A 230,686-nucleotide genomic window follows, 5' to 3' on the forward strand; every position below is an offset into this window, starting at 1 on the left:
GACGAAGAACGCGTCGAGGTGGTCGAAAGGCACTGGTCGCATGATGGGCTCCTTCTCAAGTGCTGTCCCGACCCGACCGTGCTGGTCAGGCCGGGTGTTGCACTAGAAGATAGAAACCGCCTCAAGCGAAGTATCCGATAGCGACCTAGATTCGGGACCAGATGTCCGACGGCGACCGAGATTCGGGTTGCTGGCGACCGGCAACAGACGTTCAGCCGCAGGCTCAACCTCAGTTTCAGGCGCTGCCGCCGGCGGTGACGACTCCCCCATCGGCGGTGAGCACCTGCGCGGTGATCCAGTCGGCGTCCTCCGACGCCAGATAGGCGACGGCACCGGCAATGTCCTCAGGAGTGCCGAGGCGCTTGACCGGGTAAGCGGAGGCGACCTCCTCTTCCCTGCCTTCGTAGAGCGCGGTGGCGAACTTCGTCTTGACCACGGCCGGAGCGACGGCATTGACGCGGATGTCGGGACCGAGCTCGACGGCGAGGGTCTTTGTCAGGTGCGAGACGGCCGCCTTCGAGATTCCGTAGAAGCCGATGCCCTCGCTCGGCACCTGCCCGGCCACCGAGGAGATCGCCACCACCCGTCCCCTGTTCTCGCGGAAATTCAGGCCATTACGATGGACCGCGTCCTGCACCCAGGCCAGCGTGCCGAGGACGTTGACGTCGAAGATCTTCCGCGCGGCATCGAGTTCCATGTCGACGAGCGGGCCGTAGACCGGGTTGATTCCAGCGTTGGCCACGAGCACATCGAGGCGACCGAACTTCTCAGCGATCGTGTCGAACACCTCTGCCCTGTGAGCCGGGTCGTCGGCCTTGCCGGCGATGGCAAGCGCCGTTCCTTCGGGGAACTCGGCGACCGCCTCGCCCAGCGCTTCGGGCTTGCGCGCGGTGAGGACGACGGTGGCGCCCTCCGCGTTGAGCCGCCGAGCGATTCCGAGTCCGATTCCACGGCTGGCACCGGTGATGACGGCAACCTGTCCTTCGAAACGGCGACCGGATTTCGGTGCCGCCGAGGTGGCTGCCGACTGAGTGGCTGAGGTGCTGTCTGACATAGAAGAACTCCAGTGTTCGTGCTCTGACATGGTCATTCGGCGCTGACCTGGTGAATCACCCTGAAGCGAGCGTTCGTTCAGCGATCAGTTCTCATCGTAGGCATAGCCGTTCGAAGATGACAAGGACTACTTCATCAGGCGGAACATATCACCGCGAAAGGCCGGCACAATCGCCCCGCAGACCGGAGGCGTTCCACCCACAGGCCGGTCGCGATCGACCTGCGCTCGACCGGGCTGAACGAGAATGGACTCATGAATCATCTCGAGTTCCATCTCAACCTCGGCTCGGCCGACCAGTTCCCGCTCGCCCGGGAAGCGATCTTCTCCTGGATGCTGCAGGATCTCGCCGGCGTCGTCGTCCACCCGGCTCGCCGAGTGGCCGAAGGCCAGATCGTCAGCCTGGGACTCAACCCCGTTTGGCCGGCCTCGCCGAGGCGGCTGCGCGGTCGCGATCTGCTCGTGCCCGTGGGTTCGTGCGTCGTGACCCGGGTGATCGATGAGGCAGATCGCGCCGGATTCACCTATCGCACCCTGCCGGGTCATCTCGAGGACGGAGAGGAGACCTTCCTCGTCTCCATCGGCGCTGACGGCCGCCTCGGCGTGACCATCAGCGCCGATTCCGTCCCAGCACATCCCCTCCTCCGTGTGGGCGCTCCGGTGGCAGCGGCGGCCCAGGAGTTGATGGCCAGGCGCTATGCCGAAGGGCTGAAACGGCAGCTCCACACCGCCGGCAGCAGACGTCACGGCTGCGCCCTCGCCTCGGCCTCGGCACTGCTCGGTCGCGAGCTGAGCTTCACAGAGACCCTGGCCGGCGGTCAGCACGCACTGACCGTGGCAGTCCGGGACGGAGACGCGGAGCTCGTCGTACGCAAGTTTCCCACCGGCCACGACGCAGCGATCCGGGAGTCCGCGGTGCTCGATCGGCTGGCCCCGCTCGGCGATCTCGTCCCCCGCCCCATCGCTCACAGCGCCGACACCAACGCCCCGGTCATCGTCACGACCCGCGTGCCGGGGACCTGTCCGGATCCGGCCACGCCGCTGACCACCATCGCTCGCGAGATGGCCGCGGCATTGGTGCGCATCCACGAACTCGACGGCGCCGGTCTGCCTCAGACTCCGCAGTCCCCGCCGTCAGGAGACTCTGCCATCGCGGTTCGCGCCCAAAAGGAGTGGGCGAACCTCGACCGCGACAAAGAGGTCCTCACGCACACGGATTTCTGGGCAGGCAATGCCTTGTGGGCCGACGGGCGCCTGACCGGAGTCGTCGACTGGTCGGGCGCGAGCCGCGGACCTCGCGGAGTAGACCTCGCCTGGTGCCGTCAGGATCTCGTGCTGCTCGGCTCCGCCGAGGCGGCCGCCGTCTTTCTCGACGAGTACGAACGACTCCTCGGCCGCCGCATCCATGACATCCGCGCATGGGACGTCCAAGCAGCGGCACGTGCCCATGATCGCGTCGAGACCTGGCTGCCGAACTACCACGGGATCGGCCTCACCGACATCACCGCCGAGGATCTCCGCCACCGCCTCGACACGTGGAACGCCCAGCTCTGACCACGCCCGTCAGTCGCCCGCGTCCCCAGTCGAGCCGAACGGCGACAGCGCCCGTCGGCCATGCGTCTAGCAGCAAGCCCATACCTCTGAAGTCATGAATGCATGTACATTATTGACTGATTCGATATATGGTGGGATGGACCATATGCGCACCCTGCGTGCTCGAGACAGCGTGCTCAAAACAGGGTGCGCGAGCAGGGAGTGCCGAGTTCGACAGCACACAGCAGCGCCGCCAGCCCGACGAGAGGAAGACATTCGAGGATGAAGCAGTCGACCACTTCTGAGCACGACGACAGCGGCTCCGGACGCGATCACAATCGGTCATCTGCCCACGACCGCCTCGAAGAGTTCCTCCCCCGCGCCGGCTCGGGTCCCCTGTCGGGACAGATCGTCGTCGACTTCTCCCGCGTGCTGGCCGGACCGTACTCGACGATGATGCTCGCCGACCTCGGCGCCACCGTCATCAAGGTCGAAGGCCCCAAAGGCGATGACACCCGCCACTGGGCACCACCGGTGCGCGACGAGGATGCCACCTACTATCTGTCGATCAATCGCAACAAATACGACATCGTCCTCGACTTCACCGACCCCGATGATCTCGCCACCGCGCAGAAGCTCGCGGCCGAAGCCGATATCGTCGTCGAGAACTTCAAACCGGGCGGGCTGGCGAAGTACGAGCTCGACTACGACAGCGTCTCTGCTGCCAACCCGACGGTCATCTATGCTTCGGTGACCGGCTTCGGGCCGCAGAACCCACTGCCCGGATACGACCTCCTCATGCAGGCGCTGTCCGGTTTCATGTCTGTCACCGGCAGCCCCGACGGCTCGCCGTACCGCGCCGGCGTCGCCGTCTTCGACGTCATGACCGGTCTGCACACCACGATCGGCGTCCTCGCCGCGATCCAGCACCGCACGCTCACCGGCGACGGCCAGCTCGTCGAAACCAACCTCATGTCCTCGGCGATGTCCGGCCTGGCCAACCAGTCCGGTGCCTACGCGGCCGCAGGAGTGAATCCGACGCGGATGGGCAACGCCCACCCGAGCCTCTACCCCTACCAGCCGATGGCCGCGAAGTCCGGTGAGATCATCATCGCCGCGGCCAATGACGGCCAGTTCCGGATCCTCGCCGAGGTGGTCGGCCGCCCCGATTGGTGCGACGACGAACGATTCGCCCAGGCGAAGAACCGCAACGCCAACCGCGATGCCCTGGAGCCCGAACTTCTCGAGGCTCTCCAGGCTCACACCGCGCAAGTTTGGTTCGACAAGCTCTCGGCTGCTGGCCTGCCCTGCGCCCCGATCAACACGATCGCCGAAGGCGTCGAACATGCCAAGAGCCTCGGCTTGGAACCGGTCGTGGACACCGGCACGGGCGAACGCGTCATCCCGACGGTCCGCAACCCGATCACCCTGTCGAAGTCGCAGGTCTCCTACGACCTCGCTCCCCCAGAACTCGGAGCCGACTCCGCTCAGGTCCGCGCCTGGCTCGACAGCCTCTGAACCGACCACCACAGACGAAGGAGATCCGACAATGGACAACTCAGAACTCGACGACATCCTCACTGCCGTCCGAGAATTCGTCCGCGAGAAGGTCGTCCCCCTCGAGACCCAAGTCGAGGACGAGGACGCCTTCCCAGACGGCATCGTCAAGGAATCCGCCGAAATGGGACTCTTCGGCTGGGCCCTGCCCGAAGAATACGGCGGTCTCGGCCTCAATGCCGAACAGGACGCACTCCTGGCCATGGAGCTCGGCTACACCACCCCGTCGTTCCGGTCCCTGTTCGGCACGAACAACGGCATCGCCGGACAGGTGCTCGTCAACTACGGCACCGCTGACCAGAAGTCCGAATGGCTGCCCCGCCTGGCCTCCGGCGAGGTCGTTGCGTCCTTTGCGCTGACCGAATCCGAGGCCGGCTCCGACCCCTCGGGCCTGCGGACGAAGGCCGAACGCGTTGGCGATGACTACGTCATCAACGGCTCCAAGCGGTTCATCACCAACGCCGAGGCATCCGATGTCCTCATGGTCTTCGCCCGCACCGACCCGAACGCCACCGGCTCGAAGGGCATCTCCGTCTTCCTCGTGCCTACGAAGTCCGAAGGCGTGACCGTCGGCCCACACGATCACAAGATGGGTCAGGCCGGCGCCTGGACCTCCGAGATCTTCTTCGACGACGTGCGCGTGCCTGCCGCCAACCTCGTCGGCGGTGAGGAGGAGAAGGGCTTCTACGCGGCCATGGCCTCACTCAACAAGGGACGCCTGCACATCGCCGCGATCTGCGTCGGACAGTCGATCCGCATCCTCGACGAATCGGTCCGCTTCGCCGCCGACGCGAAACAGGGCGGAGAGCCGATCGCCCGGTTCCAGCTCGTCCAGGCGATGCTCGCCGATATCTACACCGACGTCGCCGCCGCCAAGGCCCTCGTCCTCTCGGCCGCACAGCGCTGGGACGCCGAGACCGACCGCAAGCTCGGCCCCTCCTCGGCGAAGCTCTTCGCCTCCGAAGCACTCGCCCGCATCGCCGACAAGGGCGTGCAGATCCAGGGCGGCATGGGCTACATGCGCGAGTCCGCGGTCGAACGCTTCTACCGCCACGCACGCCTCTTCCGCATCTACGAAGGCACCTCCGAGGTCCAGCGCGTCGTCGTCGCCAAGCAGCTGCTGAGTGGCGCACACAAACCGCAGTTCAACCTCTGAGAACAACCGAGCACGCACGAAAGGCATCCCATGACTGAATCCACAACCGCGAACTCCGGCATCACCGCCACCGAAACCGGCGGAGTCACCGCCATCCCCGGCCTCCTGAGCGGCAAGGTCGCCGTCGTCACCGGCGGCGGACAGGGCCTCGGCCTGGCGATGGCGCGCAGCCTCGTCGACTCCGGCGCAAAGGTCGTTCTCGCCGATATGAATGAGGAGAGTCTGCAGGCTGCTGTGGCCGAACTCGGCGGAGACGGAGTCGCCATGGGCGCGGTGTGCAACGTGTCCGACCTCGAGGCCGTCGAAAAACTCGCCGAAGCGGCCACGACCGCATTCGGCGGTATCGACATCTGGGTCAACAACGCCGGCATCACCCGCGATGCGACGATCCGGAAGATGACCGAGCAGCAGTTCGACGACGTCATCTCCGTGCACCTGCGCGGCACATGGAACGGGCTCAAGGTCGCCACCGCGCTCATGCGCGAGCAGGACCGCGGCGGCTCGATCATCAACGTGTCCTCGATCAGCGGCAAGGTCGGCAACCCCGGACAGTCGAACTACTCCGCAGCGAAGGCGGGCATCGTCGGCATGACGAAGGCCGTGGCCAAGGAGGTCGCGTTCAAGGACATACGCATCAACGCCATCCAGCCCGGCTTCATCAACACCGCCATGACCGCGGCCATGCCGCAGCACGCGATCGAATCGAAGCTCGCCGACATCCCGCTCGGTCGTCCCGGCGAACCCGAAGAGGTCGCCTCCGTGGTGCTGTTCCTCGCCTCCGGACTGTCGAGCTACCTCACCGGCACCGTCACCGAGATCTCCGGCGGTCGCCATATCTGATCGAATTCGCCCTCTGACCAGGGAGAACCTCGCCGAGACGGCCCGACGTTCCTGGCGCACCTTTGCCGAGGCGGGGCGACGTCTGCGTCGAACCTCGCCGAGGCGGCCAGACGTTCCTGTCGCACCTTTGCCGAGACGGATCACCCGATCACCGAATGACAACGGCCCGACGTCCCCGCGGGGGACGTCGGGCCGTTGTCATTCCGTATCTCCGCGTCCGACGCGGCAACGTTTCAGCCAGACGGTCGGGCCGCCTCGGCGAGGATCAGGTCTTGGCGGATCGCCGACCGGGCAGGCGGACGACGCCGAAGGCGACCATGCCGATGAGCGGCAGCAGCGGCCAGATCCAGGTGACGCCGTGGCCGTCGACCATTCCGGTGTCGGCCAGGATGGACAGGCCCGCGCAGATGCTCGCCGAGGCGGCGATCGGCATCCACATGGGAGGGGCGGGACGGTCGTCGGGGGACGGTGTTTCGAACCGGCCGAAGATCGCCACGAGCACTCCGGTGATCGCCAGCAGAACCAGTGCCCACAGCGGACGGGTGAGCCACCAGATTCCGGTCAGAGGAGTCGGCAGCAGGGCATCGGCGTCGAGGCCGATGAGTACGTTGGCCAGGGCCGTCAGTGCGGTCAGATGCCAGAGGAACCAGGTCATGATGCGCTGGTTGACGAGCACCGTGAGGAACCACAGTCCGGGGCTGCGCAGCAGTTTCGCCAGTGGGCGCTGGAGCATGAGCACGATTCCGGCCTGAGCCATACCGAGGAAGGCCATGGTCACACGGGTCGGGGCGGAATTCGAGATCGTGTCGGTGCCTGCGGTGATCATCGACACCGGATAAGGGCCGAAGCCGACGAGGAGCCCGAGCCCGGCGGCGCCGATGACGAAGAGCAGCAGGCAGCGTCTGATGCTGGAGAGTCGGCCGTCGAGCCAGGCATAGCCGAACTGATGGAAGCTCGCCCAGACGAGCAGGTAGTTCGGATAGCCGGCGAGCGTGCTCTCGGTGACAATGCTGATGAGGTCGATGATGCCGGCCAAGCCGATGCCGGCGATGATCGACCACCAGCCCCATCGCTCCCACAGGATCAGGCACGGCGGCGCGACGATGACGACGAGCAGATACGCGGCGAGGAACCAGGTCGGCACGAGTGCCATCTGGGAGGCCAGCTGGACGGAGGCGGGTTCGGCGCCGGCGGCCAGGGCGATGACGCAGGTGGCCAGCCAGACGAGCAGCAGCGGGATGAGTGGAAGCCCGAGGCGGCGCAGGCGCGCCCGCAGCCATTCGGCATAGCCGGTCTGCCGACGCCTGACCGAACGCCAGGACAGCGCGTTGGAGTAGCCGCCGACGAGGAAGAAGATCGGCATCACCTGGAACACCCAGGTCAGAGGGTGCGTCCACCTGGCCTGGTCGAGCAGTCCGTGAGGTTCGATGCCGTCGGTGGCGCTGACGGCGATGATCGTCCAGTGGCCGAGCACGACGACGGTGATCGCGGCAGCGCGCAGGAAGTCGACCTCGCGGCTGCGAGAGTCCGGGGTCGCCTCATCGACCTTGCGGGCCTGGGCCAGAAACGAGCGGGGCATGCGGGGACGTCCTTGTCGGTTGGTCGAGGAAGCAGTTGGTCGAGGGAGCGGTCGGTCGAGGGGGCGGGCAGTGCTGGCCCCGCCCATCGCCGAGGCGGTCGTCCACCTCGGCGATTCAGGCCCGGTATTTCACTTCGCCGCCGACGACGGTGAGCGCGACTCGGGTGTCGCGGATCGCCTCGGCGTGGGCGAACAGGGCTTCTTCGGAATCGTAACCGAGGAGGCCGTCGCGCTCTGCTGCGGCGACACTTGAGTGGTCAACGTTGAGCCCTACCGCCGCGCACGGGTCGGTGTCGACGACGATGAAGTCGGCGTCCATGCCCGGCGCCAGATATCCGCGCCGGTCCTCGAGCCCGGCAGCGAAGGCCGGTCCCTGAGTGTGCAGGCGGATGGCCTCGACGGCACTCAGGCGACGGTGCGGCTGGAAGGTCGTCGACGCGTCACCGGAGATGTTCGCCCTGGTCATCGCGGCATAGATCGCGGCGAAGGGGTTCGCATGCTCGACCGGACCGTCGGAGCCGAAGACCACGTGCGCCCCGGCATCGAGCAGGTCGGGCCAGGCATAGGCGGCCAGCTGCGCGGACTCGTCGATGAGGTGGAGCAGGTGCAGGTCGGAGATGCAGTGGCGCGGCTGCATCGACGCGAGCACCCCGAGCTCGGCGAACCGGGCGACGTCGGCCGGCTGGATGAACTGAGCATGTTCGACGCGGTGACGCAGGGGTCGGCCGAACTTCTCTTCTGCGGCCTTCGTCGTCTCCCGCAGGCGGTCGTAGACAGTGAGCACATGGTGGTTCGCCTGATCGCCGATGGCGTGGATGGCCACGGAGATTCCCGCCTCGGTGGCGATGTTTGCCTGGTCGAAGAGTTCGTCTTCCGTCATCTGCACGACACCGAAGTTCTCGTCCTCACCGTCGACCGCGGGAAACGCTGAGGACATGTGCGAGGTATGCGAGCCGAGCGCCCCGTCCGAGAACAGCTTCAGCCCGCCGCACTGCAGCCAATCATCCCCGTCACCGGTGTGCCAGGCGGTTTCGATCGCCCACGGCACTTCGGGTGACCGCAGGAACAGGGTCACGCGCATGTCCTGGCGACCGGCCGCGTGCAGGTCGTTCCAGCCCAAGGTCGAGGCGATGCCGTCGAAGTCATGGATCCCGGTCAGTCCCTGTGACAGGAAGAGCTCCTGGGTGGTGGCGAGGCGTTCGACCTGGTCCTCGCGACTGGGTTCGGGGATGAAGCGGGCGACGAGATCGGTGGCGTCTTCGCGCACCAGACCGGTGAGCTGCCCGTCTTCGTCGCGGACGAAGCTGCCGCCCGAAGGGTCGGGGGTCGCCTCGTCGATGCCGGCGATCTCGAGAGCGTGGGCGTTGACCCACAAGGTGTGCAGATCAAGTGACCACATCGCCACCGGGTGGTCGGGGACCTCGGCGTCGAGGAGTTCCCGGTCAGGGTAGCTCGGGTCCTCCCACTTGTTGAGGTCCCATCCGGAGCCGACCACCCAGGTGCCCACCGGAAGGGAATCGGCGCGTTCACGGATGGCGGCGACCGCCTCGGGCAGCGACTTCGCCTGGGACAGATCGAGGTCGGTCAGGGAGTCGGCGTAGAGGATCGAGTGGATGTGTCCGTCGACGAATCCGGGCAGAATGACCTGCCCGCTGCAGTCGATCTCATCGATCTCGAGGCCGGGGATGACCGTGGTGGCACCGACCCCACCCGCCGAGGCGAGCGCCGCCGTCGTCGACGATTCCGCGGCGGCGATGTCGAGAAGTTCGGTCCGGGTGCCGATGGCCACGATGGTCTCCCCATCAACGAGGATCGCATCGGGTGCGGTGCCCGGTTCGGTCGAATCGTCCGCGGCGACAGTGTCGGCGATTCCGTCACTGTCGGGGTGATCGGAGGGCGCGAAGGTACGCACGACGGCGTTGGAGAACAGACGCATGATCACCAGTTTAGAGCGGGCCCGGCGGAGAGTTCGGATGGGCGTGGAGCGGGCGCGGCGAAGTCGCTGAGTGGGCCGATCACCACCCCTTCTTGCTACCTGACGGCGGCCCAGATACCTCGCGCGAGGTTGCTGCGCCGCCGTCAGGTAGTAATTGGTGGGCGGAGGTGGGGGCGCAGCCGGCCTTTTCTACGAGGCGTAGAATCGAAGGCATGACTCACTTCTTCAGCACCGATGACTCGCGGCTGGCGGCGAGCGCTCGGGTCATCTTGCCCGCCGTCTGGCTCGGGCTCATCATCGGCATCTCGCTCATCGAGGCGCCGCTGAAGTTCACAGCCCCCGGCATCACGATCCCGCTGGGGCTGGGCATCGGTCGCCTGGTGTTCGGAGTGATGAACTGGGTCGAGCTCGTCATCGCCGTGATCCTGCTGTGGGCACTGCTGAAGTCGGGTGTCGATCGTGTCTACCGCAGTGTGGCCTGCGGGCTCATCGGAGTGCTCATCATCAAGGTCATCGTCATTCGGCCGCTGCTCAATCAGCGCACGGACGCGGTTCTCGCGGGAGTCGATGACGGTGGTTCGTCCCTGCATCTGCTCTACATCGCTGCCGACGGACTGCTCATCGTGGGATTGGTTGCCGCACTCGTGCTAGCAGCGCGCCGTTGGGTGACCATCCGGTCGGCCGTCGAGGCAGACGACAGGCAGAGGAGGCCGCCGGGTCTGCTCAGACGGAAAGCGCAGCCGCCTTCCGCGTCCTCACTTGGTTGAGGAAGGCCGCGAAAAGGATCCGGCGGTCACGAACATCAGCGCCATTCTCTTTGGGTGGCCGCTGGAGGCCGACGCAGGAATTGGCACTGAACGGCGCCCTCGCCGAGCGCCGAGGCGTGGCCACTCAGCGGCCTCCTCGGCGAACAATCGCCTTTTGATCAGATCATCGGGATAAAACTCGATGCACCACACAAAACTCGATACCCAACTGCACAAAACCCGATGACTAGCGGCATAAAAGTCGATGCAAGAGCTCTACATCATTCGTCCGGACTCCCGACCATCTGCTTCAGCTCCGGCACTTGCGTGAATATCTTGTCCCGAAAGTCGTTGAGTCTGAGCACGTCATCGAAACTCAGATGGATGACTTTGTAGCCCAAACTGAGAAGCCGGTTGTGCTGTTCGCCTTCTCTCCGGATCAGCGAGGGCCCCACCAGAGCGTATTTCTCAGTTCCGTCGACCGCGAGAATCGTTCGCGCCTGTTCGTTGAGAAAATCCACTCGCGCTATGAAGCCCTTGTTGTCTCGGACTTCGATCTGCTGTTCGAACCCCGTCAGATTCAATGCGATGAGGTGGAATCGGCAGTTGCTCTCAGCAGGACTCTCCGAGAACGGATCGATCGCCTCAACCATCCGCTGCGCGGTGACCTGGCCCGACCGCATGCGAGCAACCGCAGGGTAGAACGCCGTCGCGACAATTCGACGTGCCTCGGCCTGAAACTTCTCCGTATACCCGAACCTCGGATTGAAGCCAGGGAAATGAGCTGCCGTAGTCTGACGCAGCACCCATTCCATTGCCGCAAAAGCTTCGCGTTGTCCCGAAATCCGAATGAGGTCCAAGGCCGTCCTGCCGCCGAGGTGGCCGTTAGATGACCGAATCGCACCTGATCCTCTGCGGGGACCTCTCCCCGCACACGGATGATCTCCTTCGTGTGCGAATTGCTCCTCGGGTGTCTGACCGTGATCGCTTTCGATTCATCCTTGTACAGAGGGATTCCGTGCAGGACCGCTGCCGACTTGCCAACGATCACATCCTCTGGTCGATACCAGCGATAGTTGCGAATACGAAGTGCACGGAGCTGGGTCTGGTACCGGAAATCTTGCTTCAAGTCGGATGGAGATCTGTCGACATGGAAGCTGATCCAGTCGACGTCGCCGATAAATGCCGCAATTCGGCTGTGCTCTTTCATCCGGCACTCTCGGATCACCGAGTACACTCCGCGGCAGAGACGAATCAGACAACAGCCCAGCGCACTCTTGATCGTTTTGGAGGAGATGCCCGCGGCACTGAATTCTTCGCGATAGATCGTATTCTTCATCTGGCGAGTATCGGTATCAGCACACATCCGCAAAAACCCCTGGCGCCGGGGTTGTGGACGACGCTTCGTCGTCCACAAGTCAACGACGGTCGAGTCGAGGTCTTCTCCACAGGCCGCTGATGGAACGTCTCCGGACAAGAATTTCTGAGCTCACGCAGCTGCTGAGCACCGCTGAGGTGGGTTCGCCCATTGGAATCGAAGTTCGCACCGACTGTCTGGATTCTCGCAAGTCGCTGAACGAGTAGGTCTTCCACAGCGTCTGGTGTGCGGGTGAGAACTCAGTCCACGTGACCGCTAGTTCAGTAATCGCCTTTTGCGCCATCAGTAATCGACTTTCGTCCGAACCGTCATCGCCTTCTGGTCGAAGCATCGGGTTCGAACTCGATGCATCGATCAAAAGGCGATGAGCGCCCGAAAGTCGCATCAAGAGGCGATGAACGCGCAATCGCGGCGTCGACCAACGTTCTTTGGCCGCAGAAGGCCTGCTTCTACCGCGCCCGGTCGCAGCGACCACCCTCGCCGGGGCAGGGCACCGGCCGTTCGCAGCCGCCGGCCACCCCGGCCTCCGCACGGGCAGACCTCACCCACGGACAGCCGTCCCCGCCGCCAGCAGATAAGCAGCACACAGCCAGAAGCCTCAGAAGTACACCGCCAAGGGGCCGCGGGGGCCGTCGATGACGTCGACGGGAGTGTCGAACACCCTGGACAGCACTTCGCCGGTCATGATCTCCTCGGGCGCACCGAATTCGATGACGGCGCCGTCTTTGACCGCGCAGATGTGGTCGGCGTAGTGACCGGCGAAGTTGATGTCGTGGAGGACGATGACGATGGTCCTCCCCATCTCGACGGCGGCCCGGCGCAGGTGCTGCATCATCTGCACCGACCGCTTCATATCGAGGTTGTTCAGCGGCTCGTCGAGCAGCACGTAGTCGGTGTCCTGTGCCAACACCATCGCCACGTAGGCGCGCTGCCGCTGCCCACCGGAGAGCTCGTCGATGAACCGATTCTCCAGCTCACCGAGCTCGAGGAAGTCGATCGCCTGCGAGATCACTTCCTCATCGGCGGTCGTCAGTCGCCCCTTCGAATGCGGGAAGCGACCGAAGCCGACGAGCTGGCGGATCGTCAGCCGAGTGATGAAGTGATTCTCCTGCCGCAGGATGGACACGATCTTCGCGAGATCCTTCGACTTCGTCGAGCTGACGTCATAGCCGGCTACCGAGATCGCGCCGGAATCCATCCCGAACAGCCGCCCGATCATCGTCAGCAGCGTCGACTTCCCGGCGCCGTTCGGCCCGACCAGGGCGGTGACTCCCCCAGCCGGGATCTGCAGATCGACGGGCCCGATCGAGACTTCGTCGTCGTAGGATTTGCGGACCGATTCGAGCGTGATCACAGGCGCCCCTTTCTCAGGATGACGAGCAGGAAGGCGCCGCCGCCGACGATCTCGATGATGATCGACACGACCCCCTCGGCGTAGAAGATGTTCTTCATGACGAAGTACGCCCCACCCAGCACTACGAAGCCGAGGAGCGCGGCCATAGGGAAGAGTCGTTTGTGGTCATAGGTGTCGGCAAACTGGTAGGCGAGCATCGCGACGAGGAACCCGAGGAAGACCATCGGTCCGATCATCGATACGGACACCGCCATGAGGATGGAGACGAAGAAGAGGACTCTGATGAGCTCGCCCTTGTAGTTGAGCCCCAGGTTGCTCGTCATGTCCCGGCCCAGCGCCATCACATTCAGGCGTGAGGAACAGAGATAGAGCCCGAGGCAGGCCAGCACGCACAGCGGGATCGACACCGGCAGATAGCTCGAATCCGCGTTCGAGATCGACCCGAACAGGCGGGCCGAGAGGACGTCGAACTCGCTCGGGGTCAGCGTCCGCTGCATAAATGTCGCCACCGATCCGAGGCCGCCGCCGATGACCACGCCGATGAGCAGCATGAGCGCCACCGAGGAATGCCGTCCGGACAGCAGCCACCCGTAGAGCGCCAGCGACAGCCCGACCATGAGCACGAGTTGAACGACGAAGGGCACGAGTCCTTTGAGTTCGACGATCGCCGTGACCCCGAAGAAGTACATCGCCGAGGTCTGGATCGCCACGTAGAGGGATTCGAATCCCATGATCGAGGGCGTGATGATCCGGTTGTTCGTCACCGTCTGGAAGGCGACCGTGCCGAACGACTGGCACAGCGCCACCATGGCGATGACGACGAGGTTCGTCAGCCGCAGCTCCGCGATCAGCCAGAACCCCGGGTCCGTGATCGGCATCGGATTGTCCCAGGCCAGGATGCCCAGGGCGATCCCCGCCGAGGCGACCGAGAGAACGATGATCATCGTCCAGTAGCGACGCGCCGACTTCGCCGTCGGAAGCGGACCCGACGACCTGCGGACAGAGGCAGACCCGCGCCGAGGCAGACCACCGTCCCGTACGCCTGCACCGGAGCGATCTCCGCCGGCTTCGTTCGCGGAGCTCAGACGATCCCCACCGGGAGCGTCTGTGACCGCGGTCGGGTCGACCGCCTCGGTGCCGGTGCCAGCCGGGGATTCGTCCTTCGCGCGCATCGGAACTCACCCGACCTTTCGCTGACGCAGGAGCAGGGCGACGAACACGGCCGCCCCCACGACACCGAGAATGAGGGAGACGGGCACTTCGAAGGGCATGACGATGATCCTGCCGATGAGGTCGCAGATGGTGACGATCGCGATGCCGAGCAGGCACACCCACGGCAGGTTCGAGCGCAGGTCGTCGCCGCGGATGAGCGAGACGATGTTCGGCACGATGAGGCCGAGGAACGGCAGGTTGCCGACGACGACGGTGACCACTCCGGTCGCAATCGCCACGAACACGGTGCCCAGCAGCAGGATCTGGTTGTAGTTGAGACCGACGTTGGTGGCGATCTCCTTGCCGAGCCCTGCCACGGTGAAGCGGTCGGCGAGGATGAAGATGGCGACGACGACTGCCGCGACGATCCACAGGGTCTCGTACTGGCCGCGCAGGATCGACGTGAAGCTGCCGGCGAACCAGATGCCCAGCGACTGCAGCATATCCGTCTGCACCGCGATGAATGTCGAGACGGCGCCGACGACGGCGCCGAGCATGATGCCGACGATCGGCACGATGAGCGAGGACTTAAGAGAGACGCGGCGCAGGAAGACGAAGAAGACGAGGGTGCCGACGAACGCGGCGATGATCGCGCCGACCATTCGCGCGACGATCGAGGCATCGGGATAGACGATGACGGTGAGCATGAGGCCGAGCCCGGCCCATTCGGTGGTGCCGGTCGTCGTCGGCTCGACGAAGCGGTTCTGGGTCAGCAGCTGCATGACCAATCCGCACATCGCCATGGCGGCGCCGGCCAGGACGAGAGCGATCGTGCGCGGGATCCGCGTGATCTGGAACATCTCGGCCCCGCCGTCACCGCCGAAGATATCGTAGACCCCGGTGAGCAGCGAGAGCGCGAGGAGCATGGCGACCCCGACGATGCCCAACAGCAGGGGCCATCCGAACAGCGGTGCCTTCGCCGAGGCGGCCCCACGTGCGGACGAGACTGCCGTCCCGCTGGGGGACGGATCGACCGTACCCTGCGGTGACTCAGCCGTCCGGTTGCGTCGGGCTTCGTTCCGACGTCGGGCCGCCTCGGCGAGGTTCATCACTTCTGAGCTTCGAGCTTGTCGGCGAAGTCGTTGAAGAACTCGGTGTACGTCTGGATGCCTTCGTTGAGGTAAGTGTCCTCAGGGAAGTAGACGATCTTGTCGTCCTTGATCGCAGGAACGTCCTTGAGCGCTTCGGAGTCTTCGAGGACTTCGGCGGCCGGGGCCGAACCTTCGTCGCGTTCTTCAGGCGCGAAGGAGGCGTCGCGATCGAGGACGATCATGAGGTCGGGGTTCGACTTCGCGATGGCTTCGACGGAGACGTCGTCGCCCTGGTGGTCTTCGCTGCCCTCTTCCACCTCGAGGGCCGGGTCGAGGTCGAGGATGTCGAAGACAGGGCCGACGGTGCGGCCGACCGACGGTGCGGCATAGCCGATGTCGCCGGCCGAGGTGATCAGGCCCATGGCCTTGTCGCTGTCGTCGTAGGCGGCCTTCGCGCGTTCGATGGAGGCGTCGAAGTCGTCGACGAGCGTCTTCGCTTCATCCTGCTTTCCGAAGACCTCGCCGAGGACCTCGGTCTGACGGCGCAGCTCGGCGTCGAAGTCCTCTTCGTCGCGGGGATCGAGCTCGAGCACGGTTGCTTCGGGGGCCAGCTTGGCCAGGTCGTCATGGAACTGGGCGAATCGCTGACCGTTGACGATGAGATCGGGCCCCGCCTCGACGACCTTCTCGAGGTCGGGTTCGCGGTGGCTGCCGAGGTCGAGGATGGAATCATCCTGCGCGTAGTCGAGGTCGTCGCTCATCAGGGAAACGGCGCCGCCGCTGAGTTCGATGCCCCAGTCGCTGAGCGTCTGGAACGTGCGGTTGTCGGTTGCCACGACCGACTTCGGCGGGGAGGCGACGGCCTGCTTGCCGTTGTTGTCCTCGACCTCAATCGTGGATCCGGAGCCATCGGCCTGAGCCGAGTCGGAGTCTGCCGATCCGCAGCCGGCCAGAGTGAGAGCGACAACGCCTGCCAGGGCGCTCAGTTGAAGGCGAGTCGAAACCATGGGGTCCCACTTTCAGGAATGAACGTATGAGAAAAGCGTGTGCACACACCGAAAGTAAGCTTAGCCTATGCTTCAAAAATATAGTCAAAGAAGTATGACGTTATCTGCATCACATCTGAAGTGGGGTGGGACGGTTGGTCGGGTGGCCGTGCGGTGGACCCCCGGATCAGATGGCGGCGATGAGGCGATCGACCTCTTCCTGAGTATCAGCGGCGGCAGTCGGCCCGCCGGATCCTCCGCGACTGACCTTGAGTCCGGCCTCTTCGACGATGACGGCCCCACCGGCGTAGTCGTAGATGCCCAGCCCGCGTTCGGCGTAGCCGTTGACCCGACCTTCGGCGACCATGCACAGGTCGAGTGCCGCCGATCCGCAGCGGCGGATATCGTCATAGCCGGTCATGAGGTCGTCGAGCTTGGCCAGCTGGGATCCGCGGTTACTCAGCGCATAGGCGAATCCCGTGGCCAGGAGCCTGCCGGACAGCCCGGGCGGTGTCCCGCGCAGTCGCCGCGCCGGAATGGCGGAGTCGGCTTCGCGCTGGCCGGCCTCGCCATGGTCGGCCAAGCGGCCGTCGATCCGAAAGGCCCCCCGACCGGCAGCCGCCAGCCAGGTGGCATCCAATCCCGGCGAGGCGACGAGTCCGATCTGCCAGTCGCCGATACCGAGGCCGGCATCTGCCTCATCTGCGACCGCGCAGACACCGACGGAGAACGCGTGGTGTTCGATGTTGCGGACATAGTTGACGGTGCCGTCGATCGGATCGACATGCCATTCCAGACGCGGGCCGTCGTCAGCGGTCTCGTTGAGTGCACCGGCCCCCGGATCGAAGGCGTGGAGTTTGAACAGGAAGTCCGCCGGGAAGAATTCGACCGGGTCGAGGGCTTCCGAACCCTCTTCGCCGACCATGAGGTCATGGGGCCTGACTCGATTGAGGTAGCCGCGCACAAGCGCTTCGATCTGCGCGTCGGCGCGAGTGACGAGGTCATTCGGCGAGGTCTTCGTGTCGACGACACTGGCGTCGAGACTCGCGCCGAGCAGCGGCCTCCAGGCGAGCATCTGCTCCCACGCCATGAGTGAGAGATCGGAAGCGATACGGATCAGGGAGTGGTCGACGATCTCAGCGGGCAGCGATTCGAGCTCGGAATTCATACGGCCACTCTAGACAACCCTCTCCGCTTCTCGCCTGAGTGTCCGCAGCCATCCGGGAACCGCCCAGGTCCGCGTCGTGTGTAACAAGACTGCAATACACCGGCGAATATGTACTTCTTGTATCTAAGCCGCTCCAGGAGGTCAGGAACTCCGATTGCACGGCCTTTCCACCGCACTGGAAACGCACCTGAGGTTGTCGGCAGGGCACTTCCGCAGCAGACATTTCACAAACAGTCGAAGCGTCGAATCCTGAAGCGATTTCCGCGCGCCGAGCAGAATTTCCCTGAAGGATTTCTTCGCTCATCAGCCCCCTTGTCTCCGTTCGGGGAATTCCTGCCTCGGGCGCCGCGAAGATTCGGTCACGGAATCGTCAGAAAACGTCCATGAATCGCACAAGGGCGGTGATCCATATCGAGTATGGATCACCGCCCTGGTATCTGCGCGGGAAGTGCGAGCACAGAGAGGACCGGCAAGTGTCGTTCTGCCCCTGTGTTCTCTGGGATCAGGCGGGGTCGGCGACTCCGGCCTTCGGCTCGTTGCGCTTGACCGGTCCGTGCCTGCGCACGATCTCCTGAACGGCCTGCGAGGAGGTGCCTGCCGCCTCGGCGATCGCGCCGAAGGTCGCGCCTTCTTCGCGGGCGCGCAGAATCGCCATCACATAGTCGGTGTTGATTTTCAATCGCTGCCGCGCGACCTTTCGGACCGCCCCGACTAATGCAGCTTGGTCGACTGTCAATTCACGAGCTCGACGAGACATGGTTTCTTCCCTTGCATTCATGTAGTGGCCCGTTGCCACGAATTGGTGTAGTCCCATTAGATACCACGAGTATGTCAAGACGCCAAGAATTCCCGGATATAGGAACTCAGGCTACTGAGTAGCACCGTTCTGAGCACGTGAGATAACGAACGCATAACGTTCCCTGGGGCGGAACGATGACTCTCACTCGCCACTCCCCGCCGTGGAACGTATCGATGTTCCAGCAACCCAAGTGGCACAATGCGGACATGACGACTATGGCCCATCCCACCGGAGCGAATCGGGCGACCGTCGACGAAGACGAGTCCCAGACAGCGCTTCCCACCGCACTCGCCGAGCAGTTCCGCGCCGCGGGCATCCGTGATTTCAGCATCGATGACACCGACCGCGCCGCGTACTCCTCAGACGCTTCGCTCTTCCGGCTCGTCCCTGCCGCCATCGTCTTCCCTCACGACGAAGACGAAGTGACGCGGGTCCTCTCCGTTGCCCGCCGCCTCGGTGTGCCGATCACCAGCAGGGGCGCCGGCACCTCGATCGCCGGCAATGCCATCGGCCGCGGCATCGTCCTCGACTTCTCTCTCCATATGAATGCGGTCCTCGACCTCGACCCTGACGAGCAGTCGGCCTGGGTGCAGCCCGGCTGCGTCCATGCCCATCTGCAGAGACAGGCCAAACCGCACGGCCTGCGGTTCGGCCCGGACCCGTCCACGCACACCCGCTGCACGATCGGCGGGATGATCGGCAACAATGCCTGCGGACCGCGGGCTTTGGGCTACGGCCGCACGGGCGACAACATCCTGGCATTGAAGATCATGCTCATCGACGGCACCGTCGTCACCCTCGATGACTCGGATGCTTCCACGACGTTCCCACGGCTGCATGAACTCGTGGCACAGAACCTCGGCACCATCCGCACGAACTTCGGCACGTTCTCCCGCCAGGTCTCCGGGTATGGGCTCGAGTCCCTCCTCCCGGAGAACGGCTTCGACGTCCGCCGCGCCTTCGCCGGCACCGAGGGCACCTGGGGCGTCATCCTCGCGGCGAAGATGCGCCTGGTCAAAGATCCGACCTTCACCTCGGCGGTCGTCCTCGGCTACGCGGACATGGTCGCCGCCGCCCACGATGCGCCGCTGCTGAAGGATTTCCCCGTCGCCGCCTGCGAGGGTCTCGACTCGCGCATGCTCGACCGGGTCATCGACACCAAGGGCGCCGAGGCGGTCCCTCCTCTGCCGGAAGGTGGGGGCTGGCTCGTCGTCGAGCTCACCGGCGAGGACGAGTCCGAGCTCGAGGCCGCGACGCAGCGCCTCATCTCCGAGTCGAAGTCACTCGACTCCGCGGTCCTCGACGCCCAGGCGGCCGCCGAGGTGTGGGCGATCCGCGCCGATGGCGCCGGCCTGGTCTCACGCACACCCGATGGTCGCGACGCCCACGCGGGGTGGGAGGATTCGGCGGTTCCGGTGGACCACCTCGGCGATTATCTGCACGACCTTATGGAGCTGCTCGAGGAGCACGGACTGTGGGCCATTCCCTATGGGCACTTCGGTGACGGCTGCCTGCACATGCGCGTGGACTTCCCGCTCGAGGATCCGAACGGCGGGCAGGTGATGCGCGATTTCATGGTCGCGGCCACGAAGCTCGTCGCCCGCTACGGCGGGTCGGTCTCCGGGGAGCACGGGGACGGTCGAGCGCGCTCCGAACTGCTGCGGCTCATGTACGCCCCGGCAGCGCTCGATCTGTTCGCCCAGGTCAAACGCCTCTTCGATCCTCAGCATCTGCTCAATCCGGGTGTCATCGTCGACCCCGACGCTCTCGACGAATCGATCCGCCTGACTCAGCTGCCGCTTCGCCAGGAGCTGCCCGGCACTCTGGCGATGGCCTATGAAGGCGAATCCGCCGGTTTCGCCTCGGCGGTGCACCGGTGCACCGGGGTCGGCAAGTGCCGTGCGGATTCAGCGGCCGGCGGCGGCATCATGTGCCCGTCGTATCAGGCCACCCGGGACGAGCGGCATTCGACTCGCGGACGCGCACGCGTGCTCCAGGAGATGGTGGCCGGGGATCTGCTCGAGCCTCGCTGGGACTCCCCCGAGGTGCACGAGGCCCTCGACCTGTGCCTGTCGTGCAAGGCCTGCGGGACGGAGTGCCCGACCGGCACGGACATGTCCACGTACAAGGCCGAGGTCCTGCACCAGACCTATCAGGGACGGCTGCGGCCGATGAAGCACTATTCGCTCGGGTTCCTTCCGCAGCTCGCCCGCCTGGTCACCCCGCTCGCGCCGGTCGTCAACCGGGTGTCGGGGCTGCCGGGGCTGACGACCCTGGCGAAGAAGATGGCCGGCATCGACGTTCGTCGCTCGATCCCGCAGTTCGCGTGTACGACGTTCAGGAAATGGTGGACCACCACCGCCGAGGCGCCACCGCGGTCGCGTACGAACGCCGAGTCTCGCTCGAACGCTGAGTACCGCTCGAACGCTGAGTACCCGGCCAAGGCGTCGTCACCGGCCTCGGATTCGCTGCGGCCGAACGCTGAGGTCGTGCTGTTCGCCGACTCCTGGTCGAACCATTTCGCTCCGCGCATCCTCGCCGCGGCCGTCGCCGTGCTCGAGCAGGCCCGTGTGCGTGTGCGGGTGGTCGATCAGACCGTGTGCTGCGGGCTGCCGCTCATCTCCACCGGTCAGCTCGATGCCGCGAAGGCGAATCTCTCGGAGACGATCACGGCTCTCGATGCCACCGGGGATGTGCCGATCATCGGCGTCGAGCCTTCGTGCTTGGCGACGCTCAAGGATGATTCGCTCAAACTCGTCGCCGATGAGGCCTCGCACCGAGTAGCTGACCGGGTGCAGACTCTCGCCCAGTATCTGCTGAGCATCGGCGCCGAACTGCCGGACCTGTCCGGGATCGAAGCGCTCGTGCAGCCGCATTGTCACCAGTCGGCGATCTTCGGCAACGCGGCAGATAAGGAGCTGTTGGCCAGGGCCGGAGCGGATACGGAGTTCCTCGGCGGGTGCTGCGGTCTGGCCGGGAACTTCGGCGTCGAAGACGGCCATTTCGAAACCTCGGTCGCCGTCGCCGAGGTGGCACTGCTGCCGGCGCTGCGCAACCGGGGACGGGCCGCCGGCGTAGGGTCTCGGACTGGTTCAGGAGTCGATGCTTCGCCGACCGGTGCGACAGGGTCCGGCGCAGATGTGTCGCCGAATCGTGCGACGAGTTCAGGTGCAGGCGCCCGGTTGCAGGTCGTTCTTGCCGACGGGTATTCGTGCCGCACGCAGATCACGGATCTCAGTGACGCCGAGGGCGTGTCGTTGGCCGAGCTCCTCGCCTGGGGATGGGGGCTTCAACCGCGGCGATGATCCCGAGGTCAGGGCCGCCTCGGCGAGGTTTCAGGCCTTGGCCGTCAGCACCGGGACCTCTGCTTCGAGGAGGATGCGCTGTGCCTGCGAGCCGAGGATGAACTTCCCGATCGCCGAGCGTTTGCGCAGGCCGATGACGATGAGCTGCGCTTCGTACTCCTCGGCGAGGTCGTTGAGCGTGCCGGGCAGATCGTCTTCGTGATCGGGCTGGAGCACCTCGACGTCGACGTTCGATTCCTTGCCGAGGTCGACGATCCGCTTGATTTCGTCCTCACCGATCTCGGTCGGAGCTCCACTGGCACCTCGTCGCTGTGAGTTGATCACGACGGCAGCGCTCGACCGCAGTTTGGCCTCTGCGAAGCCCGCACGCAGAGCAGCCTCACCCTCGGGAGCGGGTAGGTAGCCAATGAGAATCGTCATGGCCCCCAGTATATGGACTCATCTTTGGTTCGTTCACGTCGGGATCACGCTTCGGTCAGCAACCCGCAACCCCCATTGCCCCAATTTGCTACCTGCCGGCGGCCCAGCAACCCCGCGCGCGGTGGCGGGGCCGCCGTCAGGTAGTCCTTGACGCTTCGACGACCGCCTGCGCTCTCTTTGCGTAGTCGCGCAGGGCATCGATGAGCTCGGGTGGGTGGAGCACTTCGATCTCGGCGGGGATGGACGCAAGGGTGGCCGCAACCCATCGGAGGTCCCAGAATCCGCAGGTGATGCGCACACCATCGGCCGCCTCGGTGATTGTGGCGCTCCGGGTGGGGAACCATTCCTTCGCTTCCCGCGCCGAGGCGGCCGTGCGCAGAACGACGGTGTGCGGATAGGCGGTGGTGGTCACGGATGCGGACACAGCCGCCTCGGCGTCGGGGTGCTCACGTGGGGTCATGCTCAATGTCGTCGCGTGAACCCCGCTCATTCGGTCGAGGCGGAATACCCGATGGTCGTCGCGGTCGAGGTCGAAGGCGAAGAGGTACCAGTGCGCGCCGAAGACGACGAGACGGATCGGTTCGACGCGGCGGGGTGTCGAGGGATGGTCGCCGGTCGGGACGAGGGACGCTTCGGCAGTCGCGGTGCCGGACGCGTCGGCGATCGGGCTGCCGGCTGGGCCAGTGACGGTGGGGTCGTCGACGTCAGGGCGTTGCATCTTCCGATAGTCGAAAGTCGCGATCGTCGACGCATTGATCCCCGAGGCGAGTGTGATGACCGTGCCGATGTCGACTCCCGGGGCATGGCCTTCGGACACGGACACGGCGGTCGAGATTTCGGCGACGGTCGCGCGCATCGCGGCCGGGAGCATCGTCTGCAGCTTCGTCGTCGCCGATTCCGCGTGTTCGGTGTCCAGGCCGGCCCCACGAAGTAGCGCCAGGCCGACCGCGGTGGCCAGCGCCTCGCCTGCGTCGAGCTGCAGAGGCGGCAGCACCGTCCGCGATTCGGCGCGATAGCCCCCGGTCAGGCCCGGTGCCGAGGAGATGATGTAGCCGAGATCGCGCAGCTCGGCGATATCGCGACGGATGGTTCTCGGGGCGACGTCGAAGCGGTCGGCGAGCTCGGCAGCGGTGTGAGCTCGGCCGGAGGCGAACAGACCGAGCAGGCTCAAGAGTCGTGCCTCCGACCGCATTCGACCTCCGAATGAGAAATATTCGCCGGACATAGTGATGCGGACAGTATATGTCCGCATTACATCTGACGATAGGATCACCGCTTCAGCAATCCGGCCGCGGCGGACATCGCAAAGGAGAGATCATGCCGTTCTTCACCCCTTCCGTCACGAGCGAAGCCGACGCCGCATTCACCTACCTCACCCAACAGTGCACCCAGCTCAAGCTCACAGCGCTGGATCTGACTGATGAGCAGGCCCGCAGCACGCCCACGGCCAGCGGATTGAGCATCTCGGGTCTCATCGTTCACGGAGCTCAGGTGGTCAATAACTGGCTCATCCAGGTCAAGGAACCGACGAGAGAGGTCGGCGAGGATGACTACCGGACGGTCAACGAGAAGTTGGGGCTGACGGCGATGTTCGACGGGTCCGCGCTCCCCGACCTCGACATCACCGAGGCGGTCGCGATCTTCGACGAAGTCATCGACGGGATCGAGGACGCGAGGGCCGCAGTCGACGACGCAGGGACCGACCTCGGCACCGAAGTTCCGATGCCGTACAACCCGTGGATGCCCAATGATTTCACTATGACCGTGCGCTGGATCCTGTGGCACCTGGCCACCGAGATCGCCCGCCACGCCGGCCACGCTGACATCATCCGCGAGTCGATCGACGGCGCGATCGCCTACCAGCTCAACGCTCAGGCGGACGGCGAACCGTGGCCGCCCGAGAGCATGGACTAGAGCTGAGTCCCCACACGATCCCTCCCAAAACTACCTGACGGCGGCCCAGCACCCTCGCGCGCGGTTGCTGGGCCGCCGTCAGGTAGCAATTGTTAGGCGACGAAGGCTTCGGTGGGCTTGGACACCCGGTCGACCAGGTGGTCGGTGTAGGCCGGCATGGTGAGGAACTCGGCGAACTCCTCGCCCAGTGCCGTCTCGCGGAAGATCTCCACGGCCTCGTCGAAGTGATCATCGGCGGTGCGCTGCATGAGAGCCAGCTCCTCGCCGAGGTAACGCTCCACCAGACGCGCGGTCACCTGCTGACCGTTGTCCAGAGTCACCTCGTGGCGGATCCACTGCCAGATCTGCGAGCGGCAGATCTCAGCCGTCGACACGTCTTCGAGCTGGTTCTCCAGAGCCACGTGCCCGTTGCCTCCGAGCCATTCGTTCATGTACCCGATGGCCACGCGGATGTTCACCCGCACACCCTCTTCGGTCACGACCGGTTCGAGGCCGGTGATGTCGAGGATGTTCTCGCTGGTCACCTGCACATCGGGGCGCTTGTTCTCCAGCTGGTGCGGCTGCGAACCCAGAGCGGCGTCGAACACGGCCAGAGCCGCCGGAACCAGTGCCGGGTCGGCCACCCAGGTGCCGTCGAAGCCCTGCCAGGCCTCGCGGGCCTTGTCCTCACGCATGCGCTCGAACTCGGCGGCCACGAACTCCTGGTCCGGGTGATCGGCCATGAGGTTGGACATCGTGCCGATCGCGTGTGCGCCGCGACGGTGGCAGGTGGCCACGAGCCGGTCGGTGAAGGCCTTCATCAGCGGCAGGTCCATCGTCAGACGTTCGCGGTCGGGCAGAACGTAGTCGGTGGAGTTGCGCAGGTTCTTCACCACGGAGAACAGGTAGTCCCAGCCGGCGGCCTCGAGACCTGCGCAGTGCTCGCGCAGCTCGAAGAGGATCTCTTCCATCTGGAACACCGCAGTGATCGTCTCGATGTGCGCGGTGGCCCTGATGGTGCCGTGCGGGATGCCCAGCATGTTCTGCGCCAGGACGAACACCTTGTTCCACAGGCGTGCTTCCTGCGAGGACTCGAGCTTCGGCAGGTAGAAGTATGGTCCGGAGCCGTTGTCGATGAGGTGGCGGGCGTTGTGGAAGAAGTACAGACCGAAGTCGACCAGCGCTCCGGAGGTCGAGAACTCCTGGCCGTTGTCATCGACGTAGATCAGGTGCTTCTCGGGCAGGTGCCAACCGCGGGGGCGCAGTCCGATGGTCGGCTGGTTGTCGTTGTTGACGCCTGGCAGCTGTCCGCGGATGGCGCGGAAGAGGTTGACCTGTCCGCCGATGACGTTGGCCCAGGTGGGGCTCGTAGCGTCTTCGAGATCGGCCAGCCACACCTTCGCCTGCGAGTTCAGCGCCGCCACGACCTCATCCTCGGTGACCGGGCCGGTGAGCTCCACGCGGCGGTCTTCGAGGCCGGGGGCGCCGGCGGATCCGGCGACCGACCAGGAGCGGTCGGCGCGGATGCGTGCGGTCTCGGGCTTGAAACGGGGGAGGGTTCCGCCGTTCATCTCGGCCGCGCGGGCCCGGCGCGTGCGCAGCACGTCGCAGATGGTGCCGGCGAACTCGTCGTGCAGCTTGGCGATGAACGTCAGAGCAGGCTCCGAAAGGACGGTGCCGAAGCCGGTTTCGAGCGGCGCGTTGATCTTGATGTAAGACATGGGCTTCTCCTCACCCGTCGTAGTGTGTGCCTGTAATCTGTGGGTGATCCTCGCCGAGGCGGCTCTACATTGATCGTGAGCGTTCCCGTGGGACCGTGGCGGGGTTTCGATGCGTCTGTGGTGTGACGGAGCGGATCGACAATGTAAACCCCGTGAAAACACTGCCGATCCGCCCCGAGTTCTGGGTGGTTTCATCCCCGCTGGTCAGCGAGGTGTGAACCCGGTGCGGCTCAGTGGAACTGAGCGGTTTCGGTGGAGTCGGCCAGTGCGGTGGTCGAGGACTCCGGGTTGACCGCGGTCGAAACCAGGTCGAAGTATCCGGTGCCGACCTCGCGCTGGTGGCGGGTCGCGGTGTATCCGCGGTCTTCGGCTGCGAACTCGCGTTCCTGCAGGTCGACGTATGCCTTCATCTGTTCGCGGGCGTAGCCGTGAGCCAGATCGAACATCGAGTAGTTGAGCGCGTGGAAGCCGGCCAGGGTGATGAACTGGAACTTGTAGCCCATGGCTCCGAGCTCGCGCTGGAACTTCGCGATGGTCGCATCGTCGAGGTGCTTGCGCCAGTTGAACGACGGCGAGCAGTTGTAGGACAGCATCTGATCCGGGTACTCGGCGTGGATCGCCTCGGCGAACTTCTTCGCAGCTTCGAGGTCGGGCGTCGAGGTCTCCATCCACAGCAGATCCGCGTATGGAGCGTAGGACAGTCCGCGGGCGATGCCGGCTTCGAGTCCGTTCGTGATCTTGTAGAAGCCTTCGGCGGTGCGCTCACCGGTGACGAACTGCCGGTCGCGCTCGTCGATGTCCGAGGTCATCAGCGTGGCTGCCTCGGCGTCGGTGCGGGCGATGACCAGGCTGGGCACGTTCTCGACGTCGGCCGCGAGGCGGGCGGCGTTGAGGGTGCGGATGTGCTGCGAGGTCGGAACGAGGACCTTGCCGCCGAGGTGGCCGCACTTCTTCTCGGATCCGAGCTGATCCTCGAAGTGCACACCGGCAGCGCCGGCGGCGATCATCGAGCGCATGAGCTCGTAGACGTTGATCGTGCCGCCGAAGCCTGCTTCCGCGTCAGCGACGATCGGAGCGAACCAGTCGTCTACCTGCTTGTTGCCCTCCGAGGACTCGATCTGGTCGGCGCGCATCAGAGCGTTGTTGATGCGGCGGACGACCTGCGGCACCGAGTTGGCCGGGTAGATCGACTGGTCGGGGTAGGTCTGTCCGGCGGCGTTCGCGTCGGCGGCGACCTGCCAACCGGAGAGGTAGATGGCGTTGAGTCCTGCCTTGACCTGTTCGACTGCCTGGTTGCCGGTCAGCGCACCGAGGGCATTGACGTAGTCACCGGAGTGAATGTCGCCGGCGGTGATCTGGTTCCAGAGGCGCTCGGCTCCGTGACGGGCCAGCGTGTGCTCCTCGATCAGCGAACCGCGCAGTTTGACGACATCCTCGGGCTCGTAGTCGCGAGCGATTCCCGACCAGCGGGCGTTGGTGGCCCAGTCGCGGCGGATGGCTTCAGCATCGTGCAAGCTGTTCTGCGTGGTGTTCTCAGTCATTGTCCTTCTCTTTCTCGATCTCTCGGGGTTGTTGATGTATCCAGTCTGCGGGGGCTGCAAGGGCTCTCGCACTGATTTTTCGGATGAATAATCTCGATATTTCCGGTTTCAGAAATTTCGCGGTTCTGTCATACTGTTTTTCAGCCATGTGAACCAGCACACAGATACCGAGGGAGGCGCCTTGAACAGCGTTGGCGCGGAATTTGAGCGCGAAGAACAGCAGACCGACCCGCTCAGCATCGGCAGAAGAATCCGATTTTTTCGCAAGAAGCGCGGTCTGACCCTCAACGAGCTGGGGCAGGAAGTAGGGCGCGCGGCCTCGCAGATCTCGACGATCGAGAACGGCAAGCGAGAAACTTCTGTCACGCTCCTTGCCGCGATTGCGAAAGTGCTGAAGACGGATGTCTCCGAGCTCATCGATCCCGCTCCGATCGACGAACGACAGGCACTCGAGCTCGAGGCAGAACGCAATCAGGCCTCTCCCATGTACTCTGCCCTCGGCCTGCCGCAGGTGCGGATCAAGTCGTTGCCGGCCGATGCCCTCGAGGCGATCGTGGGGCTCCAGCGACAGCTCGGCGAAGCACTGGAACGGCGTGCGGCCACTCCGGAGGAGGCCAGGCGGGCCAACCGGGAGCTGCGGGAGCGGATGAAGGAGAAGAACAACTACTTCGCCGACCTCGAGGCCACTGCCGCCGAGCTGCTCGACCTCGTCGGCTACGAATCCGGAACGGTGTCACAGCGGCAGACGGCACTCATCGCCGAGAAGCTCGGCTTCAGTCTCCACTACGTCTCCGACCTGCCGGAATCGACCCGGTCGATCTCGGACACCGCGAACAAGCGGCTGTATCTGCCCAACGCCGACGCCGCCTTCGATCCGCGGTCGCACCTGCTCATGAGTCTGGCTCCGCATGTGCTCGGCTATGACTCCCCGAAGGACTTCCACGAATTCCTCCAGCAGCGCGTCGAGGCGAACTATCTGGCGGCCGCGATCCTGCTGCCCGAGTCCGCGGCCGTGCCGATGCTCGAGGAGGAGAAGAAGAAGCGGGTGCTCTCCGTCGAGCATCTGCGCGATATGTTCGGCGTCGGCTACGAGATGGCTGCCCACCGGTTCACGAACCTCGCCACCGAGCACCTCGGACTGCCCGTGCACTTCATGAAGGTTCACAACTCCGGCACGATCCACAAGGCGTACTCGAACGACGGGCTGCCGTTTCCCACCGATCCGCTCGGCGCGATCGAGGGACAGTTCGCGTGCAAACGCTTCACCTCGCGCACCGTCTTCCGCGTCGCCGACCGCTTCAGCCCCTACTACCAGTACACCGATACCCCGCACGGATCGTTCTGGTGCACCGCCCGTGTGCTTCCCGGCGGCGACTTCGCCATCAGCGTCGGCGTCCCGTTCTCTCATGTCCGCTGGTTCGAAGGACGGGAATCGCCGATCCGCTCGCAGTCCGGATGCCCGGATCCGTCCTGCTGCCGCCAGGCCCCGGATGACCTGGCCGAGAAATGGGAGGACCAGGCGCTGCCGTCGGCCCGCATGCACGCCTCCCTGCTCGCCGCGGTTCCGCCCGGCGCGGTGCCCGGCGTCGACGACACCGAGGTCTACGAGTTCCTCGAACGCCATTCCGACTGAACCTGGGCACCGATCGACGGTGCTTCAATTCCTCGCCGAGGCGGCTCCCCCACTTCGGGTGCCCCGTGACCAGGCCTGACGAGCGTTGAGGCTATTCCGCCAGGACTTCGGCCAGGCGGACGAGCATGAGTTCGCGCCACCACAGATATTCGTGCCCGCCCATGAACGGCCGAGGTGCGAAGTCGATGCCGCGAGCAGCGAACTCCTCGGTCGCCTCGGCGACAGAGTCCGCAATGACAGTCTCGAGGATCCCGTGGTCGACACTGAACGTCGGACGAGCGGCGGCTCCACTCGGCGAGAGATCCCAGATCCTGCGCCCCTGATCGTCGGATTCCCAGAACGACGGCGAAAGGCAGATCCCGCGGAACGCTTCCGGATGCCGCAGGGAGAAATACGCCGCGGCCAGTCCGCCGTACGAGGCACCCGCGACGATCGTGGAAGTCGAGACCGGCGCCGTCCGACGAACGAGCGCGAGGACGTCGTCGCAGAACCGCGGATTCATCACGAGGTCATCGGCGCGCTGTCCGACGACCATGCACCCGTCGGGGCCGTCGTCCCCGACGGGTGCATGGTCGACGGCGATGACCGCTGACGGCGGAGCCACCAGCTCATCGATCGCCGCGAGCAGTCCCCCGCGGATGAATCGCTCCCCGTCGAAGACGACGAGCACCGGCGCCGAGGCGGGACCTCGCTGCGGTCGGTGAGTCCAGATCCGCCTCGGCGCGGAACCGAGGGTGACCACCTGTTCGTCGACGTCGGACCGGCCTCCGCCTGCCCCCGGGACCGCATTCGAGGTCAAGGCGTCCCCACCCGTCCAGACCAGGGGCCGAGCATCGGGTGCGGCGAGCTCGAGGACCTGCTTCCTGCGCATGTCCGTGACCGTGAGCAGATCATGGTCACCGGCGGGGACGAACCCCCGTTCGAGGACATCGAGCCAGGTCGGACGGTCGGCGACCTGGAGTCCTCGTGGCACGGGCAGGAAGCGAAGCGCCCCGCGATACCCCCGCGGAACCGCCAGTTCGATCGAATACCTCGTCGCGCCGGCACCGTCGGCACGGTCGCCGCCCTCGTCCCGGGCAGGCCGCCGGGTCATGATCCCGCCGGGCACATTCCGTCGGTCGGTGACTCCGTTGAGGTCGACGAAGATCTCCTGCTCGTCTCCGAGAACCGCCTCGGCGGGAATGGATGAAGCCGGAAGATCCACCTGCAGCGTCCAGCTTTCGTCAGGACCGTTTTCGATCCACGTGCACAGCGCGGGGAATTGCCGATTTTCGCTCACGAGCAGTATCCCTGTCACAGGATGGCAGGTTGGCCTCAACGGGCCGAGTTCTCGAAGGCCCGTTCGACGATCGTTTCGGCAATCGACAGCGCCGAGCTGGCCGCCCACTTCGGCACGGACCTGACCACGGTCAGCCTGCCGCGCCTGGTCATGGTGAGTTCGTCGATGAGTTCACCTTCGGCGGTCATCGCCTGAGCTCGGACCCCGCGGGTCCCGGGCGCCACGGCGGTCGGGTCGAGCTCAGGGACGAAGCGGCGGATTCCGTCGACGAAAGCGGTCTTGCTCACCATGGGCTTCACTCCGCGGGCCGCTGTCTTCGCTGTCTGTGCGGCGAACTTCCAGAACCCCTTGGACCGGGCGGTCGAGGTGATGTCGGCGAGGTCGAATCCGTGCCGATCATAGGACTCACGGCCGAGGGCGACGAAGGTATTCGGTCCGAGGACGAGTCCGTCGTCGAGTCCCCGCACGATCGAGGTTTCGGCGAACGGGGCCTGCGGGTCGGGAACGGACCCGATGATGCCGCGGACCACCTCGGTGTCGGTGGCAGGAGTCCGGTAGAAGTCGCTGGTGAAGGGCACGATCCGCGGTTCGGCGTCGAGTCCCGCGGCGACGGCGAGGCGATCGGCCTGGAGACCTGCGCAGACGATGACGATGTCGAAGGTGCCTAGCACTTCCTCGGCTCGCGCTTCGCTGCGCGACCTGCCGCTGGGAGCGCCACCGGCGCGCGAGCCTGCGCCACCGGTGCGTGTGCCAGAGTCGCCGAGGCGTGAGCCGTCGCGGTTTGCCCACGCCTCGGAGACCTTCTGCGTCCACTCGCCGAGCGTCGATTCGGCCTGTTTGAACCAGTCCTGCTGTCCGAAGCGATCACGCAGCTCATCTGCAATGCCGATGACAGGTTCGCGGCCCTCCTCACCGCGATATGTGCGGGGCCGTTCGTGGACTTGTTCGTCGCGACGGTCACGGTCATGGACCTGGTCGTCGCGATCGTCGCGATCGTGGACCTGATCGTCGCGGCGGTCGCGGTCGTCGTCGGCGCTCGCGCTCGAGCCGCCCCGATCGCCGGTCGCGCTCGAGCCGCCCCGATCGCCGGTCGCGCTCACACCGCGGCCGTCCTCACCGGATGCTCCGGCCGCAACCCCATCCCCTGCTGCTGGGTCGTCTATCGTCACGGGACGCCCGCGCAGTCGGACTTCGTTGCTCATGGTGTCGAATCCGGTGACCTCGGTGCCGAAGCGGAATTCCCCTCCGGCGGCGCGCACATCGGAGGCGAGCGCTGCGGTGAGCGCCGAGAAGTCGGCGATGGCCGCATGGGGTGAGAAGAGCCCGAGGACTCCCCTGACGGCTGGTTCGACGGCTCCGATCTCGTGACGCTCGAGCAGTCTGACGCCTGGAACCTCATTGTCTTTGGCGCGGGCGAAGATCTCTTCGATGCGTTCGGCCTCGTCGGAGTTCTGGGCGATGAGCAGCTGCCCGCATTCCCGGTAGGGAACGCCTGCCTCAGCCATATAGGGAATGAGCAGCTCGAGGCCCCGTCGGGTGAGCTTCGCCTCCGCCGAGCCGGGTGTCTGGTCGAGTCCGGAGTCGACGATTCCGGAGGTGTGGCCGCTCTGATGTGCAGCGACGTTCTCGGCTTTGTCGAAGACGGTGATCTCGGCGTCGGGGAACCTCGTGGTGACTTCGCGGGCGGCGGCGACACCGAGGATACCGGCACCGACCACGGCCACTCGTGAAATACTCATACAGCAATCTTGGCACCGTTCGGGATGAAGGAGAAGGATGACGACCGTCTTGGAGTGGACCGGCAAGACCGCCGCCTTCGAACTCGGTCGCCGCCTCGTGGACGGTGCCGAAGCCGAGCCCCGCCGCGACGGGGCCGAACGGGAGCCCGTCCCTCGCCTCGTGGACGGTGACCCTGAACGGGAGGGCCGCCTCGGTGACGGTCGTCCGCATCTGCGGGACGCCGACGGCACCGTTCACGTTCCCGATCCACACGAGAATCTGCTCGTCATCGGGGACAATCTGCCCGCGCTGACCGCCCTGCTGGCCACGCACCGCCGGCAGGTCAAGGTCGTCTACATCGATCCGCCCTACAACACGGGCAACGCACACACCTACAAAGATCACGGACACGATCACGCGAGTTGGCTGTCATTCATGACCCCGCGACTGCTGCTCGCACGTGAGCTCATGCGTGAGGACGGGGTCCTGTTCCTCCACCTCGACGACAAGGAGAGCGCGTGGGCTCAACTGCTCGGGCACGAGATCTTCGGTGAGGACAATTCGCTGGGCACGCTCATCCATCAGCGGGCGAAGGGCGGCGGCAACGCCCGCTCTTTCGTGCGCGGGCACGACTATGTGCACGTGTGGGCCCGCGATGCGAGCCAGGTCGGGCCGTTCCTCACGGAGAAGAAGTCGCCGGCGAAGCTCGAGGTCATCGACGGCAGGCGGATGCTCGTGGAGACCGATGTGCTGCGCGCCGGCTTCGGCCGGTATGCGCGCGGGTCCGAGCGGCGGCTGATGTACGAGGACATCGTCGCCGTCAAGGGTGAGGGGAAACTCGCCGAGGTGGACGCGAAGCTGGCATCGGGCGAGTACATCCTGCGGCCTTGGGGCACAGAGGGCAAGCATGCAGTGGTGCGGGTGACCCCAGCTGAGAAGGCGAGTTCGAAGCTTTACTCGATCATCAAGGCGCTCGGCGGGCAGAACGATCTGGAACCGCTGGGCCTGGCGGGCGTATTCAGCTATCCGAAGCCGGTCGAGCTGGTCAAGGCGCTGGTGGCCTCGCAGACGTTCTTCGACCCTGATGCCATCGTCCTCGACTTCTTCGCCGGGTCCGGGACCACGGCACAGGCCGTGATGGCCGCGAACGAACGGGATCAGGGGTCCCGGTCATTCGTGCTGGTGCAGACCCCGGAGCCGCTGCGGTCGAAGACGGCACGGGCCGTGGTGGTCGGCGGCGGAGCGGAGCTGACCGGCGGGGCCGGAGCAAACGGTCAGGCAGCAGAAGGTGCGGACGGCACAGGCGGTGCGACCGCTGCCGGCGACGCCGAGTTCCCGACGATCAGCGAACTCACCGCCGAACGCATCCGTCGCGCCGCCGACGCCCACTCCCCCGGACTGATCTTCACCCAACTCGAGGTCGTCGACGGCGAACAGCGCCCGGCGGCGACGTGACAGCCGAAGACCGCCCCGCCGCACCTTCCGACTGAATTGTTCGGTCGATCCACGGTGTTTTCGACCTCCAGAACACCGCGGATCGACCCAACAATCGCCTCAACTATCTCCTCCGACGGTACGGCGCCGGACCATTCCCAGAATGTGAGGTCAGTGTGCGACCAGTGGTGCCAGTTCCGCTTCGAGGATCGCCTTCGCCGAGGCGGCGCTGCGCTCATCGAGCATGACCTCCTGAGCCAACCCCTTGCCCAACGCGATCATCCGCATCGCCCAGGCGGTCACAGCCTCGCCTTTGGTGCCATCGGCGCCATCGGAGGCATCGGTGCCTCCGGTGCCTCCGGTGCCTGCGGCATCATCGGCGTCAGCAGCCCCATCGCCTCCGACGACCGCCCGATAGAGGCGGACTCCGAGTTCGAGAGTCGCACGATCGCTGGCTCGGATGATGTCGGCGATCTGCTCATCCATCACTGCCCGGGCGACGTAGGTGTACCACACGGATGCACCGATGCGCATCGTCTCACCTGCGGGGATGAATGCGAAACAGAACTCACGAAGTGCACTCACCGCCTCGGCGGAACCGGGGGCGGACGACGCATCGGCACCCTCGGGACCTGCCGCCTCGGCGCTGTCGACGATCTGTCGGCACCCCTCGAGGATGAGCTCACTGCGCGAGGGGAAGTAATGCTGCACGCGACCGATTGAGATTCCGGCCGCCTCGGCGACGGAACGGAACGACACCCCGTCGATCCCCTTGAGATAGATGACCTGCCACAGGGCATGAACGATCTCGGTGTGGCGCTGGGCATGGTCGACGATCTTCGGCATCCTCCCACTTTACAATACGATCAACTTGCATCATTATTGCAGTATGAATGTATTGCCATCGGTCGATGAAGGCATCTCGGTCCGCGGTCTGACGAAGAGCTACGGCGGACACCGCGTCGTCGACGATCTCAGCTTCGACGTCGCACCTGGCCAGGTGACGGGGTTCCTCGGCCCCAACGGCGCGGGCAAATCAACGACGCTGCAGATGATCCTCGGCCTCACCTCACCGGACTCCGGCACCGCGGCCGTCCATGGCCGCCCCCTGCCCGATCACGCGGAGCCCGCACGCATCGCCGGGGCATTCCTCGGAGCCGAACACATGCTGCCGGGGCTCACCGCACGAGGACATCTCGACTGGATCGCCGCGGCGACGGGAACCGCACCCGCCCGGATCGACGAAATGCTCGACCTCGTCGACCTCACCCGCGCACGCTCCCGCCGCGTCTCACAGCTGTCACTGGGCATGCGACAGCGGCTCGGCATCGCCGCCGCCCTCCTCACCGACCCCGAGGTGCTCATCCTCGACGAACCGCTCAACGGACTCGACCCCGCCGGAATCACGTGGCTTCGATCGCTCCTCACGGACTTCGCGAGCACCGGCAGAACGGTGCTGCTGTCGAGCCATTTGCTGCGGGAGATGGAGCTCATCGCCCATCACGTCATCATCATCCGCGACGGCGCCCTCATTGCAGACCGTCCCCTCGATGAGCTGCGGCGGGAATCCTCGACCCGGGTGCGGGTGCAGGGGACGAATCTCGCGCCGCTGCTCGATCGCCTGCGGGCAGAGGGCATCTCGGTCGACCCCGACGGACTGGGCACTCACGCCACGATCGCCGGACTCGAATCCGGCGAGATCTTCAGGCTCTGTGTTCGCCTCGGGGTCGAACTCACGGGCCTCACGACTGAAGAGCGCGGCCTCGAAGACACCTTCCTCGGCCTCACGGACACCGACGACGATCATCACATGCACACTCTTCGACATCCGATACAGGGAGCGACGGCATGACCACGACACCACCGACCATCCCAGCCGCACCGATCACCGCCCGACCCAGCTGGATACGTGCCGAATGGGTGAAGTTCCGTGACCTGCGCCGGTCGCGTCAGCTGCTCATCGTCACGCTCATCGCGGGCGCGGTGTCGGCCGTGCTGCTCGTGCTCACCATTCCCGCCACCCGCGATGCTCCGCTGTCGGAGACGAGCACCGAGGATGTGCTCTCGGCCAGCGTCCTCGGCGTCGATGCCGCCGCGGCTGTGCTCGTCGTCCTCGCGGCATGGTTCGCCGGGGTCGAGTTCCGCACCGGCGCGATCACCGAGGCCCTGCTGCGCGCCCGCGGGCGTGCAGGAATCGTCACAGCGAAGGCCGTCATCATCGCCGCGGCCGCAGCGGTCACCGCAATCGCCACGGCCGTGGCCGTCACGATCAGCGGCACCCTCCTCGCGGCCACGCTCGCCGAGGCCGACTGGTCGGAGGTCCTTGCCGTGGCCGGCAGCTCCGGCCATCTGCGGCTGGCTTTCGGCAGCACCCTTCTGCCTGTCATCTATTCACTTCTCGCCGTCTTCGGTGCCGTCGTCTTCCGCTCGGTCACAGGCGGAGTTCTCACCCCCTTGACTCTATTGGCCGGGTCCATGCTCGCCGGCTGGCTGCCGGACGGTCTCGCGTCCGTGCTCCGACCGCTCCTTCCCTTGGGCGCCGTGCACAACATCAGCGGGGTCGCCGAGGCGGGAGGGACCGAGTACATCGGTGAGCTCCCGGCCCTCCTCGTCCTCGTCGCCTGGGTCATCGGCGGAGCAGTGCTGGCGGCGTGGCGGCTGCGCCGACAGGACTTCTGAAACAGATTCCCAGACCGGCTCTGAGATCGGATCTGAGACTCTGCGGGCGAACAATCGGACTCCTCAGACAGCGCTCGGATCAACGACGTAGGGTCGAAGTGACTCAACTGTCCGAACCGAATAGGAGCAACCATGTCAATCGTCGCCATCAACGCGCTCTCCGTTCCTGAACCTGCTCGCGCTGAACTCGAAAAGCGCTTCGCCGAACGCAAGCATTCGGTCGACGGTGCTTCCGGTTTCGAAGGCTTCCAGCTGCTGCGCCCGGTGGCAGGCGGAGATCAGTACTTCGTCTACACCCAGTGGGCGACCCGCGAAGACTTCGAGAACTGGCGCGCCAACCGCTCATCCGCCCACGAGTCCAGCGGAACGAAGCCGGTCTCCGAGCAGGCGAACCTCCTCGAGTTCGAGGTCGTCGACCTCGGCGACTGAAGCCCTCAGCAGCGCCCGGATCGGGCGCACCTGACTCCGGGGCCTCCCCGAGCTTACGCGCCCAACCACGGCGTCGCCTCGGCGAGAGGGCCTTCAAACGTCAAGCGCCGCCTCGGCGAGGGGGAATCGCAATCGTCCAAGGATGTCGACCTACGCGTCGGCGTCCTTGTCCAATTCGCTGAATGCTTCGACCTTCTTCGGGCTGCCGGCCACGAGGATCTCGTCGTCGGCATAGAGGGTGACGTCTCGATCGGCGATGTCCCAGTGGGTGCCGCCGCGGCGTTTGAACGCGACGATCGTGACGTCGTACCTCGTGCGCAGCCCCAGTGAGGCCAAGGGCACGTCGGTCGTGCGCACCGGCGGAGTGGTGCGCACCAGGACGAAGTCCTCGTCGATGGGCAGGAAGTCCGAGATATGCCCCCTGATCAGGTGGGCCAGGCGCCGGCCCATGTCATTCTCGGGGCTGATGACGTTGCCGATGCCCAGCTGGTGGAGGATCTCCGCATGCGTTTCGCTGATCGCCTTCGCCCAGATGTGCCGATTGCCGAGCTTGAGGATCCGCGACGCCACGAGGATGCTCGCTTCGAGGTCGCTGCCGATGGCGATGACGACGCGGGAGACCTCGTCGATGCCCAGCTGTCGCAGCACCACCTCGTCGGTGGCATCTGCGCGGGAGGCATGGGCGAGGACGTCGGCGAACTCCGCCACAACGGACTCGTCACGGTCGACGCCGATGACCTCGACTCCATGCTCTGCGAGTTCGCGCGCCAGGGATCCGCCGAAGCGGCCGAGCCCGATCACGGCCACCGCCCCGTCCTTCGCCAGCGGCGAGGGGTCGCCGGTGAAGAACGACGCGGACCGCGCCATCCAATTCTTCTTCTCGTTCATGGTCTTGTCCTTTCTGGGCCTCATCTTCACTTGGCGTCCCATCTGAGTGCGGGGCCGCCTCGGCGAGGGTGTCGGCAGTCGTTGATTCGGCTCTCGATGGACCGGCCATCAGCCGATCAGCGGTCGTTCCTTCGGCAGTTCGTAGCGGATGGGGCGCTCGCGCAGTGCCAGGCCGGATGCCACGGTCACCGGACCCAGCCTGCCGAGCGCCATGGTGAGGATGAGGACGATCTGGCTGGGCGCGGACAGATCCGCGGTGATTCCGGTCGACAGACCGACCGTCCCGAAGCCGGAGATGACTTCGAAGAGGACGCGGCTGAGGCCGAATCTCGCGTCGCAGAGCAGGATGACCATCGTCGCGAGCAGCACCCACCCCAGGGCGAGGACGATGACCGTCGTCGCTTGCCGGTGCACGTATCGGGAGATGCGGCGACCGAACAGGGTGACAGACCGGCCGCCGCTGACCTCCGTCCACGTCGTCGCCGCGAGCACGGCCATCGTCGTGATCTTCACGCCGCCTGCCGTGCCCGCCGGTCCGCCGCCGATGAACATGAGGACGTCCATCCCGAACCACGTCGCCGTGTGCATCTGGCTGATATCGATCGAGTTGAACCCGGCCGTGCGTGTGATCGTCGATTGGAACGTCGCCGCCTGGATCTTCCCCCAAGCATCGAGGTGGCCCGTCGTTGCGGCGTTGTTCCACTCGATCACGGCGATGAAGACGGTGCCGCCGATGAGCAGAACCGGGGTGAGCACGACAATGATCCGCGTCGTCAGACTCCACTTCAGCGGGGTTCGATACCGCCGGACGAGTTCGATGAGGACGGGATAGCCGAGCCCGCCGAGGATGACCGCCAGCCCGATCGGACCGCAGATGAACGGGTCGGCCACATAGTCGACGAGGTTGTCCTGACGCAGCCCGAATCCGGCGTTGTTGAACGCGGAGATCGCGTGGAAGATCGCGTCCCAAAGTGCCGCCGTGACGGGTTCGTCGTAGTGGAAGAAGAACCGGCAGAACAGCACCGAGGCGACCACGAGCTCCGTCCCGACGGTCAGTGCCGTGATGCGCAGGACGAGCGGTCTCACACCGCCGATCGCGTCGCTCTTCGTCTCCGAAGCCACGGATTGGCGGAGCCTGAGACCGGCCTTTCCCGCCAGCAGCAGGGCGAGCAGAGCGGTGAGCAGGAGCACGCCGAGGCCGCCGGCCTGAATGAGGCAGATGATGACGATCTGGCCGAAGAGCGTGAAGTCTTGACCGGTGTCGAGGACGACGAGTCCGGTGACGCTGAGCGCCGAGGTGGCGGTGAAGATGGCCTTGAGCAGCGAGATTCCACCCTCGGCGACCGTGGCCGCCGGAGTCATGAGCAGCGTGGTCCCGGTGACTAATGCTGCCAGGTAGCCCGCAATGACACGGACGATCGCTGAGCGATGTGAGCTGTGCACTCAGGAAATGTAGCACCATCGCAACGGTTCGGCGTCGCGCGCAGGCGACTCACCGGTAACGGTCAGAATCCTGCTACTCTGCCTTATCGGAACTGCCGTGATTCGGCTCACGCCGGCGGCACGGCCCAGCACCTGTTCGTCCGTCCACAGAGAAATGTCGAGGAATCTCATGAGTCAACCGCAGGCAGCGACAACGGATCGAGACCACGGCTTCGTCAAAGCCCTCGGCTCGATCGATGCTCTCTTCATCGGCTTCGGCGCCATGATCGGCTTCGGCTGGGTCGTGCTCACCGGAGAATGGCTGTCCGGCGCCGGCACCATGGGCGCCATCCTCGCCTTCGTCGTCGGCGGCATCATCATGTGCTTCGTCGGCACCGTGTACTCCGAACTCGTCGCCGCCATGCCGCATGCCGGCGGTGAGCACAACTACCTCATCCGAGCGATGGGTCCACAAGTGTCTCTCTTCGGTTCGTGGGCGATCACGGGCGGCTATATCAGCGTCGTCATGTTCGAAGCCGTCGCCGTGCCGAAGACCGCTCTCTACCTGTTCCCCGACCTCGAGTTCGTCAAACTGTGGACGATCGCCGACTTCGATGTGTACCTCACCTGGGCCCTTGTCGGCACGGTCACCGCGATCATCATCTCCTGGATCAACATCCGCGGAGTGAAGGTCGCGTCCCTCGTCCAGACCTTCGTCGTCTCGTTCCTCATCATCGTCGCCCTCATGCTCCTGGCCGGCGGGCTGGTCGGCGGCGAGGCCGCCAACGCCGAACCTCTGTTCACTGGCGGCGGCTCCGGATTCATCGCCGTCGTCGCGGTCGTGCCGTTCCTCTTCGTCGGCTTCGACGTCATCCCGCAGTCGGCCGAGGAGATCAACCTGCCGCCGGCGAAGATCGGCAAACTCGTCGTCGCCTCGGTACTCATGGCCATCACGTTCTACGTCATCATCATCTGGATGACGTCGCTGGCCATGCCCGCCTCGGAACTGGCCACACACGACCTCGTCACCGCGGATGCCCTCACGGCCATGTTCAACTCCGCCATCTGGGGCAAGCTCGTCATCGCCGGTGGTCTGGCCGGCATCATCACTTCGTGGAACGCTTTCCTCATGGGGTCGTCTCGCCTCATGTGGGCGATGGCCGTGGCCGGAATGATCCCGGCCTGGTTCGGCAAGCTGCACCCGCGCTACCGCACCCCGGTCAACTCGATTCTCTTCATCGGAGCGCTTTCGGCGCTGGCACCGTTCCTGGGTTCGGCGGCCCTGGGGTGGATTGTCGACGCGGGCTCGCCCGCGATCGTCATCGCCTACTTCCTCGTCAGCGTCGCCTTCCTCGTCCTGCGCAAGCGTGAACCGGCGATGGACCGTCCGCTGCGCATCGGCGGCAGGGGCAACTCCGGATTCGCCATCGGTGTCATCTCGGCCGTGCTCACGCTCATTCTCTTCGTCCTCTACCTGCCGATCACCCCGGTCTCTGCGCAGTTGGCGTGGCAGTCATGGGCGATGTTCGGCCTGTGGCTGATCATCGGCATCGTCTTCATGTTCCGGCTGCCGCGCGGCGTCAAAGCCGGACCGAATGCCGAAAACGAGCTCCTCGCGAAGGTCAAGGCCCTCCGGGGCAAGTGATCGCGGGAGCTATACCTCGCCTCTAGTCGCATCCCGTACCGCTAGTGGCACTCGGCACCGGCAGTCACAATTCGCACCAGCGGTCGCACCCCTTACCTTCAGCGACATATCACCCCTTTGCACCGGGGTGGTTTGCCGCTGCGGGTGAGGGGTGGTCTGCCGTCGGTAGGAGAAGCCACTCCGGGTGAGGGGTGCCGGCATGCCGCTGCTCTGAGCCGAGTGTCGCGCCCGAATATCCGAGCGCATCCGGACATGCGAACGCGGTCGCCGGCTTTGCGCAACGGCGACCGCGCTCGGTCTTGGGGCTCAGACGGCGGAGTCGAGGCCGCGCATCTTCAGACGCTCACGCTGGTTGGGGTTCACGCTCGGGCGGAACGGCATCTCGACCACCTCGGCGCGAACCGGGACTCCGGGATCATCTGCGAACGGCTCCGGCAGATGCACCCAGTATTCGGTGCCGAGCTCGGTTCCTGAGACCGGCACGTACGCCATGGCGATATTCGCTTCGAGCTCCGGCGAATACCACGGCGACGTCACGTACCCGACCGCCTCACCGTCAGCGGCAGCGGAGACGAGCCAGAAGTCCGGCGCATAGTCCGTGATCGGTTTGCCGCCGACCAGCAGACCCACCAGCTGCGTGCGATACGGCGGGGTACCGGCCTCGATCAGCCCGCGCACCTCCTCGAGGCGGGCCTTGCCGATATAGTCGGCCTTCTTCTTCCGCGGCACCTGGTAGGAGAGGTTGACCTGGAACGGGAGTGTCTCGAAGTCCATGTCCTGACCCCACGAGAGGATGCCGGCGGCGATCCTGCGGTGGTGGCTGGGGGCGACGACCTTGATGTTGTACGGCTCGCCGGCTTCCAGGACGACGTTCCACATATCCTCGGCGTACTTCGTCGCATCCTTGAGATAGATCTCGTAGCCCTTCTCACCGGTGAATCCGGTCTGGGAGATGATGACGTCGTGACCGCCGACCTGAGCTTCTATGAGTCCGTAGCTCGGCAGCGTGCGCCCCTCCTCTCCGACGACGTCGGCGATGACGTCGACGGACTTCGGGCCCTGGACCTGCACTGGTGCGACGTCGATCTCAGCGATCGTGACGTCGAACCGGCCGCCGACGTTGACTCCCTGCAACCAGAGCATGAGGTCGGTGTCGGAGAGGCTGAACCAGAATTCGTCGATGCCGACCCGCAGCAGGATCGGATCGTTGAGGATGCCGCCCGCTTCGTTGCACAGGATGACGTAGCGGGCACGCATCACCGGGATCTTCGTTGCGTCACGGGTGATGACGAAGTTGACGAACGCCTCGGCGTCGGGGCCTTTGACCTGGATCTGCCGTTCGACGGCGACGTTCCACAGGGTCACATCGTTGACGAGGGGCTGGTACTCGGCCATCATCCCGCCCTCGTCGCGGGGAATGTAGCCGCGCGGGTGATACATCCGGTTGTAGATCGACGCCCGCCAGCAGCCCTGCTGCATGGACAGCTCCCAATAGGGCGACTTGCGGACGCGGGTGTCGATGAGCATTTCCACCGGGGTGGGGCCGGATTGACGAAGGTTGATCGGGACTTCTCTGTCGCTTTGGTCCACTGACGGGACATTGTTGTCCATGGTGTTCCCCCTGCTTGCACAGTTTTATATTATGGAACTTGATTCCCATATCGTGGGTATAATGAGTGTAGGATCGGACACATCGGGACGCAAGGGACTCGAACTCCGAGTTTCATGAATCGACCTCGGAGAAGGAGACGAGGATGTCACAGTCAACGTTGCGCACGCTCCTGACCACCGCCCGCTACGAGGTTCTGCCCACGGCCGGAATCGTCGACCGCATCGAGGAGTACGTTTCGCCCGGCCGCGAGATCACGGTGACTGCGTCGACGGAACTGACCCTCGAGGCGACCCTGTCCACGGCCGAGCAGATCCAGGCCCTGGGGTTCCGGGCCGTGCCCCATCTCGCGGCGCGGATGATCCATGGCAGACCCGAGCTCACAGAGATCGTCGATCGTCTCGCCGAGGCGGCTGTGGACCGGATCTTCGTCCCCGCGGGGGACGCCCCTCCCCCAGCCGGCGGATACGTCGGTGCGCACGACCTCCTCGTCGATCTCTCATCCATGGCCGCACCGTTCCAGCACATCGGCGTCAGCGCCTATCCGGAATCGCATCCGATCATCCCCGATGATGTGATGATCCAGGCGATGTGGGACAAACGCGATTACGCCACGCACCTGGTCTCGAACCTGTGCTTCGACCCGGCGCTCATCGCGTCCTGGGTGCCCAGGGCTCGCGCCCGGGGCGTCGAACTGCCGCTGGTCCTCGGCATCGCCGGGAAGGTGGAGCTGGCGAAGCTCGCCCGAGTCGCGACGAAGATCGGGGTGGGTGAGTCCACGCGGTTCCTGCGGAAGAACACGGCGACGTTCACGCGGATGGCCAAGCCCGGCGGATACAATCCGCGGAAGTTCCTCGACAAGATCGGCCCGGTCCTCGACGACCCGGAAATGGGCGTCGCTGGTCTGCACATCTATACGTTCAATCAGATCAAGGACACCGAGGTCTGGCGCCGCAAGCAGCTCGCGGCCCTCGGCGGCGCCGAAGAGGTCTCGAATCTGACGTGAGCGGGCTGAGTCGCCTTCGTTCAGTAGAGTTCAGGTCACCATCGGACACGGCCACACGAATTCAGGTCGCCATCGGATACTTTCAACGCGCAGAAGTATCCGATAGCGACCTATCTTCGGCTCGTCTACCGGTGGGTGACCTTGCGTCTGAGACTGCGCGAGAGCAGTCCCGCCTCATCGACGAGCAGCGCGCCGAGGCGATCGTGGTGTTCGGCGATGCGCATCGTCGGCCCGGAGATTCCCACGGCCGCGACGACGTCTCCGTCGATGCCGAACACCGGTGCGGCCAGAGCGTCCAGGCCGATCTCGAACTCCTCATGGACGATGGCGAACCCGCGCTCGCGCACCGTGTCGAGATCGTCTGTCAGCTCCTTGCGTGAGCCCAAGGTATTCTCGGTGCGACGCTCGAGCCTGCCGGTCGGCAGCGGGATGACGTCATAGGCGAACATGACCTTGCCCAGAGCCGAGCAGTGCGGCGGAACCTCGACATCAGCCCAGTTCGTGGCGCCGAGGACGAAGGTCGAATCGACCTGAGCAACCTGGACGACTCCTTTGGGCCCCGGCATGGCGAGGTTGACCGTCTCCCCGGTCTCCTCGCTGAGGCGCTGCAGGGTCGGGTCGGCCGCGGCGACGAGGTTCTCCACCCGGTCGAAGCGGGAAGCGTAGGTTGCGAACAGCGATCCGCCGCGGTAGAGGCCGTCACCGTCGCGTTCGACCAGACCGTTGCGTTCGAGGGCGGAGAGCAGGCGCGAGACCGTCGACCGAGCCAATGCGGTCTCTTCGACCACCTCGGTGTAGGAGATCGGGTCGTCGGACCTCACGACCAACGACAGAATCTCTGCCGCCCGGTCGATCGACTGGGTCCCATTGCTCATCGTGCTCAGCTCCGTCGGGGAAAGGGAGTCGGCGGAATCGAGGCCCACCGACCGCACTCACCCTACCCCACGCTCTCAGACTCTGGCCGGGTTGCGCGTCGTGAGTTACAGTTTCGAAATGAGCAACAAAGTTGCGAGCTCGGGCGGCGTGCAATCCGTCGATCGGGCCGTGACGATCCTCGAGATCATCGCCCGCACGAGCCTCGCCGGGATCACCGAGATCGCCGGTGAACCACCGGACGGATGAAGGCGAAGAAGGCGCAGGTCGTCGAATACGACGCACCCGAACCAGGGACGGGCAACCCACGCATTCGGCTCGAACTGCCTGAGGTGAAGGCAAGTTCGGTGACCATCCTCCGCGGAAGCCCTCACCTTCGCCCGCTCCCAATTACTACCCGACGGCGGCGCAGCAACCTCGCGCGAGGTATCTGGGCCGCCGTCAGGTAGCACGGAAGGGGTGGTGATCGGCCCGCTCAGTGATGCCGCCATCGCGGGGCTGGGGCGACTCGGGGTCGGTGTCATCCATCATCTCGAGCATCCGGATCTCGCGGAGCATTCGGCGGCGGCCTGGGCGCAGGCGATCGTCGACGTCACCCCGGATTCCGGCACACTGTCGGCCTCGGGCACCCGCGCGGTATGGAGCTCATGGCCCACGGCGGCACCACCTACGAACACCTCCGCCTCGACGGGGAACTGCAGGTGCTCACGATCGCCGGTCGCGGAGTCGGATCGGAGAACGGGTTCGCCGAAGTCCTCGAACTCGTCGACCACCTCGGCGGGGCCTTGGGCGTCTCCCGCGTGGTCACGGGCCTGGGTCGGCGACCGCACGCCGAACAGGTCGGTCAGACCGGCAGCCGCATCTCTCCCGACGTCTACATCGCCTGCGGCATCTCCGGTGCGATCCAGCACATGGCCGGGATCGAGCGCGCGAAGACGCTCGTGGCCATCAACACCGATGAGGAATCCACGATGGTCCAACGGGCCGACTACGCGATCATCGGCGACCTCGTCGAGGTGGTCGGAGCCGTCAACGAAGAGATCGTCCGCCGCCGGGGCTGAACGCAGTTATAGTTTCCTCAAAGACCACCGCAGATCGGGGTCTCCAGGAAGGCGCGAAAGGCGGCTGTCGTGCGCTCTGTCCCCACAAGTTCGACGCGATCGGCGGATCGAAGGTGAACCGGCTCGCCCGCATCGCCTACCTCGGCTTCGTCGCCGGGGACTCCAAGGCCTTCACGATCATCCACCAGGTCTCGTTTGCGATCATGCTCGGGGCGAGCGCAGCCCTGCTCAGCGCATTGCGACCGGATTCCGCGGTCGCCGATGATTCGATCTTGACCGGGGCCGGTCTGCTCATCGTCGCCACGCTCGGTGCCGTGTATTCGGAGAGGTTCTCCCGAGCCTGGGTGCCGAACCTCGTCATCCCGCTGCTCGACTTCCTCGCCCTCGGCCTGTGCCGGTGGGCCACCTACCCGGACGGCGGAGTCCTGTCGATCCTCGCCTTCACCCCGGTCGTCTGGCTCGTCACGAGTTTCCGCACGCGCGGTGCCGTCATCTCCGTGGCGGCCGTGCTCATCACCCTTAGCTCGGTGAGCCTGTTCGGTGGCGAGGCCCCCGTCGATGCCGCTCGGATCGTGCTCGCGCTCATCCTGCCTGTGGCCGTGATCCTCGTCTCGGCGATGATCATCGGTCTCGAAACGCGTCTGAGCTCGACGAATCTGCGCCTGAGTGCGGCACTCGATCGACAGCGGGACCTGACGCGAGATCTGCAGAGGACGAGCACCCTGCTGCGGGGCACCGGAGCGAGTGTCGACGTGGGGGTGAAGGTCCTCGACGAGAACGGCACGACGGTCTTCGAGAATCCGGCGTTCATGACTCACCTCAATGCCGCCGTGGCGCGGATGACAGGCGAGCAGGATTCCCCGGCGGACGCCGTCGCCGCTGGCGCCATGGACGCGGGCGTCGACGAGGTGGACATGTTCTGCGCCGACGGGATCACCCGCATTCCCCCGTCGGACTCACCGCTGACACGCGCCCGCCGGGGCGAACGGTTCTCCGATGAACTCATCTGGGTCGGCCCACAGGACGGCGAACAGCTGGCACTGTCGGTCACGGCGGTGGGCTGGCAGGGGCATCCGGGCATCGCCCCGCACACGATCGTGACCACCCAGGACGTCACGGCCACTCAACAGCTCATCCGAGCCCGCGAGCGCATCCTCGCATCGGTCTCCCACGAACTTCGGACCCCGTTGACGTCGATCATGGGCTATACGGAGCTTGCGCTCGACGAACTCGACGACGGCTCCGCCGCAGCCGCCTCGGCGATCGCATCCTATCTGACCGTCGTACAACGGAACTCCGATCAGCTGCTGACGATGGTCGAGGACATTCTGCGCACCCAGCAGACGCAGTCGAACCGGTTCGAGCTGGAGATCACCGAGTTCGAACTCACCCCGCTCATCGACGACGTCGTGGCGCAGCTGCGGTCGACGGCCGCCGACCAGGAAGTCGAACTCGCCGTCGAGTCCGCGGGTTCCCCGACGATTTCGGCCGATTCAAAGCGCATCACACAGGTGCTGACGAACCTCGTGGTCAACGGCATCAAATACTCCGGACCCGGACATCGCGTCACCGTCAGGACGCAGTCCGATGCGCTCGGCGCCGGCTTCGATGTCGTCGATGATGGTGCGGGGATCCCCGCTGCCGAGGTCGACCAGCTCTTCACCGCGTTCTTCCGCGGTGCCGCGGCCCGGGCCTCGAGTCAGCGCGGCGTTGGGCTGGGGCTCGCCCTGGTCAAAGGCATCGTCGACGCACACGCGGGAACGATCGCGGTGTCCTCGATTGAAGGCGCCGGCAGCACGTTCAGCGTTCGCATCCCCTCCCGGGACGAAGGAATCCGACCATGACCCGAAACGAAGGTACCCGACCGTGACCGGACACGACAGCCGCTCCTCGACGAGGCAGATCGGACCGCTCGCGGTGGTTCTGTCCCTCGTCTACGGAGTGCTTGCGGCCTACATCTTCTGCTTCTCCGGATCCTTCGGCCGCCTCGGCGAGTACTGGTGGTTCGACATCGCACTCATCACCATTACGATCACGGCCTCTCTCTCACTGGCCTACGTCAGCCTGCTGCTCATCGCCTATGTCCGGCAGATGGCCGTCGACGCCGGTGACCCGACGGACTTCACCTGGCATTTCCTCATCCCCTGCCGTGATGAGGAATCCGTCATCGCCGAGACGGTCTCGGCCGCACGGACGTCCTTCCCCACCGCGCACATCTGGGTCATCGACGACGCCAGCGAAGACTCCACCGCCGCCATCGTCACCGACATCATGGACGTCGACGACCGGACCCATCTCATCTCCCGGGTCCTGCCCGAGGCACGGACGGGGAAAGGCAAGGCACTCAATGCGGCATACCTCTCGGTGTCCGAGTACGTCGGTGCTGATCCTGCCGACCGTGCTCGTGCGGTCATCGGGGTCCTCGACGCCGACGGGTTCCTCTCCGACAATGCTCTGGCCGTGCTCTCGGGACCGGCGGGCTTCGGCGATGACTCCCTCGGCGCAGCCCAGCTCGAAGTGTGGATGAAGAACCGCGGCGACAAGCAGCCACGCCCCGGCCGCAGCCGGTATCTCAATCTCCTCGGGCGGTTCCTCGTCCGGATGCAGGACATCGAGTTCCGCACGTCGAATTCGGCGATGCAGCAGCTGCGCGTGACCACAGGCACCGTCGGCATGGGCGGCAACGGGCAGTTCACCCGGCTGACCGTCCTCGACGCCTTGACCGAAGACCACGGGGAACCGTGGGGCAACAAGCTCAGCGAGGATTACGAACTCGGACTCAATATCCTCACCCGCGGTTTCCGCAACGGATACTTCCCGCAGGCCCATGTGTCCCAGGAGGCGCTGCCCTACTTCCGCAGGCTGCTCACCCAACGGACGAGGTGGGGACAGGGAATCATGGAGTGCGCATCGAATCTGCCTGCACTGCGCAGGAGCCGCGTCCTGAGATTCCCCGGGTTCGTCGAGATCCACTATTTCATGAGCCAACCGTGGCTGATGATGCTCAACCTTCTGCTCATCCCGATCGTCACCGCCGTCGCGATCGCCCAAGGATTCTTCGGATTCGTCAGTGATGCCGCGACCTGGATCATCGTCCTCACCGGGCTCGTCTTCGTCGTTCTCCCTTATGCCCTATGGGGCCCGCTCTACCGACGGTGGGGTCCCGAGCCCATCGGTCGGACTGCCTCGGTGCTGCTGGGGTTGGGGTATCTCGTCTACGTGTACTTCACGTACTTCTACTATCCCCGCGCGATCGCCCGCATGGTCACCGGCCGGAATTCGTGGGCGAAGACGAAGCGCAACGCCGACGACGTGCTCGTCACCTCGACCTTCACCCCGGTAGCGCTGCGGGTCGTTCCGCTGCTCGACCAGAGCAGCCTCACCGAACTCGCCGAGGAGCTCGAAGGCAGGGACGAATACGCCGTGGAGATCGTGTCCCGGTTCGCCCTCATCTGGCCCCGCCGTCTGGCGAATCTGCAGTTGGCCGTGGCCGCCGAGGATGTGCTGGGAATCAGCGATGCGATCGCCAGCATCCGGGTGGCGTCGACAATGGTCGGGGCACGCCGACTGCAGGTCGCGGCCGAAGACTTCACGACGCTGGTCGAGAGCCGCGAATTCGATGCCGCCCGCGCCGCACTGCCGCGCCTGGCCCGCGTCGGAGACGATACGATCGTCGAGATCCGCGCCCGCTTCCTCGACCTGCCGACCCGCGGCCAGCACTGAGGACCGGGCGGGCGCTCGTCCGGGCCGGTACCGAGATTCGGCAGGTGCCGCCTGACGACAGCCGCTGAAGCGCCTCGGCGATCAGCTCATCCGGCTCACTCCGTGTCCATCTCCTGCAGGAATTCGCGTATCTCGCGTGGTTTGAACGGTTTGGTGAGGAAGGCATCGGCCCCGGCCTCGACGCTGGCGTCGCTGTCTCGCTGGGTTGCCCGGGCGCTGATCACTAGGATCGTCGCCACGGTGCGGGGTCGGATCTGCCGGAGGAGTTCAAGACCGTCGATATCGGGCAGACCGAGGTCGACGGTGATGAGAGTGCGTTCGACCTCGTCGAAGCGTTCGAGTCCGAGCTTGCCCGTCGCCACCGATTCGACGGTGTATCCACTCTGTTCCAGTACGACCTCGAGCAGTCGGCGGATATCGTCATCGTCTTCGATGACCAATGCGTTCTTCGAATCCATACCGCCCCATTCCCTCACTTCCGGCTCAGACTGCCGCACCTGGACTCCAGCGTTCGCTCAACAGCTTAGTCTTCTCTGCACCGGCAGAGGTGAGATTTCCGTTGCTACCGAGCACCTGGTTAACTGTAGAACGCTCGTTAAGTCACCATTCCCAATCAGCTCCTGGAGGCAGTCATGGCCACTTTCGAACTCTCACCCGAAGTGCGCTGGTCGGATCAGGACCTGCTCGGCCACGTCAACAACGCACGGATGATCACCCTCATCGAGGAATGCCGCGTGCGCTGGATGCACGAGATCCGGGCCGGACACATCACCGGCGGCGGACTGCTTGTCGCCCGCCAGACCATCGACTACCTCGTGCCCGTCATGTACGGCCCCGAACTGAAGATGACGGTGACGGTGAAGAAGCTCGGCAACTCCTCGTTCACGGTCAACACTCGCGGCGACCAGGAGGGACGTCAGGTCTTCGACCACGACTGCGTGCTCGTCCACATCGACCGGGACTCGCAGAAGCCCACCCCGCTCACGCCCGAGCTGCGGGCGGTCTTCGAGCCCTACCTGCAGGACTAAGGCGCGAACCGCTCGCTTGGATGGCAATGATGGCCGATTCGTTCAAGCCGCGCCACCAACCGTCCGCATAGCCTGAAGTCATGAAACTCGCCGCGATCTCGATCATAACCTCAGACACGCCCGCCGCCATCACCTTCTACTCCGCGCTCGGCCTCGAGCTCGCCGACGGCGGCCCGGACGCCCCACACACCGAGTTCACCTCCGGATCCCTGCGGATCCTCCTCGACACCGAGGCGGTCATCCTCGGCATCGATCCCGAATGGACCCGCCCGACCGGCGGACACAAGATGTCCTTGGCCTTCGACTGCTCCACCGCCGAGGCGGTCGATGCGACATTCGCCAAGCTCACCGGGCGCGGCGACGGGGGAAGCGACCCCGTGGCCGGAATCGTCCACGAACCCTGGGACGCGTTCTGGGGACAGCGCTACGCCGTGGTCTCCGACCCCGACGGCAACAAGGTCGACCTCTTCGCCGCCCTCAACTCCTAATTGCTACCCGACGGCGGCCCAGCAACCTGGCGCGAGGTTGCTGGGCCGCCGTCGGGTAGCTCTAGAGGGATCGAAATTACGGAACGAACGCCAAGAGCGCCCTCACCCGATGAGCGAGCGCTCGTCCCGCCGCAGGTGAGCGGCGTCGGCATACCCGACCTCGGCCGCGGCCGCTGTCCGCGACCGCCCCGCATCGATGAGGTCTCGTGCGGCCTGCCAGCGCAGGATCTTCGCCAGGTGCTTGGGTCCGTAGCCGAACCATTCCGCGCTCAGTCGGCGCAGCTGCCGCGGTGAATACGCGAACTCCGCGGCCGCCTCGGTGACGGTCCGGGCCGGCGAATTCGAGCGCACAGCCAAGGCCCGGGCCAGGGCCATCGGACGCGGGTCCAGTGGAGCTCGGTCCGTCAGTCCGCAGGCCGTGTCGAGCAGGACACGGGCAGATCCCGTCACCGAGGCGGCCCCTCCCCCACCGACATTCCGGCCCCTGGCATGCCCGCCGCCGATCACGGCCTCGAGCGGCGTCACCCGGTCGGCCAGTTCTCCCGCCGAGGTGGTCAGCAGCTGCGGAAGTACGCCCGAGTCGAAGCGCAGGCCCACGGTCGGGGCGGCCGAACCGTGGAACATCCGGGCCGTGGAATCGGCACCGGCGATGATGATCCGGTTGTCGATGACGATGAGGTCCATGCACCCGTCGGGAGCGATGAGCGACGGAGCCGCAGCATGCGCGGCAGATAGCCCGTCAGCCGGATTCCCGCTGTCGGGGTCGGCCACTTCGGCGAGCGAATCAGCCTCGGCGAGGGAAGAAACCTCGGTGAGGGAATGCACCTTGTCTGGAACGGAGACCCATAGGCTCGCCCGCAGGCGTGGGATCCGGGTTTCGCGGTACACGGACTCGGCCTCCTGACGCTCTCGGCGGTAAACTCGTCTGTGTTCATCTGGTGCGGGCGGCGCGATCTGCCCCCAGAATAACGCGTAGACGGCCCCGATCGAGACCGAACGCCCGAGCTCATGGGAAGGAATGATGGCTGCAGCATCCGCAGCGCCGGTATCGGCGCGCAGGCAGGCTCGCCATGTCACGGTCTTCCTCGATGTCGACGGTGTCCTCAACTCCTACCCGGTACCCAAGCTGCGCAGCATGGCAGAGGGTCGGAAGAAACTCCACGCGTGGCATTACGAACTCCACTACCGGCCCTCCGTCGTCGAATTCTTCGACCGTATCGTCGAGACCCATGAGGTCGACGTCGTGTGGCTCTCGACCTGGTCGCAGCGGTGCAAGTCCGAACTCGAACCGAAGTTCGGTCTGCGCAACTCCTTCGACGTCATCGAAATGCCCGATGAGACCCACAACCGCTTCGCTCATGACCCGCAGCAGTGGTGGAAGGCGCGCGCTATGGAGGACTGGCTGGCCACTCACGAGCACGGGCGCGCGATCTGGATCGACGACGACCTGGCGTGGCCGGCCACCCGCGAATACTTCCTCACGCACTACTCGCCCAACCGCCTCAAACTCATCGCCCCGGACTTCTCCCACGGCCTGACGAAGGCCCATCTCAAGGAGATCCGGGAGTTCGCCTACCCGAAAACCGGCGATTCGAAGACCGCCGATCCGAAGACCGGCGGTCCTCAAGTCGGCGACCCGACGAACACCAAGTCGAAGACCCAAGCCTCGACGACATCCGACCCGAAGGGAACTTCATGACGCGCATCGGCCTGCTCGATTCCGGACTCGGACTCCTCGGCACCGCCGACGCGCTGTTCAACCTCGCTCCCGACGCGGATCTCGTCCTCGCGATGGACCCGGACTTCACCCCGTACGGCAGCCTGAGCACCGACACCCTCGAACAGCGGGCCCTGCATTCGGCCGGGGTGCTCGCCGAATGGGAACCCGACGCCATCGTCATCGCCTGCAACACCGCCTCGGTGCAGGCCCTCGAGGCCGTCCGTGCCCGCTACGAACCCGCTATTCCCGTCATCGGCACCGTCCCGGCAGTGAAGATGGCCGCCGGCACCGGCCAGGGTTTCGCGATTTGGGCGACACCGGCGACAACGGGCAGTGAGTATCAGCAGAATCTCATCGATTCCTTCGCCGCCGACCTGCACGTGGCCAAGGTCGCCTGCCCGGGATTGGCCGAGGCCATCAACGTCGCCGATCTGGAGAAGATCGACACCGCCATCGAGGATGCCTTCACCCAGATGGGACCGGGAATGGAGACCGTGGTGCTCGGCTGCACCCATTACGGGCTCGTCGCCGACCGGATCATGGCCGCCCGGGCCGGAGCCCTCACCGTCTTCGACTCCCCCATGCCGGTGGCCAAGCAGACCCTGCGCCGCATCGGCCTCGAACCCGCCGGAGTCGGCGAGGATCAGACGGGCACGGGTCAGGTGCTCGCAACCTTCGCCTCCGGCCGCCGCGTCAGCCTGCCCCGCGCCCTCGATGCCTACCCGGCCGGCAAACGACTGCTCGCCCGCGAGGCCTGAGCACCCCGCCTTCGCATTCCCTCCGAGCCGGGTCTTTCCGCGCCGCACAGGCGTAGAACAGACCGGACAGTCAATCGCCAAAGGAGGCGATTGGACATGTCGGCGCTCAGTATCCTCACCGCACTTGTGGCACTCGGAGAGCGGACCACCTCGGATTCGACCGCACGGTCCGACTCCGCCGATCAGGAGGCGCACCTGGCAACAGCCCTGCCCGCTGTCTTCAGCGTCTGCCCAAACCCGAGGACTAGGCTGTACGCATGGACCTCAAGCGCACGGGAAGAACAGTCATCGTCAACGGCGTCATCGCCCTCGTGATGGGTGCGCTGATGATGGTGTGGCCGGGCACCTCCGCCGAGGTGGTCGTGCGGATCTTCGCCTGCTGGCTCGCCGTCATCGCCATCTCCTCCCTCGTCTTCGCACCGCCGGGAGGCCGCACCGGCAGCATGGTCACACGCGCGGTCCTGCTCATCCTCCTCGGTGTGCTCATCTTCTTCACCCCGATGCTGTTCGCATCCATGGTCACGGTGCTGACCGGATTCGCAATCATCTTCTTCAGCTTCCTCGCGCTCACCACGTCCTTCTTCTTGCGTCGGATGGGGGTCAGAACCTGGTGGGCACTCACCGTCATCGGGGTGCTGGGCACCATCCTCGGCGGCTTCTTCCTCTTCGCCCCGGGTGCCGGGGTGACCGCGCTGATCTTCACCCTCGCCGGGTTCATCATCCTCGTCGGCATCGCCCTCATCGCCCTCGGCCGTCGCCTGCGCCGGGTCGATCGGCAGATGAGAACCGACCCGTACCGCAATCGCCCCGATGACGGTGGCGGCGATGTCATCCGCGGGGAGATCATCGACTGAGGCCGGCCGCCTCGGCGAGCTGTTCCCCTTTCGACAGAGCCCGGATCCGCACATGTGCAGATCCGGGCTTTTCACGCACCCGCTGCTGACTGATTTACGCACCCGATTCGGCCTGAAGTGGTCATTGTCACAATATGAATTTCTATCTCCGGCACACCCAGCCGTCCGGTGCGCGAAAGCCCGTTTTTGTAGCACCTGACCTGGAACATTGCGTGAACGGAAGGCGAAAAGCACCGATTGTGCATGAGCATTTCGTGAGGCTCGCAACCGGAGTTAACCGTACATTCATCTTCCGCGTAACCTGGCGGTCATCCGCCCTGCGAATCATGGAGGCAGACAGACACTGCCATATCGACTGAAACTCGCGAGGAGAACGAATGACCCAGGTTCTGGCACCGGAGCGCCACACTCCGCCACCTGCCGTCGGCCGCAGCAACGACCGTCTCTGGCATCTGGCCTTCGGCGGCCTGCTGGCGATCACTCTCATCGCCTTCACCCTGTGGTCGTTCGACTTCGTGGGGCGTGATGCGCCCCGCTTGGTGCTCATCACCACGGTCATCTTCGGTGCCTTCATGGCCTTCAACATCGGCGGCAACGATGTCGCCAACGCATTCGGCACCTCCGTCGGCGCCGGCACCCTGACGATGAAGCAGGCACTGCTCATCGCCGCAGTCTTCGAGGTCAGCGGCGCGCTTCTGGCCGGCGGTGACGTCACCGACACCATCAAGAGCGGAATCGTCGACCTCAGCGGAGTGGCGATCAACCCGATGGACTTCGCGTTCATCATGATGGCGGCCCTCCTCGGCGCGGCAGTCTGGCTGCTCGTGGCGACTCGGATGGGTTGGCCGGTGTCGACGACGCACGCCATCATCGGCGGCATCATCGGTGCGTCCCTGACGATCGGCTTCGTCACCGGTACCGGCGGATTCGCCATGGTGCAGTGGTCCGAGGTCGGCCAGATCGCGATCTCCTGGGTGCTGTCTCCCGCCCTCGGCGGACTCGCCGCGTTCGTCATCTACGGGCTGATCAAGAAGTACGTGCTCGGCAAGACGCTGTCGCACACACTCAAGCCGCATATGCTCGCCCCGGTCTCCGCAGCCGAGGGATCCGTCGACGCGCAGATCGACGCCGCCGCCGAGGATGTCCCCGCCGAGGGAGGATCGATCGGCACACACTCGGCCCTGCAGCGGTGGGTTCCCCTCATCGCCGCCGTCGGTGCGGTCATCATCACCGCGATGCTGCTGTTCAAGGGTCTGAAGAACCTCGACATGAGCGTGTCCACCGTCGGCGGTCTGCTCATCATGGCGATGATCGGCGCGGCCGTGTGGCTGGCGGTGTTCGTCTTCGCCAAGACCCTGCGCAACCAGACGGTTCCCCGCGCGACGTACATCCTGTTCTCCTGGATGCAGGTGTTCACCGCCTCCGCATTCGCCTTCAGCCACGGTTCGAACGACATCGCCAACGCCGTCGGCCCCTTCGCCGCCGTCCTCGATGTGCTCCGCACCGGCAACATGCACGGCGAGGCGACCGTGCCGTTCGCGGCCATGCTCACCTGCGGCATCGCCCTCATCGTCGGTCTCTGGTTCATCGGCCGCAAGGTCATCGCAACGGTCGGCACGAACCTCACCGAGATCCACCCGGCCTCCGGATTCGCCGCCGAGCTCGCTGCCGCGGGAATCGTCATGGCCGCCTCGGTGAGTGGTCTGCCGGTGTCGTCGACGCATATCCTCATCGGTGCGATCATCGGTGTCGGACTGGTCAACCGTTCGGCGAACTGGAAGCTCATGAAGCCGATCGCGCTGGCGTGGGTCATCACCCTTCCGGCCGCCGCAGTCATCGGTTCGGTCGGCGTCATCGCCCTGCGCACCCTGATGGGCTGACCCACTGACACAAACGCTTCACAAGCGTTCACCGGACCGCGTTCGAGACACCGCTTCGAGACATCAGTTCGAGACATCACTTCGAACGGATCCGACCTTCCGCCCCGCCGACTTCCACACGAAGTCGGCGGGGTGTTTTTTTAATCCGAGCCCTGGTCTCGGCAGAACTCCCTGTGCTACCTTGATCGACATGGGAACATTGAACAGCAGCGCAATGACTGCGCCTTGCTTCTACATTCGTCACCGCAGCGCCTGACAGCGCGCCTGACGAATTCCTCTGCGATCGGCTGACCGACGACGGTCACCCTGATCTGCTCTGCAAGCGCGTTGTCCTCCCGGAGAGCCCTCGGCATCCGGGCGATGCGTCAATCGGCTGATCCCTTTCCGATTCACTGACCACGTCGATCACCATAATCAAGCGGGTCATCGAGAATCGAACTGACTCACCATCATTGCGCTGCCTCGGGTGCCTCCATCTTCCTTTTGGAGCACATCCCATTGCGACCCCACACGTCACGACACCGTTTTACCCGCAGTCAGTCCCGCTCGCGCTCGGCCCCAAGATCTATTCACGGCGGGCGGCATGAACTCGGCCAGAACTTTCTGCGCTCATCCACCACTATCGACACGATTGCGAGCCTGGCTCGCTCCACCTCCGGACCGATCATGGAGATCGGCCCCGGCGATGGCGCAGTCACCGCCGAGCTCTACCGGCTCGGTCGAAAGCTCACACTCGTCGAGATCGACGAAACGAGGTTGGATCACCTTGAAGACACGTACCCGCGGGCGGAGGTCCGACACGCCGACATCCTGACCACCCGGCTCGACCGGCCGGTCATCGTCGGCAATCTGCCGTTCCACCTCACCACTCCCATCCTCCGCAGGCTCCTGCGCTCCGGGAGCTGGCAGCAGGCGATCCTGCTCACCCAATGGGAGGTCGCCCGCAAACGCGCAGGAATCGGCGGATCGACCATGATGACCGCGCAATGGACCCCGTGGTTCGACTTCCGCCTCGTCACCCGCGTCCCCGCCGACGCGTTCACCCCGAAACCCAGCGTCGATGGCGGAATCCTCACCATCGATCGCTGTCCCACCGGATCGATTCCAGCCAATGCTCGATCCGATTATCAACAGTTCGTCCGTTCGGTCTTCACCGGTCGCGGGCGAGGCATGAAAGGAATCCTCTCGACGATGAGCATCACCGATCAGCGCACTCTGCAATCGACCATGGACCGCAACGACATCAAAGGAGACACCTTGCCCAAAGACCTCACCCCCACCCAGTGGACCGGACTGTTCACCGAACTGGCCGCCGATCCCGACCAGAAGGGCTCGGGCGATCGGAAGAGCGCGGATACCGCGAAACAACCGAAGAACGCGAAGAAGGGAAAGACCATGCGAAACAGCAAAGCACCCAAACAGAACCCCATCACCGAGGCGGCCCCGCAGACACCGTTGATCACCGGGGAGATGCCCACCGTCGGCGCCAAACCGGCGACCGAAAAGCTGCAGGCCTCCATCCCGGGCACCGACCCCAAGGCGAAAAGCCACGACAAGGGTCATCTGCAGGCCGAACGCGGTTTCATGAATCAGCATCAGAAACCGCAGCAGCCCCAGCCGAGGTGGAACCTGCCGCGCAGGTGAGTCTCCGACGCCCCGGTCCGACGTTTCCCCGTCGGACCGGGGCGTTGTCCGGCCCCTGCTCCTCCATGCCGATGCGCCGACGGACCACGACACCGACGGCTCCTCCGTCTTCTCCGTCTTCTCCGGAAGTTCATCTTCGTCGACTGCCGGCGCTCGTAGACTGAAGACAGCAGGTCCACGCACTGCGCATTCGGTCGAGAGGTCAGCCGGAATGGACAATGAACGCGGCACTCACATCAGACGCTTCATCAATGGGTGGTGTCCTGGATTCGACGAGAGCAGCAGTCTGACACCGGGTCGACTCAACTCCGACGGAACCATCGAATTCCGCACCTGTGTCGACTGCGGGGAAACCATCGAGGACCACGATCCCCGATTCTGGTCATCGGCCGCCGACGCCGATGAAGAAGGACTCGTCTAGATCCCTCCTCGGCCGGCCACGGAGATCACCGGCGCAAAGCTTGTGTCAGGCCCTCCGTCTACACTGAAATCACGTTCGCGAGCTGTGGCCATCGGTACCTGGCCGGCCACACGGCAACCCGTCATCGACCGGGTGCCCCAGGGGAAGAACGGGCCCGCGCCGACCGCTCGGGCAAGCTTCGATCCGGGCCGCTGCGCCCGAGAAGGACGGTTTGCCATGTCCGCAGACTTCGACGACTTCGCCGACTTCCACAACGACTCCGACAAAAGCCGCAGGGCCGCCGAACAGTGGCCGGGCTTCGACCCCGCGGAGGCACTGCATTGGTCGAAGGTCCTCCTCCACCACTCCCCCGACCCGCAACGCGCCGGCATCAAAGCTCAGATGAGTTCGGCGATCAAACAGGGCATTCCGATTGCCGGACCCGGCTGGGTGAGCACTGCCGATGCTGCTCGCAGTGATGGCTTCACACCGGTGCTCTATCAGACCCTGTTCGACACGCTGCAATTCATTCCCAGAACGGCATTCCGGTCCCACCCGAGGCATCGGCAGAACAGGCACGGAACCTACCTGCCCGGCACCCCGTATGAATCAGAACTCTGGGGCGACTGGCCGAAACTCTTCCTCGCCGAAGGTTTCGACGCTCACGCGGCCACGACCCTGACACTGCTGCGGGCTGAACCGAAGTTCCCACGCCCGCGAAGCAACAACTGAGCAGAGGGTCTCTGACCTCACCGAACCCAAACACCACTGCCGGTCGGATCAACAGATCCGACTCGGTCAACTCGCCGAGGAAGCCGCATCCAGATACACTGCCGCGGCGAGCGCGGCAGCGATCGTCTCCCGTTTCCCGCCGATGTCCACGGTCACCGCATCATCGGTGCGATCGACGACGTCGAGCGCGACATCGGGCAGCACCCCCGCCTCGGCGAGCTTCCCGAGAACAACAGGGTCGGCATCGGAGACCCGCAGCACCTGATACCGACCGGGACTCGCCTCGGCGAGCAGGGTGGGCGTGTGGGAATCCACGCGCCCGTCCGGTCCCGGGATCGGATCGCCGTGCGGGTCGGACGTCGGGTGGCCGAGGAACGCGTCGATGCGATCGATGAGCCGATCGGAGGCTGCATGCTCGAGGATCTCGGCCTCGTCGTGGACCTCGTCCCAACCGTAGCCGAGCGACTTCACGAGGAACGTCTCGATGAGCCGGTGCCTGCGCACCATCGACAGGGCGATCGCCTTGCCCTGCTCGGTGAGCACCGGTGGCTTATATGGGACGCGAACGATGAGACCGAGTTCGTCGAGTCGCTTGAGCACCTCGGTGGCATTGGCCTTCGTCGTTCCGAACCGCTTCGCGAGCTCGGTGGCCGTCATCGGATCCCCGCCCCATTCCTGAGCCGACCAGATGGCCTTGAGGTAGTCCTGACTGACCTCGGAGACTTCACCTGCACGCATGCCCCCAGTATCCCACGGACGCATCACCTCGCCCGGAACTTCACCCGAAATGAGCAATCGGACACAGATGTTCCCAAACGATTACGATCGCCCCACCCCATCGCCGAGGCGGCCCTGCCAGAATCACATTCATGACCTCCCATTCCCTCCCCTCCGACTCGGTTCACCCAACCGACAACGCCGACCGAACAGGGTCGGTACCGCCCGCCCTTCCCGACGACCCCTCCCCCACACACTTCTGGTCGCCGTTTCGTGCATTCCGCCGCTGGGCGAAAGCCGGCAAGACCGCATCCCTATCATCATCACGGCGAGGGGCGCCCACCCCGGGCGACCAGCGACCACAATCAGAGGCGGCCGTCGCGACCGGCTTGTTCCGCCCCGGAGAGATCGAGTACGCGCGGCTGCGGAGCCTGCCGCCGTTCGATACCGATCTGCTCATCCTCACCGACCAGCGGATCATGCGAGTGCGCACCGATGCTGGGGGCTCCGTCGCCCAGCTCTCAGAGGCGGCTGCTCGGCAGGTCGGCGCCGTCCGAGCAGAGGATTTCCGCGAACGCGCAACCGTGACCGTGGAGCTGCACGTCGGATCGTCGATGCGATTGGAGGAAACCACTCCCCCGGAGGCGCGGCGTTTCGTCGACACCATCAACGAGGTGGCCGCCCGCTCCCGGACATGATCCCTTCCACCCTTCGGACCCGTTCGAACCGGCTCCCGTGCCCTGCCCGACTGGACGCCCAGCAGCTTAGTCAAGTTCCTGAAAAGAGGGGGTGTTGCCTTTGTGAAAATCCTCCAACCGTAGAATAGACCGGGCCCAATTTCGGGCCCAGTCCTTATTGTCTAGCGGAGGTCAATGCGTGCAGGATCCGAACGAAGAGACGTTGAAGCGCCCAGTCGTCGAACGCGAACGATTCGGCGGAACCGACCGGGCCACGAGAATCAGCAGGGACGTCGATCCTGAGAAGCGCGCTCCGATCGACAGCACGGAGATGAGCAAGGGCCCGGAGGAGCTCTCCGACGAACGCGGCTCCAGGGTCAACTGGCGAGTCTTCATCGTCGCCTCCCTCATCATCCTCGCCTTCTCCGTTTGGGCCATGCTGATGCCGGGCCAGGCACAGTCGACGATGAAGACCGTCGTGGACTGGATCGCAGAGAACCTCGGTTGGTTCTACGTCGTCACCGTCACCGTCGTCATCGGCTTCGTCCTCTGGGTCGCGCTGTCCAAGGAAGGCGGCGTCAGGCTCGGCCCGGACCACTCCCGTCCGCAGTACAACCTCTTCACTTGGGTCGCGATGCTCTTCGCCGCAGGCGTCGGCATCGACATGCTCTTCTACTCGGTGACCGGACCGATCACCCAGTACCTCGAACCGGTCAACGCCACAGCCGAATCGGCCGCCGCCGCACAGGACGCCGTCGTGTGGACGATGTTCCACTACGGCATCGCCGGCTGGTCGATGTACTCGCTGCTCGGCATGGCCATGGGCTACTTCGCCTATCGCTGGGGGATGCCCCTGTCGATCCGCGCGGTGCTCTACCCGCTGCTGGGCAAGCGCGTGCGCGGTGCCACCGGTGACATCATCGATATCTTCGCCCTTGTCGGCACCGTCTTCGGCGTGGCCACCTCGATGGGCATCGGCGTCGTCCTGCTCAACGTCGGGTTCGCCACTCTCTTCGGTCTCGAAACCGGACTGGCCCTGCAGATCGCGCTCGTCATCGTGGCCGTCGTCATGACCGTCGCCGCCTGCACCTCGGGCGTGGACAAGGGCATCCGTCTCGTCTCCGAGCTCAACCTCTGGTCGTGTGCGGCGATGATGCTCTACATCCTCGTCACCGGCAAGACCGCCTTCCTGCTCAACGCCATGGTCGAGAACATCGGCCGTTTCATCTTCACCCTGCCCGAACGCACGCTGTCGACGTTCGCCTATGTCGACGGCGGATCCGAATGGATGAGTGGCTGGACCCTGTTCTTCTGGGCCTTCTGGCTCGCTTGGGGTCCCTTCGTCGGGCTGTTCCTCGCCCGCATCTCCCGCGGTCGCACCCTGCGTGAGTTCGTCATCGCCGCAATCACCGCACCCGTCATCTGTGACTTCATCATCGTCACGATCTTCGGCAACTCGGCGCTGTCCGAAGTCTTCAACGGCAACGATGAGTTCGCGCAGACGGCCATCGCCTCCCCGGAACAGGGCTGGTACGACCTGCTCGAGATGTTCCCGGGAGCGACGTTCCTCATCGGCCTTGCCACGCTGTCCGGCCTGCTCTTCTACCTCACGAGCGCGAACTCCGGCGCCATGGTGATGTCGAACTTCTCCTCCTCGATTCCCAATCCGGAAGAGGACGGAGCCAAGTGGCTGCGCATCTTCTGGGCCCTGGTCACTGCGGTGCTCACGATCGCCATGCTCGTCGCCGGCGGCGTGACCACGATGGAGTACGCGACGTTGATCTTCGCCCTGCCGGTGACGATCATCGCCTATCTCGTCATGGCCTCGTTCTCGAAGGTGCTGCGCATGGAGCGCGCCGAACGCGAGGGCCGGATCCGTCGTCGCCGCACCACGGCCGCCCACGGCGGACGCGCTCCGGAGAAGACCTGGCGTCAGCGACTGGCGACCCTGCGGTCCTACCCGACGAAGAAATCCGTCGAACGCTTCGTCACCGAGGTGGTCGGACCGTCCCTGGAGGCCGTGGCCAAGGAGTTCCGCGAACTCGGTTACACCGTCGAACACCTCCAGACCCTCGACGAGGACAACGAGATCATGTCGAACACGCTCAATGTCGACATGGGCGATCAGCGCGACTTCCACTACGAAGCTGCAGCCATCGAGGCGAATGTGCCGTCGTTCGGCGCCCGCAACGCCCCACGAGGTGACGACAAGTACTTCCGTATCGAGGTCTTCACACAGACCGGTTCGGAAGGCTACGACCTCATGGGTCTGAGCGCTCAGCAGATCATCGACGACGTGCTCGACCGGTATGAGAACCATCTGTCGTTCCTCGCCTACTCGCACGAGCACTCGTTCCAGTCGGTCGTCACTCCGCCGACTCCGCCGACCACGGATTCGATTCCGGCGGTGCCCACGGAAGCCGACGATGTCGAGGACATCGAGGAACCGAAGCACTGAGTGAAACCCCTCGCCGAGGCGGCCGTGCCCACCCGTGCACAGCCGCCTCGGCGACGGGGTGAACACAGCGATCGAAGGAGCGGTGACCGATATGGTCACCGCTCCTTCTGCATTCATTCCGACGCAACGGATCCGGAACATCTTCGCGCCCCATGCTCGCTGCGTTCCTGCGAGGATGGAGGCATGACTAGGGACCGACGCTCCAGGGGCAGTACTACTCTCGTGTTCGGGATCGGGTTCGCCGTCTTCGCCTCGATCGCTTTCTTCCTCGCCAACGCCGGTATCAACCCACTCAGCGATCATCGTTTCAGGGGAATCAACCCGAATCAGGCGCCGAACATCGGGATACTGGTCCTGTTCTTCTTCGCCGCCATCGCCGCCTTCGTCTTCTACGAGGACAAACCGCCCGCCGGCAGCAGCGCCGCCCGTGCGCAGCAGGCAGCGGATCCCCATGGGGTGAAACGCAAGCAGCCGCCCACCGCCTTCGTCCGGAACCCATGGCCTCGGGTGTTCGCCGTCGGACCGGTGTGGGCCGTCTGCGGGGTCATCGCCGCCTTCATCTGGCATGCCTTCGCGAAGGACTCCGGAATTCCGGGCACAGTCTGGGGCGATCTCACCGCTTCCCCGCTGCCGGCCTTCGCTCTGCTGTTCGGGCTGTGGGCCACCGTCAACCTCAGCCTCACCCTCGGCGCGATCGCCGATGCCTTCCATCGCACGCTGTGGGCGATCTTCCTCATCGTCTCGGTGCTCATCGTGATTCTGGCGATCACCATCGGCGTCGTGGCCTCGAACATCCTCACGGTGTCGTCGGTCGCGGCTCTGGCAGTGACCGCCGTGTGCCTCCTCATCACCACCGCGGCCCTCATACCGGCGCGCCTGTTCGCCGTCGCTCGAGCCCGCGTCACCAACCGGATCGATGCGGCCCACGAAACTCGGCTGCAGTCTCTGCTGGCGACGCTCACCCCGGGCGAGAGCCTCATCCTCCACTTCGCCGACAGGGAGAACCCGGCCGGGCAGATCCTCGCCGCCACGAACCAGCGGCTCCTCCTGGCCGCACCCACCAGCACCGGGACCGGGCCCACCCGACCAGGACAGGTCCGCATCCTCGACCAGGCCCATCCCGGACAGCTGCGCGGAGCCAGCACCAAGTTTCGTCCAGCCGGGCACACCGCCTCGGTGCACTTCCGGGACCGCCCGGACATGGAACTCATCGGCGGGGACCCGAGCGAGGCAGACAAGTTCGCCGAAGCGCTCACCTCTCTGGCCACGACCGGCCGTCTTCCGCAGGAGGAGGATACTTAAGCCATGGACCTCAGCCAGGTGCTCGCCCTGCTCACCGCCGGCGACTACACGATCTCCCGCGAGATCATCCAACGCGGTTTCGCTGTGCTCTTCCTCATCGCCTTCGCCTCCGCGTTCAACCAGTTCCCGGCTCTCCTCGGCGACCGGGGACTCACCCCTGCTCCACGGTTCATCGCTCTGACCTCGGCCCGACAGGCTCCGACGATCTTCCGCTGGAAGCGGTTTGCGTATTCGGACCGACGACTGCGCCTCGTCTGCGTGGTCGGAATGGTGCTGGCCGCCTCCGCGATCATCGGTCTGCCCCAAGCCGGCCCCGCATGGGTGCCGATTCCGGTGTTCTTAGGCATGTGGGCGCTGTACTTCTCGATCGTGTCGATCGGGCAGCGCTTCTACGGATTCGGTTGGGAATCGCTGCTGCTCGAAGCCGGGTTCCTCATCGGCTTCCTCGGCTCCCACGATGTGGCCCCGACTTTGCCGATGATCCTGCTGCTGCGCTGGTGCGTCATCCGCATCGAATTCGGAGCCGGAATGATCAAGATGCGCGGGGACTCGTCCTGGCGGGACCTCACCGCGATGGACTATCACCATCAGACCCAGCCGATGCCGAACCCGCTCTCCCGGCGCGCGCACCTCATGCCGGGCTGGTGGCACAAGGCTGAGACCCTCGGTAGCCATATCGTCCAGCTCGCCGCGCCGTGGCTTCTGTTCCTGCCCCAGCCGATCGCCTCGTTCGCCGCTGTCGCCATCATCATCACCCAACTCGCGCTCGTCATCAGCGGCAACTATGCGTGGCTGAACTGGGCGACGATCCTGCTCGCCTGCTCCGGAATCAGCGATACGTTCTTCCGCTGGATCGTCGGCGGACCGTTCCCAGACTGGGGATGGAATTCCGTGAACGCTGCGATCGCGAATCACACCAGCACCGAGGCGGCCGACCTCGTCGCTGTCCCCGATCCGGTCGAGGCGCTGCCGGTCTGGTGGCTGATCATCGTCCTCGTATTCGTCGCATGGCAGGCCTGGTTGAACGTGCCAGCGCTGCGCAATCTCTTCTCACCGAATCAGCTGATGAACGCGAGCTTCAATCGGCTCGGGCTCGGCAACGCCTACGGCGCTTTCGGCTCGATGACCGAGACCCGCAACGAGATCATCATCGAAGGGTGGATCGACGACGGAGACGCCCCTGGCACAAGAGCCGACGATCCCGGCCACGATGACGCCGACGCAGGCTGGCGCGAGTATCGGTTCAAGGGCAAACCCGGTGACGTTCTTCGTCGCGGGCCCGTCGTCGCGCCCTATCATCTGCGCCTCGACTGGCTCATGTGGTTCGCCGCGCTCGGCGACTACCGGCAGACGTGGTTCACCGAGCTGCTGCGCGCGATCGGCTCCGGTGATCCGCAGATCCGCCGCCTCATGGGCCCCGACCCCTTCGACGGTGCCGCCCCAGACCTCATCCGCGTCCGCGTCTTCACCTACCGCTATGCCACCCGCGCCGAACGGCAGGCCGCCGCCGCTGCCGGAGAACCGAAGCCGTGGTGGATGCGCTCGGACCCGCGCATCCTCGTCCGGCCGATAGACTTACGGCAGAGCTGACCGACGATGCGCGCGCTGAAGAGCTGACCACCCATGAACACCCGAAGCCGAGCGCTGTCCCACGGAGTGACCGGCGCTGTTGCCCTCAGCGCCGTGGCGACTGTCGTGTTCTTCGCCGTCAACACCGGCCTGGCCCACACCTCCAGCTCATCGGACGTCGTCATCGATGCTGCCGCGGCCGGACCGCTGACCTTCGCTTTCATCGGACTGATCACCTTCGTGGCGATCATCTTCTTCACAGGATCCGACCGCGGCGAAGGACTCGAATCCGAACTGAGCGGAGCCCCACGCGGATCTCTCACGCTCTTCACCAAGGATCCGCTCATCACCGTCACGAGCATCGGGCCGCTGTTCGGGCTGTGCTTCAGTCTGGCTGCACTCCTGTGGCGGACATTCGCATCCGCACCCGGCGCTCCCGGAACCGTCTGGGGTGACTTCACGAGCTCACCTCTGCCGTTCGTCGCCTTGTGCACGGCAACCATCGCGTCGACGAACTTCGGTCTGGCAATGGCCGGAGTCACAGTGGCCGTACGCAGCCACACCGGCTTGGCACTCTGGCTCGTGGCCGGCAACGTCATCCTCGGCATGGGCGCCGGGGCTCTGTTCGCCTGGCTCTCTTTCGCGAACACGGTCAGCGCCGCGGCCATCACCGTGCCGCTCGCAGCGGTCTCCGTCATCATTCTGCTCGGAGCCCGCCGGATGGCCATCAGCAGCGCCGGCGAGGAGAAGCTCTCCGCGCGAGCCCGTCGCCGTGGGCCGACTCCGCCGCCCTATGACGCCCTTGACCGAGACGAGTCCGTGTGGCTGAAGATCGGCAACTGCAATCCGCGCGGTGCCGAGTTCCTCCTCGTCACACCTTCCCGACTGGTCCACACCCGCCCGACTTCCTCAGGAAGCACGGAGATCATCGGCGAGGCGGCACCGAAGCAACTGGTCGGGGCGAGCACTCGAGTCGATCACGGGCGAGCAACAGCCATTGTGCAGTTCCGGGATCGACCGGCTTTCCGCCTGTACGGCACCGACCCCGAGGAGGCCGCCGAGTTCACGCGCAGGCTCACCGTCCTCGCCCGGTCGGGGATCCTCCCCGACTGAGGCGCCTCCTCGGCGAGGTGATTCTCCGTTCTGAAACGGGACGTCAGTGACGCCGACTCGAGAGGCCGCCTCGGCGAAGGTCAGTCCACGCCGAGCGCGAGCAGAACGATGAGGACGACGTTGAGGACGATGATGAGCGCCGAGGCGGCCACGGCGATGAGCGTGATCCAGCGTGCGTTCGCGAATTCGCCCATCACGCGGCGGCTGCTCGTGAGCCTGACCAGGGGGATCATCGCAAACGGGATGCCGAGGCTGAGCACGACCTGGCTGAGCACGAGCGCCCAGGTCGGGTCGACGCCGATGGCGAGAACGATGAGCGCGGGGATCATCGTGACCGCGCGCTGCCACACGATCGGGATGTTCACCCGCAGCAGGCCCTGCATGATCGAAGCGCCCGCATAGGAGCCGACGGCGCTCGAGGCCAGTCCCGAGGCGAGGAGTCCGATGCCGAAGAAAAGGCCGACGACCTCGCCGAGGTTGGCCGTGACGACCGCGTGTGCGCCTTCGATGGTGTCGGTGCCGTTCTGCCCGCGCAGCGCTGCGGCGGCCAGGAACAGCATGGCGATGTTCACGGAGCCGGCGATGACGAGGGAGAGCACGACATCCCAGCGGCTGGCGCGCAGCAGCTGCCCGGTCGAGGCGGTCGCATTGTCACGATGACGATCGAGCGACAACGCCGAATGGAGGTAGATCGCGTGAGGCATGACGGTAGCGCCGAGCATGCTCGCTGCCAGCACCACGGAGTTCGTGCCTTCGAGCCGCGGCACGATTCCACCTGCGGCTTGCCCCCAATTCACATCCCCGACGAACAGGCCTGCTAGAAAGCCGATGGCGATGATGACCAGGAATCCGATGATGACGAATTCGAAGGGACGCTGACCGCGAGTGGATTGGATCGACAGCAGGAACAGCGACACCACCCCGACGATGAGTCCGCCGAGCAAGAGCGGCAAGTCGAAGAGGATCTTCAGTGCGATCGCGCCGCCGATGACTTCGGCGAGATCGGTGGCGATGGCGACGACCTCGGCCTGCCCCCAGTATGCGAGGCGGGACCTCTTCCGAAGGCGATCACCGAGGATGCCCGACAGCGACTGCCCGGAGACGAGCCCGAGTTTCGAGGATAGGTATTGGACGAGAACGGCGATGAGGTTCGCGGCCACGAGCACCCAGACGAGGAGGTACCCGTATTCCGCACCGGCGGTGAGGTTGGCCGCGACGTTGCCCGGATCGACATACGCGATGGCCGCAACGAAAGCAGGGCCGAGGAGGACTGCAGTGGAGATCTTCTTCCGGCCATGCTTCTTCAGTCCCCGTTCGCGGGTGCGCACCGATGCTGAGGGGTCGACATTCATAAAGTTAAGGTACATTAACTTTCTTGTCGAAGGCAACACGACACCGGGCCTGAAAAGTGAACACGGAAGGGCTTAAGGTTCGAGCGTGAGTCTCTCGGAGCGAGGGAGCTCGACGGCTGCCCACGTGACTGGTGGTGGGTGCTCGCGGTGGTGAAGTTCCTCGCCGCGGCCGGCCTGGTGGCAGGGACCTGGATTCCCGGGTTCGGCGCGGCGGCCGCGGCAGGCCTCGCCGTGCTCATCTTCTGCTTCGTCGTATAGGCGCCCGCTCACTTCACGCCGGAGCCCATGTCTCAGTCCGGAGAATTCTTCGCCACATCCCGCACCTCGATCCTGTTTTGGCCTAGAGTCGAAGTACGGCACCGGCGCCCCTGCGGCGCTGAGCCGTCCGACGGAATCGCTGAACTGCTCGGTGATGGTGCCGAGCCACCCGGCAGAGGAGTGTGGACATGCCCGAATATGCCGACAGCAGTCGCACGCGCGACGAGACTCCCCACGAACGCCACGAGCGATGGGCCTGGATCCACGAGACAGCCTCGATGACCGGGTGGAATTTCTCCCCGTTGGCCAGCCGCCTCGTCGCCGATGATCCGCCGTGGGACTTCGATCAGATCTGCCTCGACGCAATAGCCGACTCACTCAGCTGCCTCGACATGGGCACGGGAGGCGGCGAGCGCCTCGGCGAACTCATCGATCGCCTCAAGGGGGCCCGGCCTCCCGGCGAACCATCGCCGACGATCTCCGCGACCGAGGGGTGGGAGCCCAACGTGCCCTTGGCCGCCTCGATGCTGGAGGACTACGGCGTCGAGGTCACCCGGTACGACAGCGATCATCACCCGGAGATGCCGTGGGGCGACGGTGAGTTCGACCTCGTGATGAATCGTCACGAAAGCTATGACCTCGCCGAGGTGGCCCGCGTGCTCTCCCCGGGCGGGCTGTTCCTCACTCAGCAGGTCGACGGCACGGAGGCGCAGGAGTTCCGCGACCTCTTCGGCGGCGGGGTGGGTGATCTGCACCAGCAGCTCGAGCCGTGCATCAGCGACGCCGAGAGTCAGGGCCTGTCGATCGAGGCGGCTCGCAAATGGCAGGGCACGATGCGCTTCACCGATGTCGAGGCGGTCATCGAGTACCTCGCCTATATTCCGTGGGACGTTCCCGGGTTCGCCGTCAGGTCCAACCTCGATGTCCTCAGACGCCTGGCCGAATCGAGTGAGCCGATCACCGTCACCCAGAAGAGGTTCCTCATCGTCGCCCACAAGCCCTGACCCGCGCTGCCTGCATGCCCGCAGGGTGGTTTTCCCGACCCCACTCTTGGGATAGCAGGATGGGGCGCCGCCTTTCTGCGTCGATAGCGTCGAAGCATGACTTCGACGGACTTCTCGTACCCCCAGCCCACCGACGATGAGCTCGCGGCACAGCAGCCCCGGGTCCCTGTCCCTCCCGTCCATCTCGTCTATGCCTCGCCGCGGCCCGATGCACTGGCTGATGCGCATAACGGCGTCGACGCTCGAATGGATGACGTCGCCTCGGCGACGTCGCCGACGCTGGGCAAGGTGGCCGTGGCGCTCTCGATCGTCGCCATGGTTCTCAGCTTGGCCGCCTCGGTGATTCTGGGTGTCACCGTCGGACCCTCCGAGGCGGCGTCCGGCTACTACTTCACGGACACACCGGATTGGTATCAGACCTTGGCGACCATGCTCGTCGGAGTCCAGGGCCTGTGCACCTGCTTGGGTCTCACGGGAATCATCCTCGGCATCACGGCCGCGGTCACCGGGCGGGGCCGTACGCCCGGCATCATCGCCATCGCTGTCGCCGCGATCGCCCCGTTCGTCTCATTCGGCACCTTCGTCGCCCTCGCCTTCATCGCCGCCTGATTTTCTGGCTCGCGCCTCTCCCGACTTCGCCGAAAAACGCACTGAGCGCCGAAGCACGCGTGTGCGCATGCGTTTCTCGACACTCACCCTGTTTTTCGACGAACTGTCCGAAATTATCTACGGCTGCCGGACGGTCCGAGTCAACGATGCCGAGGGCCGATCGCCGACTAGAATTGCGGGATGACGACCTTGCCGCTCTCCCCCGCCTCGGCGGATCATGGGCGCCTGCATTGCGGGTATTTCGAGCGCGGGAAATGCCGTTCCTGCGCCCTCATCGAAACGCCCTACGGGCATCAGATCACGGACAAGGAATCCTGGTGTCGGGAGACCCTCGCCGAGGCGGCACCACGTCAATGGCTGCCGACATTCGCCGGCGGTGTGCGGGATTTCAGGAACCGCGCGAAGCTCGCGGTCGGCGGGTCGTCCGGGCAGGTGACCTTGGGCATTCTCGATCAGGAGTTCCACGGCGTCGATCTGCGTGATTGTGGGATTCAGGCCCCGGCGATCCGTGCGGTGATTCCGGTGCTTGCGGACTTCCTCGATGGCACGGGACTCGAGCCCTATGATGTCGCAGCGCGCCGTGGGGAATTGAAGTTCGTCCATGTCACGGCGGCACCGTCGGGTGAGCTGATGATCCGGTTCGTCGTCCGCACTCAGCATGGTCTCGATGTGCTGCGATCGCGGAAGGGCCCGCTCTTCGAACTCGTCCCAGCTGCGACCGTGGTGTCGGTGAATCAGCTGCCCGAGCACAAGGCCGTGCTCGAAGGCAGCCGCGAGGAGATGTTCCGCGGCGAATCGCTGCGGATGAACCTCGACCGGGTGAATCTGCATCTGCGACCGCAGAGTTTCTTCCAGACCAACACCGCTGTCGCCATCGGGCTCTACAACCAAGTGGCCGAGTGGGTGGACGCCGTCGGCGCGAAGAGTCTGTGGGACCTCTACTGCGGAGTCGGTGGGTTCGCGCTCTACTGCGCTTCGCACGCGCGGCGAGTCACCGGCGTGGAGGTCAGTGAGCAGGCGATCGAGTCCGCGAAGGTCAGCGCCGCCGAGCTCGGCATCGACGCCCGCTTCCTCGCCGGCGATGCCACGGAATTCGCCGAGGCGAACCTGGCGGCACCAGCCGGCCTCGAACGACCGGACTGCGTGATCGTCAACCCGCCTCGGCGAGGGATCGGGGCGCGGCTGTCGTCAGCGTTGGAGGACTCCGACGTCGAGCACATCGTCTACTCGAGCTGCAATCCCATCTCTCTGGCGAAGGATCTCGCGCGGATGCCTGCCTATGAGGTCGCCCAGGCGCGGATCTTCGACATGTTCCCGCACACGAAGCACCTCGAGGTCGCGGTCCTGCTACAGCGGCGGTGAGCAACCGCTGCCCTCGCCGACCGCCCGAGTTACCGCCGACGGCACACCGCATAACTCGGTACAGCGACGATAATGCGAGCGGTCGACGACGTCGGATTCTGCGAAAACGGTATCGCTTCGACCCCGCAGGCTGTAGGCTCGTTGGCGATGACCGGAGAGGCATATAGCCGCTCACGGATCGGTAACCCGGTCGACGGTTGAGCCGCAGAGGTCACGAGCGTTCTGCTCGCGGTCCTCCTCATGATGAAGTCATTTCTCAATTCTCAGTTCACCATGCCCGAAAACATCTCGGGCTATCAGCGAACCACCCTCCATCCGAAAAGGGACTTCATCATGTCAGCAACCTTCAACCACACCATCGTCGCCGCAGCCGATCCAGCCGCCTCGGCGCAGTTCTATGTCGATATTCTCGAAGCCGAGCACACCCAGTCCTGGGGACCGTTCGCCAACATCATGCTCTCCGGCGGGGTCATGCTCCAATTCGCCTCTCCCCCGCCTGGGTACGACATCCTGCCCGTGCACATGGCCTTCCTCTGCTCGGACGACCACTTCGGTCGAGCCCTTGACCTGCTGAAACAGCGCGAGCTTGACTACTGGGCGGACCCACAGCGCACTCGCCCGCAGGAGACGAACACCGAGCACGGGGGTCGCGGAGTGTATTTCCTCGATCCGTCGGGAATGTATCTCGAGCTCATCACTCGCCCCTACCTCTGACTGCCCCTGACACTCACCGACCGCTCGAGTCAGCGTCCACCGCTCGCCGCATAACTCGGTGCAGTGGCGGCAACTCGAGCTGTCAGCGGGACCCAACAGCGTCAGTGCTCCACCGCGAGAAGACTCACACTCTGCCGATTCTGCGCTCAAGCATGTGGTGATTCGGCGACGAGCGCATAGACTCGTCAGTCGCACGGCCCCACGAACGACCCAGTTCGCGGGGCCTGTTGTGTAAGCTGCCCGATCCCACCCACTGAACCGACGATTGCTCATGCCCGCCACCGAGGCGGCTGTGAGTCCGGAGACCACGATGACGATGCTGAACTCACCCACCCCCGAACCCGCAAGCAGCACTTCAGGCGGATCCGACCGCTCCACTGCGTCCACCTCCTCGGGCGGATCGGACGATCCTCCCCCTGCCCCCGGGGCCGGATCCGAACCTGATCCGGCCGACGCCCCGACGGAATCCGGTGCAGCTCCACACTCCAACCGAGTCGGGAAAGTCTTCGTATGCTCGGTCGCCGTCGTCATCGCCTTCATGGTGTGGGCGACGATCGCACCCGATGCGCTCTCTGACCTCATGACACGGGCGATGACGACGGTGTCCACGGGATTCGGCTGGATCTACCTCATCGTTCCGTTCGCCGCGATCGCGATGTTGGTGTGGTTCGCTGCCAGTCGATTCGGTCGACTCCGCCTCGGCTCTCAGGACTCACGTCCCGAATACCGCACGATCACCTGGCTCGCGATGATCCTCGCGGCCGTGATGGGAATCGGCCTGGTCAGCTACGGAGTGGCCGAACCGATGTCGCACTTCATGACCCCGCCCCACGGACTGGCCGAACCGGAGACCATGGACGCAGCGATTCGCGCGATGCAGTTCTCCTACCTCGACTGGGGATTCCAAGCCTGGGCGATCTTCGGCGTCTTCGGGCTGGCGATCGGCTACTCCACGCACCGAAAGGGCCGCCCGGCACTCGTATCCACGATGCTGCGCCCCGTTCTCGGCCGTTTCGTCGACGGCTGGGTCGGCAACTTCATCGACATCCTCACCATCATCGCCACACTCTTCGGGACGACGACGTCCTTGGGACTCGGCGCCTCGCAGATCGGCGAGGGACTCAACACCGTCCTCGGCGTGGAATCCACCATCGTCATGCAGATCACCGTCATCACTGTGCTCACCCTCCTCTTCACCGGTTCGGCATTGACCGGAGTGAGCCGAGGCATCAAGTACATCTCGCAGATCACGCTGACTATGGCGACTCTGTTGGGCCTCTTCGTCTTCATCACCGGACCCAGCGGCTTCGTCTCCAACCTGTTCGTCCGGTCCGTCGGTGCCTTCGCCGGAGACTTCGTCGAACTCAGCTTCATGACACCCACGAATGCCGAGGACAGCGAATGGATGCTCGGCTGGACCTATTTCATGATGGCGTGGTGGCTGTCCTGGAGCGCCTTCGTCGGCATCTTCCTGGCCAAGATCTCGAAGGGCCGCACCATCCGGGAGTTCGTCGCCGGCGTCCTGCTCGTGCCCAGTGCCGTGTTCTTCGTCTGGTTCACCGTCATGGGCGGTTCGGCGATCAAGTTCGACATCGACGGCGCCGGGATCGGTGAGGCCACTCAGGACAACCTCGACACCGCTTTCTTCAGCCTCCTCGACCAGCTGCCACTGTCCATGCTCGCTTCGGTCTTCACGATCATCATGATCATCCTGTTCTTCGTCTCCTCCGCAGACTCGAACACTTTCGTCCTCAGCTCGCTGTCGTCGCAGGGATCCTTCGCGCCCCGGCGTCCGGTCATCGCGACCTGGGGGTTCCTCACCGGAGGCTGTGCGGTGATCCTGCTCCTCGTGGGCGAACTGCAGGCCCTGCAGCAGGCGGCGATGCTCTCGGCGGTGCCGTTCACCATCATCGTGGTCGTCCTGGGCATCGCCCTGATCAAGGAGCTGCGAAGCGATCACCAGATCGTCGAAGAAGTCGCGCGCGAGCGACGTGTACTCGGACTCTGACGCTTGATCCGATCACACCGACCGCTCACGTTACCGCCCACCGCTCACCGCGTAACTCAGTACAGCGACGGCAACGTGAGCGGTCAGTGAGGATTGTCAGTTCCGGCTGCCAAAGCAGGTGGCGTGACCAGAGCTGAACGATGTCACCGCAGCTTGGCGGTCACCTCGGCGGCGGCAGCCTTGACCTGGTCGACCACAGGACCGGTGTCCTCGGGCAGGGTCTCGGTGACGAATGAGAGGCCGATGGCTGCGATCGGGCGACCCAGCACATCGAATACCGGTGCCGCGAGCGTCGAGATTCCCGGCGTGACTTCGCCGTGTTCGAACGCACTGCCGGTCCGTCGTTCCTGGGCGAGCACGGCGTTGAGCGCTTTCACCGAGGTCGGGCCCTTACCCGTGCGCGTGACGAACTCGGTTTCGGATTGCAGCATCGCCAGTACCTCGGACTTCGGCAGCTGAGCGAGGATCGCCCGCCCGGTCGCCGTGAGGTAGCTCGGCATGCGCACACCGGTGGCGGTGATGACCGCGACGGATTTGAGCGACTGCTCCTTGAGCACGTACTCCGTCTCCCAGCCGCGGATGACGGCCAGCTGCGCGGTCGTGGCGGTATCCTCGGCGAGCTGACGGACGATCGGCTGCGCCAACCGCTGCAAGGGGTTCGTCCGCAGGTAGGATGCCCCGAGCTCGTGCACACCGGCTCCCAGCACATACCCGGATTCAGTGCGCGCCACGAGCCCAAGTTCCTCGAGCACGGCAAGGATGTCATATGCGCTCGACCGCGGAATCTCCAGCGACCTGACCAGGGCGCCGGCCGTGATCGACCGATTCGACGAGGCCATATGCCGCAGGATCGCGATCGCCCGCCGCAGTGCCGGAACCTCAGCCACGACTCAGCCCTCCATCTCCAAGACCGCGAAAGCCTGAGAGTAGAGATCGGCGATATCGCCGAGTTCGGCGTGCACGCCGTCGCGCACGCGCACTCGACCGCCGCTGACGGTCAAGGACACGTCCGCCGAGGTGGCCGTGAGGATGATCTGTTCGTTCAGTGATCCCATGGTGCGCATGCTGTCGGTGCGCAGGGCGACGAAATCGCACGCCTTCCCGACCTCGAGCGCGCCGACTGGCAGGTCGAGGCTGCGTGCCCCGCCTTCGGTGAGTGCCGTGATGAGTTCGGTCGGTGAGAATCGGCCGCGCTGACCGGAGCGCAGGCGTTCGCCGGCTTCGAGCCCTTGGGTCTCGCGCAGGGCGTCGAGGACGACGTGCTGGTCGGAGCCGAGCGAGATCACAGCTCCGGCGTCGGCGAGTTCCCGGGCCGGTCCGATGCCGTCAGCGAGGTCCGCCTCGGTGCATGGGCACATGACGATCGAAGCCCCCGAGCCGCCGAGGATCGCGATGTCGTCCTCGCTCAGGTGCGTGGCATGGACGGCGGAGAGTCGGTCGGTGACGACTCCGGAGCGTCCGAGCACCTCGGTGGGGTTGGCTCCGTACGCACTCTGGCAGGCCTCGTTCTCCGCGGGCTGTTCGGACAGGTGCACGTGCACGGGCCCGGTGAGTTCGGCGAACCTCGGCAGGTTCGCGGCCGGGACTGCGCGGATCGAGTGGATGGCCGCGCCGACGTGGACGAAGCTCGCACCTGGAGCGTTGACAGGGAATTCCTCGGCGAAAGCCTCGGTGAGTCCGGCATGACGGTCCATGTACCCGTCGATGGTGCCGTCACCGAAACGGGCCTGTTCGGCCGAGAGTTCCGCGTCGATGGCGCCGGTGAGGTAGCAGGTGTCGAGGAGTCGGATACGGATCCCCGCCGAGGCGGCCGCCCGTGCCAGCGCCCGTTCCATGGCGTGGGCGCGAGGTTCGGCATCGTCGTTCGCGTCCCCGCCGGGAAGCTCAGCGCCGTAGGGCGTTCCGTCCTGAGCGTGGTGAACGTAGTGGAACTCCCCCACTGAGGTGTAGCCCCCGGCAAGCATCTCGGCGAACACGGCGCGGGCCACCGTCTCATAGGTTTCCGGGTCGAGCTTCGCTGCGACCGAGTACATGACTTCGCGCCAGGTCCAGAAGGTTCCGCCGTCGCCGTGGGTGCGACCGCGCAGCATCCGATGGAAGGCATGGGAGTGGGCGTTGACTCCGCCGGGCAGGATGAACCCGTGCACCGCCTCGGCGTCGGACGGAGCGGTGTCGATCCCGGTTTCGACGGCGGTGAGCGTTCCGGTGTCGTCGGCGCTCAGCAGGACTCCGCCGGCGACGGCTCCGTCGACCCAGGCGGATTCGCACCAGTAACGGGTGCTCATCGTGCACCTCCGTTCGTCGGGCCTCCGACACTGCCGTCGACAATGGCGTGTTCGATGCCGAGTTCGCGGGCGAGCACGTTGACGAGCGCGTCGACCCCGGCCCTCTGGTCGTCGACCTCGCAGGCCTCTTCGGGAGCGTGCGAGACGCCGGTCGGGTTGCGGACGTAGAGCATCGCCGACGGCACATGGGGTGCGAGGATTCCGGCATCGTGTCCGGCCCCCGAAGGCAGCAGCGGAGCGTCCGGCAGCACCGAGGTCAGGCGCGAGTTGAGGTCGGCGGTGAAGTGAGTCGTCGGAGAGTAGGACTCCTGAGAGATGGTCACCTCGACACCGGAATCAGCGCCGTGGTCCTTCGCACGTCGGCTGATCGCCTCGAGCACCTGCTTGACGATAGCATCGTCAGGGTGGCGGATGTCGAGCCAGAAGCTCATGGACGAAGCGATGACGTTCGTCCCACCCGGATGGATGAGGGTGCGGCCCACAGTCGCCACGGCGCTCGCGTCAGTGGCGGCCGCTAGGGTCGGGATGTCCCCGATCGCGCGGGAGGCCGCGACCACCGGGTCCGCGCGATGGCTCATCGGCGTCGTGCCGGCGTGGTTGCCCTGACCGGAGAAGGCGAAGTGCCAGCGACCGTGGCCGATGATCGAGGAGCCGATGGCGACGGCCTGATCGGTGTTGATCAGACCGACGCCCTGTTCGACATGGAGTTCGATGAAGGAACCGATTCCGGCCAGCCGAGACTGGTCACGCCCGATCCGATCCGGGTCGAGGCCATAGCCACGGGCGACGTCGGCGAAAGTGTCACCGGCGGCGTCCTTGAGGCCGAGCGCGCGGTCAGCGTCGATGGCGCCGGTGAGCAGGCGCGAACCGAGACAGGCGACGCCGAAGCGTGAGCCTTCCTCTTCGGAGAACACTGCCAGAGCGAAGGGTCGGGTGGACTGGTCGAGTGCGCCGGAGGCATTGAGCACATCGAAGGCCGCCAGCGCCGAGGCGACTCCGAGAGGACCGTCGAACTCGCCGCCGCCGGGCACGGAGTCGAGGTGGGAACCGGTGACGACGGCGTTCGCACCTTGCGGGGTGGCCCAGGCCCACGTGATTCCGTTGGCGTCGATCTCCGTGTCGAGGCCACGGCGGTCCGCCTCGGCGAGGAACCACTCACGCAGCTCCCGTTCGGTGGCCGAGAATCCGGGCCGCTGGTAGCCGGGACCGCGGGTGTCGCGGCCGGTGTCCTCGATCTGGCTCAACAGCGAGACGACATCGCTCATTAACAGTTCACTCCGTTCGAAATCGGTCGGGTCCGGTGATGTGTCGGCGCCGTGGTCGGCCGGCCCTGGCATCAGAGGCCCGTCGGTCGGGCCCGGTCGGCGACCGGTCCCTGCCCGGTGTCAGTCCTGGTGGGTGGTGGCTGCTGAGGTGCCCGAAGCCTCGGCGGCGGCTTCGAGGTTACCCAGCGCAGTGAACTCTGGATCGTTGACGGCCGGTCCGCCGTCTTCCGGCTGCCAGGTTCCGGCAGCAGCGGTGACGGTGTGGGTCAGCGGTGCAACCGCCTCGGCGGCGGCGATCAGCGAACCGTCCTTGACCTTCGCAATGGTCTCGGCGAGTTCGGGCGAGAGGAACCGGTCAGGGCCGGGTCCGGGAACGGTCTCACGGATCGCCGCGATCACGGCTCCGGTCACCGGTGCCGGTGGGGCGTCGCGCATATCGCAGGCACGGGAGGCGGCATAGAGTTCGATGCCGACGACGGAGGCGAGGTTGTCGATGACCTTGCGCAGCTTGCGTGCGGCCGACCACCCCATGGACACGTGGTCTTCCTGCATGGCCGAGGACGGGATCGAGTCGACCGAGGCCGGGGTAGCGCCGCGTTTGGCCTCGGAGACCATGGCCGCCTGCGTGTAGTGGGCGATCATCAGTCCCGAATCGACGCCGGCGTCATCGGCGAGGAATGGAGTGAGGTTCTGGTTGCGGGCGACATCCATCATCCGGTCGGTGCGGCGTTCGGACATCGAGGCGACGTCGGCGGCGACGATGGCGAGGAAGTCCAAGGCGTGGGCCAGTGGTGCGCCATGGAAGTTGCCGTTTGAGGACACCATTCCATTGGTGAGCACGACGGGGTTGTCGATAGCGGCCCGCAGTTCGCGTTCGGCGACACCGGTCGCGAAGGCGACGGCGTCGCGGGCGGCACCGTTGACCTGCGGGGCACAGCGCATCGAATACGCGTCCTGGACGAGGTGGGTGGAGTCGCGGTGGCTGGCGGTGATGCCCGAGTCCTTGAGCGAGGCGAGCATGTTCGCGGCCGAGGCGGCCTGACCGTCGTGCGGGCGCAGTGCGTAGTGGAGCTCGGGGGCGAAGACGGCATCGGTGCCGAAGAGTCCTTCGATGCTCATGGCCGCGGACACATCGACTGCGGTGAGCAGGTTCTCCAGGTCGGTCAGGGCCATGATGAGCATGCCGAGCATGCCGTCGGTGCCGTTGACGAGAGCGAGGCCTTCCTTCTCGGCCAATGTCACCGGGGTGATTCCGGCGGCAGCGAGGATCTCATCGGCGGGCCCGGCCACACCGTCGGGTCCCTCGGCCACGCCTTCACCCATGACGACGAGAGCGCATGCCGACAGTGGTGCGAGGTCGCCGGAGCAGCCGAGCGAGCCGTACTCGTGGACGACCGGGGTGATTCCGGCGTTGAGCAGGTCGACATAGGTCTGGAGGACTTCGGCGCGGACGCCGGCCCGACCGGTGGCCAGGGTGCGGGCGCGCAGCAGCATGAGGGCGCGCACGACCTCGCGTTCGACGGGTTCGCCGACGCCGGCGGCGTGGGAGCGGATAAGGGACTTCTGCAGCTGTGTGCGCAGTTCGGCGGGGATGTGGCGCTGCGCGAGCGCACCGAATCCGGTCGAGACTCCGTAGACGGGCTTCTCCGCCTGAGCGAGGGCGTCAATGGCCTCGCGGTACTTGTTCACCCGGGCCAGGGTGGCTTCGGACAGCGAGACCTTCGCGTCGTTGCGGGCGACTTCGACCACCTCGGCGAAGGTCAGCGTATCGGGGTCGAGATCGATGAATGTGGTCATCGTGTGCCTTTCTGTAAGTGCGTCAGTGTGATGTCTGAGTCGTGGATGAAGTTCTCCTACGCCGGCGCCGAGGTGGTTCCTCGCCGTCGACGCACTGTGCTCGTGCGTAGGTGGCTCAGTCGTGCCGGGTGGGGCGTTCGCGCGGTCAGTCTCGACTGCGCGGCCGCTCAGTCGCGGGGTCGATTGTCGACGATGAGTTCACCGCCGGAGTAGACGCGTTCGACCAGCTGCACACCGGGCCGGTAGGCCAGGTGGCGGTAGCTGGGTGCGTCGAGGATGGCCAGGTCGGCGCGGGCCCCTACTCCGAGGTGGCCGACGTCGGTGCGCTGCAGGGCGTTGGCCCCGCCCGCTGTAGCTGCCCACACCGCCTGTTCGACGGTGAAGTGCAAGTCCCGGACGCCGATGGCGATGACGAACGGCATGCTGTTGGAGAACCCTGACCCGGGATTGCAGTCGCTGGCGATCGCCAGCGATACTCCCGCGTCGACGTAGCGGCGGGCGTCGGGGTAGGGCTGGCGGGTGGAGAATTCGATGCTCGGCAGCAGGGTGACGACGGTGCCCGCCTCGGCGAGGACGGCGAGGTCCTCATCGGAGGCGAAGGTCGCATGGTCGACGGACACGCAGCCGAGTTCCGCGCCCAGCTTGAGCGCCCCGCCCTCGGTGAGCTGATTGGCGTGCAGCCGCGGTTTCATGCCGACGGCCTTGCCGGCTTCGATGATCCGCCGGGTCTGGTCTTCGGTGAAGGCACCGGTTTCGCAGAACACGTCGATCCACTTCGCCTTGCCCTCGGCCGCAGGGATGATCTCGTCGATGACGAGGTCGACGTAGCGTTCCGGCTCGTCCTTGAACTCCGGCGGGACGACGTGCGCGGCGATGAGGGTCGATTCCTCGGTGTGCCGGTTGATGATGTCGAGTGCCTGGATCTCGTCGGGCACGGTCAGCCCGTAGCCGGACTTGATCTCGAACGTCGTCGTTCCCTGCCGCCTGGCCTGATCGAGCAGGTGGACGAGGTTCGCCTCGAGTTCGGATTCCGTCGCTGCGCGAGTGGCGGCCACGGTAGTGGCGATGCCCCCGGCCGAGTACTTCTGCCCCGCCATGCGGGCTGCGAATTCCTCGGACCGATCGCCGGCGAAGATGAGGTGATTGTGGCTGTCGACGAAGCCCGGGATGACAGCCTTCCCATCGAGGTCGATCGTCTCGAGTCCGCCCAATTCATTCGCCGAGGTGACTTCCCCATTGACGATGTCATCGTCGTTGACGTCGTGTGCGATCGCCTCGCCGAGGTAGTTCTGCACCGCCGTGTCCGCCTGTGCGGACGGCCCCGACCAGATGACCCGGCCGTCGTCGACGAGCAGAGCGGCATCTGTGACGACATCGAGTTCGCCGAGGCGGTCGAGGTCGTTGACGACCAATTCGCTGATCCCGGTGAATAGCTGCATGACGGTCGGCCCTTTCCGATCGGTTATGGTCCACAACAAGTATGGACCGCGCGGAGACGACAGAGAACGACCCGAAACGAGATTCGTCCGATATTTCGGACAGTGGGCGAGGGCAGCTGCCTGGCACGAAGAGGTTCACCGCCACCGCACGCGACCTGCCGTCCGGTGCAACAGACCAGCGGGGCACGCGATCTGCCGACAAGCAGAGCGGCGGCGCACCTCGCGACTCGCGGTCGGCAACCGCCCGCGGCACGCAAAAAGTCGAGCAGCACTGTTTCAAATCAGTGCTGCTCGACTTTTCTCGAGCTGTTCGGCGCCCTTACTGCAGCGCGGAATCCACGTTTGGTACACCCTATTCTGAACTGCCCACCGAGTGTTGCTACCACCGATAGATTCCGCCGTGAGCAATTCAGAACAGCCTGTACCAAAGTGCCCGCTTCAGCCGCGACCGCGCCCGTCGACGCAGCGCACGTGTACGCACCTGCGCCGCAGACTGCTTACTGTGCGGCGGATTCCTCGTCACGCTTGTCGAGCTCGGGGATCATCGGCACCCGCTGACCGCGCTCCTCAGCCACCTCGGAGGCGCGGTCGTAGCCGGCGTCCACGTGGCGGATGACGCCCATGCCCGGGTCGTTCGTGAGCAAGCGTGCCAGTTTCTGAGCGGCCAGCTCGGTGCCGTCGGCCACGGAGACCTGTCCGGCGTGGATGGAGCGGCCGATCCCGACGCCGCCGCCGTGGTGGATCGACACCCAGGTCGCCCCCGAGGAGGTGTTGACCAGGGCGTTGAGCAGCGGCCAGTCGGCCACGGCGTCCGTGCCGTCGAGCATCGATTCGGTCTCGCGGTAGGGGCTGGCGACGGAACCGGAGTCGAGGTGGTCGCGACCGATGACGATCGGGGCCGAGATCTTGCCTTCGGCGACGAGCTTGTTGAACAGCAGACCGGCCTGGTGGCGTTCCTTGTATCCGAGCCAGCAGATGCGTGCCGGCAGGCCTTCGAACTCGACGTATTCGTTGGCGGCGTCGAGCCATGTGTGGAGGTGTTCGTTCTCGGGGAAGAGCTCCTTGAGAGCCTGGTCGGTGACCTCGATGTCCTTCGGGTCGCCGGACAGCGCGACCCAGCGGAAGGGTCCGAGGCCTTCGCAGAAGAGGGGGCGGATATAGGCGGGGACGAAGCCGGGGAATTCGAAGGCACGGTCATAGCCGGCTTTGCGAGCTTCGTCGCGGATCGAGTTGCCGTAGTCGAAGACCTCGGCGCCGCGGTCCTGGAATTCGACCATGGCCTTCACGTGCTTGGCCATGGACTCCTCGGCGCGGATGGTGAACTTCTCGGCATCCTGCTCGGCCTCTTCGTGCCACTCGTCGACGCTCACGCCCACCGGCAGGTAGGACAGCGGGTCGTGGGCCGAGGTCTGGTCGGTGACGATGTCGACTTCGGCTGCCTCGGGGCGGTCGAGGATGAGCGGGAGGATCTCGGCGGCGTTGCCGACGAGCCCGACGGACAGGGCCTGCTTGTTCTTCTTCGCTTCGATGACCTTGGCCAGTGCGGTGTCGAGGTCGGTTTCGACCTCGTCGAGGTAGCGCTTGCCCTTGCGACGGTCGAGGCGGGTCTTGTCGACGTCGATGATGAGGCAGGCGCCGCCGTTGAGAGTCACGGAAAGCGGCTGGGCTCCGCCCATTCCGCCGCAGCCGGCGGTGATGGTCAGGGTTCCGGCGAGGGTGCCGTCGAAGCGCTTGCGGGCGATAGCACCGAAGGTCTCGTAGGTGCCCTGGAGGATGCCCTGGGTGGCGATGTAGATCCAGGAGCCGGCGGTCATCTGGCCGTACATCATCAGGCCCTCGGCCTCGAGCTCGCGGAAGTGCTCCCAGTTGGCCCAGTCGCCGACGAGGTTGGAGTTCGCGATGAGCACGCGCGGGGCCCATTCGTGGGTGCGCATGACGCCGACCGGCTTGCCGGACTGGATGAGCAGGGTCTCGTCGTCCTCGAGGTCGTCGAGGGTGCGCACGATTGCGTCATATGCTTCCCAGGAGCGGGCTGCGCGGCCGGTGCCGCCGTAGACGACGAGGTCTTCGGGACGCTCGGCGACCTCGGGGTCGAGGTTGTTCATGAGCATGCGCTTGGGGGCTTCGGTCTGCCAGGACTTCGCGGTGATCTCGGTTCCGCGGTCGGCGCGGATGACCCGGGAAGGGTCGTGCTGGGTGAACGACGGCTTGGTGGTCATGGGTTCTCCTTGTCGCTGTGTCCGACAACGCGGATACTGGTCTGCGGGTTCGGCAGGAAACCGACTATCGGCCCGTCCTGCGCTGTCTGCTCTGACTACACATCCCATTCTGGCGGCTGGAGAGGATCGCGGAAGTGGTCCGGATCAAGTTCTGTCCGATATTTCGGACGTGCTCGAGTATGCGCCGCACACCCCATTGCCGACCGCCACAAAACAGCTCAGGCATTGATTACCCAGCGTGCAATAATGATGGCCACCCGCATGTCCGACCGCCTGAACGCCTGACGAGGGAGATCGTCCATGGAGCTGCAGCAGATCCGCGCCTTCGTCGCAGTCGCCGAGGAACTCCACTTCGGCCGCGCCGCCGAGCGCCTCGGCATGGCCCAGCCCCCGCTGAGCCGCACCATCCGCTCCCTGGAGACCGACCTCGGCGCCTCCCTGTTCCAACGCACGACCCGCTCGGTCAGCCTCTCCCCCGCAGGCGAGGCCCTGCTCGAGCCGGCCAAACACATGCTCGCCACCCAGCAGGCCGCGATCGAATCCGTCCACCGCTCCTCCAGCGGTGAGGTCGGCCGGGTTCGCTTCGGGTATTCGCACCCGTCCTCCCGCGACCTGGCAGCCACCCTCGTGGCCGCCTCACACGAACGCAGTCCGGGAATCACCTTCCACCTCGAGTCGACCGTCTATGCCGACGAGGGGCTTGAGAGGATCGTGGACGGCACGCTCGATCTCGCCCTTGTCCGCTGGCGCCGGCGGCCCCCGCTCATCGCCGGACGCCCCGTCGCGATCGAGCGCCCCTGCGTCGCCATGCCGAGTTCACACCGACTGGCGAAGCGAAAGAAGATCGGCGTCGCCGAACTCGCCGATGAGCCCTTCGTCCTCCTGCCCGCGCGGCCGAATTCGAACCTGCGCGAGACCGCCATGCGACTGTGCCTCGATGCCGGGTTCAGCCCGCGTACGGTCCAGGAGGCCCCCGACTCGCAGTCGATCTCTGCGCTCGTGGCCGCCGGAATGGGTGTGACGATCACGTTCGACTCCGTCGCCGCCGGCTACGACTCGCGGGTCTCCGCGGTGCCGCTCGACCTGCCGAACGAAGCCACTCAGCTTCACCTCGCCTATCGACTCGACCATCAGGCCGCCGCCCTGAGCACGGTCCTCGATGTCGCCGAGGCGGTCCTGCCGACAGTCCGCTGAGCTCGGCCGGTCTCACCGCCGTTCGGAAAACCTCCACGTCCGTCGCCCACGCGACCGACCCCACCGTCGTTCGCCGCGCACGCGTCCGCAGTCGGTGCATCCGCCATGGGGGCGTCGGATGACCATTCATTGAGACGACCTCTTGTCTCCGGCGATCTATTCGGATATGTTCATCAATCAGAATGTATTGATATCAGCATCGGCAGTGATGCCGAAGGGATCGATGCCCCACCGCCGCGGCAGGACGGCTCGATCACAACCCAAAGGGAGACTCTGTGTCCGAAGACATCGTCATCTGCGAACCTCTCCGCTCCCCCGTGGGCGGATTCGGCGGACAGTTCAAGAACGTTCCGCATGAGGAGCTCGGCCGACAGGTCCTCACAGCCCTGCTGGAGAAGACCAACCTGCCGGGCGAGACCATTGAGGATGTCGTCCTCGGCAACTGCTATCCGCACATGGAGACTCCGGCGATCGGCCGCGTCGTCGCCCTCAATGCGGGACTGCCGATCACCGTTCCCGGCCGCCAGGTCGACCGTCGCTGCGGCTCCGGCCTGCAGGCGATCGCCGACGCCCACGCGATGATCTCAGCCGGTTTCGCCGACCTCGTCGTTGCCGGCGGCGTCGAGTCGATGAGCCGCGCACCGTTCTTCAACGAGGAGATCCGGTGGGGCGTCAAGGGCGGCAACATCGAACTCAAGGACGGTCTCGTCCGCGGCCGCCTCACCGCCGGCGGCAAGGATTACCCGGTGCCCGGAGGAATGATCGAAACCGCGGAGAATCTGCGTCGGGAGTACAAGATCTCGCGGGAGGACCAGGACGCCTACGCCGTGGAATCGCATCGTCGGGCCGCCTCGGCGACGGAAGAGGGGAAGTTCGCCGACGAGATCGTGCCGATCACGCTGCCCGCCACCCGGAAGACCCCCGAACAGGTCATCTCGACCGACGAGCACATCCGTCCCGGCTCGACGGTCGAGAAGCTCGCGAAGCTCAAGCCGATGCTTGGGAAGTCCGACGACGAGGCCACGGTGACCGCGGGCAATGCCTCGGGCCAGAACGATGGTGCCGCCTTGTGCATCGTCACCACCGCGGCCAAGGCCGCCGAGCTCGGCCTGCGGGTCTTCGCCCGCATGCGCAGCTGGGCGGTGGCCGGAGTGCCGCCGAAGACGATGGGCATCGGTCCGGTCCCCGCGACCGCGAAGGCACTGCAGCGTGCGGGTCTCGAACTCGGCGATATCGACCTCATCGAACTCAACGAGGCATTCGCGGCGCAGGTGCTCGCCTGCACGACCGAATGGAAGCTGTCCGAATCCGACTTCGCCGAGCGTCTCAACGTCAACGGCTCGGGCATCTCACTGGGCCACCCGGTCGGCGCGACCGGTGGGCGCATCCTCGCCACCCTGCTGCGCGAGATGGATCGCCGCGAATCGCGCTACGGCCTCGAGACCATGTGCATCGGCGGCGGTCAGGGAATGGCCGCCGTCTTCGAACGCGTCGCCTGAGACTCACCCCTCCTGAGCCTGATCTTTTCAAGGCAGAACTGAGTTCCGGACGTTCCGTGCGGGAACGGACACCCATTTCCCGCACGGAACGGCCGGAACTCTCCTCGACTCCGGCGACCGAGACCGTCGCGCCTCCAGCCCAGCCCAGACTGCGTACCCGTCCGTCCAACACCTCGGACGAAATCCGCAGAGACCCCGTTGTCTTCGCCCTGGTCAGCGCCGAGGATGAGGATCATGAACGCAACGAAGCAGCTGCTGACCGGGGTTCGGGTCGCCGATTTCTCCCGAGTCCTCGCCGGTCCCTACGCCACGGTGATGCTCGCCGACCAGGGCGCCGAGGTCATCAAGATCGAGATGCCCGGCCACGGAGACGATTCCCGACATCTCGGACCCTTCACAGATTCCGGGTCGACTTACTTCACCGGACTCAACCGCGGCAAGCGATCGGTCGAGGCCGATCTCAAGGACCCGGAAGACCACGCTCGTCTGCTCGACCTCATCAAGACCTGCGATGTCGTCGTCGAGAACTTCCGTCCCGGAGTCGCCGCGAAGCTCGGCCTGTCCTATGAGGGCATCAAGGCCGTGAAGCCCGATATCGTCTACGCGTCGATCTCCGGCTTCGGGCAGCACGGCAGCCAGGCGGGACGTCCCGCCTATGACACGGTCATCCAGGCCCTGAGCGGCCTCATGGCCTCGACCGGCTTCCCCGACAGCTCCCCCACCCGAGTCGGAGAATCCATCGCCGACGTCTCCGCCGGAGTCTTCGCCGCCTTCGGCATCTCGTCGGCGCTCTTCCACCGGCAGACGACCGGCGAAGGCGCCCATATCGACATCCCGATGCTCGACGTCATGCTCGCCATGCAGCCGACGAACGCCTCCATCCACTCCGCCGGATCCGCTCCCACCCGGGTCGGCAACCGCCACCCCGTCTCGGCACCGTTCGACACCTACCGCGCCGCCGACGGACTCCTCGTCATCGCTGTGGCCAACGACCGCCTCTTCGGCACCCTGGCCGCCACCCTCGGCAAGCCGGGGCTGGCCACGGATCCGCGCTTCACCACCGATGCTCAGCGCTCGGACAACGATGAGGCCCTGCGCATCGAGATCGAAGATTTCACCGCCGGGCGCACCGTGACCGAGCTGTGCGAGATCTTCGATGCCGCCGGAATCCCGAACTCCCCCGTTCTCGACTTTGCCGAGGCGGTCACCGGCCCCATCGGCGCGGACCGTGGCCTGACCGCCACCGATCCCCGGTCCGGGCACGCCTTCCTCGGCCACCCGCTCCTCGTCGATGGCACCCGCCCCTCGTCCGCGCTTCCGGCGCCCCGCCTCGGCGAGCACAATGCAGACTTCGCCACACCCACCGACGCACCCTGACCTGACCGGCTGGCGCCAACCTCGCCGAGGCGGCGCGGACGAAGCCGTCGGACCCAACGGATTCGACGGACTCGGCCGAACCGACCGAGTCGGCGAACTGAGCCGCTGGCCGAAGGATTCGGCTCCTCGCGCGGACGCCTCCCTCCACGCACATCCTCTTCACCTCACGATCACCCCACCTCCAAGGAGCACTCATGGCCTTCGACATCACCGCCGACGAACAGGAACTCGTCGACGCCGTCGCCCAGATCAGCAAGGACGTCCTCGCCCCGCAGGCGGCGGCCGCCGACGCGAACGAACGCGTCTCGGATGAGACGTTGAAGACCCTCGCCGAGGTGGGGGTCATGGGGCTCAACCTGCCCGAGGAATTCGGCGGACCCGGAGTCGGATCGGTAGCGATGAGCCAGATGGTCGCCGCCATCACCGAGGCGTGCGCGTCCACAGCGTCGATCGTCACCGCGCAGTTCCTCGCCACCGATTCGATCCTCCTCGGCGGCACCGATGCCCAGCGCGAAGGGTGGCTGCCGCGGGCCGCTGCCGGCGAGGTCATCGGAGCTTTCGGACTCACCGAGCCGGGTGCCGGTTCGAACCCGGCGGAGATGTCGACGAAGGCCACACGGGTCGACGGCGGTTGGCATCTCAAGGGCACGAAGTGCTTCATCACCAACGCCGGCTTCGCGGACTTCATCATCGTCTACGCGAAGACCGACGTCGATGCCGGCCACAAGGGAATCAGCGCCTTCATCGTCGACACCGCGGCCGCCTCGGCGGGGTTGGATTTCAATCCCCCGGAGAAGACGATGGGACTGCGCGGCAGCCCGGTCTACGAGTTCGTCATCGACACGGTCGTGCCCGAGGATGCCCTCCTCGGGGACGCAGGCGAGGGCTTCACCACAGCCATGCGGGTGCTCGACCGGGGTCGCATCGAGGTCGCGGCGATGAGCCTGGGAATCGGCAAGGCCGCCCTCGACGCCGCCGTGGCGTGGGCGGGTGAGCGCAAGATCAGCGGGAAACCGCTGGGCCGCCTGCAGGGCATCGCATTCAAGCTCGCGGACATGTACACGAAGTACCGGTCGGCGTGGCTGCTGACGATGGACGCCGCCGAACAGCGCGATTCAGGGGTCGACTTCACCCGTTCCTCGGCCACAGCGAAACTCGCCGCCTCCGAAGCGGCCGCGTACATCGCCGATGAAGCCCTGCAGATCCACGGCGGCTACGGCTTCACCCGGGGCTTTCCGCTCGAACGCTACGTTCGCGATGCGAGGATCTATCGCATCTACGAAGGATCGTCGGAGATCCAGCGGACGATCATTGCCCGCTCTCTGTCCTGACGAGGCGGCTGAAACAAGCCGGAGAATCGAGCGAAACAGAACAGAAATCCGTCCGAGATTACGATCGAAGCGGGGCTGAGGGGCGAGTCATTCGCCGTTGAGTCCCGCTATTCATTTCACCCCGCAGATGATCCGAAATATCGGACAGAATGTGTGATTCAGGTCTCGTCGGTCGCCTCCTCTGGGTGTTGACTGAATCTGATTTATCACTCAAAGGAGGCAATCTTGGCTAGTACGACCAATTCGGGGATCGAGAAGCGATCCATCGAGATGGTGCCTGACGCCGAGCGTCACGGAACGCCACGTTCCCAGTTCACCCTGTGGTTCGGCGCCAACACTCAGATCACCGCGATCGTCGACGGGGCCTTGGCCGTCGTCTTCGGCGCCGACGCACTCTGGGCGATCATCGGCCTGCTCATCGGCAACATCATCGGCGGAATCGTCATGGCGCTGCACTCGGCGCAGGGTCCGCAGCTGGGACTGCCGCAGATGATCTCCTCACGTGCCCAGTTCGGCATCATCGGTGCGATCATCCCGCTCGTGCTCGTCGTGCTCATGTACATCGGCTTCGCCTCGACCGGCGCGGTCCTGTCCGGTCAAGCCGTCAACCTCATCATCGGCGTGCAGACTCCGTGGATCGGCATCGTCATCTTCGGCGCGCTCACCGCCCTGGTGGCCCTGCTGGGATACAAGTACATCCATGTGCTCGGTCGGATCTCCTCGGTGACGGGCCTGCTCGGGTTCCTCTTCATCACCTACTGCGTGATCACGCAGGTCGACGTTCCCGGACTGATCTCGGGTTCGTCGTTCGCCTTCCCCGCCTTCCTCTCCGCGATCGCCCTGTCCGTGGGCTGGCAGCTGACCTACGGCCCCTACGTCGCCGACTATTCGCGGTACCTGCCGCGGTCGACCTCGTCGTCGAAGACCTTCTGGTTCACCTTCGGCGGATCGGTCATCGGATCGCAGTGGTCGATGACCCTCGGAGCACTCATCGGTGCCGCCGCCATGACGGAGTCCGGCAACGAATTCGTCGAGAACCAGGTCGCCTACGTCGGGGACATCGTCGGCGGCGGCGTCTTCGCGCTCCTCATCTTCGTCGTCATCCTGCTGGGCAAGCTCACCGTCAACACGCTCAACGCCTACGGTGCGTTCATGTGCACGCTGACGATCCTCACCTCCTTCGGCAACAAGGCGACCATCCGCCGCTGGACGCGCGCGGTCTTCGTCATCGGCATCGTCACCCTCACCGTGCTCGTGGCGCTGCTGGCCTCGGCGGACTTCCTCGCGAACTTCAAGAACTTCGTCCTCGCGCTGCTCATGGTCTTCACGCCATGGTCGGTCATCAACCTCACCGACTACTACCTGATCTCGAAGGACCGCTTCGACATCCCCGCCTTCTACGACCGGGCCGGCCGCTACGGCGCATGGAACTGGCGTGCACTGCTCGCCTACGGCGTCGGCGTGATCATCCAGATCCCGTTCCTCGCGCAGTCGTTCTACACCGGCCCGCTGGTCGCGAAGCTCGGCGGCGCGGACATCTCGTGGCTCGTGGGCATCGTCGTCACCTTCGTCCTCTACTTCGTGCTCATCCGCAACCACGGAGTCGCCCCGAAGGAGACGATCTACCCCAGCCTCGAGGAACTCGAGCGCAAGTGAGCCCCACCCCCGCCGAGGCGGCCCCGCCCATTCCGGGCAGCTGACCTCGGCGGGGTGGTTCCGCTCCCCCAACGGCCGTCGGCCGGCAGCGTGCTTCGCTGCCGACCGGCGGCCGTTGTCGTGTCTCCTGCGGGTGGATCCATCTCGAAACGTGTGCTGATATCAAGGTGGATCCACCCGCAGGGTTCACCGAACCACCGACGCCAGACGCTCGGCAACAGACCCAATCTGCCACTTAACTACCACTCAGTTCTACTATCAAGTAATGTGTGTGGTGCCCGTCACAATCAGGACGTCCAACGGTGAACACTCTGGCCGACGGCACCCCGTCACCACACCGACCTCACCGTCACCACACTGACCTCACCGTCACGGTGCATTCCACCGCGATCTGCACCGGCACTACTGTCCCGCACCTTCTCAATGCCGAGAGACAAGGCAGAACAGGACCACCGCCTATGAGCACGCCAACCACAGCACTGCCGACCACCTCCTCACACGGGCCTCGTCGTCGCCTCCAGGCCCTGAGCGCCGCAGCCGTCGTCGGCCTCGCACTCACGTTGTGCACGACCACCGCTCCGGCCCAGGCCACCGAACTCGTTCCGCAGACCGATGCCGAAGCCGAACAGTTCCTCGACGACCGTGCGGCAGAGGATCCGAGCACGCTCGATCGTGAATCCGTCCCCGAGGGCATCAGCGTCGAGCAGGCGAAGAAAGCCGTCGCGAAGACCGACGAGCTCACGCCCGCCGACGTCGAATACGCAGCCGCGCAGGAAGACCTGCCGGCATCAGGAGTCCCCGGAGACTTCTATGAGACCCCGGACTCGCTGCCGAGCGAGGACGGAACAGTGCTCAAGCAGGCCGACTCGGAGTTCTACCTCGACCCGGTGAAACTCATCAAGCATGATGCGAAGTCGACGGTCTTCATGTACAAGACCACTGATGAGAAGGGCCAGGCCCGAGCCGCGACCGCCACCCTGCTCACTCCGAACGGCGCGAGCGGCCATGCCGACGATGCCGTCGTCATCTCGCCGGGCACTCAGGGCGTCGCCGACAAGTGCGCTCCCAGCCGTCAGCTGGGCATGGGAACCGAGTACGAGGGGATCTCCGTCGCCTCGGCCCTGGCCGCGAAGCATCCTGTCGTCGTCGTCGACTACATGGGCCTCGGCACCGAGGGCACTCACCACTTCGTCAATCGCGTCGAAGAGGGCCGGTCGGTCCTCGATGCGGCACGTGCCGTCCAGCAGGTCGAGGGCAGCGAGATCGATGAGGACACCAAGCTCCAGCTGCGCGGCTACTCGCAGGGCGGTCATGCTACGACGGCTGCCCTGGAACTTCAGAAGGAGTGGGCACCCGAGCTCAACATCGCCTCGGCTTCGGCCGGCGCAGTGCCGGTCGATCTGCACAAGACCGTGTCCGGGCTCTCGAGCGTCTACACGGCATTCGCGCTCTACGGTGTCGTCGGGTTCGCCGAGCAGGCCGACATCGATACAAGCGACTTCCTCAACGAGAAGGGGCAGAAGATGGTGGCCGAAACAGCGGACAAGTGCACCGTCGAAGCCCTGCTCTCGACAGCCTTCACGAATGGGAAGTCGCTGACGAAGGACGGCGAGTCATTCACCGACATCATCGACGAGCACTTCACGGACATCGTTGACCGGCAGCGGCTGGGCAAGGCCGCGGTGCCGGATGTTCCGCTGCTGGTCAACCACAGCCGCCTCGACGACGTCATCTCGTTCGATCAGGGCAAGGAACTCGCGTCGACGTGGTGCCGAGCCGGCCACAAGGTGGCATTCGAGGACAATCTCGGGCCCACGCATCTCGGCGGATACGTCGCCGCGCTGCCGCGCATCGAGACCTTCACCACCCGCACCTTCGCCGGCAAGGCTCCGCTCGACAGCTGCTGGAGGCTGTGACCTCCCACCTCACCGAGGCGGCCCACCCAGTTGAGGATTCCGTCCTCACCGAGGCGGCCCACCCCGGTTGAGGAGCCCATACGCCAGAGGCGGTCCACCCTGAACGGGGTGGGCCGCCTCGGCGATATTCACGGGGTTGGGCTGTGCCGGTGACGGTCACATGACGTAGGAGAGGATCATCGAGACGAGGGTCGCGACGACGACGGAGTTGAAGGCGAAGGCGACGATGACGTTCGTGCGCACCAATCGCCAGGCTTTCCGCGACACCGCTCGGCCGGGGAGCGCGGCCGTCATCGTCGATGACAGCACGGAGAAGGTCAGGTAGTCGCCGAACTCACGTGGGCCGTCCATCTCGAATTCGAGTTGCCGGTCCCCCGGGCTGCCGCCGCCGCTGAGGTCGAGACGCATGAACTCGAGTGCGAACGAATACACGAGCACCGCCCACGAGGCGATGACGTTCGCGATGCCGAGCCCCGCCGAGATACCGACGCTGGCGCTCGAGCCAGAGGTGACGAGGAAGATGTTGAAGATGAATGCGAGGTAGGCGGCCATGGTCGCCCAGGACACTGCTCCGCCCATCCCGAACCACCGCGACCACCATCGTCGGCGGTTCGCCACTGACCAGCGGGAATGGACGATGAGCTCGGTTTCGTCGAGGTCTCTCAGTCCCGCGTGGGTCCACAGCAGATAGGTCAGCGCGAAGAGCGGCCAGAAGACGAGGAAGAGATTGATGACCTCGTGCGGCAGGGCCAGCGATGCAGCCATGCTCGGGCCAGAACCCAGCGGGTCGAAGTCGAATCCGAACACGAGGATGCCGCTGACGATGAGCGCAGGGACTCCCGCGATATTTGCGCGCGAGTCGTCGGAGAAAGTGAGCATCTGACTACGCGTGGGGCTCATCGGCCCGGCTCCGGTTCGTTCGACGCGGCGGCTGTTCGAGTTCAGCCTGGTCGAGGGTGAGCACGACTCGTCCGACCTCCGAAGCGGACCGGTGGCACCTAGTCAGACCAGGCATCCCCGAATCAATCGAACTGATCCTCAAGTCACACCGGCCAAGGGTCTAGTCAGACCAGCCGCGAGGCGAAGGGTCTAGTCAGACCAGCCGCGAGGCGAAGGCGAGCAGGTCGCGGTCGCTGCCGGGGCGACCGACCAGCTGCACCGCCTGCGGTCCTTCGCCGCCTCCGGTTCCGGGCAGCGGGATCGTCAATGCCGGCCAGCCGAGCACGTTGAATGGCATCGAATAGCGCATGAACTTCGCCGCCGTGCCGGAGTCGATCTCATCCCAGCCGACCACGGGTCCGTCGATGGCCGGAGTGAGCAGGAAATCGGTGCCGCCGAAGACCACGAGAGACCGTTCCCGCAGTTCGGCGAGCGCGTCCAGCTGCGTCCGGTATTCGGCCAGCTCGAGGCCCCGTCCCGCCTCGACCTTCGTGGCCACGCCCGGCTGGTAGTCCGCGGCACGTTCTGCGAAGAGGTCTTTGTGGACCTCGAAAGCCTCATAGAGGCGGACGTAATCGTAGATCGGTGCGAGGTCGTCGAGGAGTTCGTCCAGGGCAGGCCCATTCGCCGAGGTGATCGTGAGGTCCGGGACCGATTTGAGCAGGTTCCGCGCTCGGTCATCGTCATCCGCGAAGAGGCTCACATCGATGGTGTGTGCACTGTCAGCTCGGTCATCACCCGAACCGGCCCCCGCGATCACATTGAAAGCCGTGGTCAGCACGCCGAGGTCGGAGGCGAAGAGTCCGACGGTGTCGAAGCTCTGCGAGAGCGGGAAGACTCCGTCGACGGGCACGACGCCGAAGGTCGGTTTGAACCCGAGCACGCCTTGGCAGGCCGCCGGCACGCGCACGGACCCGGCCGTGTCGGTGCCCAGAGCCAACGGCACCACCCCGGCGGCAACGAGTGCGGCCGATCCGGAGCTCGACCCGGCGGTGCACAGTGCCGCATCGACAGGATTGACGACGCGGCCGAAGGCCGACTCGTCGCCGAGGATTCCGTAGGAGTACTCCTGGCAGTTCGTCTTCGCGACCGGGATCGCGCCCGCCGCTTCGAGTCGGTCGACGACCGGCGCCGAGTTAGCAGCCGGGGCATCGCTGCGCACATTCGATCCCATCGTCGTCGGGTAGCCGACGAGGTCGATGACGTCCTTGATGGCGAAGGGAATCCCTTCCAATCGCCGAGGCGGCTGACCGGAATCCCGGCGGCCGATCGATTCCGCGGTGAGGGCATTTGCGCGGTCGACGGTCATCGCTGTGACGGCGTTGAACTGCGTTCCGACTCGCTCCACCTCGGCGAGGGTGTGCTCATCCATCCGATGAGCCTATCTGAACCGTCGGCGCCAGTCCGGTCCATGGGCGCAGCGCTTCGATCGCGGCGGCGACGTCGAAGGCAGTTCCGTCGTCGAAGGGGTGAGCGACGACCTGGACGCCGGTGGGGATGCCGCAGTCGGCCATGCCGGAGGGAACGTTGACGATCGGCACGCGGTTGCAGATGTTGAACGGCATCGTCATGTGCGCCTGCCAATAGTGGTCGAGTCGGACGACGTCCCTTCCGCTGTTATCGGACGCACCGTCTGCCCCGGATGCGCCCTCCCCTTCACGTCCGACGCCATCGACGCCGATCGTGATCCCATCGAGGTAGCTGGCTCCGGCTTCCAACCCTGCCACCGCCGAGGTGGGTGCCAAGAGCACATCGAACCCGTCCATTGCTGACGCCAGCTCCGCCTGGATCTGTGCTTCCATGGCGAGTCCGTCGTAGAAGGAGCGGCGGCCGGCGACCGCCTCGACGTCGGCCATGAACCGCAGCGTGTATTCGGCCAAGGTGTCCTCGTGGCCGCGGGTGGCGGCGCGTATGGCGGGGGCGAGGAGATTCCCGAAGTGGGTGAACGCGGTCTCGAAGATCCGCTCGGCCGTCCACGGCAGTTCGACCTCCTCGACGATCGCTCCTGCCGATTCCAGCGCCGAGGCGACCGCGCGGGTGTTCGCTTCGATGTCCTTCCCGACGGGGAAGTCCCCCAATCGCACGCACAGCGCGACCCTGCGCCCGCGGAGTCGGTCGGCTGCCTCGGCGGGGTCGAAGTCATCGAGGAACCCGGGCGAGGAGATGGTCGCATGATCGCTCGGATCGACCCCGACCATGACCTTGGCGAGCAGGGCGGCGTCGGCGACGGTGCGCGCCATCGGCCCATCCCCGCGGTACCAGTCCGCGGCCAGCGGCTGGGCGCCGGGGATCCGGCCGTAGGGGGCTTTGTACCCGACGGTACCGGTGAAGGCGGCGGGCAGCCGCGTGGATCCGGCGATGTCCGAGGCGGTGGCCAGGGGCGCGAACCCGGCTGCCAGCGCAGCACCGGACCCGCCGGAGGACCCGCCCGGTGAGAGGTCCGGGTTCCACGGATTGCGGGTCACGCCCCACATCGGCGAGTGCGTGATCGTCGCGCAGCTGAACTCCGGAGAGGTCGCTCGGGCGTGGACGAATCCGCCGGCGGCGCGGATGCGGGCGAGGATCGCGGCGTCATGGTCGGCGACGGTGTCGCGTTCGTGCAGCAGCCCTTGAGTGAGGCCGCGGCCGGCGAGCGCGTGCTTCTCCTTGGCGATCACGGGAAGTCCGAGCAATGGCCGGGCGGCGGCCGCCTCGGCGAGGTCATCGCTGGTGGCGTTCGCGTAGAAGTCCTCGGCTTCCCGCGCCGAGGTGACCGCCTCCTCGACGACTTCGGTGACCGCGTTGATGCGCTCATCTTCGGCGGTGATGCGGCCGATGAAGGAGGTCAGGTAGTCGACTGGGGACAGATCCTTGGACCGGAAGGCGGCGAGCGCCTCGGTGGCGGACAGGGTCCAGGGTTCGGTGGTCGGATTGGTGGTCCTGGCGTCGGCGCCGGGAGGGGTGGCAGTCATGGGATCACCTCGGTGTGAGTTCGACGGGAGGTCGCCTCTCTCACCGTAGCGCGCATCCGCTGCCTCACGCTCTGCCGACCACATTTAGTGCAATACATCAAGGACGCGAACAGACGCCAAGAACGCGGAGTGAAGCTCACGCGTACGCAATGTGGTGCACGAGGAATAAAACGTGGCCCACTGTGCAGACCCAACCCTCACCCAGGCGACCCTCCCCTGGCTAGGTAGTCCAACCTTTCAATCGACATCGATCTCGCGTCAGTGCCGACGAGTAGATTCGACTTCAAATCCACTTCTCGAGCATCTTGCTCCACAAAATCTGATGATGCTATCGGACACGCCACTGCTAATCGAATTATTTTCGAAGTTTCTATTGTTTTCTTTATCCCGACCGCCTACAATTGAGCTAAGAGACCTTCAATGACGAACGGAACTCAACAGCGATGACCTTCACCCCCGACCGCAAGCGACGCAAGTCAGGAAAGCGCGACCGCCGCGCTGCCGCTGACTCGCGCGGTGGGGCGAGCAGAAGACCGCCGACGAACACCACACCGGCAGATCTCGTGGGCACCACTTCTCAGAATGTCCACGCTCCCGAAGACACCGCGCCAGCACAACCCGAGGAAACATCGGACCCCGCAACACTGGCCGAACAGCTCAAGGCGGCCGGGCTCGACCTCAGCGGCCACCACTTCGCCGAGGTGTTCGAGGCCCTTGACCCAGTTTCGACCGACGATGACGCAGCGGTTGACAATGCGCCGATAGCCGACGACGAACAAATGGACGAAGACACGTCGGCTCTCGATGCCGGACAACCAAGCAAAACCGTCACGACCGCCAGCAGAGATAATTCGAGAGATACCGCCGATCCGGCGAAATCCACAAGGCTCGGTCCGAACGCCAAGACTGACTCGGCCGCACATGCAGACCCGACCTCATTGTTCGAAACAAACGAGCAGATCAGCTCAACCACGCAGCCCGCCTCCGCTGATCCTGCCAGCCCGGCCAACACAAGCGACTCTGTCGCCGCTCAGCCTGAGGCTGGAACTGATTCTCAACGAACAACCTCGCTGCACCCGATCCTCACCGACGCCGCCTGGAACGACCTGGCTGCGAGCGCTCCCGAAATCACCGACTCGATCGCCTCCCTGACCGAACTGGTCGGAGGTCTTCGTGCATTCGACCGGCCGATGGGACCGAACGAGGCCCTGCAGGTCATCGATGGGGCCGAGGCGCTGCGTCGACTCAGTGAATCTCTGTCCACCCTGGCACTGGCCGTCTACGAACGCGTCGGCACGCCTAAGGACAGTGGTGCCAAGTCGACCAAGGCGCTCATCCAGGAACGCCTCAACCTCTCAGGGCGAGAAGCGAACCGCCGGGCAAGGTTAGCAGAGAATCTCGGCGGACGAGTCGCACTCGACGGACAACCCCTTGAGCCCGAACACCCGCTCGTCGCCGAGCAGCTCCACCTCGGCACTTTGCCCGCGGAGCACCTCACCGTCATCGAAGACTGCCTCAAGGAACTGCCCGCGTGGGTGGACCACGAGACGAAGTCCCGTGTGGAGACCGACCTCGTGAAGTACGCGAAATCGGTGACTGTGAGCGAGCTCCGCGACATCTTCCGTCGGATGCTCGCTCTCATCGACCCCGACGGTGCCGAGCCGCTCGACCCTAGCGATCGTTCCGCCTACTTCATCACTGCCCGGCCCAAGCGCAATGGAGACTGGAGGCTGGAAGGCGTCCTCGATCCCGTGGCGGGATCCGAACTGCACGGACTGCTGACCTCCAGGATTCAATCTGCGAAAGACAACACATCGACAATCGCAGAACCCACCGACTCCGAGGCGGACGAAGGCGAGCGCGAAGACGCTCCCTCACTCGCCCCAAACGCCGGGCCAGACCAGACTCCCGGTAGTGGCGGCCTCGGCCAGACCTTCGATGAGCAACGGTTCGAACCTCTCGATGCCGTCCTTACCGGAGATCGTTTCGATGCACCTCCATGGGCTGTCATCGAGGCCACCGGAGACAACGAAGCCGAATCCGCGGATCCCACTGTCAACCGTGCCGTTCTTGCCGGTCACGGGGTCCGCGCCAATGGTTCGGCCGTCGATCTCATGAGCGAGCAGCCCAGTGCGAAGGCCTGGATCTACGAACGTTTCGCCACTCTCATTTCGCGCATCAGCATGAAGGAAGCCGCCAAGGGTTCGCCCTACGCCCTGGTCGTCACAGCCAACGCGTCCGACATTGCCAACGGCATCGGCGAAGCCACCACAGGCTCCGGCGACCGCTTCCCGATGGGCGACGTCGCTAGACGCGGCCTCGATGGCACCGTCTTCTTCCACCTGGTGGACGAAAAGGCTCGCACGGTGGAAGTCTGCACGGAACAGCGCTTCGCCAACAAGAAGCAGACCGCAATCGTCACCGCCAGGGATCGCGGATGCGTGTTCCCCGGTTGCGATGCACCGGCGGGGTGGTGCGACGTGAACCATGTTGTGCCGCACGCCCTGGGCGGCAAGACCGACATCAACAACATGTGCCTGCTGTGTTCCTTCCACCACCACCTTATGGACCGCTCCGACTGGGAAGTCTTCATGCTCGGCGACGGACGGCCGGCATGGCGACCGCCCGAAAGCGCCGACCCTGCTCGCGTCCCAATCCTGCACTCACGATTCATCACAGACGACATCATCGACGGCCTCTTCGGAACGTAGCGGCGAATGGCCGTTCAATGGCGCCGCTGTGCCTCCATTCTGAAGTGAGCGCGAGTGGCCTTGTCGCGACTGCCTTCACCCCACCGGACTCGTGGTTACGCTTCACCCCACCGGACTCGTGCTTACGAGCTGGTCAGAGCGCAGGCGGCACAGAGATCGGCCCGAAAACGGTCCTCGCCGGCCAGAGACCAGACGCGGCATAAGGGATTCTCAGACGGGTGCAAATAGACTGGCCCCATGCACCTCGGCCCAATGACTTCCAGCGCTGTCCCGCACGACATCTCGGCGGCAATCCCCAGTCCTCCCATCTCGAGCTTCCAACTCGGACCGCTGACGATCCACTTCTATGCGCTGTGCATCCTGGTGGGCATCATCATCGCCATTGTGCTGACGAACCGCCGCCTGACCAAGCGCGGTGTCGAGGACTGGCAGGTGCTCGACATCGCGACTCTGGCCGTACCGATGGCCATCGTCTTCGCCCGCATCTACCACGTCATCACGCACTACACCGATTACTTCGGCCCCGGCCGCAACCCGTGGAACCCGTTCGAACCCGGCTCGGTATGGGCGATCTGGGAGGGCGGCATCGCGATCTTCGGTTCACTCATCGGCGGCACGCTGGGCGCGTGGATCATGTGCCGCCGCCTCGGCCTCAAACTCACCACTCTGCTCGATGCCCTGGCACCGGGTCTCATCCTCGCTCAGGCCTGCGGGCGCTTCGGCAACTGGTTCAATCAGGAGCTCTTCGGCCTGCCCACCACGTTGCCGTGGGGACTCGAGATCGATCCCGGCAACCCGGCAATCCCACTGGGCACTCCCCCCGGCACCCTCTTCCATCCGACGTTCCTCTACGAGGTCATCTGGAACAGCCTCGGCGCTCTCGTCCTGCTCTACCTCGGCCGCAAGGTCTTCTTCCAGTGGGGACGCCTCTTCGCTGTCTATCTCATGTGGTACGGCGCCGGCCGCATCGTCTGGGAGTCAATCCGCCTCGACCCGAGCTTCGTCATCCTCGGCCTGCGCACCAACGTGTGGGGCGCGATCGGCGCCGTCGCTCTCGGTGTGGCGATCATGCTCATCCAGTGGAAGCGCCACCCCGAGCCCGAAGAATCACCGTTCATCCCCGGCCGCGAACCCGAACCCGCGAAGGACTGACACCCACCCCCGCCGAGGCGACTCCCCGGGTCCGTAGATGCGCACCCTTCCGTGGGCGCATTCGCCGTCGGTTCCACGTTCATCAATCAGAGCCCCATTCACCCGGCAGGGTTATGGTCGCCCAGCAAGCTACTGTCAAGTAACATAGATTGCATGCACTTCTTCCGCATGATCCTGCACCTGCTGAGGTCCCACCGTCGTTCCGCGCGCGACATCTGGGACACCTACTCCCTCCCTATGCGCGTCCACCTGGGCGAGATCGACATATTCATGCATCTCAACAACGGCAAGTACCTCTCCATCATGGACCTGGGACGACTGGACATGATGGTACGCAGCGGAGCATGGCAGGCGATGCGTGAGCGCGGGTGGACCGGCGTCGTCAGCGCCGAGACCATCAGCTTCCGCAAATCACTGAAACTCTGGCAGCGCTACAAACTCGAGACCAAGGTCTGCGGAATCGACGAGCGCACCGTGTTCTTCGAACAGCGCATGGTCGTCAACGGCGAGATCTTCGCCCGAGCCTATGTCGCCACTCGCCTGATCTCCGATGACCGGCCGCTCACCAGGGACGACCTCATCGAGGCCTTCGGGATGCCGGAGAACGAACCCGAACCGCCCGACTGGATCCACGATTGGCGCCGTGACAACGCGCTGCCGAGCACCCGCCGGCCTGCCTGGAGCAGCTGGACATAACAGAGCTGTGGCCTGGACCGAGCTGTGGTCGGCACTGCACCGTGGCCCGAACAGAGCCTTGGCCGGCACGGCGCCGTAGTCGACACCGAGCCGTGGTCGCGCGACGGCACTGTGGTCCGAACAGAGCAGTGTTCGCGACGGCGCCCCAGCCCGGTACCGCTGCAAGCGCAACCCCGGCGCACGGACTACCGCCCCGCCTCGATCCACTCCTTGAGGCGGCCGAGACCGGTTGTGATCGCGGTTTCGTCGATGCCCGAATAGGCCAGTCGAATGTACGACCGGTCCTCACCGGGCTGCGGTGACCCGAAGTGCTCGCGAGTGCAGAATGAGACACCAGTGGCATGCAGAGCCTCGGTGGTGAAGTCCGCCAGAGTCGCGATTCCCTTCGCCTCCATCGCCTCGGTGACATCGGGGAAGACGTAGAACGTCGAGCCCGGCGTAGCCACGGACATGCCGGGAATCTCGTTGATGAGCCGGCACGTGGCATCACGCCTCTTGCGCAGCACCTCCAGCATCTGGCCGACCGGCCCCTGCGGTCCGCGCAGGGCAGCGATCCCCGCCCACTGCACGTACTGGTTCGTGCAGGATTCGTCGTTGGTGTTCATCAGCGAGATCGCCTCGGCAACCTCCTTCGGTGCCACCGCACAGCCGAGCCGCGAACCTGTCATCGCGTACTTCTTCGAGAACGTGTAGAGGATGACGGTGCGCTCCCGCATTCCCGGCAGCGCGGCGATCGACTGGGACTTCCCGCGATAGCGCATCTCGAAGTACGCCTCGTCGGAGAGCACCCACAGGTCGAATTCCTGCGCGATCGCGGCAATGGCTTCACGCTCGCCCGGAGTCGATTCGGCCGAGATCGGGTTCTGCAGGTCGTTGTAGATGATGGCAGTGGTGTTCTCGTCGATCGATGCCCGCAGGTGGTCGAGGTCGATGGCGAAACCGTCGGAGGTCGGAACATATCGGTAGGGCAGGGCCGTACCGCCGAGATATTCGATCTGGGATTCGTAGATCGGGAAGCCCGGATTCGGGTAGAGCACGCCTTCGCCGGGATTCATCACCGCTTGGAGGAATTTCGTGATCACCGGTTTGCCTCCGGTGGTCACGACCACCTCGGCGGGGTTGATCGTCATTCCGCGTCGCGAGCCGAGGTCATCGGCGAGTGCCTCCCGCAGTTCGGGGATCCCCGGCCCAGGGCAGTAGCCGGTCTTGCCGTCGCGGATGGCCTGCTCCATCGCCTCGACGATGTGGCCGGCCAAGGGAAAATTGAGATCGCCGAGGTGGAACGGGAAGACCTCGTTGCCCTTCGCCTTCCAATCGGCGGCGGCCTGGGCCACGCGGAAAGCGGTCTCGGTGCCGAGGTTGTCCAAGCGGCGAGCAGTCTTCATCGTCGACTCCTTCTTCGGGGTCCATCTCTTCAAGGGCAATACTGAGGTGTCCGTGCTGGGGTGTCCATGCGTGCTGCGCAACGCGGGACAAAACCGTCCCCGGACCACGGTGCGCACCGGTTCACTCACGATAGAGCACCTCACCAGGGATTGTCAGCGGTGTCCGAGATTCATCCGACGGCAAGCGCGCTGCGACCGGCGAGCAGACACCACAGACCGATGCCGAGGAATACCGGAGTGCCGAGGATGCCGCACCAGAAGCTCGGCGCCGCGGTCTCTCGCGGGGCAAGATGAACGCGCCCACCGCGACGATAGTCAGCATCAGCCCCGCCAGATGAAGGACGGGCTGGCCGAAGACGACGGCGAGCACGAAGAAGTGGATGCCGACGATCGCCAGGATGAGCGGAGCGATGTTCTCGGTCTGGCCGGCGCGGATGAGGAAGAAGCTCACCACCGCGGCGATGATGACCTCGGCCCAGAACACGATGAGGTAGAGCGTGAATGCGACGGTCCCGGTGGTGAAAGCGCTGGGTTCCGACCAGTTGCCGATGGCGGTGAGAATGCTCGGCACTGCGAGTGTGAGGCCCGCGACTCCGAGACCGGCGAGCACGAGCCTCCAGACCAGTGCTCTGGGCGGTGCTTCCTGTGCCCAGCCTGACCAGATGAACGCGGCGAGGCCGAAGATCGCGCCGATCATGACGAGGTCGCGCGGGTGGGCCAAGTCGATCATCGTCGATTCCTTTCGTCCGTGCGGGCCGTCTTCGACACTACTCAACAAAGAGGATCCGCGCCCATGACGTTTTCCCGACTCCCTCGGCTCTGCGCGCCGCCGATGGTGCCGAGTTCAGCGAATCCCGTCGTCACACTCGCCTCCCCCGCCAAGGATGTCGCCCCTTCCAGCCCCACCGATCCAACCGCGTCGGGCCCTCCCGCCGAGGCGGCCGGAATGATCTGCCAGTCCTCGATCGGTTCGCGGCTGAGTGGGAATACGTGGGTATTGATCGGCTCCATTGCGCTCATGCGAACAGTGCAATCAGCACAGCCACCCAAGTAACGCCGTGACGAAGAAATCAGCAGGCTGACGAGCTCGTTTCAGCACTCAACACAAAGCGCCGCAACTATTTACTTCACCCAGCGAGTGAGATAGAACTGTTTTCGTAGGCGACCGCCTGGTCTGCCTCGAGTTCAGGAGATGATCCGTGTCCTACTTCAATGGTGAAGCCTCGCACTGGCTGGCGGCCTCCCCCGCCGACGACGTCGACCCCGCACCGCTGCCGCGCGAGAAACAAGATCTCGTCATCGTCGGCGGCGGGCTGACCGGCCTGTGGTCGGCCTATTACGCCCGGCAGGCCCACCCCGATTGGGCGATCACCATCATCGAGGCCAGCCACATCGGCTACGGCGCCTCCGGCCGCAACGGCGGATGGCTCTCTACCCTGCTGCCGGGCAATCGCACCAAGTTCGCCGAGGCGGTCGACCGTGCCCGGAAGAACGATCCCTCCGGGCCGGTCGGCTCGGCAGGGCTCGGCGGCGTGGCCAGCGTCAGCGCTTTCCGGTCCGCGCTCTTCGACTCCATCGACGAGGTCCTCGAAGTCTGCAAAGCTGAAAGCATCGATGCCCATCAAGTGCGCGGCGGCCATATCGACATCGCTCAAACGGAGGCCGGCTTGTCCCGGCTGCGCGATCTTGAGGCCGGCAATGAGCAGTTCGGATATGGGCCCGAGGACATGCAGTTCCTCGACGCCGAGGCGACTCGTGCCCGCATCAATGTCGACGGGGCGCTTGGCAGCCTCTACTTCCCCGGTACCGCCGCCATTGATCCTGCACTGCTCACCCGGGGACTCGGCCACGTGCTCAGGGAACAGGGCGTAACCATCTGTGAGGCCACCTCGGCGAGGCATCTCCGAAAGAATTCGGTCGCCACGGACCGCGGGCCGGTGCGCGCGGACACGATCTTCGTGTGTCTCGAGGGGTATTCGGACACGGTCGGCGGCGACCTGCCGGGTCTGCAGGGACGGCAGGTCATCCCGGTGTTCTCGTCGATGATCGCAACCGAGCCGCTGTCGGACGAGGCGTGGGCGTCGATCGGCTGGGAGGGGCGCGAATGCCTCGGCGACACGGCGCACACGTTCATCTATGCCCAGCGCACGGCCGATGGCCGGATCGCGCTCGGCGGCCGTGGGGCGCCCTATGCTTTCCGGTCGGGTCTGCCCGGTGACGGTGAGGTCCCCGCCGAGGTGGTCGACCTGTTGGCCGGGCGCCTGTCCTCGCTCTTCCCGGACCTCGAGTTCGAGGTTGCTCATGCCTGGCGCGGTGCGCTCGGAGTGACCAGAGACTGGTGCGCCGGCATCTTCTTCGACCCGACACAGCGCATCGGAGTGGCTCGCGGCTATGCCGGACACGGTGTGACGGCGACTCATCTGGCGGCGAAGACCCTGCTCGATCGGGCTGCCGGAGCATCGAGTCCGCTTACAGCGCTGCCGTGGAACGATCACTTCTCCGGGCAGTGGGAGCCCGAACCGATTCGGTGGTTGGGCATCCGGTCGATGTACAAGATCTTCGGCCTTGCCGATGCGTGGGAGTCAGCGACCGGGGCGAAGAAGACGAGCCTGCTCGCACGGTTCGGATCCCGCTTGGCCGGGTTGCACGAGTAGGCCGGTCGGGAGTGACCGGTCCGGCACTACCACCGCTGATGTCCAGCGAATCATAGATCTCGAGAAAGAGAACCGAAAACTGCTCCGAGCTGACCAGATCCTGTAGTCAGCTTTCTTCGCGGCGGACCTCACCTGCCCCCTCGGAAAGCGGCACCTCCAATGTTCACAGAGCGGGCTTACGTCGGTCGTGATCACCTGCGAGATCGTCGGCTGGCAGGTATCGAGGTCGTTGCGTACCGAGGTGGCTCGGGACGCCCCGCAGATGGGGATCTGCCAGCGTCGACGTGCCGATGGGGATCTGCCCGGTCTGGTGCATCGCTCGAATCCCAGGGTCCGGTATTGAGCATTCCGCTGTCGCGAGAACCTGGCCGAACAAGACACCGTCGGGTCTGTCGGATCTCGTGGCGATTCATCCGATAATGACCTTGGCAAGGCACTGAACTCACGTGGCAAAGCCGAGCTGATCCGAAATAGGGGGCCGTAGAACTAGGGCAGATCTCGCCACGATCCCAGCTCCACAAAAAATTGGTGACGAACCAGGCCCTAGGCCACCGAGGTGCCGAACAGCATACCCACAAGGAATGTCGCGGCGAGCGCAATCGCGCCGCCGATACAGGTGCGGGCGACGGCGGACCACCTGTTCGCGCCGCCGACCCACGCCGCGACGTAGCCGGTGATCGCGAGGGCGACGATGGTCGCACCAAACGTCACCGGGATATTCATCGAGGTCGGCAGGAAGAGGATAGTGAGCATCGGCAGGAGCGCGCCGACGAAGAACGAGAGCGCGGAGGCGAGCGCTGCGTGCCACGGGTTCACAACGTCGTCCTCGTCGATGTTGAGCTCCGTCGAGAGGTGCGCCTTGAGCGCATCCTTCTCGGTGAGCTCCTTCGCCACCACCTCCGCGGTGCTGCGCGAGAGCCCCTGAGTCTCATACAGCCCGATGAGCTCCTCGAGCTCGCCATCTGGGTCGACTCGGAGCTCCTCTCGCTCTTTATCGATCAGGGCCCGCTCGCTGTCGCGCTGGCTCGAGACCGAAACGTACTCGCCGAGGGCCATCGAAATCGCCCCACCGACAACGGCTGCCGCGCCGGCAAGCAGGACCGGCGTGAAGCTGTTCGTCGCGCCAGCGACTCCGACCACGACGGCGGCGGTCGAAACGATGCCGTCGTTCGCGCCGAGCACTCCGGCACGAAGCCAGTTGAGTCGCTGTGCCAGGCCATCGATCTGGTGTGGTTCTTCTCGCTCGGCTTCGTGGCCGCGGGCGTTCCTCATGGTGCAGATTGTAGGCGCTGTGACGCCGCGCACGTAAACGGCGGAGCGAGGCACGTAGGACCGTTTCACCAAGCCGACACGGAGCCCGTGGGAACCGTCCTCGGGTCTTACGCAGCGGTGCCCTCTGCCTCAGCTCGCGAGGAAGGGGCAGACTGTAGCCATGACGAAATCCCGCATCTCCCCCATGGCCGCCTCCTACCCCGCCTCGAGCATCCGCAAGATGTTCAACCTAGCCCTTGACTTCCCCGATGCCGTGAAGCTCACCGTCGGCGAACCGGACTTCACCACTCCGGAGCACATCAAAGCCGCCGGTATCCGCGCGATCGAGAACGACAACACCCGCTACGTCGCCAATGCGGGCATCCCCGAACTGCGCTCCGCCATCGCCGGAAAGTACTCACGACGCTGGAATCGCAGCATCGCGCCCGAGAACGTCATGGTCTCCTTCGGCGCGATGGAGGCACTGACCTTCGCCCTCGACGTCACTGTCGCTCCAGGGGATGAGGTCATCATCCCCGACCCGAGCTTCCCCAATTACATGGGTCAGGTGCACCGCCTCGGCGGGGTTGCCGTGTCCGTTCCTGTCACCGAGAACAATGATTTCAAGCTCCGCGCCGAGGATGTCCGCGCCGCGATCACGGACAAGACCGCGGCTGTGATCATCAACAGTCCGTCGAACCCTTTGGGTTCGGTCATGGATCGGGCCGACCTCGAGCAGATCGCTGCGCTGGCCGATGAGCATGGGTTCACCGTCATCTCCGATGAGGTCTATGACGAGATGGTCTTCGACGATGCCGTCTTCACCTCTATCGCCGAGGTGACTCCATCCACCGCCGAGGCAAGGGCGGAGTTCGACCGGTTCCTGGCCATCGGCAGCTTCTCGAAGACCTATGCGATGACCGGGTGGAGGTGCGGTTTCGTCATCGGTTCGCAAGATTTCATCGCGCCGATGGCACTGCTGCAGGAGGGCCTGACCTCGAGTCTGCCCGGCTTCGTCCAGGAGGCAGCGGTCGCCGCAATCGAGGGACCGCAGACCGCGGTCGATGAGATGGTCGCTTCGTATGCCAGGCGGCGCGAGCTCATGGTCGAGCGCATCAACGCCATCGGGGGCTTGAGTCTGCTGCGGCCGGCGGCGACATTCTATGCCTGGGTGAATGTGTCCGAGTGGGGATTGGACTCTTGGGAACTGGCGACCCAGCTGCTGGAGAAGCACAACCTCGCGACGATCCCCGGTTCGGCCTTCGGCCCAGCCGGCGAGGGCTACCTGCGCCTGACTTTCGCGGTCTCGGACGAGACCATCAACACGGCGTGCGACCGGCTGGAGGCCTTCGCCGCTGACCGGTGATGCCAGGAGTGTTGAGCCACCGAGCGCTCAAGTTACCGTCGAACGCGCATCGCATAGCGTGAGCGGTCGGAGGGAAGATGCACGGTCGCTGATCCGCACCTCACTCCACCGCAGCGAGCGCTGAATTCCAGCTTCCGTAGAACTTCCGGACGGCCGCGGCCGAGGGCACCTCGCCCTTGTGCTCGGCGGCGTATTCGGTGTAAGCCTTGTAGGTCGCGGCGGTCCCGCGTGATTCGCAGTCGGCGAGGAATTCGGCAATCGCCTTGTCGTAGGCATCCGAGTCGAAGCGCAGCTGCCCCTTGGATCGGCCGATCTTGTTCGTCGCCAGACCCGCCGCCTTGAGCGCTTCGTTCCAGGACCCGAATCGCTGCACCGCGGTCTGACTGGTCGGCGGCCAGATCGTCGCCCCCTGCGCCGAGGTCGCTCCGAGGCCGTCGAGCACCGTCTTGCGCAGTTTGTCGTACCGGCTCGCGGTCAGACTAGGGACCTCCGCCCGGCCGCGGACGTACGCAACCGCCGCAGCCACCTCGGCGAGAGTGGACGTCACCGACGTCCCTGAGTTCTCGAGTTGGACGGTCAGTGCGGACTCCACCTCGGCGAGGGCCTCTCGGTCGGTGGGGCTGAGCTTGGCGGGGTCGGCGCTCGCGGGGATCCCCGGCGCGCCGGTGTCATCGAGGCTGCGGGCGGTGACGAACAGCAGCGCACCGAGCACGGCCAGCGACGAGGTGTGGGTTCTCCCGGTATCAGACATTCACTCCATTGTACGTTTCAAGTGGGGAACATCAGGTTTCAACCTCGGTACACGCAATCGTCTCCGACTCACGCAACCGCAAATAGTGTCGGTCGTGCGGCCACAGACGGTAGCCGCACACAGAGAATGCTGACCCTGAGAAGTGGAGAAGACGATGCAGATGAAACGAATTCTTGGAATCGGAGCAGCCTCTCTGATTCTGGCCACGGCAAGCGTCTTCGGCGGCACCGCCGCTCACGCTGATGTGGTGAAGTTCAGCTACACGTATCACAAGACTCGCGCCGTCTGCGAGAAGATCGTCCTGGCTAAGGCCGCTGCCCATGCCCCCTTTGTCAAGCGGATCGTCACAGCGGAGTGCGAAGCGGTTCGCCCCGGTGAGAAGTACTTGGGCACGGTCAGCTGGGTTGTCTGATTCATGCTGGTCGTCTCGCCCGAACGTCAAGCATCGTATTCAACGCGAAGAACAGACCGCTGATCACGACCGCGGTGATCGCGGCTAATGGGATCGAGCCGGTGATCAGCAGGTAGCCTCCGCCGAGCACGAGCACCGACGCACCCGCCGACACCAGACGCCCGGTCATCTTGCCGCCGATGTCGCTTCCGCTGAGGACGACGTCGATCGTCCGCGAGATGACGAACCACGCGACGAGTATGCCCAAGGTCGCGAGCAGCGATTCGGGCAGACTCAATCGCATCTGCAGGTGCATCGTCTCGCCCAGCAGGGTCGCGGCGAACGGGACGATCAGCGGCAGTCCCAGAGCGATGAGGATCGGGCCAGTGAGGGTGAGGACCAGCCGGTGGCGATACAGCGAGCGCATGATTCGTCCTTTCTTCTTGCGGCGACGAGATCCGTGGGCGGTTGGTTGGTGAGGACGGCACCTGCGGGGACCGCGTCTCCTGAGGCTTCAGCCGGCCAGCAGGGCGAGCGATCCGGTGGCGATGAGCGTGGTCAGGGTCGTCCAGGCGATGATCGCGATGGCCTGCCACAGCAGGATCCACGAGGTCTTCACACCAGCACTGACGAGGATCGTCGAGGTGATCTGGGTGGGAATCGCCAACGGTCCGAGCAGGCTCGCACCGGGGACGCCGAAGCGGGTGAGGAACTTCTTGAACTTGACCCGCCCCTTGGACTCGGGCTTCCCACCTTCACCGAGATGGCCCTCCGTCGCCGTGTCACCTGCAGTGCCGTCGGCCGCTGGACCGGGGGAGAGAATGTCGGCGGGTCCATTCCGCGTGGCAGCTGCCTCGGGCGCAGCGCCATCAACCGATCCGGAGCCGACACCTGCGCCTGCCCCCACGGCCGCGAGCTCACGCTTTTCGCTCTGCCGATTCACGACGGCGCGACGCGCCCGTGCGCCGAGGAGCACGATGACGGTGACGCAGATGAAGTTGCCGATGGCTCCGGCGATTCCGGCGAGCATGGGGTTCATTCCGGCCCACACGCCGATGATTGAGGAGATCTCACCCTCGATGAAGGGGATCGCCCCGGCCGCGGCGATGATGAACGGCTGAAGCAGGTCGGGAACCTGAGCGGCGAGACCTTGGAAGAATTCGATGATGGGGTTCATGGTGTCCTCCTGAACGTGATCGGCAGATCCCGGCCCGGATGAACCGGATCTGATGGTTGATACGTTCAGTACAGACTGTGTTCTCAGAACAGGGTCAAGGCCTCATCGTCGAATCCAGCGAATCCTCAGGTATCTTCCCTAGTCACTGTGTTCAGCTCTCTCCCTCAGCTCCCGACTTGACTCCTCTTCCTCCGCCTCAGTCCCCTGCCTCAGCCTTCTTCCTCCGCGGCCACGTGCTTGATGAAAGCGGTGAACCGCTCGCGATCTTCGTCCGGAATGTCGAGAGTCGGGAAGACGGAGATGAAGGCGCGCTGGATGACGTCGATCTGCGCGTCGTTGTACAGCTCGCTGATCGAGCCGATGATCGCGGCCTGCCCCATCTTCACGTCCCCGGTCATCCGATCGGTCGGCGCAAGGAGCCACGGTTTCGCTTCGAGATGCCGCTTCATGCTCGGAGCGATCTGCTCTGCCAAGCGCTCGCGGGTGGCGTCGTCGGCATCCTCGGCGAGCTCATCGACTTCCTGGTCGTACGGGGTGGTCTCGGACATGATGGACCGCATCTCCGCGAGCGCCGATTCCTCGTACAGGGTCGAGTAGATGTTCATCAGGCTGCGATCGGCACTCGACATCCGCGAGGCGACATCGATGAAGCCTGCGGCAGTGTCGATCGGCGCTCCGTGTTCGAGGATCTGGGACACCTCGGTGCGTGCTTTTTCCAGGGCCGCGATCTGCTCACCGAGGTCGGACTCGAGCTGCTTGAGAGCGAGCTGCTGCTGTTCGTGATCGTCATCGACCGAACCGATATCGGCCAACGGGATCCCAAGTTCGCGCATCCGCCGGATCTGATGGAGTCGGAGCAGGTGGGAGGCCCCGTACTGTTTGTATCCGTTGCTCATCCGTGCAGGCTCGGTGAGCAGCCCGAGCTTGTGATAATGCCGAATCGTGTTGACCGTGGTGCCGGTCAGCCGCGCCAATTCGCTCGTGCTCCATCCCACGGTCAGGTCCTTCCGCCGATGCCGTGTGGTTCAGTGTCGATGAGGTCCTCGTCGACTCCCAACACCGCTCAGTCTAAGCGGACGGACTGACATGGTGAGCGGGAGAACCGACGTGGACGGTCTGATGTGCGCGGACTACCGTGTAACCATGACAGCAGGATTCGATTCGGTCGACGCCCTCGTCTTCGACATGTTCGGCACTGTCGTCGACTGGCGTACAAGTATTGCCGCCGAGGTGGCCGTGCACTTGCGCGATCATGTTCCCGATCTCGTTCCGCTTGAGTTCGCCGACGCTTGGCGGGCCGAATATCAGCCGTCGATGGAGCGGGTGCGCGATGGTGACCGGGAGTTCGTTCGTCTGGATGTGCTCCACCGGGAGAATCTCGAGACCGTGCTCAGGGGTCTCGGCGTCGATCCGGACTCGATTCCCGCGCCGGTCCTCGACGAGACCAATCTTGCGTGGCACCGGCTCGATCCGTGGCCGGATGCGATCTCGGGTCTGACCCGTTTGCAGGAGCGATTCATCGTCGCCCCATTGTCGAATGCGAACGTCCGGTTGGCTCTCGACGTCGCCAAACGTGCTGGTCTTCCCTGGGATGCGATCCTCGGCGCCGAGGTGGCGGGAGCCTATAAGCCGGACCCCGACGCGTATCTGCGGACCGCCGACATCCTCGGTCTCGAACCGCAGCAGGTCGCCATGGTCGCCGCGCACAACAGCGATCTCGCCGCGGCACAGTCCCTCGGGCTCAACACGGCTTTCGTTCGTCGCCCCACCGAGCATGGACCCGATCAGACCATCGATCTCGAGCCCACGGGCGACTGGGACATCGTTGCCGAGGACTTCGAAGACCTCGCTGACCAGATCAGCTGAGGCATCGCCTCGAACGGGTGCTGGGCCGGCAGTCCCTGCAGTACGCCAAAGTGTCTATTTCAGCGGCTCCAGACCGCACCACTCGGCGGTGAAGAGAGCGGCGGTCTTCGTGATGTTGCGGACGGACTCGATGTGGACGCGCTCGTCGAAGGCGTGGATGTCGAGGGATCGGGGGCCATAGGTCAGAGTCGGCATCGATCCGTAGTTCGTATACAACCGACCGTCGAGGTATCCCGGCGTGGTGAACGACTGCAGATGCTGGCCGAACACATCCCGGTGGGCCGAGCAGAGGACGGCCTCAGCTTCTCCGCCTTCGTCGAGTCGATATCCTGCGGTGAAGAAGCCGGTTCGCTCCAGGCGTGGCAGGCGACTGTCCTGACCGCGCCGGGCGATGCTCGCGTGCCGAACGTGCTCCTGAATCTCTTCCCACGCCTGTTCCGGGTCGATCCCCGGATAGATGGCGGCCGCACGGAGACCTCACACCATGACGGGACGCTGAAGGGTCAGTCTCCGCCAGAGATCTCTCCGACGGTGGTTCGCAACAGGGCGTTCTCTTCTGGTTCCTGGATGAGCACGGCGTCGCCGGTGTAGCCGCGCAGAAGTGCCGAGAGCGCTCCGTTGCCGGTGCTCTCCTCCTCCACCACGGATTGAAGATGGATTGGGGCTGCAGGAGAGAGTCCGGCAGCGGTGATCGCGTCGAAGGCGAAGAGGTTGGCCGGGAGGCCGGCTTTCATGTCCCCGGCGCCACGTCCGTACAGCCAGGAGTTCTCGACTCGAGGCTCGAAGGGCGGAGCAGTCCAATTTCCAAGGGTCCGGTCGGAACGACATCCACATGACCTTGCAGGATCAGCGATCGGCCTTGCGAGACTGCCGGCCGATAGCTGCCTACGATGTTGAAGTCTTCGTCGTCGGGCACGTACCTCTGTCGGCTATTCTGCATTCCTCAACGAGGGTCCGGAAGACCAGCCACATTTGCTGTCATTGGTTGCGCACCCCCTCCCCTCATTCGGGATCAGGGTATACCGTGGCCCACAGGGACGGGTCGACCGGCCCGTACTCCAGCCACCATCTGACGAAAGGTGACAAGCATGAGTGAGACGAGCATAAGCGCTTCGCGGATGATCGATGCCCCCGTAGAGGACATCTTCCGAGTCCTCTCCAATCCAGAACGTCATGCCGAGATCGACGGCTCGGGAATGGTCCAGTCGGATGACAAGACCGATCGCATCACCGAGGCCGGCCAAGTGTTCACGATGAACATGCACTGGGACAAGATGGGCGGCGACTACAAGACCGACAATCATGTCATCGGCTTTGAGGAGAACAAGCTTCTCGCCTGGAAGACGGCACCGGCCGGTGAAGAGCCACCGGGTTGGGAGTGGGTCTGGGAGCTCAAGTCCCACAGCCATGACTCGACCGAGGTCTCCGTGACCTACGACTGGAGCGCAGTCACCGACAAGGAGGTGCTCAAGCAGGTCGACTTCCCGGCCGTCAGCGAAGAGGATCTCGAATCGTCCCTCGGCAACTTGGCAGCCGCGGTGTCCGGAGTCTGACGCCCCGCAGCAGCGCGTCCACCCGGGCTGCTCACGCCTGACGAGGCGGCCCTGTTCGAGCTCACCGCAGTTCGTTCAGGGCCGTCTCCGCGCGTTGCCGGCGGTCTTCGAGCGACATGTCCCACCAATACTCGCCGCGTTCGCCGAGGCCGTGCTTCGCGACATTCACCCTCCGTCTCGCCTCCGCGAGATCATTCTCAGCACCCAGCCTCTTCGCCTGCTTGACGGCATTCCTCGCAGCGCCGAGGCGGCTCTTGAGTTCCTCGATCACGTTCGGTTCCAGTGCTGGGTCGGTTCGCCGCCACCGGCGTCCCTTGACGATCAGCCACCGCTCGTCATCGCTGTTCTCGCTCATGCGACGAATATGCAGAAGGGGTGGCCGGAGGGATCAGCGAAGACGTAAAGGGGCTCATCCTCGTCGTCGGTGCGAGCAACGCGCAGTTCGGCACCCAGGTCTTCGGCGCGCTGCCTCTGCTGTTCCAACATGGTCCGGTTCGGCACTGTGAGGTCGAGGTGCATCTGCATGGGGACATCCGTCGTCGGCCACGTCGTCGGTTCGAGGTGCTCGACTTTCTGAAACGCCAGCTTCCGGTGGGTCAGCGAGTCTGTGAGCACCAGCCACTCCTTTTCGTCGACCTCGCCCGTCGAAAGCTCGTCGCCAGTGCGATAGACGTAGCCGAGCAGGCGCCGGTAGAACTCTGCCAGCTTCCTCGGCTCAGTGGTGTCGATGACCGTGTGCAGTAGCTCGGGATAGCCGGACATGCCTGTCTCGCCTGTCATTTGCGTGCCCCTCTCACCCGATTGCCCCGTCATCCGAGCTCCAACGGCGTGAGCACCGCGATTTTCCAGCCGTCTTCGGTACGCACCAGCTGATACATGTTCCGCTCGTCGGGGGCACCTCCCTGATATTTCCAACTGACGTCGGCCCAAATGCTGTGCTCGGTCGATGCCGCCACCGTGACATGAACGTCGACTTCGGTGACGCCCGAGTACTGCCCGAAAGCACTCGCGAAGAAGCTCTCCGTCTGCGGCGCCTCGGTGACAAGGATCCGCTGCCCCGGGAACTCGATGAGCGCCGGAACCGCGTAATGATCGGCGATTGCCACGGCATCCCGATCGATGAGCGCACGGGTGTAGGCGTCGAAGAACTGCGTGTGAACCTCTTTGTCCTCATCCATGCCGCAGATGCTACTCCGCGCCCCTGACACAGCTCCGCCACACCCCATGTCACCGTCCAATGAGAAGATGGCATCGTGCCTGAGATCCGACCGTCCGCCGCCACGACCGGTGCCGCCATCCCCGCCGATTGGCGTGATGCCTTCGCCCCACTCGCCGAGGCGGCTCCGCACTCGTAAACGTCCGAAGCTTTTCGGCTCGACGCAACTAGCAAAATCGTCGCTAGAGTTAACACAAATACAGTAGAGCAATGGCCAGCTCGTATCGCCGATACTACAAGGGGCTCTTCGCAGTTGAGGGTGTAGCCGGGAGTGCGACTGCAGGATCGGATGTCACCGGATCATGTAACAGACCTAACCACTCATTGTCCTTCAGTGTGGCGCCAGTGGGGTAAAGACTTTTCCGCCCGAGTCGTGAAACCGTACCCCCAGCGCGCTGGGCATGCCGGCCGGCCCCACCGTCGGTTGTGGCGCTCCCACCCAGAGACAGGATCACTTGCCGGGCTCCCTGTCCCAGGACCGCGTGGACGGGCTGTCCGAAGCCGAGAGTGTTGCTGTCCAATGGTGAAAGTTGTCCCGGTGGCAGCATCTGCAGGCCCGAGCTTGTGGCTACCTCGACGACGGCGGTCGTAGCGTTCAGGGCCACGGTAGTCATGGCCGGTGTCCCCGCGGGGCCGGCCACCGGGACGGTGAGCGGGGTGAAGCCGACCTGCAGTGCCGCTTGCACGCTGCCGTCCCCACCGTCTGCCAAGGGCAGGATCCGGCAATGGACCGTGCCCTCCGGAGCACTAGCAGTGAGTCCAGTGTGGAGTGACTGTGAGGCTTCAGAGGCGCTGAGCGAGCCTTTGAACTTGTCCATGGCCAGAAGAATCTGGATCGAGCTCATCGTGCACCAGCTTTCAGCAGCCTACTCAGGTCTTTTCTCAAGGTGCCATCGCCGATCGCGATCAATCCCGCGTAGTGACATTGCCTGTACCAGCGTTTGCGCACGGCCGGCCAGAGGGCCCTATTGTCCAAAGATCCATCATTCCTGCCTCTTAGTCGGATTAAGTCGGACTCCGAGAGATGCCTTCGCCCGGAGTCCGGTCCTGGGCGGTGAAGAGGCACCCCGAAGGCAGCAAGTCCCCGAGAGGAAGATCCGAGTCTGACGGCTATAGCCGTCCAACCCGGAGGAGCGAGCTTTGCGGCAACGAACTTGTTGCCCAGAGCAACGACGACCACGTCGGTAACAGCATCAGTGCTGGGCTGGTCACCGGAGCCGAGGGACGAGATGACCAGACAGTCGACGCTTCGACCACCGCCCCGAGTTGACCGACCTCGTCGTGGGAGATCGAAGTCCTTGAGCATTAACGTGGCACTGGCGGTAGCTAGGCTCGAGCCCTTGCATCCAAACGGTCTCCGAACACTTCGCTGACGGCCTGCACCACGGGGACGTCCACGGATCGATCCTGGGCTACCTGACGGGCCTGCGCCAAGTCCTTGTGCCAAGGCCGTAGCTGGGGCGCCAGATCGGCCTTGTCGTAAGCACGGGCCGTCTCGAGTAAGAAATCGGGATTCCGGACGGACCAGCAGTCTGCTGTGCCGCCGGAGAGGACCTCCATCAGTGCTGCACGCTCGATGCTTGCCGTACCCACCAGGTCCAGTGCCTCCTGGAGCACTGCCTGGGTGCCGAAGAAGACGATCTGGTTGGCAAGTTTCACGAGTTGTCCTGCGCCCAGCAGCCCGACCGGAGTGACCGTTCCCAGGGTGGCCAGCCAGGGTCGGACACGTTCTACGGATGCTGTCGGCCCACCGGTCATGAGGGCCAGTCGACCCTCCCGTGCGGCGTCGGCACCCCCGCTCACCGGAACGTCCAGCACCTCGATACCGCGATCCAGGAGGGGATCAGCCAATCGGGCAACTGCGTCGGGGCCGACTGTCGACATTAGCACGACTGTCCGGAGATGGGCGACGCCGGCCTTTGGGCTATTGCCACCAGGTGGAGTGGCGACAATCTGGGCTATGACGTCGGCACACTGCCCCGCGTTCCCTACCAGAATCAGGACGACGTCCGACGACTCCACCACCTCCTGGACCGACTCAACGACGTCAAGATCCAGGGCCGAGCCGCGAACACCCGACCGGGCGTCATACCCGACCGTCCGGAATCCACAGGTCTGCAGTCGGCGGGCGACCGGCAAGCCCAGGTTCCCCAAACCGATGACGCCCACGAAGGGACGAACGTCGACGTGATCAGAGATCACTCCCTCACCTTTCCGTGGCTCATTCGGCTCACTTTGTCTGGGTGTTCTCTGTCCTGCTGTCACCGTCGTCGTCCTTCGAAAAGTTGTCGGAATCGGCCGTGGCGCCATCATCGGTGTCAGCCGTATTGTCAGTGCCGCCGAGGCTGCTGTCAGTTCCGCCGTCATTGATCGACTGGTCCGCCGGGGAGTTAGCGGTCCTGCGCTTCCAGGACCGTAGCAACGGAATACCCAAGGTTAGCAGGCTCATGATCAGCAATATCATCGGCACTGGGTGGAGGACCCAGTCGTAAGATCCTCCGTTGATGATCGTGGCGCGCCGGAATCCGGTCTCAGCAAGCGGGCCGACGATCAGACCGATGACCAGCGGGGCCTGAGGGAAACCGCCCTTGATCATGAAGTAGCCCAGCACGCCCGCTCCCACAGTAATCATGGCATCAACCAGGCTCGATTGGACCGCGAAGCTGCCGACGACGCTGAGGGCTAGCACGCAGGGCCACAGGTACTGGGTTGGAATGCGCGTGATTTGCCCCCATGAGCGGATGCCCGCCAGACCGACCAAAACCATGATGACGGGAATTATCACCAGTGCTAGGAAGACGCTGTACACCAAGTCCGGGGAACCGCTGAAGAGTTCCGGCCCCGGGCGGAGCCCATGGACCGTCAGGGCACCGATCAGGACGGCGGCAGCTGAGTTGCCCGGAATCCCGAGGATCAGGGTGGGCGCGAGTGTCCCTGGGACGGAGGCATTGTTGGCGGATTCGGCGGCGGCCAGACCACGTGGATCACCCTTGCCGAACATCGATTTGTCTCTTGCTAGCCGCTTGACTTCGTTGTGGCCGATGAATGACCCGATATCTCCGCCCGTGCCGGGGAGCACGCCCACGCCAAAACCGATGACCGAGCTGTATGTCATGCCTGGCACGAGACGGCGCAACAGCGATCCTGGCACTCGGAATGACCCCGGCGACACCGGGGAAGCAGATCGCAACCGGATGTGCTTCTCGAAACGCACGAGAGCCTCTGCCACGCCGAACAGACCGATCAGGACGGGAATGAAGCCCAGACCAGCCTGAAGGTCACCGATTCCAAAGGTCATGCGGGTGACCCCGTTGATTGGGTCCACGCCGACCGTGGCGATGAGTAGGCCTACAATGCCGCTGATCAGTCCCTTGACCATGGCACCCTCAGACATCGAGGCAATCAGGGTCAGGGCGAAGACTGCAAGCATGAAGAACTCGGCTGGCCCGAAGCTGAGAGCAAATCGTGCCAGCACCGGGGTGAGTGCCAGCAGCAGGACGCCGCCGATGAGGCCGCCGAACCCGGAGGCCAGCAGGGATATGGTCAAGGCCTGACCGGCTTTTCCCTTTAGCGTCATCGGATAGCCGTCCAGCAGGGTCGCTGCTGAGGATGGCGTACCCGGGATACGCAGCAAAATCGCCGGAACGGAACCCGCATACACAGCACCTGAGTAGATCCCCAAGAGAAGGCACACCCCGGAAAGCGGATTCAACGCAAAGGTGAACGGCAGGAGGACGGCGATGGTCATCGTTGCCGTGAGACCGGGGATGGCCCCCACCGCAATGCCGCCGACCACCCCTACGAGCATGAACAGCAAATGTTGCCAGGACAGCACTGCTTCGAGCGCAATCAGCAGATCGTTCATGAGATCAGCCTTTCCAGGATTCCACGGGGAAGAGATACTCCGAAAACGTTGTAGAACATCAGGAACAGCACCGTGCTGAATCCCACAGGTACGACCACGAGTAGTGGGATGTTGCGGATACCCATGAGCAGAAGGGCCAGTGCCAGGAACAACACGGTGGATGTGATGTAGCCAAGACTGCCCATCACGGACACATAGATGAGGAGTAAGGCCACCGCTCCGATGACACGCAGGCCATCAAAGCGGGATGGCAGCGCTTCGCCCCCGCCCCTCTGGAGTGTCAGGAGCACTGACAGCGCGATCAGGACAGTAGCGATCAGCATCGGGTATCCGCCTGACCCGGGATCGCTTGCGTCCCCGTTGCCGTCGAGTTCGGCGGTCTGGATCAGAGTGGTGACACCTACCAACAAGAGCACCACCGCGGCGGTGATGTTACCGATACGACTTCGAGATTCAGTGGTTTCCATAGTTTGTTCCCCCTTTAATGGGGTCGGGCCGGATACGCGAACGCTTCCAGCAGGGTCAGCAATCCGTCAGTAGATCCTGTCTACGAGCTCTCCGAAACGGGTGAATTCGTCGTCCATGAACTGTTCGAACTCCTCGCTCTCTACGATTTCGGATCCGTAACCCTGTTTCTTCATGAATGACTGAAAGGTGTCCGATCGGGCCGCCTCGGCGAAGCAGTCGTTCAGCTTCTGCACCCGGTCTTCCGGGGTTCCCTCGGGTACGACGATCCCGAACCAGTTGGCTGCGTCCCAATCGGCGCCTTCCTCATGAGTGGTGGGGATGTCCGGGAACACTTCGAACCTCTCAGGGGACATGGACACCAGCCCGCGGAGCTCTCCAGTGTTCAGCTGAGACTGCATCTCCGCACCGGACGGCGTGAGGGCTTCGACTTGGCCGCCCAGGACAGCCGGAATCATCTCCGCCGAGCCGTTGAAGGGAGCGTACTGTTTGAACTCAACGCCGATTTCCTGTGCCAGCCCTCGAGCGGCGATGTCCCAGATCCCCCCTCGGCCGTTGGTGGCTACCCGGACTTCATCTCCGTTCTTCATGCCCTTCACGAGGTCATCAAACGTCTGGTACGGAGAGTCCGGACTCACGGCCAAGACGGACGGGGTTGACTGGAACCGTATTACCCCCTGCAAGTCCTCTGGGGTGATCTCTGTGTTGCCCAGGTGGTTCAGGATGGAGACTTCCACCGTGGCAGCCCCCACCGTGTATCCGTCCGGTTCCGCATCGGCCATGGCCTGATGGCCTACAGCGCCAGCTGCACCGGTCTTGTTGGTGATCATCATGCGGACGCCGCACGTGTCTTCTGCGAGCGTGGCAAGTTGCCGGGTGGTCAGGTCTGTGGCCCCACCGGCCGCCCACGGTACGATGATCTCAACCTGGGATGAAGGAAATTCCTCGTCGTCACCCGCGCCAGCGGCACCACACGCTGTCAGTCCAGCAGTGGCAGCCAGCACCGTCGCGGTGGCGGCCAGTCGGCGTGGGAACTTCGGGAAGGTCATTGGAGTGGTATTGAACTTCATTGTTCTAGTCCTTTGTTCAGTGAGTGGATGGAGGGGTAGATGACGTCTCGACGAAGACGTCGGGCACTTCGGCGGAATCAAAAACCGGGGGATGGCGCTCTGTCGCGACGTGGCGAAAGTCCGGGGCTCTCTTATCCCCGAAAGCCTCGACACCCTCAAGGACTTCGTCTGTTCGGAACACTTGTGCGAACAGTCCGGCCTCCTTGCTCAATCCCGATTCCAACGGTTCCTCGACAGCCGTCCGGACTAGCGCCCGAATGCTGGCGACGGCAGGCGCCGGAAGCCCTGCCAGTCGTCGGGCGAAACGGAGCGCGGCTTCAGTCGGTTCCTCCGCGGCGACGATTCGCGTGATCAGGCCGATGCGGAGGGCCTCCGAGGCGTCGATTGGACTGCCGGAGAGCATCAGATCCAGCGCCCGCGCGCTGCCGACGATCCGAGGCAACAGCTGAGTTCCCCCGTTGCCGGGAAATACACCCCGGGTTACCTCTGGGAGAGCGAAGGTCGCTCGTGCAGTGGCTAGCCTGAAGTCTGTCGCCAACATGACTTCCAGTCCGGCCCCGAAAGCTACTCCGTCGGCGACCGACACTGTCGGGTGCCCGCATTCACGGATAGCCGTGATGAGACGGTGTCCGTTGCGGGCCACCTCCAGCGCATTGTCGTCGGCGATCCGTTGGGGGAACTCCGTGATATCCGCGCCGGCCGAGAAAGCTTTGGTCCCCGAGGCGTGAAGGAGAACGGCCCGCACATCGTCGTGACGGCGCAACGATCGGAAGATGTCAAAAAGCAACTCCTTTGTCTCGTTGTCTAGAAGGTTAAGCGGCGGGTTCTGAATGGTCACGATGGCCACATCGTCGTCCAGCGTCATGCCCGCCGGTGCTGGGGACTGGGTGGAAGTATGGGCCATGTCGCCTCCTTTGGTGGCTGGCACCTCTGACCAAAGTTCCGAAATTGTTCAGATGCAGGTACTCGGTTCAGAGTACAGCGAGTGGTCTATATCACACAAGTGTTTCCAGCTTCAGGCCAGAAGATTCTTAGCGACGATATTGCGCTGGATCTGATTGGTACCCTCGATGATCTGCAGGCCCTTGGCTTCACGCATGAACCGTTCCATCGGGTAATCCGTGCTGTACCCTTTTGCGCCGAAAACCTGGAGCGCGTCGACGGTAATCTGCATGGCCGAATCCGTTGCGAAGGTCTTGGCCATACCGATCAGAGGTGCGGCGTCCCTGGGCGACATTCCACTGTCCAGCACCGCAGCCGACTTGTACACCAGATGCCTCGAAGCCTCGAGGTTGATGGCCATGTCTGCCAGCATCCATTGCAGGCCCTGGAAGTCGGCGATTGGCTGGCCGAAGGCCCGCCGATCCTTGGCATAGGCCACAGCATGGTCGAGCGCCCCCTGAGCCAGGCCCAGTGCTCGCGCGCCGACCAACGGGCGCAATAGGGTGAAGGTGCTGGCCGCGGTCTTGAATCCCTCGCCTTCCTCACCCAAACGGTCGGAGACCGGGACGAAGACATCAGTGAACTCGACCTCACATGACGGGATCGCCCGACCGCCGATCTTGTTCATCGCCGCCCCCCGATGCACTCCCTCCGCGTCCGTGGGCACGACGAAGGCGCTGAGTCCGCGATGCCCCGGCTCTCCCGTGCGGGCGAAGGTGACGAAGTAGTCGGAGACCGGTGCGTTGCCGGCCCACTGCTTCTTACCCGAGAGAAGGTAGCCGCCGTCAACGGGCACGGCGCGAGTCTGGAGATTGGCCATGTCCGATCCGACATCCGGTTCAGTATTGGCCGTAGAGAACCGGAGGGTTCCGTCGGCCAGACCCGGCAGGAACCGGGCACGCTGTTCCTCGTTGCCAGCGGCCGTGATGGCGAAGTACGGCTGCCATGTCATCATCAAGAGGTACGAGGTGTTATAGCACGTCCGTGTCAGACCCTCAATCGCCAAGGCGGCAGAGAGTATCCCTGCGTTCTGCCCTCCATACTCCGGTCCGAAGGGAAGGGCGAGTAGGTTCCGCTCGGCGAGCAGCTCGAACATGTCCTGCGGATACTCTCCCGTCTTATCCCGTTGGGCAGCGCCCGCGGCAACGGGGCCATCGGCGAGCTCCCGGATCTGCGCCTGAAGCGCGAGCTGCTTCTCCGTCAGTGCGTATTGTTCCTGGCCGGTCATCGTGGTATCAGTCATGGCATCTCCTTATTGTGTGGTGTGGTGGTGTTTACATTGCTGGTCCGAATTTGATCGTCATTGATGATCCCCTGGTCCGCCAGACGCTCAATGGTGCGATCCGAGAATCCCAGCTCTCCTAGGATGTCGCGGGTGTCCGCTCCCAGCAGGGGAGGTGGCGAAGCAGTGGCTGGCCATGGCGGATCGACATCAACGGGAATTTTGAGCTGGTGCAGCTCACCGACGGTCGGGTGTTCCAGGGTTCGCGTTCTCGCTGTGTCGTTCCTCAAGACCTCCGACAACCCTTGCACTGGCACGCGAGCCGAGTCGCCACCATCGGCCTCTACCCAGAAGTACCGCCCTTCTGAGCACCTCACGGACCCGTTTTGGACGGAAGGGCTGAATTCCCCGCCCGCAAGCAGGTCGGTCTGTGCGTATAGCTGGGAATCAAGCAAGTTGATGTCGACAGTGGCACCCTTGCCCGTCGACGATTTCCGGCGTATGGCGGAGAGGATGCCGATGGCGGCAAGCACCCCGGCAGCGAAGTCCGGGAGACTGACCCCCATCCGGATCGGGGTACCACCGGGTGTGGTGGTGGCCCACATGGCCCCGCTGAGTGCCTGGATGAGAGGGTCGTTGGCGGGCCGTTCAGCGTATGGTCCGTCCGGCCCGAAGGCTGTTATGGCGCAGTAGACCAGCTCCGGCCGGACTTTCCGCAGCTGCTCTGCCCCAACCCCCAGGCGCTCGGCGGTCCCGGGCCGGAAATTCTGCACGACGACATCAGCTTCATGGGCCATGCGGACCACGGCCTCCCGCCCCTCGGCGGTCTTTAAGTCAATACAGACACTCTTCTTGCCGCTGTTGAATCCTAGGAAAATCGCAGACTCGCCTGCGGCATAGACGCCGCCCATGTTCCGGCTAATCTCACCGCCCGGCGGCTCGACCTTGATGACTTCCGCGCCGAGCTCACGGAGCAACACCGTGCACCACGGGCCAGCGACGAAGTGCGACAGGTCCAGGATCCGCAGCCCCTCTAGGGGCGCCTGGGCCAGGGCTGGGGTGGCCGCCGTTGTCATGGTCGCCGTCCCGACAGCACAGGGGACACGGAGGGGGCCAGATCCAGCGGAGACCAGTCGCAGTGTGCGTAACGGTAGGCGGCCTCCACGATCCAGTAGTTGCCGTAGGGCATGGCCTCCTCCAGGGGGAACCGGGAGAAGCCGGCCCCTGCTTTCTCCGGCGGCAACTGTCCCCAACTGCTGTGCAGCAGAACGCCGCCGGGCGACAGATGGTCTGCCAGAAGGGCATCTGTGATGGCTTCCGCTGCTGCACCGGCCCAGTCCCTGGACTCCGCGTCCAATCGCGCCAGCCTCAACAGGGCGTTGGTGGCAATAGTCGCGCTGCAAGTGTCCCGGGGGACAGCAGGGGCTGCGGGGTCGTCAAAGTCATAGAAGGGAACGTTGCCCTGTGGCAAATGACTTACATACCACTGGCAGGCGGACCGGGCAACGTCCAGAAACCTCGCCTCAAGCGTGGCTTCGAAAGCATTGACGTAGTTATGCATGGCCCAAGATTGTCCGCGAGCCCAGGTGGTGGAGTCGCTGTAGCCCTGCATGGAATAGCGTCGTGCCGGCTGAGCCGTGTCCAGGTCGAATTCAATTGCCTGGTAACAAGATCCATCGCCGCGCATGATCCCGTAGTCGAGCAGGTTCGCATTGTGCACCCGCGCGATATCAGCCAGTTCCGGGTCGACGTGAGCTGCCCAGTAGAACGGCAACAGGTTCAGGCCGGTGTCGATGACGGCACGATTGACGTTGCGGACCTGGAGGAAGATCCCCAACCGGTCGTCGAAGTTGTTGCGGTATTGCTGCACGGCTTTCAGCGCCGTCTCAGCAAGGTCATCGTCTCCACTGATCCGAGCCCCCAAGCAGGCAGCATAGAACAGGTCGCTGCCGGCTGCGGAGAATCGCGGCGGCTCTAGCGCCAGCGTCTGCGCAACGGTCGTGGACAGCTGGTACGCGGCGTCGTGGACGCGGGCGTCTTGGAAGTGGTCGGCGATGAGCCAGAGCCTCCCACTGAGGAAACCCACCCACTGGAAAGTGGACCATTCGTGCGGTAGGTACTGCGAATTGATACGGTAACCGCCGGTGGTGTACTTGAACCCCGGGGCTGAACCAGGCGGAGAGTCCTCGATCAGCCTCAGGACTGGCTCGAGGCCGCGCCTGACGTCTTCCAGCGCCGCTTCGGCGGCCTCTCGCATCGCCGGCGCGGGGGTTGGAGGGTTGGTCTCCGAGTAGGTGTCGACTTGCGCGTTCAACGCATTCTCCTGTTCTCGTTAAGGTTGCTCTTGTCAGAAAGACCCGACTTGTCTCCACTGCGCACCGGCCGCGGATCTTCCGCGGATGAGCCGTCGATTTCGCGGAGGATCTCATCGGTGTGCTCCCCCAGCAATGGCGGTGCGGTGCGCACGGCGGGGCGGACTCCGTCAAGAGTCATGGGGAGTCCCACCGTGGTCAGGTCGCCAACGGTTGGATGATTGACCGTGGACAGCAGGCCGTTGTGTATCACCTGGGGATCAGAGAGCGCTTCACTGAGGCTGTTGACCCGCGCACACGGCACCCCCTTGGCCTGCAGTCGTTCCAGCCAGGTCGCGCTGGGATGCTCGATCAGGAGATCGCCCACGATCCGGGTCAGTTCCTCCCGACGTTCCACCCGGTCGCGGTTGGTGATGTACCGCGGGTCGTCGACGAGCTCGGGCTCGTCCAGGGCCGTGCACAGGAGGCGCCAGAACTTGTCGTTGATCACGGCGATGTAAATGTATCGGTCATCGGAGCAGGGGAACGCCTGATAGGGGGCGAACTGGGGATGCGCGCTGCCCAGCCGGGGTTGCTCCTGACCGTTCAGCAAGAACTCCTGTGCCCGGGGTCCGAGAGCGAACACCGAGACGTCAAGCAGGTTCAGGTTCAGTTGACGGCCCAGGCCGTCCTGATGGCGGCCATGCAGTGCCGCGAGGATCGCAAGACCGGCGGTCATTCCCGCGGCGAAGTCCGGCACGCTGAGGCCCTGGCGGGCGGGTGGGCCGTCGGCCTCGCCGGTGATAGCCATCGCTCCGGACAGGGCTTGGATGATGGGATCGTTCCCAGCGAGGTCCACATACGGTCCAGAATCACCGAATGCAGATATGGACGCGTAGATGATGCCGGGGTTCCGCTTCTCCAACGTGCTCCGGTCGACACCGAGCTGTGCGGCCTTCCCGGGGCGAAGGTTCTCGACGACGATGTCGGCCTTATCAGCGAGATCGTAGAAGACTTCCCGTCCTTCGGGGTCCTTCAAATCGAGGGCAATGCTCCTCTTGTTCCGGTTCAAGGAAAGGAATACCGCGCTCTGGTCTTCTGCGAAGACGCTGCCCGCCTGCCGGGACATGTCTCCGCTGTCCGGTCGCTCGACCTTGATCACATCGGCACCTAGGTCGGCTAAGACCATGGTGCACCATGGTCCTGCGGCAAGGTGACTCAAATCCAGGACTGTGACGCCTTCCAAGGGCAATCGCTGTGGCACGGTATCCTCCAAATAAGTTCGGTTGTTCTTATATAGGTACTTGGTTCAGAAGTGTGGTCGGAGTTCGTCACTCTCCTGGGAGCTGGCTGTCGGGGCTGAGAACGATCCGCGTCAGCGAGTCGCTAGCACTGCCGTCACGCTCTCTGCTGCTTCCAGCACTCGCTGGCCGAGCTCCCGTTTGGTGGCGGCGGCGACCTGGGGGCCGAGATGGGAAAGGCTCAAGGCTGCGATGACCCTGCCCGAGCGGTCTCGGACCGGAGCAGCGAAACCGGTGACCGCAGCGTGCAGGCCTTGGTCGTCGACTGCATAGCCGACTTTCGACTGCTTCTGCAGCACTTTCCGATACGATTCAGCGTCCGGGCAGGTCTTTTCGGTAGCCTTCTCGAATACATGTCGGCTCAGCCATTCCTCCTGTTCGTCAGCGGGCTTTGAACCGACCAGCACGTGGCCCAGGGAGGTCTGGTGTGCTGGTATCCGGGTGCCGACGTGAGTGACCAGGCGCACCACGCCGTCCCGAGCCTCGACCTTCTCGATGTACAGCACGTCATGGTCGTCCAAAACGGCCAAATTGCAGGTCAGGCCTGTTTCTTGGGACGCCTGTTCCATGGCGGGGCGCGCCAACTCGGGAAGGTCGACGATCTCCAGGGCGCTAGCCGCCAATGAGAAGAGCCGCAGGCTCAATCGATATCGTTGGTTCTGGTCCCTGACGATGAACCCCTTCGCCTGAAGTGTTTGCAGGATTCCGTGGGCTGTGCTCTTAGGGAGATCGAGGTCCTGGGCGATCTCGATTAGACGCATCGGCGCCTTGCGCGCGGACAGCAACTCCAGGAGTGCGGCCACACGTTCCACAGATCGGACAAAGCCACCGTCGCTAACCATCTAGACCTTCCCTTTCTCAGCGGCGTGTTTATCAAGAACAGTAGCAGCGGAAATTGGTTCGGTCTGGGCCGTAGGGCACGCCACCGGGGTCTTCGGGTCCCCTCCTGTTAGCACTGCGACAGTATTCTCGGCGGCCAGCATAGCCATCCGCTGGCGGGTCTGCTCCCCTGCACTGCCGATGTGGGGCGTCAGCACGACATTGTCCCGGACGAGGAGGCCCGGGTGGATCTTTGGCTCCTGCTCGTAGACGTCCAGGCCTGCTCCACGTAGCCTCCCGGAGTCCAGCGCCTGAACAAGGGCCCCTTCATCGATGAGCGGACCTCTCGCCGTGTTGATGACTACCGCTCGAGGCTTCATGGAAGCGAATTCACGTGGACCGATCAGGTGCCGTGTCTCCGCGGTCAGCGGGACATGCAGACTGACCACGTCCGCTACCGACAGCATCTCCTGCAGAGGTAACCGCTCGACGCCGTCCCGAGCGGGGCCAGTACCGGCAGCGATGATTTTCATTCCAAAGGCGCGGGCACGCCGTGCCAGGGCGGCCCCGATGCGTCCATATCCGACGATGCCGAGGACCTCGCCCTCCAGATCGCGGCCCAGAAAGAAACGCGGGCCCCATGACCAAGACTCACGCCGGCGCAAGAAGGCGTCCGCCTCGACGATCCGCCGGTTGACGGCCAGGATGAGCCCCATCGCCAAGTCGGCAGTGGCAGCAGTAAGGACGTCCGGGGTATTAGTGACCGTGATTCCCCGCCGCGCAGCTGCCTCGATGTCAATGTTGTCCGTACCCACCGAAACTGCGGAGACAACGGCGAGCTGAGGCCCGGCATGGTCGAATAATTCGCCATCCATCTTCTCGCTGAGCAGAGTGACGATGCCGGATGCACCGGCCACGCCATCAAGTAACTCCGAGCGGCTCGGAGGGCGATCCCGGTCAGGGTGTACGACAACCTCGCAGCCGGATTCCTTCAGCAGCCCCAAGGCACCGGGACCAAGGTCGCTGGAGACGTACACACGTCGCGTTTTCATGAGTGGTTCCTTTTTATCTTGGGTCTGAATCGCGCAGGTCCGAAGCCAAACCGTCCACTAAAGCCCTTTGCGTCCCGAGACCACCGGCCCCGCTTGCGCGCTGCTGCGGTCCTTGGCGTACACGGTCTTGGACTGAGTGAAGAATTCGACGTTGGAGAGACCGATCGAGAACGGTCCGACCCCTGACTCGTTCATGCCGCCGAACGGCACGTGCGGCTGACTGACGGTTCCGTGATTGATGTGAACCATCCCGGCGTGGACCTCGCGTGAGAAGCGCATGGCTGTCTCGAGGTCCTCGCTGAACACTGCTGCGGCCAAGCCGTAGTCGGTATCGTTCACCACTCGGATGGCTTCGTCATCATCGTTGACTCGGGTGACCGTCAGTACTGGACCGAATATCTCTTCCCGGGCCACGGTCATCTCCGGCGTAACCCGATCCAGCACCGTCGGAGCGAAGTACAACCCGTCCGGTGTCGACCGATCGGGCGTGACGCGGACTGCACCCTCCTCGATGCCTTGCTGGACATAGCGAGAGACGCGGTCCAGCTGCGACTGGTTGACCAGCGGGCCGACCTCCGTATCTTCAGCATCACCGGGGCCGATCACCAGGCCGGACCACGACTCGACCAACAGTTCCACCAGGTCGTCGGCGATCGCTTCACGGACCAGCACCCGGCTGATGGACGTGCACCGCTGTCCGGTGGCCTGGATGGACGCGTTCGTGATCTCAGCGGCGACTGCTCGCAGGTCTTCAGCGCTGTGTACATAAGCTGCGTTCTTGCCGCCCAGTTCCAACTGCACCGAGCCTAGCCGCCGGGCCATGGCTTCGTTGACGGATCGTCCAACGTTGGTTGAACCGGTGAAGGAGATTCCCGCGACGCGGGGGTCCTCTGTCAGCTGTGATCCGACTGTTGAACCGCGCCCGGAGACCACGTTCAGTACGCCTTCAGGCAGCCCCGCCTCACGGAGCAGCCCCGCCAGAACCAGAGCGGTCTGCGGCGTTTCCAGCGCAGGCTTGAGAACGACAGTGTTGCCGAAGACCAGAGCTGGGGCGATCTTTCGCACTGGTGCGATGGCCGGGAAGTTCCACGGTGTGATGGCGCCGACCACTCCGATGGGTTCGCGTTGTGTGGCGATCGAGACCCCCGGGATTCGGCTGGGGATGGTGACTCCGTGGATGCGTGTACCTTCTCCCGCCGCATAGTCGATCTCCATGCGCGCCCGTCCGAGCTCGCCGCGAGATTCTGCCAGCGGTTTGCCCATCTCCCGGGTGATGAGTCGAGCGAGCTCCTCGAGGTGCTCTTCGATCAGTTCGCTCCACCGGCGGAGGATGTCCCCACGGACCGGGCCAGGGGTTGCAGCCCAGCCAGGCAGTGCCTCCCGGGCCGCATCGATGGCGGCCTTGACGTCCTCAGGAGTGGAGTCAGGAACGGTTCCGACGATGTCGCTTTGGTCGGCGGGATTGAGTGTTGGGACGCCAGCTCCAGCACTGGCTGTCCAGGTGTTGTTGATGAAGTTCGTTCGAGCTGGTGCGTTGAGAGTCAGCTGGTCAAGCAAGGCAATCTCCTAGGGAGCTAGTTTTGGGCAACTCACGGCTGCATGATGTGAAGGTCTATTGCGCGGTCGATCCATTGCCGATCCCAGCTGTCGTCGCCGATGGCCTGGGTGGCGGCCAGTTCGCGTTGCACGACGTCTTCGGCCAATGTTGCGACTTGCGCCACTCGATTGCGTGGTACGAACACCACGCCGTCCTCGTCGCCGACGACGAGATCGCCCTGGCCGACAGCCGTTCCACCGACGGCGATGTGTCCGCGGATGGCACCCGGGCCATCCTTGTATGGGCCCTGGTGTGAAACGCCTCGAGCGAAGACAGGGATCTCCAAGGTAGCCAGCTCGCCGAGGTCGCGGACGGCACCATCAAGCACGATTCCGGCGATCCCGCGGGTCTGGGCGTACCCGGCTAACAATCCACCGACAATGGCTCGATCAACGAGACCTCCGGCGTCGATCACGAGGACATCACCGAACTCGGCTAGGTCTGCCGCCTTGTGGACCACGAGGTTGTCACCCGGCCGGGTCTGGACTGTCAGCGCGCGTCCGACCAAGTGAACCTTGGCTGGCCCAACGCCAGGCAAGGTCAGTGGCGACAAGCCCCGAGCTCCTCCGAAACGCTGCATGGCGTCAGAGATCGCCGACGTCGGCAGGTCGCGGAACCGAGCGATCAGCGCTTCGTCGATGCCAGGGGAATCCTCATAGACAAGACACTGCCCACCCACTTCACGCCACCGCCCCGGGCCGGAGCACGGCCTTCATGACACGGCCGGCCTTCACGTCAGCCACTGCCTGGTTAGCCTCGTCCAAGGGGTACTCACTGATGATGCTGCCGAGATCGAACTGCTCCAGAAGGCGGGGCAGAGTCTGGATATAGCGGATGAAGTGATGTGGGGCGAAGCCCCAGGAGCCCTGGATCGTCAACTGCTTCTTCGTGATGAAATGCGGGTTGATGGGCGTTTCACCATGGTTGGTGTACTGACCGACCACGCAGTACTGGCCACCGGGACGCACCATCTCGATCCCTTCGGCCACGGCGGAGGGGATCCCGGCACACTCGATGACGACGTCAGCCCCTTCGCCTCCAGACGTCAGGGCCTTCACAGCAGCGATGCGGTCTTCTGTGCTCATGTCGTCCATGACATTGAAGTGTTCATGCCCGATACCCAGACCAGAGGCCATCTCGAGTCGGGAGGCCGGACCGCCGACGATGATGACCTTGGCGGCTCCGGACATCTGGGCGTAGATCGCCGAGGCGACGCCTACTGGGCCACTGCCCTGAACGATGACCGTATCGCCAAAGGCAATCTTCGTTTCGTACAGGGCACCGTGGATGGCCGTCGGTCCGGCGCACCCCAACGGAATGACGTCCCGTGGGCTGACTCCTTCGGGCAGCTTGACCAGGGTTGTCCCGGGCTGGAGGTACATCTGGTCTGCCCAGCCGCCTGAGATTCTCGGGAATGTATCGGCCGGCTGATTGATTCCATAGATGCGGCGCGATCCGGTGCACAGCGACGGCTGCTGCTCGATGAGACAGTACCGGCACCGCCCACAGGCAACACTGTTCTGCCACGCTACCGCGTCGCCAATCGACAGCGGCTCCCCCAGAACATCGTGGGTGAGTCCCGGCCCCAGTGCCGCAATGTTGCCAACGGCCTCATGCCCCAGCACAACCGGGGTGTTGATGGGCAGCCGACCGGCCTGAAGGTGGACGTCGGTTCCGCAGATCCCGGCGTAGTCGACGCTGACGACCGCCGCGTTCTCACCCGGTTCCGGCACGTCGAAGGTGGTGAGTTCGAAGGGTTCGTCGAATTCCGAGAGCACGACGGCTCGGCTCTGTACTGTCATCTGGTTCTCCTCGGGTAGCCCATTAACTTCGAGTTCGTATATACAAACCCGGTTCACATAAAGGTACCCGTGTGACGCATGCAACACAACCCCCATTTTCAAGTGACGTGAACAAATCAATGGGTAAGGGTCGAGGGCAAAGGGGTGCGATGGCACCATCAACCGTGCTCACCAGCACGCGACGAACACGTCGCGCCCTGACCAGGACACAGGGGGTTACGTCGAATTACAAGAATCTGCCCGATCAGGACTGTGAACCAGCTGGGCATGGCATTGGTCGCTCACGTGGTGGGGAGACGACGAAGATCCACCACGCCGTCTACGGCCGCGGCCGCCCCCTGGCTGTGGTGATCACCGGCGGGCAGCGCCATGACGGAGTGATTCTGCCGCAGGTGCTGGCCGATATTCGAGTCCCGCGGGCTGGTGGTGGTCGTGCTCGCACACGCCCCGACGTGGTCCTGGCTGATCGTGCTTATGGGCTCAGATGCAACCGCGAGTATCTGCGTTTGCGTGGCATTCGGGCTGTGATCCCGGAGAAGAAGGACCAGATCGCAACTCGGAAGAAGCGCGGCAGCAAAGGTGGACGGCCCCCGGCATTCGGTGCCGGAGTTTATCGGAACCGCAACGTGGTGGAGCGTTCGTTTGCCTACGTCAAGCAATGGCGAGGGTTGGCGGCGAGATACGACAAGCTCGCGATCACCTATCGAGCGACCGCCGGGATCAGCGCGATGCTGACATGGCTCCGGCGATAAAGGAGACATGCCCTAGATGCTGATTTTCCACCCGCGTCACCGTCCAATGAGAAGATGGCATCGTGCCTGAGACCCGACCGTCCGCCACGACCGGTTCCGCCCTCCCCGCCGATTGGCGTGACGCCTTTGCTCCTCTCGCCGAGGCGGCTCCGCACTCACACACGCCCGTGGCGCTTGGATTCGAGCTCGTCCAAGTCATCCCCCGCACATGGTTCGAAGCTCAGCACTCCGTCCTCCTCGACAAGGACGACGTCACCCCGGGCGCGAATCCGAGCCTCGCGATCCGCCCGCTCATGCTCAGCGAGTCCGGCAACTGGGTGAAGAAGACCCTGACCTGGCGCACCATCGACCGCATGACCCGGCAGTTCGACATCGACCCGGCCCACCAGGAATGGTTCACCCAGCTCGCGGGACTGCGCACCCGCGGGAAGACGGACTTCACGCCCGACGGTGCGCCGTACCACCTCGCCGATTTCCGCACTCCCCTGCTGTGGGACCACTTCACGCAGGGGAAGAAGCTCGGCATCGAATTCGTCGGCATCAATCCGGATATGACCATCCGCATCGGGCACACCGCCCGCGCCGCCATCGACATCCGCCGCTGCCAGAACCGCCTGCAGGTGCAGACGCGGGCAACGATCGACGAACGCGAATATGCCCCCGGACTGATCAAACCCATCTGGACGCACGGCTTCTTCGGCGTCGACGTCACCAGCGGTTTCACCGTCACCCTCGCCCCTGCGGAGACCCCGACGAAGGAATCCGCGCTGCCCGTGCTCCAGTCCCCCGGGCCGATCACGATCCCCGCGGCCGAGGCCGAAGAGTTCTTCGAGGAGTACTACCCGCAGCTGCGCTCCAGCGCCGAGGTCATCAGCAGCGACGCCACCGTCGCCTTCCCGCAGTATGGCCGCCCCCGCCTCGTTGTCTTCGCAGCCTTCGGCGCCGGCGACAAACTCTCCTTGCGCTGGTACTGGGAATACCAGGGACCCCGCCGCACCTTCCCCGTCATCGACCGATTGAAGCTCAGCGCCGCCTCGGCGAGGGAATATGCGGAGCAACGCGAACTCGACTTCGAAGATGCCGTCGTCGCCGAGGTCGACGAACTCCTCGCCGACACCCACGAAACCGGCTCCGCCCTGCCGACCATCAAAGACGTCGAACTCGACCACGCGGACACCGCGGATTTCGTCGTCAACGTCCTGCCCGGGCTCGAAGAGATCGGGCACGTCAAGGTCATCACGCGCGGGAAGAAGCAGCCGTACCGGGAGCTCGGCGGGGAGCCGAACGTGAAGATAACCTCGGTCGAGTCGGAGAAGAACGACTGGTTCGATCTCGGCTTCCAGATCAGCATCGACGGCCACCCGGTCCCCTTCGTCAAGCTGTACAAGGCGTTGGCGGCCGGGACGAAGAAGATCAAGCTCTCCGACGATTCCTTCCTGTCGCTGAACAAGCCCATCTTCGACAAGCTCAAGGCCCTCCTCGCCGAGGCGGACCTCATCCCCGAATGGGAGCCCGGAGCACCGAAGATCTCACGTATGCACGTGGGCCTGTGGTCGGATTTCGAGGACCTCGCCGACGAGTCCGAACCGGCCGTGACCTGGAGAGACTCAGTGCGCGCATTGGCCGACCTCGAATACCTGCCCGCGACAGAGGTCCCCGACCTGAACGGTGCGAAGCTGCGCCCGTATCAGGTGCAGGGATTCCGGTGGTTGGCACTGCTCTACCGGTGCCGCCTCGGCGGGATCCTCGCCGACGACATGGGCTTGGGCAAGACCCTGCAGACGCTCGCGCTCATCAAGCACGCGAAAGCGAGCGCTCCCTTCCTCGTCGTCGCTCCGACCTCGGTCGTCCCGAATTGGGTGAAGGAAGCGACCGCTTTCGCCCCTGACCTCGAAGTTCGTGTCGTGGCCGAATCGACGCGGGCGCGTGGGGTCGACCTCGCCGAGGTGGCTCGCGGTGCCGATGTCGTCGTCATGTCGTATGCGATGTTGAGGTTGGAGGAGACCCCGATCTCGCGGATGGAGTGGGCGGGGCTCATCCTCGACGAGGCGCAGTTCGTGAAGAACTCCACCGCACAGACGCACCTGGCGGCGAAGGAGGTGCGCGCACCGTTCCGGCTCGCGCTGACCGGGACTCCTTTGGAGAATTCGCTCAAGGACGTGTGGTCACTGTTTTCGATCACGGCACCGGGATTGTTTCCAAGCCCGCACCGGTTCGAGGAGGAATACGTCCGACCGATCGAGTCGGGTGAGAACCCGGGACGGATGCAGCGCCTGCAGCGGCGGATCCGGCCGTTCATGATGCGGCGGACGAAGGATCTCGTCGCCGCTGACCTGCCGGAGAAGCAGGAGCAGGTCATCTCTGTCGAACTCAGTCCCGCGCACCGGAGACTCTACGATCGGATTCTGCAGAAGGAGCGGAAGAAGATCCTCGGCTTCATCGACAGCGAATACGACAAGCAGCGGTTCATCGTCTTCCGGTCGCTGACGCTGCTGCGGATGCTCGCTCTCGATCCGTCCATCGTCGATGCCGAACATGCCGAGGTGCCGTCGTCGAAGTTGGCCGCGCTCCGGGAACGGCTCGACGATGTCATCGCCGAGGGCCACCGGTCGATCGTGTTCAGCCAGTTCACGTCGTTCCTGACCAATGTTGCCGCGGAGCTCGACGCGCGCGGGATTCCCTATGTCGTCCTCGACGGGTCGACGCGCAACCGCGGGACGGTCGTCGATGCGTTCCGGTCGGGTGAGGCGCCGGTGTTCCTCATCAGTCTCAAGGCCGGCGGGTTCGGGCTCAACCTCACCGAGGCGGACTACGTCTTCCTCATGGATCCATGGTGGAATCCCGCCTCGGAGAACCAGGCGATCGACCGGGCGCACAGGATCGGGCAGACGAAGAATGTCATGGTCTACCGCTATGTCGCCGAGGGCACGATCGAGGAGAAGGTGCTCGCCCTGCAGAAGCGCAAGGCCGAACTCTTCGACGATCTCATGTCCGATTCCGGCACCTACCAGGGGCGCGGCCCCGGCGGTCAGGCCTTCAGCCAGACCGTGACGGCCGCGGACATCAAGGGGCTGCTCGAGAGGTAGGAGCGAACTCCGCATCTAAGCTCACAGTTTCGCCGAGAATATTTACTTTAGGGGGTCTAAAGTAAATATTCGCGCCTCGCTGGCTCTTAGTCCATATAGTGATTCACGGTCCCCCGAATCGTCTCCGCATGAAGGTAGATCTCCTCCAACCCATTGATCGGATGGCGGGTTTCGACCTTGTCTGCGTCAAAGGTTCCCAAGTATTTCTGCTTCTTGCCATTGAAGTGAAGGCGAGCGATCGGCTTGCGATTATTGTCGTCCAGAAGCACGGCAAAGTACGATTTCGCATCACGCTGAGCCACTCTCTCGGGCTTCACCTCACTGCAGCTGATCGCCTTGACGATCTGGTAGCCCTCGAGTTCTTCCAACGTCGTCTCTATTTCCGTGTCCCGGTCGAGATCTGACTCAGCAACAGGTTCGCTGGTCACGGAATCAGCCGGCGCAGCCTCCGCCGGGGGTGCTGAATCCGATGCTCCCAACGCCGTCTTCAGCCGATCGTTGACTTTTTCATTGAGGAACTGCCTAGTTGCTTTCGCCACGAGCTGAGTGAACTGCGCCTTTGCATCTTGAGTGAATCTGCCCTCATAGACGCGACTGGTGAAAAGTCGTACGAACGCCTCGTCAGGATCTTTGAACTGAGATGCAATTTCGCGTTTGATCGCTCCAACATACTTCAGCTCTTCCGCTGCACTGATAACGGAATCGAGATCGAATACCTCTTTCGTCAGCTTTCTCAGCTCAGGAAGGAGAGTCTCGTCGACATCACTGAGGTCCAAAACCAAGAACGGCTTGTCATCCATCTTGTTCGGAGCATCCAGGTCAGTGTAGAAGTTGTACACCTCGCCATTGGTCAACACTGCAATTCGCGCGTTCGTGACCGAGAAGTATCGAAACAGCTGGGAGGCATGTTCGATCTTCAACGGCTCGGTCGATTTCTTGCACTCGATGAGAATTTGGACTTCCCCATCACGCATGATGGCGTAATCCACTTTCTCGTTCTTCTTCACTCCGACGTCTGCCGAGAACTCCGGCACCACCTCGAGCGGGTTGAAGATGTCATAACCCAAGATCGTCGAAATGAAAGGCATGATGAAAGCGTTCTTCGTCGCCTCTTCAGTCTGAATGGCCTCACGCTGATTCCCCACTTTGGAAGCCAGCGCCCACAGGCGTTCATCAAAATCCACGTTCTCTCCAAAACTCACGTCATTGATAGTTTCTCTGTTCGAACTGTATCGCGTCTCAGTCGAAAACTCGCCCTCAACAAGAAGTCTGACTTTCTACCGGCCCTACCTCGGAGACAAGACCGAAGAAGCAGTCTGCGACGCAACCGCCTCACTCATCTACATACCTTTCACCACTGTGCACCTTTCTGCGCAGCTTCTACACTGATGACCATGGGCGGGCCCACCACCGACGACGACCGTCGTATGCAGCTGATCCACCGCATCGAGTACCTGGAATCAGAACTGACTCGGGCGCGCAGCGAGCTTGCGGCGCTTTGCGAAACCGCAGTCTCCGATCCCACCTCGACGCGAAGCAACGCCATTGGGCAGAAAGCGCAGGGGCGTCCGACTAGGCAGGAGTCTCCAGAACCACACGATGCGCCAGCCCGCGTCGAGAACGCTCCCATCACACATATGTCACCACTGGATGCGAAGCTCGAGCTGTTCATGTCGCGCTTCTGTGGTCGCGCTGACGTGTATGCCCGGCGCTGGGAGAGCGCCAAGACAGGCAAACGCGGCTGGAGCCCAGCCACTCGATCGGGATTCTACGACCCCAAGAATGTCCGACCTGAGGATTATGAGCCGCTGACCAAGCAGCTCGTTGCGCGTCACCTTTCCGGAGTACGCAACGCGAAGCCTGATGACACTCGCAAACCCCTCCACATCGGCCTTTACCCCCTGCGGAAAGACGACACTTGCCGCCTGCTTGCCTGCGACTTCGACAACGATGACTGGCGTTCAGCTGCAGCCGCTTTCTCAGACGAATGCACCACGGCAGGGATCGATGCCCTAGCCGAGATCTCCAGCTCCGGCAGCGGAGCACACATCTGGCTGTTCTTCGAGTCGGCCGTGCCTGCGGCGATTGCGCGACGGGCCGGAATGTCTCTTTTGCGTCGCGCAATGGACAAAGACACTTCAATCACATTCTCCAGCTACGACCGGCTCTTCCCTTCTCAGGACAAATTGCCGGTCAATTCGCCGGGGCGCGGCTCATTCGGCAACCTTATTGCGTTGCCTCTGCAAGGTGACATGCGGGGCCAAGGCACGACGGTCTTCGCACATCCGCAGACCTGGGAACCATACAACGACCAGTTCGCCGCTCTGGATCGAACACGACTCATCTCTCCCGCAGAGGTCGAAAGGATCGCTGAAGACTCGTCTGCAGACCCACTCGGGCCCGATGACACCCCGCCAGCAGCCGAGGTCCACGCTGTAAATGCGAAGTGGCGAATGAAACCGCGGCGGGAGGACATCCGGGCCTTGCAGCCGAAGGTCGGAGGAGCAGAAATCACTCTCCGCCGGGACACTCAACTTCACGTCCCAATCGGGGACATGCCCAGTGTGCTTCTGTCAGATCTCAAACATCTGTCCTCGTTGGCCAACCCCGAGTTCTACCGCAAGCAAGCAATGCGAATGAGCACCTTCGGAGAGCCTCGAGTGGTTGTCCGTTTCGAAGAGACGGATGAAGAACTGAGAATGCCGCGAGGACTGTTCGACGATGTTCGTTCCCGTCTGGAAATGGCTGGCTACACCGTCCGGGAGAGATCATCTCGTCGCAAGCGGGACAGAATCGCAGCCTTGTTCACCGGCACCCTGCGGCCCGATCAGCAAACAGCCGTTGCAGAGATGCTCAGTCACGATATGGGTGTTCTGGTCGCGCCGCCGGGAACAGGCAAGACTGTCATGGCATGCGCACTGATCGCCGAACGTCGTGTAGGGACAGCGGTCATCGTACCGACTCGCGAGCTACTCCTCCAATGGGGTGAGAGGCTGCGCCAGTTCCTCTCACTCGACGATGGAGAGATCGGTCAGCTCGGTGGCGGCAAGCGCAAGACGACAGGCTTCGTCGACCTCATCATGATGCGCTCGATCTCACACAGCAACGCCGATCCCACTCTGCTCAACCGCTACGGACAGATCATCGTCGATGAATGCCATGGCGTGGCCGCACCGGCCGCGGAAGCTGCCCTCAACCAAGTGGATGCACCCAGATGGCTGGGGCTGACTGCAACCCCTTATAGAGCAGACCAGCTTAATGGGCTCATCACGATGCAGTGCGGGCCGGTTCGATACGACATGGCGAAGACTGAGACAGGCGAAGAATCACATGTGAAGCCAGAGGCTGACCAAGAGTCGGCAACCCCTAAGCGCACGTTCCACGTCCATCAGACTGATTTCACAACAGAAGAACCGGGTGCTGGCGGCCCCTCGATGCCCGATCTCTACGCCGAACTCGCGACTGACGAGGGCCGAAACTCTCAGATCATTCCGAAGATCGTTGCGGAAGCGAACGAAGGACGCCACGTCCTGGTTCTCACGAACAGGATCGACCATCTGCGCACGCTCGTTGAGGGGATACGCAATAAGGTTCCAAAGAAGCTTCCGGTCCTTCGGCTGCATGGGCAGTTGAAGCCAGGTGAACGCGCACGTCAACGCGAGAAACTCAGAGATACGGCCTGCTCGGGCGACAGCTTCGTCCTAGTGGCGATCGACAAAGTCGCCGGCGAAGGCTTCGATCTCCCTGTTCTTGACAGTCTCTTCTTGACGATGCCGATCTCGTTCAAAGGTCGAGTCGTCCAGAATCTCGGCCGAGTGACGCGCGGCGATCTCACCGTCGATGAGGTCACCGTTCACGACTTTCACGACGTTGAAGTTCCTGTCCTTGATCGCATGTTCCACAAGCGTCGCCGCGCCATCAAGTCCGAGGGATTCGGAATCTGACCTCACACAGATGCGTAGAATATTTACTTTAGGTACCTTAAGGTAAATATTCTACGACTCGTGTTGAGCGTAGTCCGAAGGAGGAGAGGCGGTCAGTGCAATGCCCTACACAGTCGAGCAGCACTGGACTCCGCCCAATCCAGCCGGGCTGAGCAGGAAAGATCGAGCATCCGGAGCCTACTCAGCCTTTGTCCCCGACGAACTCGACCTCGCGCTGCCCCGTCTGAGCGAGGCAACGACATCAATCGCAGAGGATGCCACAGTCGCTCTCGCCCGGCTGGACGAACGCGTACGTGCATCCGACAGCCTCTACCTCAACCATCTGCTCATCCGTTCCGAAAGCATCTCCTCGTCATGGATCGAGGGAAACAGACTCAGCCCGAAGAAGCTGGCAATCGCTGAGCATCTCAGGCACGGCGATCGTGTTGCGCTCGATGTCATCGCCAATGTCAGGGCCACGGAGAAGTCCGTCGATGAACTCTCAAACCCAGACAGGCCCGTCACGAAGTCCGACATCGAAGATCTGCAGCATTCGATCGAACCTCGGCTCGAAATTGGACTGAGGACGGAGCAGAACTGGGTCGGAGGCCCCGGAAACAGTCCACTGCGCGCAGACTTCATCCCTCCTCCACCGACCGAGGTACCTCGTCTGATCGCGAATCTCGCCGAATTCATTTCTCGCACCGACGGCAACCCCGTCATCCGAGCCGCGATCGCCCACGCCCAATTCGAGACGATTCATCCATTCATCGACGGCAACGGCCGCACTGGCCGAGCCCTTGTGCACACAGTCCTCAAGAGAGCGGGAGTGCTGCGCAGTGTGCTGGTCCCCATCAGCACCGTCTTCGCTGCGGACACCAAGGCCTACATCGGAGGGCTGACTGCGTTCCGCCGCGACCCCCCTGACCTCGATGGGTGGACAGCCTCTTTCGCCGAGGCGGTCGAGCAAGCCGCATCGTCCGCCGTCCTACTCGGCGAGGACATCGACGCATTGGACCAGACGATCCGGTCGGACCTCGTCGAGTATCGACGCTCGATCGGAAAAACGCCTGCCCAACCGCGTGCCGGCTCCGTCATCCTCAAAGTCCTCGAAAGGCTCGCCCAGGAACCGGTCGTGACCATCGATTCGGTATCTGCTGGGCATGGGGTGACTCGTGCGGCGGCTCATCGAGCACTCGTCGAACTCGCCGATGCTGGAATTCTGCGGAAGACCAAGAACCACAAGGGGAAGATCGTCTGCTATTCGGCCGATCAGCACCTCGCCTACGTGGAACTCGTCGAATCTCGCCAACGGCGGCGTTGACCCTTTCGCGGGGATGCCCGTCCGGCCCACTCCGTCAGGCCATGGAGAGGAAGAGCTTCTCGAGCTCGTCGGTGCGCACATCGTCCTCGTCGTCCTCGAGGCATTCCCGCAGCGCCGTCGAGATGATGAGGAAACCGGCCCGATCGAGGGCCTTCGACACCGCTGAGAGCTGATGGATGACGTCGCGGCAGTGACTTCCGTCCTCGACCGCGGTGATCACCGCACCGAGCTGCCCCTGTGCTCGACGCAGTCGGTTGAGGATCTTCTTCTGCGCAGCGGGGTCGGCCAGCATCCGCTCCCCCGGGTCTCCTTCTGCCCCTGTCGGTTCGGTCAGAGCTGTGTCGCGTTCGCTCATCGTCGTCCTTTCACATTCTCGATGTTGACATCAACTATACCCCTAAGGGTATATTGAATGCATACCCCCGAGGGTATATGAAACCAATGATGAACAGGCCCGCGATGGCCGAAGAAGGAGACAGCTATGTGTCGAGCAGCGACGTGCCGAGTCTGCGGAAAGACCACGTGGGCAGGATGCGGACAGCACATCCAGTCGGTGAAGAGCACGGTTCCGGCCGGCCAGTGGTGCAACGGCAAGCACACCCAGGCCGAAGATGATGCGGCCCGAGCGGCCAAGCCCGGCTTCTTCTCCCGCCTCTTCGGCCGCTGACCACACGGCCGACCAAACACCCCTCGACCACGGAAAGAAGACTCCCATGCTCCTCGAACGCATCTTCGACGCCGACCTCGCCCACGCCAGCTACGTCATCGCCTGCCAGGCCAGCGGGGAGGCGATCGTCGTCGATCCCCGCCGGGACATCGCGGTCTACCGCGAACTCGCCGACCGCCACGGACTGACGATCACCGCCGTCACCGAGACCCACATCCACGCCGACTACCTCTCCGGCACCCGCGAACTCGCCGCAGCCACCGGCGCGACGATGTACGTCTCCGACGAAGGCGGACCCGACTGGTCCTACGGGGCGGGCTTCGACGACGCGGTGCGCCTGCGCGACGGTGACGAGATCGCCCTCGGCAACATCACCCTGCGCGCCTCGCACACCCCCGGCCACACTCCCGAGCACCTGTCGTTCCTCGTCACCGACGGTGCCCAGGCCGACGCACCGGGGTTCATGCTCACCGGCGACTTCGTCTTCGTCGGGGACACCGGACGCCCGGACCTCCTCGACGAGGCGGCCGGCGGCTCCGACACCCGCTTCGCCGGTGCCCGCGACCTCTTCGCCAGCCTCCGCGACCGCCTGCTCACCCTCCCCGACTACGTGCAGATCCTGCCCGCCCACGGCGCGGGAAGCGCCTGCGGCAAAGCCCTGGGGGCCATTCCGACGACCACCGTCGGCTACGAGCGTGCCTTCGCCTGGTGGTCGCCGTTCCTCGAGAGCGGCGATGAGCAGGGCTTCGTCGACGAACTGCTGTCCGGGCAGCCCGACGCCCACGCCTACTTCGCCAGGATGAAGACCGAGAACAGGGAGGGCCCGTCACTCCTCGGCGAGCTCGCCGAGCTCGAGGAATTCGACGCCGGTCGCGTGCAGGAGAGGATCGAGGACGGCTCGGCGGCTTTCATCGACACCCGTCCGACCGCGGATGTCGATGTCGGGACCCCGGCCGGGGCCCTGCACATCCCGGGGCCTGGCAAAGCCGCGAGCTTCGGCGCCTGGGTCTTCGACCCGGCCGCGGAGTCGACGCCGATCATCGTCCTCGCCGACGACGCCGATCAGGCGGCAGAGTTCCGCAATCATCTCATCCGGGTCGGCATCGACACGGTCACCGGCTACGTGACCTCGCTTGCCGGAATGGATCTGCAACCGGCCGACCTGGTCGACCCGGCGGATCTCGCAGACGCAGCCGACATCCGCCTCGTCGATGTCCGCTCGAAGAACGAGCACGCCGGCGGCCACATCCCCGGTGCAACCCAGCTCAGCGGCGGCCGCGCCCTGTGGGAACTCGACCGCCTGCCGAGCGAAGGCCGGATCGTCACCTATTGCCAGAGCGGCACCCGCAGCAGCATCACCGCCAGCGCCCTGCGCCGTGCCGGATACCAGGTAGCCGAGCTCGCCGGCTCCTACGATGCCTGGCGGTCGCTCGAGTCCTGATCCGGAACAGGGAGCTGCGGGCTCTCCGCGGCCCGCTCACCCCTCCGGGTCGGGGATGATCGGAAGCTCGGTGGTCACCTCATCCCGGGGAACCGCCTCGGCGCTGGTGGCGGTGTTGTTCACGGAATCATCGGCGGACATGCCGGTCAGCCGTTCGGGGCGGAGGATCTCGCCGAGCTCGTCGCGCTCGAGCAGTCCGTGCTCGACGACGAGATCGGCGATGGGTTCGTTCTTCGCCAATGCTTCCTTCGCGAGCTTCGCCGCGGCGACATAGCCGATGACCGGGGCAAGCGCGGTGATGACGGTGACCGAGCGGTCGACGGTGTCCTCGATATGCGCCTCGTTGGCGGTGATGCCGTTAACGCAGTTGATGCGGAAGGTCTGGGCCGCGCGCTCTAACCACGTGATCGACTGGAACAGCGAGTGGGCGATGATCGGTTCGAAGGCGTTGAGCTGCAGCTGTCCGCCTTCGACGGCCATGGACACGGTGACGTCGGCGCCGGCCACGGAGTACGCGACCTGGGACACCGCCTCGGGGATGACGGGATTGACCTTGCCGGGCATGATCGACGATCCCGCCTGGCGGGCGGGCAGGTTGATCTCACCGATGCCGGCCTGCGGCCCCGAGGACAGCAGGCGCAGGTCGTTGGCGATCTTCGACATCTTCAGCGCGCTGCGCTTGAGCGCACCCGAGAAGGTGATGAAAACACCCGTATCGGAGGTCGATTCGACGAGGTCGCCGGCCGTTTTGAGGTCGAGTCCGGTGATCTGCCGCAGGTGCTTGATGACCGCTTCCTTGTACCCGACCGGGGCGTTGATCGAGGTGCCGATCGCGGTGGCGCCCATGTTCACTTCGCCGAGGAGGGCGACGGCTTCCTCGAGACGTTCGACGTCCTCGCGCAGGGTCGTGGCGAAGGCGTTGAACTCCTGACCGAGCGTCATCGGCACCGCATCCTGCAGCTGGGTGCGCCCGACCTTGACGATATGGGCGAACTCGCGGCCCTTCGCGGCAAAGGCATCGGCAAGGAGCGTGAGTTCGCCGAGGAGGTTCTGCAGTGAGAACGCCAGCGCGATCTTGATCGCGGTCGGGTAGGTGTCGTTCGTCGACTGGCTGTGGTTCGTGTGGTCGTTGGGGTGGATGAACGCGTAGTCACCCTTGGACCGGCCTGCGATCTCGAGGGCACGGTTGGTGATGACCTCATTGGCGTTCATGTTCGTCGAGGTGCCGGCCCCGCCCTGGACGACGCCGACGGCGAACTGGTCGTGGAGCTTGCCGGACTTGATCTCTTCGCAGGCGGCGTCGATGAGGTTGGCGCGCTGGTCGTCGAGCGCTCCGATCTCGGCGTTCGCCCGGGCTGCGGCCTGTTTGACGCAGGCGAAGGCGCGGACGAAGTCGGGGTAGACGGAGATGGGGCGACGGGCGATGGGGAAGTTCTCGTTCGCCCGGGCCGTGTGCACTCCCCAGTAGGCGGTGTCGGGGATCTCGAGGCTGCCGATCGAGTCGGTCTCGGTACGGGTGGGGAGGTTCTGGCCGGTTGGGATCTGGCTCGTCGTCGACGAGTTGAGGGGAAGAGAGGCGGTGTTGGGGTCTGCGGAGGCGTTGAACTCAGTCATAGTGGTTTCAGAGTCTCACATTTCGGCCGCCGACCGAAGGGGTGATCTGTGTGAGATCAGGAACCGAAGTAGTAGTCCGAATGCGCGGCACAGCGGGGGTTGAAGAGTGCGTGGCATTCGGGGCAGTTGTCGGCTGCTTTGTAGGCCGTGATCGTCAGTTCGGTCCAGCAGTTCCCGCACAGGATGGCGGGCTGATCGAACTTCTCCCCTGGCCATTGCTGCGCGGGATGATCGGCAGTCTCAGAGTGGCAAAGGTGGCAAGGATAGTAGCGGTCGCAACAGGCGAAGCGGATGGCGATGATGTCGAGTTCGGTGGCGTAGTGCACGCACCGGGTGTGCTCATCGACGGTCTTGCCGAAGACCTCAGGAGTTCGCGTCATCGCTCGTTCGTCCTTTCGTGCGGCTTTCGTCCGGGGATGGTCCCGGCCAGATCCAGCCTAACCGCAGAGAATCGCCGCCGGTCGGCTGCGGTTCACCGGTCGTTGTCGTCTTCGTCCGCGTAAAGTGGAAATCCCGAGCCGATGAGGATCCATGCCGCAGATTGACGACTACGTCCGCCCCTTCGCCGAGGTGGCGCTGAGCAATATCACCCGCGAATATCCGTACGCCTCCCATCATCTGGCTCGCAGTCTCGCCGACATCGTGCCGGCGGTGGAGAAGAATCCAGCATTCGCGAACTCATATGACTGGCATTCGAGCGTGCACATGCACTACCTGCTGGCATCGCTGCTGGAGACTGAGGTGGCCCAGGGTGCTGGTTGGCGCGAACGCGCGGTTGAAGTTATGTCTTCACACCTGAGTGAGGAGAATATGCACGCCGAGGCGGCTTTCCTCCGTGAGAATCCTTCGTGGGAGCGGCCGTATGGCTGGGCCTGGGCGGTCGAGCTCAATCGGGTCCTCAATGCCAGCAAGGTTTCGGAGTTGCGGGCACTCGGCGCGAACTCTCAAGTGCTCGCGGATATGGTCTTCGACCTTGTGTCCGCGTGGTTGCCGAAGGTGGCCGCGCCAGTTCGGCATGGAGTGCACTCGAATACGGCCTTCGGTCTGCGGCGGATCCTCATCGGCGCTCGGACGGCTGGCCGCGATGACGTCGTCGATATCATCGCGGGCGCGGCACGTCGATTCTTCGCCGAGGATGCCGCGTGGAACTTCGTTCAGGAGCGCAGCGGTCACGACTTCCTCTCCCCCGGCCTGTGCGAGGCCGATCTCATGGCTGAGATCCTCACCGAGGACGAGCTCGCGTCTTGGCTGCCGAGTTTCCTTTCGGGGCTGTCCCCGGAGTCACCGGCGCTCACGCCGGTCAAGGTCCTCGACCCGACCGACGGTCAGCAGAGCCACCTCTACGGCCTGGGGCTATCCGTCGCCGCATCGGTGATGCGATTGGCTCCGAAGTTAGAAGCGATCGCTGAGAAGACTGGCAATGACGAGCTCATGACCCAGGCCAAAGGCATGCTAACCCAAGTCGATTCGCTGATGGCGCCAGGACTCGAAGCTGCAGTGTCAGACGAGTACGTGTCGGCCCACTGGATTGCGACGTTTGCTTGGGAAGCATTGATTCAGCGAGTCGGCCACCAGCACTAGTAAAATCCAGGTGCCCCGGCAACCTCATCGCTAGAACAGCTTGTCTTTCTGATCCTCGTTGTATTCGAGCCGAATTGGTGTCTCTTCGTGGCTTAGATCAATTGACGGAGCTTTAGAGCTGCGGCTCTTTGCCTCTTCGATCGCCGGGCCTGTCGTCAAATAGTCATAGAGCGCTGCATCAATGGGGTACTCCAGGTTGAGGTCCATCGTCACAACGTCCAAACTCTTCCCGTTCTCCCCAGGCATCTTTGTTTGCACTGGGTCCGAGGACGTGGCCTGACCCAAGTAGTAAAAGTCCGTGCCTTCAGCGTCGTCCTTCTTAGCAAAGAGATACAGCGGGATCTCATTATTCACAATCGACCGGACTTCCTTGCTCTGCAATGTCCTCTTGCTGCGCGTGAACCAGCGGAGCGTGTTCTCGCTGACAAAAGAGTCTTCGTACGAAGTGCTCGCCGACACGTCGTCATCTTTGTGATAAGTCACGAAGATTGGACACGAATTGGAGTAGACGTCGACTTTGTACCCGTACATCGTCCCTTTTTGATCGCTTTGCCAATTGAGCAGTCGGCAAACGTCTTTGCGCGAGTACTTCTTCCCTGCCTCTAGACGTTCATCCCAGCGGTACCTGTGACGGGATAAGAAGAGCCCTGTCTCAATTGCATCATCCAAATGGGCTAAGAAGCTGGGCGAGTGTTCAAGCAGGTCCAGAAATTCTGAGGTTGGATTGATCCTGCCGTCTGTCCAATCAACGATCGGAATCCCGTATTTTTTCTGATCACCCTCAGTGAAGAATTCAAAGTTGAAAATTCTTTCAATAGAGTCAATTGTGGCCTGGTCTGAAGTCGCTCCCTTTTGATCAAAAAGCGAGCGAAGGTCACTCACAGTCACAGGAGTTCTTGCACTCACTAGTTGCTCGAGCACCAGAAGTTCATGGGGCCGTTTGCCGTTCAGAAACTCCTGACTGACCGTCGACAGGACCTGACTTTCTCTGTCCGTGGGCTGCTCGTCGACAACTTTGAATGCGTTGAGCAGTTTCCAATAGTTGCCACGCGCACTGGCGATTACTACTGGATCAACAACATCAAAGCGCGCATAGTCCATGAGCATCGGCGGCCTACCGAGTCGGGTATGCAGGTCTCTAAAGGACTGCTTGAGGTTCTTCAGGCTATCCAGGCGTGTGGTCTCGATCGACTTGAAGATTCGCTCCTTTGCGACCGCATCAAAGTTGATGCTTGAAAGTCCAGAAACCGCACCGACATCTTGCGCTTCAATCATCTTCTTCCGGAGAGAGTCCTTGTTCAGGCTGCTGTCTCCGAAGAGCGCAATCGGCACGAGGAAGTTGTTCGTGTAGTTACCGATGAAGTCGATAACGATGAGGTGGCTCTTGCCAGCTACCTTGCGCAGTCCGCGGCCGAGCTGCTGAGTAAAGATGATGCTCGACTGAGTTTGCCGAAGCATGACCACTTGGTTGACTGTCCGGATATCAATGCCTTCGTTAAACACATCGACGGAGATGATGTAGTCGAGCTCTCCGTTTTCAAGCTGGGCGACGACACGTTCACGGGTTTCTACCGAATCTTCACCAGTTAGAGCTCGCGTTCGAAGCCGTTTGCCATGTACTTCGTTCTGGTTAAGAAGCGTCGATAGCTCTCGAGCTTCATCTTTACGACTGCAGAACATGAGGCCCCTGACAGGGTCGCCTACGTGCCCATAACGCTCAATCACCTGGATCAGGTGAGCTACTCTCTCTGGCGCAACGAGATTCCGCAGCTGGCTTGTGTCACCGATAACTTCGCCGTCCTTCTCGAAGTCGGTGACGCCGTAATAGTGGAACGGGGCGAGCATGTCCTCCTCGAGCGCCTTCTGTAGTCGAATCTCATAGGGCACGTTGTAGTCGAACAGGCTATAGACATTGAAATCGTCTGACCGCTCGGGAGTAGCGGTGATTCCGAGCATGAAGTCCGGGGTGAAGTACTGAATGATGTTCTGGTGCAACCTCGCACCAGCCCTATGAACCTCATCGATGAGGATGTAGTCGAAGTGGTCGCGTGCGATTTGGTTCAGCTTTTCAGTTGATCCCAGTGACTGCACGGTTGCGAATACGAACCGTCGATCAAGTTCTCTACGCAACCTGACGAACTTCCCAACCTCGTGTTCCTCAAGATCGAGCACCTTGGTGAATTCCTCAATCGCGCGATCGAGAATTTGTTCTCGGTGCACGACGAAGAGCACTCGTTCCGGATTTGCGGCCTTCACGTCTAGCGCCGCGAGAATGGTCTTACCTGTGCCAGTCGCCGACACGACTAGAGCTTTATCCTCACCCGAGTCGCGTACTTTTTGAATTTCAACGAGAGCCTCTGCCTGCATCGCGTTGGCGACAATCTGAGTACGAGTCCCTGGCAGCTGAAGGTTCGACCCCGGAATTTCGCTACGTGCCGAAGGCGGGACGTACAACTCTTCGTATGCATTGATCCAGTCATCGCTCAGCAGCGTGGCGGACTCAAGCTGGATATCAATTGCAGCAGCAAGCTGCTGAACAATATCGCCGTCAGGAAGTGCTGAGAACCTCAGGTTCCACTCGTGGTTTCGCTTGAGCGCCCGAGAAGTCAGATTGGAGCTACCCACGATCGCTGTGGTCGTAGCTGCTTGTTCAAAGATGAAGCCTTTGGGATGGAAACCTCTTGTGTCATCTTCAAACACGTACACTTCGATGCCAAGGTCGTGGAGATTCTTCAGTTCCCTAAATGACTCAGGTGAATTGAAACCTAAGTAAGTCGAAGTGATGATTCGGCCCCGGCCCGGGAACTCAATCAGTGGTTGCTTCAATGAAGCGATTGCATCTGAACTGACAAATGCAACTGAAAAGGTGAAGCTCTTCGAACGTCTCAGTTCTTCAAGAATGGCTTTGTGCATCGTGTTGGCTTCAACATTTGAAACCAACATCGGGTTGAAGAGGCGGTCCGCGGGTGACGAACGATCAAGAAATCCGAACGCTGTGTCTCGCTGAACATGCTCTGGAACTGTTGCCACGCCTACTCCTCGGTCATTGAGAAATCTTGCACCACCTTTTCAACTGCAGGTATATCAGCTGGCGCCCACTCCACCGAATCGAGGTCGGTTGCTTCGATCCATCGAATTTCGGAATGTTCAGTTAGTTTCGGTTCGCCTTCGACTAGCTTTGAGTAGAAGGTAGTCAGGGTGACGAAGCCAAAATCGTACTCGTGCCGAGTCGAAGCGACTTCATCTCCAATCTCAGCCGTGCATAATAGCTCTTCTTGGAGCTCCCGGACGAGAGCCGCACGAGGAGTTTCACCGGCTTCGATCTTGCCACCGGGAAACTCCCACATGCCGGGCAGAGACATCGTTGCGCTTCTCTGCGCTGCCAAGACATTTGAACCGTCGACGATGATGGCACCCACGACGTTGATTTCTTTCTTCATGGCTCCCTGCTCCATAGATGGCTCCCACCCTGCCGACTCGCTAAGTGTTTCTAGGTGCACGTTGTGCAACATACGCCGAGCTCACTGACCCCCTGCATTTGCACTCAGTACCTACCCCACCGAACTATATGGCGGTGTCAGAGCCTCAGTGTTAGCTGTTCCCAAGGTTACAAGCATTTTTGTTTTGTCACTCATCTTCGTCGCGCTGATTGCCCTTGGCTACTTCGCGTTCAAACATTGGAAAAGCAAGTTTGCTCGTCTTCCCAAAGAGCATCAAAACGCAACTGCTCTTGCTCAGCAACGAGCCGCCGAAATTAATCAGCGGTTCAATCGTTCACAGGCCGACAGCAACAGTGCCCACGATGAGGAGCTAAGAAGGCTCGAAGCAAAATGGGGTGAGAAGGTTGCAGAAGGCAAACGCACGATAGAACTTGTCAGCCGCCAAAAGTCGCTGATCACAGACCAGCTGACCAACACGTTTCAAACCTCCGACCTTATGCCCCGGCCCTAACCTCGATCTTTCATGGGTCGGTGCTGGGCGGTGGTCAGGGCTTACCGTCGGCCTGACAGGGCTGATTGTGGCATGAGGGTATGACGTGGTGCCGATGGTCTCGGCTGGGACCTTTCCGTGCCTTCACCGTCTCCATTGCCCCCGGGGCGGTTGACAGTCCCTTGGTGCGGCGTCTCTGCCATGTAAAGACGCCCCACCTCGGAGAATTTTCGGCGAATGAATCTCACCTTAGCGGTGGTAAGGCTCTGCAGCAAAGGCGGTCAGGGCGCGAGAGCTTACTTGCCGAGCATTAGCCAAAAGCACCGAACCGCTATTGGCCCTCGCGGTTCCCCGCAGAAAGTCGTTGGTCCGTGTCAAGAAGGCTGTGAACGTAGTTTGCGACCGTTTCCTGGGGCAAGATAATCGGCACGTCGCCCCGGTCAATTTCCTCAGCAACTTGGTAGTCGATATCGAGGCCTTCTTGGAGGAAGGAGTCGAGGATTCTTGCTTTGTGCTCGCTCCGGTATCCCATGCAGTCCAGCACGACGCCTTCGGGTCGGCTAGAGCTGATGTCGGCCACCACATCGGCCAGATGGAACTCCTGGTACGGCGATGAAATGGTGAAACTCAGTTCGTCAACAGCTGTAGCCCATTTGGCCGTCAGAAACGGCTTCTGTTCAGCAGTCGGGGCTATCACGTGAAGTTGTGACGCGATCCCTAGCTCTCTCACGCGATCATGCAGGACCTCGTCCGGGAAGACGACAGGCACAGCAGCACTCAGCCCATCAAACGTGCCAGTGCACAGGACTACGATGAGATCGCATTCTGACTCGAGCTCGGTGATTCGTTGCTGAACCCCCCTGTACACGTGGCTCTTGAGCAGCTTCACCTCGACGCCATCACGCATTCGGCTGACGTAGATGGTCGCCGTTTCTTCCGAATGGCCCGGCCAATACTGGGCGCGCACCTGGTCGAAAGTTAGTCCATCCAGTACACCGGTTTCGACAATCTCTACATCGTACGGCTCGAAAATTTCACGAAAGCCGCCCGTAATGTCAGTACGCGGCGATTGGCCTATTGTGATCAGCCCCACCTGAAGCGGGTTAGTCTCTTTCTTCGAGTTGGCTCCCTCGTCTTCACATGGTTGTGCGTATCTCATTGCTCTGCCGACTGATAGAGGTGAGCCAGCGAGCCATACAAGTTGCGGAGCGTGTCGACCTCATCCTGATCGACGAATCTGGCATCGTGCTTGCCAAATGCCTTGGCGACTTCGATTGTGAAGCGTGAGGCTTCGGCGACGTCAATCTCGTGGCTGGCACCGGTCGCACTTCCAGGAACAGCCGATTCAGTCGTGATTGCCACTCCGACGACCGGCACCTTCGCAGCCGTCGCCGGCTGAACGATGCTGTTGACATGGTAGACGCCGTTCCCGTAAGGGGTGATGTCCTGGTTGGTGATTGGGAATGTTACGCACGGTTTTCCGGTAGAAACCTCCATGATGTCGACCAGATCGTCTGGCACGCGAAGCACGTACCCGTCCAAGATGGCCGGCGTGATGGCAAATCCGCTCACGTTGACGAGCCGGTTGCCCTTTGTAGTGTCGATCGACAGGATGGCATCCATCTCATCAGTAACTTCGTGCTGGTTCATGACATTGATGTCAACCGGTGAGTCCATGAACTCCACGGGCTTGTGTGGGCGCGTGGGGGCATCAGGACAAATGTGCGTGGCGATGATGACATCACCGTCCAAGACATCTCCAGCAGACGCCATGGCGGACAGCTTCAACGCAGTACTCACTGCCACAGCTGCCCCGTCCCCATCAGACGTGAACCCGACTCGCGTCGGGCGTGCACCGAGCCCGCCCAGGCGGCCGATAACCCCAAGCGTAGGCGCACTTCCGCCTCTGCTCTTGCCAGACTTGCCCTGGACAAGAATGCGTACGAAGTCGGTTGTGCCCTTGTCGCTCGTGACGGTCTCCACGGTGACCGCTGCAGGCCCGGAGGATTCCACAGCAGCCTTCACTACCGCTCCACTGACATGTGGTGTATCGAGTATTTCGAGTGTGTCGAGCACTTGTTTCAACATGGTTAGAAAGCAATTCCTCTCTGATTCTTCGAATATGCGTAGGTGGGCCAAAGAAGCCCGAGTTGTGCTATGAGGCGATAGGTTTCTTCACGATAGGTTCTATCCCACGTAGTAAGTCCAGATCGAACATGGATGAGCCCAGTATCAGCTGGTCGCGGTTCACTGTGATCACCGTTAGGTTTTGGCCAGCTTCCACGCCGGCGCTGACGATTGGAAGCCCGGTCTCCGTGTCAAGTGTCATGATCAAATCGGGGAAAGTTGCCAGTCTCTGCCCACTGATTTCCAGCGTCATGTATTCGTTCCAGAACGTGAGTTCGGCCGTTCCTATATGTATCTCCCCCACGTCGAATCCGCCCTCTTTCCGCAGGTCGACGGATCGAACGGTGTCCTGCACCTGCACTTTCCCACCCAGGAGGTCGACGACATTGCCGATCTTGTCGCGACCGGTGGAACCGTCCATGTGTGCACGGCCGACGTCGATCGCGCGGCTAATTGCACCGATTGCCGCATTCTCGCGTACTCGAGCGATGCTAACCGGATTGCGACAGACTCCGACCATGCCTCCTGCCAATACTGAGAGTTTCCGAACTGCCTTTGCGGTAGTATTCAAGCCTCCGCGTACGACTCCTGACAGGGATCGATCACCCGCACCACCGGCGAAAGCCTGCGTGGATTGATAATCAGTCTCTTTGTGAAGCCCAAGTGATCCCATGATCCCTGTCGGGTGCGCACGACCGTTGGCCGGCGCGTCGAGGATCGGCAGGTTCAGGGCAGAAGCCTGCAGCCAACCGTTGGTCGAGGTGGCCGGCCCATTCTCATTTGTCATCAATGCGGCAAGTTCGACTCCAGTCGAACTTTGTAGATCGCGCACGGTGCCGATGAGCTGATCCGTGCTCACGGAAGTGTCTTCGGCTGACGGGGCACCTACGAGTGCTACACATGCCGTTGTTGCCATCGGAGAGATTTCATCGAGCGTCACGAGTTCAGGGCCGGTTCCGTTGGCGAAGACCTCCTCGACTTGAGCAAGGCCGGTCTCGATATGGCCTCCTCCACCACCGCCGAGGACTCCACCGCCGTATACCGCTGCGACACCGTCTTTACGTGTCAGAGTCTTTCGCATGTTTGTTTTTACCTTGCCTTCCAAATTGAGCTGAAGAAGTTGAAGAGTGCATCACCGGCGATGAAGCCGGCAGCCAGCGTATAGGTGGCGGATTCGGCCTTCTGGCCCCAGATCTTGGCCACAATGATTCTCAGGATGATGCCGATAACGACTGCCCAGCCAGCGAGCGGATTCACGATCAGCAGACCGGTAGCGAACATGATGCCCACCTGCCGTTTAGGTCCTCCGATGAGTTGCACGATGGCTCCGGGGATCGCCCACAGGAACAGTTTGAGCCCAGCCGATCCGGTCACTCCGGTCTCGATCGTGGTCGCAAAGACTTTGTCCACGGGCGGGATCAGTCCTTGGGAGAACAGGGACTCGTGTGCGAGAGCCACGACGACGAAGGCCACGACGAAGCCGATGATGCCTGCTTTGAGCTGTTGGCGACGACCGTAGAGTTCCTGCGCGATTGGCACACCTCGTCGAATCAGCGCTCCGGTCTTGAAGTCGTAGCCCATGTCGGCGAACGCTGGTCCCGTGGCTGCCACGTAGCCTGCTAGAAGTGCGAGTGCGGCCGGTGGGAACCCGATGAGAAGGCCAATTACCAGCATGATGAGTGTGACCGCAAAAGCAGGGAACCACCCCGAGTGCATGGCTGCGATGCCAACGATGACCTCAGAGGAGAAGGTTGCTACAGCCGCGAACAAGATGAAGGTGACGATCTGCCATCCACTCATCTGTGTCAGTATTCCTCCTGCTGCAGCCAGAATCAGTGCGCCGGCCATGTAGAGAATCGAACCGACGACGAATGTTCGGCGCACACCCTTCTCAGTCCGGGTCGGCTCTCTTCGGCCAACCGTTTGCAACGAACGATAGCCGGAATTCTCGGAAATGGCCCCCACGGATTCTTCAGGCGAAGAAGTCTGGGCGACGTCTATGGTTTGATCGGATTTGCCGCTCTTGTCCTTCTTTCCGGCGAGGATGAAGATGAACTGACCAAGAGCGACCATGCCCGCTCCGATCATCATTCCGTGGGGAATGTATTCGGCTGTGATGTCGATGCCGAATAGAGGTTCCGAGTACCCGCCGGCGAGCAGACCGATGCCGAAGAATGATAGTGCCCAGATGTTACCGATGAACGCGACTCCGAAAGCTGACATCGAGACGCCGAAGTAGCTGCCTGCGATGCCTACCAGGATTCCGACGCCCAGTAGCCCGGCCTTCTTGCCGCCCGAGTCCCCGGCTTTGAGCGCCTCAGCTGTTGCCACTCCAACCGGCCAGGATTCGTTGGCCGAGAAAAGCCGGGAGTCGAAGACCTTATAGAAGATGAAGACGTCGATGGCCAGCGCGATACCGGATCCAATAAGCATCGGCCAGACAAGGTTGGGCATTCCGAGCGCGTAGGGAATGCCGATGGGAAGGAGCAGACTGTTAGCTGCGCCGAACGTTGCCGCCGACATGGTGGTTTGTACTAGGTTCTGCGTGTGTACGTCTCGGAACTGGCGGAACCACCCAAGTGGCACGCGTGCGATGATGATGGCGACGAGTACGCCGATTATAGACGTATTTGGTGTGATACCGAGCTGGGCGATGAGCTGCACGCCGATAATGGAGCCGAATACGGCGACGAGCGCTGATACGACGACGAAGATCGTGTTCGATGCCCAGCTCTTCTTCTGTTCTGCGGTTTCTGCAGTCATGGTGTTCCTTTTATCAGAGCGTAGCTCGTCGCCTGCGCCTCGATGAGGTCAATGATAGGAATGGAAACGTGGGTCCGTAGGTGCTTTTTCAGCCCGATCCCGGAGAATCCCGTGCATGCGAACAGGAGGACGTCTGCACCCTCGTCCGCCAAGTCGCTCGCGTGCTCGGTGAGATCTTCTAGAACTCCGACGTTGCTAAGACTGGTTGTCTGCTGAGCGCGGTCGCTGTGCCGGTAGCCGAGGAGCGAGTTACCAAGCACCGTTGCGATGCCTGCGGGAATCGCCTCGGTGATGCCGATGACTCCGATCCGACTCCCCGCCGCACGAGCGATGCTTGCCCCGCAATGGCCCGCTCCGAACACCGTTGTATCGAGCTGTTGGCGAAGCTGGTCAACTGCGGGATCGGCGGCACAGCTTACCGTCACCGCATCCACGTCGGCGCGAGCGGAGAGCCGCTCCGCCAGAGAGATGATCTTCGGGACAGCCTCTTGCTCCGAGTTCGCGTCGTGCACCCCGTTCGGCTGATCGGCGATCGACATCGACACCGTGCGAATTCCGGAGAATTCTTCCATCAACTGACCGTGCTTGCTGATATCCGATGTTGCCTCTAGGGAGACAACACGGATTACTCCTAGTGTCATAGCAGTTCCCTCCTGTCGCGGCTCCCCCGGAGAAGCTAGGCGTCATTGCCGCCTACCCGTTCAGGGGACTTTGCGTTGCTTCTTCCATGACGTTCGTGCAGTTGTATGACGTCGGTCACGGAGATTACGAATTGATGCTATGGGAGGCCGCGCTTGCGGCGATACGGCCACGAGGGGGAAATTGTCGCCTTCTCGTTTCCCACCTGAGAAATTACGGCCTCAAGCGTATTAGGCTATGTGTGGCCGGGTGTTCCTACGTTTCAGGGGATTCTGGCAGGAAGGCGAGGTATAAGACAATCTTCGCTGGGAAGCTTGGTAGATCGAGTCCCGTCAATCGTGCGATCCTGTGCAATCGGTAGGTGACGGTTCGACGATCGACTTCAAGCGCAATCGCGGTATTCGAGACGTTGCATTCGTGTCGGGCGAAAGAACGCGCGGTATCGAGCAATTCTGGCTCTGCGTCGGCCAGCGCCGATTTTATGAACTCGGCATAGCCGAGGAATCCGGCGCCGCCGCCTCTGACCAAAGCCAGGGCGCTCACTCCTCCGTCGTCGCGGGTAAGCACCTGTGGAGCCCTCGAGGCGTCCGAACTCAGATTGATCATCGCACGAGCTTCTTGCTCACCTCGCTCGATACCTGCTTGACCGTCGGGGATCATACTTAGGCCGATTTTCAAGTTCCAGTGCAACGCTGAAAGAGCATCGCGCAATTGCTTAGCTATTTCGGCGAGGCGTAATGATCCAACTGTCGTGAAATACATAATGAGATCGAGTCGCGCGGAGTCCGATTCGGATCGACAAGTCACCCCTGTTACAGGTCCATGCTCTTCGGTCAGCCTGTCCGCCAATGTCATTCCCGCCATCGTGGCCATACTCCGATAGTCGATAGTGCGAGCATTGGTATTGATACTCGAACATAGCGGCACGAAGGCGCAAGCGGTCAAAACGTCGGCAGCACCGGTGAGTGTTCGGGGATGGTCTCTGGCTGCCCGCCGGACATCGATCCTCGCATGTTGGTGATAGATCTCAGCACGATATTCGTTAATCGTCCCGAGAACCAGGATGAACAGTTTGTTCGCGACCGCAGTGACAAGCTCGCCGATTTCAGGATCGCCGACCGGCCAATGCTGCGAGGGCGCAGGACTGACAATATGGATGAAGCTAAAGACTTCGCTGTGATATGTCAGTGGGATTACCGTCCGACGGAATTGGAATGATTGATCTCCCGGAACCGGAATATAGGTCTCTGCAGATCGGGTCCAGATTCGAGTGGCCCGCTCATAATGCCTGATCGCAGGAAGTGACAACGGAGTGAAATCGGTTCGCCAGTCATCACCTACAGGGTCGGATTGCGCGAACAGCAGGCGACCTTCAGAGTCCTCGATGTATAACGAGCACGCCAGCATGCGCGCCAGATAATCCAGCGTCGGCTGCATATACCGATACTCAGGTTTCTTGAAGTCCTGTTCAATCTGTTCGACGATGCCGCCCATGAATCGATCCCAGTCTCACAATGTCAAAAAGCTCGCGGCCAAGCCATCGTGGAGGGCAGCGATGTCATTGACTGCACACATCTCCCGTGCCGAGTGCATCGACCACAGTGCTGGCCCGATATCGACCGTGGTGATTCCCAGCCGTGTAGCGGTGAGCGGCCCAATCGTGGTTCCGCAGGCGATAGAATTGTTCGAGACGAATTCTTGGTATTCCACACCTGCCGAAGCACACGCGGCTGCCCAGCGCGCTGTCCCCACCGAATCCGTTGAGTACCTTTGCTGCGCATTGATTTTGAGAAGTGGTCCTCCACCGAGAACTGGCCGATTGACAGGATCATGGTGATCAGCGAAGTTCGGGTGCACCGCGTGTCCTGCATCCGATGAAATGCAAGTTGATCCAGCTAGAGCACGCAGGTAAAGCTCCTTTGGATTCGTCATGTCAGGGGCCAACGCGCCGATGATCCGCTGCGTCACGTCCGCGAGGAAAGGCCCCGACGCTCCCGAACGAGTCTGTGAACCAACCTCTTCATGGTCAAACGCGACCATAAGAGCTATGCCCGACAGTTGGGAAGCCCCGACACCGGCCAATGCGGACGAGGCAGCATAGACAGACGCAAGGTTGTCCAATCGTGGCGAGGCCAAGAACTCCTTCCGAGCTCCAAATATCGCCGGTGCTTGCGCCGGATATGTGAAGACGTCGTACCCGGCAATGTCGTCGGCATCGACGCCTGCTGATTCGGCCAGTAATTCCATTGCACCTGACTTTCCAACTGTCGGCGATGCCCCTGAGGCCAAGCCGATGACAGGTTGCAGATTCTTCTGCTTGTCCAGCACTAATTTGTCATTGACAGAACGATCCAAGTGCACGGCCAGTTGTGGGATTCGAGCAATAGGTTCAGTCTGCACCAGCGATGTGGAGCCATCCTTCAAAGTTAATTGACCAGCCAAAGTCAACTCTCGATCCAACCAAGAGTTCAGAAGTGGGCCACCATATATTTCGACTCCAACCTGTTCCGCTCCTTCCGCGTTGAAATCCGGATTCGGCTTGAGCTTGAACCCGGGCGAATCGTTGTGTGCGCCAACGATCGTGAAGTAAGTGTAGATTGAGCGGGTGCCGGGCTTGTTTTTCAAGCTCTCCGGGACCACCCACGCCGCTACGGCACCGTCACGGACCACGATATATTTTCCGCCAGGCTCTATCGACCATGATTCGCGTTCACTGAGAATAGTGAATCCAGAAGCTTCAAGATCCCGCGCGACCTTTTGCGCAGCGTGATAGGACGAGGGAGAAGCGAGCACGAATTCGCTCAAATCGTTTGCATGTTTGAACTGCTGAGGTGAAGAGGCCGGAGACATAGATTCATACATGTTTCGCATTATTCCACGTCAGAGATTTACGAATGCCAGATGCCTGATTATGTGTGGGACTGATGCGGGGATCGGTGACAATCGAGGTGGGCGATTTGCTACGGCGAGGCCCTTGCCGAATAAGGCACCGTCGCGTCTGTCGAACCGAAGGGCGACTCATACGATAACGCCCTCGCCGAGCGCTGAACTCTCTCTATAAAGTTGAGCTGATCCGGAACTAGGATCCATAAAAGGGTACTGCCGAAGTCGAGATCGCCACGGCGAAGTGGGTGCAGTGGTTCAACACGTACCGGCCTCACGGAGCACTCGGTGAGGCGACTCCAACCGCGTTCCGACCCGAGTATTTCAACAAGCTGCCACAGGTTGCCTAGCTCATGTGTGAGTTGATGAATTCCAAGTAGAAAACTCTCCATCAAACCCGGGACCTGACGCACCTCACCCCACGGGCCCCGGAAGTTCAAGCACTCGGGAATTGCGAAGCCGCCACCGGAGCACGCTGATGCCCAACCTGGTGCGGTTGTAACCCGACAGCGGGTCGTAGCCGAGGCAGCGTTCGATCTGCTCGGCCCGGCTCTGCACCGTGCTGTGGTGCAGACCGAGGTCGCGGGCCGCCTGTCTGATCGTCGGTGCTTCGAGGAGCACGCGCACCGTGGACTCCGCCCACGGCGAGTCCATGATCTCGTCGATCAGCGCAGCGTCCGGATCGGTTGTGTCAGATGATTCGGCGAGCAGTTCGACGAGCCCACCGAAGTTTTCCGCCCGCACGAGCCCTTCCTCGGGCGGGCGGCTGAGCCGCAGTGCCACCACGGCTGCCCGCAGTGACCGCGGCAGTTCTCCGATCGACCCGGACGGCCCCAGTCCGGCCGGTGTCACGGCGATGTCCTCGGTGTCGTCGGTCACGATGACCACCTGCAGCGTGCCATGTTCGCTGGTGATGACATCGGTGGGACCGGCGGGTCGTTTCTCGAAGACGGCGAACAGCGGGGCCGCGAGGACTCGATATCCCGAGCCTGGCATCAGCCCGAGGCGAACCGCGGCAGCACTCCGGTCTTCGGGCGTCGCGGCAGGATCGAGGGCGAGCGCCACGTCCCGCGGGGTCTCCAGCTGCTGCCGTTCGAGACCGAATCTCACGCCGATGGCCAGGCCGAATCTCTCAAGGATGAGTTCATCGTTGGGCAAGGCAGCGTCCTCCCGCTCGAGCCAGACCTCGGAATCGTTCGGCAGGGACAGGGCGGCCACCTCGGCGGGTCGGTCTCCCGGAATCGAGACTCCGCCTGAATCGACCCTCAGCTGCCTGCTCCCGTCCCCACTGCGAAAGCCGGCCGGGCAACCGGCCAGAGCCGCGGCAGCGGAGGCGAGGGCATGGGAATTGACCTCGCCGGCCATGAGTTCGTCGAAGCAGGCGATGACGCGCAGACCCAGGCTCGCCTCGGGATCGAGCTTGGCAATCCTGCCGAGCAGCTCCTGCACGTCACCACCTCCTCGTTCGTCCGTCGGTCGACGATTGGCGTTCCACGATTGTCGCCCGACGGTCGCGATTCGCCTCGGTCGCGAATCAGCCTTTCAGAGCATCGTAGACTGCCGTCTCCATCTCGAGGTACCCACCGACGGATTCGGGGTCGGCGAAGGGGAAGATCTGTGTGGCCCAGTACCCGCCGATCTTGTTCTGTCGGTCGAACCAGTAGTAGAGGTTGGCGAGACCCGCCCATGCGGCGGCGCCGGCCGGGCGTCCGGTCGGGGCGTCCTCCTCGTTGATCATGAACGTGTATCCCCAGGTCTTCGGCATGCCGGGGAAGAACTCCGCATCGTTGGACAAGCTCGGGATGACTCCGGGCAGCAGTTTCACCCGAAGATCGCCGAGGTGGTTCTGCGTGGCCATGTCCACCGTTTCGGGGCGGAGGACGACGGTTCCGTCGTCGGCTGCTCCGTCGTTGAGCCACATCCTGATGAACTTCAGGTAGTCATCGACGGTCGAGAAGAGTCCGTGGCCGCCCATCTCCACCTCCGGTTCGGGCAGCATGAAGTCGGTCGCCGCGAGTTCGCCGTCGGTGCGCTGGTGCATCGTGGCCTGCCGCTCCTGCATCGACGCGGTCGGACGGAAGGTGCTGTCGTCCATGCCCAGCGGTTCGAGGACTCGGGTGCGCATCGCCTCACCCAGAGTCTTTCCGGTGATGCCTTCGATGACCTGGCCGGCCCAATCCATGTTCGACCCGTACTCCCACTGGGTGCCGGGGTCGAACAGCAGCGGAGTCTCCAACGCCTTCCTGGTGGCGGTGACGATGCTCGGCTGGCCGTGTTCGCGGGCGAGCCGTTCGTACTTCTCGTTGAAGAAGTCGTAGCTGAAGCCGGCGGTGTGCAGCAGCAGCTGTTTGGTGGTCGGTTCGCTGGCGGGTGCGCGGAGGATCGGTTCTCCGCCGTCGTCGAAACCGTCGATGACCTGCACGTCGGCCAGTCCCGGGGCATAGTCCTTCGCCGGGGCGTCGAGGTCGAGCTCTCCCGACTCCACCAGCTGCAGTGCCACGGTGCCGGTCAGGGCCTTCGTCGTGGAGAAGATCATGAACACGGAGTCCGTGGTCATCGGCTGCGAATCGTCGAGGGAGCGGACTCCTGCAGCAGTGAGACTGATGGTCTCCTTATCGGTGGTCACTCCGGCGACGACGCCTGGGACGCCGCCGCTGTCGACGGTCTTCGTGGCCACGCGGACAACTGCGTCGTTGACAGCTGTGTTCTCAGACATGATGTTCCTTTCAGTCGGCCAGGAGCTTCTCGATCCAGGCCATTCGGGTGCTGATCATTCCTTGCGCAAGGTGTGTATGGGCGGCGAAGATGTCGAAGGCGTGAAAGCCTCCGGGCCACACGTGCAGCTCCGCTTCGCTGCCGTCGTTCCAGAGGGCCGAGGCGTAGGCGACGGCTTCGTCCCGGAAGATCTCGGCCGAGCCCACGTCGATGTACGCGGGCGGCAGATCGGTGAGGTCGTTGGCACGCGATGGTGCGATGTAGGGCGAGACCGCCTCGGTGCGGTAGTCATCGCCGAGCATCGCCTGCCATCCGGTTTCGTTGCTCACCCGATCCCAGACGCCGATGCCGTCGAACTGACGGGTCGACGGTGTGATGCCTCGGTCGTCGAGCATCGGGTAGATGAGCAGTTGGCCCTTGAGCTTCGGTCCGTGCCGGTCGCGGGCCGCCAGCGCCATTCCGGCGGCCAGTCCCCCTCCGGAGCTGGCTCCGGCGACGATGAGTCGGGCGCGGTCGACGCCGAGGGTGTCGGCGTTCTCTGCCGTCCACAGGAGCGCGGCGTACATGTCCTCACGCGCATAGGGGTCTTGGAACTCGGGCGCCAGGCGGTATTCGGGGCAGATGAGGATCGCACCGATCTTCTCGACCCAGTCGAGGTTGAGGCCGAGCGCGCTGAAGCGATCGCCGAACATCAGCCCGCCGGAGTGGGCGTAGACGATCGTCGGTCGTCGTCCGGTGTCCCCGGATCGTCTGAAGACGGAGACGGTGATGGCCTCGCCGAGGTGGCCCGGCACCTGATATTCGGAATGTTCGACCCGACGGCCGCTGAGAGTCTCCGCCAGCGGCTCCGAGGCGTACGAGACTCGCATGAAGTCGATGAGCGAAGGAGTGATGGTCGGCGGAAAGACCCCGCCGATGACGGACAGACTCGCGGCGAGCTCCGCGTCGAATCGTGACCGTCGTTGTGTCATGTCACCAAGTATGCCGACCCCGGCACCGCGGCACCACCGCCAGACCATCGTGCTTTTCGCGCAGTCACCCGACAGTTGTCGGGTGCGCCTCACTTCACCCGATGAACCCCATCACCGACTCCTTGACCTGGAGGATCGCCAAGAATCCGAAGAGTGCCAGGCACACGGTGAGCAGCAGATTCGACCACCACGTGTTGCGCAGACCGGTCGGCACGGATCCGCGGTTGAGGATGACGAGCAGGGCGAGCGCGAGCACCGGCAGGATGAACGCGCTGATCGCAGCGTAGACGAGGACGAGAGTGACGGGCTTGCCGAGCCCCATGATGACCAGCGTTGCCACCGACAGGTAGACGAGCGCGCCGCGGAACTCGACCGACTTCGCCGACATGTCGAAGCGTGCCTCGTCCTGGTGCGGGTAACGCCTGAGCACTCGCAGGCAGTCGGCGGTGACGTAGGCGATGCCGGAGAATCCGCCGAGCACGCTCGTGTACACCACGGCGAGGAAGCTGATGAGGAAGACCATCCGTCCGACGTCACCGATGCGGCTGACCAGACTGTCGGCGATGGCGAACAGTGAGTCGTTGTCCGCGATCGTGAAGCCCTGGCCGTAGAGGATGAAGGCCCCGACCGCACTCATCGCCACGGCGAATACGAAGACGAGGCCGTAGCTGATGACGAGGTCGAGGCGGACGACGGGTTTCCAGTCCGGACTCCGCCAGGACTTCTCCCGGATCCAGAACGAGTACGCGAGGATGCCGGTCGCCCCGCCGACGCCGCCGATGAGCGACATCACCGTGATGATGGACGTGTTCGGGAACGTCGGGACCACGGTCTCGGCGGCGACCTGTTGGGCGCCGTCACCTTGGAAGACGGAGATCGCGAGCGCGATGATGCCGAAGAACATGATGATCCCGAAGCCCATCATCGCCTTTTCGACGAGACCGTAGCGGCCGATGCCCACCAGCACCGAGGCCGAGAGCAGCACGACGACGGCCATCGGCCAGAACGGAAGCACCGGGAAGATCGCCTGGAGGATGTTCGTCGTCACCGCAACGACGCCGGCGCCGAAGAAGAGCCCGACGAGCAGTTCGGCGATGAGGAAGAGCACCGGGAAGGTCCGCCCGCCGAAGCCGGTGAGGTGGGACAGCAGCGACCGGTCCCCGCTCATCTGCAGCCGGGAGACCGCCTCGGAGAGCACGAACTTGAGCACGATGCCTACCGTGAAGACCCAGATGAGCGCGAGACCGTACTCGGCCCCGGAGTTCATCGTCGTGAGCATGTCGGAGGCACCGACGCTGGCGAGCGCGAGCACGATTCCGGGTCCGATGAGCCGCAGGCGACCTCCGAAGGTCACCGGCGCCGAGGTGGCCCCGTCGGTGGTCGTCGATGTGGAGGTGGACATAGGCGGGCTCCGGTCGTTCAGGCTCAGCGGTCGTGCAACGGTCGGGCTCAAGTGTGACTGATCAGCAGCCCTCCGGGACGGGCAGTCTCAACAATCGGGCCCGATGCCCTCCCCGTCGGTGGCGTTCGGCGCAGCAGCCTTGGGCCATGGCACAGCCAGCCTGAGCCCGCAGTATCTGCAGATGTGGCGGGGGCGTCTCGCCGCGATCCGCGCGGACGATGACAAGCAGATCCTCAACTGAGGCCCGCCGAGTCCAACCACTCGGTCGACCGCACCCAATCGGCCGGCAGACGCTCAGTCCTGCCGAGCTCCGAACACCGGGTGGTCGCTGGCGATCGAGATGCGGTTGAACGCGTTGATGAGGATGATCGACCACTCGATCGCCGAGATCTGCTCGGTTGTCAGATGCTGGGCCGCGTCCGCGGCGATCTGGTCGCGATCGGCGGCCTTGTCGAGCACGGTCAGCGACTCGGCGAGGGTCAGGGCCGCGAACTCCTCATCGGTGAAGATCTCAGCCTCGTGCCAGCTGGGCAGCACATCGAGCTTGAGCTGAGAGATCCCGGCATTCCGTGCGGCCGGAGCATGGATGCTCAGGCAGGTGCGGCAGCCGTTGATCTGCGAGACCCGTGTGTTCACGAGTTCGATGAGCCCGTCATCGAGTCCTGCGGCACGCGAGGCCTTCCGCGATGCCGCGGCCGCCTGGGCCATGGCTTTATAGTTCTCCGGGTGGATCTTGTCGATGAAGGGGCGACTCGCGTTGCTCATCGACCCGCTCACGCCTGGCTTTTCACGATGTCGATGTCGGCGCCGGTGGCGTTGCGGTACTTCCCGCCCTGTGCGGTGTAGTCGTCGCCGGCCTCCTGGAGCTTCTTGACGAAGAGCGGGCACACGGGCACCACCGTGATTCCGCGTTCGCGTGAGTCCTCGAGCGCTTCGGCGACGAGGATCTTCGATAACCCACGACCGCCGAACTGTTCATCGACGACGGTGTGATGGAAGATGCGTTCGGTCTCTGCCTCGGGACCTGGCAGGAAATACGCGTGGCCGGCGACGGTGCCGTCGGCGACGGCGATGTCATAGGACCGGGTGGCCTCGTTGATCGACACGGTCACCTCGGCGCCGGTCTTGTCCTCGAATGTCTTCACCATGGCGATAACCCTTTCGTCGTGCTCTGCTGGTACTGGGTGGAGCGGAATTCGCGGCGGTTCTATTCCGCGGGTCCACCTTGAACCTGGGGCGGCGGATTCTTCCGCGGTCTGATCGTGACGTCGGGCAGCCTCGGCGCGGGGAGCCTTCCCATGCCGTCGGCATTGCGGCCGGGCCCACCCTTGCCGACGTAGCCGTCGACGACGCCGAAGCGGTCGCCTTCGGCCTGCCATTCCTCGCGGTAGGCCGCGATCTCCTCGTGGGTGCGGCCGACGAAGTTCCACCACATGACGATCTCTTCGGGGAACGGTTCGCCGCCGAGGAGGATGAGTCGGGCGGGTTCGTCGCTGCGGTTGGCGATGCGCAGCTCTTCAACACCGGTTCCCGTGTAGCCGACCGCCGCGACGGGCAGGTCCACGTTCTCCAGGGCGATATCGCCGGAGTCGACGAGGAGGCCGTGCTCGAATCCCGGGTTCACGGGCAGGTCGATGCTCGCACCGGGGTCGAGGCGGATCTCGGCGCCGAGCAGCGGCGAATGAGTCTGCACCGGAGACTCCGTTCCCCAGAGTTTTCCGAGGAAGACGAGCATCTCTCCGCCGGCGAAGGAGACAGGGGTGGGTTCGAAGTGCTCGAATTCGCGTTCGGGCTGGTGGCGGGTGGCCTCGGGCAGGGCCAGCCACAGCTGGACGCCGTGGAGGGTCGTGGTCTCCTCGGTCGAGACCTCGGCGTGGCAGATGCCGGCGCCGGCGGTCATGAGGTTGACCTCGCCGGGCAGGACGAGGCCGGCGTTGCCGCCGGAGTCGATGTGCTGGATGGCGCCTTCGAACAGCCAGCTCACGGTCTGCAGTCCGGTGTGCGGGTGCGGGGCGACGTCCATGCCGCCGGTGACCGAGACATCGGCGGGTCCGTAGTGGTCGACGAAGCACCAGGGTCCGATGAGGGAGCGCTGCCTCTGCGGCAGGGTGCGGCGCACGATCATCGCCCGCGGCCCGCCGAGCGGAACCTCACGGGAGGTGATGATCTCAACCGGGGAACGTCCCTGCTGGTCACAGGCCGGCCCAGGCAGTCCCCCGGCCTTGCAGACCACTTGATCGGGGCGGGTCTCGACGTTGCTCATGGCCACATCGTAGCCCTCTTCGCGGCGGGCGGGGAGGGGGACAGTTCCGCGGGAATGCGGCTCGCCCGCTCCCCTACTCGACCGGGCGGACCTTCGATACGAGTTCGAAGATCTCGTCGGCCTCGGCATCCGTGAGCCCGGCGAAACCGTCGATGATGATCTCCGCATTCGTCGCGGCCGCCTCGTCGCAGAGCCGCAGTCCCTCCTCGGTCAAGGCGACGAGCACCCCGCGCTGATCCTCCGGGTCGGGCTCCTGCGTGACCAAGCCACGATCCTCGAGCTTGCCGAGCAGTCGACTGAGCGCGCTGCGGCTGATCACGAGGCTGCGCAGCAGGTCTCGATGGCGCACCTGGGCCTCGGGTCGGGCGTTGATGAGCACGTCGAACTCGTTCACGGTCAGCCCGTGCCGGGTCCGGAACTCGTGTACGAACCTCGTATAGAAGTCCTGATACTTCTCCATCATCAGACGCCAGGCCGCGATCTTGATCGGGCCGTTCTGCCTGATCATGCTGCTCACCGGAGTCGTCTTGTCCATCGGTCCGCCCCCGCTCGTCGATGTGTCATGCCACACTTTTGTTGCATAGTCAACAGAATAGTAGTTCAATGATATAACTGGCCCCAGATTCGGGGTCCGTCGACCACCCCTCGGCGTCAGTACCCGGCACATCCCCAACGTACCCCCGGCTGGAGAGATTGAGCAGAGTCGCCCGGACTCCGGTCTCACCCCGGGGGTATCGTGTTGCCGCCGTCGGCCCTTCACCATCGGTTCGAACTCGCCGAGGCGGCTCGCCCGATCCCCGACCGGCTCAGTCTTGCGGGATCCGCTTCCGCCACGGCCACCACACTCCGGGTCCGATGTCGTAGACGAGCGCCGGGACGACGAGCGAGCGCACGAGGATGGCGTCGAGCAGCACGCCGAAAGTGACGATGAAGGCGAGCTGGACGAGGAACATGATCGGGATGACCCCGAGTGCCGCGAACGTCGCCGCAAGCACCACGCCCGCCGAGGTGATCACCCCACCCGTCGCCACGAGCCCCTTGAGCACGCCTGCCCTTGTGCCCACCTTGAGCGACTCCTCGCGCACCCTGGACATAAGGAAGATGTTGTAATCGATGCCGAGCGCGACAAGGAACACGAAGGCATAGAGCGGCACCGAGGGATCGGCGCCCGGGAATCCGATGAGGTGGTTGAACACGAGCGCCGAGACTCCCAGCGCGGTGCCGAAGGACAGCACGGTCAGGACCACGAGCAGCAGCGGCGCGAACAGGGACCGCAACAGCAGGATGAGGATGACCGTGATGACAACCAGGATGATCGGGATCGCCAGGGTCCGGTCCGCCTCGGCGGTATTGTTCGTGTCCAGGTCGACCGCAGTCTGCCCGCCCACCAGCGCATCGGGGTCGACGTCGTGGACGGCCTCGCGGATCTCCGTCACCGTCGTCTCGGCAGCCAGGGAGTCCGCCGCATCGGAGAGGGTGACTTCGAGGAGGACCTGACCGTCGACCTCGGTGGGATCGATCGCCGCCGAGCCGCCGACAGCATCCGGTGCGCCGCTGCCCGGGCCACCCTGCGGGGGCTGGAGCTTTCCGTCCTCGTCGATCCCGATGGTTCCGCTCGGGGAATCCTCAGCGGCCACGGTCATCGAACCGACCCCGCCGAGGCGGCCGACCGCCTCGGCCGCAGTGCTCAGTTCGTTCGCGTCGAGCACGACCTGGGTCGGAGTTCCGGACCCACCTGGGAAATGCTCGGCCAGGACGTCCTGGCCGTCACGAGCCTCGGATTCGCCGAGCACGAACTCGCTCTGCGCGACCCCGGAGGCCTTGAACTGCGGCACCGCGATGAGCGGCAGAGCCAGCAGGATGACGAGTCCGATCCAGATCAGGCGCGGTCGGGCGGCGATACCACCCGCGATCCGGGCCCACATTCCCTTCTTACGGAGCCCCACCTCGGCGGTCGTCACCTGGGGTCGGAACGGCCAGAACACGGCACGACCGATGATGATGAGCGCGGCGGGCAGCAAGGTCAGCGCCGCGAGCATGGCGACGACGATGCCGATGGCCGCGACCGGGCCGAGGGCGCGCGTCGACGCAAGGTCGGTGAGCAGGAGGACCAGGAGGCCGGCGATGACGGTACCTCCGGAGGCCGCGATCGGTTCGGCCACGCCCTTGAGCGCAGCGAGCCCGGCACGAACACGATCCGGCTCGGTGTGCAGGGCATCGCGGAACCGGGCCACGACGAGGAGCGAATAGTCCGTGGTGGCGCCGACGACGAGGATGAACAGGATGCCCTGGACCTGGCCGTTGATGAGCAGGATCCCGGCGTCGGCGAGATGCCAGATGACGAAGATCGACGCGGACAGCGCGGCGACCGAGGTGAAGAGGACGATGACCGGCAGCAGCGGAGAGCGGTAGACGATGACGAGGATGACGAAGACCGCGATGAGGGCGACGAGCAGGAGGATCCCGTCGATGCCGGCGAAGGCCTCGGTGAGGTCGGCGGAGAATCCGGCGGGCCCGGTTACGTAGACATCGGCAACCGTGGCCGGGGTGGCGACGTTGCCGGACTCATCCGGCGTCGCATCGGCGGCATTCGCGGTCGGGAAGGTGTTGGCGATGACGTCTCTGATCTTCTCGACGTCATCGGCGGTGGTGTCGGAGGAGACGGGGAGGATGAGTTGGAGGGCGTCGCCGTCGTCCGAGGGGATGACCGGTGAGGCGTCGGCGGCAAGCAGACCGTCGTCGTCGAGTTCCTTCGCCACGTCGTCGAGGGCCACGGAGTCGTCGTCGGTGAGGCCGTCCGTGTTCTCGAGAACGACGATGGCGGGGACATAGTCGTCGTCACTGAAGCGGTCGATGATCTCCTGTGCTCGGGTCGATTCGGCGGACTCGGGGAGGAATGAGGAACGATCGTTCGTGGCCACCTCGGAGATCTTGCCGAAGTAGGGTCCACCGACTCCGGCAACACCCACCCAGGCGACGAGGAGGATCGCGAAGAGAGCGAGCAGTGCCCCACGGCCGCGGACGGGACCTTTGGAGCGTTGGTTGGGCGCGGCAACCGTGTCGACGCCGTTTGCGTCGTCACCGGCGGGACCGCCTCGGCGAGGGTCGGAGTTCGGCGGCGTCGAGGTCAGAAGGTGACGGGGCATGGTCTCAGGCTACGCCCTTTGACCTTTACCACCTCGCGTTCGAGAGTAGGGGCAGGAGTTTCCATCGAGCGAGGAGCTTCGACAAGCACGTAATGCGCGCTGGCGAAGATGCGCGACGGCAGGTTCGCGCCGCTCGACTTCGCGCCTGGCGGCTGTTGCATCCGAACTCATCACCTTTTGGACAGATCATCGGTTCGCAACCTGATGACCTGTCCAAAAGGTGATGTCAGCCCGCGCCTAAGTTGATGGCGACGTGCACCTGGCGTGATGCGTGTCGACTCCAGCCCGGTTCTGAATGGGGGCGGTGAGCGTTAGATCGTCATGGACTGCCGCTCACTACGCCACTCCCTCAGCCCGAGCAGCACATCGATGACGACGAACCCAACGAGGCTGATGCCCACCAGCGACAGGAACATACCGATCGCGGCGACGACCGCAGCCACTCCCCACCACGGAGCCCCATTCAGCACACCGCGTGCGGGTGCACGCCCGAAGATGATCAAGCGGGCGAAGTCGCCGAGCATGACCGGCAGTCGCTCGGCCCAATAAATCATCGCAATCGTCACGATCCCGGCAACGCAGTGGGCCAGCAGCATCCCCGGCGACGAGTGCGAATGCATCTCTGCCGCAGCGCCGACGGACCCGTCCATGGCAGGCATGACCGTGGAGTCATGGGCCATCTGCATCGCACCACCGGGCGTCGAGTGCATCGCCGCATGGTGAGCTCCATGCGCCTGCGAATGGTGAGAGTGCGAGCCGAGGAGCGCGGCGAGACCGTTGTCGGAGCGTGCCACCGTGTTCGGCGATGCGGAGCCATGCGGAGTGAAGAGGGAGAACAGAAGGTGGAAGAGCGTCTGGCTGATTCCGACGGAGAACGTCAGCCGAGGCAGGGACAGTCGGCGCCCGGACAGGAGGACACAGACGAGGATCGACAGCGCCAGAGGCACGACGACGCCCATCGCGCTCGGAAAGGCTCCCCCGCCGAGGATGTGCGACGTCAGGGCGACAAAGGTCGCGAATGCTGCGGCGAGGGTGCCGCGCAGAGCGCGCCGGTGCCTGACTTCCGTCTCCACGGTGACATCCTCACACAGGTGGGCCCCACCCGAGAGATCGTGCGAAATCGATCCTTGCAACACGCAGTGAACCATAGGTACAGTACCAATATGACTACAGCCCCGCAGACGTCATCGCCCGCCAACGCCCGTACACTCCTGCTCCCTTACGCGCTCGGTCTCGTTGTCGCCATGCTCATCGTGCAGATCGTCATCGCGGCGACCGGAGGAGACGTGACTCTCCTCGCCGGCATACTCACCGCCATCGTCGCTCTCGGAATCGTTGTGTGGCTGTGGCGGAAACTGCCCGTGCTCAAGCGTGTCCGATTCGGCGTGATCATCGCCCATGCCATTGCCTTCGTCGCCGTTACCACCTCTTTCAATCTGCACGCGGTCCTCCGGGTGATGTTCCTCGGCTTCGAGGTCGACGGCGCCGGAGACGCGGCCCACACCCTGCTTGAGAGCTCTTGGTTCGGAGCCACGCTCGTGATGAGCGCCCTGTGGGGGCTCGGACTGCTGGTCCACCTCCTCGGCTCCGTCCTCGGCCGCGGCTGGGAGGACTGAGGATGGCGGCAGAGTCTCCCGACATCGCGACCGGTGAGGCCGGCGATTCGGCCGCACTCACCTCGGAAGAGCGGGAGTGGCTCGACCACCGCGTCGAGTCCTGGGTTGAAACGTACAAGAAGTCGATGCTCACCCCGGTCACGCTCTCCCTCGTCGCCGAGCATCAACCGGCCGAGGTCTCAACCATCGCCGAGTCGGTCACCGGCGCCACCGGGTGGCAGATCACCGAGCGCGGCCTCTACCGTACGGTAAAACGTCTGCAGGATTCCGGCCTGCTGCAGAGCACCGCCGTCGCCGCCCCGCGGACCGGGGCGAAACGCAAACTCCTGGCTCTGACCCCGCTGGGGGCGAGCTTTCTCGACGGAATCAGGGGCAACCTCGTCGAGGTGCCGGGCGGCTGACGATTCTGACGAGATTCACCCCTCCAACAGACCCTTGATGTCCGCGGCCGAGATCACCTCGCTGAATGCGCTGCCGTCGTCCATGAGTGCGGTGAAGAGTTCGGCCTTCTTCGTCTGCAGCGCCAGCACCTTCTCCTCGATCGTGTTCTCGGCGACGAGTCGGTAGACCATGACTCGCCGCGTCTGGCCGATGCGGTGCGTCCGGTCGACGGCCTGATTCTCGGCCGCAGGATTCCACCACGGGTCGAGCAGGAACACGTAGTCCGCCTCGGTGAGGGTGAGGCCGAACCCGCCGGCCTTGAGGCTGATGAGGAACACAGGAGCGTCGCCCTCCCGAAAGGCTTCGATGACCTTCGTCCGATCCGTCGTGGACCCGTCGAGGTAGACGTACTCGATCCCGTTGTCCTCGAGTTCGGTCGCCACCGCGCGCAGGTAGCTCGTGAACTGACTGAACACGAGCGCCCGATGACCCTCGTCGCCGACCTCGCCGAGGTGGCTCATGAGCACACCGAGTTTGCTCGAGGCGATCCCAGAGTCCGCATACTCGGCGACGATCCCCGGATCGAGCGCGAGCATCCGCAGCAGCGTCAGTGACCGGAAGATCGCGAACCGGTTCTTCTCGAACTCCCCGAGGAGGCCGAGCACCTGCTTGCGCTCGCGCTGCAGCACCGTGTCGTAGAGGCGCCGGTGCGCCGGCTCCAGCTCGACCCCGAGTATCTGCTCCTGCTTCTCCGGCAGATCCGCGGCCACGAGATCCTTGGTCCGGCGCAGCATGAATGGCCGCAGCCGCGACCTCAGCCGATCCATCCGCTCGGGAGACTCTCCCGATTCGATCGGGCGGACATAGTCCTCCCTGAAGCGCTTAGCGTTCGGAAACAGTCCCGGCGAGGTGATCGCGGCCAGCGACCACACATCGGTGAGCGAATTCTCCATCGGCGTGCCCGTAATCGCCAGCCGGAACGGCGCCGCGAGTCGCCTCGCCGCGCGGTGCGTCTTCGCCTGGTGATTCTTCATGAACTGGGCTTCGTCGTAGATGAGGCCTGCCCAGTCGAGGGCGGCGAATTCGTCGATGTCGAGACGCATCACCGCATACGAGGTGACGACGACATCGGCACCGGCGACCGCCTCGGCGACGGAGCGCTTGCGCTTCTTCGCGGTCTCTCCCACCGCCGACACGCTCAGGTGCGGGGTGAATTTGCGGGCTTCGAGCACCCAGTTCGCCACCACCGAGGTGGGGGCGACGACGAGGAACGGAGCGTGCTCAGTCTCCCGTTCGCTCCGATCGTGATCGATGAGAGCGAGCGTCTGCAGGGTCTTGCCCAGACCCATATCGTCGGCGAGGATCCCGCCGAGGCGGTGCTGCCGGAGGAACGCCAACCAGCGGAACCCCTCCACCTGGTAGGGCCGCAACTGCGCGTTCACGGTGTCGGGGACGGCCACCTCGGCGATCGTATCGAGGTCCCTCAGCCCGCAGATGAGTTCGGTCCACCTCGGATCGTCGGCGACGTCATCGGCGAGATCCTCGAGTTCGTCGTACAGGGCGGTCTGGTAGCGACTGATCTGCGGATTCTCCGGCGAGAAGCCATCGAGGGCATTCGCCTCGGCGAGGAGTTCACGCAGACGGCCGAAGGCGGGGTTGTCGAGGGAGAAGAACGATCCGTCGTCGAGGATGAGGTGGGATTGCTCTTGGGCGAGCGCGGTGAAGAGTTCGACGAAGGGGATCTCGTGGTCATCGACCGTGATGTCGATGCCGAGGTCGAACCAGTCCGAGTCGTCGGTCGCCTGCGTGCGGAGGCTGACCTGCGGGGTCGCGTCGAGTTCACGGAATTCCGGGGCGTTGTCGCTGTCGGCGAAGGTAACCGTGACGTCATCAAGTTCTTGGATTCGGGGCAGGATCCGGGTGCTGTAGGTGGCGGCGTCGATGCCGGTCAGGATGGTCGATTCCGTTCGGGCGGCGTCGGGGTCGATGGTGCGCAGGCGACGGAGGACGGCGTGCTCAAACTTCTGGTCGCGACCGCGCACCTGGTCGGACAGTTCGCTGCAATGGGGCACCAAGTGGAATGTCCGCTGTGGCGAGTAGTAGGTCCATGACCAGCTCAGACGCATCGTCGGGGTGGATCGGCCCGGGCCGCGGTCGCGCTTGTCTGAGCCGCCTCTGGCGGACCTGCGCTGGTCGGGGTTGTCGTAGCTGATGTGGAGGTTGAGGTGCGGGGACTTCTCGACGGGCAGGTCCACGGATCCGTCGCTGCTGATGACTCGGTCACCGGGACCGCTATTCGCGGCGCCGAGGTCGGACTTCTTCCCGTTCCCGACTCCCCGGATCCCGCCGCGCCTCTCGGGCGACTTCCGCAGCAGCGGGAGGACGCGGTCAATGAAATCTTCGTGCCCTTGTTCGGGGATCCTTGTGGCCGCGGGCCCTTCGAGAAGGGTGCGCTGTGCCTCGGTCATCGGCTCGGTCAGTGGCGCAAGTGTGACCACGGCTTTCGCCGTGCCCACCATGTCCAGGCGGTACACGCCGCCGAGTCCGATAGGCCGGACTTCGTGAGCCTGCACCGGCTGATCGTCGATGACGACTGCGGACTTGAGCACGAGGTCGTCGTCGCTGCGCGTGACATCGAGCTGGAATTCGGCCCGTTGCCCCAGCCGGATTGCGATCTGCTTGTCGGCGCTGACAAGTGGAATGTCGAGGTCAGCAGCCTGACCGAGCAGCTCCCACAGGAAGGGGGAGCCGAAGTCGTCGAGCCGGATCGTTGCCGACGACTGTGCATGGCCGAATCGGCCGAGCCCGTCGTCGAGGGTGACCAGTCGGTAGAACCATTCGAATTGGTCGGCATCGAAGCGCGAGGCATTGAGTCGTGAGGTGAACCAGTGCCAGCCGGCCTGCCCCTTGATCCAGTTGTTCTTCGCTCCAGGGATCAGCGGCCGGACGTGCAGCTGCGGTTCCGCCTCATCAGGGATTTCAGCGGCCTTGAGTCTCGATGGTGACCTATTGAAGTAGCTGCGCTGTGGGGCGCGGTGGAGTTCGAAGCCGAGTGCCACGGTCTCGGGCTGCGCGCTCGGCCGACGCGAGACCTCGATGATGCGGTCAAGCCGCTGTCTCCATTCCGGTACCCGAACCTGTCTGACTGTCGATCGCCCGCCACCGATGATCGCGCCGAAGTCGGAAGGGTCGACACCCCTGACGTGTTCAGTTTCGTCTTCTCCGATCGCGCGACGATAGTCGTCCATGATCGCGGAGGTCCGCTGTTCGAGCATCTGCTGATTGTTGACGATGACCACGGCCACGCAGTGCTTGCAGTCGTAGCCGACCGGACAGGTGCAGACGGTGTCGACGATCTCGCCGGGTCCGCCGTCGTCTAAATCATCAAAGGTGATCGTGGTCTGATACAACCCCGCGGAGCCGGCCACATCGGCGACGAGCTGCCGGTCGGATTCGTGCCAGAGGATCCGCAGCACCTGCCCTTTGTGCGCATAATCGGTGCCGCGCGCGAAGGTTCCGGGGTCGACGAAGGCCTTCAGCTCGTCCCTCGGCACGATGGTCATGGCTCGGTCCATGCCACCAGTCTTTCATCTGCTGCTGACACACGCGGTCAGCCGACAGCGGAGAGGGCCCAGCCTCACATCTCTTCGTGCGTGAGCGGGTCCCGGTCTTTCATCCGACCGCGCTCGAGTCCGGAGATCGCGGCCACCTCGGCGGGGGTGAGGGCGAAGTCGAAGACGGCGGCATTGGACCGCTGGCGTTCGGGGTTCGCCGACTTCGGGATCGGGATGGACCCGACCTCGATATGCCAGCGCAGGACCACCTGGGCCGGGGTGACACCGTGGGCGGCGGCCGCCTCGGCGATGGGGGTTTCGTCGAAGAGCCCCTGGTCACGGTAGAGCGGGGACCAGCTCTCGGTCTGTACGCCGATGGAGCGGTGGAAGGCGATGAGATCGGCCTGCGGGAAATACGGGTGGAGCTCGACCTGGTTGACGGCGGGGGTGACCCCGGTTTCGTCGATGAGTTCGGTGAGCATGTCCTCGGTGAAGTTCGAGACGCCGATGGACTTCACGAGCCCGCGCTCGCGCAGTTCGATGAGCCCGCGCCAGGTGTCGACGTACTTGCCCACGCTGGGATTGGGCCAGTGGATGAGGTGGAGGTCGAGGTAGTCGAGGCCGAGCCGGGCCAGGGACTCCTCGGTGCTCGCGATCGCCTCGTCGAATCCGTGGTGACGGCCGGGGATCTTCGAGGTGACGAAGAGGTCCTCGCGTGGGGTGACGGTGTTCGCGATGGCCTCACCGACCTCGCGCTCGTTCTCGTAGTTCACCGCGGTGTCGAGGAGTCGGTAGCCCGCGTTGTCGACGGCGTTCACGATCGCGTCGACGCCTTCCTCGCCTTTCATCGCGTAGATGCCGAGCCCGAGCTGCGGGATCGCGCGTCCGTCGTTGAGATCGAAGGTGGGCATGATGGCTGGGTTGGTGTCGTCATAGGAGCTGGCCATGGTTCCACCCTATGACCGCCGAGGTGGCGCTGGCCAGGGTGTTCCCCATGAGTTTGGACAGGGGATGGTGGGTGAAAGCTCCCTGTGAGATCCCCCGCGAAGGCACTGCCGCGGGTTTTCACAAAGCAGCTTGGGCTAGCGTGGTCGCATGGAGACCAACGCGCGAGCCGCGGAGCGGAGATTCCTTCGCCGTATTCGCAGGCTTTCGCGGTGGCAAGTGGCCTTTCTGCTGCCGAGCGCCGGATTGGTGGTCGCCGCACTGCTCCACTTCGCGCATCGGGTGACCTCGGCGAGCTTCGAGGACTCCGGGGCCACCTCGGCGCTGTTCATGCTCTCATTGGCCATCGGCGCTCTGAGTGTCGCGGTGTTCCTCGGTGTGATGCTCACGTACGTGGCGACTCGGTTGGCCGAACTTTATCGATCGCCGTTCGCCGAACCCGGTCAAGATCGGTGGCCGCTGCGGCTCATCGCGGTCGGAGTCTTCGTACTGCCGCTCATGATGTTCGGCCAGTATTTTCAGTGGTACGCGGCGTCTGATGGTTTTGAGATCTGCCCGGAGTCCGTCAGCGGCAACGATGTGCTCGGATTCTCCGTCACCGCCGACTATCTCCCGCCGAGCCTGACCTGCTCAGGCGACACCGTCACCGGCCAGGAGTTCTCCGTGACACAGTACGGGTTCCCCTTCTACGGGTTCCTCGCCGGGCTGGTCCTGGCGGCGGCGGGGTTGGCCGTGCTCATCATCGTCAGGGTGCGGCCGCGGAGGCGAAAGTGCGCTGAGGTGTGAGGTCGGATTCGCTCAGACGATGAGCCCGGCCGGGTCTTTTCCGTCGAGCACATCGATGACGGCTTGGGCCGCGGCCAGGCCAGCACGTTCACGGGCCTCGACCGTCTGACCGGCCAGGTGTGAGGTGATCCAGACGTTGTCGAAGTTCCGCAGCGGGTTGTCTTTCGACATCGGTTCGGTCTCGAGCACGTCGAGGGCGGCACCGGCGATCTGACCGTGGTCGAGCGCGTCGACGAGAGCGGCCTCGTCGATGAGTGACCCGCGGGCGGTGTTGATGAGGAACGCGGTGTCCTTCATCGCCGCGAATCGGTCGGCGCCGATGATCGGGGTGCCGGTCGCTCGGGCGTGGAGGGTGAGGTAGTCGGACGCCGCGACGACGGTGTCGACCTCGGCGAATTCGATGCTCGGGGCCGCCTCGGCGTCGGGGTGGGAGGTGCCGACGATGACTTTCATACCCAGGGCCGCACCGATTGCGGCGATCGCTTTTCCGCTGGGACCGTAGCCGATGACGCCGAGGGTCTTGCCCCGCAGTTCCCTGCCGGCGGTGCGCGGCCACTGACCTGCGTTGGTGCCGGCGATGACGTCGCTCAAGTGTTTGGCGCAGTTGAGCATGAGGGCGAGCGTGAGCTCAGCGACGGCGTGGTGGTTGACGCCGGGGGTGTTGGCCACGTGGATGCCGAACTCTTTGGCCGCGGCGGAGTCGACGGAATCGTACCCGACTCCGCTGCGGGCGACGATCCGGAGGTCGACCGCCTCGGCGAGCATGTCACGGGTGATCGGTTCGCTCGCAACGATGGCGCCGATCGCGCCTTTGAGGAGATTGCGCTGTTCATCCTCGGTGCGCGAACCGGCTGCCGGGGAGTAGACGGGGTCGAGTCCGTGTTCCCGCAGCAGCCGGTCGACGCTGTCGCCGGGGCCCAGGTAGTCGGTGGTGATGACGATGCGACGGCTCATGATGGTGAGCCTATCGCGTGCCTCACTTGAGTGCGCCGAGCACCTCGTTGAACGCCTCGGTGGCGGAGGGGTGGGTGTAGATCGTGTCGCGCAGCTCGGTCGCGGTGACGTCGTGGCGCATGGCGAGCGCAACGGTGTTGATGACCTCCTGCGAGTGCACGTGGACGAGTGCCGCGCCGAGGATGAGGTCCGTCTTCGCGTCGACGACGAACTTGACGATTCCGCGCGGGTCACCTTCGATCTTCGCCCGCGGTGCGGCGGCGATATCGGCCTGCAGCTTGGCGCCGACCTTGATCTCGCAGCCTTCGTCGCGAGCGGCCTTCTCGGTCAGGCCGACGCGGGCGACGGGCGGGGTGAGGAACATCGTGTACGGCACGGACCCGCGGTCCTTCGTCGACCGTTTGCCCTCGCCGAGGAGCTGATCGGCGAGGATCCGGTTATCGTCCAGCGAGATATAGGTGAACATCGGTCCACCGTCGACATCGCCGAACGCGTACACGCCTTCGGCGGAGCTGCGCAGGTACTCATCGGTGACGATGAACCCGCGGTCGTCGGTGTCGATGCCGGCCTGTTCCAATCCGAGCTCCGCGGTGGCGGGTTTGCGTCCGACGGCCAGGAGGACCGCCTCGGCGTCGATGGTCCTGGTCTCTCCGCCCACCTCATAGGTCACGGTCGCGGCGTCAGCGCCGTCGTCGACAGCGGTGACGGAGGCGTCGTTGACGATGGTGACTCCGTCGTCGGCGAGGGCCTGGGCGACCACCTCGGCGACGTCATCGTCCTCGTTGGCCAGCGGGCGGGGTCCGCGGTCGAGGACGGTGACCTGCGAGCCGAAGTGGGCGAACATCGATCCGAATTCGAGTCCGATGTAGCCGCCGCCGACGATGACGAGGCGATTCGGGAACGGGTCGACGTGCTGCAGGGACTCGGAGTCGTGGATGCGGCCGCCGAGTTGGGCGCCGTCGATCGGTGGGATGTTCGCGACGGATCCGGTGTTGACGACGACGGTGTCGGCGGTGATCGTCATGGTGTCGGCGCCGCCGGTGACGCGGATTTCGCGTTCGCCGGTGAACTCGGCGCGGCCGCCCACCAGCAGCACCGAGTCGAGGTCGGCGAGCATCGAGTGGTTCTTCTTCCGCATCGCGCCGGTCAAGGTGTCGCGGCGTTTGACGGCCTTGGCGAAGTATTCGTCGGTGTCGTCATCGGCGCGTTTGTTCTCAGCATCGTGGACGAGGATCTTCGTGGGGATGCAGGCGATGTTGATGCAGGAGCCGCCGATCATCATCTCCGACTGCTCGACGACGGCCACCTTCTTGCCGGCCCGAGCCATGGTGCCGGCCAGAGTCTTGCCGCCCTTGCCCCAGCCGATGACGAGGAGGTCCACGTGCTCCGTGCGGTCGGATCCGGTGGGGGTCGAGGAGGGAGTGGCTTCGGTCGAGGCTGTCGTGGTTTCGGGCGAGGTGGCTTGCTGTGTCACTGTCTCTGTGGTCATGCTCTGTACTCGCCCCTTATTACTACCCGACGGCGGCCCAGCAACCTGGCGCGAGGTTGCTGGGCCGCCGTCGGGTAGTAATTAGGAGCGGGCGGTGGACAAGTCCTCTCGGAAGGCTCGGCCTGCCGCGCCCAGGTCGCCGCATGAGGTGATGAAGCGGAAGCCCTGTTCCCGACGCAACCGAGCCTCCTCGCCGTCGCCGCAGTGGATTCCCGGGACCACCCCGGCTGTGACGGCAGCTGTGCGGATCCGTACGAGCGCCTCGGCGTGGGCCTCGTTGTGCTGGCCGGGCAGCGCACCGACGGCGAACGCGAGATCCGACGGGCCGACGTACACCCCGTCGATTCCCGGCACGGCGCAGATGTCCTCGACCGCGGCCAGGCCCTCCTCGTTCTCGACCATGACGAACAGGAGCGGCCGCTCATCCCGAGTGTCCTGCACTGCGCCGTGCATGATCTCGGCTGTCGGTCCCCATGAACGGTCCCCGCCCCGCGAGGGATAGTCGAGCGCGGCCACCGCGGCCCGTGCCTCCTCGACCGAGGACACGAGCGGGACGATGATCGCCTCGACTCCGGCGTCGGCCAGCGCACCGATCTCCGTGAATCGGTTCGCCGCGACCCGCGCGGTCACGAGCGCGTCCCCGCTGGCGCGCACGGCATCGGTCAGCCGCAGCACATCGGTGGGCCGCACCAGCCCGTGCTGCAGGTCGAGGCAGACATAGTCGAATCCGGCCGCCGACCCGGCCTTCGCCAGCTCCGGACTCGTCGACATCATCCACAGTCCGTTGTAGATCTCCCCCGCGCGCAGACGGGCCCGATGGTTCTCAATCGCAGCAGTCATGACTGCATAGAATCACGGAATCCCACCGCCCACCAGGGGCGCCCGATATCCGGATGAACCTCGCCGAGGCGGCCCATCCCTGCATACGAATCATCGATCACTTCGCCGAGGCGGCCGTGGACATCCGTGCAAGCGATCCTCTCGCACGAAACGTCGTCCCGCCTCGGCGAATGGACGATGCGGGCGAGTCCTCAGCCGTCCTCGAGAAGCGTCACTCTGCAGGGCTGTCCTCGAGGAGGGGCCCGACGACTCGGTGTCGGGCGATGACGAAGGGGGCGCTGGACCCGACTTCGAGGAGTTCGAGGTCGAGGCGACGCGGCAGCAGCGGCCGCCCCTTGCCGAGGACCACCGGCGCGGTCCACGTGATGATTTCGTCGAGGAGTCCCTCGTCAGCGAACTGACCGGCGAGGTCGCCGCCTCCTATCACCCACAGGTCATGGTCGCCTGTGGCGGTGCACATTTCGAAGTAATGGTCGGAGACCGAGCCCTTCGCGAATCGGATGTCGGGAGTCTTCCCGTCCTTTCCTGCTTCGGGCAGGGAGAGTTTGCGGTGCGTCATCACCCACGCGGGAACCTCATAGGGCCACGGTCCGTCGAGATTGCGCAGCACCCATTCGTACGTCGTCGCGCCCATGACGATCGCGCCGACTCCGTCGATGAACCCGTCGTCCGGCGGTTCTTCGGTCTGGCGCAGCAGCCATTCGAGCGAGTCATTCGGGTCAGCGATGAACCCGTCGAGCGTGGTCGCGGTGTAGTAGACGGTGCGTGACACGAGCAGTCTCCTCCTGAGTCGGTCTCCTTTTCATCCTATTGGTCCGATGCTCTCTTGCAGCAGTTCGGCGTCGGTTCCGTCCGCTGACAGAACCGCCGCCGATCAATGCGACGGCATCCTGCCGCCCCTATACCTCCTGGGTCCGCAGCGCCTCGGCGATGTATTCGGCCTGCCGGATCGCGAGCGCCACGATTGTCAGGGTCGGATTCGCCGCGGCGCCGGTAGTGAAGACCGATCCGTCGGAGATGAAGAGGTTCTTCACGTCATGGGTGCGGCCCCATTTGTCGACGACGCCGTCTTCGGGACGTTCGCTCATCCGTGCGGTGCCGAGGTTGTGCGTCGACGGATAGGGCGGAGTGTGGTGGGAGGTCCGCGCACCGACCGCCTCGTAGACTCTCTGACCTGCGGCGTAGGCATGTTCGCGCATCGCCAGGTCATTGGCGTGATCGTCGTAGTGGACGTTCGGCACGGGCAGACCGTTCGTATCCTTGACCGTCGTATTCAGCGTCACCCGGTTACTCTCCTGCGGCATGTCCTCACCGACGATCCACATTCCCGCCGTGTTGAGATACCGGTCGAGCAGCGCCGCGAAGTCCGGTCCCCAGCCGCCGGGCTCGACGAAGGAGGCCATGAATGCCGGGCCCAGCGAGATCGTCTCCATGTAGTAGCCGCCGGAGAATCCACGGTCGGGATCGTGGATCGACTCGTCGGCGATGACTCCGGCCATCGTCTCCCCGCGATACATCCGCACCGGCTTCTCGAAGTGGCCCCACACGGTGCCGGTCAGGTGACGCATATAGTTCCGGCCCACGTGTCCGGACGAGTTCGCCAACCCATCGGGGAAGGACGGTGTGCCGGAGAGGAGGAGCAGCCTCGGCGTCTCGATCGAGTTGCCGGCCACGCACACGATCTTCGCGGCCTGGCGGTGGAGGTTGCCGTCCTTGTCCAGGTAGAGCACGGCATCGGCCCGACCATTGGCATCGTGGGTGATCTGCACGGCCTGGGACTCGGGTCGCAGATCGAGCAGCCCGGTGTCCGCCGCCCGCGGCAGCTCTCTGACCAGGGTCGACCATTTGGATCTGTTCTTATCGCCCTGGAAGTTGAAGCCGTCCTGGATGGAGGCGGGACGGCCGTCGTATTCTTCGGCGTTCGTGGCATACGGGCCGGTGGCGTAGAACTTGTAGCCAACTTCCTTCGCCCCTCCCGCGAAGACCTTGTAGTTGTTGTTCGCCGGCAGCGGCTTCCGGCCGTGGACATGGGTCGAGCCCATCGCCTTCTCGGCCCGGTCATAGTACGGGGCCAGCTCCTCGAGCGTGATCGGCCAATCGAGCAGGTTGGCGCCGTCGACGCGACCGTAGACGCTGCGGGCTTTGAACTCATGAGCCTTGAACCGCGGCGTCGCCCCCGACCAGTGGGTCGTCGTTCCGCCCACGGCCTTGACGATCCAGGCCGGCAGGTTCGGGAAGTCGCGGGCGATCCGCCACGATCCCGTCGTGGTCCGCGGATCGAGCCAGGCCATCTGGTTGAAGGCTTCCCATTCGTTGTTGACGTAGTCTTCGTTGCGCAGGTACGGCCCGGCTTCGAGGACGACGACGGGGATGCCCTTCGCGGTGAGTTCGTAGGCCAGCGTTCCGCCGCCGGCGCCGGATCCGACGATGACGACGGCCTCCTCGTCCGGGTCGACGCTGTATCCGGTCACACTGCGTCCGGCCTCGGCACCGGCACCGCGTCCTGTGTTCTCAGCGGTCATCACTTCTTCACCTCTCCCATCTCGACGCTCTGCGGCGCGGGCTGATTGGTCGAATCGTCACCGGCGGCGCTGCCGCTGCCGACACGCATAGCCCCGTCACCGAGCTCGGGAATCGGCTCGTCCTCGGGGTAGATGATCCGCGGTTCTGGCAGCCAGTCGAGATCGTCGAACCCGCGGTTGATGTAGCCGCCCTTGTCGAACGAAGGTCCTTCGTAGCCGAGCGTCTCCCACACTTCCGTATCGTCATAGAGGTTGAGCACTGCGGTGCGGCGGACGAAGCCGAAGAACTCGGTGGATTCGACCCGGCGCAGCACCTTGAGCGCGGAGTCGTCATCGAGTCCGCAGAAGTTCCCGTCGGAGAGCTGATCCAACGACAGCAGCCCTTGGATGAGAGCCACGCGGAACCAGGTCTCCTCGTCGGCGGCGATGAGGATCTTCTCCGCGGTGCGCATATACGGCCCATCGGGGAAGTCTGCGTGCGGGAATGCCACGCGCAGCACTCGGATGAGGGTCTGCTTCGCCTCGTCCGTCATCTCCATCGCATTCAGCGATGGGTATTTTGCAGGGAATACCATCGGATGCTCCTTTGCTCCACTCGGCCGGCGGCATCGACGCACGCCCGCCACTGACCTGACACTAGCAACCTATGTGATCCGCAGCACCGTGGACTATCCTCATTCTCACCACATGAAAAAGTCGATCGCCGAGGCGGCTCCACCGTTCCGCACCCACGACCGTTCCCGTCCCGGCGGGGACGGACCCGGTCCGGCGGCCGGGGCCGGATGCCCACCGCCGAGGCGATCGCACAGTCAGGAGACCGCGTGTCGAACAGTGCCGTGATCCAACGAACCTTCTCCGTCCTGGAGGCCGTCGCCGCTTCGGGCTGTGCGGCCGCGAAGACCGTGGCCACCCGCCTCGAGATCCCGCTGCCCACCGTCTACCGACTCCTCAACGAGCTCGCCGATTCCGGGTATCTCGTCTACCTCAAGGACACCAAGCGCTTCGAGCTCGGCCCGAAATGCTTCGAACTCGGGCTGTCGTTCCAGCAGCGCCTCGTCGCTCCGCATCCGATTCGGCAGATCACCGATCAGCTCCACCGGTCACTGGGCACTGCTGCCTATTTCGCGATCTACCGCGGCTCGGACATCATCCTCACCTACTGCTCCGACTGCGAGAAGCACCCCCGTCTGCGGCCTCTGCGCTTCGGTTTCCACGAGGCGGCGCACGCCACCGCTTTCGGCAAGATCCTCCTGGCCGGAATGCCCGAACCGCAGCGCACCGACTACCTCGAGGCGCGCGGAATGCAGGTGCTCACCCCGCAGACGATGATCAGTCGGGAGGCCCTCGACCCCCACCTTGCCGAGGTGGCCACCCGCGGAATCGCCTGGGAGCACGAGGAGTTCCTGCCCCGTCAGACCTGCGCGGCCGTGCCGGTGCGCAATGGCACGGGAATGCAGGTCGGAGCGATGGCGATCAGCACGCCTTCATCGAAGATGGTGGGGCGGGCGAAGGAGGTCGAATCGACCCTGCGTGAACATGCGGGCCTGGCGTCGAGCTACCTGCGCGGCGGGTCGGTCACCGTCCCCGTCGCCGAACACGCCTGACCCCCAGCTTTATCGCCAGATGAGAAGAACCGTGTCCTCCGGCTGCCGACTCTGCTGAGAATGATCGTGCTCGCTCACAGTTGAGAACTCAAGGAGGAGAAATGGGCACGAGCAACAGCGTCGCAGTCGTGACGGGGTCCGCACGGGGAATCGGTCAGGGCATCGCGCAGAGGCTCGGAGCCGATGGCCATCACGTCATCGTCGCCGATCTGCCGAGCATGCAGGACGGGGTGGCGGAGACCGTCACAACGATCGAAACGGCAGGTGGGAAGGCCACCGGCGCCGAGGTGGACGTCACGGACGAGGATTCGCTGAGCCGCCTCGTCGAGGTTGCCGTCGATGCGGGAGGGAAACTCGACGTCTTCGTCGCGAACGCCGGAATCGCGCAGGTCGAACCCCTCATCGACTATTCGAAGGCCGACTTCGAGAAGATCGTCGACGTCAATCTCACGGGCGTCTTCCTGTCGTATCAGGCTGCGGCGAGGCAGATGATCGAGCAGGGCAACGGCGGCAAGATCATCGGCGCCGCCTCGATCGTCGCGTTCCGTCCCTTCGCGCTGCTGTCACCGTATTCGGCGACGAAATGGGCGGTGCGCGGACTGACCCAGGGAGCTGCGATGGAGTGGGCCAAGCACGGCATCACTGTCAACGCCTACGGTCCCGGCATCGTCGGCACCGCGATGTGGGATCTCATCGATGAGAAGCTCGCCGCCGAGGAGGGCCTGGCCAAGGGTGAGGCGATCAAGAAATATGCTGGTGACATCCTCATGGGCCGGGTGTCCGTGCCCGAGGACGTCGCCAGTCTCGTGTCGTTCCTCGCCAGCGAGGATTCCGATTACATCACCGGGCAGACCATGCTCGTCGACGGCGGGATGCAGTTCTCGTAAAGTCGTCCCAGTGAGGGGTGCAGACACCGACACCGCCACACCCACATCTCCACCCGAGAGAACAACCACAGAGAGAAGGAAGAAGACATGATCTTCATCGTCGTAAAGTTCCCCGTCAAGCCCGAACTGGCCGACCAGTGGCCCGAGCTGACCCGCGAGTTCACCGAGGCGACCCGTGCCGAACCGGGCAACAAATGGTTCGAGTGGTCGCGCAGCCTCGATGACCCGAACGAGTACGTCCTCGTCGAAGCCTTCGACGACGATGCCGCGGAAGCGCACGTGAAGTCCGACCACTTCCAGGCCGCGACCGCCACGGGCGGGCCGATGCACTCCGCACTGACAGCGACCCCGAAGATCATCTCCCGTCAGATCGACGGCGACGATTGGGATGCGATGGGCGAGCTGCAGGTCGACTGATCCCCCACCGAGGCGGCCGTCCCCGATCGGGACGACCTCATCCGCCGAGACAGCCGCGCGGGTCCGCTGATGCGTTCAGCGGACCCGCGCCAGGTTCCGGGCACCGCCCTGCCCACCAGCTTGGTGAACCTGCAATAGCTCGGCCCCTGCACTAAGCCGCTGGAGGTTCACCAAACTGAAGGCTCACCTCTGCGGCAGGTAGGCCTTCTGGCTGTCGACCCATTCGTCGAGCACGTTTGCGCGGTCATCGAATTCTGCGGTCGGGAACGCCAGACCCTTCGTCGGCACACTGGCGCCGAGTTCGACGAGCAGCGGACGCAGGGTCGTCTCCACCGCGAGCGTGTGCGCCGGGGACCCGATCGTGAAGACGGGGATCGCGGTCAGCCCATGCAGACCGCCAGCGTCGTACCGGTCGAGGAAGGCTTTGAGCAGTCCGGTGTAGCTGGCCTTATAGGTCGGCGTGGCGATGACGGCGTAGTCGGCGGTGGGCAGACGCTCGGTGAGTGTGTTGAGGCGGTCGGACTTCCACTCGAAGATCTGGTCGGTTACCTCGGCGAGTTCGATGGTTTCGTCGATCTCGGATCCGGTCACCTCGGCGATCTTGGCGGCGAGGTCTTCGGCAACTTGGCGGGTTCGCGAATTTGGGCTCGGGTTGCCGACGACGATGGCGATGCGTGTGGTCATAAGGGGGTCCTCTCCTCGAGTGTTCACCGGGTCATTGCGCCCAGATACCCACACTAGAAGCGGTCAGCCGCTGCGAAAGCGTTGCCGTTCATCTGTCGTCATCGCAGCGACGCTCGGGGTCGCACACATGGTTCCCCGAATCAGCGGGAACAGATTGTCGTTTCACGGCTCGAAAATCTACATTCTGCTCCCGCAGAATCGGACCCCTTCGGCTCCGTAGAACCACCTGCTACCTGCCGCCACCGCCAGCTTTCTGCTCCAGGTGATACCGAATCTTCCGCTCAAGCTCCGCCCTGCTCATCTGGCTCGTCACCCTCAGCACCTCCCAGCCCTCGTGCCGCAGTGCCTCGTCCCTGGCGATGTCGCTTGCCCATTGTGATTTGGACAGCAGGTGGTGTTCACCTTCGTATTCGAGCGCCAACTTCACGTGGGGATAGCCCAAATCCGGCTCGACCGTGCGGTTGAGCAGACGACAGTAGACCTGTGGATGGACCACAGGTTCCGGCAGTCCACGACTCAGTGCCCACAGTCGAAGGTTCGTCTCCTGCGGCGAGTCAACGTCTTCCCTGATCAATGACAGTGCTGAGTCGACCTGCGCTCGCTGCCTCAGGTAATTCCGCTGTGTGCTCTTCGTCCTCAGGAACTCGAGGCTGCACAGCGGCGGACCGTGCCATCCGCCGACGATCGCATCACCGAGGGCAACGAGCTCGTCGCGGGTCAGCTCGGCGCTGAGATCGAGGAAGACCCCGACAGGCGAATGCATCGGCAGTTCAAGCCAGTACCCGGCTTCCTCACGCGCGTGTCGGCGTACGGTCGTCCCCTTCCGCGCCACCTTCCTGTCCGGGTCGAAAGTGACCAGGTGCAGGTGCTCATCGATGAGTCTGTGCGGCAGTGGCAAACCGAACAGTCGCGCGGCCGTGGCACCCCCTGCGACGATCCTGGGAACGACCACGGTCATCGCCCTGAGCCGAAGGCTCTCCTCCATCCACTTCTCGTCGGCCCAGCTCGGAGTCGGGTGCTCGACACATCTCACCTCATCCCGGTGGATGCCCGCCAAGACGGCGCTGAAACGCGGGTCATATCGCAGATGATGCCGGCTGATTCCCCGTTCCTCGGCCTCACTGGTTCTGAAGAGTGACGGGTAGCTGCGATGCTCGATGAGGAGGTCCATGACCAGTAGGAGAGTCGGATACGTTCCCGGCCGCAAGGCACCGGCCTCCACCCTGTGGACGCCGCTGACGTCTCCACAGGACGCCGACACGCGAGTCCGGATCCGTGCACAGCTCTTCGACGCACGAGTGACGCCACCTGGCCTTCCCTCCAGAACCGGGCCGTCAGGCAGACCCTCCGGGATTTCCCGGGAGAAGAATGTAGAGATCTCGAGCCGAAACCGACATTCTTCTCCCGCCGATGCCCAGGCCCACACCGGAGATGCTTGCTCTCCCCACAGGTATCGGCGCATGAGTGGGCACTCGCACTCTCCGGCAGCTCGCCGCGTTTACTCCCCGACTGTGCCACCGGCGGAATGGTCCTCCCTACTCCCCCGCCTGCTTCCGCGCGCCCAGCGCCAACCGGGCGATATCGCGCAGCACATCGAGTTCCTCGCTGCCGTCGAGCAGCGCCCGCAGCTCGAGGGCGGCCCGGCTGAGCAGGCTGCGATAGGCGCCGGCGACGTTGTCCGGTTCCCGCGTCAGCGGGTAGGACACACAGAGGGCGAACACGATCGCACCGACGGTGAAGGCCACACTCGCCGAGGCGGTCCCGGCCACCCGTGCCTGCTTGGTCGCGTAGAATTCCGCCGGATTTCCCGGCCCGCACAGCGCCAGGGCAGCCGAGCCGCCGTCGACGAGCGGGAGCACCGCACCGACTCCGCGCGAGACGCGCAGCTCATGATCGGCTTCGACGTTGCGCACGCACACGCGATCCTCACCGACGCGGACCCACAGCTGCACGGATTCCCCGGTCATCGTCCGCAGATGGTCGAGCACCGAGTTCGTCGTGGCGATATTGCGCCTGCCCGGGAAGGGCCCTAATCGCAGCAGCCCCGAGGAGTCACGGACGATGAACTTGTGCGCCCGCAGGTCGGTCAGCAGCCGATACGTCGTCGACTTCGAATAGCCGAGTCGGCGGCACACCTCCGCAGCCGTCATCGGCGAGTCCTGGAGGACTTCGAGGATGGCCGCACTGCGGTCGATGACTCCGATCTCCGCCGGCACCTGTTCAGAACTCTTCATTCCCACTCCTCACGACACCGTCACATCGGCGAGCAGTTTCCGCCGGGACACCCACCACCGGAAGATGATGGGTCCGATGATGCCTGCCACCATGAGGATGATGATCGACAGCGACACCGGCCTGGTGACCAGCGGCGCGAACGATCCACCGGAGATCTGCAGCATGCGCCGGAAGTTGTCCTCGAGCAGCGGCACGAGCACGAGCGCCAGGATCGCCGGAGCCAAGGGGATGCCGCCCTTCTCCATGAGGTAGCCGATGACTCCGAAGATGCCGAGCATCATCAGCCCGAACAGACTGAATTCGATGGCGTAGGCGCCGATGACCACAAGCACGAGGATGGACGAGAAGAGGATCTCCTTGGGCATCTTCAGCAGCTTCACGAAGACCCCGACCAGCGGCAGGTTGAGGATGATGAGCGCGATATTGCCGATGTACATGCTGGCGATGATCGTCCAGATCAGACCGGTCTCGTCCCGGAAGATCAGCGGCCCTGGCTGCAGGCCGTACATCGTGAACACGAAGAGCAGCAGCGCCGTCGTCGCCGAACCCGGGATGCCGAGGCTGAACAGCGGAATCATCGCACCACCGACACCGGCATTGTTCGCCGCTTCGGGGCCGGCCACACCCTCGATGGCGCCGTGACCGAATTCGTCCTTACGCTTCGAGATCCGCTTCTCCATGATGTAGGACATGAACGAGGCCAGCGACGGACCGACTCCGGGCAGGATGCCGATGATGAAGCCGACCACGGAACCGCGCGCCCACGGGCCGGCCGACCGCTGCCAGTCTTCCTTCGTCATCCACTTGTCGTTTCCGAAGCTCTGAATCTCGTCCTTCGCCCCACGTCCGAGCGCGAGATTGCGGATCGCCTCGGGGATGGCGAAGAGCGCCATCGCGAAGATCGTGAAGTCGATCCCGTCGGAGAGCAGATCCATGCCGAAGGTCTGCCGGGGCAGTCCGGTCTGGAAGTCGAGTCCGATGAGGCCGACGGCCAGACCGATGAAGATCGAGATGAGCGCCTTGGCTCGCGAGCCCGCCGACATCGTCGAGGCGAGCAGCAGGGCCGTGGCCATGAGCAGGAAGTATTCGGTGGCGCCGAAGACGTTCGCGAGCTTGACGAGGACGGGTGAGAGGAACGTCAGCCCGATGATCGCCAGGGTGCCGGCGAGGAACGATCCGATCGCCGCGGTCGCCAGGGCGGCCTTGCCCCGACCTCGGCGAGCCATTTCGTAGCCCTCGATCGCGGTCACCGCGCTGGCTACCTCACCAGGGGTTTTGATGAGCGTAGCGGTGATCGAGCCGCCGTACATCGACCCGTAGTAGATTCCGCACAGCAGGATGAGACCGTGCACCGGCTCCATCCCGAAGGAGACCGGGATCAGGATCGCGATCGCGGAGATCGGTCCGATTCCCGGCAGCACTCCGACGACGGTGCCCAACAGCACGCCGAGGAGGGCGAAGGCGAGGCTGACCGGCTCGAGCGCCGAGGCGAAGCCGCCTCCCAGATCGATGAGAGTGTCCATGCCCGCCCCCTAACCCAGGATCCCGACTGGCAGGTACACGGCGAGTCCGTAGACGAACGCCGCGTAGACCACGACCGCGAAGAGGACGGAGAAGATGAGGTTGCGGATCCACTTCTCAGGCGCGTAGATGCTGGTCAGCCCCATCAGGAACGCCGCCGTCGACAACAGGAATCCGACCGGGATGAGGATCGCCAGATAGACGAAGAAGAGCGCGAACTGGAACACGACCTTGCGCACCTGCGGCTCCGGCGGGGCTTCGAGGACGATCCCGCCGACCCCTTCCTGAGCTGAGGATCGGTCGGCGGTTTCAAGGGATGATTCCCCCGCCGAGGCGGCCGCACCGTCCCCATCCCCCGCCGACTCAGCGGGTCGTGCCGACCGGGCCGACTCAGCGGGCCCCGTGGACCCGGGCCCCGCCTCGGCGAGGCTGTCCTTCCGGTGCCGGACGACGGCCTGGCCGGCGAGGAAGAGGCCGAGCACGATGAGACCGATCCCCACGATGGCGGGGAAGGTGCGCGGGGTGACGATGTTCGCGGTCTCCTGGATGGAGAACGTCGCGATGTAGTACACCGCGCCGATGACGGCCATGGCGCCGCCGGTGATGAGGTCGGTGCGGAAAGCGGTCATTTGCTGTTGCCCAGGTCGGTCTCCTTGACGCCTTCGGCGACCGTCTTCGCCGCGTCGTCGACGTAGGCCTGTGCGTCGTCGCCGGTGTGGAACTCGGTGGCCCACTGGTTGTTCTTCAGCGTCTCCTGCCACGCGTCGGACTTGCTCACGTCTTCGAGCGCCTTGGCCCAGAAGTCCACGGCTTCCTGCGGCATCTCGGCGGGTCCGTAGACTCCGCGCCAGTTGCCCAGGGTCACGTCGTAGCCGGAGTCCTTCGCGGTGGGCACCTTGTCGAAAGGTGCTGCCAGCGGTTCCTGGGCGAAGGTGACGAGCGGTTCGATGTCACCGGCTTCGATGACGGAGCGGAATTCGCTCATACCGGCGATGGCGACCTTCGCGTCTCCGTTGAGCATGGCGGTCGTCTGCTCTCCGCCGCCGTCGTAGTTGACGAAGTTGATGTCGGCGGGGTCGACGCCGGCTTCCTTCGCGAATAGGGCGAACGGCAGCGTGTCGTCTCCGGCGGCTGCGACGGTGACCTTCTGCGGGTCGTCCTTGAGCGCCTTGACCAGGGCGTCGAGGTCCTTGAAGTCCCCGTCCTTCGGGGTCACGACCATGAAGTCCTCGACGTAGAGGGTGGCGATGAGGGTTGCATCCTCGGGGCCGAATTCGCAGAGGTTGCGCGCCTTCATCGTCTGGCTGGCCAGGGAGGTGATGGCGATCTGATCGTCCTTGCCCTTCTCCTGCCGCATCATCGACGTCAGCCACGAGCAGCCGGTGCCGCCGGGCTTGTTCTGCACGGGCAGCGGCGTGGAGACGATGTCCTCCTTCTGCAGCGCCTCGACGAGGGCGCGCGCGGTGGTGTCCCAGCCGGATCCGGGTTCGGCCGGAGCGGTGACCGAGACCGGTCCCTTCGGATAGTCTCCGCCCTCGCCCGGTGGCTGCGCCTTGTTTCCGCAGGCGGTGGCAACGAGGGCGACCGAGGCGAGCACGGCCCCGATCTTCGCCGCGCGCTTGCGGGTGCTCGTCGACCCCTCCTTCGCCGAGGCGGCCGTCCGTGTCCGTGTGATCGTCGTTGATCGCATGAGCTGTCCCCTTGTGTGTTCGGTTCTCGATATTCAGTGGTGTTCTTGGTGGTGCCGCTGAGCGAGTTGTCAGTCCAGGCGGTTCTCGTCGGGCTGAGGTCCGTTGAGCGGTGGGCCCGTCGGAACTGCCGGGCCGTCCCTGTAGTGGGCGTTGTGGCGGCCCGGTTCGGGCACATCGCTGCGCAGTCCGAGCCGGTTCCCGTCGAAGGTCAGCGGCAGCAGCGGCACATCGACGCTTGCACCTGTCGGCAGCCCGGTGTGGGCGAGCGCTCCGGAGGCGACGAGGTGCGGGTCGTCGGTGAGGTCGGCCGGGGTGTTGACCGGAGCAACGGGGAGTCCGCGCCGGGTGCACTTGGCTTCGATCTCGGCCAGGCTCAGCTGTGACAGTGCCTGTTGGAGCTCACGGTGGATGCGGTCGCGTTGGTCGACTCGGCCTTGGTTGGTGAGCATGTCCGGGTCGGCGGCCAGCCCGGTCAGCCCGAATTCGTCGCAGAGGTCACGCCACTGCCCATCGGAGACGGCGGCAACGAAGACCTGGTTGTCGTCGGCATCGCGGAAGATGTCGTAGACGGCCCACGTGGCCTGTCGGGTCGGCATCGGCCGCGGTGGCTCGCCACTGATCTGGGACTGTGCCATGTGCGTGCCGACGAGGAACGCATTGTTCTCGAACAGTGCGGAGTTGATGAGTTTTCCGCGGCCCGTGGTTTCGCGCACCCGCAGTGCCGACTGGATGCCGATGACTCCGAACATTCCGCCCATGATGTCGTTGACGCTGGCACCGGCGCGCAGCGGCTGACCGGGAGGGCCGGTCATATACGCCAATCCCCCGAGCATCTGGACGACCTCGTCGAGGGCGGCGCGGTTCCCGTAGGGGCCGGAGAGGAATCCCTTGAGTGAGCAGTAGATGAGTCCGGGGTTGCGGGCCGAAAGCTCCTCGTATCCGAAGCCGATCGATTCCATCTTCCCGACGCGGAAGTTCTCCAGCAGGACATCGGCGGAATCGACGAGGTCGAGGACGCGGTCACGGTCGGCCGCCTCGGCGATATCGAGTTGGACGCTGTGCTTATTGCGGTTGAACGCGGGGAACAGTCCGGATCCGGATCCGGGCAGATAGCGGGTCTTGTCGCCGGCTCCACGGGGTTCGACCTTGATGACCTCGGCGCCGAGGTCGGCGAGGATCATCCCGCAGCTGGGGCCCATGACCATATGGGAGAACTCGATGACGCGGATGCCTTCGAGCGGCAGCGGTTCGCGGGTCGGTGGGAGGGTCTGTTCGGTCGTCATGTGGGAAGTCGTTTCAGACCTTCGCCGAGGCGGCCACGAACCGGTCGTCGAAGACAGCGGGGGTCGCGGGGATGTCCGACAGGCTCGAGGTCAGGTCGTGTCCGACGGCGGCGATGAGGGGGTCGCGCACCTCGGTGAGCGCCTCGACGTCGACGCCGGTGGCCACGCCCTCGCGGTGGAGGAGGTGGACGAGGTCGTCGGTGCCGATGTTGCCGGCGGCGCCCGGGGCGAAGGGGCAGCCGCCGAGTCCGCCCATGGCCGCGTCGAAGTTCGCGATCCCCAGATCGAGGGCGGCGATGACGTTGGCCATGCCGAAGTTGTAGGTGTCGTGGAGGTGGAGGTTGACCGGTTTGTCCGGGAAGGCGTCGAGAACCGCCGAAGTGTTGCGGCGGACCAGCGAGGGGTTGGCGTTGCCGATGGTGTCGGCCACCCCGACGCCGTGGGCTCCGGCGTCGACGAAGGGACGGAGGACCTCGACGAGGTGGTCAGCCTCGGTGATCCCGTCGAAGGGGCAGATGAAGCTCACGGCGGTCGTGATGTCGAAGCGCAGTCCCTGGTCACGGGCGAAGACGGCGGCGTCCATGAGGCGGTCGGAGGCCTCGGCGATGGAGGCATCGGAGTTCGCCTTCGAATGTCCTTCGGAGGCCGAGAGCACGAGTTTGATGTTCTTCGCCCCGGCGTCGACGGCCCTTTGGGCGCCCTTGAGGTTGAAGACGAGGGTGAAGAACTCGACCCCGTCGGCTTCGTGCGGTGCCAGACGGCGCAGCAGTTCGTCGGTGTCGGCCATCTGCGGGACCTTCTTCGGATTGACGAAGGAGCCGACTTCGATGTGCTTGAGTCCCGAGCCGATGAGCTTCTCGGCCAGGGCAACCTTGACATCGGTGGGCACGATGGCTTTTTCGATCTGCAGCCCGTCGCGCAGAGTGGTGTCGAGGATATCGACGGAAGTGGGCCGGACCATGGGACTCCTTCACGCAGGCTCCCGGTGAACGGGAAACGATTCGTCGTCACGCGACCATGCGCGACTCCACTCTCGTTATATAACGCGCTCAGTCCAGGGAACAAGCTTTGTTCGGCATATGAGAGGTCGGGGAGAATTGCCTGTGTTCAGTCCCGTCTATCGGGAAGCCTGCTTCTTCGGCCGGTATGTCTGGATCGCGTGGCCTTCGAGTTCGCTGCGGTCGACGAGCTCCAGGTCGACCACGTCACTCAGTCCCGCGAAGAGGTAGGTGACGCGGCCGAAGATCAGCCCGTCGGAAGAGGTCTCGGCGTTCAGTCCTCAGCGCCGTCCTGGTCTGGCTCCGGGGCTGCATTCTGCTCCGGAGCCAGTCCCAGCCATGACAGCACTTCGTCGGTGTGCTCGCCCAGATCGGGACCGAGGTGGTCGATCGCGATCGATTCGCCGCCGATGACCGGGGTGATGCCGGGGAAGGCGACGTCTTCGAGGACTTCTTCGCCGGTGGAGACGTCGAGGTTCTGAATCATGCCGCGAGCGGCCAGCTGCTCATCGGCGACGAGGTCTTCGGCCGTGTAGATGGGTCCCGCCGGAACGCCAACTTCTTCCAAGGTCTCGACGACGTCCTCGACAGAACGCTGCGCGCACCACGCCCCGATGGCTTCGTCGAGTTCGTCGCGCCGCTGCCAACGGCCGGCATTCGTCTGCAGGTCGGCATCCTCGGCGAGGTCGGGACGGTCGATCGCCGTCATCAGCCGGGGGAAGATTCCATCCCCGTTGCCGGCGATGACCACGGATTTCCCTCCCGCGCACAGGTAGCCGTTCGAGGGCGCGATGCCCTCCATCCGACCGCCGGTGCGGGTGCGGACCTCGCCGAACGCGGAGTAGTCGGGGACGAGGGATTCCATCACGGAGAACATCGCCTCGTTGAGCGCGACGTCGACGGTCCGCTCCGACAGCGGACCCTTGCCTTCGAAGCTGTGCGCGGATCCGACGACCGCCTCGGCGGCTCCGGCGATCTTCTGTCGCTGTCGGTCGAAGAGCATCATCACGGCACCGAACGCCGCCTGCATTCCGGCGATCGAATCGCCGATCGAGATGCCCACGCGCACCGGTGGGCGGTCGGGGTCGCCGACGAGTTCGCGGAAGCCAGAATATCCTTCGGCCACGGCGGCGAATCCGGGGCGGGATGACATCGGTCCGGTCTGGCCGAAGGCGGAGATGCGCACGAACACGAGATCGGGGTTGGCCTCTTCGAGCACATCGGGCCCGAGTCCCCATTTCTCGAGGGTGCCGGGGCGGAAGTTCTCGAGCAGGATGTCGCTGCGGCGGACGAGCTCGAGCACGGCTTCGCGCCCCTCGTCGCTGCGCAGGTCGAGCACGACCGACTTCTTGTTGCGGTTGATCGTGCGGTAGAGCATCGAGGTGTCGCCGGCTTTGAGTCGCCAGTTGCGCAGCTCATCACCGGTGCCGGGGCGTTCGACCTTGATCACCTCGGCGCCGAAGTCCGCAAGCATCCGCCCGGCGGTGGGGGCGGCGATGTAGTTGCCGAGTTCGAGGACTCGCACACCGGAAAGGGGAAGTCGGTGCGTGCTCATGACGATGCTCCTAGTTGTGCGTGGTTCGGTTCTCCCATGGTGCCAGGTGTCGGCGCGATCGGCGCGGATATCCGCCGTCCGGGCGGTCGGACGGTCCACCTCGCCGAGGAGGCCCTGCGGCTGCGTACGAAAAGCTGAGCTTACCGCCGAGCTGGTATTCATCCCATTTCTCAACCTCAGTTATCACCCGCGCTCTGAGTACAGAAGACTGGCAATCAAGTCACAGACAGCGATGATTCGTCATCGAATGAGGAGTTGAATCGAACGATTTAGCACGCAACAACCACAACGGACAGAACGACTTCGGCAATGAGCAGGGCGAATTCGACGAGAACCGCTGATCTCAGCCCTCACCTGATCCGGCGTCATCGATGAGGCGCCGATCCGCAAACACAAGCGGCGCACCAGTCATCGGTGCGCGCCTTCGTGCATTCACTCCGTGACGGTCACGACCTGACGGTGTCGGCCGAGGCCCTCGAGCTCGAGTTCGACGACGTCGCCGTCGGCCAGGTACGGGTACCGCCCCGACAGCGCGACTCCCTGTGGTGTGCCGGTGAGGATGACGTCGCCCGGCGCGAAGGCCATCGCCTGGTTGAGTTGGAAGATGATCTCGCCGACGGAGAAGATGAGGTCACTCGTCGACGAATCCTGCCTGGCTTCGCCGTTGACCCAGCTGCGCAGTCGCAGGTTGCCAGGGTCCACCTCGGCGACGGGGCGGATCCACGGCCCGAGCGGGGTGAACCCGGGCAGATTCTTCCCCTTCGACCACTGACCCCCGGACTCCTCGATCTGCAGTCGGCGTTCGGACAGATCGTTGCCGAGCACATACCCGGCGACGTGATTGAGTCCTTCCTCCGCCGAGGCGACCCTGAAGGCCCGTGATCCGATGACCACTCCGAGTTCGACCTCCCAATCGGTTTTCGTCGCATACGGCGGCAGTTCGATCGGATCGCTGGGCCCGGCGATGGTCGAGGGCATCTTGAAGAAGATGACGGGCCGCTCGGGAGGTTCGGCTCCGGTCTCTCGGGCGTGCGCAGCATAGTTCATGCCCACGCATACGATGGCCGAAGGTCTGGTCAGCGGGGCGCCGATGCGCAGGTCGTCGGCGCCTTCGAGCGGCTTGAGTTCCCCAGCGTCGAGCGCGCTTCGGACGCGTCCGATGCCGTCGGCGTCGAAGAAGTTCGGGTCGATGTCATCGAACAGTGGACGCAGCTCGAAGCAGACTCCCTCGTGACGGACTGCCGGAATCTCGTGCCCGATCGGTCCCAGTCGCAGCAGTTCCATACGGATCCTCTCTACTAGCTCCAGGCCACAACGTTGTCACCTGCCGACAGGCTAGCGAGACTGCCAGCGTTGATTTGGAATTGCTCAAGCATTGGACACCCGCGGGCGTCGAAGCGCCCACCGAGTTCGACCGTCACACAGTCTGCTGGCGGAGGTAATCGGCTTTCGCGCGGCGGGGTACGACGACGACCGGCACGGGAGAGTTCTGCAGAATCCGCATCGCATGGCTGCCGAGCGAGACCCGCTTGAGCGCACCCAGCCCGGAGGATCCGAGCATCATCACTTCCGGATGCTTCCACTCGACAGCTCCGAGCGCCGCGGCCCAATCGGCGCCGGTTCCCACGACGACGTCCGTCTCACCAGGTTTGATGTGCAGCTGCTCGATCGAGCACAGGATCGTGTCCGTATCCCGCTGGACGGTCTTCGTCCATTCGTCGATGACGCGTGACTCCATGTCGAAGGGCACGTTCGCCGAGGCGACCAGGCGCGAACGCGGAGCGAACGAGGCGATGCGGAACGGAACGTCCGACTCCGCCGAAACCATCGCAGCACCAAGAATGAGATCCGCCGAGGTGGACGACCCCGAATATGCGGCCGTGATCCGCTCCAGCCGCGCCCCTGCAGGCGCTTCGAATCCGGCCGGGGCCAGGGCCACCGGCAGCCTGGCGCTGTGCAGCAGACCGTTCGACACCGACCCGAGCGCGATCTTGCCCGGCTTCCCTTCCGACGATGGTCCGACGACGAGGCGATAGGCGTCGGTCTTCTCACACATCTCGAGCAAACCGCGCCGAGACGACCGCGCGGAATGGAGGACGCATTCGGACTCGATATCGCTGGGAATGAGCGCTCGCGCCTCGTCGAGGGCCGCCTCGGCGACGGTGCGGAACCTGTTCTCGTACTGGCTCTCGAAGTGCACGGGCGCCATCGGGAACGCAGCGGAGTCGACGGCGGTTGCAACGATTCGGCGCCGATAGGTGCGGGCGAGGACGATGCCCAGCTCGACGGCTGCGCGGTTGTCCTGACCTGGGGCAAGACCGACGACGATGCTCATTTGGCTCCTCCTGTGGAGTCCGGCTCGGGGGATTCGGGTTTGGTGGGCCCCGCCTCGGCGAGCTGTTTGCCGAGGACGGAGGACTTGCGGCCGAAGATGAAGTACAGGCCAAGGATAAAGGCGGTCCAGATGATGAATACGACGATCGTGATGACCTGCAGGCTCGAGATGATCCAGAAGCAGCCGATGATCGAGAGCACCGGCAGGACGGGGTAGAACGGGACCTTGAAGCCGCGTTCGAGGTTCGGTTCGCGCACGCGCAGGATGATCACGGCCAGGGAGACGACGACGAAGGCGACGAGGGTGCCGATCGAGGTCATCTCGGCGAGGAAGTTCAACGGGATGAAGCCGGCGAGGACCGCGATGACGGCGGAGACGACGATCGTGCCTTTGACCGGGGTGAGTGTGCGTGGATTGACCTCGCGGAAGAGTTTGGGCATCATTCCGTCGCCGGCCATTGTGAACAGGATGCGGGACTGGCCGTAGATGGAGACCAGGGTTACGGAGAAGATCGAGATCACGGCACCGGCGGCCACGACCGTGCCGGGCCACTGTGAGCCGACGATGTTCTGGAGGATGGCCGACAGGCCGGCGGTCTGTCCGTCGAATTTCTCCCAGGGCTGGGCGGACAGGGCGGCGACGGCGACGAGGACGTAGACGGACGTGACGATGATGAGCGCGGCGATGAGCGCCCGGGGCATCGTCTTCTTCGGGTTCTTCGTCTCGTCACCGGCCGTGGCGACAGCGTCCATGCCGACGTAGCTGAAGAAGATCAGACCCGAGCCGGCGACGACTCCGGAGATGCCGAAGGGCGCGAAATCGGCGAAGTTGTTCGAGTCCCAGCCGGTCACGCCGACGCAGATGAAGAAGATGAGCACGCCGATCTTCAGGCACACCATGATCGCGTTGACGACGATGGATTCGCCGGTGCCTCGGACCAGGAGGAAGCAGCACATCGCGAGCAGGAGGATGGCCGGCAGGTTGACGATTCCGCCTTCTTCCGGTGCGTAGGCCAAGGCATGCGGGATCTCGAAGCCGAAGAGATTGAACAGCAGCTGGTTGACGTACTGCGACCAACCGACGGCGACGGCGGCACCGGCGACTCCGTATTCGAGGAGGAGACACGCGGCCACCCCCATCGCCGGCAGCTCGCCGAGGGTCGCGTACGCATAGGAGTAAGAGGAACCGGAGACGGGGACGGAGCCCGCGAGCTCGGCGTAGCAGATGACCGCGAGGCCGGCGACGGCACCGGCGATGACGAATGACCAGATCACGGCGGGACCTGCCACCGGAACGGATTCGGAGAGGATGAAGAAGATGCCGGTGCCGATGGTTGAGCCGACGCCGACCATCGTCAGCGAGAACAGACCGATGGTGCGCTTGAGATCGGTCTCGACATCTTCCTTCTGCCGCGGAACCGGTTTGATCCGGAACAGCTGCTGTCGCAGGGTGGGCATCGTCTACTCCAGACATCATTGTCGGCTCGGTATACCTCGTCGCTTCGACTGTACTTCAGGTTCGCGACTCCGGCGGCGTCGAAGGGATGAAATCGTGGGCCGGTGCGCGGCTGAGCGCGCGGACCTGTGATTTGTGCGGGTCGCCGCCGCCCTCCCCTCGTAATTGCTACCCGACGGCGGCCTAGATACCTGGCGCCAGGTTGCTGGGCCGCCGTCGGGTAGCCCTAGAGCGAGGCGGACGAGAATATTTGAACTTTATTCAACCACGCAGTTGACTAAGGCACCTCGGCGGTTCTACGCTTTTCATCAACCGAAAGGTTGAATAGAGATTTCGATATCGATACACAGGAGGCCGCAGTGGCCGATCAGCTGTCCAAGGTCTTCGCCGCTCTGGCCGACCCGACGAGGCGGGACATCGTGGCCAGGCTCAGCGTCGCCGATTCGACGGTGAACGAACTCGCCGAACCTTATGACGTCAGCCTGCAGGCCGTATCGAAACATCTCAAGGTGCTCGAGGACTCCGGACTGGTCTCCCGCACCCGTGACGCCCAGCGCAGACCGGTCCACCTCGAGGACAACGTGTTCGATCTGATGACGAAATGGATCGAAAGATACAAACAGCAGGCAGAGGAACGCTACCAACGCCTCGACGCGGTCCTCGAAGCGATGAACGCGGACGAGGAAGCGAACGACTCGGACCCGAGCGCCGCCTCGGCGAAGGAATCCGAGGCCGCATCACCCCACAGAAGATCACGCAAAGGAGCATGACATGACCACCACAGACACCGCAGCCGACTATTCGACTCTCAAGCTCGACGTCCCCGAGGGGGTGCAGACCGTCTCGATCACCCGCGATTTCGCGGCCTCACCGGACAAGGTGTTCCGGGCCCACATCGACCCTGAACTGTTCGTGAAGTGGTGCGGACCGGACTCGATCACGAACACGATTCGGGAATGGAATGCGACGACCGGCGGGAACTGGAGCTATGTCTCGAACGACGATCGCGGGGAGTACGCGTTCTTCGGATCGTTCCACGAGGTGCGGGAGAACGAGCGCATCGTCCAGACCTTCACCTTTGAGGGATTCCCGGACGCGGTCAACCTCGAGATCCTCACGCTCACTGACCTCGGCGACGGGCGGACACGGCTGATGTCGACTTCGATCTTCGACTCGCTCGAATCCCGCGACGGCATGGTCGCCTCGGGCATGGAGCACGGCATCGTCGAGGGCTACAACAAACTCGACCGCCTCCTAGACCACCCCTAATTGCTACCTGACGGCGTCCCAGCAGCCTGGCGCGAGGTTGCTGGGCCGCCGTCAGGTAGTTCGGGCGGGGTCGGACGACCTGGCAATGTACAGGCACAGCTCGTTGATGCCGATGAGAAAGACGCCGGAGCCCAGCAGGGCTGCACCCGGGGCCTCGACCGCCAGGACCAACAGGATGAGTCCCGCGACGAAGAGCGGGTAGCTCAGACTTGTGAGCAGAATTGAACGATGGGCAGACTCCTGCACCGTGATGATCACCAACCTGGATCGCGAATCGAGTTGTCTTGTCCGTCGCACCTCTGGCTGAGGCATTCCGCCGAAAACCACGATGAGACCACTCAACGATAGCCAGAGATCCAGTCGCGGTCTCTCCCGTAAAAGGATGATTTCCCACGCCCAAAACACCTGACGGCGTCCCATCAACGTGGCGCCGGGTTGGTGGGGCGCCGTCAGGTAGTTCCGGGGCGTTCGGACATTGTGGAGAAGTAGGAATCCCGGCTGCGGCGCACGTGGCGGGCCATAACTTCGGCGGCCAGGGCATCCTGACCGGCATCGATGGCGGCGATGATCTCGCGATGTTCCGGCCATGCCTGTGGACCCCGGCGCATGAGGTTGAGCGAGTACAGCCATTCGATCTTGCCCGAGATCTGGCGAAGGAGGCTGATGAACGACAAGCTGCCGCTGAGCTCGGCGACAGCGAAGTGGAAGCGCATGTTGAGCACCGCGAGGTCCTCATAGCGTTCCGCCTCGATGACGGCGTCACCGGCGTCGAGGATGGCATCGATCTCTTCACGGATTTCCGCCCACCGAGGGTCCGGGTCCTGTCCGGCAGTGCGCTCTGCCACCCTGCGCGCCGCACGCTTCGCGGTTGCCGACTCGAGCACGATGCGGATCTCGAACAGATCTTCGGCGTCCTCGACCGGTGACGGTGCGACGACCGATCCGCTGTATTTCCGGGACTCGACGAGCCCGTCCGCCTCGAGCGCACGCAAAGCCTCCCGAATCGGGATCCGCGACACCTCGTACCGTTCGGCCAGCGCGACCTCCCGCAGTTTGGTTCCCGGCTCGAGCTTTCCCGTGATGATGTCGGTGCGGATCTGAGCGCCGACGTCCCGCTTGCGATCATTCGAATCGGGCATCGTCACCTTCCTGCCGCGTAGCCCTGCGCACCGCGCGGATTCGCGCCTGCGCTCAGCCGCCCGGTCGCCAGATCCCGAGTCACGCACGACAGCCTGCCGAGCTCCCAATCCCCCGCCCTGGTCACGTTGTGACCGCGGGCGATGAGTCCGCTGATGACACCCTCGCCGAGGCGGTCCTCAACGACCGCTCCGCCCGGCACCCAGGTGCGCGGCCAGAAGGAGCCCGCCAACGATGTTGTGTGCAGTGCAGGGGCGTCGATGGCTTCCTGAGCGGCGTATCCGCCGACGAGCATGCGTAGGATCAACAGCAGTTGCCACTGTTCCTGCTGGTCACCGCCGGGTGAGCCAAGAGCGATAATCGGCTGCCCATCTTTGGAGATCAGCGTCGGTGTCAGCGTGGTGCGCGGGCGCCGACCCGGACGCAGTGCCGACGGGGCAGCCTCGTCGAGCCACATCATCTGCAGCCGCGTGCCGAGGCAGAATCCGAGCTCGGGGACGGTCGGCGAAGACTGCAGCCAGCCTCCGGACGGGGTCGCAGAGATCATGTTGCCCCACCGATCGACGACGTCGAGGTGGCAAGTGTCGCCGTTGTTGACGCCGTTCTTCTGCACGGTCGGTTCGCCGATCCCGGCCTTGATGAGGGCTTCCTTGTCCGCTCCTTCGGGGATGAGCGGGGTGGTAAAAGCCGGTGCCTCACCGTTGCGGCCGGCACCGGGACGGAACTCGGGGGATGCCGTCTCGGTGATGAGGTCCCGACGGTCGGCCGCGTAGTCCTCGCTGAGCAGCCAGTCGAGATCGACGTCGGCATCGCCGTAATAGGTGTCGCGGTCGGCCATCGCCAGCTTGAGTGCCTCGAGGATCGTGTGCGCTCCGATCTCGGTCGACGGGTCCAGTCTTTCGTCGTCGAGGCCCTCAAGGATCTTCAATGCCTGCAGGAGCACCGGCCCCTGCCCCCAGGCACCGATCTTCGCGACCTGATATCCGCGGAAGTCAATGGTGACGGGGTCTTCGAAACCCGCAGCGAAACCAGCGATGTCCGTGGCGGTCAGCACTCCGGCATGGTCGCCGCCGGTCGAGTGCCTGTGTGGAGCGGCGACGAAGTCGGCGATCGCCTCGGCGACAAAACCGGACGACCATTCCTTCCGGGCCGCTTGGATTCGCTCCTCTCGCGAACCGCAACCGTCGCCGGCTGCGATGAGATTGCGCAGCACCTCGGCGTAGGCATGGTTGAACACCAGCTCCCCTGGTTCAGGGACTCGGCCATCGGGCATCCATTGCTCAGCGGAGGTCGGCCAGTGCTCGGTGAACAGTTCGCTGACCTTCGCGATCGTGCCTGCGGCCCTGGCGAGGATCGGATGCCCGTTGTCGGCATAGTCGATGGCGAAGTCGAGGACGTCTGCGAGCTCCCACGTCCCATGATGTTCGAGCAGATTGAGCCACGAATCGACAGCTCCGGGAACAGCGGCAGCGAGAGCCCCGGAGCCAGGAACCATATCAAGGCCCTCGCCGCGGAAATGCTCGATCGTCGCCGCAGCCGGGGCCGGCCCTTGGCCCATCATCACCTGTGGTCGGGAAGGCTCGGCGTCGGTGGCGAAGATGCCGGTCATATCGCCGCCGGGTCCGTTGAGGTGGGGTTCGACGACGTGGAGGACGAAGGCTCCGGCGACGGTGGCGTCGAAGGCGTTCCCGCCGCGTTCGAGCACCGCCTGCGATGTTGCAGTGGCCAACCAGTGCGTCGATGCCGCCATCCCGAAATGCCCCTCGAGGGTGGGGCGCGTGGTGAATGCTGGGGGCGGTGTAAAGGTCATGAGCGAAGTCCTTCGGCAGTGGTCAGCTGATCGTGGTTCGGCGTGCAAGCCGTGGTCAGCTGTCGATAACGACGATACCCGGACAATTCCGGTTGCCCCTCGATTGCATGCCAACCGTCACCTGATTACAGTTTTGTATACAAATTACCTCTCATGGCGACATTCCGGCACTGCCGCCGGCTCCACTCGCCCGGAAAGGACACCATGACTCGTCGCCTCGACCTGGCCATGCTCCTGCTGCTGACCTTCTCGACCGGCATGGTCGACGCCATCGGCTACCTCGGCTTCGACAAGGTCTTCACCGGCAATATGACCGGCAACGTCGTCATCCTCGGCATGGGCCTCGCCGGCGCCGACGGCGTACCCGTCCTCCGCCCCGCCCTCGCACTCGTGTTCTTCATGGTCGGCGCGGCACTGTCGGGTCGCATCCTCGGCGACATCGGCGAGAATTGGCACCACCGGACGACCCTGACCTTCTCCGGCGTCGCCGTCGGCTGTGCCGCACTGTCCATCTACGTCGCCGTCGTCCCCGACCCCGAGATCGGGCTTGCCGGCACGATCTTCACCTCGGCCCTGTCCGCGCTCATGGGTGCGCAGGCCGCGGCCGCACGGAGGATGAAGATCGCCGACGTTACCACCGTCGTGGTGACCTCGACGATCGTCGGCCTCGCCGCCGATTCGAGCCTGGTCGGCGGTGACAACGTCCGCCGGATCCGCCGGGCACTGGCCGTCGTCCTCATCCTCATCGGCGCGCTAGCCGGTGCCGCCACGCTCATGCTCAATCAGTGGATCGGCATCGCGCTCGTCGCCGTCATGATCGCCGCCGCAGCCGTGATCGGCCACGTCGGCGAGAAGAAGAGACGAACCCGCGCCGAGGCGGCCGCCGAGACCGTCACCGCGTGACCCCCTGATCGGAGGCCGGGCGTGGGCAGCTCGCCCCCCGGGACCACTGCACCGTCGAGCTGAGGGCAGAGAGACCCAGACCGACGCTCAGAATCGCGTGATGATGTTGAAACCCTTCGTCGCGAAGTTCGACATGTTCTCGAAGACCTCATTGACGTCCTCGAGTCCGACCTCACGCTCGATGAGAGCCTCCGGGTCCAGTCGCCCCTGGGAGACGAGTCCGAGCAGGCCGGGGTACTTCGGCTGCGGGTTTCCGTAGCTGCCGACGATCTCGAGTTCTGCGGCAGTGACGAAATCGATGGGGATCTGCGCCAGGCCCTTCTCCTCGGAGCCGGTGAGACCGACCTGGACGTGACGCCCGCCCTTCCGCAGGGACGTAATGGAGTTCGTGATCGTCTCCTGGATGCCGAGCGCATCGATGCCGACGTCGGACCCGCCTCCTGTGATTTCCCTGATCTCTCCTGCGACGTTCCCGTCCCGCGAGTTCACTCCGTGTGAAGCACCGACGTCCTTCGCCATGGCGAGTTTGTCTTCGCTGATATCGACGGCGATGACTCGCGCGCCGACGGCCGCTGCGGTCTGGATGGCCGAGAGCCCCACACCGCCTGCCCCCTGGATTGCCACCCAGTCGCCCGGCTCGATGCCGCCTCTGACAACGGCGTGATACCCCGTCATGAATCGACAGCCCAGGGCAGCGGCTGCCTTGGCGCTGACGTTGTCAGGCAACATGATGAGATTCGCATCCGCCTGCTTCACCAGGAGGTACTCTCCATAGCTGCCGCCGGACCCGGAGAAGCCGTAGACGACAACGTTCTCACAGATATTGGGCCGTCCTGCCAGGCAGTACCGGCACCGCCCGCAGCTGTGGTGGAAGGGTGCAGTGACCTTCTGCCCGACGCTGAACCCTTCGACACTGTCTCCGACCTCGACGATCTCACCGCCGAACTCGTGGCCGAGCACTGCGGGGACTTCGACCGTGACGCCCAACCACTGCTGATCGCCCTGCCATCCGTGCCAGTCACTTCGGCAGATCCCGGAGGCCTCGACCCTGAGCACGACATCCTCTGGCCCCGGACTTGGGTCTCCGACATCTTCCACGCTGAGTGGTCTGCCGATTTCTCGAACTACTGCTGCACGCATCTTCAACTCCATCGTCGACTTCTGTCAGCGGCCGCGTCCGGCCCGCAACTGCTGCGGACCTGCATCGATGCGGCCGCTGGCTACGACCCTATCCAGGAAACTCCTATTTGAGAACAGGTTCTCGGATACTGCAGATCTGCCCATGACGATCAGTGAACAGGCGTCGCCGTCGCCGCAGTGGTGATCGAACAGCTGAGGGACCCGGCCCCCTCACCTCTGTCCCTCTTCGCCGAGACAACTCCCCAGATCCTGCAGGGTCGGCCTAAGCGCACGCCGAGCTTCTTCCACACCACGAGGATCGCCCCCACGCTCAGCGCTCCGGCAAGCAACACCCAGTAAGCCGGGGCTTTTGCGTCGCCGGTGATGGCGATGAGCCAGGCCGCCACCAGCGGGGTCAGTCCTCCGAAGATGGCAACGCCGACGTTGTACCCCAGTGACAACCCGGTCCCTCGCACCTCAGTCGGGAAGATGTCGCCCATGACGCTGGCCAGCGGCCCGTAATAGGCGGCTTTCAGGATCGAGAAGATGACGACCACGACGATGAGCACTGACAGCGCGTTGGCAACGACGACCCAGGTGAAGAGAACCCACGTGAGCACCATGACCGCGAGCGCCGCTGGAATCATGAAGGTCAACCGTCCGACCTTGTCGCAGAAGTAACCGGCGACCGGTGTGCAGAAGAACAGCACGAGTCCGGACACAAGCGTTGCCCAGAATCCTGCGGAGCTATTCATACCGAGGTTGTCGACAGCGTAAGTCGGCACATACGTGATGAAGTAGTTGAGGCAGGTCGATACAGCGATCGCACCGATCACCAACAGCACCGCCAGTTTATGATGCCGCAGCACCCCTCCGATGGCCGCCGCTTCCTTCGGCGTTTCTGCCTGGGCAGCGGCAAACTCGGGAGATTCGGGAACATGCCGACGCATGTAGAGTCCGACCGGGCCGACGAGGAGTCCGACGATGAATGGCCGCCGGAAGCCCCAGGTCTCGAGTTGCTCTTGAGTCAGCGTCGTCGTCACGGCCACACCGATGACGGAGGCGAGAATTGTCGACATCGCCTGCGAGGTGAACTGCCAGCTTGCAGCGAACCCTCGGCGATCGGGCAGGTGTTCGACCATGAGCGAGGTTGCCGAACCGAATTCTCCTCCGGCGGCAAACCCCTGAACGAGTCGGGCAAGCAGTACGAGCAGCGGTGCAGCCAGTCCGATGACATGAGCCGGTGGCATGAGAACGATCATCAGGGTGCCTGCGAACATCAGCCAGATCGTCAGCGTCAGCGCTGGTTTGCGTCCCTTCCGGTCAGCAAAGCTGCCGAGCACGATTGCTCCGACCGGGCGGATGAAGAAGGACAGAGCGAAAGTGCCCAAGGCCAGCATCACTGAGACCGCATGGCTCTCGGAGGGGAAGAACGCTACGGAGATGTAGACGGAGAAGCACACATAGACCTGTCCCGAACACCTGGAGCGAGAGGACGTGACAAGCATCGCGAAACGCGCGTTCTATTCGCGGGACAATATTCTCTCACGGGCCATCAGCGCTGTCGGCTGACGCGGCCATGCCGCCACAGAGGCCGATGTGACGCATGAACTCGGTGCACCGTCAGGTTCGATCTGCCACCGCTTCCCGACTCGGGAGTCGCTATTCGCTTATGCCAGGATCCGGTGCGTGCACCGATTCCACGACACGTTTGCAGCGATCACGGATGTCGATGACCCGCTCAACCCGTCTATCGAAGACTTCCGGCAGCGACTCACCGCCCGCGGCCATCACCCCTTGAGGCGCGTCATCTCCGGGTCGAAGAGCGGCTCGGCGGTGACTGTGGCCGGCAGGCGGCGCCCGAGGTATTCGATCTCCACGGCGTCACCGACCGACAGAGTGTTCGGCAGCCAGGCGTAGGCGATCGACTTCCCGATGGAGTATCCATACGCCGCCGAGGTGACGTAGCCGTCCGCGGCTCCGCTTCGACCCGCGGAACCCCCGTCACCGTAGCCGTCCACGGAAGACCCGTCCGACTTCGCCGAGGCGGCTCCGCCGTTCGCGTCACCCGACCCGTCCGAGCTCGCCGAGGCGGCCCCGCCCTCCGCGACACCCGACCCACCGACCACGTACACCGGCTCCTTGCCGAGCACGACGTCAGACGGCACATCAAGGGTCAGGCAGGTCAGCTTCGTCGTCGCGGCTGCGGCCCTCGACTCCAGCGCGGCCTTGCCGGTGAAGTCGTCGGTCTTCGAGGCCTTCACGGCGAATCCGAGTCCGGCTTGAACCGGTTCGTGTTCGCTGGTCATATCGGTGCCGAAGGACCTGAACCCCTTCTCCAGGCGCATCGAGTTGAAGGCTTCGCGGCCTCCGGCGATGATGCCGAATTCTTCACCGGCCTCCCACAGCACGTCCCACAGTCGCGATCCCAGATCCGCGGAGGTGTAGATTTCCCAGCCGAGTTCGCCGACATAGGACAGGCGCATCGCCGTCACCGGCACTCCCCCGAGGACCGCGGGCTTGGTACGGAAGTACTTCAGCCCGGCATCACTGAAGTCCTCGTCCGTGACCTTCGCAATGACGTCCCGGGCCAGCGGACCCCACAGGCCGATACAGCAGGTGCCCGGCGTCGTCTCCCGCACTGTCACCCACTTCGAGGGGTCGGCCGCCGACTGGTGCCGGGCCGCCCGCGAAACATAAGCGAGGTCGATGTTCGAGTTCGCTCCCACCTGGTAGGTCTCTTCGTCGAGGATCGCGACCGTGATGTCGCTCGTGATGCCTCCGGCCTCGTCGAGCAGCAGCGTGTAGCTGACCGCTCCCGGCAAGCGCCGCATCGACGAGGTGGTCATCCCGTGCAGCAGTTCGCCGGCACCGGGGCCGGTGACTTCGAAGCGTTTGAGCTGGGTCATGTCGAACATCGCCACCGAGGTGCGCGTCTTCCACGCTTCGGCTGCGGCGATGGGCGAGTGGAACTGATTCGCCCAGGCGTCTCGTTCCGGTGCCGCCCACTCGGACGGCATTTCCGACAGCAGAGCGGCGTTCGCATCGAACCAGTGCGGCCGCTCCCAGCCGGAGGTCTCTAAGAAGAACGCACCGAGTTCCTCCTGCTGCCTCCGGAACGGGCTCGAGCGCAGGTCACGCGGGAAGACCCGTGGCTGCAGGGGATGGATGATGTCGTAGATCTCGACGAAGTTCTGCTGAGAGGTCTCGCTGACGTAGTCCGCCGATGTCTGCACATCCTCGAAGCGGTTGAGGTCGATTCCTGACAGGTCGGTCTGCGACCGCCCTTCGGCGATGAGCTCGGCCACGGCGCGGGCGATGCCGGCGCCATGGGTCACCCACACCGCCTCGGCGACGAAGAACCCGTCGACCTGACGTGACTGCCCGACCAGCGAACCGCCGTCCGGGGTGAACGAGAAGATGCCGTTGAAGCCCCGCTGGATCTGCGTCTGCGCCAGCTCCGGCAGCAGCGCCTTCGTCGCCTTCCACTCGGCAGCGAAGTCGTCCGGAGTGAAGTCGAGGCTCGAGGGCATGCGCTCCGAGGTGATCTCGTCGGGCGAGTAGGTCTGCAGAGTGTCCAGGTCGACAGGCATGGGTCGGTGCGCGTAGGAGCCGATGCCGATCCGCTCGCCCCACTCGCGGTAGTACAGGTCCTTGTCCTGGTAGCGCAGGATCGGAGCCTGTGCACCGGCCGGCAACTCGTTCTTCCCCACCAAAGACGGCACCTCGGTGGTCCAGGCGAACTGGTGGCCCAGCGGCAGCAGCGGGATCGGAGTACCGACCATCTCACCGATCTTCGGTCCCCAGAATCCGGCGCAGGAGACGACGATATCGGCGGGAATCCGGTCATCGCCGCAGATCACAGCGCTGACGCGACCGCCGGTGGTTTCGATGTCGGTCACCGTGGTGCGGTCGCGGAATTCGACCCCTGCGGCACGGGCACGATCGATGACGAGCTGAGTGCCCTTCGCCGCCAATGCGAGGCCGTCACCCGGGGTGAGCAGACCGCCGTGGACCATGTCCCGGTTGAGCATGGGGAAGAGTTTGCCGCACTCGTCGGCGTCGATGACGTCGGCTTCGACGCCGTAGGAGCGGTTCCAACCGGCCCGCCGGTGCAGGTCCTGCAGCCGATCCTCGGTGGTGGCGATCTCAAGGCCTCCGACGGGCAGGAACGATCCGCGCCCGTCGGCGTCCTTGAGCGAGGTGAGCTTCTCGATCGTGTACTGCGCGAATTCGGTCATCGACTTCGACGCGTTCGAGGAGAAGACGAGTCCCGGGGCGTGTGAGGTCGAGCCGCCCGGGATGTTCAGCGGGCCCTGTTCGATGACGAGGGTGTTGGTCCAGCCCAGCTGCGCGAGTTCGTCGGCGAGGTTGGCGCCGACGATGCCGGCTCCGATGATGACGACTCGTGGTGATGAGTTCGGCACTGAGTACTCCTTAATGGTAACGATTGTGGGGACTGCTCTCGCAGCTGTTGTGGCGGCCTCACCCGCGGTTCAGGCGTCGATGACGAGGTCGGTCTTCGCCGTCGAGCAGCACGGCAGGAACTTCCCAGCGTCGATCTCTCTGGCGCGGATGCCGCCCAGATGGTTCATCTCGACGTCGCCGTCGAGCTTGACGACCTTGCAGGATCCGCACATGCCCTCCTGACAGTTCGCGGGGATCTTCACCCCTGCCTTCCGCGCGGCCTGAAGGACGGTTTCGTCCTCCCCGACGCAGACGTTGAGGCCGGTGCGCACGAACGACATCGTGTGCTCACCCTGCCCCACAGTAGGCAGTGCGGCCGGGTCGACGACGGCGATTTCCTCATCGTCGCCCGACTCCCTCGCCGAGGCTGCCGACCCATCCCCAGCCGGGACCGCGGACCCAGCGTCGGACGCAGATCCGAGCCCTGCCTCGGCGAGGTTCTCATCGGTGACGCCGACGACCTCGATCTCGACATCGTCGTCGACGGGCACGACCGCCTCGGCGTCGACCGCTTCGGTCGGGGCACCTGCGGCTTCGATCGGGCCGTCGGCGTCGTAGTCGGGTTCGTACATGTCGAGCGCGGCCGGCTGAGATTCGAAGTACTCCTCGGTCGTCGCCGCGATCTCCTCTGCGATCTCGCCGGCGATGGCGACTTCCTCGGCGTATTCGGCACGGATCACACGATCGCCGGAGAAGAACTCCATGAACACCGAGGTGTCGTCGACACCGACTTCGCGCAGCAGTTCGGTCGCAGAGTTGAGGTATCCCTCCGGGCCGCAGGCGAAGACCTGCCGACCGTTGGCGTCGGGCACGAGCTCCTCGAGCAGTGCAGTCGAGAGCCGTCCCGTGCGTCCCTCCCATTCGTCGCCGCATTCCCGATCGCCGAGGCAGTAGATGACCTTGATCCGGAAATCCACGTTCGCGAGGAAGTCGAGTTCCTCGGAGAAGGCGAAGGAGTCGGGGGCGGCTCCGTGGTAGAGGAGGACGACATCGGCCTGGCCGGGCAGCGAGTGGACGGTGCGGACCATCGACATCAGTGGAGTGATTCCGGCTCCGGCAGCGAGCAGCAGGAACCGTGCTCGCCGGTCGTAGTCGGCGAGGTGGAAGGCGCCGACCGGGCCGAGCATGTCGAGGACGGTCCCGGGGCGGAGGTGGTCCTGCGCCCACGGCGACACCTTTCCCTTGGGGTCGCGTTTGATCGTGATCGAGAACGTCCACGGCTCGGTCGGAGCCGAGGAGATCGAATAGCTGCGCGACACCGGCTCGGCATTCGGTCCGTCCATGGGGAAGTCGATATTGACGTATTGCCCCGACCGGAACGCCAGGGGCGCCCCGTCCATGCGACGGAAGACGAAGACCATCATCCCTCCCGCCTCGGGGATGGTCTCCACACATTCGGCGGCGAATTCCTGCGGGTGCCACGGACCCAGCGCGGTGGCGGCTCCGGCCGGCCCCGAGGCGGAAGAGAGCACGCGGTTCCAGGGCATCTCCAGTCCGCGCACCCGCTGGGCCAGCGGCAGCGCGGGCACAGCGGACGATCTCATCCGACGTGCTCCCGCGTCCGCTGCACGTACCAGTTGATGAAGGCTTCGACCTGGTATTCGCTCTTCATGTACGGACCCTGCTCATAGAACGGACTCGCCGCTCCCTGCTGGCAGAGTTCGACGAAGGCCTTGTCCTGCAGGTTGGTCTGCTTCCATGTGTGAGTGAGGGTCGCAAGGTCATAGTCGACGCCTTCGACGGCGTCGTCGGCAACGAGCCAAGTGGTGCGCACGAGGGTCTTCGAGGCACTGATCGGGAATGCCGCGAAGGTGATGACGTGATCGCCGAGGAGGTGGAACCAGGAGTTCGGCTGCAGATGCATCGAGCAGCGACCGAGGCGGAAGTCCGGAAGGTCGCCGAGCAGCTTCTTCGACAGCCGGCGTCCGTCTGCCGAGAAGGACTCCCCCGCCCCGTCGAGCGATTCGCGGGAGATGCGGATGCCGCCGACCCGGGTGTCGAGTTCTTCGACGACCTCATAGGGCAGGCCGTAGCGGCGGCAGCGGTATTCGAGGGAGGCCTGCGCCTGCTGGTTGCGGTCCCAGACGTCTTCGAGGTGCGGTGGGATCGTCTCGTCGGTCAGGCCCCAGGTCGGGAACAGCGAGCACGCGAGCTCCGGGTGGCCGCCGCAGTGGTAGCACTCGCGGTTGTTCTCCATCACGAGCTTCCAGTTGCCCTCTTCGACGATGTTCTGCTGATAGGCGACCTTCGTCTTCGCCAGCTCATGAGGGGCGATATAGGGCTCGAAGATCTTCGCGGTCTCGTGGAAGTCCGTCGGCGGCTCTTCGGCCAGGCAGATGAACACGAGTCCGGCGGCGATCTTCCCGTGCGCGCGTTTGAGTGCGTAGCAGGACTTGTCGAAGGTCATCTCCCCCGGCGCCGCGGCGTGGATGAGGTCGCCCTCGGGAGAGTACGTCCACGAGTGGTAGCCGCAGACGAGGTTGCCCGTCGTTCCCTGCGCATCGGTGAGGACTCGTGCCCCGCGGTGGCGGCAGACGTTGTGGAGGACGTTGACGCCGCCGTCGTCGCCTCGCAGGACGATGAGGGAGTACGGACCGTAGTCGAGCGTGACATAGTCACCGGGCTCGGGGATCTCGGCGATGCTGCACGCGAAGACCCAATGCTGACCGAAGATGGCCTGCATGTCGAGGTTGAAGAGGTTGTCATCGGTGTAGAACGGTGCCTCGAGCGAGAAGCCGACCCGACGGGTGTCGAGTCGGACGCGGATCTCGTCAAGCTTCTCTTCGCTGAAGCCCGCAGGGAAGCCCTTCTTCGTCGGTGCCAGATTGGTAGCGGTCAATTCTCATCTCCCTGGATGTCTGCCGATTGCGGCCGGACGACGGGCGACACACCTCAGCGTCGTACACCGCAGTGACCGAGCCGTGTGAGCGCGATCACGTAAGCAACGATAGCGATCTCGACTTTGCAGGAAAAGCGCGAGATTTTGTCCAATATCATGCGGAATAACTGCATAATGTGAACCATGCTCGATCCTCGACTCACGACCCTGCGAACCTTCGCCGCCTGTGGCACCGTCGCCGCCACCGCGGAGCTCACCGGATACTCGCCGTCTGCCGTATCCGGCCAGCTGCGAGAGCTGCAGCAGAGCCTGGGAATGACGCTGCTGGTCAAGGACGGACGCGGGCTGCGGCTGACCGCGACGGGACGCTACCTCGTGCGCCGCTCTGATGCCCTGTCGGCCGAGTGGGAGGACATCAAGGCCGGCGCGCTCGGAGCCGGCGAACAGGCCCCGAATCACTTCGGCATCGGCGGTTTCTCGACCGCCTCGTCGAACCTCCTCGCGCCCTTAGCCGCGAAGCTGCGCACGACGCGCCCTGAGGTCCACGTCCACGTCATCGAGGCGACCCCGACCCGTTGCTTCGAACTCCTCATCGCCGAACGCATCGACCTCGCGGTCATCGTTTCCATGCAGGGCAATGTGCAGGTCGAGGGGGACGATCGCTTCGAGAGCATCGACCTCCTCGACGATCCACTCGACGTCATGGTGCCTGCCGACCACCCTGTCGCCGAACGCGAATCGGTGGCCTTGGCCGAGCTCGCCGGTGAGGAGTGGATCACCGCCGGGCCCGGATCGCCGTACCACTCGCTGTTCGTCGCCGCGTTCACCGCGGCTGGCGTGACGCCGACGGTGGCCCATGAAGCCGTCGAGTGGGAGACCTCGGCGGCCTTGGTCGGTGCGGGGGTCGGAGTCAGCCTCCTACCGAGACTGGCCAGCCTCGCAGGAGAGGCCAATGTTCGCCGAATCCGACTCAGCGGCACGGGGCGGCCGAGCCGGAAGATCATCGCCGCCGTGAGAACGGGCAGCCGCAGGTCTCCCCTGGTCAGGGAATCGATGCAGCACCTGCGCACGACTTCCCAGTACATCCTCTCGACGCGACTGCGCGAAGATTCCTGAGGCGCACCGACGAAATCCTCTCGCGACCGGAAGCTTCCAGGACCTCCTTGGTATCCGTTTGCGACCACCGATTTGTGTCACCGGGGTCCCCCGCCGCCCAACTTGTCACCTGCGGGTGGATCCACCGCTATTCACTCTGGATTTTCGCGGTGGATCCACCCGCAGAAGACATTCTGCTTTGTGCCAGAGGTCTCAGCGCATCTCCTCATCTTCCAACCGCGCGAACGCCAGGTGGGCGAGCGCCGCGGCCTGATCGCCGAGCAGTCCGTCGTCGAAGACCACCCTGGGCGAGTGGTTCGTCTCCGCGTCCGGGTCGATGCCTTCCGGCGTCGCCCCGAGGAACACAAATGTGCCCGGAACCTTCTGCAGAACGTAGGAGAAGTCCTCGGACCCCATCCGCGGATGCTCCATCTCGACGACCCGTTCGGCTCCGAAGACCGATCCCAAGCGCTCGAGCACGGCCGCCGACTCGGACGCGTTGTTCACGGTCACGGGGAATCCCACTTGGAAGTCCACCTCGGCGGTGCAGCGGTGAGCCCGGGCGATGTTCTCGGCGATCTCCGTCACCCGCTCCTGCAGCAGGGCAACAGATTCGGCGGAGAGGAAGCGGACGGAAGCGGTGAGCTTCGCCGAATCCGGGACGACGTTGCTGGCCTGCGCGGCTTCGAGCTGGGTGACCGAGACGACGACGGGATCGAAGATGTCGAAGGACCGACCGGTCATCGTATTCAGGGCCAGCACCACCTCGGCGAGCGCCGGCACGGGGTCGCGGGTCGCCTGCGGTTGGCTGCTGTGTCCGCCGGCCCCGTGGATTGTCAGGTTGAGGTCGGCGAACCCGGCCATGAGCGGCCCGCCTTTCGTCGTGAAGCGACCTCGAACGTCGGCTTCGACGTGGATGCCGAAGGCCGCGACGACCGGGACGCCGGCTGCCTCGAGCACGCCTTCGGCGATCATCGGCTCGGCCCCGCCTTCGACCTCCTCGGCGGGCTGGAACATGAAGATGATCGAACCGGGGATCTCCTCCCGGTGAGCGGCGAGCAGGCGGGCGGCACCGACGAGTCCCGCCGTGTGCAGATCATGCCCGCACGCGTGCATGTTCCCGTTCTCAGACGCGAAGTCCAGGCCGGTGTCCTCGACGACCGGCAGCGCGTCCATGTCCCCGCGCAGCAGCACCGCGGGACCGGGCCTCCCGCCCTTGAGGACGGCCACCACCGAGGTGAGCGACTCCCCCGTGGTGATCTCAAGTCCCAGCCCGGCCAGCTCATCGAGCACCGCCTGCTGCGTGAAGGGAAGGTCGAATCCCAGTTCGGGGTTCGCGTGCAGCTTGCGTCGCAGGGAAACGAGATCGCCGAGGTGGCCCTGAGCTTCGGTGCGGAAATCTGGGATGGTCATGGGGCTCCTCATCGTGTGGGCGGCGTGCGGTTCGGTTCGACCGGTTTCGGTCGGCTGCTGTTACCAATCTATGCCCTCCGGTGGTCGGCGCACCCTTGTTGCTGGTCGACACGGGCAAGTAGCGTTGATTACCCACGTCACTCAACGAGGAGACCGAGCGTGCGCATCATCATCACTCAGAACATCACCCTCGACGGTCGTGTTGAGATGCTCGACGACTGGTTCGATCCGCAGGCCCAGGACGAGGAGCTCTCGGCCGAACTCATGCGGCAGTCCGCGAACGAGGACGTGCTGCTGCTCGGTCGGCAGACCTTCGAGGACTTCCGCGGCTATTGGCCGAACGCCACCGACGACACCACCGGAGTCGCGGACCACCTCAATCAGGTCGACAAATGCGTCGTGTCATCGACGTTGACCGAACCGGGTTGGCAGAACACGCAGATCATCAGCTCCGATCCGCTGCGCGCGGTCGCTGACCTGCGCGAAGCACCGGGCCGTGACGTCATCGTCACCGGCAGCATCACACTGGCGCACGAACTCATCGCGGAGGGACTCGTCGATGAGTATCGGATGTTCACCTATCCGGTGTGGCAGGGTCGCGGACGCGGTTACTTCCACGATGGAGCGCACTCGGCCAGACCGCCGCGCCTCAAGCTCATCGATGCGAAGTCCTTCCCGAGCGGCATCACCTACTCGGCCTACGAGCCGAGCGCCTGACCGGCGGCGAGCTCGCCTCGTGCGTGGCAGCGCGCCGCCCCACCTCACGCCGTGCCGAACATGACCTTCCGGCCATCGGGGTCCTCGACCGTGACGACGACATCGTCGACCGCCACGAGCGGAGTGCCCGCGTGTCTGATCCGTTCGAGGAACTCCGCCTGATCCGGAATCCGGAAGTACAGGTGCGTGAGATTCGACCCGACTACGGGCGGGAACGCGTAGTCGGCGAACGCCTCAGCCGAGTGCAGCGCCACCTGCACTCCCCCGGCCTCGGCAGTGAAATACGTGTACTCCTCATCACCCTCGGTCGTCAGCGGCAGCCCTGCGATCTCGCGATAGAAGGCGGCGGTCGCCTCGGCGTCGGTGCAGGTGAGGAACACCCCGCGAAACGTGGATTCCACGGCCAACTCCCTTCGCTGCGGATAGCACGGACCGTGCTCCGTGCGATTCCGGTAGCCGCAGTGTACCCGCCGAGGCGGCCGATCGTCAGTGCCCCAATGGCGAATCCGAGGCGAACAGAGAACACCCGGGACCTCCCCGAACCTGCCGACCGCAATCGTCCTTGCCAAGTGACGCACATACTCCACACATTCTTCGGGGAGTCGGCCCTGTTAGCCTGGCAGGCTGAAACCAATGAGCAGGAGTGAATGTGCGAACGAAACGGTGGCTGCTGGGCCTGGCCATGTCCGTCTCCGTGGTGGCGTTGGCCGCCTGCGGAAGTCAGGGCGACGAAGCAAAGCCGAAGGAGTCCTCGGCCGCGGCCGAACAGTCCCCCGGCGCCGACTCCACTCAGGACCAACAGGGCAAACCGAACACGAAGGACATTCCGAAGGTCGTCGCCGAAGTCAACGGCGAGAAGATCCTCAAGGACGACTTCGTTCCCCTCTTCGAAACCCAGTATCAGCAGATGCAGATGCAGGCTCAGCAGTCCGGACAGCCGGTCGACGAGAAGGACCTGAAGAAACAGACGGTCGAGAACCTCGTGAGCACCGAAGTGCTCGTCCAGGAAGCCGACAAGCGCAAGATCGACGTCTCGGACAAGGACATCGACAAGGGGCTCAAGGAATCCGCGAAATCGGGACAGATGAGCGAGAAGGACTTCCTCAAGGCCATGAAGGATCAGGGCATGGATGAGGAGAACGTCCGCTCGGAGCTGAAGAACCAGCTGAAGATCGAGGGCCTCGTCGAGGACGAATACGGTGAGTTCGAGGTCAGCGGCGAAGAGATCGGACAGGCCTACGAACAAGCGAAGTCCCAGCAGGAGCAGATGGCTCAGCAGGGCGGCCAGGGCCAGCAGGAGATGCCGCCGATCGAGGACATGCGCCCCCAGCTCAAGGAACAGGTGAAGAACCAGAAGTCTCAGGAAGCAACGCAGAAGTACGCGAAGAAGCTGCGCAAGCAGGCCGACGTCACGATCCACCTCTGAGGCCCGAGAGCCACGGACGACATCCCACTTGGCAAGAAATTGCCGCCTTTTCTCAAGAAAATGCTGAGTGTTCCTCGCATTTCTCTTGTGTGGAACTTACTCTGAGGTGGACTCTCCGGTCGGTCAACTGACCACCGGCCGCACCTGCCGTCCGCTGACCGGTGTCGACGGTGACACGAGTTCCACTGCAGAAAAGGACTTCCCGTGGCTTCCATACTCACGCGCTCGGCGATCGTCGCGCCGAAGAACTTCAACCGGTGGCTGATCCCACCGGCCGCTCTGGCCATCCACCTGTGCATCGGCCAGGTCTACGCATTCAGCGTCTTCAAGATCCCCTTCATGTCGCACTTCGACGCCGGTGAGGTCTCGATCGGCTGGATCTTCTCGATCGCGATCCTCATGCTCGGCATCTCCTCGGCCGTCTTCGGCCCCTGGGTGGAGAAGAACGGCCCCCCGCCTCCATGGTCGCGGCCGGAACCTGCTGGGTCATCGGCTTCTTCATCGCCTCGCTCGGCATCATGACCGGTCAGCTGTGGCTGGTCTACCTCGGCTACGGAGTCATCGGCGGAATCGGTCTGGGCATCGGCTACATCTCCCCAGTCTCGACCCTGATGAAGTGGTTCCCGGATCGTCCGGGCCTGGCTACGGGGCTGGCCATCATGGGCTTCGGCGGAGGTGCCCTCATCGCCAGCCCGATGTCGAACCAGCTCATGGCCCTCTTCGGCGGCGGCTCCGATCCGGAACACCTCGTCGCCGGTCTGACCCCGACCTTCGTCACCCTCGGCATCGTCTATGCCGTCGTCATCGCCGCCGGGGCCTTCGTCATCCGCGTCCCCCACCCCGAATGGACCCCGAAGGGCTTCGACCCCTCGAAGGTCAAGGCGAAGCCGATGCAGACGAAGGGCAACGTCTCGGTCCGCAATGCCATCCGCACACCTCAGTTCTGGCTGCTGTGGGTCGTCCTGTTCCTCAACGTCACCGCGGGCATCGGCATCCTCGAGAACGCCGCCCCGATGATCCAGTCCTACTTCGGCATCACCGCGGCCGCAGCGGCCGGCTTCGTCGGTCTGCTCTCGATCGGCAATATGGGCGGCCGATTCATCTGGTCGACGACCTCGGACTACCTGGGTCGGAAGAACAACTACATGATGTACCTCGGCGTCGGAGCGATCCTCTACCTCGTCGTCGCCCTCTTCGGCGGCGGCTCGATATTCCTCTTCGTGCTCGCCACCCTCATCATCATCTCCTTCTACGGCGGCGGGTTCGCCACGATCCCCGCCTACCTCAAGGACCTCTTCGGCGTCTACCAGGTCGGAGCCATCCACGGTGCCCTGCTCACCGCCTGGTCGGCGGCCGGTGTGGCCGGTCCGCTCATCGTCAACTCCGTCGTCGAGGCCGGCGAGGCGGCAGGCAAGGAAGGCCCCGAGCTCTACACTCCGGGAATGTTCATCATGGTCGGCGCCCTGGTCATCGGCTTCATCGCCAATGTGCTCGTCCGTCCGGTCAGCGAAAAATACTTCGAACGCGAAGAGGACGTCGCCGCCAAGCAGGCCGCCGCCCTCGAAGAGAACTGAAGGAAGGGTCAGATCATGAACGATTCCACCCCCGTAGCCCACGTCCCCGACTCCGGATCGCCGCAGTCCCCCGTCGGCGGCGCTTACAAAGCCGTCGGCTCCGTCCTCACCGTCGTCGTGGTCGGCGGCCTCCTCTGGGGCCTGTCCCTGACCGTGGTCAAGGCCGTCGCGATCTTCACCGGCTGAGACTCCCTCAGACAGGATCCCCGCCGAGGCGGTTCCCCACCCTCACTTCGCCGAGGCGGTCCTGACGTAGCCGACACCCCACCGATTCCCGCGGAGCTTAAGTTCAGCTCCGCGGGAATCGGCGCATTCATGCCCGGGCTCGGCCCTCCCAGCTCCCGCCTGACAAAGTCGAAGCCTCGCTCCAGCTGCGCCACAGCCTGGCCACAGTGGCCAGGTGCTGAATGGGAGTCATCACGCACTCCCACTCAGCAGAGAAAGGCACAGACCATGAACGAGAACAGGCGCACGAGGTCCGGACACACCGGCCACAGCCACCCTCGGCGCCGCCTGGCAATGGCGGTCACCGCCGCAGCAGCGGCATTGGCACTGACCGTCGGCACGGCCGCGAGCCTGCCGGCCGCCGCGACGTCCCACGCCTCGACCATCGCGACCTCCCAGTCCGCGATCCCCTTCACCGGACAGCCGGCAGATCCCGGACAGGGCAATGGCGGTCAGGACGGCTCCAACGGCATCACCCCGGGCAACGGCACCGCGCCCGGCGGGAATGCACAGTCGCCGGACACCGTCCGGGGTTCCGACGGCTCGAGTCAGCAAGACTCGTCGCCTGCCAGCACCGAGGAATCCACGGGAGTCGTCCTCATCGACACCCAGCTCGGCTATGAGAACGCCGAGGCGGCCGGCACCGGCATCGTGCTGAGCAAGGACGGTCTCGTGCTGACGAACAACCACGTCATCGCTGATTCGACGAAGATCTCCGTCACCGTAGCCACCACCGGTAAGACCTACGAGGCCTCTGTCGTCGGCTCCGATTCGACGGAGGACGTCGCCGTACTCCAGCTCAAGGGCGCCTCGGACCTGCAGCCGGCCGCGGTCGATGACGACTCGGTCACGGTCGGTGACGACGTCACCGCCGTCGGAAACTCCGAGGGACAGGGACAGCTGCAGGCCGCCGACGGCACGGTCACCGACCTCGGCGCCTCCGTCACCACCACCGCTCAGGGCTCTGAGGATTCGGAGACGCTGAACAATATGATCCAGGTCCAGGCCGATATCGTCTCGGGCGATTCGGGTGGGGCCCTGCTCGATGACGAAGGCGAGGTCGTCGGCATGAATACCGCGGCCTCGTCGGGATCGGCCACCGTCACCGGCTTCGCCATCCCGATCGAGTCGGCGCTGTCCACGGCCGAGTCGATCATCGACGGCGAGCAGACGAGCACGAACACGCTCGGCTATCCGGCGTTCCTCGGCATCGGGGTCCAACAGGATTCGCAGTCGGGTCAGGGCCAGTCGGGCCAGGGCAGCCAGTCGATCCAGCCGGGAGACGGCAGTTCGAACGGACAGTCGGGCCAAGCCGGCCAGTCAGGTCAGTCAAGCCAGTCGGGCTCGTCGTCGCAGGCCGCAGGAGCAGTCGTCGCCGGAGTCTATGAGGACACCCCCGCCGCCGAGGCGGGACTGACCGCCGGAGACACGATCACACGGATGGGCTCGACCCAGATCACCGACGGCACCGCACTGTCGGAGGCCATCTCCGAGCACAAGCCCGGTGACACCGTGTCGCTGAGTTGGACGGACACCGACGGTCAGACCCACAGCGCGAAAGTGACTCTGACCGAGGGGCCCGCGGCCTGAGCCGGAGATTGCCCAACCACCCCGGGCGAGACGTAAGATCGGGCCATGCCCGGACACGAAGACGCCTCGCCCGCGGAGGGGGCGGCCCAGACCCAGCAGAATCACGGACGCGTCGACTGGCCGACGATTCTGCGCAATATCGCTCTCGCCGTCGTCGTTCTGGCGGGAGTGTGGGCGGTCTTCAACGTTCGCCTGCCCTCGGTCGATGTGCTGCAGGCCGATATCGCGGCCGCCGGTTTCTGGGGCTTCGCCGTCTTCGTCCTCATCTACATGGCCGTCGCCGCCACTCCGATCCCCGTGACGATCATGGCCACCGCCGGAGGGCTCATCTACGGGTTGCCGTTCGGCACCATTCTGTCGATGGTCGGAGTCGTCGCAGGCTGCTGGATCGGCTACTGGATCGCCCGCGCCCTCGGCCGGGACACCGTGCTGCGACTGCTCGGCTCCCATGCCGAGACGATCGAATCCAAGCTCACCGGCGGCGGCTTCTACGCAGTTTGCGCCCTGCGCCTCATGCCCGGGTTCCCGTATTGGCCGGTCAACTACGGCAGCGGAGCGCTGGGCATCGACAACCGTACGTTCCTCAGCGCCACCGTCATCTCGTCCCTGCCAGGTCAGCTCTCCCTCGTGGCCGTCGGCGCCTTCATCGGGGAACCGAATGTGCTCAACGGCATCGCAGTGGGCATCTCCTGGGCACTGGTCATCGCGTTGACGATCATCACGATGCGCCGATGGAAGAGCTCGCGGGATGCCGAGAAAACGAAGAACGGGTCGACGGAGAGCCCCGACGATGAGAACCACCGTCGGGCACTGTGAACCGGCGACGCAGTGACCCAGCGACGCACTGAACGAGCGGCTCAGCCGAAGTTCGGCTTTCGACGCTCCTGGAACGCCGTGAACCCTTCGGCGTAGTCCGGGGTCTGCCGGGCCGATTCCTGCAGGGCCGCCTCTTGGGCGAGCACCTCGGCGAGGTTCGGGCGCTCATCGGCGAGTTTCTGCACGAAGCCCTTCTCCATCGCGAAGGCCTCGGCCGGTCCGGTGACGATCTTCTCGAGCTTCGATTCGACGAAGTCGGACAGTTCCGCGGCTGGGACCGCACGGGAGACGATCCCGGTGGCGGCCGCCTCGGCGCCGGTCATGAAATCACCGGTGACGATGAGGTCCATCGTCCGGTGATAGCCGACCCGGTCGAGGAACACGTGGTGAGCGCCGGAATCGAGCATCGCGCCGATCGCGGCGAACGGGGACCCGAACTTCGCATCATCAGCGGCGAAGATGATGTCCGCGGCCGCGGCGACTCCGTACCCGAGCCCGAGCGCGGCCCCTTGGACCTGGGCGATCACCGGGATCGGCAGCGCGCGGATCGCCTGGAACACGGGGGCGAAGATCTCTGCGAGGAACGCGTGGGCGTCATCGGTCTCGACGTCGACGTTCGCAATATCGCGACCGGAGCAGAAGACCTTGCCCTCCCCGCGGATGACGAGCACGCGCACGTTGGGGACCGCCTCGGCGACCTTGGCCACGGCGGCCGCGATATCGCGGAGGTTGTCCGCGTCGAGGGCGTTGCGGGACTCGGGTCCGTCGAGGACGAGTTCGGCGATCGGGCCGCGGTTCTTCAGCTGGATCTCGGTCATGGATGCTCCTTTGCGTGTCCTTGCAGTTGCTGCGCCTGAGGTGGCGGACGCAGTCGCCCCCGTCACCAGGGTGTCACCAGGTGTAGAAACCCTGTCCGGTCTTGCGGCCGAGTTCACCGGCGGCGACCTTGTCCTTGAGGATCTGCGGGGGTGTGAAACGCTCGCCGATCTCAGCGGCGAGGTGCTCGGCGATGCCGAGGCGCACATCGAGGCCGACGATGTCCGTCGTTGTCAGCGGCCCGGCCGGATGCCGGTAGCCCAGGGTCATGGCCCGGTCGATGTCCTCGGCACTGGCAACACCGTCCTCGACCATCCGCATCGCTTCCAAAGCAAGAGCCACGCCGAGGCGGGAGGAGGCGAATCCGGGCGAGTCCTTCACCGTGATCGCCGTCTTCCCCAGTCCGGTCACCCATTCCTTGGCAACATCGACGAGCTTCGCGTCGGTGTGGGTGCCGACGACGACCTCGACGAGTTCGGACACGGGCACCGGGTTGAAGAAGTGCAGCCCGATGAGCGCCTGCGGTCGCGGCAGGGCAGCGGCAAGCTCATCGATGGACAGCGCCGAGGTGTTCGTGCCGATGGATGCTGCAGGAGCATGCTTCGCAATGGTCGCGAGCACTTCCTGCTTGAGTTCGACGATCTCGGGCACGGCTTCGACGACGAGGAGGGCCTCGTCGAGCAGGGTCGGGTCACGGTCGACGACGACGGTGCCGGGCACCTCTATGCCCTTCGACTGCGACTTCTCGATCGAGGCGTCGATGCGCTCCCGGGCCGCCGCCACGGTCTCATCGGTGTTCTCGACGACGATGACGCGGGCGCCGGCAGTGGCGAAGGCATGCGCGATTCCGGCACCCATCCGCCCGCCGCCGTAGACGCCGACGACATCAGGGACACGTGCGGTGGTGGGGGCCGCCTCGGTGGGGGTGTCTGTGTTGGGCTCGCTCATGCGTTGTCGCCCTCTCCTCGGTTTCGCGGCTCGCTCTGCTGGTCGATCGCTTCGGTCGCCACGGCTTCGGCGCGTGCACGCTCGTCCGCTTCCTGCTCGGCTGCCTTCTTCGCCTTCTTGGCCTCGCGCTTGGACAGGAACGCGTCCATGCGGGCGAACTTCTCCTCGGTTTCGAACAGCACGGCCTGGGCCACATCGTCGATGAGCGGATGTGCCTCACGCGGGGCATGGAACGCCGATTTGCTCAGCCGCACGGCCAGGGGTGCGAAGCTCGCAATCCGATCCGCCAGTGCCTGACCGGCCAGTTCGAGGTCCTCGGGATCGACGACGTCATTGAGCAGACCGATCGCCTTCGCTTCGTCGGCCTGCAGGGTCCGTCCGGCGAGCAGGATCTCCTTGGCGCGGGGTTCGCCGACGAGTTCGCGCAGACGCCAGGCGGCTCCGGCGGCGGCGAGGATGCCCAGACCGGTCTCCGGGTTGCCGATCTTCGTCGACGGGGTGCCGATGCGGAAATCCGCGGCGAAGGCGAGCTCGGCCCCGCCGCCGAGGGCGAATCCCTCGATCAGTGCGATGACCGGCATCGGCAGCGCCTGGATGCGGGAGAAGATCTTCGAGTTGATCCCGGCCAGGGCATCATCACGACGACGATTGCGCAGCTGCGAGATATCGGCACCGGCCGCGAAGACACCGGAGGTGCCGGTGAGGATCGCAACCTTCGGTTCGGCCTCGAGTTCGGCACACACGGCATGAAGGGCATCGACCATCGACTGGTCGATGGCATTGCGGACCTTGGGTCGGTTGAGCCGGATGATCGTGCGATCGGAATGGCGTTCGATGAGCAGCGGGGAGGCGGAATCGTTCACACCGGAACCGCTGGGTGCACCGGCTGCCGCACCGTCGTTCATACCCCCGGCGGGGCCGCCGGCGCTCACACGCGCTCCAGCAGCAGTGCCGAACCCTGACCGACGCCCACGCACATGGTCGCCAGTCCCTTCTTCGCCCCGGCCTGTTCCAGCCGGTTGAGCAGGGTCAGGGTGATGCGGGTGCCCGAGCAGCCCAGTGGGTGGCCGAGCGCAATCGCTCCGCCGAATGCGTTGACGGTCTCCGGGTCGAGGCCGAGGTCGCCCATGCAGGCCAGCGACTGGGAGGCAAAGGCCTCATTGAGTTCGACAGCTTCGAGTTCGCCGACCTTCCACCCGGTGCGCTTGAGCACCTTCCGGGTCGCGGGGACGGGGCCGATGCCCATGATCTCCGGGGACACACCGGCATTGGCACCGGCGACGACGCGGGCACGCGGGCTGAGCCCGTGCTTGTTCGCATAGTCCTCGGACACGAGCACGACGACGGCGGCGCCGTCGTTGAGCGAGGAGGAGTTTCCGGCGGTGATGACTCCGCCGGGTCCGTGGATGGGGCGCAGCTTGCCGAGCTTCTCCAACGTCGAATCGCGCGGACCCTCATCTGCGGCGACTTCGCCGATGGGCAGGATCTCCGGGTCGAAGCTGCCGGCGTTCTGCGCGGCGAGCGCCTTCTGATGCGACTGATAGGCGAATTCGTCGAGGGCCTCACGGCTCAGCTGCCACTTCTCAGCGACGCGTTCTGCCGTCTGCGGCATCGACAGGGTCGTGTCCTCACCGAAGGCGGGGTTCGTGAACCGCCAGCCGATCGAGGTGTCCCAGGTCCGGCCCGGCTTCGACCAGGCGCGCGAGGGCTTCTCGCTCACCCACGGGGCTCGAGTCATCGATTCGACTCCGCCGGCCACGACCACATCGGCGTCTCCCGCGGCGATCATCGCCCGTGCCGTCGTGATCGCGGTCATCCCCGAGGCGCACAGACGGTTGACGGTGAACCCGGGCACGGATTCGGGCAGTCCGGCCAGGAGCACGGCCATGCGCGCGATGTTCCGGTTGTCCTCACCGGCCTGGTTCGCCGAGCCGAGGATGACCTCGTCGATATCGGTCGGGTCGATGCCCGCCCGTTCGACGACGGTCTTCATCGTGGTCGCCACGAGGTCGTCGGGCCGCTGGTCGGCCAGTGCACCCCCGTAGCGTCCGATGGGGGTGCGCAGTCCGTCCAGAATGAATGCCTCGGGCATGGGTCTCCTCGCTGAAGAGTTCGGGTAGGTGACATGGTACGGGCTTGCACCCGTTGGTGTGCGGGCCCGCGCCCGCTGGGGTTCGGGACGCTTAGGAGTCGAAGTCGACCGTGACCTCGTCGCTGACGGGGAACGTCTGGCAGGTGAGGACGAAGTTCGCTTCGACCTCGGCGTCCTCGAGGGCGTAGTTGCGGACCATGTTGACTTCGCCGCCGCAGATCTTCGCGCGGCAGGTTCCGCAGACGCCGCCCTTGCAGGCGAACGGCAGATCGGACCGGGATTCCTGTGCGGAATCGAGGATGGTCTTTCCCTGCGACATCGCCGAGGTGGAGCGCTTCCCGTCGAGGATCACCGTGACGTCGCTGGTGGCCCCTTCGACGACCTTGTCCGCGTGGACGACCTCCGGTGGGGGTTCGTCGACGTAGAACAGCTCGAAGTGGATCCTCTCCTTCGGCACATCGAATTCGGCGAGGACCTTGCGGGCGTCTTCGAGCATGCCGAAGGGTCCGCACAGCCACACATGGTCCATGCTGCCGATCGGGACGATGGCGGTGAGCAGATCCCGCAGCTTCTCCGCGTCGAGGCGGCCGGAGAAGAGCTCCACATCGCGGGGTTCGCGGGAGAGGACGTGGACGAGGTCGAGCTGCTGGTTGCGGGCGTCCTTGAGGTCGGCAAGCTCCTCGGCGAACATCACGGTGTTCGTGTGCCGGTTGCCGTAGAGCAGAGTCACCGAGGCGTCGGGATTCGACAGCACGGTCGAGGCGATGGAAAGCATCGGGGTGATTCCCGATCCTGCGGCGATGCACAGGTGCTTGCCGCCAGCCGAAGCATCGGCGCGGAAGCTGCCCGAGGGCGGCTGCACCTCGATGACGTCACCGGCTCGGACCTCGCCCACCAGCCACAGGGAGAAGAGGCCTTCGGGGACTTCGCGGACTCCGATGCGCGGAGCGGTTCCCACCGGCGCGCAGATCGAATAGGTGCGGCGGTGTTCCTGGCCGTCGATGATGCGGCGCAGGGTCAGGGACTGTCCGGCGGCGAAGTCGAAGAGTTCGCTGTATTCGGCCGGCACGTCGAAGGTCACTGCGGCCGAATCCTCGGTGAGGTGGTCGACGGACTTCACGGTCAGCGGGTAGAAAGCCGACCGGGAGCGTCCGTCAGCGGGCTCGGTGGCGGGAGCCGCCTCGGTGGCGGGAGCCGCCTCGGCGGTCTGAACGATCGTCTGTGTCATCAGATCTCCTTCACATGGTCGAACGGTTCGAGGCAGTCGTTGCACTGGTACATCGCCTTGCACGCGGTAGCGCCGAACTCGGAGGACAGGCGGACGTTGTCGGATCCGCACAGCACGCAGGTCACGGCGCGGCGGGTGGGCATGAGGGTCAGCGCCACGGGGCCGGTGCGGACGGGGGCGGACCCGGGTGGGGAGATTCCGGCGTCCTTGAGTGCTTGTCTGCCGCGTTCGGTGATCCAGTCGCTCGTCCACGCGGGTCTCAGGGACACGCGGACGTCGGCGTTGGGGAAACCGGCCTCGAGGAGTTCGCGCTGCAGGTCATCGCGCATCGTCGCCATCGCCGGACATCCCGAATAGGTGGGGGTGATGGTGGTGACGACGTGGCCGTTCTCGATCGTGACGTCGCGCAGAACGCCGAGGTCGAGGAGGGTGAGCATCGGCATCTCAGGGTCGGTCACGCGTTCGGCGGCGGCCCAGGCACGGTCGATCGCCTCGGCGTCGGTGATGACTGCTGGGTGGGTGCCGGCCAAGCCCGCCGGGCGGGCGTCGGTGCGGATGTCGGTCGGGTAAGTCTCGAGCATGGCGGTCACCACTGACCCTCCGGATGCTCCCGGGCGACGACCTGCATCTCGGCGAGCAGCTTCGACAGGGCCTCGGTGTGGAGTCCGTCGCGACCCTTGCCGCCGTGGACGCCGACTCCGGCCAGACCACCGCGTTCGGGCCGATCGATTCCGGCTGCGGCGAACACCTGGTCGAGGATGACGGATGCCTCGTCGGCGACGGTCGCGGGGTCGACGCCGATTCCGGCCTCGGCCACGGCAGTCTCGACCGGGTGGGTCTCGAAGAGCTCGGACCACAGCGGCCACAGGCCGTCGAGTGCCTTCAGCAGGCGGGACTTCGATTCCTCGGTGCCGCGGGCCAGGGTCACGACCCAGCGTCCGGCGAAGTCGCGGTGATAGGACATCTCCTTCACGCCCTTGGCAGCGATGGCTGCGAGCACCGTGTCGCGGCTGTCTGTGAGGCGTTCGAAGATCGACAGGCGCCAGGTGGAGTAGATGAGGATCTTCGCGACCGCCTCGGCGAAGTCGCCGCCCGGCACCTCGGCGAGGCGGACATTGCGGAAGCCCAGGTCGTTGCGGAAGTAGGCGAGCCGGTCCTCATCGGGCACCGGGGAGCCGGCCGGCAGCTCGGGCACGAGCTCCGGATCGGCTGCGGCGGCGCGGGCGAGCAGGAGACGCGCCTGGCCGAGGAGGTCGAGCGCGATGTTCGCCAGCGCGATGTCCTCTTCGAGGTCAGGGGCGTTCGAGCACCATTCGGAGATCCGCTGGCTGAAGACGAGCGCGTCGTCGCCGAGCATGAGACAGTACGCGCCGAGGTCCTTGGCGTCGACGCCGTCGGGCACGGTCGTGTCGACGCCGGCCAGGGGGTCTTCGAAGTCGGTGCCGAAGGCCCAGTTCGCGTCGTTGACGAGCAGACCGGAGTACGCGTTGTCGTGGTCGCCGTGATCGACGTTCGTGCCGGCTTCGTCGTGTTCGACGTGGATAGTGGGTTCGTTGTTCGCAGTCATTTCTCGCCCCTACTCACATATGGGGGACATCGGCGGGGATGTCGTAGAAGGTGGGGTGTCGGTAGACCTTGTCGCCGCTGGGGGCGAACATCGGGTCCTTCTCGTCCGGGCTCGAGGCCGTGATGTCGGAGGCGCGGACGACCCAGATGCTCACGCCTTCGTTGCGTCGGGTGTAGACGTCGCGGGCGTGGTGGACGGCCATCTGGTCGTCGGCGGCGTGCAGGGATCCGACGTGGACGTGGTTGAGTCCGCGCTTGCCGCGCACGAAGACCTCGTACAGCGGCCATTCGCCGCGGGTCGAGCCCACAGCGGATCCGTCCTTCGCCGAGGTGGAGCCGGGGTTGGTCTCGGTCATTTCGCTGTCTCCTCGGGTGTGGTGGTGTCGACTCCGGCGGCGGGGGTCGCATCGGCCGCGGTCGGGGTGGCGGCCGCCTCGGCGGTCTGGTTCTCGGCGAAGGCGAGCGCTGCTTCGCGCACCCACGCTCCTTCGTCCCAGGCGCGCTTGCGGTGGTTGAGCCGCTGTTCGTTGCAGGGTCCGTCCCCCTTGACGACGGCCCAGAACTCGTCCCAGTTCGGGGTGGAGAAGTCGTAGTGTCCGCGCTCTTCGTTCCACTTGAGGTTCTCATCAGGGAACGTCACGCCGAGGGCTTCGGCCTGCGGAACGGACATGTCGACGAACTTCTGGCGCAGCTCATCGTTGGTGTGGGTCTTGATGCCCCAGGCCATCGACTGCTCGGTGTTCGGCGAGTTGTCGTCGGGAGGACCGAACATCATCAGCGCCGGCCACCAGAAGCGGTTGACCGATTCCTGGACCATCTCACGCTGAGCCTCGGTGCCGCGCATCATCGTCATCAGCAGCTCGTAGCCCTGACGCTGGTGGAAGGACTCCTCCTTGCAGATGCGGATCATCGCACGGCCGTAGGGGCCGAAGGAGGTCCGGCACAGCGGGACCTGGTTGCAGATGGCCGCCCCGTCGACGAGCCAGCCGATCGTGCCGACATCGGTGTAGGACAGGGTCGGGTAGTTGAAGATCGAGGAGTACTTCTGTTTGCCGGCGACGAGCTTCTCGGTGAGTTCGTTGCGCGTGACGCCCAGGGTCTCGGCGGCAGAGTAGAGGTAGAGGCCGTGTCCGGCTTCGTCCTGGACCTTCGCCAGCAGGATCGCCTTGCGCCGCAGGGAGGGCGCGCGGGAGATCCAGTTGCCTTCGGGCTGCATGCCGATGATCTCCGAGTGCGCGTGCTGCGCGACCTGGCGGATGAGCGTCTTGCGGTAGGCCTCGGGCATCCAGTCCCGGGGTTCGATCCGATCTTTGGCCTCGATCGTGGCGTCGAACTGCTCCTGCAGCGCCGCCTCGTCGAAGCGATTGTCGTTCACTTGAGTTGTCATGACCACTCCGCCCTTGGATGTGCCCTTGTCAGGACCCGGCTCGGTCAGCGGCTGCCGACCTCCTCATCGGTCCGACCATCGTCAGACCTCTGGCCCGAGGGCATCCATTTACTGACCATTTGTTCTGTATTGTTGCCACCAGTGTCGCATACCCCCGGCCCGGGTGCAATGCCGCCCGCAGTTCTGCGCGCGGAGCCGGTCGCACCTCCCTCAATGACTCCTGGGGGTGGATCCGCCTCGATCCCCGAGCGGATTTCGAGGCGGATCCACCCCCAGGAAGCTCCTCACGAAGACTCTGACGACGCAGACGATTCGACAGCCACGTCCACGCAGAACTTGACACCGGCGACGATCGGAACGATATTTATTGACCAGATGGTCGTTTATTCTCCGACGGGCTGGCCGTCCGGGATCACGGGGAACTCTCACCGTCGTCCACACGCAACGGCGCAGGCACTCCTCGTGCATCGGCGCCTGAACCCGCGACTCGAGGAGGAGCCGACCATGGGACAGCCCACCCACGACACGACGACCGCGGAGTCACAGACCCCGAACACCTCCACCCCCACCGAGGCGGCACCCGAGTCCCCCACCGAGGCGGCACCCGAATCCTCCGCCGAGGCGGCCCCACAGCCAGACCCCACAGCATCCACCGGGGCGTCCACCACCGAGGCGGCCTCCCCGGTCCCAGAGACCACCGAGGCGGCCCCACAGACGGAACCCACCGGTGCGGCCGCGATGTTCGCCAATGACCGCGCTTCCCAACACCTGGGCATCACCGTCGATGATCACGGGCCCGGGTGGGCGCAGTGCTCGATGACGGTCACCGAGATCATGACCAACGGCCACGACATCACCCACGGCGGCTACGTCTTCCTCTTCGCCGACACCACCTTCGCGATGGCCTGCAACTATCCCGGTTCGATCACCGTCGCCTCCGGCGGAGACATCGACTTCCTCAAACCCACGTACCTCGGTGACGAGCTCGTCGCTCGCGGCCATGAGGTCATCAAGCAGGGCCGCTCGGGCATCTACGACGTCACGGTCACCCGCGGCGACGACATCATCGCCACCTACCGCGGCCGCTCCCGCACGCTGCCCGACCGCAAGTAGACCCGGCCAGCCCCACGACCGCCACCCCCACGACTGCCGGCTCCGCGTCCGGTGCCCAGCCGCGCCGGACCACCCCACCGAACCACCCGTCGACGACCGGACACCGAAGAACGGTGGACCACCTCGGCGGTTTTTTGGATCTGACACACAGAAGAGATTCGCAAGGAGACGATGATGACTGAGACCGACCTCGACGCCGGCGAACCGATGAGCCTGGACGAGCTGCGCTCCGACCAGCTGACAAACCTCAAGACAACGGTGACCTCGGTGTACGAACGGGTGCCGTTCTACAGGAAGGCCTTCGACGAACTCGGCGTGACCCCTGCGGACATCACCAGTCTCGATGACATTGCGAAGCTGCCGTTCACGAACAAGCAGGACCTACGCGACAACTACCCGTTCGGACTCTTCGCCGTCCCGCAGGAACAGGTCGCGCGCATCCACGCCTCCTCGGGAACGACGGGCCTGCCGACCGTCGTCGGGTATACGATGGGCGATCTCGATCGGTGGGGCAGCCTCATCGCGCGGTCCATCCTCGGTGCCGGCGGCAAGCGAGGGCAGATGATGCACAACGCCTACGGATACGGCCTGTTCACCGGCGGACTCGGCGTCCACGGGGCGGAGCGTCACGGGTTCACCGTCGTCCCGATCTCCGGCGGTCAGACCCCGCGCCAGGTGCAGCTCATCCAGGACTTCAAGCCGGACATCATCACGGCCACCCCGACCTATCTGCTCACGATCCTCGACGAATTCCACAAGCAGGGCATCGACCCGACCTCGACGAGCCTGAAGACCGCGATCTGCGGCGCCGAGCCGTGGACGGACGAGATGCGCAAGGAGATCGAGAATTCCTTCAGCATCGATGCCGTCGACATCTACGGCCTCTCCGAGGTCATGGGACCGGGTGTGGCCTGCGAATCCGCGGTGACGAAGGACGGCCCGACGATCTGGGAGGACCACTTCTACCCGGAGATCGTCGATCCCTTCACGGGCGAGGTGCTGCCCGACGGCGAGGAGGGCGAACTCGTCTTCACCTCGCTGACGAAGGAAGCGCTGCCGATCATCCGCTACCGCACACACGATCTCGCAACGCTGCTGCCGGGCACCGCGCGCCCGAACTTCCGCCGCATCTCGCGCATCACCGGCCGCTCCGATGACCTCATGATCATCCGCGGCGTCAACGTCTACCCCGCAAACGTCGAGACCGTGCTCTTCGAGTTCGCACCCCTGAGCCCCCACTTCCAGCTCATCCTCACCCGTCCGGGTCGGATGGATGAGATGACCTTCGAGGTCGAGGCCCGCGAAGGCGTCGGCGCCGTCGAACTCGATGGTCTCGACAAGCTCGTGGCCGCCCGCATCAAGGAGCGCCTCGGCGTCTCCTGCACCATCGACATCAAGATGCCCGGGGATCTGCCGCGCTCGGTCGGCAAGATGAAGCGCATCATCGACCGCCGCGAGGGCGTGCGCTGAGATGAGGCGGGGCATACGCGGAAGCGACGCTGCGGACGCGCACCGAGGTGAGTGCTGTGACTTGGATCGCGGCACTCACCGAGGTGGCCGATTAGACTGATGCGCATGCCCGAATCGTCCTCACCTGCGTCGACAGCCCCGGACCCGACGACGTCGTCCGCGGAATCGACGACCGCCGCGTCGAAGTCCCCGACGACCCCCGCCGAGGCGGCCGCCCCCAAACGCTCGCGCCGCGGCCGTCCCGGATACGACCGGGAGACGCTCATCAACAAGGCCACCGAGGTCTTCGTCTCCCGCGGCTATGACGGCACGTCGATGGACACGGTCGCCCGTGAGCTCGGCATCACGAAGTCCGCGATCTACCATCACGTGAAGTCGAAGGAAGAGCTGCTGCACCTGGCGATCAGCCGCGGCATCCGTGCCCTCGATTCCGCCGTCGAGACCGAGAGTCTGCGCGAGAACGTCACCGCGCTCGAACGCCTGCAGCTGGCCGTGCGCGCCAGCGTGGTCATCCTCATCGAGTACCACCATTCGGTGACACTGCTGCTGCGCGTGCGCGGAAACTCGCCCTTGGAACGCGAAGCCCTCGAGGCCCGGCGCAATATCGATGCGAAGGTACGTGCTCTCGTCGAGGCCGCCATCGCCGAGGGCGGTCTGCGCTCGGACTTCACCCCCGGCCTCATCACCCGCCTGCTCTTCGGCATGGTCAACTCGATCACCGAGTGGTACCGCCCCAGCTATCCCGTCGATCCCGACACCATCGCCGAGGCGGTCACAACGATGGCCTTCCAAGGCCTGGAGGCCTGATGGTCGAGCGACCAGGAGGTCCCCCCAGAGCGGCGAAGGATTCGTAGAAGCAGCGGTTGTTCAACCCCGCGGTCTCACAGATCGCTCCGACGGTGGCTGCCCGGTATCCCTACGACCCGAACAGTTCGATCCCCGCGCCCATGATCTGTTCCCACCGAGCACTT

The 230,686-nt window shown here is 64.4% G+C and carries 201 protein-coding genes, 5 pseudogenes and 1 riboswitch; of the genes and pseudogenes, 82 read left to right on the forward strand and 124 right to left on the reverse strand.

What is annotated here, in order from left to right:
• Nucleotides 1–235: 235 nt before the first annotated feature.
• Nucleotides 236–1,054 carry an SDR family oxidoreductase gene (locus tag HK353_RS07075; protein ID WP_173154471.1) on the reverse strand — a complete coding sequence of 273 codons (819 nt, stop codon included), beginning with the start codon at nucleotides 1,052–1,054 and terminating at the stop codon, nucleotides 236–238.
• A 252-nt stretch (nucleotides 1,055–1,306) separates the two neighbouring features.
• Here HK353_RS07075 and HK353_RS07080 point away from each other — a divergent pair, with 252 nt between their 5' ends.
• The 4 genes from HK353_RS07080 to fabG all read left to right on the forward strand — a co-directional run bounded on the left by HK353_RS07080 (nucleotide 1,307) and on the right by fabG (nucleotide 6,137).
• A complete protein-coding gene (locus tag HK353_RS07080) occupies nucleotides 1,307–2,605 on the forward strand; it encodes a DUF1990 family protein (protein ID WP_173154474.1) in 1,299 nt (432 codons plus the stop codon).
• 261 nt (nucleotides 2,606–2,866) lie between these two features.
• Nucleotides 2,867–4,102, forward strand: a complete 1,236-nt coding sequence (locus HK353_RS07085) for a CaiB/BaiF CoA transferase family protein (RefSeq protein ID WP_173154477.1) — start codon at nucleotides 2,867–2,869, stop codon at nucleotides 4,100–4,102.
• A 31-nt stretch (nucleotides 4,103–4,133) separates the two neighbouring features.
• Complete coding sequence (locus tag HK353_RS07090; RefSeq protein ID WP_173154480.1) at nucleotides 4,134–5,297, forward strand: acyl-CoA dehydrogenase family protein; 1,164 nt, start codon at nucleotides 4,134–4,136, stop codon at nucleotides 5,295–5,297.
• A 30-nt stretch (nucleotides 5,298–5,327) separates the two neighbouring features.
• The gene (fabG, locus tag HK353_RS07095) at nucleotides 5,328–6,137 is read left to right on the forward strand and encodes a 3-oxoacyl-ACP reductase FabG (protein ID WP_173154482.1); all 810 of its coding nucleotides are present in this window, start codon (nucleotides 5,328–5,330) and stop codon (nucleotides 6,135–6,137) included.
• Nucleotides 6,138–6,402: 265 nt separating this feature from the next.
• Here the strand turns inward: fabG and HK353_RS07100 are convergent, their stop codons facing one another.
• Both HK353_RS07100 and HK353_RS07105 read right to left on the reverse strand, forming a co-directional pair.
• Entirely contained in the window at nucleotides 6,403–7,716 is a 1,314-nt protein-coding gene (locus HK353_RS07100) for an acyltransferase family protein (RefSeq protein WP_173154486.1), read from the reverse strand.
• Between the two features lie 115 nt (nucleotides 7,717–7,831).
• A complete protein-coding gene (locus HK353_RS07105; RefSeq protein WP_173154488.1) occupies nucleotides 7,832–9,652 on the reverse strand; it encodes an amidohydrolase in 1,821 nt (606 codons plus the stop codon).
• A 212-nt stretch (nucleotides 9,653–9,864) separates the two neighbouring features.
• On the opposite strand from HK353_RS07105, the gene HK353_RS07110 reads away from it, so the two are divergent.
• Complete coding sequence (locus HK353_RS07110) at nucleotides 9,865–10,419, forward strand: hypothetical protein (protein WP_245395854.1); 555 nt, start codon at nucleotides 9,865–9,867, stop codon at nucleotides 10,417–10,419.
• A 260-nt stretch (nucleotides 10,420–10,679) separates the two neighbouring features.
• Here the strand turns inward: HK353_RS07110 and HK353_RS07115 are convergent, their stop codons facing one another.
• Nucleotides 10,680–11,258, reverse strand: a complete 579-nt coding sequence (locus HK353_RS07115) for a hypothetical protein (protein WP_173154491.1) — start codon at nucleotides 11,256–11,258, stop codon at nucleotides 10,680–10,682.
• Nucleotides 11,259–11,548: 290 nt separating this feature from the next.
• Here HK353_RS07115 and HK353_RS07120 point away from each other — a divergent pair, with 290 nt between their 5' ends.
• The gene (locus HK353_RS07120) at nucleotides 11,549–11,857 is read left to right on the forward strand and encodes a hypothetical protein (RefSeq protein ID WP_173154494.1); all 309 of its coding nucleotides are present in this window, start codon (nucleotides 11,549–11,551) and stop codon (nucleotides 11,855–11,857) included.
• Nucleotides 11,858–12,374: 517 nt separating this feature from the next.
• Here the strand turns inward: HK353_RS07120 and HK353_RS07125 are convergent.
• The 6 genes from HK353_RS07125 to HK353_RS07150 all read right to left on the reverse strand — a co-directional run bounded on the left by HK353_RS07125 (nucleotide 12,375) and on the right by HK353_RS07150 (nucleotide 18,206).
• Nucleotides 12,375–13,130, reverse strand: a complete 756-nt coding sequence (locus tag HK353_RS07125; RefSeq protein ID WP_173154510.1) for an ATP-binding cassette domain-containing protein — start codon at nucleotides 13,128–13,130, stop codon at nucleotides 12,375–12,377.
• Nucleotides 13,127–14,302 (reverse strand): iron chelate uptake ABC transporter family permease subunit, encoded by a 1,176-nt coding sequence (locus tag HK353_RS07130; protein WP_173154513.1) that lies wholly within the window; start codon nucleotides 14,300–14,302, stop codon nucleotides 13,127–13,129. Before HK353_RS07130 ends, HK353_RS07125 begins: the two co-directional genes overlap by 4 nt.
• A 6-nt stretch (nucleotides 14,303–14,308) precedes the next feature.
• The gene (locus HK353_RS07135; protein WP_425350542.1) at nucleotides 14,309–15,208 is read right to left on the reverse strand and encodes an ABC transporter permease; all 900 of its coding nucleotides are present in this window, start codon (nucleotides 15,206–15,208) and stop codon (nucleotides 14,309–14,311) included.
• A gap of 182 nt (nucleotides 15,209–15,390) precedes the next feature.
• Nucleotides 15,391–16,380 carry a siderophore ABC transporter substrate-binding protein gene (locus tag HK353_RS07140; protein WP_173154518.1) on the reverse strand — a complete coding sequence of 330 codons (990 nt, stop codon included), beginning with the start codon at nucleotides 16,378–16,380 and terminating at the stop codon, nucleotides 15,391–15,393.
• 166 nt (nucleotides 16,381–16,546) lie between these two features.
• On the reverse strand, nucleotides 16,547–17,527 hold the full coding sequence (locus tag HK353_RS07145; protein ID WP_173154521.1) for an inositol monophosphatase family protein: 981 nt from the start codon (nucleotides 17,525–17,527) through the stop codon (nucleotides 16,547–16,549).
• Nucleotides 17,528–18,029: 502 nt separating this feature from the next.
• Nucleotides 18,030–18,206 carry a hypothetical protein gene (locus HK353_RS07150; protein ID WP_173154468.1) on the reverse strand — a complete coding sequence of 59 codons (177 nt, stop codon included), beginning with the start codon at nucleotides 18,204–18,206 and terminating at the stop codon, nucleotides 18,030–18,032.
• 335 nt (nucleotides 18,207–18,541) lie between these two features.
• Here HK353_RS07150 and HK353_RS07155 point away from each other — a divergent pair, with 335 nt between their 5' ends.
• Nucleotides 18,542–21,631, forward strand: coding sequence for an FAD-binding and (Fe-S)-binding domain-containing protein (locus tag HK353_RS07155; protein WP_173155208.1), 3,090 nt, complete (start codon nucleotides 18,542–18,544; stop codon nucleotides 21,629–21,631).
• Between the two features lie 30 nt (nucleotides 21,632–21,661).
• Here HK353_RS07155 and HK353_RS07160 read toward each other — a convergent pair whose 3' ends face one another.
• Together HK353_RS07160 and HK353_RS07165 are read right to left on the reverse strand one after the other, a co-directional pair.
• Nucleotides 21,662–22,051 (reverse strand): universal stress protein, encoded by a 390-nt coding sequence (locus HK353_RS07160; protein ID WP_173154524.1) that lies wholly within the window; start codon nucleotides 22,049–22,051, stop codon nucleotides 21,662–21,664.
• A 136-nt stretch (nucleotides 22,052–22,187) separates the two neighbouring features.
• Nucleotides 22,188–23,222 carry a helix-turn-helix transcriptional regulator gene (locus HK353_RS07165; protein WP_245395856.1) on the reverse strand — a complete coding sequence of 345 codons (1,035 nt, stop codon included), beginning with the start codon at nucleotides 23,220–23,222 and terminating at the stop codon, nucleotides 22,188–22,190.
• A 146-nt stretch (nucleotides 23,223–23,368) separates the two neighbouring features.
• Between HK353_RS07165 and HK353_RS07170 the strand changes: the two genes are divergently transcribed.
• Complete coding sequence (locus tag HK353_RS07170) at nucleotides 23,369–23,965, forward strand: mycothiol transferase (RefSeq protein ID WP_173154528.1); 597 nt, start codon at nucleotides 23,369–23,371, stop codon at nucleotides 23,963–23,965.
• 92 nt (nucleotides 23,966–24,057) lie between these two features.
• Here the strand turns inward: HK353_RS07170 and aceB are convergent, their stop codons facing one another.
• Complete coding sequence (aceB, locus tag HK353_RS07175) at nucleotides 24,058–25,665, reverse strand: malate synthase A (RefSeq protein WP_173154530.1); 1,608 nt, start codon at nucleotides 25,663–25,665, stop codon at nucleotides 24,058–24,060.
• Nucleotides 25,666–25,895: 230 nt separating this feature from the next.
• A complete protein-coding gene (gene aceA / locus HK353_RS07180; protein WP_173154532.1) occupies nucleotides 25,896–27,206 on the reverse strand; it encodes an isocitrate lyase in 1,311 nt (436 codons plus the stop codon).
• A 181-nt stretch (nucleotides 27,207–27,387) separates the two neighbouring features.
• On the opposite strand from aceA, the gene HK353_RS07185 reads away from it, so the two are divergent.
• Nucleotides 27,388–28,839: a helix-turn-helix transcriptional regulator gene (locus tag HK353_RS07185; protein WP_217278339.1), complete on the forward strand. Its 1,452-nt coding sequence runs from the start codon at nucleotides 27,388–27,390 to the stop codon at nucleotides 28,837–28,839.
• A gap of 91 nt (nucleotides 28,840–28,930) precedes the next feature.
• Here the strand turns inward: HK353_RS07185 and HK353_RS07190 are convergent, their stop codons facing one another.
• Together HK353_RS07190 and HK353_RS07195 are read right to left on the reverse strand one after the other, a co-directional pair.
• Nucleotides 28,931–30,118 carry an alpha/beta hydrolase-fold protein gene (locus HK353_RS07190; RefSeq protein WP_173154534.1) on the reverse strand — a complete coding sequence of 396 codons (1,188 nt, stop codon included), beginning with the start codon at nucleotides 30,116–30,118 and terminating at the stop codon, nucleotides 28,931–28,933.
• 35 nt (nucleotides 30,119–30,153) lie between these two features.
• Entirely contained in the window at nucleotides 30,154–31,857 is a 1,704-nt protein-coding gene (locus HK353_RS07195) for an FAD-dependent oxidoreductase (protein WP_217278340.1), read from the reverse strand.
• 37 nt (nucleotides 31,858–31,894) lie between these two features.
• Here HK353_RS07195 and HK353_RS07200 point away from each other — a divergent pair, with 37 nt between their 5' ends.
• Complete coding sequence (locus HK353_RS07200) at nucleotides 31,895–33,292, forward strand: site-specific DNA-methyltransferase (protein WP_173154536.1); 1,398 nt, start codon at nucleotides 31,895–31,897, stop codon at nucleotides 33,290–33,292.
• Nucleotides 33,293–33,442: 150 nt separating this feature from the next.
• Here the strand turns inward: HK353_RS07200 and HK353_RS07205 are convergent, their stop codons facing one another.
• The gene (locus HK353_RS07205; RefSeq protein ID WP_173154538.1) at nucleotides 33,443–34,117 is read right to left on the reverse strand and encodes a TetR/AcrR family transcriptional regulator; all 675 of its coding nucleotides are present in this window, start codon (nucleotides 34,115–34,117) and stop codon (nucleotides 33,443–33,445) included.
• A 43-nt stretch (nucleotides 34,118–34,160) separates the two neighbouring features.
• Here HK353_RS07205 and HK353_RS07210 point away from each other — a divergent pair, with 43 nt between their 5' ends.
• The 3 genes from HK353_RS07210 (at nucleotide 34,161) to HK353_RS07220 (ending at nucleotide 36,379) form a co-directional block, all read left to right on the forward strand.
• Nucleotides 34,161–35,123 carry an ABC transporter ATP-binding protein gene (locus HK353_RS07210; RefSeq protein ID WP_173154549.1) on the forward strand — a complete coding sequence of 321 codons (963 nt, stop codon included), beginning with the start codon at nucleotides 34,161–34,163 and terminating at the stop codon, nucleotides 35,121–35,123.
• The gene (locus HK353_RS07215) at nucleotides 35,120–35,950 is read left to right on the forward strand and encodes a hypothetical protein (protein ID WP_173154552.1); all 831 of its coding nucleotides are present in this window, start codon (nucleotides 35,120–35,122) and stop codon (nucleotides 35,948–35,950) included. The genes HK353_RS07210 and HK353_RS07215 overlap by 4 nt, the downstream gene beginning before the upstream one ends.
• Before the next feature lie 132 nt (nucleotides 35,951–36,082).
• The gene (locus tag HK353_RS07220; RefSeq protein ID WP_173154555.1) at nucleotides 36,083–36,379 is read left to right on the forward strand and encodes an antibiotic biosynthesis monooxygenase family protein; all 297 of its coding nucleotides are present in this window, start codon (nucleotides 36,083–36,085) and stop codon (nucleotides 36,377–36,379) included.
• Between the two features lie 150 nt (nucleotides 36,380–36,529).
• Here the strand turns inward: HK353_RS07220 and HK353_RS07225 are convergent, their stop codons facing one another.
• Both HK353_RS07225 and HK353_RS07230 read right to left on the reverse strand, forming a co-directional pair.
• On the reverse strand, nucleotides 36,530–37,267 hold the full coding sequence (locus tag HK353_RS07225) for a potassium channel family protein (RefSeq protein ID WP_173154558.1): 738 nt from the start codon (nucleotides 37,265–37,267) through the stop codon (nucleotides 36,530–36,532).
• 108 nt (nucleotides 37,268–37,375) lie between these two features.
• Entirely contained in the window at nucleotides 37,376–38,710 is a 1,335-nt protein-coding gene (locus HK353_RS07230; protein ID WP_342589848.1) for a TrkH family potassium uptake protein, read from the reverse strand.
• 169 nt (nucleotides 38,711–38,879) lie between these two features.
• On the opposite strand from HK353_RS07230, the gene HK353_RS07235 reads away from it, so the two are divergent.
• Nucleotides 38,880–40,334, forward strand: coding sequence for an APC family permease (locus HK353_RS07235; RefSeq protein WP_173154561.1), 1,455 nt, complete (start codon nucleotides 38,880–38,882; stop codon nucleotides 40,332–40,334).
• Between the two features lie 306 nt (nucleotides 40,335–40,640).
• Here the strand turns inward: HK353_RS07235 and HK353_RS07240 are convergent, their stop codons facing one another.
• On the reverse strand, nucleotides 40,641–41,924 hold the full coding sequence (locus tag HK353_RS07240) for a glycine cleavage T C-terminal barrel domain-containing protein (RefSeq protein WP_342589849.1): 1,284 nt from the start codon (nucleotides 41,922–41,924) through the stop codon (nucleotides 40,641–40,643).
• A 164-nt stretch (nucleotides 41,925–42,088) separates the two neighbouring features.
• On the opposite strand from HK353_RS07240, the gene HK353_RS07245 reads away from it, so the two are divergent.
• On the forward strand, nucleotides 42,089–42,949 hold the full coding sequence (locus HK353_RS07245; protein ID WP_173154566.1) for a methylenetetrahydrofolate reductase: 861 nt from the start codon (nucleotides 42,089–42,091) through the stop codon (nucleotides 42,947–42,949).
• Nucleotides 42,950–43,074: 125 nt separating this feature from the next.
• Here HK353_RS07245 and HK353_RS07250 read toward each other — a convergent pair whose 3' ends face one another.
• Complete coding sequence (locus HK353_RS07250) at nucleotides 43,075–43,824, reverse strand: IclR family transcriptional regulator (protein WP_173154569.1); 750 nt, start codon at nucleotides 43,822–43,824, stop codon at nucleotides 43,075–43,077.
• Between the two features lie 118 nt (nucleotides 43,825–43,942).
• Here HK353_RS07250 and HK353_RS07255 point away from each other — a divergent pair, with 118 nt between their 5' ends.
• The 4 genes from HK353_RS07255 to HK353_RS07270 all read left to right on the forward strand — a co-directional run bounded on the left by HK353_RS07255 (nucleotide 43,943) and on the right by HK353_RS07270 (nucleotide 48,606).
• Nucleotides 43,943–44,071: a hypothetical protein gene (locus HK353_RS07255; RefSeq protein ID WP_425350540.1), complete on the forward strand. Its 129-nt coding sequence runs from the start codon at nucleotides 43,943–43,945 to the stop codon at nucleotides 44,069–44,071.
• A 389-nt stretch (nucleotides 44,072–44,460) separates the two neighbouring features.
• Nucleotides 44,461–44,883, forward strand: a complete 423-nt coding sequence (locus tag HK353_RS07260; protein WP_173154572.1) for an electron transfer flavoprotein subunit alpha/FixB family protein — start codon at nucleotides 44,461–44,463, stop codon at nucleotides 44,881–44,883.
• 113 nt (nucleotides 44,884–44,996) lie between these two features.
• Nucleotides 44,997–46,727 (forward strand): ATP-binding protein, encoded by a 1,731-nt coding sequence (locus HK353_RS17445; RefSeq protein ID WP_173154575.1) that lies wholly within the window; start codon nucleotides 44,997–44,999, stop codon nucleotides 46,725–46,727.
• A 22-nt stretch (nucleotides 46,728–46,749) separates the two neighbouring features.
• The gene (locus HK353_RS07270; RefSeq protein WP_342589850.1) at nucleotides 46,750–48,606 is read left to right on the forward strand and encodes an XrtP-associated glycosyltransferase; all 1,857 of its coding nucleotides are present in this window, start codon (nucleotides 46,750–46,752) and stop codon (nucleotides 48,604–48,606) included.
• Between the two features lie 95 nt (nucleotides 48,607–48,701).
• Here HK353_RS07270 and HK353_RS07275 read toward each other — a convergent pair whose 3' ends face one another.
• Nucleotides 48,702–49,064, reverse strand: coding sequence for a response regulator transcription factor (locus tag HK353_RS07275; protein WP_173154578.1), 363 nt, complete (start codon nucleotides 49,062–49,064; stop codon nucleotides 48,702–48,704).
• A gap of 174 nt (nucleotides 49,065–49,238) precedes the next feature.
• Between HK353_RS07275 and HK353_RS07280 the strand changes: the two genes are divergently transcribed.
• Complete coding sequence (locus HK353_RS07280) at nucleotides 49,239–49,634, forward strand: acyl-CoA thioesterase (RefSeq protein WP_173154581.1); 396 nt, start codon at nucleotides 49,239–49,241, stop codon at nucleotides 49,632–49,634.
• Between the two features lie 80 nt (nucleotides 49,635–49,714).
• A complete protein-coding gene (locus HK353_RS07285; protein ID WP_173154584.1) occupies nucleotides 49,715–50,122 on the forward strand; it encodes a VOC family protein in 408 nt (135 codons plus the stop codon).
• Between the two features lie 102 nt (nucleotides 50,123–50,224).
• On the opposite strand, the gene HK353_RS17450 is transcribed toward HK353_RS07285, so the two are convergent.
• Nucleotides 50,225–51,010, reverse strand: a complete 786-nt coding sequence (locus tag HK353_RS17450; RefSeq protein WP_173154587.1) for a helix-turn-helix domain-containing protein — start codon at nucleotides 51,008–51,010, stop codon at nucleotides 50,225–50,227.
• Nucleotides 51,011–51,143: 133 nt separating this feature from the next.
• Between HK353_RS17450 and HK353_RS07295 the strand changes: the two genes are divergently transcribed.
• The 7 genes and pseudogenes from HK353_RS07295 to HK353_RS07325 all read left to right on the forward strand — a co-directional run bounded on the left by HK353_RS07295 (nucleotide 51,144) and on the right by HK353_RS07325 (nucleotide 58,110).
• Nucleotides 51,144–51,821, forward strand: a complete 678-nt coding sequence (locus tag HK353_RS07295) for an HAD domain-containing protein (RefSeq protein ID WP_173154590.1) — start codon at nucleotides 51,144–51,146, stop codon at nucleotides 51,819–51,821.
• The gene (locus tag HK353_RS07300; RefSeq protein WP_173154593.1) at nucleotides 51,818–52,600 is read left to right on the forward strand and encodes a glutamate racemase; all 783 of its coding nucleotides are present in this window, start codon (nucleotides 51,818–51,820) and stop codon (nucleotides 52,598–52,600) included. The genes HK353_RS07295 and HK353_RS07300 overlap by 4 nt, the downstream gene beginning before the upstream one ends.
• Before the next feature lie 257 nt (nucleotides 52,601–52,857).
• Entirely contained in the window at nucleotides 52,858–53,454 is a 597-nt protein-coding gene (locus HK353_RS07305) for an HdeD family acid-resistance protein (protein ID WP_173154595.1), read from the forward strand.
• A 377-nt stretch (nucleotides 53,455–53,831) separates the two neighbouring features.
• Complete coding sequence (locus HK353_RS07310; protein WP_173154598.1) at nucleotides 53,832–55,334, forward strand: inorganic phosphate transporter; 1,503 nt, start codon at nucleotides 53,832–53,834, stop codon at nucleotides 55,332–55,334.
• Nucleotides 55,335–55,901: 567 nt separating this feature from the next.
• Nucleotides 55,902–56,633, forward strand: a pseudogene (gene erm / locus HK353_RS17575) (23S ribosomal RNA methyltransferase Erm); the annotation flags it as partial.
• Nucleotides 56,634–57,189: 556 nt separating this feature from the next.
• Nucleotides 57,190–57,399: a hypothetical protein gene (locus HK353_RS07320; RefSeq protein WP_173154601.1), complete on the forward strand. Its 210-nt coding sequence runs from the start codon at nucleotides 57,190–57,192 to the stop codon at nucleotides 57,397–57,399.
• A gap of 73 nt (nucleotides 57,400–57,472) precedes the next feature.
• Nucleotides 57,473–57,583, forward strand: a riboswitch (SAM riboswitch).
• Nucleotides 57,584–57,615: 32 nt separating this feature from the next.
• Nucleotides 57,616–58,110 carry a hypothetical protein gene (locus HK353_RS07325; RefSeq protein WP_173154604.1) on the forward strand — a complete coding sequence of 165 codons (495 nt, stop codon included), beginning with the start codon at nucleotides 57,616–57,618 and terminating at the stop codon, nucleotides 58,108–58,110.
• A gap of 66 nt (nucleotides 58,111–58,176) precedes the next feature.
• Here HK353_RS07325 and HK353_RS07330 read toward each other — a convergent pair whose 3' ends face one another.
• Nucleotides 58,177–58,848: a metal-dependent transcriptional regulator gene (locus HK353_RS07330; RefSeq protein ID WP_173154607.1), complete on the reverse strand. Its 672-nt coding sequence runs from the start codon at nucleotides 58,846–58,848 to the stop codon at nucleotides 58,177–58,179.
• A 131-nt stretch (nucleotides 58,849–58,979) separates the two neighbouring features.
• On the opposite strand from HK353_RS07330, the gene HK353_RS07335 reads away from it, so the two are divergent.
• From HK353_RS07335 to HK353_RS07355, 5 genes are all read left to right on the forward strand, one after another.
• Nucleotides 58,980–59,525 (forward strand): hypothetical protein, encoded by a 546-nt coding sequence (locus tag HK353_RS07335; RefSeq protein WP_173154610.1) that lies wholly within the window; start codon nucleotides 58,980–58,982, stop codon nucleotides 59,523–59,525.
• A gap of 178 nt (nucleotides 59,526–59,703) precedes the next feature.
• Nucleotides 59,704–61,962 carry a choline BCCT transporter BetT gene (betT, locus tag HK353_RS07340; protein WP_173154613.1) on the forward strand — a complete coding sequence of 753 codons (2,259 nt, stop codon included), beginning with the start codon at nucleotides 59,704–59,706 and terminating at the stop codon, nucleotides 61,960–61,962.
• 183 nt (nucleotides 61,963–62,145) lie between these two features.
• Entirely contained in the window at nucleotides 62,146–63,264 is a 1,119-nt protein-coding gene (locus tag HK353_RS07345; protein ID WP_173154616.1) for a hypothetical protein, read from the forward strand.
• Between the two features lie 3 nt (nucleotides 63,265–63,267).
• On the forward strand, nucleotides 63,268–64,854 hold the full coding sequence (locus HK353_RS07350) for a lipase maturation factor family protein (RefSeq protein WP_173154618.1): 1,587 nt from the start codon (nucleotides 63,268–63,270) through the stop codon (nucleotides 64,852–64,854).
• Between the two features lie 33 nt (nucleotides 64,855–64,887).
• Nucleotides 64,888–65,946: a hypothetical protein gene (locus tag HK353_RS07355; RefSeq protein ID WP_173154621.1), complete on the forward strand. Its 1,059-nt coding sequence runs from the start codon at nucleotides 64,888–64,890 to the stop codon at nucleotides 65,944–65,946.
• A gap of 80 nt (nucleotides 65,947–66,026) precedes the next feature.
• Here the strand turns inward: HK353_RS07355 and HK353_RS07360 are convergent, their stop codons facing one another.
• Nucleotides 66,027–67,298 (reverse strand): Nramp family divalent metal transporter, encoded by a 1,272-nt coding sequence (locus tag HK353_RS07360; RefSeq protein WP_245395857.1) that lies wholly within the window; start codon nucleotides 67,296–67,298, stop codon nucleotides 66,027–66,029.
• 111 nt (nucleotides 67,299–67,409) lie between these two features.
• Between HK353_RS07360 and HK353_RS17000 the strand changes: the two are divergent.
• The 6 genes and pseudogenes from HK353_RS17000 to HK353_RS07390 form a co-directional block, all read left to right on the forward strand.
• Nucleotides 67,410–67,556, forward strand: a pseudogene (locus HK353_RS17000) (DoxX family protein); the annotation flags it as partial.
• A 188-nt stretch (nucleotides 67,557–67,744) separates the two neighbouring features.
• A complete protein-coding gene (locus tag HK353_RS07370; protein WP_173154630.1) occupies nucleotides 67,745–68,560 on the forward strand; it encodes a class I SAM-dependent methyltransferase in 816 nt (271 codons plus the stop codon).
• A gap of 96 nt (nucleotides 68,561–68,656) precedes the next feature.
• The gene (locus HK353_RS07375) at nucleotides 68,657–69,169 is read left to right on the forward strand and encodes a hypothetical protein (RefSeq protein WP_173154633.1); all 513 of its coding nucleotides are present in this window, start codon (nucleotides 68,657–68,659) and stop codon (nucleotides 69,167–69,169) included.
• 180 nt (nucleotides 69,170–69,349) lie between these two features.
• The gene (locus HK353_RS07380) at nucleotides 69,350–70,531 is read left to right on the forward strand and encodes a methyltransferase domain-containing protein (protein WP_173154636.1); all 1,182 of its coding nucleotides are present in this window, start codon (nucleotides 69,350–69,352) and stop codon (nucleotides 70,529–70,531) included.
• A gap of 333 nt (nucleotides 70,532–70,864) precedes the next feature.
• A complete protein-coding gene (locus HK353_RS07385; RefSeq protein ID WP_173154639.1) occupies nucleotides 70,865–71,245 on the forward strand; it encodes a VOC family protein in 381 nt (126 codons plus the stop codon).
• A 271-nt stretch (nucleotides 71,246–71,516) separates the two neighbouring features.
• Nucleotides 71,517–73,253 (forward strand): BCCT family transporter, encoded by a 1,737-nt coding sequence (locus HK353_RS07390; RefSeq protein ID WP_245395858.1) that lies wholly within the window; start codon nucleotides 71,517–71,519, stop codon nucleotides 73,251–73,253.
• A 143-nt stretch (nucleotides 73,254–73,396) separates the two neighbouring features.
• On the opposite strand, the gene HK353_RS07395 is transcribed toward HK353_RS07390, so the two are convergent.
• From HK353_RS07395 to hutU, 6 genes are all read right to left on the reverse strand, one after another.
• Entirely contained in the window at nucleotides 73,397–74,140 is a 744-nt protein-coding gene (locus HK353_RS07395) for an IclR family transcriptional regulator domain-containing protein (RefSeq protein ID WP_173154642.1), read from the reverse strand.
• Nucleotides 74,141–74,143: 3 nt separating this feature from the next.
• A complete protein-coding gene (locus HK353_RS07400; protein ID WP_173154645.1) occupies nucleotides 74,144–75,538 on the reverse strand; it encodes a formimidoylglutamate deiminase in 1,395 nt (464 codons plus the stop codon).
• Entirely contained in the window at nucleotides 75,535–76,803 is a 1,269-nt protein-coding gene (locus tag HK353_RS07405) for an allantoate amidohydrolase (protein WP_173154648.1), read from the reverse strand. Before HK353_RS07405 ends, HK353_RS07400 begins: the two co-directional genes overlap by 4 nt.
• Before the next feature lie 120 nt (nucleotides 76,804–76,923).
• Nucleotides 76,924–78,600 carry a histidine ammonia-lyase gene (hutH, locus tag HK353_RS07410; RefSeq protein WP_173154651.1) on the reverse strand — a complete coding sequence of 559 codons (1,677 nt, stop codon included), beginning with the start codon at nucleotides 78,598–78,600 and terminating at the stop codon, nucleotides 76,924–76,926.
• A 167-nt stretch (nucleotides 78,601–78,767) separates the two neighbouring features.
• Complete coding sequence (gene hutI / locus HK353_RS07415) at nucleotides 78,768–80,039, reverse strand: imidazolonepropionase (RefSeq protein WP_173154653.1); 1,272 nt, start codon at nucleotides 80,037–80,039, stop codon at nucleotides 78,768–78,770.
• A gap of 497 nt (nucleotides 80,040–80,536) precedes the next feature.
• A complete protein-coding gene (gene hutU, locus HK353_RS07420) occupies nucleotides 80,537–82,258 on the reverse strand; it encodes a urocanate hydratase (protein ID WP_173154656.1) in 1,722 nt (573 codons plus the stop codon).
• Nucleotides 82,259–82,558: 300 nt separating this feature from the next.
• Here hutU and HK353_RS07425 point away from each other — a divergent pair, with 300 nt between their 5' ends.
• The 6 genes from HK353_RS07425 to HK353_RS07450 all read left to right on the forward strand — a co-directional run bounded on the left by HK353_RS07425 (nucleotide 82,559) and on the right by HK353_RS07450 (nucleotide 91,231).
• On the forward strand, nucleotides 82,559–83,452 hold the full coding sequence (locus HK353_RS07425) for a LysR family transcriptional regulator (protein WP_173154659.1): 894 nt from the start codon (nucleotides 82,559–82,561) through the stop codon (nucleotides 83,450–83,452).
• A 275-nt stretch (nucleotides 83,453–83,727) separates the two neighbouring features.
• Nucleotides 83,728–84,951 carry an acetyl-CoA C-acetyltransferase gene (locus HK353_RS07430; protein ID WP_173154662.1) on the forward strand — a complete coding sequence of 408 codons (1,224 nt, stop codon included), beginning with the start codon at nucleotides 83,728–83,730 and terminating at the stop codon, nucleotides 84,949–84,951.
• A gap of 234 nt (nucleotides 84,952–85,185) precedes the next feature.
• Entirely contained in the window at nucleotides 85,186–86,328 is a 1,143-nt protein-coding gene (locus HK353_RS07435) for a CaiB/BaiF CoA transferase family protein (RefSeq protein ID WP_173154665.1), read from the forward strand.
• A gap of 194 nt (nucleotides 86,329–86,522) precedes the next feature.
• Nucleotides 86,523–87,659, forward strand: coding sequence for an acyl-CoA dehydrogenase family protein (locus tag HK353_RS07440; RefSeq protein WP_173154668.1), 1,137 nt, complete (start codon nucleotides 86,523–86,525; stop codon nucleotides 87,657–87,659).
• 225 nt (nucleotides 87,660–87,884) lie between these two features.
• On the forward strand, nucleotides 87,885–89,315 hold the full coding sequence (locus tag HK353_RS07445; RefSeq protein WP_217278343.1) for a purine-cytosine permease family protein: 1,431 nt from the start codon (nucleotides 87,885–87,887) through the stop codon (nucleotides 89,313–89,315).
• A gap of 458 nt (nucleotides 89,316–89,773) precedes the next feature.
• Nucleotides 89,774–91,231: a lipase family protein gene (locus HK353_RS07450; protein WP_173154671.1), complete on the forward strand. Its 1,458-nt coding sequence runs from the start codon at nucleotides 89,774–89,776 to the stop codon at nucleotides 91,229–91,231.
• Between the two features lie 156 nt (nucleotides 91,232–91,387).
• Here the strand turns inward: HK353_RS07450 and HK353_RS07455 are convergent, their stop codons facing one another.
• The 3 genes from HK353_RS07455 to HK353_RS07465 all read right to left on the reverse strand — a co-directional run bounded on the left by HK353_RS07455 (nucleotide 91,388) and on the right by HK353_RS07465 (nucleotide 95,121).
• Nucleotides 91,388–92,110, reverse strand: a complete 723-nt coding sequence (locus HK353_RS07455; protein WP_173154674.1) for a DUF1345 domain-containing protein — start codon at nucleotides 92,108–92,110, stop codon at nucleotides 91,388–91,390.
• 214 nt (nucleotides 92,111–92,324) lie between these two features.
• Nucleotides 92,325–93,542 carry an amidase gene (locus HK353_RS07460; protein WP_173154676.1) on the reverse strand — a complete coding sequence of 406 codons (1,218 nt, stop codon included), beginning with the start codon at nucleotides 93,540–93,542 and terminating at the stop codon, nucleotides 92,325–92,327.
• Nucleotides 93,535–95,121 (reverse strand): amidase, encoded by a 1,587-nt coding sequence (locus HK353_RS07465; protein WP_173154678.1) that lies wholly within the window; start codon nucleotides 95,119–95,121, stop codon nucleotides 93,535–93,537. The genes HK353_RS07460 and HK353_RS07465 overlap by 8 nt, the downstream gene beginning before the upstream one ends.
• 443 nt (nucleotides 95,122–95,564) lie before the next feature.
• Here HK353_RS07465 and HK353_RS07470 point away from each other — a divergent pair, with 443 nt between their 5' ends.
• The 3 genes from HK353_RS07470 to HK353_RS07480 all read left to right on the forward strand — a co-directional run bounded on the left by HK353_RS07470 (nucleotide 95,565) and on the right by HK353_RS07480 (nucleotide 99,680).
• Entirely contained in the window at nucleotides 95,565–97,832 is a 2,268-nt protein-coding gene (locus HK353_RS07470; RefSeq protein WP_173154681.1) for a DUF222 domain-containing protein, read from the forward strand.
• Between the two features lie 252 nt (nucleotides 97,833–98,084).
• Nucleotides 98,085–98,984, forward strand: a complete 900-nt coding sequence (lgt, locus tag HK353_RS07475) for a prolipoprotein diacylglyceryl transferase (protein WP_173155223.1) — start codon at nucleotides 98,085–98,087, stop codon at nucleotides 98,982–98,984.
• 153 nt (nucleotides 98,985–99,137) lie between these two features.
• A complete protein-coding gene (locus tag HK353_RS07480) occupies nucleotides 99,138–99,680 on the forward strand; it encodes an acyl-CoA thioesterase (RefSeq protein ID WP_173154684.1) in 543 nt (180 codons plus the stop codon).
• A gap of 185 nt (nucleotides 99,681–99,865) precedes the next feature.
• Here HK353_RS07480 and HK353_RS07485 read toward each other — a convergent pair whose 3' ends face one another.
• The 3 genes from HK353_RS07485 to HK353_RS07495 all read right to left on the reverse strand — a co-directional run bounded on the left by HK353_RS07485 (nucleotide 99,866) and on the right by HK353_RS07495 (nucleotide 102,085).
• The gene (locus HK353_RS07485) at nucleotides 99,866–101,065 is read right to left on the reverse strand and encodes a pyridoxal phosphate-dependent aminotransferase (RefSeq protein WP_173154687.1); all 1,200 of its coding nucleotides are present in this window, start codon (nucleotides 101,063–101,065) and stop codon (nucleotides 99,866–99,868) included.
• 121 nt (nucleotides 101,066–101,186) lie between these two features.
• A complete protein-coding gene (locus tag HK353_RS07490; protein ID WP_173154690.1) occupies nucleotides 101,187–101,795 on the reverse strand; it encodes a hypothetical protein in 609 nt (202 codons plus the stop codon).
• A gap of 41 nt (nucleotides 101,796–101,836) precedes the next feature.
• Nucleotides 101,837–102,085: a hypothetical protein gene (locus HK353_RS07495; RefSeq protein ID WP_173154693.1), complete on the reverse strand. Its 249-nt coding sequence runs from the start codon at nucleotides 102,083–102,085 to the stop codon at nucleotides 101,837–101,839.
• 179 nt (nucleotides 102,086–102,264) lie between these two features.
• Between HK353_RS07495 and HK353_RS07500 the strand changes: the two genes are divergently transcribed.
• Nucleotides 102,265–103,719: an FAD-dependent oxidoreductase gene (locus tag HK353_RS07500; protein WP_173154696.1), complete on the forward strand. Its 1,455-nt coding sequence runs from the start codon at nucleotides 102,265–102,267 to the stop codon at nucleotides 103,717–103,719.
• Nucleotides 103,720–104,262: 543 nt separating this feature from the next.
• Here HK353_RS07500 and HK353_RS07505 read toward each other — a convergent pair.
• Nucleotides 104,263–104,991, reverse strand: a complete 729-nt coding sequence (locus HK353_RS07505) for a VIT1/CCC1 transporter family protein (protein ID WP_173154699.1) — start codon at nucleotides 104,989–104,991, stop codon at nucleotides 104,263–104,265.
• A gap of 160 nt (nucleotides 104,992–105,151) precedes the next feature.
• Between HK353_RS07505 and HK353_RS07510 the strand changes: the two genes are divergently transcribed.
• Nucleotides 105,152–106,336 (forward strand): pyridoxal phosphate-dependent aminotransferase, encoded by a 1,185-nt coding sequence (locus HK353_RS07510; RefSeq protein ID WP_173154703.1) that lies wholly within the window; start codon nucleotides 105,152–105,154, stop codon nucleotides 106,334–106,336.
• Nucleotides 106,337–106,436: 100 nt separating this feature from the next.
• On the opposite strand, the gene HK353_RS07515 is transcribed toward HK353_RS07510, so the two are convergent.
• Nucleotides 106,437–107,087, reverse strand: coding sequence for a homing endonuclease associated repeat-containing protein (locus tag HK353_RS07515; RefSeq protein WP_245395859.1), 651 nt, complete (start codon nucleotides 107,085–107,087; stop codon nucleotides 106,437–106,439).
• Between the two features lie 160 nt (nucleotides 107,088–107,247).
• On the opposite strand from HK353_RS07515, the gene HK353_RS07520 reads away from it, so the two are divergent.
• Entirely contained in the window at nucleotides 107,248–107,499 is a 252-nt protein-coding gene (locus tag HK353_RS07520) for a hypothetical protein (protein WP_173154706.1), read from the forward strand.
• 1 nt (nucleotide 107,500) lies between these two features.
• On the opposite strand, the gene HK353_RS07525 is transcribed toward HK353_RS07520, so the two are convergent.
• From HK353_RS07525 to HK353_RS07535, 3 genes are all read right to left on the reverse strand, one after another.
• Nucleotides 107,501–107,905, reverse strand: a complete 405-nt coding sequence (locus HK353_RS07525) for a hypothetical protein (protein WP_173154708.1) — start codon at nucleotides 107,903–107,905, stop codon at nucleotides 107,501–107,503.
• Between the two features lie 87 nt (nucleotides 107,906–107,992).
• Entirely contained in the window at nucleotides 107,993–108,655 is a 663-nt protein-coding gene (locus tag HK353_RS07530) for a small multidrug efflux protein (protein WP_173154711.1), read from the reverse strand.
• Between the two features lie 209 nt (nucleotides 108,656–108,864).
• Nucleotides 108,865–109,650 carry a MerR family transcriptional regulator gene (locus HK353_RS07535; RefSeq protein ID WP_173154714.1) on the reverse strand — a complete coding sequence of 262 codons (786 nt, stop codon included), beginning with the start codon at nucleotides 109,648–109,650 and terminating at the stop codon, nucleotides 108,865–108,867.
• A gap of 148 nt (nucleotides 109,651–109,798) precedes the next feature.
• Here HK353_RS07535 and HK353_RS07540 point away from each other — a divergent pair, with 148 nt between their 5' ends.
• A complete protein-coding gene (locus tag HK353_RS07540; protein WP_217278344.1) occupies nucleotides 109,799–110,521 on the forward strand; it encodes a haloacid dehalogenase type II in 723 nt (240 codons plus the stop codon).
• Nucleotides 110,522–110,575: 54 nt separating this feature from the next.
• On the opposite strand, the gene HK353_RS17005 is transcribed toward HK353_RS07540, so the two are convergent.
• Together HK353_RS17005 and HK353_RS17010 are read right to left on the reverse strand one after the other, a co-directional pair.
• Nucleotides 110,576–110,791: a hypothetical protein gene (locus HK353_RS17005; protein ID WP_245395860.1), complete on the reverse strand. Its 216-nt coding sequence runs from the start codon at nucleotides 110,789–110,791 to the stop codon at nucleotides 110,576–110,578.
• A 233-nt stretch (nucleotides 110,792–111,024) separates the two neighbouring features.
• Nucleotides 111,025–111,375 carry a M20/M25/M40 family metallo-hydrolase gene (locus HK353_RS17010; RefSeq protein ID WP_342589861.1) on the reverse strand — a complete coding sequence of 117 codons (351 nt, stop codon included), beginning with the start codon at nucleotides 111,373–111,375 and terminating at the stop codon, nucleotides 111,025–111,027.
• A gap of 234 nt (nucleotides 111,376–111,609) precedes the next feature.
• Here HK353_RS17010 and HK353_RS07550 point away from each other — a divergent pair, with 234 nt between their 5' ends.
• Nucleotides 111,610–112,074 (forward strand): SRPBCC family protein, encoded by a 465-nt coding sequence (locus HK353_RS07550; protein ID WP_173154719.1) that lies wholly within the window; start codon nucleotides 111,610–111,612, stop codon nucleotides 112,072–112,074.
• 61 nt (nucleotides 112,075–112,135) lie between these two features.
• On the opposite strand, the gene HK353_RS07555 is transcribed toward HK353_RS07550, so the two are convergent.
• From HK353_RS07555 to HK353_RS07640, 18 genes are all read right to left on the reverse strand, one after another.
• A complete protein-coding gene (locus tag HK353_RS07555) occupies nucleotides 112,136–112,429 on the reverse strand; it encodes a biopolymer transporter Tol (protein ID WP_173154722.1) in 294 nt (97 codons plus the stop codon).
• Entirely contained in the window at nucleotides 112,426–112,854 is a 429-nt protein-coding gene (locus tag HK353_RS07560) for a VOC family protein (protein ID WP_245395861.1), read from the reverse strand. The genes HK353_RS07555 and HK353_RS07560 overlap by 4 nt, the downstream gene beginning before the upstream one ends.
• Nucleotides 112,855–112,883: 29 nt before the next feature.
• Complete coding sequence (locus HK353_RS07565; RefSeq protein ID WP_173154725.1) at nucleotides 112,884–113,252, reverse strand: hypothetical protein; 369 nt, start codon at nucleotides 113,250–113,252, stop codon at nucleotides 112,884–112,886.
• Nucleotides 113,253–113,523: 271 nt separating this feature from the next.
• Nucleotides 113,524–114,135, reverse strand: a complete 612-nt coding sequence (locus HK353_RS17580) for a glycerate kinase (RefSeq protein ID WP_173154728.1) — start codon at nucleotides 114,133–114,135, stop codon at nucleotides 113,524–113,526.
• 481 nt (nucleotides 114,136–114,616) lie between these two features.
• Nucleotides 114,617–115,492 carry an NAD(P)-binding domain-containing protein gene (locus HK353_RS07575; protein WP_173154731.1) on the reverse strand — a complete coding sequence of 292 codons (876 nt, stop codon included), beginning with the start codon at nucleotides 115,490–115,492 and terminating at the stop codon, nucleotides 114,617–114,619.
• 28 nt (nucleotides 115,493–115,520) lie between these two features.
• A complete protein-coding gene (locus HK353_RS07580; RefSeq protein ID WP_173154734.1) occupies nucleotides 115,521–117,155 on the reverse strand; it encodes a tripartite tricarboxylate transporter permease in 1,635 nt (544 codons plus the stop codon).
• On the reverse strand, nucleotides 117,152–117,622 hold the full coding sequence (locus HK353_RS07585; protein ID WP_173154736.1) for a tripartite tricarboxylate transporter TctB family protein: 471 nt from the start codon (nucleotides 117,620–117,622) through the stop codon (nucleotides 117,152–117,154). Before HK353_RS07585 ends, HK353_RS07580 begins: the two co-directional genes overlap by 4 nt.
• A 66-nt stretch (nucleotides 117,623–117,688) precedes the next feature.
• Nucleotides 117,689–118,690 (reverse strand): tripartite tricarboxylate transporter substrate binding protein, encoded by a 1,002-nt coding sequence (locus HK353_RS07590; RefSeq protein WP_173154739.1) that lies wholly within the window; start codon nucleotides 118,688–118,690, stop codon nucleotides 117,689–117,691.
• 16 nt (nucleotides 118,691–118,706) lie between these two features.
• Nucleotides 118,707–119,594 (reverse strand): enoyl-CoA hydratase/isomerase family protein, encoded by an 888-nt coding sequence (locus HK353_RS07595; protein ID WP_173154742.1) that lies wholly within the window; start codon nucleotides 119,592–119,594, stop codon nucleotides 118,707–118,709.
• 111 nt (nucleotides 119,595–119,705) lie between these two features.
• Nucleotides 119,706–120,860 carry an acyl-CoA dehydrogenase family protein gene (locus HK353_RS07600; RefSeq protein ID WP_173154745.1) on the reverse strand — a complete coding sequence of 385 codons (1,155 nt, stop codon included), beginning with the start codon at nucleotides 120,858–120,860 and terminating at the stop codon, nucleotides 119,706–119,708.
• 11 nt (nucleotides 120,861–120,871) lie between these two features.
• Complete coding sequence (locus HK353_RS07605) at nucleotides 120,872–121,930, reverse strand: CaiB/BaiF CoA transferase family protein (RefSeq protein ID WP_173154748.1); 1,059 nt, start codon at nucleotides 121,928–121,930, stop codon at nucleotides 120,872–120,874.
• Nucleotides 121,927–123,168, reverse strand: coding sequence for a hypothetical protein (locus HK353_RS07610; protein WP_173154751.1), 1,242 nt, complete (start codon nucleotides 123,166–123,168; stop codon nucleotides 121,927–121,929). Before HK353_RS07610 ends, HK353_RS07605 begins: the two co-directional genes overlap by 4 nt.
• Nucleotides 123,165–124,409 (reverse strand): CoA transferase, encoded by a 1,245-nt coding sequence (locus HK353_RS07615; protein ID WP_173154754.1) that lies wholly within the window; start codon nucleotides 124,407–124,409, stop codon nucleotides 123,165–123,167. Before HK353_RS07615 ends, HK353_RS07610 begins: the two co-directional genes overlap by 4 nt.
• Nucleotides 124,410–124,520: 111 nt before the next feature.
• Entirely contained in the window at nucleotides 124,521–125,249 is a 729-nt protein-coding gene (locus HK353_RS07620) for an IclR family transcriptional regulator domain-containing protein (protein WP_173154757.1), read from the reverse strand.
• 39 nt (nucleotides 125,250–125,288) lie between these two features.
• A complete protein-coding gene (locus HK353_RS07625) occupies nucleotides 125,289–126,317 on the reverse strand; it encodes a 2-hydroxyacid dehydrogenase (protein WP_173154760.1) in 1,029 nt (342 codons plus the stop codon).
• A 57-nt stretch (nucleotides 126,318–126,374) separates the two neighbouring features.
• A complete protein-coding gene (locus HK353_RS07630) occupies nucleotides 126,375–127,874 on the reverse strand; it encodes an aldehyde dehydrogenase family protein (protein ID WP_173154763.1) in 1,500 nt (499 codons plus the stop codon).
• A gap of 32 nt (nucleotides 127,875–127,906) precedes the next feature.
• Nucleotides 127,907–128,593, reverse strand: coding sequence for an RraA family protein (locus HK353_RS07635; protein ID WP_173154766.1), 687 nt, complete (start codon nucleotides 128,591–128,593; stop codon nucleotides 127,907–127,909).
• A 1-nt stretch (nucleotide 128,594) separates the two neighbouring features.
• Complete coding sequence (locus HK353_RS07640) at nucleotides 128,595–129,716, reverse strand: zinc-binding dehydrogenase (protein ID WP_173154769.1); 1,122 nt, start codon at nucleotides 129,714–129,716, stop codon at nucleotides 128,595–128,597.
• A 148-nt stretch (nucleotides 129,717–129,864) separates the two neighbouring features.
• Here HK353_RS07640 and HK353_RS07645 point away from each other — a divergent pair.
• Nucleotides 129,865–130,468, forward strand: a pseudogene (locus HK353_RS07645) (IS5 family transposase); the annotation flags it as partial.
• Between the two features lie 62 nt (nucleotides 130,469–130,530).
• Nucleotides 130,531–133,554 (forward strand): SNF2-related protein, encoded by a 3,024-nt coding sequence (locus HK353_RS07650; protein ID WP_173154776.1) that lies wholly within the window; start codon nucleotides 130,531–130,533, stop codon nucleotides 133,552–133,554.
• 86 nt (nucleotides 133,555–133,640) lie between these two features.
• On the opposite strand, the gene HK353_RS07655 is transcribed toward HK353_RS07650, so the two are convergent.
• The gene (locus tag HK353_RS07655) at nucleotides 133,641–134,738 is read right to left on the reverse strand and encodes a type I restriction endonuclease (RefSeq protein ID WP_173154779.1); all 1,098 of its coding nucleotides are present in this window, start codon (nucleotides 134,736–134,738) and stop codon (nucleotides 133,641–133,643) included.
• Between the two features lie 210 nt (nucleotides 134,739–134,948).
• On the opposite strand from HK353_RS07655, the gene HK353_RS07660 reads away from it, so the two are divergent.
• Both HK353_RS07660 and HK353_RS07665 read left to right on the forward strand, forming a co-directional pair.
• Nucleotides 134,949–137,498, forward strand: coding sequence for a DEAD/DEAH box helicase (locus HK353_RS07660; RefSeq protein WP_173154782.1), 2,550 nt, complete (start codon nucleotides 134,949–134,951; stop codon nucleotides 137,496–137,498).
• 100 nt (nucleotides 137,499–137,598) lie between these two features.
• On the forward strand, nucleotides 137,599–138,801 hold the full coding sequence (locus HK353_RS07665) for a Fic family protein (protein WP_173154785.1): 1,203 nt from the start codon (nucleotides 137,599–137,601) through the stop codon (nucleotides 138,799–138,801).
• Nucleotides 138,802–138,835: 34 nt separating this feature from the next.
• Here the strand turns inward: HK353_RS07665 and HK353_RS07670 are convergent, their stop codons facing one another.
• Nucleotides 138,836–139,093, reverse strand: coding sequence for a metal-sensitive transcriptional regulator (locus tag HK353_RS07670; protein ID WP_051505072.1), 258 nt, complete (start codon nucleotides 139,091–139,093; stop codon nucleotides 138,836–138,838).
• A gap of 189 nt (nucleotides 139,094–139,282) precedes the next feature.
• On the opposite strand from HK353_RS07670, the gene HK353_RS07675 reads away from it, so the two are divergent.
• Both HK353_RS07675 and HK353_RS07680 read left to right on the forward strand, forming a co-directional pair.
• The gene (locus tag HK353_RS07675; protein ID WP_173154788.1) at nucleotides 139,283–139,468 is read left to right on the forward strand and encodes a hypothetical protein; all 186 of its coding nucleotides are present in this window, start codon (nucleotides 139,283–139,285) and stop codon (nucleotides 139,466–139,468) included.
• Nucleotides 139,469–139,514: 46 nt separating this feature from the next.
• Nucleotides 139,515–140,909: an MBL fold metallo-hydrolase gene (locus HK353_RS07680; protein WP_173154791.1), complete on the forward strand. Its 1,395-nt coding sequence runs from the start codon at nucleotides 139,515–139,517 to the stop codon at nucleotides 140,907–140,909.
• Between the two features lie 36 nt (nucleotides 140,910–140,945).
• Here the strand turns inward: HK353_RS07680 and HK353_RS07685 are convergent, their stop codons facing one another.
• Both HK353_RS07685 and HK353_RS07690 read right to left on the reverse strand, forming a co-directional pair.
• A complete protein-coding gene (locus HK353_RS07685; RefSeq protein WP_173154794.1) occupies nucleotides 140,946–142,523 on the reverse strand; it encodes an aspartate ammonia-lyase in 1,578 nt (525 codons plus the stop codon).
• Nucleotides 142,524–142,579: 56 nt separating this feature from the next.
• Complete coding sequence (locus HK353_RS07690) at nucleotides 142,580–142,903, reverse strand: CHY zinc finger protein (RefSeq protein ID WP_173154797.1); 324 nt, start codon at nucleotides 142,901–142,903, stop codon at nucleotides 142,580–142,582.
• Between the two features lie 151 nt (nucleotides 142,904–143,054).
• Here HK353_RS07690 and HK353_RS07695 point away from each other — a divergent pair, with 151 nt between their 5' ends.
• Nucleotides 143,055–144,104 carry a DUF2891 family protein gene (locus HK353_RS07695; RefSeq protein WP_173154800.1) on the forward strand — a complete coding sequence of 350 codons (1,050 nt, stop codon included), beginning with the start codon at nucleotides 143,055–143,057 and terminating at the stop codon, nucleotides 144,102–144,104.
• A 30-nt stretch (nucleotides 144,105–144,134) separates the two neighbouring features.
• Here HK353_RS07695 and HK353_RS07700 read toward each other — a convergent pair whose 3' ends face one another.
• The gene (locus tag HK353_RS07700; protein WP_342589851.1) at nucleotides 144,135–147,134 is read right to left on the reverse strand and encodes a DEAD/DEAH box helicase; all 3,000 of its coding nucleotides are present in this window, start codon (nucleotides 147,132–147,134) and stop codon (nucleotides 144,135–144,137) included.
• Between the two features lie 2 nt (nucleotides 147,135–147,136).
• On the reverse strand, nucleotides 147,137–147,544 hold the full coding sequence (locus tag HK353_RS07705; protein WP_173154803.1) for a (deoxy)nucleoside triphosphate pyrophosphohydrolase: 408 nt from the start codon (nucleotides 147,542–147,544) through the stop codon (nucleotides 147,137–147,139).
• 184 nt (nucleotides 147,545–147,728) lie between these two features.
• On the opposite strand from HK353_RS07705, the gene HK353_RS07710 reads away from it, so the two are divergent.
• Nucleotides 147,729–148,055 (forward strand): hypothetical protein, encoded by a 327-nt coding sequence (locus tag HK353_RS07710; RefSeq protein ID WP_173154805.1) that lies wholly within the window; start codon nucleotides 147,729–147,731, stop codon nucleotides 148,053–148,055.
• 310 nt (nucleotides 148,056–148,365) lie between these two features.
• Here HK353_RS07710 and HK353_RS07715 read toward each other — a convergent pair whose 3' ends face one another.
• From HK353_RS07715 to HK353_RS07745, 7 genes are all read right to left on the reverse strand, one after another.
• Nucleotides 148,366–149,193 (reverse strand): AroM family protein, encoded by an 828-nt coding sequence (locus HK353_RS07715; RefSeq protein WP_173154807.1) that lies wholly within the window; start codon nucleotides 149,191–149,193, stop codon nucleotides 148,366–148,368.
• Complete coding sequence (locus HK353_RS07720) at nucleotides 149,190–150,122, reverse strand: DUF1177 domain-containing protein (protein ID WP_173154810.1); 933 nt, start codon at nucleotides 150,120–150,122, stop codon at nucleotides 149,190–149,192. The genes HK353_RS07715 and HK353_RS07720 overlap by 4 nt, the downstream gene beginning before the upstream one ends.
• A gap of 67 nt (nucleotides 150,123–150,189) precedes the next feature.
• Entirely contained in the window at nucleotides 150,190–151,266 is a 1,077-nt protein-coding gene (locus HK353_RS07725) for an S-methyl thiohydantoin desulfurase domain-containing protein (RefSeq protein ID WP_217278345.1), read from the reverse strand.
• Complete coding sequence (locus HK353_RS07730; RefSeq protein WP_173154813.1) at nucleotides 151,251–152,924, reverse strand: OPT/YSL family transporter; 1,674 nt, start codon at nucleotides 152,922–152,924, stop codon at nucleotides 151,251–151,253. Before HK353_RS07730 ends, HK353_RS07725 begins: the two co-directional genes overlap by 16 nt.
• Nucleotides 152,921–153,496 carry an aspartate/glutamate racemase family protein gene (locus HK353_RS07735; protein WP_173154816.1) on the reverse strand — a complete coding sequence of 192 codons (576 nt, stop codon included), beginning with the start codon at nucleotides 153,494–153,496 and terminating at the stop codon, nucleotides 152,921–152,923. The genes HK353_RS07730 and HK353_RS07735 overlap by 4 nt, the downstream gene beginning before the upstream one ends.
• A gap of 322 nt (nucleotides 153,497–153,818) precedes the next feature.
• Entirely contained in the window at nucleotides 153,819–155,057 is a 1,239-nt protein-coding gene (locus HK353_RS07740) for a PucR family transcriptional regulator (RefSeq protein ID WP_173154819.1), read from the reverse strand.
• A 15-nt stretch (nucleotides 155,058–155,072) separates the two neighbouring features.
• Entirely contained in the window at nucleotides 155,073–156,425 is a 1,353-nt protein-coding gene (locus HK353_RS07745) for a M18 family aminopeptidase (protein WP_173154822.1), read from the reverse strand.
• A gap of 248 nt (nucleotides 156,426–156,673) precedes the next feature.
• On the opposite strand from HK353_RS07745, the pseudogene HK353_RS17585 reads away from it, so the two are divergent.
• Nucleotides 156,674–156,796: pseudogene (locus HK353_RS17585) on the forward strand (integrase core domain-containing protein); the annotation flags it as partial.
• A gap of 64 nt (nucleotides 156,797–156,860) precedes the next feature.
• Here HK353_RS17585 and HK353_RS07755 read toward each other — a convergent pair.
• From HK353_RS07755 to HK353_RS07770, 4 genes are all read right to left on the reverse strand, one after another.
• Nucleotides 156,861–157,895, reverse strand: coding sequence for a helix-turn-helix domain-containing protein (locus HK353_RS07755; protein ID WP_173154828.1), 1,035 nt, complete (start codon nucleotides 157,893–157,895; stop codon nucleotides 156,861–156,863).
• Between the two features lie 85 nt (nucleotides 157,896–157,980).
• Nucleotides 157,981–159,162: a methyl acetate hydrolase AcmB gene (gene acmB / locus HK353_RS07760; protein WP_173154831.1), complete on the reverse strand. Its 1,182-nt coding sequence runs from the start codon at nucleotides 159,160–159,162 to the stop codon at nucleotides 157,981–157,983.
• Between the two features lie 10 nt (nucleotides 159,163–159,172).
• Nucleotides 159,173–160,132 (reverse strand): alpha/beta hydrolase, encoded by a 960-nt coding sequence (locus HK353_RS07765; protein ID WP_173154834.1) that lies wholly within the window; start codon nucleotides 160,130–160,132, stop codon nucleotides 159,173–159,175.
• A 94-nt stretch (nucleotides 160,133–160,226) separates the two neighbouring features.
• Nucleotides 160,227–161,534: an Nramp family divalent metal transporter gene (locus HK353_RS07770; protein ID WP_173154837.1), complete on the reverse strand. Its 1,308-nt coding sequence runs from the start codon at nucleotides 161,532–161,534 to the stop codon at nucleotides 160,227–160,229.
• Nucleotides 161,535–161,637: 103 nt separating this feature from the next.
• Between HK353_RS07770 and HK353_RS07775 the strand changes: the two genes are divergently transcribed.
• Nucleotides 161,638–161,775 (forward strand): hypothetical protein, encoded by a 138-nt coding sequence (locus tag HK353_RS07775; protein WP_173154839.1) that lies wholly within the window; start codon nucleotides 161,638–161,640, stop codon nucleotides 161,773–161,775.
• A gap of 53 nt (nucleotides 161,776–161,828) precedes the next feature.
• Here HK353_RS07775 and HK353_RS07780 read toward each other — a convergent pair whose 3' ends face one another.
• The 6 genes from HK353_RS07780 to HK353_RS17285 all read right to left on the reverse strand — a co-directional run bounded on the left by HK353_RS07780 (nucleotide 161,829) and on the right by HK353_RS17285 (nucleotide 168,016).
• The gene (locus tag HK353_RS07780) at nucleotides 161,829–162,299 is read right to left on the reverse strand and encodes a carboxymuconolactone decarboxylase family protein (RefSeq protein WP_173154842.1); all 471 of its coding nucleotides are present in this window, start codon (nucleotides 162,297–162,299) and stop codon (nucleotides 161,829–161,831) included.
• A gap of 8 nt (nucleotides 162,300–162,307) precedes the next feature.
• Entirely contained in the window at nucleotides 162,308–162,682 is a 375-nt protein-coding gene (locus tag HK353_RS07785; RefSeq protein ID WP_173154845.1) for a GNAT family N-acetyltransferase, read from the reverse strand.
• 59 nt (nucleotides 162,683–162,741) lie between these two features.
• A complete protein-coding gene (locus tag HK353_RS07790) occupies nucleotides 162,742–163,797 on the reverse strand; it encodes a pirin family protein (protein WP_173154848.1) in 1,056 nt (351 codons plus the stop codon).
• A gap of 73 nt (nucleotides 163,798–163,870) precedes the next feature.
• A complete protein-coding gene (locus HK353_RS07795; RefSeq protein WP_173154851.1) occupies nucleotides 163,871–164,368 on the reverse strand; it encodes a MarR family transcriptional regulator in 498 nt (165 codons plus the stop codon).
• Nucleotides 164,369–164,603: 235 nt separating this feature from the next.
• Nucleotides 164,604–166,943 carry an MMPL family transporter gene (locus HK353_RS07800; RefSeq protein ID WP_173154854.1) on the reverse strand — a complete coding sequence of 780 codons (2,340 nt, stop codon included), beginning with the start codon at nucleotides 166,941–166,943 and terminating at the stop codon, nucleotides 164,604–164,606.
• A gap of 311 nt (nucleotides 166,944–167,254) precedes the next feature.
• A complete protein-coding gene (locus tag HK353_RS17285) occupies nucleotides 167,255–168,016 on the reverse strand; it encodes a hypothetical protein (protein ID WP_173154856.1) in 762 nt (253 codons plus the stop codon).
• Nucleotides 168,017–168,106: 90 nt separating this feature from the next.
• On the opposite strand from HK353_RS17285, the gene HK353_RS07810 reads away from it, so the two are divergent.
• On the forward strand, nucleotides 168,107–168,559 hold the full coding sequence (locus HK353_RS07810) for a hypothetical protein (protein ID WP_173154859.1): 453 nt from the start codon (nucleotides 168,107–168,109) through the stop codon (nucleotides 168,557–168,559).
• Between the two features lie 2 nt (nucleotides 168,560–168,561).
• Nucleotides 168,562–168,960, forward strand: a complete 399-nt coding sequence (locus HK353_RS07815) for a helix-turn-helix transcriptional regulator (protein ID WP_173154862.1) — start codon at nucleotides 168,562–168,564, stop codon at nucleotides 168,958–168,960.
• Nucleotides 168,961–168,975: 15 nt separating this feature from the next.
• Here the strand turns inward: HK353_RS07815 and HK353_RS07820 are convergent, their stop codons facing one another.
• Both HK353_RS07820 and HK353_RS07825 read right to left on the reverse strand, forming a co-directional pair.
• Entirely contained in the window at nucleotides 168,976–172,515 is a 3,540-nt protein-coding gene (locus HK353_RS07820) for a DEAD/DEAH box helicase (RefSeq protein ID WP_173154865.1), read from the reverse strand.
• Between the two features lie 62 nt (nucleotides 172,516–172,577).
• Entirely contained in the window at nucleotides 172,578–173,441 is an 864-nt protein-coding gene (locus tag HK353_RS07825) for an aldo/keto reductase (protein ID WP_173154868.1), read from the reverse strand.
• Nucleotides 173,442–173,658: 217 nt separating this feature from the next.
• Between HK353_RS07825 and HK353_RS07830 the strand changes: the two genes are divergently transcribed.
• Nucleotides 173,659–174,225 carry a hypothetical protein gene (locus HK353_RS07830; protein WP_173154870.1) on the forward strand — a complete coding sequence of 189 codons (567 nt, stop codon included), beginning with the start codon at nucleotides 173,659–173,661 and terminating at the stop codon, nucleotides 174,223–174,225.
• 12 nt (nucleotides 174,226–174,237) lie between these two features.
• Here the strand turns inward: HK353_RS07830 and HK353_RS07835 are convergent, their stop codons facing one another.
• The 6 genes from HK353_RS07835 to HK353_RS07860 all read right to left on the reverse strand — a co-directional run bounded on the left by HK353_RS07835 (nucleotide 174,238) and on the right by HK353_RS07860 (nucleotide 180,605).
• The gene (locus HK353_RS07835; protein WP_173154873.1) at nucleotides 174,238–175,179 is read right to left on the reverse strand and encodes a phosphoglycerate dehydrogenase; all 942 of its coding nucleotides are present in this window, start codon (nucleotides 175,177–175,179) and stop codon (nucleotides 174,238–174,240) included.
• Nucleotides 175,180–175,201: 22 nt separating this feature from the next.
• Entirely contained in the window at nucleotides 175,202–176,668 is a 1,467-nt protein-coding gene (locus tag HK353_RS07840; RefSeq protein WP_173154876.1) for a dihydrolipoyl dehydrogenase family protein, read from the reverse strand.
• An 81-nt stretch (nucleotides 176,669–176,749) separates the two neighbouring features.
• Nucleotides 176,750–177,508 carry an HpcH/HpaI aldolase family protein gene (locus HK353_RS07845; protein ID WP_173154879.1) on the reverse strand — a complete coding sequence of 253 codons (759 nt, stop codon included), beginning with the start codon at nucleotides 177,506–177,508 and terminating at the stop codon, nucleotides 176,750–176,752.
• Nucleotides 177,509–177,719: 211 nt separating this feature from the next.
• Complete coding sequence (locus tag HK353_RS07850) at nucleotides 177,720–178,280, reverse strand: dihydrofolate reductase family protein (protein WP_173154882.1); 561 nt, start codon at nucleotides 178,278–178,280, stop codon at nucleotides 177,720–177,722.
• 127 nt (nucleotides 178,281–178,407) lie between these two features.
• Nucleotides 178,408–180,030 (reverse strand): GMC family oxidoreductase, encoded by a 1,623-nt coding sequence (locus HK353_RS07855; RefSeq protein WP_173154886.1) that lies wholly within the window; start codon nucleotides 180,028–180,030, stop codon nucleotides 178,408–178,410.
• The gene (locus HK353_RS07860; protein WP_173154889.1) at nucleotides 180,030–180,605 is read right to left on the reverse strand and encodes a hypothetical protein; all 576 of its coding nucleotides are present in this window, start codon (nucleotides 180,603–180,605) and stop codon (nucleotides 180,030–180,032) included. Before HK353_RS07860 ends, HK353_RS07855 begins: the two co-directional genes overlap by 1 nt.
• 246 nt (nucleotides 180,606–180,851) lie before the next feature.
• Here HK353_RS07860 and HK353_RS07865 point away from each other — a divergent pair, with 246 nt between their 5' ends.
• The 3 genes from HK353_RS07865 (at nucleotide 180,852) to HK353_RS07875 (ending at nucleotide 182,938) form a co-directional block, all read left to right on the forward strand.
• Complete coding sequence (locus HK353_RS07865; protein ID WP_173154892.1) at nucleotides 180,852–181,634, forward strand: IclR family transcriptional regulator domain-containing protein; 783 nt, start codon at nucleotides 180,852–180,854, stop codon at nucleotides 181,632–181,634.
• A 101-nt stretch (nucleotides 181,635–181,735) separates the two neighbouring features.
• Nucleotides 181,736–182,521, forward strand: a complete 786-nt coding sequence (locus HK353_RS07870; RefSeq protein ID WP_173154895.1) for an SDR family oxidoreductase — start codon at nucleotides 181,736–181,738, stop codon at nucleotides 182,519–182,521.
• An 87-nt stretch (nucleotides 182,522–182,608) separates the two neighbouring features.
• Nucleotides 182,609–182,938 (forward strand): putative quinol monooxygenase, encoded by a 330-nt coding sequence (locus HK353_RS07875; RefSeq protein WP_025777470.1) that lies wholly within the window; start codon nucleotides 182,609–182,611, stop codon nucleotides 182,936–182,938.
• A 183-nt stretch (nucleotides 182,939–183,121) separates the two neighbouring features.
• Here the strand turns inward: HK353_RS07875 and HK353_RS07880 are convergent, their stop codons facing one another.
• The 12 genes from HK353_RS07880 to HK353_RS07935 all read right to left on the reverse strand — a co-directional run bounded on the left by HK353_RS07880 (nucleotide 183,122) and on the right by HK353_RS07935 (nucleotide 196,697).
• Complete coding sequence (locus HK353_RS07880) at nucleotides 183,122–183,622, reverse strand: NADPH-dependent FMN reductase (RefSeq protein ID WP_173154898.1); 501 nt, start codon at nucleotides 183,620–183,622, stop codon at nucleotides 183,122–183,124.
• A 229-nt stretch (nucleotides 183,623–183,851) separates the two neighbouring features.
• Nucleotides 183,852–184,793, reverse strand: a complete 942-nt coding sequence (locus tag HK353_RS07885; RefSeq protein ID WP_173154901.1) for a hypothetical protein — start codon at nucleotides 184,791–184,793, stop codon at nucleotides 183,852–183,854.
• Nucleotides 184,794–185,157: 364 nt separating this feature from the next.
• The gene (locus HK353_RS07890) at nucleotides 185,158–185,856 is read right to left on the reverse strand and encodes a helix-turn-helix domain-containing protein (protein WP_173154903.1); all 699 of its coding nucleotides are present in this window, start codon (nucleotides 185,854–185,856) and stop codon (nucleotides 185,158–185,160) included.
• 9 nt (nucleotides 185,857–185,865) lie between these two features.
• A complete protein-coding gene (locus HK353_RS07895) occupies nucleotides 185,866–187,380 on the reverse strand; it encodes a tripartite tricarboxylate transporter permease (RefSeq protein ID WP_139467820.1) in 1,515 nt (504 codons plus the stop codon).
• 9 nt (nucleotides 187,381–187,389) lie between these two features.
• The gene (locus HK353_RS07900; RefSeq protein WP_173154906.1) at nucleotides 187,390–188,007 is read right to left on the reverse strand and encodes a tripartite tricarboxylate transporter TctB family protein; all 618 of its coding nucleotides are present in this window, start codon (nucleotides 188,005–188,007) and stop codon (nucleotides 187,390–187,392) included.
• Nucleotides 188,004–189,068 (reverse strand): Bug family tripartite tricarboxylate transporter substrate binding protein, encoded by a 1,065-nt coding sequence (locus HK353_RS07905; protein WP_173154909.1) that lies wholly within the window; start codon nucleotides 189,066–189,068, stop codon nucleotides 188,004–188,006. Before HK353_RS07905 ends, HK353_RS07900 begins: the two co-directional genes overlap by 4 nt.
• Before the next feature lie 69 nt (nucleotides 189,069–189,137).
• Nucleotides 189,138–190,352 (reverse strand): CaiB/BaiF CoA transferase family protein, encoded by a 1,215-nt coding sequence (locus tag HK353_RS07910; RefSeq protein WP_173154912.1) that lies wholly within the window; start codon nucleotides 190,350–190,352, stop codon nucleotides 189,138–189,140.
• Nucleotides 190,353–190,365: 13 nt separating this feature from the next.
• Complete coding sequence (locus HK353_RS07915; protein ID WP_173154914.1) at nucleotides 190,366–191,313, reverse strand: hydroxymethylglutaryl-CoA lyase; 948 nt, start codon at nucleotides 191,311–191,313, stop codon at nucleotides 190,366–190,368.
• Nucleotides 191,314–191,624: 311 nt separating this feature from the next.
• A complete protein-coding gene (locus HK353_RS07920) occupies nucleotides 191,625–192,905 on the reverse strand; it encodes a CaiB/BaiF CoA transferase family protein (RefSeq protein ID WP_173154917.1) in 1,281 nt (426 codons plus the stop codon).
• Nucleotides 192,906–193,337: 432 nt separating this feature from the next.
• Entirely contained in the window at nucleotides 193,338–194,189 is an 852-nt protein-coding gene (locus tag HK353_RS07925) for a fumarylacetoacetate hydrolase family protein (RefSeq protein ID WP_173154920.1), read from the reverse strand.
• A gap of 133 nt (nucleotides 194,190–194,322) precedes the next feature.
• Nucleotides 194,323–195,240: a universal stress protein gene (locus tag HK353_RS07930; protein WP_173154923.1), complete on the reverse strand. Its 918-nt coding sequence runs from the start codon at nucleotides 195,238–195,240 to the stop codon at nucleotides 194,323–194,325.
• A complete protein-coding gene (locus tag HK353_RS07935) occupies nucleotides 195,237–196,697 on the reverse strand; it encodes an APC family permease (RefSeq protein WP_173154926.1) in 1,461 nt (486 codons plus the stop codon). Before HK353_RS07935 ends, HK353_RS07930 begins: the two co-directional genes overlap by 4 nt.
• A 357-nt stretch (nucleotides 196,698–197,054) precedes the next feature.
• On the opposite strand from HK353_RS07935, the gene HK353_RS07940 reads away from it, so the two are divergent.
• Together HK353_RS07940 and HK353_RS07945 are read left to right on the forward strand one after the other, a co-directional pair.
• Nucleotides 197,055–197,465, forward strand: a complete 411-nt coding sequence (locus tag HK353_RS07940) for a metalloregulator ArsR/SmtB family transcription factor (RefSeq protein ID WP_173154928.1) — start codon at nucleotides 197,055–197,057, stop codon at nucleotides 197,463–197,465.
• Nucleotide 197,466: 1 nt separating this feature from the next.
• A complete protein-coding gene (locus HK353_RS07945; protein ID WP_173154931.1) occupies nucleotides 197,467–197,964 on the forward strand; it encodes an SRPBCC family protein in 498 nt (165 codons plus the stop codon).
• A gap of 51 nt (nucleotides 197,965–198,015) precedes the next feature.
• On the opposite strand, the gene HK353_RS07950 is transcribed toward HK353_RS07945, so the two are convergent.
• From HK353_RS07950 to HK353_RS07960, 3 genes are all read right to left on the reverse strand, one after another.
• A complete protein-coding gene (locus tag HK353_RS07950) occupies nucleotides 198,016–198,225 on the reverse strand; it encodes a hypothetical protein (protein ID WP_173154934.1) in 210 nt (69 codons plus the stop codon).
• A gap of 188 nt (nucleotides 198,226–198,413) precedes the next feature.
• Nucleotides 198,414–199,103, reverse strand: a complete 690-nt coding sequence (locus HK353_RS07955) for a GntR family transcriptional regulator (RefSeq protein WP_173154937.1) — start codon at nucleotides 199,101–199,103, stop codon at nucleotides 198,414–198,416.
• Nucleotides 199,104–199,105: 2 nt separating this feature from the next.
• Nucleotides 199,106–200,911, reverse strand: coding sequence for a gamma-glutamyltransferase family protein (locus HK353_RS07960; RefSeq protein ID WP_173154940.1), 1,806 nt, complete (start codon nucleotides 200,909–200,911; stop codon nucleotides 199,106–199,108).
• A 204-nt stretch (nucleotides 200,912–201,115) separates the two neighbouring features.
• Here HK353_RS07960 and HK353_RS07965 point away from each other — a divergent pair, with 204 nt between their 5' ends.
• Complete coding sequence (locus tag HK353_RS07965; RefSeq protein ID WP_173154943.1) at nucleotides 201,116–201,814, forward strand: YoaK family protein; 699 nt, start codon at nucleotides 201,116–201,118, stop codon at nucleotides 201,812–201,814.
• Nucleotides 201,815–201,901: 87 nt separating this feature from the next.
• On the opposite strand, the gene HK353_RS07970 is transcribed toward HK353_RS07965, so the two are convergent.
• From HK353_RS07970 to HK353_RS07990, 5 genes are all read right to left on the reverse strand, one after another.
• Nucleotides 201,902–202,966, reverse strand: coding sequence for a zinc-binding dehydrogenase (locus tag HK353_RS07970; protein ID WP_425350541.1), 1,065 nt, complete (start codon nucleotides 202,964–202,966; stop codon nucleotides 201,902–201,904).
• A gap of 137 nt (nucleotides 202,967–203,103) precedes the next feature.
• Nucleotides 203,104–204,441, reverse strand: a complete 1,338-nt coding sequence (locus tag HK353_RS07975; protein WP_173154949.1) for an MFS transporter — start codon at nucleotides 204,439–204,441, stop codon at nucleotides 203,104–203,106.
• Nucleotides 204,442–204,723: 282 nt separating this feature from the next.
• Nucleotides 204,724–207,360, reverse strand: coding sequence for an FAD-dependent oxidoreductase (locus HK353_RS07980; protein ID WP_173154952.1), 2,637 nt, complete (start codon nucleotides 207,358–207,360; stop codon nucleotides 204,724–204,726).
• Between the two features lie 69 nt (nucleotides 207,361–207,429).
• Nucleotides 207,430–208,944, reverse strand: a complete 1,515-nt coding sequence (locus HK353_RS07985) for a flavin reductase family protein (protein WP_173154955.1) — start codon at nucleotides 208,942–208,944, stop codon at nucleotides 207,430–207,432.
• Complete coding sequence (locus tag HK353_RS07990) at nucleotides 208,941–210,239, reverse strand: aromatic ring-hydroxylating oxygenase subunit alpha (RefSeq protein WP_173154958.1); 1,299 nt, start codon at nucleotides 210,237–210,239, stop codon at nucleotides 208,941–208,943. Before HK353_RS07990 ends, HK353_RS07985 begins: the two co-directional genes overlap by 4 nt.
• Before the next feature lie 183 nt (nucleotides 210,240–210,422).
• On the opposite strand from HK353_RS07990, the gene HK353_RS07995 reads away from it, so the two are divergent.
• Nucleotides 210,423–211,355 (forward strand): LysR family transcriptional regulator, encoded by a 933-nt coding sequence (locus HK353_RS07995; protein ID WP_173154960.1) that lies wholly within the window; start codon nucleotides 210,423–210,425, stop codon nucleotides 211,353–211,355.
• 192 nt (nucleotides 211,356–211,547) lie between these two features.
• Here the strand turns inward: HK353_RS07995 and HK353_RS08000 are convergent, their stop codons facing one another.
• Nucleotides 211,548–212,747: a M20 metallopeptidase family protein gene (locus HK353_RS08000; RefSeq protein ID WP_173154963.1), complete on the reverse strand. Its 1,200-nt coding sequence runs from the start codon at nucleotides 212,745–212,747 to the stop codon at nucleotides 211,548–211,550.
• A gap of 159 nt (nucleotides 212,748–212,906) precedes the next feature.
• On the opposite strand from HK353_RS08000, the gene HK353_RS08005 reads away from it, so the two are divergent.
• Nucleotides 212,907–213,464 carry a dihydrofolate reductase family protein gene (locus HK353_RS08005; RefSeq protein ID WP_173154966.1) on the forward strand — a complete coding sequence of 186 codons (558 nt, stop codon included), beginning with the start codon at nucleotides 212,907–212,909 and terminating at the stop codon, nucleotides 213,462–213,464.
• 44 nt (nucleotides 213,465–213,508) lie between these two features.
• On the opposite strand, the gene HK353_RS08010 is transcribed toward HK353_RS08005, so the two are convergent.
• Nucleotides 213,509–213,865 (reverse strand): VOC family protein, encoded by a 357-nt coding sequence (locus HK353_RS08010; RefSeq protein ID WP_173154969.1) that lies wholly within the window; start codon nucleotides 213,863–213,865, stop codon nucleotides 213,509–213,511.
• A 248-nt stretch (nucleotides 213,866–214,113) separates the two neighbouring features.
• Here HK353_RS08010 and HK353_RS08015 point away from each other — a divergent pair, with 248 nt between their 5' ends.
• The 5 genes and pseudogenes from HK353_RS08015 to HK353_RS08035 all read left to right on the forward strand — a co-directional run bounded on the left by HK353_RS08015 (nucleotide 214,114) and on the right by HK353_RS08035 (nucleotide 219,095).
• The gene (locus HK353_RS08015; protein WP_342589852.1) at nucleotides 214,114–214,890 is read left to right on the forward strand and encodes a SurA N-terminal domain-containing protein; all 777 of its coding nucleotides are present in this window, start codon (nucleotides 214,114–214,116) and stop codon (nucleotides 214,888–214,890) included.
• 204 nt (nucleotides 214,891–215,094) lie between these two features.
• Nucleotides 215,095–216,464, forward strand: a pseudogene (locus HK353_RS08020) (L-lactate MFS transporter).
• Between the two features lie 15 nt (nucleotides 216,465–216,479).
• The gene (locus tag HK353_RS08025; RefSeq protein WP_172172908.1) at nucleotides 216,480–216,650 is read left to right on the forward strand and encodes a hypothetical protein; all 171 of its coding nucleotides are present in this window, start codon (nucleotides 216,480–216,482) and stop codon (nucleotides 216,648–216,650) included.
• A 267-nt stretch (nucleotides 216,651–216,917) separates the two neighbouring features.
• Nucleotides 216,918–218,279 carry a S1C family serine protease gene (locus HK353_RS08030; protein WP_173154971.1) on the forward strand — a complete coding sequence of 454 codons (1,362 nt, stop codon included), beginning with the start codon at nucleotides 216,918–216,920 and terminating at the stop codon, nucleotides 218,277–218,279.
• Nucleotides 218,280–218,324: 45 nt separating this feature from the next.
• On the forward strand, nucleotides 218,325–219,095 hold the full coding sequence (locus tag HK353_RS08035) for a TVP38/TMEM64 family protein (protein ID WP_173154974.1): 771 nt from the start codon (nucleotides 218,325–218,327) through the stop codon (nucleotides 219,093–219,095).
• Between the two features lie 41 nt (nucleotides 219,096–219,136).
• Here the strand turns inward: HK353_RS08035 and HK353_RS08040 are convergent, their stop codons facing one another.
• From HK353_RS08040 to paaA, 9 genes are all read right to left on the reverse strand, one after another.
• On the reverse strand, nucleotides 219,137–219,913 hold the full coding sequence (locus HK353_RS08040; RefSeq protein WP_173154977.1) for an enoyl-CoA hydratase/isomerase family protein: 777 nt from the start codon (nucleotides 219,911–219,913) through the stop codon (nucleotides 219,137–219,139).
• Between the two features lie 73 nt (nucleotides 219,914–219,986).
• Nucleotides 219,987–220,859: a 3-hydroxyacyl-CoA dehydrogenase family protein gene (locus HK353_RS08045; protein ID WP_173154980.1), complete on the reverse strand. Its 873-nt coding sequence runs from the start codon at nucleotides 220,857–220,859 to the stop codon at nucleotides 219,987–219,989.
• Entirely contained in the window at nucleotides 220,856–221,764 is a 909-nt protein-coding gene (locus HK353_RS08050) for an enoyl-CoA hydratase/isomerase family protein (RefSeq protein WP_173155233.1), read from the reverse strand. Before HK353_RS08050 ends, HK353_RS08045 begins: the two co-directional genes overlap by 4 nt.
• Nucleotides 221,765–221,787: 23 nt before the next feature.
• The gene (locus tag HK353_RS08055; RefSeq protein WP_173154983.1) at nucleotides 221,788–222,951 is read right to left on the reverse strand and encodes a thiolase family protein; all 1,164 of its coding nucleotides are present in this window, start codon (nucleotides 222,949–222,951) and stop codon (nucleotides 221,788–221,790) included.
• Between the two features lie 91 nt (nucleotides 222,952–223,042).
• The gene (gene paaE / locus HK353_RS08060) at nucleotides 223,043–224,179 is read right to left on the reverse strand and encodes a 1,2-phenylacetyl-CoA epoxidase subunit PaaE (RefSeq protein WP_173154986.1); all 1,137 of its coding nucleotides are present in this window, start codon (nucleotides 224,177–224,179) and stop codon (nucleotides 223,043–223,045) included.
• The gene (gene paaD / locus HK353_RS08065; protein ID WP_173154989.1) at nucleotides 224,179–224,760 is read right to left on the reverse strand and encodes a 1,2-phenylacetyl-CoA epoxidase subunit PaaD; all 582 of its coding nucleotides are present in this window, start codon (nucleotides 224,758–224,760) and stop codon (nucleotides 224,179–224,181) included. Before paaD ends, paaE begins: the two co-directional genes overlap by 1 nt.
• Before the next feature lie 5 nt (nucleotides 224,761–224,765).
• Nucleotides 224,766–225,746 carry a 1,2-phenylacetyl-CoA epoxidase subunit PaaC gene (gene paaC, locus HK353_RS08070; RefSeq protein ID WP_173154992.1) on the reverse strand — a complete coding sequence of 327 codons (981 nt, stop codon included), beginning with the start codon at nucleotides 225,744–225,746 and terminating at the stop codon, nucleotides 224,766–224,768.
• A 13-nt stretch (nucleotides 225,747–225,759) separates the two neighbouring features.
• Nucleotides 225,760–226,101 carry a 1,2-phenylacetyl-CoA epoxidase subunit PaaB gene (paaB, locus tag HK353_RS08075; protein WP_245395864.1) on the reverse strand — a complete coding sequence of 114 codons (342 nt, stop codon included), beginning with the start codon at nucleotides 226,099–226,101 and terminating at the stop codon, nucleotides 225,760–225,762.
• Entirely contained in the window at nucleotides 226,098–227,132 is a 1,035-nt protein-coding gene (gene paaA / locus HK353_RS08080) for a 1,2-phenylacetyl-CoA epoxidase subunit PaaA (protein ID WP_173154995.1), read from the reverse strand. Before paaA ends, paaB begins: the two co-directional genes overlap by 4 nt.
• Nucleotides 227,133–227,636: 504 nt before the next feature.
• Between paaA and paaI the strand changes: the two genes are divergently transcribed.
• The 3 genes from paaI (at nucleotide 227,637) to HK353_RS08095 (ending at nucleotide 230,522) form a co-directional block, all read left to right on the forward strand.
• Complete coding sequence (paaI, locus tag HK353_RS17025; protein WP_245395865.1) at nucleotides 227,637–228,245, forward strand: hydroxyphenylacetyl-CoA thioesterase PaaI; 609 nt, start codon at nucleotides 227,637–227,639, stop codon at nucleotides 228,243–228,245.
• A gap of 174 nt (nucleotides 228,246–228,419) precedes the next feature.
• A complete protein-coding gene (locus HK353_RS08090; RefSeq protein WP_173154998.1) occupies nucleotides 228,420–229,715 on the forward strand; it encodes an AMP-binding protein in 1,296 nt (431 codons plus the stop codon).
• 105 nt (nucleotides 229,716–229,820) lie between these two features.
• Nucleotides 229,821–230,522 (forward strand): TetR/AcrR family transcriptional regulator, encoded by a 702-nt coding sequence (locus HK353_RS08095; RefSeq protein ID WP_173155001.1) that lies wholly within the window; start codon nucleotides 229,821–229,823, stop codon nucleotides 230,520–230,522.
• Nucleotides 230,523–230,686 lie beyond the last annotated feature (164 nt).

It is taken from the genome of Brevibacterium permense, from assembly GCF_013280495.1.
In the GTDB taxonomy this organism is placed as follows: Bacteria; Actinomycetota; Actinomycetes; order Actinomycetales; family Brevibacteriaceae; genus Brevibacterium; species Brevibacterium permense.

Excerpts from the sequence above, each read along its gene's own strand:
- HK353_RS07170 (WP_173154528.1), top strand. The coding sequence starts at position 23,369 with ATGCCGTTCTTCACCCCTTCCGTCACGAGCGAAGCCGACGCCGCATTC.
- HK353_RS07985 (WP_173154955.1), bottom strand. The coding sequence starts at position 208,944 with ATGAGATCGTCCGCTGTGCCCGCGCTGCCGCTGGCCCAGCGGGTGCGC.
- HK353_RS07890 (WP_173154903.1), bottom strand. The coding sequence starts at position 185,856 with ATGAAGAGTTCTGAACAGGTGCCGGCGGAGATCGGAGTCATCGACCGC.
- paaA (WP_173154995.1), bottom strand. The coding sequence starts at position 227,132 with ATGACAACTCAAGTGAACGACAATCGCTTCGACGAGGCGGCGCTGCAG.
- HK353_RS07100 (WP_173154486.1), bottom strand. The coding sequence starts at position 7,716 with ATGCCCCGCTCGTTTCTGGCCCAGGCCCGCAAGGTCGATGAGGCGACC.
- hutI (WP_173154653.1), bottom strand. The coding sequence starts at position 80,039 with ATGCAGCTATTCACCGGGATCAGCGAATTGGTCGTCAACGACCTCGAC.
- HK353_RS17580 (WP_173154728.1), bottom strand. The coding sequence starts at position 114,135 with ATGAGCTCGATCCAGATTCTTCTGGCCATGGACAAGTTCAAAGGCTCG.
- HK353_RS07770 (WP_173154837.1), bottom strand. The coding sequence starts at position 161,534 with ATGTCCACCTCCACATCGACGACCACCGACGGGGCCACCTCGGCGCCG.
- aceB (WP_173154530.1), bottom strand. The coding sequence starts at position 25,665 with ATGTCTTACATCAAGATCAACGCGCCGCTCGAAACCGGCTTCGGCACC.
- HK353_RS07945 (WP_173154931.1), top strand. The coding sequence starts at position 197,467 with ATGACCACCACAGACACCGCAGCCGACTATTCGACTCTCAAGCTCGAC.
- HK353_RS07555 (WP_173154722.1), bottom strand. The coding sequence starts at position 112,429 with ATGAGCGAGAACAGCGATGACGAGCGGTGGCTGATCGTCAAGGGACGC.
- HK353_RS07965 (WP_173154943.1), top strand. The coding sequence starts at position 201,116 with ATGACTCGTCGCCTCGACCTGGCCATGCTCCTGCTGCTGACCTTCTCG.
- HK353_RS07105 (WP_173154488.1), bottom strand. The coding sequence starts at position 9,652 with ATGCGTCTGTTCTCCAACGCCGTCGTGCGTACCTTCGCGCCCTCCGAT.
- HK353_RS07930 (WP_173154923.1), bottom strand. The coding sequence starts at position 195,240 with ATGAGCATCGTCGTCGGTCTTGCCCCAGGTCAGGACAACCGCGCAGCC.
- hutH (WP_173154651.1), bottom strand. The coding sequence starts at position 78,600 with ATGACCACATTCATCGATCTCGACCCCGATACGCTGACCTTCGCCGAG.
- HK353_RS07350 (WP_173154618.1), top strand. The coding sequence starts at position 63,268 with ATGGACCTCAGCCAGGTGCTCGCCCTGCTCACCGCCGGCGACTACACG.
- HK353_RS07470 (WP_173154681.1), top strand. The coding sequence starts at position 95,565 with ATGACCTTCACCCCCGACCGCAAGCGACGCAAGTCAGGAAAGCGCGAC.
- HK353_RS07320 (WP_173154601.1), top strand. The coding sequence starts at position 57,190 with ATGGACAATGAACGCGGCACTCACATCAGACGCTTCATCAATGGGTGG.
- HK353_RS07465 (WP_173154678.1), bottom strand. The coding sequence starts at position 95,121 with ATGACTGCCACCCCTCCCGGCGCCGACGCCAGGACCACCAATCCGACC.
- HK353_RS07260 (WP_173154572.1), top strand. The coding sequence starts at position 44,461 with ATGGAGCTCATGGCCCACGGCGGCACCACCTACGAACACCTCCGCCTC.
- HK353_RS07155 (WP_173155208.1), top strand. The coding sequence starts at position 18,542 with ATGGCCCATCCCACCGGAGCGAATCGGGCGACCGTCGACGAAGACGAG.
- HK353_RS07195 (WP_217278340.1), bottom strand. The coding sequence starts at position 31,857 with ATGAGTATTTCACGAGTGGCCGTGGTCGGTGCCGGTATCCTCGGTGTC.
- HK353_RS07660 (WP_173154782.1), top strand. The coding sequence starts at position 134,949 with ATGGGCGGGCCCACCACCGACGACGACCGTCGTATGCAGCTGATCCAC.
- HK353_RS07730 (WP_173154813.1), bottom strand. The coding sequence starts at position 152,924 with ATGACTGCAGAAACCGCAGAACAGAAGAAGAGCTGGGCATCGAACACG.
- paaB (WP_245395864.1), bottom strand. The coding sequence starts at position 226,101 with ATGACCGAGACCAACCCCGGCTCCACCTCGGCGAAGGACGGATCCGCT.
- HK353_RS07705 (WP_173154803.1), bottom strand. The coding sequence starts at position 147,544 with ATGAAGAAAGAAATCAACGTCGTGGGTGCCATCATCGTCGACGGTTCA.
- HK353_RS08025 (WP_172172908.1), top strand. The coding sequence starts at position 216,480 with ATGAACGATTCCACCCCCGTAGCCCACGTCCCCGACTCCGGATCGCCG.
- HK353_RS07295 (WP_173154590.1), top strand. The coding sequence starts at position 51,144 with ATGGCTGCAGCATCCGCAGCGCCGGTATCGGCGCGCAGGCAGGCTCGC.
- HK353_RS08030 (WP_173154971.1), top strand. The coding sequence starts at position 216,918 with ATGAACGAGAACAGGCGCACGAGGTCCGGACACACCGGCCACAGCCAC.
- HK353_RS07920 (WP_173154917.1), bottom strand. The coding sequence starts at position 192,905 with ATGAGCACGCACCGACTTCCCCTTTCCGGTGTGCGAGTCCTCGAACTC.
- HK353_RS07900 (WP_173154906.1), bottom strand. The coding sequence starts at position 188,007 with ATGACCGCTTTCCGCACCGACCTCATCACCGGCGGCGCCATGGCCGTC.
- HK353_RS07565 (WP_173154725.1), bottom strand. The coding sequence starts at position 113,252 with ATGGATGAGGACAAAGAGGTTCACACGCAGTTCTTCGACGCCTACACC.
- HK353_RS07740 (WP_173154819.1), bottom strand. The coding sequence starts at position 155,057 with ATGGGCGGCATCGTCGAACAGATTGAACAGGACTTCAAGAAACCTGAG.
- HK353_RS07880 (WP_173154898.1), bottom strand. The coding sequence starts at position 183,622 with ATGACCACACGCATCGCCATCGTCGTCGGCAACCCGAGCCCAAATTCG.
- HK353_RS07550 (WP_173154719.1), top strand. The coding sequence starts at position 111,610 with ATGAGTGAGACGAGCATAAGCGCTTCGCGGATGATCGATGCCCCCGTA.
- HK353_RS07860 (WP_173154889.1), bottom strand. The coding sequence starts at position 180,605 with ATGGTATTCCCTGCAAAATACCCATCGCTGAATGCGATGGAGATGACG.
- HK353_RS07970 (WP_425350541.1), bottom strand. The coding sequence starts at position 202,966 with ATGGAGTTGAAGATGCGTGCAGCAGTAGTTCGAGAAATCGGCAGACCA.
- HK353_RS07815 (WP_173154862.1), top strand. The coding sequence starts at position 168,562 with ATGGCGGCAGAGTCTCCCGACATCGCGACCGGTGAGGCCGGCGATTCG.
- HK353_RS07690 (WP_173154797.1), bottom strand. The coding sequence starts at position 142,903 with ATGACGCGAACTCCTGAGGTCTTCGGCAAGACCGTCGATGAGCACACC.
- HK353_RS07495 (WP_173154693.1), bottom strand. The coding sequence starts at position 102,085 with ATGAGCGCAATGGAGCCGATCAATACCCACGTATTCCCACTCAGCCGC.
- HK353_RS07670 (WP_051505072.1), bottom strand. The coding sequence starts at position 139,093 with ATGCTGGCCGACCCCGCTGCGCAGAAGAAGATCCTCAACCGACTGCGT.
- HK353_RS07390 (WP_245395858.1), top strand. The coding sequence starts at position 71,517 with ATGCCCGCCACCGAGGCGGCTGTGAGTCCGGAGACCACGATGACGATG.
- HK353_RS07480 (WP_173154684.1), top strand. The coding sequence starts at position 99,138 with ATGCACTTCTTCCGCATGATCCTGCACCTGCTGAGGTCCCACCGTCGT.
- HK353_RS07385 (WP_173154639.1), top strand. The coding sequence starts at position 70,865 with ATGTCAGCAACCTTCAACCACACCATCGTCGCCGCAGCCGATCCAGCC.
- acmB (WP_173154831.1), bottom strand. The coding sequence starts at position 159,162 with ATGTCTGAGAACACAGCTGTCAACGACGCAGTTGTCCGCGTGGCCACG.
- HK353_RS07210 (WP_173154549.1), top strand. The coding sequence starts at position 34,161 with ATGAATGTATTGCCATCGGTCGATGAAGGCATCTCGGTCCGCGGTCTG.
- HK353_RS07540 (WP_217278344.1), top strand. The coding sequence starts at position 109,799 with ATGACAGCAGGATTCGATTCGGTCGACGCCCTCGTCTTCGACATGTTC.
- HK353_RS07995 (WP_173154960.1), top strand. The coding sequence starts at position 210,423 with ATGCTCGATCCTCGACTCACGACCCTGCGAACCTTCGCCGCCTGTGGC.
- HK353_RS07525 (WP_173154708.1), bottom strand. The coding sequence starts at position 107,905 with ATGCGCTCGCTGTATCGCCACCGGCTGGTCCTCACCCTCACTGGCCCG.
- paaD (WP_173154989.1), bottom strand. The coding sequence starts at position 224,760 with ATGCTCGAGACTTACCCGACCGACATCCGCACCGACGCCCGCCCGGCG.
- HK353_RS07085 (WP_173154477.1), top strand. The coding sequence starts at position 2,867 with ATGAAGCAGTCGACCACTTCTGAGCACGACGACAGCGGCTCCGGACGC.
- HK353_RS07695 (WP_173154800.1), top strand. The coding sequence starts at position 143,055 with ATGCCGCAGATTGACGACTACGTCCGCCCCTTCGCCGAGGTGGCGCTG.
- HK353_RS07215 (WP_173154552.1), top strand. The coding sequence starts at position 35,120 with ATGACCACGACACCACCGACCATCCCAGCCGCACCGATCACCGCCCGA.
- HK353_RS07585 (WP_173154736.1), bottom strand. The coding sequence starts at position 117,622 with ATGGAAACCACTGAATCTCGAAGTCGTATCGGTAACATCACCGCCGCG.
- HK353_RS07335 (WP_173154610.1), top strand. The coding sequence starts at position 58,980 with ATGACCTCCCATTCCCTCCCCTCCGACTCGGTTCACCCAACCGACAAC.
- fabG (WP_173154482.1), top strand. The coding sequence starts at position 5,328 with ATGACTGAATCCACAACCGCGAACTCCGGCATCACCGCCACCGAAACC.
- HK353_RS07460 (WP_173154676.1), bottom strand. The coding sequence starts at position 93,542 with ATGGATGAGCACACCCTCGCCGAGGTGGAGCGAGTCGGAACGCAGTTC.
- HK353_RS07225 (WP_173154558.1), bottom strand. The coding sequence starts at position 37,267 with ATGAACGAGAAGAAGAATTGGATGGCGCGGTCCGCGTCGTTCTTCACC.
- HK353_RS07435 (WP_173154665.1), top strand. The coding sequence starts at position 85,186 with ATGAACGCAACGAAGCAGCTGCTGACCGGGGTTCGGGTCGCCGATTTC.
- HK353_RS07675 (WP_173154788.1), top strand. The coding sequence starts at position 139,283 with ATGTGTCGAGCAGCGACGTGCCGAGTCTGCGGAAAGACCACGTGGGCA.
- HK353_RS07785 (WP_173154845.1), bottom strand. The coding sequence starts at position 162,682 with ATGGTGAAGACATTCGAGGACAAGACCGGCGCCGAGGTGACCGTGTCG.
- HK353_RS07590 (WP_173154739.1), bottom strand. The coding sequence starts at position 118,690 with ATGAAGTTCAATACCACTCCAATGACCTTCCCGAAGTTCCCACGCCGA.
- HK353_RS07895 (WP_139467820.1), bottom strand. The coding sequence starts at position 187,380 with ATGGACACTCTCATCGATCTGGGAGGCGGCTTCGCCTCGGCGCTCGAG.
- HK353_RS08050 (WP_173155233.1), bottom strand. The coding sequence starts at position 221,764 with ATGAACGACGGTGCGGCAGCCGGTGCACCCAGCGGTTCCGGTGTGAAC.
- HK353_RS07220 (WP_173154555.1), top strand. The coding sequence starts at position 36,083 with ATGTCAATCGTCGCCATCAACGCGCTCTCCGTTCCTGAACCTGCTCGC.
- HK353_RS07345 (WP_173154616.1), top strand. The coding sequence starts at position 62,146 with ATGACTAGGGACCGACGCTCCAGGGGCAGTACTACTCTCGTGTTCGGG.
- HK353_RS07905 (WP_173154909.1), bottom strand. The coding sequence starts at position 189,068 with ATGCGATCAACGACGATCACACGGACACGGACGGCCGCCTCGGCGAAG.
- HK353_RS07715 (WP_173154807.1), bottom strand. The coding sequence starts at position 149,193 with ATGAGATACGCACAACCATGTGAAGACGAGGGAGCCAACTCGAAGAAA.
- HK353_RS07820 (WP_173154865.1), bottom strand. The coding sequence starts at position 172,515 with ATGGACCGAGCCATGACCATCGTGCCGAGGGACGAGCTGAAGGCCTTC.
- HK353_RS08040 (WP_173154977.1), bottom strand. The coding sequence starts at position 219,913 with ATGACCGAGATCCAGCTGAAGAACCGCGGCCCGATCGCCGAACTCGTC.
- HK353_RS07140 (WP_173154518.1), bottom strand. The coding sequence starts at position 16,380 with ATGGTTTCGACTCGCCTTCAACTGAGCGCCCTGGCAGGCGTTGTCGCT.
- HK353_RS07255 (WP_425350540.1), top strand. The coding sequence starts at position 43,943 with ATGAGCAACAAAGTTGCGAGCTCGGGCGGCGTGCAATCCGTCGATCGG.
- HK353_RS07400 (WP_173154645.1), bottom strand. The coding sequence starts at position 75,538 with ATGAGCACCCGTTACTGGTGCGAATCCGCCTGGGTCGACGGAGCCGTC.
- HK353_RS07975 (WP_173154949.1), bottom strand. The coding sequence starts at position 204,441 with ATGCTTGTCACGTCCTCTCGCTCCAGGTGTTCGGGACAGGTCTATGTG.
- HK353_RS07870 (WP_173154895.1), top strand. The coding sequence starts at position 181,736 with ATGGGCACGAGCAACAGCGTCGCAGTCGTGACGGGGTCCGCACGGGGA.
- HK353_RS07810 (WP_173154859.1), top strand. The coding sequence starts at position 168,107 with ATGACTACAGCCCCGCAGACGTCATCGCCCGCCAACGCCCGTACACTC.
- HK353_RS07720 (WP_173154810.1), bottom strand. The coding sequence starts at position 150,122 with ATGTTGAAACAAGTGCTCGACACACTCGAAATACTCGATACACCACAT.
- HK353_RS07330 (WP_173154607.1), bottom strand. The coding sequence starts at position 58,848 with ATGCGTGCAGGTGAAGTCTCCGAGGTCAGTCAGGACTACCTCAAGGCC.
- HK353_RS07885 (WP_173154901.1), bottom strand. The coding sequence starts at position 184,793 with ATGGACCTCCTCATCGAGCATCGCAGCTACCCGTCACTCTTCAGAACC.
- HK353_RS07160 (WP_173154524.1), bottom strand. The coding sequence starts at position 22,051 with ATGACGATTCTCATTGGCTACCTACCCGCTCCCGAGGGTGAGGCTGCT.
- paaC (WP_173154992.1), bottom strand. The coding sequence starts at position 225,746 with ATGACTGCGAACAACGAACCCACTATCCACGTCGAACACGACGAAGCC.
- HK353_RS07835 (WP_173154873.1), bottom strand. The coding sequence starts at position 175,179 with ATGAGCCGTCGCATCGTCATCACCACCGACTACCTGGGCCCCGGCGAC.
- HK353_RS07205 (WP_173154538.1), bottom strand. The coding sequence starts at position 34,117 with ATGCCGAAGATCGTCGACCATGCCCAGCGCCACACCGAGATCGTTCAT.
- HK353_RS07355 (WP_173154621.1), top strand. The coding sequence starts at position 64,888 with ATGAACACCCGAAGCCGAGCGCTGTCCCACGGAGTGACCGGCGCTGTT.
- HK353_RS07130 (WP_173154513.1), bottom strand. The coding sequence starts at position 14,302 with ATGCGCGCGAAGGACGAATCCCCGGCTGGCACCGGCACCGAGGCGGTC.
- HK353_RS08095 (WP_173155001.1), top strand. The coding sequence starts at position 229,821 with ATGCCCGAATCGTCCTCACCTGCGTCGACAGCCCCGGACCCGACGACG.
- HK353_RS07080 (WP_173154474.1), top strand. The coding sequence starts at position 1,307 with ATGAATCATCTCGAGTTCCATCTCAACCTCGGCTCGGCCGACCAGTTC.
- HK353_RS07505 (WP_173154699.1), bottom strand. The coding sequence starts at position 104,991 with ATGAGGAACGCCCGCGGCCACGAAGCCGAGCGAGAAGAACCACACCAG.
- HK353_RS07955 (WP_173154937.1), bottom strand. The coding sequence starts at position 199,103 with ATGCCCGATTCGAATGATCGCAAGCGGGACGTCGGCGCTCAGATCCGC.
- HK353_RS07780 (WP_173154842.1), bottom strand. The coding sequence starts at position 162,299 with ATGAGCAACGCGAGTCGCCCCTTCATCGACAAGATCCACCCGGAGAAC.
- HK353_RS07380 (WP_173154636.1), top strand. The coding sequence starts at position 69,350 with ATGACGACCTTGCCGCTCTCCCCCGCCTCGGCGGATCATGGGCGCCTG.
- HK353_RS07510 (WP_173154703.1), top strand. The coding sequence starts at position 105,152 with ATGACGAAATCCCGCATCTCCCCCATGGCCGCCTCCTACCCCGCCTCG.
- HK353_RS07840 (WP_173154876.1), bottom strand. The coding sequence starts at position 176,668 with ATGACCACAGAGACAGTGACACAGCAAGCCACCTCGCCCGAAACCACG.
- HK353_RS08055 (WP_173154983.1), bottom strand. The coding sequence starts at position 222,951 with ATGCCCGAGGCATTCATTCTGGACGGACTGCGCACCCCCATCGGACGC.
- HK353_RS07935 (WP_173154926.1), bottom strand. The coding sequence starts at position 196,697 with ATGCCCACCCTGCGACAGCAGCTGTTCCGGATCAAACCGGTTCCGCGG.
- HK353_RS07790 (WP_173154848.1), bottom strand. The coding sequence starts at position 163,797 with ATGAGCAACGTCGAGACCCGCCCCGATCAAGTGGTCTGCAAGGCCGGG.
- HK353_RS07915 (WP_173154914.1), bottom strand. The coding sequence starts at position 191,313 with ATGGTCCGGCCCACTTCCGTCGATATCCTCGACACCACTCTGCGCGAC.
- HK353_RS07200 (WP_173154536.1), top strand. The coding sequence starts at position 31,895 with ATGACGACCGTCTTGGAGTGGACCGGCAAGACCGCCGCCTTCGAACTC.
- HK353_RS07855 (WP_173154886.1), bottom strand. The coding sequence starts at position 180,030 with ATGACCGCTGAGAACACAGGACGCGGTGCCGGTGCCGAGGCCGGACGC.
- HK353_RS07275 (WP_173154578.1), bottom strand. The coding sequence starts at position 49,064 with ATGGATTCGAAGAACGCATTGGTCATCGAAGACGATGACGATATCCGC.
- HK353_RS07120 (WP_173154494.1), top strand. The coding sequence starts at position 11,549 with ATGGAAGCTGATCCAGTCGACGTCGCCGATAAATGCCGCAATTCGGCT.
- HK353_RS07280 (WP_173154581.1), top strand. The coding sequence starts at position 49,239 with ATGGCCACTTTCGAACTCTCACCCGAAGTGCGCTGGTCGGATCAGGAC.
- HK353_RS07490 (WP_173154690.1), bottom strand. The coding sequence starts at position 101,795 with ATGATCGACTTGGCCCACCCGCGCGACCTCGTCATGATCGGCGCGATC.
- HK353_RS07515 (WP_245395859.1), bottom strand. The coding sequence starts at position 107,087 with ATGTCTGATACCGGGAGAACCCACACCTCGTCGCTGGCCGTGCTCGGT.
- HK353_RS07680 (WP_173154791.1), top strand. The coding sequence starts at position 139,515 with ATGCTCCTCGAACGCATCTTCGACGCCGACCTCGCCCACGCCAGCTAC.
- HK353_RS07735 (WP_173154816.1), bottom strand. The coding sequence starts at position 153,496 with ATGGAAGAATTCTCCGGAATTCGCACGGTGTCGATGTCGATCGCCGAT.
- HK353_RS07325 (WP_173154604.1), top strand. The coding sequence starts at position 57,616 with ATGTCCGCAGACTTCGACGACTTCGCCGACTTCCACAACGACTCCGAC.
- HK353_RS08000 (WP_173154963.1), bottom strand. The coding sequence starts at position 212,747 with ATGACCATCCCAGATTTCCGCACCGAAGCTCAGGGCCACCTCGGCGAT.
- HK353_RS08035 (WP_173154974.1), top strand. The coding sequence starts at position 218,325 with ATGCCCGGACACGAAGACGCCTCGCCCGCGGAGGGGGCGGCCCAGACC.
- HK353_RS07640 (WP_173154769.1), bottom strand. The coding sequence starts at position 129,716 with ATGACAGTACAGAGCCGAGCCGTCGTGCTCTCGGAATTCGACGAACCC.
- HK353_RS07685 (WP_173154794.1), bottom strand. The coding sequence starts at position 142,523 with ATGACTGAGTTCAACGCCTCCGCAGACCCCAACACCGCCTCTCTTCCC.
- HK353_RS08045 (WP_173154980.1), bottom strand. The coding sequence starts at position 220,859 with ATGAGCGAGCCCAACACAGACACCCCCACCGAGGCGGCCCCCACCACC.
- HK353_RS07285 (WP_173154584.1), top strand. The coding sequence starts at position 49,715 with ATGAAACTCGCCGCGATCTCGATCATAACCTCAGACACGCCCGCCGCC.
- HK353_RS07665 (WP_173154785.1), top strand. The coding sequence starts at position 137,599 with ATGCCCTACACAGTCGAGCAGCACTGGACTCCGCCCAATCCAGCCGGG.
- HK353_RS07595 (WP_173154742.1), bottom strand. The coding sequence starts at position 119,594 with ATGGCCCATACTTCCACCCAGTCCCCAGCACCGGCGGGCATGACGCTG.
- HK353_RS07235 (WP_173154561.1), top strand. The coding sequence starts at position 38,880 with ATGAGTCAACCGCAGGCAGCGACAACGGATCGAGACCACGGCTTCGTC.
- HK353_RS07800 (WP_173154854.1), bottom strand. The coding sequence starts at position 166,943 with ATGCCCCGTCACCTTCTGACCTCGACGCCGCCGAACTCCGACCCTCGC.
- aceA (WP_173154532.1), bottom strand. The coding sequence starts at position 27,206 with ATGACTGAGAACACCACGCAGAACAGCTTGCACGATGCTGAAGCCATC.
- HK353_RS07825 (WP_173154868.1), bottom strand. The coding sequence starts at position 173,441 with ATGGCCAGCTCCTATGACGACACCAACCCAGCCATCATGCCCACCTTC.
- HK353_RS07605 (WP_173154748.1), bottom strand. The coding sequence starts at position 121,930 with ATGACAACGGCGGCCACCCCAGCCCTGGCCCAGGCGCCCCTAGAGGGG.
- HK353_RS07305 (WP_173154595.1), top strand. The coding sequence starts at position 52,858 with ATGGACCTCAAGCGCACGGGAAGAACAGTCATCGTCAACGGCGTCATC.
- HK353_RS07090 (WP_173154480.1), top strand. The coding sequence starts at position 4,134 with ATGGACAACTCAGAACTCGACGACATCCTCACTGCCGTCCGAGAATTC.
- HK353_RS07075 (WP_173154471.1), bottom strand. The coding sequence starts at position 1,054 with ATGTCAGACAGCACCTCAGCCACTCAGTCGGCAGCCACCTCGGCGGCA.
- HK353_RS07450 (WP_173154671.1), top strand. The coding sequence starts at position 89,774 with ATGAGCACGCCAACCACAGCACTGCCGACCACCTCCTCACACGGGCCT.
- HK353_RS07375 (WP_173154633.1), top strand. The coding sequence starts at position 68,657 with ATGACTTCGACGGACTTCTCGTACCCCCAGCCCACCGACGATGAGCTC.
- HK353_RS07775 (WP_173154839.1), top strand. The coding sequence starts at position 161,638 with ATGCCCTCCCCGTCGGTGGCGTTCGGCGCAGCAGCCTTGGGCCATGGC.
- HK353_RS07530 (WP_173154711.1), bottom strand. The coding sequence starts at position 108,655 with ATGAACCCCATCATCGAATTCTTCCAAGGTCTCGCCGCTCAGGTTCCC.
- HK353_RS07765 (WP_173154834.1), bottom strand. The coding sequence starts at position 160,132 with ATGACACAACGACGGTCACGATTCGACGCGGAGCTCGCCGCGAGTCTG.
- HK353_RS07845 (WP_173154879.1), bottom strand. The coding sequence starts at position 177,508 with ATGACTGCTGCGATTGAGAACCATCGGGCCCGTCTGCGCGCGGGGGAG.
- HK353_RS07250 (WP_173154569.1), bottom strand. The coding sequence starts at position 43,824 with ATGAGCAATGGGACCCAGTCGATCGACCGGGCGGCAGAGATTCTGTCG.
- HK353_RS08090 (WP_173154998.1), top strand. The coding sequence starts at position 228,420 with ATGACTGAGACCGACCTCGACGCCGGCGAACCGATGAGCCTGGACGAG.
- HK353_RS07310 (WP_173154598.1), top strand. The coding sequence starts at position 53,832 with ATGACCCAGGTTCTGGCACCGGAGCGCCACACTCCGCCACCTGCCGTC.
- HK353_RS07440 (WP_173154668.1), top strand. The coding sequence starts at position 86,523 with ATGGCCTTCGACATCACCGCCGACGAACAGGAACTCGTCGACGCCGTC.
- HK353_RS07520 (WP_173154706.1), top strand. The coding sequence starts at position 107,248 with ATGAAACGAATTCTTGGAATCGGAGCAGCCTCTCTGATTCTGGCCACG.
- HK353_RS07580 (WP_173154734.1), bottom strand. The coding sequence starts at position 117,155 with ATGAACGATCTGCTGATTGCGCTCGAAGCAGTGCTGTCCTGGCAACAT.
- HK353_RS07925 (WP_173154920.1), bottom strand. The coding sequence starts at position 194,189 with ATGGAACTGCTGCGACTGGGACCGATCGGGCACGAGATTCCGGCAGTC.
- HK353_RS07485 (WP_173154687.1), bottom strand. The coding sequence starts at position 101,065 with ATGAAGACTGCTCGCCGCTTGGACAACCTCGGCACCGAGACCGCTTTC.
- HK353_RS07300 (WP_173154593.1), top strand. The coding sequence starts at position 51,818 with ATGACGCGCATCGGCCTGCTCGATTCCGGACTCGGACTCCTCGGCACC.
- HK353_RS07455 (WP_173154674.1), bottom strand. The coding sequence starts at position 92,110 with ATGCTCACTTTCTCCGACGACTCGCGCGCAAATATCGCGGGAGTCCCT.
- HK353_RS07110 (WP_245395854.1), top strand. The coding sequence starts at position 9,865 with ATGACTCACTTCTTCAGCACCGATGACTCGCGGCTGGCGGCGAGCGCT.
- hutU (WP_173154656.1), bottom strand. The coding sequence starts at position 82,258 with ATGACCACCAAGCCGTCGTTCACCCAGCACGACCCTTCCCGGGTCATC.
- paaE (WP_173154986.1), bottom strand. The coding sequence starts at position 224,179 with ATGACACAGACGATCGTTCAGACCGCCGAGGCGGCTCCCGCCACCGAG.
- HK353_RS07960 (WP_173154940.1), bottom strand. The coding sequence starts at position 200,911 with ATGACCTTTACACCGCCCCCAGCATTCACCACGCGCCCCACCCTCGAG.
- HK353_RS07145 (WP_173154521.1), bottom strand. The coding sequence starts at position 17,527 with ATGAATTCCGAGCTCGAATCGCTGCCCGCTGAGATCGTCGACCACTCC.
- HK353_RS07625 (WP_173154760.1), bottom strand. The coding sequence starts at position 126,317 with ATGAAAACGCGACGTGTGTACGTCTCCAGCGACCTTGGTCCCGGTGCC.
- paaI (WP_245395865.1), top strand. The coding sequence starts at position 227,637 with ATGGGACAGCCCACCCACGACACGACGACCGCGGAGTCACAGACCCCG.
- HK353_RS07425 (WP_173154659.1), top strand. The coding sequence starts at position 82,559 with ATGGAGCTGCAGCAGATCCGCGCCTTCGTCGCAGTCGCCGAGGAACTC.
- HK353_RS07135 (WP_425350542.1), bottom strand. The coding sequence starts at position 15,208 with ATGCTCCTCGCGCTCTCGCTGCTCACCGGGGTCTACGATATCTTCGGC.
- HK353_RS07405 (WP_173154648.1), bottom strand. The coding sequence starts at position 76,803 with ATGAGCGATGTCGTCTCGCTGTTGAGCCAGATCGAGGACACCGGCCGC.
- lgt (WP_173155223.1), top strand. The coding sequence starts at position 98,085 with ATGACTTCCAGCGCTGTCCCGCACGACATCTCGGCGGCAATCCCCAGT.
- HK353_RS07745 (WP_173154822.1), bottom strand. The coding sequence starts at position 156,425 with ATGTATGAATCTATGTCTCCGGCCTCTTCACCTCAGCAGTTCAAACAT.
- HK353_RS07370 (WP_173154630.1), top strand. The coding sequence starts at position 67,745 with ATGCCCGAATATGCCGACAGCAGTCGCACGCGCGACGAGACTCCCCAC.
- HK353_RS07360 (WP_245395857.1), bottom strand. The coding sequence starts at position 67,298 with ATGAATGTCGACCCCTCAGCATCGGTGCGCACCCGCGAACGGGGACTG.
- HK353_RS07245 (WP_173154566.1), top strand. The coding sequence starts at position 42,089 with ATGTCACAGTCAACGTTGCGCACGCTCCTGACCACCGCCCGCTACGAG.
- HK353_RS07875 (WP_025777470.1), top strand. The coding sequence starts at position 182,609 with ATGATCTTCATCGTCGTAAAGTTCCCCGTCAAGCCCGAACTGGCCGAC.
- HK353_RS07600 (WP_173154745.1), bottom strand. The coding sequence starts at position 120,860 with ATGACCGGCCAGGAACAATACGCACTGACGGAGAAGCAGCTCGCGCTT.
- HK353_RS07560 (WP_245395861.1), bottom strand. The coding sequence starts at position 112,854 with ATGACAGGCGAGACAGGCATGTCCGGCTATCCCGAGCTACTGCACACG.
- HK353_RS07910 (WP_173154912.1), bottom strand. The coding sequence starts at position 190,352 with ATGACGACCGAACAGACCCTCCCACCGACCCGCGAACCGCTGCCGCTC.